The organism is Amycolatopsis alba DSM 44262, assembly GCF_000384215.1.
Lineage (GTDB): Bacteria > Actinomycetota > Actinomycetes > Mycobacteriales > Pseudonocardiaceae > Amycolatopsis > Amycolatopsis alba.
In genome coordinates this window covers 8,721,455-8,952,140 of the sequence record NZ_KB913032.1, presented here as the reverse complement: position 1 = coordinate 8,952,140, position 230,686 = coordinate 8,721,455, and the positions used below count along the sequence as shown (strand labels likewise).

148 protein-coding genes, 3 pseudogenes and 1 riboswitch (1 of these 152 only partly in view) are annotated in these 230,686 nt (G+C 70.2%); of the genes and pseudogenes, 84 read left to right on the top strand and 67 right to left on the bottom strand.

Going from position 1 to position 230,686, the window contains the following annotated elements; all coding sequences use genetic code 11:
- Positions 1-642: the 5' portion of a helix-turn-helix domain-containing protein gene (locus tag AMYAL_RS0141125; protein WP_020637148.1), read on the bottom strand. The gene continues 261 nt to the left of window position 1, outside the view; 642 of the gene's 903 nt are visible here — the first part of the coding sequence; it begins with the start codon at positions 640-642; the stop codon falls past the left edge of the window.
- 87 nt (positions 643-729) lie between these two features.
- Between AMYAL_RS0141125 and AMYAL_RS0141120 the strand changes: the two genes are divergently transcribed.
- Genes AMYAL_RS0141120 through AMYAL_RS0141110 form a run of 3 tightly spaced genes read left to right on the top strand, consistent with a single transcriptional unit; the run spans position 730 to position 3,849 of the window.
- On the top strand, positions 730-1,899 hold the full coding sequence (locus tag AMYAL_RS0141120; protein WP_026467867.1) for a hypothetical protein: 1,170 nt from the start codon (positions 730-732) through the stop codon (positions 1,897-1,899).
- A complete protein-coding gene (locus AMYAL_RS0141115; protein WP_020637146.1) occupies positions 1,896-2,678 on the top strand; it encodes an SDR family oxidoreductase in 783 nt (260 codons plus the stop codon). Before AMYAL_RS0141120 ends, AMYAL_RS0141115 begins: the two co-directional genes overlap by 4 nt.
- Before the next feature lie 10 nt (positions 2,679-2,688).
- Positions 2,689-3,849: a sulfotransferase family protein gene (locus AMYAL_RS0141110; protein WP_020637145.1), complete on the top strand. Its 1,161-nt coding sequence runs from the start codon at positions 2,689-2,691 to the stop codon at positions 3,847-3,849.
- A gap of 587 nt (positions 3,850-4,436) precedes the next feature.
- Here the strand turns inward: AMYAL_RS0141110 and AMYAL_RS0141105 are convergent.
- On the bottom strand, positions 4,437-6,122 hold the full coding sequence (locus AMYAL_RS0141105) for a GGDEF domain-containing protein (protein WP_020637144.1): 1,686 nt from the start codon (positions 6,120-6,122) through the stop codon (positions 4,437-4,439).
- 71 nt (positions 6,123-6,193) lie between these two features.
- Positions 6,194-7,321 (bottom strand): lycopene cyclase family protein, encoded by a 1,128-nt coding sequence (locus AMYAL_RS0141100; RefSeq protein WP_020637143.1) that lies wholly within the window; start codon positions 7,319-7,321, stop codon positions 6,194-6,196.
- Between the two features lie 43 nt (positions 7,322-7,364).
- Between AMYAL_RS0141100 and AMYAL_RS0141095 the strand changes: the two genes are divergently transcribed.
- The 5 genes from AMYAL_RS0141095 (at position 7,365) to AMYAL_RS0141075 (ending at position 14,972) form a co-directional block, all read left to right on the top strand.
- Entirely contained in the window at positions 7,365-8,927 is a 1,563-nt protein-coding gene (locus AMYAL_RS0141095) for a deoxyguanosinetriphosphate triphosphohydrolase family protein (protein WP_020637142.1), read from the top strand.
- A 237-nt stretch (positions 8,928-9,164) separates the two neighbouring features.
- Complete coding sequence (locus tag AMYAL_RS0141090; RefSeq protein ID WP_026467866.1) at positions 9,165-12,044, top strand: S8 family serine peptidase; 2,880 nt, start codon at positions 9,165-9,167, stop codon at positions 12,042-12,044.
- 100 nt (positions 12,045-12,144) lie between these two features.
- On the top strand, positions 12,145-12,813 hold the full coding sequence (locus AMYAL_RS0141085; protein WP_020637140.1) for an acVLRF1 family peptidyl-tRNA hydrolase: 669 nt from the start codon (positions 12,145-12,147) through the stop codon (positions 12,811-12,813).
- 142 nt (positions 12,814-12,955) lie between these two features.
- Entirely contained in the window at positions 12,956-14,584 is a 1,629-nt protein-coding gene (locus AMYAL_RS0141080; RefSeq protein WP_020637139.1) for an ABC-F family ATP-binding cassette domain-containing protein, read from the top strand.
- A 178-nt stretch (positions 14,585-14,762) separates the two neighbouring features.
- Positions 14,763-14,972 (top strand): helix-turn-helix domain-containing protein, encoded by a 210-nt coding sequence (locus tag AMYAL_RS0141075; RefSeq protein WP_003071237.1) that lies wholly within the window; start codon positions 14,763-14,765, stop codon positions 14,970-14,972.
- Here the strand turns inward: AMYAL_RS0141075 and AMYAL_RS0141070 are convergent, their stop codons facing one another.
- Positions 14,973-16,274 (bottom strand): glycosyltransferase family 87 protein, encoded by a 1,302-nt coding sequence (locus AMYAL_RS0141070; RefSeq protein WP_020637138.1) that lies wholly within the window; start codon positions 16,272-16,274, stop codon positions 14,973-14,975.
- A 146-nt stretch (positions 16,275-16,420) separates the two neighbouring features.
- On the opposite strand from AMYAL_RS0141070, the gene AMYAL_RS0141065 reads away from it, so the two are divergent.
- Positions 16,421-18,286, top strand: a complete 1,866-nt coding sequence (locus AMYAL_RS0141065; RefSeq protein ID WP_020637137.1) for an ABC transporter ATP-binding protein — start codon at positions 16,421-16,423, stop codon at positions 18,284-18,286.
- A 260-nt stretch (positions 18,287-18,546) separates the two neighbouring features.
- Here the strand turns inward: AMYAL_RS0141065 and AMYAL_RS0141060 are convergent, their stop codons facing one another.
- Complete coding sequence (locus tag AMYAL_RS0141060) at positions 18,547-19,275, bottom strand: sugar isomerase domain-containing protein (protein WP_020637136.1); 729 nt, start codon at positions 19,273-19,275, stop codon at positions 18,547-18,549.
- Between the two features lie 131 nt (positions 19,276-19,406).
- Here AMYAL_RS0141060 and AMYAL_RS0141055 point away from each other — a divergent pair, with 131 nt between their 5' ends.
- The 4 genes from AMYAL_RS0141055 to AMYAL_RS0141040 all read left to right on the top strand — a co-directional run bounded on the left by AMYAL_RS0141055 (position 19,407) and on the right by AMYAL_RS0141040 (position 23,417).
- Positions 19,407-20,102: an alpha/beta hydrolase gene (locus AMYAL_RS0141055; protein ID WP_026467865.1), complete on the top strand. Its 696-nt coding sequence runs from the start codon at positions 19,407-19,409 to the stop codon at positions 20,100-20,102.
- Between the two features lie 21 nt (positions 20,103-20,123).
- On the top strand, positions 20,124-21,386 hold the full coding sequence (locus AMYAL_RS0141050; protein WP_020637134.1) for an SAM-dependent methyltransferase: 1,263 nt from the start codon (positions 20,124-20,126) through the stop codon (positions 21,384-21,386).
- A gap of 93 nt (positions 21,387-21,479) precedes the next feature.
- Positions 21,480-22,676, top strand: a complete 1,197-nt coding sequence (locus AMYAL_RS0141045; protein WP_026467864.1) for an LCP family protein — start codon at positions 21,480-21,482, stop codon at positions 22,674-22,676.
- A gap of 210 nt (positions 22,677-22,886) precedes the next feature.
- On the top strand, positions 22,887-23,417 hold the full coding sequence (locus AMYAL_RS0141040; protein WP_020637132.1) for a GNAT family N-acetyltransferase: 531 nt from the start codon (positions 22,887-22,889) through the stop codon (positions 23,415-23,417).
- Here the strand turns inward: AMYAL_RS0141040 and AMYAL_RS0141035 are convergent.
- The 5 genes from AMYAL_RS0141035 to AMYAL_RS0141015 form a co-directional block, all read right to left on the bottom strand.
- Positions 23,404-23,868 carry a peroxiredoxin gene (locus AMYAL_RS0141035; RefSeq protein ID WP_020637131.1) on the bottom strand — a complete coding sequence of 155 codons (465 nt, stop codon included), beginning with the start codon at positions 23,866-23,868 and terminating at the stop codon, positions 23,404-23,406. The genes AMYAL_RS0141040 and AMYAL_RS0141035 overlap by 14 nt on opposite strands.
- Before the next feature lie 17 nt (positions 23,869-23,885).
- Positions 23,886-25,703: a diguanylate cyclase domain-containing protein gene (locus AMYAL_RS0141030; RefSeq protein ID WP_026467863.1), complete on the bottom strand. Its 1,818-nt coding sequence runs from the start codon at positions 25,701-25,703 to the stop codon at positions 23,886-23,888.
- Between the two features lie 236 nt (positions 25,704-25,939).
- A complete protein-coding gene (locus AMYAL_RS0141025; protein ID WP_209447283.1) occupies positions 25,940-27,385 on the bottom strand; it encodes a cytochrome P450 in 1,446 nt (481 codons plus the stop codon).
- A gap of 138 nt (positions 27,386-27,523) precedes the next feature.
- Complete coding sequence (gene metE, locus AMYAL_RS0141020; protein ID WP_020637128.1) at positions 27,524-29,797, bottom strand: 5-methyltetrahydropteroyltriglutamate--homocysteine S-methyltransferase; 2,274 nt, start codon at positions 29,795-29,797, stop codon at positions 27,524-27,526.
- Between the two features lie 102 nt (positions 29,798-29,899).
- Positions 29,900-30,121, bottom strand: a riboswitch (cobalamin riboswitch).
- Positions 30,122-30,160: 39 nt separating this feature from the next.
- Entirely contained in the window at positions 30,161-30,730 is a 570-nt protein-coding gene (locus AMYAL_RS0141015) for a TetR/AcrR family transcriptional regulator (RefSeq protein WP_020637127.1), read from the bottom strand.
- Positions 30,731-30,819: 89 nt separating this feature from the next.
- Between AMYAL_RS0141015 and AMYAL_RS0141010 the strand changes: the two genes are divergently transcribed.
- Positions 30,820-31,770, top strand: a complete 951-nt coding sequence (locus tag AMYAL_RS0141010; protein ID WP_020637126.1) for a ketopantoate reductase family protein — start codon at positions 30,820-30,822, stop codon at positions 31,768-31,770.
- 95 nt (positions 31,771-31,865) lie between these two features.
- Here AMYAL_RS0141010 and AMYAL_RS0141005 read toward each other — a convergent pair whose 3' ends face one another.
- The 6 genes from AMYAL_RS0141005 to AMYAL_RS0140980 all read right to left on the bottom strand — a co-directional run bounded on the left by AMYAL_RS0141005 (position 31,866) and on the right by AMYAL_RS0140980 (position 38,584).
- Positions 31,866-32,942, bottom strand: a complete 1,077-nt coding sequence (locus tag AMYAL_RS0141005) for a ribonucleotide-diphosphate reductase subunit beta (RefSeq protein ID WP_005152142.1) — start codon at positions 32,940-32,942, stop codon at positions 31,866-31,868.
- Between the two features lie 77 nt (positions 32,943-33,019).
- Complete coding sequence (locus AMYAL_RS0141000) at positions 33,020-36,001, bottom strand: ribonucleoside-diphosphate reductase subunit alpha (RefSeq protein WP_020637125.1); 2,982 nt, start codon at positions 35,999-36,001, stop codon at positions 33,020-33,022.
- Between the two features lie 236 nt (positions 36,002-36,237).
- Positions 36,238-36,846, bottom strand: a complete 609-nt coding sequence (locus tag AMYAL_RS0140995; RefSeq protein WP_026467862.1) for an acetoacetate decarboxylase family protein — start codon at positions 36,844-36,846, stop codon at positions 36,238-36,240.
- Positions 36,843-37,682, bottom strand: coding sequence for an enoyl-CoA hydratase-related protein (locus AMYAL_RS0140990; RefSeq protein WP_020637123.1), 840 nt, complete (start codon positions 37,680-37,682; stop codon positions 36,843-36,845). Before AMYAL_RS0140990 ends, AMYAL_RS0140995 begins: the two co-directional genes overlap by 4 nt.
- Positions 37,683-37,724: 42 nt before the next feature.
- A complete protein-coding gene (locus AMYAL_RS0140985; RefSeq protein WP_026467861.1) occupies positions 37,725-38,198 on the bottom strand; it encodes a tetratricopeptide repeat protein in 474 nt (157 codons plus the stop codon).
- Positions 38,195-38,584 (bottom strand): MerR family transcriptional regulator, encoded by a 390-nt coding sequence (locus tag AMYAL_RS0140980; RefSeq protein WP_020637121.1) that lies wholly within the window; start codon positions 38,582-38,584, stop codon positions 38,195-38,197. Before AMYAL_RS0140980 ends, AMYAL_RS0140985 begins: the two co-directional genes overlap by 4 nt.
- A 49-nt stretch (positions 38,585-38,633) precedes the next feature.
- On the opposite strand from AMYAL_RS0140980, the gene AMYAL_RS0140975 reads away from it, so the two are divergent.
- The 14 genes from AMYAL_RS0140975 to AMYAL_RS0140910 all read left to right on the top strand — a co-directional run bounded on the left by AMYAL_RS0140975 (position 38,634) and on the right by AMYAL_RS0140910 (position 55,813).
- Positions 38,634-39,494 carry an NAD(P)-dependent oxidoreductase gene (locus AMYAL_RS0140975; protein WP_020637120.1) on the top strand — a complete coding sequence of 287 codons (861 nt, stop codon included), beginning with the start codon at positions 38,634-38,636 and terminating at the stop codon, positions 39,492-39,494.
- A gap of 57 nt (positions 39,495-39,551) precedes the next feature.
- The gene (locus tag AMYAL_RS0140970; RefSeq protein WP_143267761.1) at positions 39,552-40,964 is read left to right on the top strand and encodes a hypothetical protein; all 1,413 of its coding nucleotides are present in this window, start codon (positions 39,552-39,554) and stop codon (positions 40,962-40,964) included.
- Between the two features lie 210 nt (positions 40,965-41,174).
- The gene (locus AMYAL_RS0140965; protein ID WP_020637118.1) at positions 41,175-41,969 is read left to right on the top strand and encodes a TIGR03084 family metal-binding protein; all 795 of its coding nucleotides are present in this window, start codon (positions 41,175-41,177) and stop codon (positions 41,967-41,969) included.
- Complete coding sequence (locus AMYAL_RS0140960) at positions 41,966-43,663, top strand: acyclic terpene utilization AtuA family protein (protein WP_020637117.1); 1,698 nt, start codon at positions 41,966-41,968, stop codon at positions 43,661-43,663. Before AMYAL_RS0140965 ends, AMYAL_RS0140960 begins: the two co-directional genes overlap by 4 nt.
- Positions 43,660-44,808 (top strand): acyl-CoA dehydrogenase family protein, encoded by a 1,149-nt coding sequence (locus tag AMYAL_RS0140955; RefSeq protein WP_020637116.1) that lies wholly within the window; start codon positions 43,660-43,662, stop codon positions 44,806-44,808. The genes AMYAL_RS0140960 and AMYAL_RS0140955 overlap by 4 nt, the downstream gene beginning before the upstream one ends.
- Positions 44,805-46,403 (top strand): acyl-CoA carboxylase subunit beta, encoded by a 1,599-nt coding sequence (locus tag AMYAL_RS0140950; RefSeq protein ID WP_020637115.1) that lies wholly within the window; start codon positions 44,805-44,807, stop codon positions 46,401-46,403. Before AMYAL_RS0140955 ends, AMYAL_RS0140950 begins: the two co-directional genes overlap by 4 nt.
- 5 nt (positions 46,404-46,408) lie before the next feature.
- Positions 46,409-48,361 carry an acetyl/propionyl/methylcrotonyl-CoA carboxylase subunit alpha gene (locus tag AMYAL_RS0140945; RefSeq protein ID WP_020637114.1) on the top strand — a complete coding sequence of 651 codons (1,953 nt, stop codon included), beginning with the start codon at positions 46,409-46,411 and terminating at the stop codon, positions 48,359-48,361.
- On the top strand, positions 48,358-49,524 hold the full coding sequence (locus AMYAL_RS0140940; RefSeq protein WP_020637113.1) for an acyl-CoA dehydrogenase family protein: 1,167 nt from the start codon (positions 48,358-48,360) through the stop codon (positions 49,522-49,524). Before AMYAL_RS0140945 ends, AMYAL_RS0140940 begins: the two co-directional genes overlap by 4 nt.
- Before the next feature lie 10 nt (positions 49,525-49,534).
- Positions 49,535-50,386, top strand: a complete 852-nt coding sequence (locus tag AMYAL_RS0140935; protein WP_020637112.1) for an SDR family oxidoreductase — start codon at positions 49,535-49,537, stop codon at positions 50,384-50,386.
- Positions 50,383-51,024, top strand: a complete 642-nt coding sequence (locus tag AMYAL_RS0140930; protein ID WP_020637111.1) for a TetR/AcrR family transcriptional regulator — start codon at positions 50,383-50,385, stop codon at positions 51,022-51,024. Before AMYAL_RS0140935 ends, AMYAL_RS0140930 begins: the two co-directional genes overlap by 4 nt.
- 87 nt (positions 51,025-51,111) lie before the next feature.
- A complete protein-coding gene (locus AMYAL_RS0140925) occupies positions 51,112-51,381 on the top strand; it encodes a hypothetical protein (protein ID WP_026467860.1) in 270 nt (89 codons plus the stop codon).
- A gap of 124 nt (positions 51,382-51,505) precedes the next feature.
- Positions 51,506-52,018, top strand: a complete 513-nt coding sequence (locus AMYAL_RS0140920) for a hypothetical protein (protein WP_026467859.1) — start codon at positions 51,506-51,508, stop codon at positions 52,016-52,018.
- A gap of 203 nt (positions 52,019-52,221) precedes the next feature.
- The gene (locus AMYAL_RS0140915) at positions 52,222-54,225 is read left to right on the top strand and encodes a hypothetical protein (protein WP_026467858.1); all 2,004 of its coding nucleotides are present in this window, start codon (positions 52,222-52,224) and stop codon (positions 54,223-54,225) included.
- A 49-nt stretch (positions 54,226-54,274) separates the two neighbouring features.
- Positions 54,275-55,813, top strand: a complete 1,539-nt coding sequence (locus tag AMYAL_RS0140910) for a type 1 periplasmic-binding domain-containing protein (RefSeq protein ID WP_020637108.1) — start codon at positions 54,275-54,277, stop codon at positions 55,811-55,813.
- 96 nt (positions 55,814-55,909) lie between these two features.
- Here AMYAL_RS0140910 and AMYAL_RS0140905 read toward each other — a convergent pair whose 3' ends face one another.
- Complete coding sequence (locus tag AMYAL_RS0140905; protein ID WP_020637107.1) at positions 55,910-56,860, bottom strand: chitinase; 951 nt, start codon at positions 56,858-56,860, stop codon at positions 55,910-55,912.
- A 230-nt stretch (positions 56,861-57,090) separates the two neighbouring features.
- Between AMYAL_RS0140905 and AMYAL_RS0140900 the strand changes: the two genes are divergently transcribed.
- Positions 57,091-58,356: a GGDEF domain-containing protein gene (locus AMYAL_RS0140900; RefSeq protein WP_026467857.1), complete on the top strand. Its 1,266-nt coding sequence runs from the start codon at positions 57,091-57,093 to the stop codon at positions 58,354-58,356.
- 9 nt (positions 58,357-58,365) lie between these two features.
- Here AMYAL_RS0140900 and AMYAL_RS0140895 read toward each other — a convergent pair whose 3' ends face one another.
- Entirely contained in the window at positions 58,366-58,803 is a 438-nt protein-coding gene (locus AMYAL_RS0140895) for a hypothetical protein (RefSeq protein WP_020637105.1), read from the bottom strand.
- A 62-nt stretch (positions 58,804-58,865) separates the two neighbouring features.
- The gene (locus AMYAL_RS0140890; RefSeq protein ID WP_020637104.1) at positions 58,866-59,315 is read right to left on the bottom strand and encodes a nucleoside deaminase; all 450 of its coding nucleotides are present in this window, start codon (positions 59,313-59,315) and stop codon (positions 58,866-58,868) included.
- 524 nt (positions 59,316-59,839) lie between these two features.
- On the opposite strand from AMYAL_RS0140890, the gene AMYAL_RS0140885 reads away from it, so the two are divergent.
- Complete coding sequence (locus AMYAL_RS0140885; protein WP_020637103.1) at positions 59,840-60,799, top strand: helix-turn-helix transcriptional regulator; 960 nt, start codon at positions 59,840-59,842, stop codon at positions 60,797-60,799.
- On the opposite strand, the gene AMYAL_RS0140880 is transcribed toward AMYAL_RS0140885, so the two are convergent.
- Positions 60,758-62,122 (bottom strand): MFS transporter, encoded by a 1,365-nt coding sequence (locus tag AMYAL_RS0140880; protein ID WP_020637102.1) that lies wholly within the window; start codon positions 62,120-62,122, stop codon positions 60,758-60,760. The two genes, AMYAL_RS0140885 and AMYAL_RS0140880, sit on opposite strands and share 42 nt — an antisense overlap.
- A gap of 158 nt (positions 62,123-62,280) precedes the next feature.
- A complete protein-coding gene (locus AMYAL_RS0140875; protein ID WP_020637101.1) occupies positions 62,281-62,895 on the bottom strand; it encodes a TetR/AcrR family transcriptional regulator in 615 nt (204 codons plus the stop codon).
- A 124-nt stretch (positions 62,896-63,019) separates the two neighbouring features.
- Between AMYAL_RS0140875 and AMYAL_RS0140870 the strand changes: the two genes are divergently transcribed.
- Both AMYAL_RS0140870 and AMYAL_RS0140865 read left to right on the top strand, forming a co-directional pair.
- Positions 63,020-63,772, top strand: coding sequence for an SDR family oxidoreductase (locus AMYAL_RS0140870; RefSeq protein ID WP_020637100.1), 753 nt, complete (start codon positions 63,020-63,022; stop codon positions 63,770-63,772).
- A complete protein-coding gene (locus AMYAL_RS0140865; protein ID WP_020637099.1) occupies positions 63,769-64,563 on the top strand; it encodes an SDR family oxidoreductase in 795 nt (264 codons plus the stop codon). Before AMYAL_RS0140870 ends, AMYAL_RS0140865 begins: the two co-directional genes overlap by 4 nt.
- Here AMYAL_RS0140865 and AMYAL_RS0140860 read toward each other — a convergent pair.
- Positions 64,550-65,044 carry a beta-class carbonic anhydrase gene (locus AMYAL_RS0140860; RefSeq protein ID WP_020637098.1) on the bottom strand — a complete coding sequence of 165 codons (495 nt, stop codon included), beginning with the start codon at positions 65,042-65,044 and terminating at the stop codon, positions 64,550-64,552. The two genes, AMYAL_RS0140865 and AMYAL_RS0140860, sit on opposite strands and share 14 nt — an antisense overlap.
- A 606-nt stretch (positions 65,045-65,650) precedes the next feature.
- On the opposite strand from AMYAL_RS0140860, the gene AMYAL_RS0140855 reads away from it, so the two are divergent.
- From AMYAL_RS0140855 to AMYAL_RS0140840, 4 genes are all read left to right on the top strand, one after another.
- A complete protein-coding gene (locus tag AMYAL_RS0140855; protein ID WP_020637097.1) occupies positions 65,651-66,316 on the top strand; it encodes a helix-turn-helix transcriptional regulator in 666 nt (221 codons plus the stop codon).
- A 482-nt stretch (positions 66,317-66,798) separates the two neighbouring features.
- Positions 66,799-69,489: an AAA family ATPase gene (locus AMYAL_RS0140850; RefSeq protein WP_020637096.1), complete on the top strand. Its 2,691-nt coding sequence runs from the start codon at positions 66,799-66,801 to the stop codon at positions 69,487-69,489.
- Positions 69,486-72,233 carry an AAA family ATPase gene (locus AMYAL_RS0140845; RefSeq protein WP_020637095.1) on the top strand — a complete coding sequence of 916 codons (2,748 nt, stop codon included), beginning with the start codon at positions 69,486-69,488 and terminating at the stop codon, positions 72,231-72,233. Before AMYAL_RS0140850 ends, AMYAL_RS0140845 begins: the two co-directional genes overlap by 4 nt.
- A 9-nt stretch (positions 72,234-72,242) precedes the next feature.
- Positions 72,243-74,966 (top strand): AAA family ATPase, encoded by a 2,724-nt coding sequence (locus tag AMYAL_RS0140840; RefSeq protein WP_020637094.1) that lies wholly within the window; start codon positions 72,243-72,245, stop codon positions 74,964-74,966.
- Positions 74,967-75,227: 261 nt separating this feature from the next.
- On the opposite strand, the gene AMYAL_RS0140835 is transcribed toward AMYAL_RS0140840, so the two are convergent.
- The 5 genes from AMYAL_RS0140835 to AMYAL_RS0140815 form a co-directional block, all read right to left on the bottom strand.
- Positions 75,228-77,996 carry a helix-turn-helix transcriptional regulator gene (locus tag AMYAL_RS0140835; protein ID WP_020637093.1) on the bottom strand — a complete coding sequence of 923 codons (2,769 nt, stop codon included), beginning with the start codon at positions 77,994-77,996 and terminating at the stop codon, positions 75,228-75,230.
- Between the two features lie 285 nt (positions 77,997-78,281).
- Entirely contained in the window at positions 78,282-79,838 is a 1,557-nt protein-coding gene (locus tag AMYAL_RS0140830) for an MFS transporter (RefSeq protein ID WP_020637092.1), read from the bottom strand.
- Positions 79,835-80,773, bottom strand: coding sequence for an ACP S-malonyltransferase (locus AMYAL_RS0140825; RefSeq protein ID WP_245193336.1), 939 nt, complete (start codon positions 80,771-80,773; stop codon positions 79,835-79,837). The genes AMYAL_RS0140830 and AMYAL_RS0140825 overlap by 4 nt, the downstream gene beginning before the upstream one ends.
- A gap of 27 nt (positions 80,774-80,800) precedes the next feature.
- Positions 80,801-82,213 (bottom strand): class I adenylate-forming enzyme family protein, encoded by a 1,413-nt coding sequence (locus tag AMYAL_RS0140820; protein ID WP_020637090.1) that lies wholly within the window; start codon positions 82,211-82,213, stop codon positions 80,801-80,803.
- A 19-nt stretch (positions 82,214-82,232) separates the two neighbouring features.
- Positions 82,233-83,924 (bottom strand): flavin monoamine oxidase family protein, encoded by a 1,692-nt coding sequence (locus tag AMYAL_RS0140815; protein WP_020637089.1) that lies wholly within the window; start codon positions 83,922-83,924, stop codon positions 82,233-82,235.
- 303 nt (positions 83,925-84,227) lie between these two features.
- Here AMYAL_RS0140815 and AMYAL_RS0140810 point away from each other — a divergent pair, with 303 nt between their 5' ends.
- The 5 genes from AMYAL_RS0140810 to AMYAL_RS0140790 all read left to right on the top strand — a co-directional run bounded on the left by AMYAL_RS0140810 (position 84,228) and on the right by AMYAL_RS0140790 (position 102,264).
- Positions 84,228-90,617, top strand: a complete 6,390-nt coding sequence (locus AMYAL_RS0140810) for a type I polyketide synthase (RefSeq protein ID WP_020637088.1) — start codon at positions 84,228-84,230, stop codon at positions 90,615-90,617.
- Positions 90,617-90,838, top strand: a complete 222-nt coding sequence (locus tag AMYAL_RS0140805) for a hypothetical protein (protein ID WP_026467854.1) — start codon at positions 90,617-90,619, stop codon at positions 90,836-90,838. Before AMYAL_RS0140810 ends, AMYAL_RS0140805 begins: the two co-directional genes overlap by 1 nt.
- Positions 90,839-90,849: 11 nt before the next feature.
- Entirely contained in the window at positions 90,850-100,662 is a 9,813-nt protein-coding gene (locus tag AMYAL_RS47450; RefSeq protein WP_026467853.1) for a type I polyketide synthase, read from the top strand.
- Between the two features lie 157 nt (positions 100,663-100,819).
- Positions 100,820-101,413 (top strand): TetR/AcrR family transcriptional regulator, encoded by a 594-nt coding sequence (locus AMYAL_RS0140795; protein WP_020637085.1) that lies wholly within the window; start codon positions 100,820-100,822, stop codon positions 101,411-101,413.
- A 2-nt stretch (positions 101,414-101,415) separates the two neighbouring features.
- Positions 101,416-102,264 carry an oxidoreductase gene (locus tag AMYAL_RS0140790; RefSeq protein ID WP_020637084.1) on the top strand — a complete coding sequence of 283 codons (849 nt, stop codon included), beginning with the start codon at positions 101,416-101,418 and terminating at the stop codon, positions 102,262-102,264.
- A 27-nt stretch (positions 102,265-102,291) separates the two neighbouring features.
- Here AMYAL_RS0140790 and AMYAL_RS47445 read toward each other — a convergent pair whose 3' ends face one another.
- Entirely contained in the window at positions 102,292-102,783 is a 492-nt protein-coding gene (locus AMYAL_RS47445) for an aldo/keto reductase (protein WP_020637083.1), read from the bottom strand.
- A 75-nt stretch (positions 102,784-102,858) separates the two neighbouring features.
- Positions 102,859-103,728 carry a dihydrofolate reductase family protein gene (locus tag AMYAL_RS50240; RefSeq protein WP_143267740.1) on the bottom strand — a complete coding sequence of 290 codons (870 nt, stop codon included), beginning with the start codon at positions 103,726-103,728 and terminating at the stop codon, positions 102,859-102,861.
- A gap of 167 nt (positions 103,729-103,895) precedes the next feature.
- On the opposite strand from AMYAL_RS50240, the gene AMYAL_RS0140775 reads away from it, so the two are divergent.
- Entirely contained in the window at positions 103,896-105,053 is a 1,158-nt protein-coding gene (locus tag AMYAL_RS0140775) for an alpha/beta hydrolase fold domain-containing protein (RefSeq protein WP_039794881.1), read from the top strand.
- Between the two features lie 81 nt (positions 105,054-105,134).
- Here the strand turns inward: AMYAL_RS0140775 and AMYAL_RS49700 are convergent, their stop codons facing one another.
- From AMYAL_RS49700 to AMYAL_RS0140740, 6 genes are all read right to left on the bottom strand, one after another.
- Complete coding sequence (locus tag AMYAL_RS49700; protein WP_209447282.1) at positions 105,135-105,452, bottom strand: GNAT family N-acetyltransferase; 318 nt, start codon at positions 105,450-105,452, stop codon at positions 105,135-105,137.
- Positions 105,453-105,626: 174 nt separating this feature from the next.
- Positions 105,627-106,514, bottom strand: coding sequence for a hypothetical protein (locus AMYAL_RS48145; protein WP_020637079.1), 888 nt, complete (start codon positions 106,512-106,514; stop codon positions 105,627-105,629).
- Positions 106,515-106,872: 358 nt separating this feature from the next.
- Positions 106,873-107,553, bottom strand: coding sequence for an alpha/beta hydrolase (locus AMYAL_RS0140760; protein WP_020637078.1), 681 nt, complete (start codon positions 107,551-107,553; stop codon positions 106,873-106,875).
- A gap of 597 nt (positions 107,554-108,150) precedes the next feature.
- Complete coding sequence (locus AMYAL_RS0140750; protein WP_020637076.1) at positions 108,151-108,717, bottom strand: hypothetical protein; 567 nt, start codon at positions 108,715-108,717, stop codon at positions 108,151-108,153.
- A gap of 236 nt (positions 108,718-108,953) precedes the next feature.
- Entirely contained in the window at positions 108,954-109,610 is a 657-nt protein-coding gene (locus AMYAL_RS0140745; RefSeq protein ID WP_020637075.1) for a response regulator, read from the bottom strand.
- Positions 109,607-110,749: a sensor histidine kinase gene (locus AMYAL_RS0140740; RefSeq protein WP_020637074.1), complete on the bottom strand. Its 1,143-nt coding sequence runs from the start codon at positions 110,747-110,749 to the stop codon at positions 109,607-109,609. Before AMYAL_RS0140740 ends, AMYAL_RS0140745 begins: the two co-directional genes overlap by 4 nt.
- A gap of 162 nt (positions 110,750-110,911) precedes the next feature.
- On the opposite strand from AMYAL_RS0140740, the gene AMYAL_RS0140730 reads away from it, so the two are divergent.
- Positions 110,912-111,385: a DUF6326 family protein gene (locus AMYAL_RS0140730; protein WP_020637072.1), complete on the top strand. Its 474-nt coding sequence runs from the start codon at positions 110,912-110,914 to the stop codon at positions 111,383-111,385.
- Positions 111,386-111,461: 76 nt separating this feature from the next.
- Here AMYAL_RS0140730 and AMYAL_RS0140725 read toward each other — a convergent pair whose 3' ends face one another.
- Positions 111,462-112,343, bottom strand: coding sequence for a barstar family protein (locus tag AMYAL_RS0140725; protein WP_020637071.1), 882 nt, complete (start codon positions 112,341-112,343; stop codon positions 111,462-111,464).
- A gap of 457 nt (positions 112,344-112,800) precedes the next feature.
- Here AMYAL_RS0140725 and AMYAL_RS0140720 point away from each other — a divergent pair, with 457 nt between their 5' ends.
- The 14 genes and pseudogenes from AMYAL_RS0140720 to gntA all read left to right on the top strand — a co-directional run bounded on the left by AMYAL_RS0140720 (position 112,801) and on the right by gntA (position 170,082).
- Positions 112,801-113,184, top strand: a complete 384-nt coding sequence (locus AMYAL_RS0140720) for a hypothetical protein (protein WP_143267738.1) — start codon at positions 112,801-112,803, stop codon at positions 113,182-113,184.
- A 143-nt stretch (positions 113,185-113,327) separates the two neighbouring features.
- Positions 113,328-114,574: pseudogene (locus tag AMYAL_RS47430) on the top strand (HNH endonuclease signature motif containing protein).
- 1,045 nt (positions 114,575-115,619) lie between these two features.
- The gene (locus AMYAL_RS0140705; protein WP_425332245.1) at positions 115,620-119,933 is read left to right on the top strand and encodes a type I polyketide synthase; all 4,314 of its coding nucleotides are present in this window, start codon (positions 115,620-115,622) and stop codon (positions 119,931-119,933) included.
- A gap of 24 nt (positions 119,934-119,957) precedes the next feature.
- Positions 119,958-141,668 carry a type I polyketide synthase gene (locus AMYAL_RS0140700; RefSeq protein ID WP_245193334.1) on the top strand — a complete coding sequence of 7,237 codons (21,711 nt, stop codon included), beginning with the start codon at positions 119,958-119,960 and terminating at the stop codon, positions 141,666-141,668.
- Positions 141,669-141,702: 34 nt separating this feature from the next.
- The gene (locus AMYAL_RS0140695; RefSeq protein WP_020637064.1) at positions 141,703-152,691 is read left to right on the top strand and encodes a type I polyketide synthase; all 10,989 of its coding nucleotides are present in this window, start codon (positions 141,703-141,705) and stop codon (positions 152,689-152,691) included.
- 28 nt (positions 152,692-152,719) lie between these two features.
- Complete coding sequence (locus AMYAL_RS0140690) at positions 152,720-161,455, top strand: type I polyketide synthase (protein ID WP_020637063.1); 8,736 nt, start codon at positions 152,720-152,722, stop codon at positions 161,453-161,455.
- Positions 161,456-161,463: 8 nt separating this feature from the next.
- The gene (locus AMYAL_RS0140685; protein ID WP_020637062.1) at positions 161,464-164,400 is read left to right on the top strand and encodes a type I polyketide synthase; all 2,937 of its coding nucleotides are present in this window, start codon (positions 161,464-161,466) and stop codon (positions 164,398-164,400) included.
- Complete coding sequence (locus AMYAL_RS0140680; protein WP_020637061.1) at positions 164,397-165,242, top strand: 3-hydroxyacyl-CoA dehydrogenase family protein; 846 nt, start codon at positions 164,397-164,399, stop codon at positions 165,240-165,242. The genes AMYAL_RS0140685 and AMYAL_RS0140680 overlap by 4 nt, the downstream gene beginning before the upstream one ends.
- A gap of 189 nt (positions 165,243-165,431) precedes the next feature.
- On the top strand, positions 165,432-165,683 hold the full coding sequence (locus tag AMYAL_RS0140675; protein WP_020637060.1) for an acyl carrier protein: 252 nt from the start codon (positions 165,432-165,434) through the stop codon (positions 165,681-165,683).
- Positions 165,684-165,697: 14 nt separating this feature from the next.
- Positions 165,698-166,837, top strand: coding sequence for an acyl-CoA dehydrogenase family protein (locus tag AMYAL_RS0140670; RefSeq protein WP_020637059.1), 1,140 nt, complete (start codon positions 165,698-165,700; stop codon positions 166,835-166,837).
- The gene (locus tag AMYAL_RS0140665) at positions 166,834-167,883 is read left to right on the top strand and encodes an HAD-IIIC family phosphatase (protein ID WP_020637058.1); all 1,050 of its coding nucleotides are present in this window, start codon (positions 166,834-166,836) and stop codon (positions 167,881-167,883) included. Before AMYAL_RS0140670 ends, AMYAL_RS0140665 begins: the two co-directional genes overlap by 4 nt.
- Entirely contained in the window at positions 167,880-168,626 is a 747-nt protein-coding gene (locus AMYAL_RS0140660) for a thioesterase II family protein (RefSeq protein WP_020637057.1), read from the top strand. Before AMYAL_RS0140665 ends, AMYAL_RS0140660 begins: the two co-directional genes overlap by 4 nt.
- A complete protein-coding gene (locus tag AMYAL_RS0140655; RefSeq protein WP_020637056.1) occupies positions 168,623-169,381 on the top strand; it encodes a 4'-phosphopantetheinyl transferase family protein in 759 nt (252 codons plus the stop codon). Before AMYAL_RS0140660 ends, AMYAL_RS0140655 begins: the two co-directional genes overlap by 4 nt.
- The gene (gntA, locus tag AMYAL_RS0140650; protein WP_020637055.1) at positions 169,378-170,082 is read left to right on the top strand and encodes a guanitoxin biosynthesis heme-dependent pre-guanitoxin N-hydroxylase GntA; all 705 of its coding nucleotides are present in this window, start codon (positions 169,378-169,380) and stop codon (positions 170,080-170,082) included. Before AMYAL_RS0140655 ends, gntA begins: the two co-directional genes overlap by 4 nt.
- Positions 170,083-170,299: 217 nt before the next feature.
- Here gntA and AMYAL_RS0140645 read toward each other — a convergent pair whose 3' ends face one another.
- The gene (locus AMYAL_RS0140645; RefSeq protein WP_020637054.1) at positions 170,300-172,681 is read right to left on the bottom strand and encodes an ATP-binding protein; all 2,382 of its coding nucleotides are present in this window, start codon (positions 172,679-172,681) and stop codon (positions 170,300-170,302) included.
- 207 nt (positions 172,682-172,888) lie between these two features.
- Positions 172,889-175,672, bottom strand: coding sequence for an AAA family ATPase (locus AMYAL_RS0140640; protein ID WP_020637053.1), 2,784 nt, complete (start codon positions 175,670-175,672; stop codon positions 172,889-172,891).
- 173 nt (positions 175,673-175,845) lie between these two features.
- Between AMYAL_RS0140640 and AMYAL_RS0140635 the strand changes: the two genes are divergently transcribed.
- Positions 175,846-176,463, top strand: a complete 618-nt coding sequence (locus AMYAL_RS0140635; RefSeq protein ID WP_020637052.1) for a TetR/AcrR family transcriptional regulator — start codon at positions 175,846-175,848, stop codon at positions 176,461-176,463.
- A 10-nt stretch (positions 176,464-176,473) separates the two neighbouring features.
- Here AMYAL_RS0140635 and AMYAL_RS0140630 read toward each other — a convergent pair whose 3' ends face one another.
- The 12 genes from AMYAL_RS0140630 to AMYAL_RS0140575 form a co-directional block, all read right to left on the bottom strand.
- Positions 176,474-176,866 carry a DUF7715 family protein gene (locus AMYAL_RS0140630; protein ID WP_020637051.1) on the bottom strand — a complete coding sequence of 131 codons (393 nt, stop codon included), beginning with the start codon at positions 176,864-176,866 and terminating at the stop codon, positions 176,474-176,476.
- 83 nt (positions 176,867-176,949) lie between these two features.
- The gene (locus AMYAL_RS0140625) at positions 176,950-178,065 is read right to left on the bottom strand and encodes an acyl-CoA dehydrogenase family protein (protein ID WP_020637050.1); all 1,116 of its coding nucleotides are present in this window, start codon (positions 178,063-178,065) and stop codon (positions 176,950-176,952) included.
- A complete protein-coding gene (locus AMYAL_RS0140620) occupies positions 178,062-179,243 on the bottom strand; it encodes an acyl-CoA dehydrogenase family protein (protein WP_020637049.1) in 1,182 nt (393 codons plus the stop codon). Before AMYAL_RS0140620 ends, AMYAL_RS0140625 begins: the two co-directional genes overlap by 4 nt.
- Positions 179,240-180,463: an acyl-CoA dehydrogenase family protein gene (locus AMYAL_RS0140615; RefSeq protein ID WP_020637048.1), complete on the bottom strand. Its 1,224-nt coding sequence runs from the start codon at positions 180,461-180,463 to the stop codon at positions 179,240-179,242. Before AMYAL_RS0140615 ends, AMYAL_RS0140620 begins: the two co-directional genes overlap by 4 nt.
- Before the next feature lie 4 nt (positions 180,464-180,467).
- Positions 180,468-181,493: a phosphotransferase family protein gene (locus tag AMYAL_RS0140610; RefSeq protein WP_020637047.1), complete on the bottom strand. Its 1,026-nt coding sequence runs from the start codon at positions 181,491-181,493 to the stop codon at positions 180,468-180,470.
- Between the two features lie 92 nt (positions 181,494-181,585).
- Positions 181,586-182,038, bottom strand: a complete 453-nt coding sequence (locus tag AMYAL_RS0140605; RefSeq protein ID WP_020637046.1) for a MaoC family dehydratase — start codon at positions 182,036-182,038, stop codon at positions 181,586-181,588.
- A gap of 3 nt (positions 182,039-182,041) precedes the next feature.
- Complete coding sequence (gene fabG, locus AMYAL_RS0140600) at positions 182,042-182,803, bottom strand: 3-oxoacyl-ACP reductase FabG (RefSeq protein ID WP_020637045.1); 762 nt, start codon at positions 182,801-182,803, stop codon at positions 182,042-182,044.
- A 130-nt stretch (positions 182,804-182,933) separates the two neighbouring features.
- A complete protein-coding gene (locus AMYAL_RS0140595; RefSeq protein ID WP_026467850.1) occupies positions 182,934-184,028 on the bottom strand; it encodes a thiamine-phosphate kinase in 1,095 nt (364 codons plus the stop codon).
- Between the two features lie 39 nt (positions 184,029-184,067).
- Positions 184,068-185,117 (bottom strand): phospholipase D-like domain-containing protein, encoded by a 1,050-nt coding sequence (locus tag AMYAL_RS0140590; protein WP_020637043.1) that lies wholly within the window; start codon positions 185,115-185,117, stop codon positions 184,068-184,070.
- 81 nt (positions 185,118-185,198) lie between these two features.
- Positions 185,199-185,840 (bottom strand): dCTP deaminase, encoded by a 642-nt coding sequence (gene dcd, locus AMYAL_RS0140585; RefSeq protein WP_020637042.1) that lies wholly within the window; start codon positions 185,838-185,840, stop codon positions 185,199-185,201.
- Positions 185,837-186,580 (bottom strand): hypothetical protein, encoded by a 744-nt coding sequence (locus AMYAL_RS0140580; protein ID WP_020637041.1) that lies wholly within the window; start codon positions 186,578-186,580, stop codon positions 185,837-185,839. The genes dcd and AMYAL_RS0140580 overlap by 4 nt, the downstream gene beginning before the upstream one ends.
- A complete protein-coding gene (locus AMYAL_RS0140575; RefSeq protein ID WP_020637040.1) occupies positions 186,577-187,863 on the bottom strand; it encodes a helix-turn-helix transcriptional regulator in 1,287 nt (428 codons plus the stop codon). The genes AMYAL_RS0140580 and AMYAL_RS0140575 overlap by 4 nt, the downstream gene beginning before the upstream one ends.
- A gap of 362 nt (positions 187,864-188,225) precedes the next feature.
- On the opposite strand from AMYAL_RS0140575, the gene AMYAL_RS0140570 reads away from it, so the two are divergent.
- Complete coding sequence (locus AMYAL_RS0140570; protein WP_020637039.1) at positions 188,226-188,558, top strand: hypothetical protein; 333 nt, start codon at positions 188,226-188,228, stop codon at positions 188,556-188,558.
- Positions 188,555-189,130, top strand: a complete 576-nt coding sequence (locus AMYAL_RS47425; RefSeq protein ID WP_020637038.1) for a hypothetical protein — start codon at positions 188,555-188,557, stop codon at positions 189,128-189,130. Before AMYAL_RS0140570 ends, AMYAL_RS47425 begins: the two co-directional genes overlap by 4 nt.
- A 51-nt stretch (positions 189,131-189,181) precedes the next feature.
- Here the strand turns inward: AMYAL_RS47425 and AMYAL_RS0140560 are convergent, their stop codons facing one another.
- Positions 189,182-189,865 (bottom strand): DUF998 domain-containing protein, encoded by a 684-nt coding sequence (locus AMYAL_RS0140560; protein ID WP_039796096.1) that lies wholly within the window; start codon positions 189,863-189,865, stop codon positions 189,182-189,184.
- Positions 189,866-190,101: 236 nt separating this feature from the next.
- Between AMYAL_RS0140560 and AMYAL_RS0140555 the strand changes: the two genes are divergently transcribed.
- Positions 190,102-192,600 (top strand): M14 family zinc carboxypeptidase, encoded by a 2,499-nt coding sequence (locus AMYAL_RS0140555; RefSeq protein ID WP_245193332.1) that lies wholly within the window; start codon positions 190,102-190,104, stop codon positions 192,598-192,600.
- A 105-nt stretch (positions 192,601-192,705) separates the two neighbouring features.
- On the opposite strand, the gene AMYAL_RS0140550 is transcribed toward AMYAL_RS0140555, so the two are convergent.
- Positions 192,706-193,788, bottom strand: a complete 1,083-nt coding sequence (locus AMYAL_RS0140550; protein WP_020637035.1) for a J domain-containing protein — start codon at positions 193,786-193,788, stop codon at positions 192,706-192,708.
- Between the two features lie 109 nt (positions 193,789-193,897).
- On the opposite strand from AMYAL_RS0140550, the gene AMYAL_RS0140545 reads away from it, so the two are divergent.
- The gene (locus AMYAL_RS0140545; protein WP_020637034.1) at positions 193,898-194,806 is read left to right on the top strand and encodes an alpha/beta hydrolase family protein; all 909 of its coding nucleotides are present in this window, start codon (positions 193,898-193,900) and stop codon (positions 194,804-194,806) included.
- Here the strand turns inward: AMYAL_RS0140545 and AMYAL_RS0140540 are convergent.
- On the bottom strand, positions 194,803-195,714 hold the full coding sequence (locus AMYAL_RS0140540; protein WP_020637033.1) for a hypothetical protein: 912 nt from the start codon (positions 195,712-195,714) through the stop codon (positions 194,803-194,805). The two genes, AMYAL_RS0140545 and AMYAL_RS0140540, sit on opposite strands and share 4 nt — an antisense overlap.
- Entirely contained in the window at positions 195,711-196,226 is a 516-nt protein-coding gene (locus AMYAL_RS0140535) for a hypothetical protein (RefSeq protein ID WP_020637032.1), read from the bottom strand. Before AMYAL_RS0140535 ends, AMYAL_RS0140540 begins: the two co-directional genes overlap by 4 nt.
- 216 nt (positions 196,227-196,442) lie before the next feature.
- Here AMYAL_RS0140535 and AMYAL_RS0140530 point away from each other — a divergent pair, with 216 nt between their 5' ends.
- The 5 genes from AMYAL_RS0140530 (at position 196,443) to AMYAL_RS0140510 (ending at position 201,430) form a co-directional block, all read left to right on the top strand.
- Positions 196,443-197,852: an APC family permease gene (locus AMYAL_RS0140530; RefSeq protein WP_020637031.1), complete on the top strand. Its 1,410-nt coding sequence runs from the start codon at positions 196,443-196,445 to the stop codon at positions 197,850-197,852.
- A complete protein-coding gene (locus AMYAL_RS0140525) occupies positions 197,849-198,748 on the top strand; it encodes an ROK family protein (RefSeq protein WP_020637030.1) in 900 nt (299 codons plus the stop codon). The genes AMYAL_RS0140530 and AMYAL_RS0140525 overlap by 4 nt, the downstream gene beginning before the upstream one ends.
- 101 nt (positions 198,749-198,849) lie before the next feature.
- Positions 198,850-199,404: an NADPH-dependent FMN reductase gene (locus tag AMYAL_RS0140520; RefSeq protein WP_020637029.1), complete on the top strand. Its 555-nt coding sequence runs from the start codon at positions 198,850-198,852 to the stop codon at positions 199,402-199,404.
- Positions 199,405-199,426: 22 nt separating this feature from the next.
- The gene (locus tag AMYAL_RS0140515) at positions 199,427-200,410 is read left to right on the top strand and encodes a daunorubicin resistance protein DrrA family ABC transporter ATP-binding protein (protein WP_020637028.1); all 984 of its coding nucleotides are present in this window, start codon (positions 199,427-199,429) and stop codon (positions 200,408-200,410) included.
- Positions 200,411-200,578: 168 nt separating this feature from the next.
- Positions 200,579-201,430: an ABC transporter permease gene (locus AMYAL_RS0140510; RefSeq protein ID WP_020637027.1), complete on the top strand. Its 852-nt coding sequence runs from the start codon at positions 200,579-200,581 to the stop codon at positions 201,428-201,430.
- A gap of 28 nt (positions 201,431-201,458) precedes the next feature.
- On the opposite strand, the gene AMYAL_RS0140505 is transcribed toward AMYAL_RS0140510, so the two are convergent.
- Positions 201,459-204,584 carry an ATP-binding protein gene (locus AMYAL_RS0140505; RefSeq protein WP_020637026.1) on the bottom strand — a complete coding sequence of 1,042 codons (3,126 nt, stop codon included), beginning with the start codon at positions 204,582-204,584 and terminating at the stop codon, positions 201,459-201,461.
- A gap of 256 nt (positions 204,585-204,840) precedes the next feature.
- On the opposite strand from AMYAL_RS0140505, the gene AMYAL_RS0140500 reads away from it, so the two are divergent.
- Complete coding sequence (locus AMYAL_RS0140500) at positions 204,841-206,115, top strand: cytochrome P450 (protein WP_026467846.1); 1,275 nt, start codon at positions 204,841-204,843, stop codon at positions 206,113-206,115.
- 3 nt (positions 206,116-206,118) lie between these two features.
- On the opposite strand, the gene AMYAL_RS0140495 is transcribed toward AMYAL_RS0140500, so the two are convergent.
- Positions 206,119-206,745, bottom strand: coding sequence for an alpha-ketoglutarate-dependent dioxygenase AlkB (locus AMYAL_RS0140495; protein ID WP_020637024.1), 627 nt, complete (start codon positions 206,743-206,745; stop codon positions 206,119-206,121).
- A gap of 105 nt (positions 206,746-206,850) precedes the next feature.
- On the opposite strand from AMYAL_RS0140495, the gene AMYAL_RS0140490 reads away from it, so the two are divergent.
- Entirely contained in the window at positions 206,851-208,116 is a 1,266-nt protein-coding gene (locus AMYAL_RS0140490; protein ID WP_020637023.1) for a DUF3100 domain-containing protein, read from the top strand.
- On the opposite strand, the gene AMYAL_RS0140485 is transcribed toward AMYAL_RS0140490, so the two are convergent.
- Entirely contained in the window at positions 208,073-208,663 is a 591-nt protein-coding gene (locus AMYAL_RS0140485) for an ASCH domain-containing protein (RefSeq protein WP_020637022.1), read from the bottom strand. The genes AMYAL_RS0140490 and AMYAL_RS0140485 overlap by 44 nt on opposite strands.
- 135 nt (positions 208,664-208,798) lie before the next feature.
- On the opposite strand from AMYAL_RS0140485, the gene AMYAL_RS0140480 reads away from it, so the two are divergent.
- Positions 208,799-209,404 (top strand): LamG domain-containing protein, encoded by a 606-nt coding sequence (locus tag AMYAL_RS0140480; RefSeq protein WP_039794868.1) that lies wholly within the window; start codon positions 208,799-208,801, stop codon positions 209,402-209,404.
- A gap of 7 nt (positions 209,405-209,411) precedes the next feature.
- On the opposite strand, the gene AMYAL_RS0140475 is transcribed toward AMYAL_RS0140480, so the two are convergent.
- Both AMYAL_RS0140475 and AMYAL_RS48945 read right to left on the bottom strand, forming a co-directional pair.
- Positions 209,412-210,347: an RluA family pseudouridine synthase gene (locus AMYAL_RS0140475; protein WP_020637019.1), complete on the bottom strand. Its 936-nt coding sequence runs from the start codon at positions 210,345-210,347 to the stop codon at positions 209,412-209,414.
- Positions 210,348-210,377: 30 nt separating this feature from the next.
- Positions 210,378-211,207: pseudogene (locus AMYAL_RS48945) on the bottom strand (IS5 family transposase).
- A gap of 193 nt (positions 211,208-211,400) precedes the next feature.
- Between AMYAL_RS48945 and AMYAL_RS47420 the strand changes: the two are divergent.
- On the top strand, positions 211,401-212,471 hold the full coding sequence (locus tag AMYAL_RS47420; protein ID WP_245193330.1) for a hypothetical protein: 1,071 nt from the start codon (positions 211,401-211,403) through the stop codon (positions 212,469-212,471).
- A gap of 103 nt (positions 212,472-212,574) precedes the next feature.
- Here AMYAL_RS47420 and AMYAL_RS0140455 read toward each other — a convergent pair whose 3' ends face one another.
- A complete protein-coding gene (locus AMYAL_RS0140455; RefSeq protein ID WP_020637017.1) occupies positions 212,575-212,973 on the bottom strand; it encodes a DUF5313 domain-containing protein in 399 nt (132 codons plus the stop codon).
- Positions 212,974-213,087: 114 nt separating this feature from the next.
- Between AMYAL_RS0140455 and AMYAL_RS0140450 the strand changes: the two genes are divergently transcribed.
- Together AMYAL_RS0140450 and AMYAL_RS0140445 are read left to right on the top strand one after the other, a co-directional pair.
- Positions 213,088-213,531: a MarR family winged helix-turn-helix transcriptional regulator gene (locus tag AMYAL_RS0140450; protein ID WP_020637016.1), complete on the top strand. Its 444-nt coding sequence runs from the start codon at positions 213,088-213,090 to the stop codon at positions 213,529-213,531.
- A 100-nt stretch (positions 213,532-213,631) separates the two neighbouring features.
- Positions 213,632-214,063 carry a DUF6292 family protein gene (locus AMYAL_RS0140445; protein ID WP_020637015.1) on the top strand — a complete coding sequence of 144 codons (432 nt, stop codon included), beginning with the start codon at positions 213,632-213,634 and terminating at the stop codon, positions 214,061-214,063.
- A 3-nt stretch (positions 214,064-214,066) separates the two neighbouring features.
- Here AMYAL_RS0140445 and AMYAL_RS0140440 read toward each other — a convergent pair whose 3' ends face one another.
- Positions 214,067-214,813 carry a thioesterase II family protein gene (locus AMYAL_RS0140440; protein ID WP_020637014.1) on the bottom strand — a complete coding sequence of 249 codons (747 nt, stop codon included), beginning with the start codon at positions 214,811-214,813 and terminating at the stop codon, positions 214,067-214,069.
- Between the two features lie 159 nt (positions 214,814-214,972).
- Between AMYAL_RS0140440 and AMYAL_RS0140435 the strand changes: the two genes are divergently transcribed.
- The gene (locus AMYAL_RS0140435; RefSeq protein ID WP_020637013.1) at positions 214,973-215,863 is read left to right on the top strand and encodes a TIGR03854 family LLM class F420-dependent oxidoreductase; all 891 of its coding nucleotides are present in this window, start codon (positions 214,973-214,975) and stop codon (positions 215,861-215,863) included.
- A 5-nt stretch (positions 215,864-215,868) separates the two neighbouring features.
- On the opposite strand, the gene AMYAL_RS0140430 is transcribed toward AMYAL_RS0140435, so the two are convergent.
- Complete coding sequence (locus AMYAL_RS0140430; RefSeq protein ID WP_020637012.1) at positions 215,869-217,389, bottom strand: MDR family MFS transporter; 1,521 nt, start codon at positions 217,387-217,389, stop codon at positions 215,869-215,871.
- Between the two features lie 111 nt (positions 217,390-217,500).
- On the opposite strand from AMYAL_RS0140430, the gene AMYAL_RS0140425 reads away from it, so the two are divergent.
- Genes AMYAL_RS0140425 through ligD form a run of 3 tightly spaced genes read left to right on the top strand, consistent with a single transcriptional unit; the run spans position 217,501 to position 220,769 of the window.
- Complete coding sequence (locus AMYAL_RS0140425; protein WP_020637011.1) at positions 217,501-218,652, top strand: DUF1015 family protein; 1,152 nt, start codon at positions 217,501-217,503, stop codon at positions 218,650-218,652.
- Between the two features lie 39 nt (positions 218,653-218,691).
- Positions 218,692-219,771: an ATP-dependent DNA ligase gene (locus AMYAL_RS0140420; RefSeq protein ID WP_020637010.1), complete on the top strand. Its 1,080-nt coding sequence runs from the start codon at positions 218,692-218,694 to the stop codon at positions 219,769-219,771.
- On the top strand, positions 219,768-220,769 hold the full coding sequence (gene ligD, locus AMYAL_RS0140415) for a non-homologous end-joining DNA ligase (RefSeq protein ID WP_020637009.1): 1,002 nt from the start codon (positions 219,768-219,770) through the stop codon (positions 220,767-220,769). Before AMYAL_RS0140420 ends, ligD begins: the two co-directional genes overlap by 4 nt.
- A 44-nt stretch (positions 220,770-220,813) precedes the next feature.
- On the opposite strand, the gene AMYAL_RS0140410 is transcribed toward ligD, so the two are convergent.
- Both AMYAL_RS0140410 and AMYAL_RS0140405 read right to left on the bottom strand, forming a co-directional pair.
- Entirely contained in the window at positions 220,814-221,080 is a 267-nt protein-coding gene (locus AMYAL_RS0140410) for a hypothetical protein (RefSeq protein WP_020637008.1), read from the bottom strand.
- Positions 221,081-221,184: 104 nt separating this feature from the next.
- Positions 221,185-222,201, bottom strand: coding sequence for a CobW family GTP-binding protein (locus AMYAL_RS0140405; protein WP_020637007.1), 1,017 nt, complete (start codon positions 222,199-222,201; stop codon positions 221,185-221,187).
- Positions 222,202-222,576: 375 nt separating this feature from the next.
- Between AMYAL_RS0140405 and AMYAL_RS0140400 the strand changes: the two genes are divergently transcribed.
- The 4 genes from AMYAL_RS0140400 to AMYAL_RS0140385 all read left to right on the top strand — a co-directional run bounded on the left by AMYAL_RS0140400 (position 222,577) and on the right by AMYAL_RS0140385 (position 225,157).
- Positions 222,577-223,785 carry a nitric oxide synthase oxygenase gene (locus AMYAL_RS0140400; protein ID WP_020637006.1) on the top strand — a complete coding sequence of 403 codons (1,209 nt, stop codon included), beginning with the start codon at positions 222,577-222,579 and terminating at the stop codon, positions 223,783-223,785.
- Between the two features lie 88 nt (positions 223,786-223,873).
- Positions 223,874-224,380: a flavodoxin domain-containing protein gene (locus AMYAL_RS0140395; RefSeq protein ID WP_020637005.1), complete on the top strand. Its 507-nt coding sequence runs from the start codon at positions 223,874-223,876 to the stop codon at positions 224,378-224,380.
- Between the two features lie 39 nt (positions 224,381-224,419).
- Positions 224,420-224,689: a DUF1905 domain-containing protein gene (locus AMYAL_RS0140390; protein WP_020637004.1), complete on the top strand. Its 270-nt coding sequence runs from the start codon at positions 224,420-224,422 to the stop codon at positions 224,687-224,689.
- Positions 224,690-225,157 (top strand): hypothetical protein, encoded by a 468-nt coding sequence (locus AMYAL_RS0140385; RefSeq protein WP_020637003.1) that lies wholly within the window; start codon positions 224,690-224,692, stop codon positions 225,155-225,157.
- 110 nt (positions 225,158-225,267) lie between these two features.
- Here AMYAL_RS0140385 and AMYAL_RS0140380 read toward each other — a convergent pair whose 3' ends face one another.
- On the bottom strand, positions 225,268-226,773 hold the full coding sequence (locus tag AMYAL_RS0140380) for a sialidase family protein (protein WP_020637002.1): 1,506 nt from the start codon (positions 226,771-226,773) through the stop codon (positions 225,268-225,270).
- Positions 226,774-226,951: 178 nt separating this feature from the next.
- Here AMYAL_RS0140380 and AMYAL_RS0140375 point away from each other — a divergent pair, with 178 nt between their 5' ends.
- Positions 226,952-227,560: a hypothetical protein gene (locus AMYAL_RS0140375; protein ID WP_020637001.1), complete on the top strand. Its 609-nt coding sequence runs from the start codon at positions 226,952-226,954 to the stop codon at positions 227,558-227,560.
- A 12-nt stretch (positions 227,561-227,572) separates the two neighbouring features.
- The gene (locus AMYAL_RS0140370; protein ID WP_020637000.1) at positions 227,573-228,133 is read left to right on the top strand and encodes a hypothetical protein; all 561 of its coding nucleotides are present in this window, start codon (positions 227,573-227,575) and stop codon (positions 228,131-228,133) included.
- On the opposite strand, the gene AMYAL_RS0140365 is transcribed toward AMYAL_RS0140370, so the two are convergent.
- Both AMYAL_RS0140365 and AMYAL_RS0140360 read right to left on the bottom strand, forming a co-directional pair.
- Positions 228,105-228,803 carry a Crp/Fnr family transcriptional regulator gene (locus tag AMYAL_RS0140365; RefSeq protein WP_020636999.1) on the bottom strand — a complete coding sequence of 233 codons (699 nt, stop codon included), beginning with the start codon at positions 228,801-228,803 and terminating at the stop codon, positions 228,105-228,107. The two genes, AMYAL_RS0140370 and AMYAL_RS0140365, sit on opposite strands and share 29 nt — an antisense overlap.
- A gap of 50 nt (positions 228,804-228,853) precedes the next feature.
- Positions 228,854-230,278 (bottom strand): aminotransferase-like domain-containing protein, encoded by a 1,425-nt coding sequence (locus AMYAL_RS0140360; RefSeq protein WP_026467841.1) that lies wholly within the window; start codon positions 230,276-230,278, stop codon positions 228,854-228,856.
- Here AMYAL_RS0140360 and AMYAL_RS50650 point away from each other — a divergent pair.
- Positions 230,277-230,624 (top strand): annotated as a pseudogene (locus tag AMYAL_RS50650) (EamA family transporter); the annotation flags it as partial. The gene AMYAL_RS0140360 and the pseudogene AMYAL_RS50650 overlap by 2 nt on opposite strands.
- Between the last annotated feature and the right edge of the window lie 62 nt (positions 230,625-230,686).

Here is a 230,686-nt window from a genome sequence, read left to right as displayed (position 1 = left end):
GAGTTCCCCGACCAGTCCTCGCACTTCCGGCGGCAGGTCCTCCGCGCCGACTCCGGCCATCAGGGCGTACAGCCGCCGCCCGGCGGAGGTCAGGCTCTCGACCAGGTAACCGTGCTCTCTGCATTCGGCGACGACGCGGCGCAGGTGCGTTTCGTCCAGGCGCACCGGCACCGCCGGGGGTTTGGCAAGCCACGCGTCGAACGCCGCGTCGGAATCCCACAGCACGTACATCAGCCCGACCGGCGGCGCGAACGGGTAGGTCTCGCCGAGTTTGACCCGGCCGGGCCCCGCGCTCTGCAGCATCAGGATCCGGTCGCCGACGACGGCCGACGCCGTGCACGTGGCGCCGTATCGGCTGCTCAGGTCCTCCAGATGCCGTCGTGCGACCTCGCTCGCGCCGAATCCCTCGCCCGCGACGCGGCCCGCGGCGACCATCGACGGCCCGAGCCGATAGGTGACTGGACTCGGGTCCCGGACCAGGTAGCCGCCCGCGGCCAGTTCGGTCACGATGCCGAGGCAGGTCGGTTTGGCCAGGTCCAGCTCGCGGGCGAGTTCGGAGAGCCCGAAGCGGCGGCCAGGGTGCGCGGCGAAGAAATCGAGCAGCCGTACGACTCGCTCGGTGGGCGGGGAGCGCCGAGTCATTGACCCATCCTTAGAACGCGTTCTAGTCTGATGTCGCGAAGAACGTACCAAGTCGGTACGTATTTGTACCAGAATGAGGAGTCGCCGGTGCTCACTCAACCGTTCGCGGACGCGATCATCGAAGCCGAGAAGGTCATCGCGGAGGCGCCCCACATCCGGACCGAACAGGATCTGGTCGAGGGGTACGACTACCTCGCCGGCAGCATCCGCGCGTCCCTGCAGATGGCGTGGGCCTACGAACGGGACTATCCGTTCTTCACCCAGTCCACCGGGCCGTACACGAAGATGGGCCTGGACAACCCGGACACGCTGTACTTCAACGCGAACATCCGCGAGGACCGCGAGTACGTCGTCACCGGGACGCGGGGGAGCACGGCCGACGTCAGTTTCCAGGTCCTCAACGGCGACTACTCACCCGTCGAGGTGCCGGACAGCCTCGCCGCCTTCGACGACCGCGAGATCGAGATCGCCGGGGACGGCACGTTCGAACTCCGCTTCGGACCGGCCAAACCGGACCCCGGCCCCAATTACTTCGTCCTCGGCCCTGGTTCGTCGATGCTCGTCGTACGCGAGGTCTACAGCGACTGGGCCACCGAACGCCGCGGCACGATCCAGATCCAGTGCGCCGACACCGCGGGCGGCGCACCCGCGCCGCTCACCCGCGACGGCCTGGCCAAACGCTACGGCGTCTCCGGCAAGATCCTGCTGAGCAGGCTGCGCACCTTCCTCGCCTTCCCGAAGTGGTTCTACCTGAACCTGCCGGTGAACACGATGACCGAACCGCGCCCGACACCGGGCGGCCTGACCACGCAGTACTCGTCTGCCGGGCATTACGAACTCGGCGACGAGGAGGTCATGATCGTCACGGTTCCCCGCTCGGACGCGCCCTATCAGGGGATCCAGCTCGGCAGCGTCTGGTACCTCTCGCTCGACTACATCAACCACCAGACGAGCCTCACCGCCGACCAGGCGCGGGTCGACCCGGACGGCAAGATCCGGTTCGTGCTCAGCGAACGCGACCCCGGTCTGGCCAATTGGCTCGAACGCACCGGGCACGACCGCGGCTACGTCCAGATCCGCTGGCAGCGGCTCTCCCGCGCGCTGGACGTCGCCGACGGTCCCGAGGTCGAGGTGGTGAAGTTCGGCGAACTCGCCGACAGGCTGCCCTTCCACGACGAGGCCCGCGTGACCCCGCAGGAGTGGGCGGCCCGGATCGCGGCCCGCCAGGAGGCTGTCGCGGGGAGGATGCTGGGATGACGGATCTGTTGCGGGACAAGGTGGTCGTGGTCTCCGGGGTCGGACCGGGACTCGGCCGGTCCCTCGCCGTGCGGTCCGCGGCGGCTGGTGCCGACGTCGTCCTCGCCGCGCGTACCGAATCCCGGCTCGCCGAGGTCGCCAAGGAGGTCGACGCGCTCGGCCGCCGCGCGGTCACCGTGCCCACCGACATCACCGAAGACGCTTCGGCCGCGAACCTCGCCGAAGCCGCGCTGAAGGCGTTCGGCCGGGTGGACGCCTTGGTGAACAACGCTTTCGCCATCCCGCCGATCATGGACCTCGCCGACGTCGACCTCGCCGACGTGCGGGCGGGCTTCGAGACCAACGTGCTCGCCGCGCTCCGGCTCACGCGGCTGTTCACCCCTTCGCTCGAAGAGAGCGGCGGTTCGGTGGTGATGATCAATTCGGCCGTGCTCCGGCATTCCCGGCGCACGTTCGGCGCGTACAAGATGGCGAAGGCGAGCCTGCTCGCGCTCGCCCAGAGCCTCGCCTCGGAACTCGGGCCGCGCGGGATCCGGGTCAATTCCGTGGCACCCGGCTACATCTGGGCGGATTCGCTGAAATGGTATTTCGCCTATCTGGCCAAGGAACGCGGTGTACCCCCGGAGCAGGTGTACGCCGAGACGGCGGAGAAGATCGACCTGCGCCGTCTTCCCGAACCGGACGAGATCGCCGACACCGTGGTGTTCCTGGCCTCGTCGCTCGCCCGGTGCGTCACCGGCCAGTGCCTCGACGTCAACGCCGGCGAATACCACCACTGAAGGGGAGAACATGCTGCCAGGGCGGGAAAACGTCGGCACCGTGGAGGATCTGCACGCGTCGGCGGCGAAACTCACCGGGCTGGACGACTTCGGTGGCGAAGACCACCTCGAAGGCCTGCGGGTCCTGCTGGATTCGTATGCCGGCGAGGCGGGCTTGACGCCCTACGGCAACAAGATCCATCGCGCGTTCCTGCGCGGCGCTCTCGTGGCGAGGTCGCTGAGCGAGGCGTCCTGGAAGCAGAACCCGGAGTACGCCGACGTTCCCGTCGAGCGGCCCGTCTTCGTCACCGGGCTGCCGCGCACCGGGACCACGGCGCTGCACCGGCTGCTCACCGAGGATCCGGCGCACCAGGGGCTGGAGGTCTGGCTGACCGAGGTGCCGCAACCGCGGCCGCCGCGCGAGACCTGGGCGGAAAACCCGGTCTTCCAAGGGATCCAGGCGGGCTACGAGAAGCATCATGTCGAACATCCCGAGTTCATGGGGCTGCACCACATGTCCGCGGGCCAGGTCGAGGAATGCTGGCAGCTCCTGCGGCAGTCCCTGAAATCGGTGTCCTACGAATGCCTCGCGCACGTGCCGTCGTACTCGCGATGGCTGGACGGGCAGGGCTGGACCGACGCCTATCGCAGGCACCGGCGGAACCTGCAGCTCATCGGCCTCCCCGACGCCGGGCGGCGGTGGGTGCTCAAGAACCCCAGCCATATCTTCGCGCTCGACGCCTTGCTGGAGGTGTACCCGGACGCGCTGATCGTCCAGACCCACCGCGCGCCCAGCACGATCATCGCGTCGGTGTGCAGTCTGAACGAACAGGCTTCGGAGGGCTGGTCCGACGTCTTCCGCGGTGACACGCTCGGCCGCGATCAGCTGGATCTGTGGGCACGCGGCGCGGAAAGGTCTTTGGAGGCGAGGAAACGGCACGATCCGGCGCAGTTCTGCGATGTCCGGTACGAGGATTTCGTCGCCGATCCGATCGGCACGGTCGAGGGTGTCTATCGGCATTTCGGGCTGCCGCTGAGCGGCGAAGCCCGCGACGCGATGACCGTCGTGCACGCCGAAAGCCGTTCCGGGGAAAGGAAACCTGTGCACCGGTACGACCTCGCGGACTTCGGGCTCACCGCCGGTGAGGTCGACGAACGCTTCTCCGCCTACCGCGCTGCCCACTCCCTCTGAACCCCCGCAACAGGAGTCGTGAGTGGTAAAGACGGTTATTGAGGGGAAAGGTGAAAGAGCAGTCACGGGCGGTGCCGCGTGAACGCCCCCTTCGCGTCACCCCCCCCGCACCGTGCTTCAGGATGTCCCAAAGGGGGCCTTCAGGACGGTGAACGTCCCACAGGGGGCCTTCAAGACATGACGTCGAGTCACCCGATCCCCGGTCGCCCCGAATGTGGCATCGGGGACACTCAACGTCCCCGATGCCACATTCGACGTACACCCCAACGACACGACACGTTTGCCTTTCCCCTCAATAGAACCGTCCTTACCGCTTACGACCACCCCGACCCAATGCGGTCTGAGGGGAGCTACGGGAGCTGATGTTGTGAAAGCCACTTTCGCAACGCTGAAGGTTGTGAAAGTGGCTTTCACAACGCTGTCCGGCGAGGCCACGCGCCCGGCGGGCGGCCTTTCTGCCCAAGAGAACCCACTTGCCACTCACGACCACGCTGTCCGGCACAAAGCTGACATCGAGCCCGCGGGAAATGTCCCTTGTGGACACGTGGGTCTTGCTTCACCGTGCCAGCACCACGAAACGCGAGGGGTCAGAAGCCGGCGGCCGCGCGTTGGGCGGGCAAGCCTCGCGTCGTGATGCCGCGCAGCACCTCGACCCGCTCCGACCCCGGCCGCCCGAGCACCCAGCTCGATCCGGGAACCTCCTTGGCGCGCTTCTTCAACGGCGCCAAGAGCCGGGAAGCGTCCTTGTAGGACCGGATCGCGCCGTTCCCGCACACCAGCGTCGCCAGGGAAACCGTCACCGGCAGACCGTCGGCCGACCACGGCGTGTCCAGCAGCGCGGCGGCGACCGTGCCGATCTCGTCGACGTCGCAGGCGATCAGGAAATCGTCCCCGCCGACATGACTGACCCGCATCCGGCGCAGCCGGGCCTCCAGATCGGTGAGCGTCCGGCCGAGGGTGCGGATCAGGTCGTCGCCCGCGGCGAACCCGGCGGTGTCGTTGACCGTCTTGAACGAGTCGACGTCCAGCCAGGCCGCGACAAACGGCTCCCGCGCGTTGATCCGGCGGTCGACGTCCCTGGCGACGGCGTCGCTGCCGGGCAGGCGGGTCAGCGGGCTCAGCGAGACGGCTTCCTCCACCTTCGCCTCCGCGACCCCGCGGACGACCTCGTTCACCAGCACCACGCCGACGCACCGGCCGCGGTCGTCGACCACCACGACGTCGTCGCCGGTCCGGCTCCAGTCCGCGTCGGTGACCAGTTCGAGGAATTCGAGCGCGCTCGCGTCGGCGTGGATCGTGTGCGGCCGGTCGGCGAGCCGCGACGCGGGCCGTTTGGCGTGCAGGGCGTGGCCGTACAGCCCGGTGACCGCGACCAGGAACCGCGTCCGGTCGATCGACCACTGCGGACGGTGCCGGTCGTCGATGCCGACGATCCCGCTCGGCCCGTCGGAGGCGGCGAGCACCTCGCGCACGTCGTCGCAGGTCGCGCTTTCGGGCAGCGTGGTCGCGGGCCGCAGGAAGTCCCCGACGCGGCGGGCACGGGCGGTGCCCGCGACGAACGGGCCGGGCGCGTCGGGCGCGGGCAGCGGCGCGTGGTCGCCGTCCGGCGGGGCGAGCAGGTTGCCCTGCGCGATCCGCACCCCGAGCCTCCTCGCGGACTCCAACTGCTCGGTCGTTTCGAGCCCGGTCGCGACCAGCCGGTTGTCGGTCCGCGACGCGAAGTGCAGCACCGCCTCGACCACCGCGACGGCCGCCGGGTCGTGCGGCAGGCCGCGCAGCACGGTGCGGTCCAGTTTCACCAGGTCGATCGGCGCGGAGGCGAGCAGCGTGAGCGGCAGGTCACCGCGGCCGAGGCCGTCGAGCGCGAGCCGGAACCCGAGGTCGGTGAGCCGTCGCATGCCGGTGAGCAGCAGGTCGGCGGGGATCTGCGTGAACGGCGGCCCGATCTCCAGCACGACGTCCCTGGTCCGGCGGCCGGTCAGGCCGAGCGCCTCGGTCAGCGGCTCGAACCGGGCCGGTGGTGCCGCCAGCGTCCGCGCGGACAGGTTCAGGTGCAGCGGGAGGGCCGCCTGCGCCTCATTCTGCTGCCGCACCGCTTCGGCGGCCAGGCCGATGTCGACCTCGGTCAGCTTTCCGCCGCGCCGGGCGTCGGCGAGGAGTTCGTGGGCGGTGCCGCGGCCTGGCCGTGCCAGGGCTTCGAACGCGACGACGCCACCGGTGTGCAGGCTGTACAACGGCTGATAAGCGAAGCGGACCGCGATCTGCAACGTCACAAGCGCATATTCGTCGGTGACGGCGCGAAACAAAACACGTGTCGACTGATGTTCACCGGGCAGGCACCTGGTTACCTAGAACGGCGTAACGCATGCCACCCGATCAGGTGTTTTCTCACCTGCCATGGCGCCATCCGGAAAAGCGCGGACATCGCTTCGGCGGTACCCGGAACATCTTCGCGACCGGAGGTGAAAGCGCGCTGGAAGCCGGTGGGCAAGGTGAAGAACAGATCGAAGAACACCGGGAGGAGTCCGGGCGGCATCCCGCACAGCGCCCGCAGCCCGTGCCGCCGCAACCCGTGCACGGTCCGGGCCGAGGACGGCCACAGCGCCCGGTGAGCCGCCGCCGCGGTCGCGCCGGGCCCGCGATCCCAGGACCGGGCGACGGCGTCGGCGACGGGGTCCGCGAGCCGCACCGACGTCGCGACGCTGTACCCGGTCGCCGGATGCACCAGACCGGCGGCGGCCCCGAACGGCACCGTCCGGCCGCGCCGGGGCGCCGGCACGTCGAGCACGATCCGCACGCGTTCCTCACGTCCTCGCGACGTCAGACCGGCGGCCTTCAGCCGGGCGCGCAGCCGCGCCGCCAGGAGCTCCAGCGGCAGGCCGGGCTTGCGGGCCAGCGAAGTCTCCTCGACCAGGACGGTGCCGTCGCCGAGCGGCAGCACGTACAGGAAGCCTTGATCGCTGTCGCGCCAGTCCATGAACACGGCGGTGTCCGGGCCGTCCACCAGCCGTAGCGCGTCTTCGGCGGGGAGGACGGCACCGAAGGCCGTCTGTTCGTACCGGTTTCCCCGCGGCCGGGCACCGGAGGCGTCGAAGTACAGGCCCGCCGCGAGGACCCGGCCGTCCTCGAGCCGCACCGACGAGCCCCGCCTGCCGTGGTCCACGCCGGACACCGTCCCGGCGACGACGTCGTAACCGCCGTCCAGCCACGCGCGCAGGCCGCCGTTGTCCACCACGAGGTACTGCCGATCGAGCACGTGGGACGCGGTTCCGAACGCGACCGTCGTCGACGGCGCGCAGGCGATGGCGCTCCCCGGCAGCAACGGCAGCTCGTCGGCCCACAGCCCGTAGGTCGCCCGCCAGCGCCTGCCCGGCGCCGGGTCGATCAGGACCGTCTCCAGGCCGCGCCGGGCGCAGGCACGTGCGAGCGCGCGCCCGGCCGGGCCACCGCCCGCGATCACCACGTCCGCCACCTGGGCAGTGTCTCAAAGGGTCCCGACGGATACGGTGTGACGCATGGAACAGACGGATCCAAGGGCGTGGCGGCGCGATCCGGAGAGCGAGAGTGCCGGGTTCACCGACCTCGCCACGAGCCCGTTCCGGATCGACCGGGACCGGATCGCCGCATCACCGTTCTTCGCCCGGCTGGGCGGGGTGACCCAGGTGGTCAGCGCCGGCGGTTCCGGGCTGCTGCACAACCGGCTCACCCACAGCCTCAAGGTCGCGCAGGTCGCGCGCGCCATCGCCGAACGGATCAACTCGACCAGCGATTCCGCCGAACTCGCCGCGAAACTGGGCGGCTGCGACCCGGACGTCGCCGAAGCGGCCTCGCTCGCGCACGACCTCGGGCATCCGCCGTTCGGGCACCTGGGGGAGCAGACCCTCGACCGGATCGCCCGCCACCGGTTCGGCCTCGCCGACGGATTCGAGGGCAACGCGCAGTCGTTCCGGATCATCACCACCACCGACGTGCGCGGGCCGTCCGCTTCCGGGCTCGATCTCACCACCGCGGTGCGCGCCGCGGTGCTGAAATACCCGTGGGCGCGCCTGCACGTTCCCGATCCGCATCCGACGTCGATGGACGTCCAGCCGCGCGGCGCGGCCGAACCGGCCGACGCCCCCGGCACCGGCGCGAGCAAGTTCTCCGCCTACAGCACCGAACTCGACGACTTCGCCCAGGCGCGGGCGCCGTTCGCCGGCCGGATCGAATCGTGGCAGCAGACCGTCGAAGCGTCCGTGATGGACACCGCCGACGACATCGCCTACGCCATTCACGATCTCCAGGATTTCCACCGGATCGGTGTCCTGCAGCACGCGCCGGTCGCCGCCGAGTTCACCGGCTGGGTCGAGGGCGCGGTGGAACTGGCCGGGCTGGACGACGCGACCTTGACCGCCGAACGGCGGCTGCCGGGCCGTTCGCTGGAACGGTTGCGCCGCCGGATGCACGCCAAGGACGGCTGGATAGTCGACGACGACGCCTTCACCAGCGCCGTCGCCCGTGTCCGCGCCGAACTCGTCGACGGCTTGCTCGCCACCGGGTTCGACGGTTCGATCGAGGCCGAACAGGCGACCGCCGCCTTCTCCGCGAAGTGGACGGCGCGGCTCGTCGACGGCGTGCAGATGGTGCCGTCGCCGTCGACCCGGACAGGGCATCTCACGCTGCGGCCCGCGCAGTGGCACGAGGTACAGGTGCTGAAGTTCGTGCACCGGCGGTTCGTGCTGCTGCGCCCGGAACTGGCGCTGCACCAACGAGGGCAGGCGAGCCTGGTGACCACGCTGGTTGACGCGCTCGACGCGTGGCTGCTCGACCGAGACGAGTTCTACCGGCTCCCGCGGCGGTTGCACGATCTGGTGGAACTCGCGCAGGCGGAATTCACCGGACTCGCGCGGACGTCGCCGGAACTGCTCGTCGGGGCGACCGGTGAACCGGTCACCGGTGCCGACGCCGTGCGCGGCCTGGCGCGAGGGCGGGCGGTGGTCGACTTCGTGGCGTCGCTGACGGACAAGCAGGCGGTGACCCTTTTGGACGGCCTGTCCGGCCGTGCCTCACAGCCCTGGTCGGACTCGTTCGTCCTATGAGGCCGGTCGGTCATCACATCGTGACCATACGATTACGCTGAACAGCCTACGGCGTGCGGCCGAAAACGGAAAATCCCCATCCGATGTCACTCGAACGGCGCCTCCCGCCGATGCACGCCCGGTACTTAGCTTGATCCAGCCGGTGATCGCCGGTATTGGTCAGCGTGAGTCGGGGCACGCGCCTAGGAATCGGAGGCGCACGTGCGTCCAACCCGTTCTAGCAAAAGAAGAAGATCGATCCTGACCGCGGGCACCGCGGCGCTCGTCACGGCGCTCGGCCTGGTCAGCCCGCCCGTCATGGCCGCGGAAACCGGCCAGTCCCCGGACGCGTTCTCGGAGAACACCGTCCGGCAGATCGAGGCCCTGCAGTCGATCAAGAAGAGTCAGAGCGCGACTGAGTCCAAAGTGGACGGCGGGCTGCTCGTCGAGCAGAAGTTACGCTCACAACGCATGTCGGCCTCCGCGGTTCCGGCACTGGGGTCTGGGGCGAAGGTCTCCGCGGCCGGCACCGTACTCGTGGACATCCGCGGCCAGGTTTCGGAAGCACTCCTGAACGGTCTGCGTGAATCCGGTGCCGGGATTCGCGCGGTCTCCGAACATTACGGCAGCGTCCGCGCCGAAGTGCCGCTGGACGCGGTCCCGGTGATCGCCGGACGCGAAGACGTCAAGAGGGTCGAGACCGCCAATGAGGCGTACACCGCCCGCCAGCTCGCCGAGCCCGCTTCGGCCGATCAGGCCAAGCCGGAAAGCAAGGAAGAAAAAGCCGTCCGGATCGCGGACGAGCTGAAGAAGGCCCTCGAGGCCAAGGACCAGGTCGGCGTCGCCAGCGGGCCGATCGCCAGCGAAGGCGACCGCGCGCACAACGCCGACACCGCGCGCCAGCAATTCGGTGTCACCGGTGTGGGCACGAAGATCTGCGCGCTGTCCGACGGCGTCGACTCGCTCGCGACCTCGCAGGCGCGCGGCGAACTCCCGGCGAGCGTCGACGTGCTCACCGCTCAGCAGGGGTCCGGCGACGAGGGCACCGCGATGCTCGAGATCATCCACGATCTCGCGCCGAACGCGGCGCTCGGCTTCGCCACCGCGTTCAACTCCGACGCCAGCTTCGCCGACAACATCCGCAAGCTGCGCTTCGAAGCGCACTGCGACATCATCGTCGACGACGTCCTGTACTTCAAGGAATCGCCTTTCCAGGACTGGATCATCGCCCAGGCCGTGAACGACGTGACCGCCAACGGCGCGCTGTACTTCTCCTCGGCCGGTAACGAGGGCAACGTCGCCGACGGCACCTCGGGCCACTGGGAAGGCGACTTCGTCGACTCCGGCAAGGGCGTCGGCAAGTACGCGGGCACCGCGCACAACTTCGCGGGAGCCGCGGGCAACCAGATCTTCGAGCCGATTTCGAACGCCTCCGGGGCCGTGCCGGTCACGTTGTTCTGGTCGGACCCGCTGGGCCGCTCGAACAACGACTACGACCTGTACCTGCTGAACGCGGCGGGCAACGTCGTCGCCTTCAGCCAGGAGGTCCAGACCGGGACCCAGGACCCTTACGAGCGGGTGAACACCACGGGCGCCGCCGGGCTGCGGCTGGCTATCGTCAAGTTCTCCGGTGAGGGCCGTTACCTGTCGCTGTCCGCGCTGCGCGGCCGCTTCACCGACTCGGCGGACGGCCTCAAGGCCTACACCAAACCCGGCGTGACCGTGGGCCACTCGGCCGCGCGGGACGCGTTCAGCGTCGCGGCGGCCCCGGCGGCCAAGGCGTTCCCGCGGGCCCTCGAACCGAACGACCCGGCCAACCCCGCCGGCCCGTTCCCCGCTGCCTTCGGCACGGCCACGAAGGTCGAACGGTTCACTTCGGACGGTCCGCGGCGCGTTTTCTACCAGGCCAACGGCACCCCGATCACCCCCGGCAACGTGTCCGGGACCGGTGGTGAGGTGCGGGCCAAGCCGGACATCACCGCGGCCGACGGCGTCTCCACCAGCGTCACCGGCTTCACCACGTTCTACGGCACGTCGGCCGCCGCGCCGCACGCCGCCGCGATCGCGGGCCTGGTGCTCTCGGGCAATCCGGGGCTGCCCCCGGCCGAGATGCGCGCGGCGCTGATCAACACCGCCGTCGACATCCTGACCCCCGGCCGCGACAACTCCAGCGGAGCGGGCGTCATCCTCGCCGACAAGGTGCTCGCCTACACCGGTGCCAGCCCGCAGCCGCTCGCGACCGCGGGCCAGCCGACGGTCGTCCCGGCCGACGGCGGTTCCGTGCTCGACCCCGGCGACATCGTCAAGGTGACCCTGCCGGTGACCAACCGCGGCGACGGCACCGCGTTCTCGACCAGCGTCGTGCTCTCCAGCCCGACCCCCGGTGTCACGGTGGCGCCGCGGTCGAAGTCGTACGGCGCGATCAGCCCCGGCCAGACCGGCGTGAACGACTTCACCGTCACCGTTCCCGTCACCCAGGAACCCGGTGTCCCGGTGGTGCTGAACGCCAAGGTGACCTTCGCGGGTTCGTTCTCGCCGACCACGTCGACGTTCTCGTTGCCGGTGGGCACGCCGTCGCAGGTGACGCAGAACTTCGCCTACGCCGGCGCCGCGGTGGCGATCCCGGACAGTGACCCGACCGGTGTGACCGTGCCGATCACGGTGAGCGGTGTCGGGCGCGCGTCGAAGCTGACGTTCTCGGTCGACGGGACCACGTGCGACACCGACCAGAACTCGACGACGGTGGGCATCAACCACTCGTACGTCGCCGACCTGGTCGGCACGCTGACCTCGCCGTCGGGTGCCAAGGCGAACGTGTTCCAGCGCAACGGCGGCGCGGGCAACAACCTGTGCCAGGTCGTCTTCGCCGACAACGCGGCCACCGCGTTCAGTTCGGTGACCGCGTCGAACGCCCCGTTCACCGGTACCTACCGGCCGGTGCAGCCGATCGGCGGCCTGGCCGCCGGTGCGCCTGCCGACGGTGTCTGGAAGTTCAGCGTGGTGGACGCCGCCGGTGGCGACACCGGGTCGGTCCGGGCGATCTCCTTGCACATCAACGGTTTCGTTCAGCCCGGAGCGGCTGAGCGGCCCGCGAGTGTCGGGAAGTCGGTCGGCACGGGTCCGGTGAAGCCGGTCTAGCCCTTTCGTGATGTCTGTGAAGGCCTCCTTGAGGGACTCAGAGTCCCTCAAGGAGGCCTTCACGGACTTGCGAACCTGACGGGCCACGTAGGTTGGAGCCATGGCGAGGGAGCGGCAGGTGGCGGGCGGGGGACGGGCGGTCGAGATCGCCCCGGACCGCCTCGAAGGCTGGTACGCCCGCTTCGCCGTCCGTAACGAAGGCATCCGCGAGACGCGATTCGCCCCGGACACCGTCACGGTCACCGCGGAAAACGGCGTCGTCGCCGTCGCGACCGTCCCTTTCGGACCGCTGGAGGCCGAAGGAACCGCGGCCGGGGCGGCCGTCGGCCCGCTCGTCGGCCACGCGCTGATCTCACGGAGGATCGCGCTCCTGTTGGTGCGCCGCGGCGGGCACAGCGTCGGGATCGCGCGCGGGGGAGTGGTCGTCCAGTCCAGGACGGACCGCCATCTCGTCCAAGGCCGGTCCGCGGCTGGCGGCTGGTCGCAACAGCGGTTCGCGCGGCGCAGGGAAGGACAGGCGCGCGTCGCCCTGCGTTCCGCCGCCGAAGACGCGTTCGAAGTCCTCTTGCCGCAACTATCCGAAGTGGACGCTGTCGTGCTCGGCGGCGACCGCCGGGCCCTGGATTCACTGCGGGAGGACAGGCGGCTGGCGCCGTTGTTCGAGCGGGCCGAAGCCAGGGTTCTCGACATCGCCGAACCGCGTCGCACGGTGCTCGAAGACGCGGCCGAACGCGCGATCGCGGTCCGGATCACCCTGTCCGGGCCGTGACCTCGGGCACGGTCGGATAAAATCGCTCGACAACGGCCCGTACACTGATCGCGTGGACATCCTCTTGGAGTAGCTCCTGGCCGGCGACGCGCCGGCCAGTCGAAGCTGTCCGCACATCCACCCCCTTTCACCGGGAGTTCCCGTGATCACGGCCTCTGGCCTGCAGCTGCGCGCTGGTTCGCGCATTCTGCTCGACGACACCAACGTCCGCATCCAGCAGGGCGACCGCATCGGCCTGGTCGGCCGCAACGGCGCCGGCAAGACCACCTCGCTCAAGGTGCTGGCGGGGGAGGGCGAGCCGTACGCCGGCGAGGTCCGCCGCAGCGGCGAGCTCGGCTACCTCCCGCAGGACCCGCGCGAGGGCGACCTGTCCGTCACCGCGAAGGATCGTGTGCTCTCCGCGCGTGGCCTCGACGCCTTGCTGCGCAATATGGAAAAAGCGCAGAACGCGATGTCGGAGCTGGTCGACGAGAAGGAACGCGACAAGGCGGTCAACCGCTACAGTCGCCTTGAGGAGCGCTTCGCCTCCCTCGGTGGTTACGCCGCCGAAAGCGAGGCCGCGCGGATCTGTTCCAACCTCGGCCTCGCCGACAGGGTGCTCGCGCAGACGCTGCAGACGCTCTCCGGTGGTCAGCGCCGCCGGGTGGAGCTGGCCCGGATCCTGTTCGCCGCCGCCGAAGCGGGCGCGGGCGGCAAGTCCGAGACGATCCTGCTCCTCGACGAGCCCACCAACCACCTCGACGCCGACTCCATCAACTGGCTCCGCGGCTTCCTGAAGCAGCACGACGGCGGTCTCGTGGTCATCAGCCACGACGTCGAACTGCTCGGTGACGTGGTCAACAAGGTGTGGTTCCTCGACGCGACCCGCGGCGAGCTCGACCTGTACAACATGGGCTGGCAGCGCTACCTCGACGCGCGCGCCACCGACGAGAAGCGCCGCCGCCGCGAGCGCGCGAACGCCGAGAAGAAGGCGTCCGCGCTGCAGCAGCAGGCCGCGAAACTCGGTGCCAAGGCGACGAAGGCGGTGGCCGCCAAGAACATGGCCCGCCGCGCCGAGCAGATGCTCTCCGCGCTCGATGACACCCGGCAGGCCGACAAGGTCGCCCGGATCAAGTTCCCCGAGCCCGCGCCGTGCGGCCGGACCCCGCTCACCGCGGAGGGGCTTTCGAAGTCCTACGGTTCGCTCGAGATCTTCACCGGAGTCGACCTCGCCATCGATCGTGGTTCGAAGGTTGTCGTACTCGGATTGAACGGTGCCGGAAAGACGACTCTGCTCCGGCTGCTCGGCGGAATGGAAACTCCGGATACCGGCGAGACCATTCCGGGTCACGGATTGCGTTTGGGCTATTACGCACAGGAACATGAAACGCTCGACCACGACGCGTCCGTGTGGGAAAATATCCGTCATCTCGCGCCGGACACCGGCGCGCAAGAGCTCCGGAACCTTCTCGGGTCGTTCCTCTTCACCGGCGAGCAGCTCGACCAGCCCGCCGGCACGCTTTCCGGCGGCGAGAAGACGCGCCTCGCGCTCGCGGGCCTGGTGTCCAGCGCTGCCAACGTTTTGCTGCTCGACGAGCCGACGAACAACCTGGACCCGGCCAGCCGCGCCCAGGTCCTGGACGCCTTGCGCAGCTTCGCCGGAGCCGTCGTCCTGGTGACGCACGACCCCGGCGCCGTCGAGGCCCTGGAGCCGGAGCGCGTCATCCTGTTGCCGGACGGAACCGAAGACCATTGGTCTGCGGATTATCTGGAACTTGTCCAGCTTGCGTGAGGCCTGCGTCCGTTCGGGTGCTTGATCGATGCCATCCGGCCACTGAAATGGCCCAATGTGATCGCGGTTTCAGCAGTTTTGCGCTCGTCGTCTGGCATTCCGGCGCTCAGTGTTCGATCATTGCGGCGACAGGGGCCGTTATGTGGCCCAGAACACTCTCGGCGGGAAGGCGATCGACGTGGCTGATCTCAAGAAAGGCGCGCGGATCACCGGCAACACGCGTGACAAGCTGGCCGCTGACCTGAAGAAGAAATACGAGAAGGGCTCGAGCATCCGCGCCCTAGCGGAGTCCACGGGTCGCTCGTACGGGTTCGTGCACCGGGTCCTCTCGGAATCCGGCGTCCAGCTGCGCGGCCGTGGTGGTGCCACCAGGGTCAAGAAGAAGTAGTCACGAAGAAGTAGCGGACTGCTGCGCGGGGGGCGCAGTTCCCTTTCCAGGGACCGCTGTTTCACGGGTTTCCGCCGCCAGGAAGGCCAGCCTGGCGCCGAGCAGGACCAGCGGATACACCAGGTAGCCGTACCTCGTCGCCGGAGTGAGCAGGATCAGCGCGACGAGCCCGACAGCCATCCGCGTCAGCGCGTCCGATCCGGTCGCGGGAGGGCGGCGCACCAGCCAGACGAGGATGACCACGGCCGCGATGCCGAGCAGGGCGAAGGAAGTCGCCGTGCCCACCGGGCCGAGCGAAGCGATGAGGCGACCCGGCAACGGGCTCGCCGCCGGTGACTTGATCATGCCGATTCCCATCGGGAACCGGAAGACGTGCTCGACGAACGCTTTCGGGTCCATCAGGTATACGGGTACGTGCAGGACGAGGGTCGTCACCACGAGTGCCGCGGCGAATCCGCCCAGTGCGCGAGGGCCACGCCGCGTGATCACCAGGACACCCAGCACCACCACCGCGGGCGCGACGATGAGTTTCGCGCTGATCACCAATGCCAGCACCAGCCCCGACAGGACCGCGCGACCGGTGGTGGCCAGCGCGAACGAAAGCACCAGCAGGCCGACGATGGCCAGATCCGGGCCGGCGACCGCCCAGGTCAGCGCGGTCAGCGGGCAGGCGAGGGCGAGTTGCGCGGCGCTGACCGGGATTTTCGGCCACTTCAGCAGCCGCAGCGTCAGCAGTACACAGGCGACGGCCGCCAGCGCGAACATCCAGCGCGCGTCGGTGAGGGCGTTCGCGACCGGACCGCCGCCGAAGAGGGCGCGCGGCAGGCCGAAGACGGTCATGACCGGACCGTATGGTGTGTAATCGTTTACTTCCGCCGCGCGACCGAGCGCGGTCACGTCGACGTACGGGGTTCCGTTCTCCAGCAGGAGTTTCGCCGACCTCTCGATCACCCAGACCTCGGGCTGGGCGGCCCACGAGACCGGCGTGATGAGCCAGTCCACTCCGGTCAGACGGCGAATGACGAGCATTCCCAACGGAAGGATCATTGCGAACAGGCCGATGGCGGCGATACCGATCCACCGCGAACCGAGCGCTCCGGACGGCCGCTTGCCGCGCCGGGCGGCGATCGTCAGCCAGCTGGTGTGGACCACGGCGAGGCCGTAACCTGCCACGGCGAAGTTCGCCCACACGCGATAGCCGTAGAACTCGGCGACGGCCGTGTTCACGACGGCGAAGACGAGGCAGCCCGTGTAGAAGACCAAGTCGATGGTCAGTCGTCGCCGGTCCGGGTCCTTGGTCACCGGCTCAGGCTACCGACGGGGCGGGCCGCGCCGGAAAGAGGACGCGGAAACCGGGAAGCATCCGGTCGGGTCGGGTGTTGGTCATGCTTATATCCGGGAAAACTCTCGACTAATATCGAGGTTCTGGGGGCAAGGAGAGGTTTCTCATGGACAACACGTGGTCGCTGATGAACTCGGCGATGAAGTCGGCAGACGTTCCCAAGGGACTGCACAAGGGCACGCTCCGCCGCGTCGCGCGGTTCGCCAGGCCGCACTGGCGGAGGTTGCTGATATTCCTGGTGCTCACCGTCGTGTCGGCGGTGCTGGCGGTGAGCACGCCGGTGCTGGCCGGGAAGGTGGTCGACGCGATCGTCGGCGGGCACGACGTCTCGCTGGTGGTGTGGCTGGCCGTGGTGATCGGGGCGCTGGCGCTGATCGACGCCGCGCTCGGGCTGGCCGAACGGGCCCAGTCTTCGAGGATCGGTGAGGGGATCATCCTCGACCTGCGGGTCGCGGTGTACCGGCACGTGCAGCGCATGCCGGTCGCGTTCTTCACCCGCACCCGCACCGGCGCGCTGGTGAGCAGGCTCAACAACGACGTCATCGGCGCGCAGCGCACGTTCACCGCGACACTGTCCGGTTTGGTCACCAACGTGATCCAGCTGGCGCTGTCGCTGGTGGTCATGGTGACGCTGTCCTGGCAGGTCACCCTGCTCGCGCTGGTGCTGCTGCCGGTGTTCATCCTGCCGACGCGGCGCCTCGGGAAGCGGATGGCCGGGCTGCAGCGGGAGGCGGGCCAGCTCAACGCGTCGATGACCACGCAGATGACCGAACGGTTCTCCGCGCCGGGCGCGACGCTGGTGAAGCTCTTCGGCGACCCCGGCCGGGAAGCGGGTGAATTCGGCGCGCGGGCCGGGCGGGTGCGCGACATCGGGGTGCGGACGGCGATGCTGACGCGCTGGTTCCTGACCAGCCTGACCACGGTTTCCGCGCTCGCGCAGGCGCTGGTCTACGGGCTGGGCGGGTATCTCGCGCTGACCGGGGCGCTCGCGCCGGGCACCGTCGTGGCGCTGGCGCTGCTGCTGACCAGGCTGTACTCGCCGCTGACCGCGCTCGCGAACGTCCGGGTGGACGTGATGACCGCGCTGGTGTCGTTCGAGCGGGTCTTCGAGGTGCTCGACCTCAAGCCGATGATCGAAGAGAAGCCGGACCCGCGCCGCGTTCCCGAAGGCCCGGTTTCGGTGGAATTCTCCGACGTCCGGTTCGGCTATCCCGCGGCGGACCGGTACTCGCTGGCGTCGCTGGAGGACGTGTCCACTTTGGACCATCGAGGCGGTGAGGAAGTGTTGCACGGCATCAGCTTCCGTGCCGAACCGGGGCAGATGGTGGCGCTGGTCGGCTCCTCCGGCGCGGGCAAGTCGACGATCGCCTCGCTGCTGCCGCGCCTCTACGACGTCGACGCCGGATCGGTCCGGTTGTCCGATGTGGACGTCCGCGAGGTGGGTTTCGCCTCGCTGCGGGAAACCGTCGGCGTGGTGACCCAGGACGGGCATCTCTTCCACGACACGATCCGGGCGAACCTCGAGTACGCGCGGCCCGGTGTCACCGACGCCGAGATCTGGTCGGCGCTGGACCGCGCCCGGCTGGCCGAGCTGATCCGGGACCTGCCGGACGGGCTGGAGACCGTGGTGGGGGAGCGGGGCTACCGGCTTTCCGGCGGGGAACGGCAGCGGCTGACCATCGCCAGGCTCCTGCTGGCGCAGCCGCGGGTCGTCATCCTCGACGAGGCGACCGCGCATCTGGACTCGCAGTCGGAGGCGGCTGTCGGCGAGGCGCTGACCGACGCGCTGGCCGGGCGGACCGCGCTGGTCATCGCGCACCGGCTGTCGACGGTCCGGGCGGCGGACCAGATCCTGGTGATCGAGCACGGGGAGATCGTCGAGCGAGGGACGCACGAAGAGCTTCTCGCGCTGGAAGGGCGCTACGCGGCGCTGTACCTGACGCAGTTCTCGGAGGAGCCTGCGGCGGCTTGACCGGACGCTTTGACGGGTTCGGGTGTCGCGAAAGCCACTTTCGGGGCGTCAGACGTCCCCAAAGTGGCTTTCGCGACACTCCTTGGAGCGCTCGGCCCACCGCTCACCGCCGCCCTGGCCCACCCGCAGCCCATGAAGGCCCCCTGCACGCGCAGCCGTTGTGACCACTGGTGCTTCTGGGGCGATCCGGGAGGTAGTGAAGGCCTCCTTCCCTACCCTCAGGGTAGGCAAGGAGGCCTTCACGGACCGGGGCCAGGCGGCTACCGGAGAGCGGGAACCCGCGCGCCGTACTTGGCCAGCAACGCGGCGTTGGCCTCGTCGCCACCATCCACGTTGGAACTGCGCCACAGCGGGATGTCGACCCCCTGCGCCGCACCGAGGTCCACGACCTCGGCGAGCACGAGGTTCCACAGGAACGCGTTGATCACTGTCGACAGCGGCGCTGTCCTCGGCGCTTCCGGCGGGTAGCTCGAGTCGCCGGGCCGGACGTGAGAGTCGAGAACGATGCTGGCTTCCTCGATCAGCGTCGTCGCCGCGCGTTTCGGCGCCGCGGCCACGGACGCGGCCGAACTCACCGCGATGACCGACGCCCCGCGTGCCCGCGCACCGGCGGCCAGTTCGACCGGATACGGGTTGACGCCCGAGGTCGAGAACACCACCAGCAGGTCGTCCGGTCCCGGCGCGCGTTCGGCCAGCACCTCTTCGGCGAGCCCGGAGCGGCGCTCGGTCTTGGTGCTGTGCTGCGCGCCGTGCAGCGGCAGCAGTTCGGGGTGATAGACCGGGTACACGCAGGCGAGCCCGCCCGCGCGGTAGAAGGTCTCGGCGACCGCCGCCAGCGAATGGCCGGCCCCGGCGGTGAACACCAGGGCGTCGGCCCGGATGACGCCCAGGATCAGTTCGGCCGACTTCCGGATCTGCTCCGCGTTACCCCGTTCGGCCTCCGCGAGCCGTTCGGCGACGTCTGCATAACGTTCGGTGGTGCTCACCACATCCGCCCTTCCGTCTGGAGATCAGCGACGAATGTATCGCGTGGACCAATGGCACAAGTGGAATACATCGGGTCATGATCGAGGTTGACCCGATCGCTGCGGCCGGGGATTCGGAGACTGGAGGGCCAAGGGTGAGCGAGGCTGATCCCGCGGTGCGGACTTGGCGAGTACGCGGCCAGGCGAAAGCCGTCGTGCTGGTGCTGCACGGCGGTGCGGAGCACAGTCATGCCCGCGTGGCGCCGTGGCGGCTGGCGTACCAGCGGATGGTGCCCCTGGCCAAGGACGTCCACCGGGCGGGCCGGGAGCACGGGGTCGAGGTGCGGCTCCTGCGCAACCGGATCTACGGCTGGAACGACGACGGCGCCGACGCTTTGGCCGACGCCCGCTGGGCCTTGGAACGCGTCCGCGAAGACCACCCCGGAGCACCGGTGATCCTCGTCGGCCATTCGATGGGAGGGCGGGTCGCCCTGCGCGTCGCCGACGACAGGGCTGTCGTCGGAGTCTGCGCACTGGCACCGTGGACGCCACCGGGTGAACCCATCGGTGCCGTCGGCGGTCGTGCCGTGCTCATCGCGCACGGGACCAAGGACCGGATGACCGATCCGGTGGCGTCACACGCTTTCGCGGAGCGCGCCGAAAAGGTGACATCGCGGTCCGCGCGATTTGAAATAGGCGGCGAAGGGCACGCGATGTTACGAAGGTCTCGCGTCTGGAACCGTCTCGTACGGGCGTTCACCCTCGAGCTGATCGAAGCCGGGGGAACTGACGGAACATTGAGCGCGGCCTGGGATCGGCCCAGCTCCGAGCGGCTGCGGATCCCGGTCTAGGCCGGGTGGGAGGGAGCACCTATGTCCACGTCGAGCGTCGATCGGACGGCAGGTCCGTCCGGCCTGCCCACTCCTGACGAAACCCGGTGGCCGGGATTGGCCACCCCGCCGCATTCCCCGTTCCGGGCACGGATCGCCGAACAGCTGTTCCGGCAGGCGGTGCGCCCGTTGAACGTCCGCGTGCGCATGCCCGACGGTGCGCACCTGGGCGCCGGCGGCCCGGACGCGCCCGAGATGCGGCTCAACCGTCCCGCCGCCTTCTTCCACCGCCTCGGCGTGGACGCGAAGATCGGTTTCGGCGAGGCCTACATGGTCGGCGACTGGACGAGCGACGCGCTCGCCGAGGTGCTGACCCCGTTCGCGGAGCGGATGGCGACGCTCATCCCGCCGCTGCTGCAACGGTTCCGCCGGTTCGTCGACCGCGGCCACCCCGCGGACGAGGAGAACACCATCGAGGGGTCGCGGGCGAACATCCATCGCCACTACGACCTGTCCAACGACCTGTTCGGTGCCTTCCTGGACCCGTCGATGATGTATTCGTCGGCGTTGTTCGGCCCGGACGACGACCTCACCACCGCCCAGCACCGCAAGATCGACAGCGTCCTCGACTACGCCGGGGTCCGCGAAGGCAGCACGGTGCTCGAAATCGGCACCGGCTGGGGCGAACTCTCGATCCGCGCCGCCGCGCGCGGGGCCACGGTCACGTCACTGACCATCTCCGAGGAACAGGCCGCGCTGGCGACCGAACGCATCGCGGCGGCGGGCTTCGCCGACCGCGTCGACGTCCGGCTCTGCGACTACCGCGACTCCACCGGCGAATACGACGCCGTGGTGAGCGTCGAGATGATCGAGGCGGTCGGCGAGTCCTACTGGCCCACGTTCTTCGAGACCATCGGGAAACGGCTGAAGCCGGGCGGGCGGCTCGGGCTGCAGGCCATCACCATGGACCACGAACGCATGCTCGCCGCGGCCCGGTCGTACACCTGGGTGCACAAGTACATCTTCCCCGGCGGGCTCATCCCGTCGACCACCTCGGTGGAGCAGGGCATGCTGGCGCACACCCGGCTGAGACTGCAGGGGGTGCGCGAGTTCGGCCAGGACTACGCCCGCACGCTGCAGTTGTGGCGGGAGAAGTTCACTCAGCGGTGGGACGAAATCACCGAACTGGGCTTCGACGACGTCTTCAAACGGATGTGGGAGTTCTACCTGGCGTACTCCGAAGCGGGGTTCCGTTCGGGGTATCTCAAGCTCCACCAGTTCGGATTCGCCGAAAACGGACAGTGAACGCCACCCAACCGATGCGGGGTGCCGCACGTCCTTCACCTAGGGTCTGCGGTTGACTGGGCCTACACGCGAAATCGGGACGGGTGATTCGGCATGACGTATGGAGGCGACGACCGAGGGCGACGGATGCCGCCACAACGGCCGCCGTCCGGCCGCCCCCGGCGGCATCAACCCGCGCAGATGATGCCGCTGCCGGGCCGGGGGAGCAGCCCGTACGACGAGCGGACGACGCCGATGGGGCACGGAGGCGCCGAGCGTCCCGCCGGGCCGCCACCGCGCCGCCCGGAGCCCCCGCCGAGCCGCCCGATGGACGGCGCGCGCCCGCCGCGGCGACGCAAGCGCTGGGGCTTCGGCAAGGTGCTGCTCACGCTGCTGACCGTGTTCGTGGTGTTCCTCGCCGGCGTGTGGGTGTACCTGGAGTTCTCCATCAACCGTGTCGACGCGCTGGCCGACTACTCCGGCCGTCCCGTCGCGGCCGAGGGCACCAACTGGCTGATCGTGGGCTCCGACAGCCGGGACGGGCTGACGCCCGAGGAGCAGGCGAAACTGGTCACCGGCGATGCCAACGAGGCAGGCGGCAAGCGGACCGACACCATCATGGTCGCGCACGTCCCGGACAACAGCACCAAGCCGACGCTGTTGAGCCTCCCGCGGGACTCGCAGGTGAACATCCCCGGACACGGCAAGAACAAGATCAACGCCGCGTTCGCGCTGGGCGGCCCGGCGCTGCTCGCGCAGACCGTCGAAGGCGCCACCGGCCTGCACATCGACCACTACGCCGAGATCGGTTTCGGCGGGTTCGCCAAGATCGTGGACGCGATCGGCGGGGTCAACATGTGCGTCGAGAAGCCGATGGAAGACACCATGACGGGGATCAAGATCGAACCGGGATGCCAGGACCTCCAAGGCCCGCAGGCGCTCGGGTTCGTCCGCATGCGGCACAGCGCGGCCACCCCGCGGTCGGACCTCGACCGCGTCGCCAACCAGCGGAAGTTCATCGGCGCGCTGGTCAGCGAGATCGGCAGCCCCGGCACGCTGCTGAACCCGTTCTCGCTGTTCCCGCTGCTGTCGACCGCGCCCGACGCGTTGACCATGGACACGGGCGACCACGTGCACAACCTGGTGAGGCTCGCGCTGGCGATGCGCGGGATCTCGTCTGGCGGCGTCGTCACCACGACGGTGCCGGTGACCAACGGCTCGGCGGAGAACTGGGACAAGACGAAGTCGAAGCTGCTTTTCGACGCACTGAAGAACGACACGGAGATCCCGGACAGCGCGATCCTGACCTGACCCGGTACTTTCGCGTGCCCGAGTGGACGGCACGTGTGATCAGACGGACGACACGCGTGTCGTCCGTCTGATCACGGGTGTCGTCCCGCCGGTCACGGGAAACCCCGCCCGTAGGTACCTGAGACACGGCTGGCTCTGGCCGTCCTCGCCGCTCACGAGCCGATCCGAAAACCGGAGGCGTTCCGCCCGGCCGTACGTCACCATGGGCCGATGGAAGCGCCCGCCGAAACCCTCGCAGACGACGTCGTCACGCTGCGCCGCTGGAAGCCGGAGCAGCTCGAAACCCTGGCCACCGTGGCGGGGGATTCCGCCGGGCATCTCGGCGCCTGGATGATCTGGGCCGTCAACGGCTACGGCCACCGGGAAGCCGCGGACTTCCTGGAGCACACCGCAAAGAACTGGGCCGAAGGCAAGACCTACGACTTCGCGATCTTCGCCGGAGGTGAGGTCGTGGGCGGCACGGGCATGATCACCCATCCGGACCGGATCGAGATCGGCTACTGGCTCAGCCGCCACCACACCGGCCGCGGCCTCGTCACCAGGGCCGCCAAGCTGCTGGCGGACGAGGCCTTCCGCCTCGGCGCGCCGGAGGTCGAGATCCGGCACGACGAGAACAACGTCGCGAGTGGCGCCGTGCCCGCGCGGCTGGGATTCACGGTGACCGGTGACGAGGTCGCCGAACCGCCGCTCGCTCCCGCCTGCGCGGGCGTCAACCGGATCTGGCGGCTCAAGCGTCCTTAGTCTTGCGGTCGCGCAGGGCAGCGAGCGCCTTGTCGGCGTGCACGGTGAACTTCAGTTCGCTTTTGATCACTTCGAGCACCTTGCGGTCGGTGTCGATGACGAACGTGTGTCGCTTGGCGTGCAGCGGGCTGAATTTGCGCCACACACCGAACTGTCGCGCCACCACACCGTCCACATCGGACAGCAGTGGGTAGTCGAAGCCGTGTTTGGCCGAGAACTCCTGCTGTTTGGCGACGGCGTCCGGGCTGATGCCGACGCGGTGCGCGCCGACTTCGGCGAATTCCGCCGCCAGGTCGCGGAAATGGCAGCTCTCCGCGGTGCACCCACTGGTCATCGCGGCGGGGTAGAAGAACAGCACGACCGGGCCGGACGAGAGGAAGTCCGACAGCGTGCGGTCCTCGCCCTTGTCGTCGGGCAGGGTGAAGTCCGGGGCGATGTCACCTTGGTCCATGGACGGATCCTGCCACGTCAGTGGGCGTGGCGTTCGATCAGCTCGTCGACCTCGTCCCCGGTCGCGGAATCGGCGACGAACGAGCCGCGCGCCGCGAGCACGCCGTGCCGCCGCAACCGCTCGGCCTGTTCGTGGCTGCGGACGCCTTCCGCGCCGATGCGCAGCTTCAGCTCCTTGGCCCTGGTGACCAGCTGGCACAGGTGCCGGACGTCGGCCTCGTTCTCGCCGTCGGCCAGCGCGTCGATCACCGCGCCGGACAGGATCACGTGGCGGACCGGCAGCGCGTGCCGGGGGATCAGTTCCAGATCGGCCGAACCGGAGATCGTCAGCACCAGCTGGGCGCCCAGATCGGCCAGTACGGCAAAGGAGTCCAGCACCTCGCCGCGCGGGTCGAACACGGACTCGCGGTCGGTGCACAGCCGCAGCGCCTGCGCGGGCAGGCTGTGCCGGTCGAGCTGCTCCTTGACCATCAGCACCAGATCCGGGTCGATGGCCAGCCGCTTCGGCAGCCGGACGCAGACGTCCGGGGCCGCGTCGCCGAACCGGTTCCGCCAGCGCGCGGTGGCCGCCAGCGACTCCGCCAGCAGCCACCGGCCGAGCGGGATGGTCATCCCGGTGATCTGTGCCAGCGGATAGAACTCCGCGGCGTCCAGTTCGCCTTTCTCCGGGTGGGTCCAGCGCAAGCCGGCGTTCACCGCGGCCAGCTGGTCCGGGGCCGCGAGCTTCACCGTTGGCTGGTAGATCAGCGAGAACTCGCCGTTCTCCAGCGCGCCCGCGATGACCGCGCCGAGCTGGTAGCGGCCGCGGTCGCGCGCGTCGAGCTCCGGGTCGAACAGCATCCACTGCGCCTTGCCCGCTTCCTTGGCGCGGTGCAGGGCGATCTCCGCGGCCCGCAGCAGGTCTTCCGGCCCGCCGTCGGCGACCGGGCGGACGACGATGCCGGCACTCGCGCTGACCCCGATCCCGTGCCCGCCGAGGTAGATCGGCTCGACCAGTTCGTCCAAGGCCTGCTCGACCAGCGCGATCACCTGGGGCGAGGTGAACTCGCCGCGCAGCAGGACGGCGAACCCGTCGCCGGACAGCCGGGCGACGGAACCGTTGTACCTGCCGGTGAACACGGATTTGAGCTTGTTCGCGACCCCGCGCAGCACCTGGTCGCCGACGCCGGCGCCGAGACCGTCGTTGATCACCTTGAAACCGTCGACGTCGAGGTAGACGAGCGCGACCTGGTCGCTGCCGGAACCGGCCAGCGCGGTTTCGAGAGCGTTGCCGAACGCGGCGGAGTTCGGCAGACCGGTCAGCGCGTCGTGCACGTTCTGGTGCAGCAGCCGTTCCTGAAGCAGGTGGATCTCGTTCGCGTCGGCGACCATCAGCACCGGGTAGGCCGAGCCGGGCCGGTCACCGGGAAGGTCGGTGAGGGTCACGTCGACCCAGAGCGTGCCTTCCTCGCTGTGGTCCAGCAACAGGCGTTCCTGCTGGGTCTGCTGGCCGAGCGTCATGAGCTGGGAGAGCCCGTTCCGCAGCCGGGCGACGTCGTGTTCGGCGGAACCGAGTCCGGGGATGTCCCGTCCGCGCAGCGCCGAGGGACGGCAGCCGAGGAGTTTGCCGAGCGCGGTGTTCGCCTCGACGATCTTGCCGTCGGAGTCGGCGAGCGCGATCCCGATGGGGGAGGCGGAATAGAGCTTCGAGAAGCGCAGCCGGGCGGGCTCGTGATCGGGATCGGTCCGGACGGCGTCCTGTGCGACGCCGAGCAAGAACTCTTCGAGTTGCTCCTGGGGAAGCGATACTCCTTTAGTGTCAGCGAGCGTCGCGGCCCATCTCCGAGCGACGTCCACCAACCCTGGTACGGAACCAGGCTCGGGCACACTTCACCTCTTCATGCGCGGTTTATGGCCAGCTCAGACCGGGTGTCCGAGCCCACGGGCCCACACTGGGTATGAGCCGACCGGGTGTAGTGCCACGGCATCATGCGCGATCCGGAGTGTCTACCGGCTGAAAGGGTGATCGCTACTACACGAGTGGTGACCGGAAGTTACCAAGAGTGCTCGATCGTGGTTACCCGTTGGCCTGTTCAGTGTGTCACCAGCCGGATCGGCAGGCCGTCCGCGGGAACGGGCAGTGAGACGTAGTCCCAGCGGGCGGTGTAGCCGTCCGGGACCGACCAGCGGTACGCCCGCAGCATCTCGTGGAGCAGCGCTTTCACTTCGAACGTCCCGAAATGCAGGCCGATGCACTTGTGCGCGCCGCCGCCGAACGGCATCCACGCGTAGCGGTGCGACTTGTCCTCGCGGCGTTCCTCGCCGAAGCGGTCCGGGTCGAAACGCATCGGGTCGGTCCAGTACTCCGGCGCGAAATGGTTGACGGTCGGCGAAACCCCGACCAGTGTCCCTTCGGGAATGAAATGCCCGAGCACTTCGGTGTCCTTCACCGTTTTCCTTGCCAGGGAAGGAACAGGGGCCACCAGGCGCAGGGATTCCTTGATCACCAGGTCCAGGGTCTTCAGGGTTTCCAGCGCTTCGATGTCCGGCACGTCGTCGCCGAGCGCGAGGGATTCCCGGCGTGCGCGTTCCTGCCATCCGGGGTTCTTGGCGAGGTGGTAGACGGCGGCGGCGCTGGTGATGGTCGACGTGTCGTGCGCCGCCATCATCAGGAAGATCATGTGGTTGACGACGTCGGAGTCGGTGAAGCGGTCGCCGTCCTCGGTGGTGGCATGACACAGGGCGGTGAAGAGGTCGTCGCCGTCGCTCGCCCGTTTCGCGGGCAGGTTCGCCGAGAAGTAGCGTTCGAGGACTTTGCGGCCGTGCAATCCCGCGGCCCAGCGGCCGCCGGGAACGGGGAACCGCACGATGGCCGTGCCCGCGCGCACGGAATTCACGAACGCGCGGTTGATCGCGGCCGCGTCGTCGCCCGAACGCATGCCCATGAACACGCGTGTCGCCACGTCGAGCGTGAGTTGCTTGAGAGACCAGTAGATCCGCGGATTCGGCCGGTCCGCCCACGCGGCGATGCCCTCGCGCAGCGCCGGTCCCATCTGGTCGACGTACCCGGTGAGCCGCTGCCGGGTGAACGCCGCCTGCATGATCCGGCGGTGCAGATGGTGCTCGCCGAAATCGAGCAGCATCAGGCCGCGGTCGAAGAACCGCTCGATGAAGAACTTCCAGCCCTCCTGGGAGAAGGCCTTGTCCTTGTTCACCAGCGCGATCTGCGTGGCCTCCGGACCGGAGAGGGCGACGATGCGGCGGCCGAACGCGCCCATCCACGACACCGGGCCGTAGGTTTCGTGGCGTTTGAGGCCGAAGTCGATGCCGAAGCGCATGAAGTCCAGCGCGTGCCCGATGACCGGCGGGCCTTCGTCGCCGAGGACGGGTTTGAGACCCGGCGGGGCGGGCGCGAGTTCGCGGACCGGCCAGGTCGCGCCGAGCCAGCGCTGGTCCACCGAACGCGGCAGGGGGATCGAGGTGAGCGGCGGAACCCGCTCGCGCAGCGCCCCGGTGACCTTTTCGACGGCGTTCGCCATGGTGACCATCTCCCCGTTGAGACCGGCTACCGCTCCACCATCGCACCCTTGTTGACGTCCTGACAATACCTCGGCGAAAGTCCGTGAAGGCCTCCTTCCCTACCCTGAGAGTAGGGAAGGAGGCCTTCACGGAACGGGTCAGCCCAGCTCGGCCCGCACCGCGTGGGCGGCCGCGACCAGGTTCCGCAGGGCCGGTTCGACCTCGGCGTAGCCGCGGGTCTTCAGGCCGCAGTCCGGGTTCACCCAGATCCGCTCGGCTGGCACGGCGCCGACGGCGGTCCGCAGCAGCCCGCTGACCTCGTCGACGTCGGGCACCCGCGGCGAGTGGATGTCGTACACGCCGGGCCCGACACCTCGGCCGAAGCCCGCCGCGCCCAGGTCGGTGACGACCTCCATCTTCGACCGCGCGGCTTCGATGCTGGTGACGTCGGCGTCGAGCGCGTCGATCGCCTTGACCACCTCACCGAACTCCGAATAGCACATATGCGTGTGGATCTGCGTCGCGTCGGAGATGCCGGACGTCGCCAGCCGGAACGACGAGACCGCCCACGCGAAGTACGCCTCGTGCGCGGCCGCGCGCAGCGGGAGCAGTTCCCGCAGCGCCGGCTCGTCGACCTGGATGACGCGGATGCCCACCTCCTGCAGGTCGTGGACCTCGTCGCGGATGGCCAGCGCCACCTGGCGGGCGGTCTCGCCCAGCGGCTGGTCGTCGCGGACGAACGACCACGCCAGGATCGTCACCGGACCGGTCAGCATTCCCTTGACGGGTTTGCCGGTCAGGCTCTGCGCGTAGCGCGCCCACTCGACGGTCATCGGCTCCGGGCGCGAGACGTCGCCGTACAGGATCGGCGGCCGGACACACCGCGAGCCATAGGACTGCACCCAGCCGAAGTCGGTGGCGGCGAACCCGGCCAGCCGCTCGGCGAAGTACTGCACCATGTCGTTGCGCTCGGGTTCGCCGTGCACCAGCACGTCCAGCCCGAGATCCTCCTGCAGCCGGATGACGTGCTCGATCTCCGCCTTCATCGCGGCCTCGTAGCCCGCGTCGTCCAGCGAACCCGCTTTGTGCGCGGCCCGCGCCTTGCGGACCTCGGTGGTCTGCGGGAACGAGCCGATCGTCGTGCTCGGCAACGGCGGCAGGTCCAGCGCGGCCTGCTGCGCCGCCGCGCGCCGGGCATAGGGGGAGCGGACGGTGTCTTCCGGCCGCAACGCCTCCAGCCTGGCGCGCACGCCGGCGTCGGCCAGGTCGGCCGCCGTGGCGCGATCCGAGACCGCGGCACGAGCGGCGGACAGGTCGACCCCGTCCTCCTTCAGCGCGCGCCCGAGCAGGACGACCTCGTCGACCTTCTGCTTGGCGAAAGCGAGCCAGCCCTTGAGACGCGGGTGAAGCCCGTCCTCCCGTTCGACGTCGTAGGGCACGTGCAGCAGTGAGCACGACGTCGACACGCTGACCGACTTCGCGGTGCCGAGCAGCGTCGCCGCCCGGCCGAGCGCGCGGGCCGGGTCGGTGCGCCAGACGTTGCGCCCGTCCACGACACCGGCCAGGACCTCCTTGTCCCGCAACGCGGGTTCGGCCACGACAGCGTCCACAAAGGACTCATCGGTGACCAGGTCGACGGCGATCGCGTCGATCGGGGAGCGGGCGAGCACTCCCAGAGCGCGACCGAGACCGCCGAAGTAGCCGGCGACCAGGATCTTCGGCCGCGCGGTGGCTTTCGCGAGCCGGTGGTAGGCGCGGATGAGCGCGTTGAGCTCCTGCTCGGTGCGATCCGCGGCGAAGGCGGGCTCGTCGAACTGCACCCACTCGACGCCTTCGTCGTGCAGCTGGCGCAGCAGTTCGACATAGCCGTCGAGGAGGTCGTCGAGCAGGTCCAGCGGGCGGAAGCCCTCTGGGGCGCTCTCGGACGCCTTCGCGAGGAGCAGGAACGTCACCGGGCCCACCAGTACCGGCCGCGTCTCGACGCCGATCGCGCGGGCTTCGCGATACTCGTCCAGCGGTTTGGTGCCGGTGAGCGAGAACGTCGTGTCCGGGCCGAGTTCGGGGACGAGGTAGTGGTAGTTCGTGTCGAACCACTTCGTCATCTCCATCGCCGGCGCGTCCTGCACCCCGCGCGCGGCGGCGAAGTAGGTGTCGAGCGGCGAAAGGCCGAGCGTCGTGAAGCGCTCCGGCAGCGCCCCGAACAGCTCGGCGGTGTCGAGCACCTGGTCGTAGTGGGAGAACGTGTTGGACGGGACGGAGTCCAGCCCGGCCTTTTCGAGCGCCTGCCAGGTCTGCGTCCGCAACGCGCGGCCGGTGCCCAGCAGTTCGGCCTCGTCGATCTTGCCCGCCCAGTAGCGTTCGAGCGCACGCTTGAGTTCCCGGTCCGGTCCGATCCGGGGGTAGCCCAGCACTGTCGTGCCGATTTCGGTCACAGCTCTCTCCTCGCGAGCTTGTCGTCAGAGTCCGGAGCGCGCGCAGGAGTGACCGCGATTTCGGTCGTGCCCATCCCGCGAGGCCCGGACTCACGCACGCCGTCGGCGCACGTACCACGGGCAGGTCTTCGGACTCGTGGGCGACTCGCTCGCTCCTACCGGCCGTCGCTTCCCAGGGCGCCATGCCCAGTGCTTTACCGTGTCTCGCACGGTGACGGCTTTCGTTCCCACATACCGCTGCGGGGCAGTCCCGGATTCACACCGGGTTCCCTGTTACCTCGACCGGCCTGGGAGGCCGGGCGAACCAGTAGCACCTCGAAGCGTACTCAGGAGCGCTACGGGACCGCTCGAATGTGAGAAAAGTCAGAGCGGACGGTGCAGCCCGTCCAGCAGGAGGGTGATGACACCGTCGGCCTCGGCCCGCCATCCGGGGCGGTCATGGGCCGCGCCGATGCCGTGCAACGCCATCATCACGGCGCCGGCGTCCACGTCGTCGCGAACGGTGCCGTCCCGGACGGCGTCGGCCACCAGGTCGGTGACAGCCTGTTCCAGCGCCTGGCTGCCCTCGGCGAGCGCGCCCGAACGATCGGCCATGAGGGTGGCCAGCGTCCGGGCCAGGCCTTGATGGGCATCGATGTGGTCGACCATGTCGCGGAGGAAGGTCGCCAACGCCTCCGCCGCGGGCAGGGTGGCCTGGAGCTGTCGGGCGCGGTCGCACAGCGCGGCGACTTCCCCGTGGTAGACCGCCTCGGCCAGTGCCTCCCTGGTGGGGAAGTGGCGGTAGAGCGTGCCGGTGCCCACGCCTGCCAGGCAGGCGAAGTCGTCGAAGCGCAGATCGAAGAAGCATCCGGCCTGGAAGAGCTCCCGTGCCTTGGCGAGCAGGGCCTCGCGCTTGCGCCGGGCATCGGCCCGCAGCGGCTTGTCGGCGGTCATGCGCTCCCTCGCGTTGACAAATGGAGATCATCTCCATATTTTCGAAGTGGAGATGATCTCCACATCAATCGTACCCCGTGAGGTGCACCTTGAAGATCCTGATGTTCGGCCGTGGCGTGATCGCCACCATCTACGGCTGGGCCCTGCACAAGGCGGGACATGACGTCGAGTTCTACGTCCGGCCGGGCCGCGCTGCGGAGTACGGGGACACGGTGGATCTCGACCTGCTCGACACGCGGCGCCGGGTATGGGGGCAGCGCGTCGTCGAAGAGTGGCCGGTGCGCCTCCGCGAAACACTGGAGCCGGACCACGATTTCGACCTGATCGTGCTCAGCGTGTCGCACCACCGCCTTCCGGAGGCGACGGCTTTCCTGGCCCCTCGTGTCGGCAAGGCCACGGTACTTGTCTTCGGCAACATCTGGACCGAGCCGACGGCGGCGATCGGCCCGCTCCCTCTCGACCGGATCGCCTGGGGCTTTCCGCAGGCCGGAGGCGGTTTCGACGCGGACGGCGTGCTCCACGGGATGCTGATGCCGTCGGTCATCTTCGGCACCCTCGGCAGGCCCCCGACCGATCGGGAGCGGGCCGTGCGCCAGGCGTTTCGCGAGGCCGGGCTCCGGATCAAGGAGCGGCCCGACTTCCGCGGCTGGCTGTGGGTCCATTTCGTGTCGGATGCGGGCTTGCTCTCGCAGGGCCTGCGGCTGGGTTCCCTGTCCGAGCTGGCCGGGTCGAGGACCGACTTACGCGAGGGGTTGCTGAACGGCCGTGAACTACTGCCGCTTCTCCAGGCGCGCGGCCTCGACCTGCGACGTCACCGGGTCGGTTTGCTGCCGTTCCGGGCGCCCACCTGGCTGACGGCCTCCGTGCTCGCCTGGCTGACCGCTCATGTCGCCGTGGCGCGCGTGAGTGTCACGGCGCACTCCGACCCCGGCGCCGAGGAGCCGCGCGAGGTCTGCCGGGACACCCTGGCCGAAGCGCGGCGGCTGGGCGTCCCGGTGCCGCGCCTGGAAGCGGCGGAACAGTACTTCGCCCAAGCCTGAACCTGAAGCGGCGAAAGTGTTGCCGAGTACATGAAGGCCCCCTTCCTGCACCTGGGCGCAAGGAAGGGGGCCTTCATGTACTTCGGAGGGACTTGTCAGTCCCAGTCGAGGGCGCCACCGGACTGGTACTCGATGACGCGGGTCTCGAAGAAGTTCTTCTCCTTCTTGAGGTCCATCGCCTCCGACATCCACGGGAACGGGTTCTCCGTCTCGCCGAAGATCGGCTGGAGGCCGATCTGCTGGGCGCGGCGGTCGGTGATGAAGTGCATGTACTGCTCGATCAGCTCGGCCGAGAGCCCGAGCATGCCGCGCGGCATGGTGTCGCGGGCGTAGGCGACCTCGAGCTCGCACGCCTCGGTCAGCATGCCGCGGATCTCCGCCTGGAACTCTTCGGTCCACAGGTGCGGGTTCTCGATCTTGATCTGGTTGATGCAGTCGATGCCGAAGTTCAGGTGGATCGACTCGTCGCGCAGGATGTACTGGTACTGCTCGGCGATGCCGATCATCTTGTTCCGGCGGCCGAGCGACAGGATCTGCGCGAAGCCGGTGTAGAACCACATGCCCTCGAAGATCACGTAGAACGCGACCAGGTCACGCAGGAAGTTCTGGTCGGCCTCGGGAGTGCCGGTCTCGAAGTCCGGGTTCTCCAGGTTCTGCGTGTACTTCAGCGCCCACGCGTCCTTCTCCGAGATGGAGGGGACCTCGCGGTACATGTTGAACAGCTCGCCCTCGACCAGGCCGAGGCTCTCGCAGATGTACTGGAAGGTGTGCGTGTGCACGGCCTCCTCGAACGCCTGGCGCAGCAGGTACTGGCGGCATTCGGGGTTGGTGATCTGCCGGTACACCGCGAGCACGATGTTGTTGGCCACCAGCGATTCCGCGGTGGCGAAGAAGCCGAGGTTGCGCTTGAGCATGGTGCGCTCGTCCTCGGTGAGGCCGTCGGGCGACTTCCACAGCGCGATGTCGGCCTGCATGGCGACCTCGGTCGGCATCCAGTGGTTGTTGCAGCCGGCGAGGTACTTCTCCCACGCCCAGGTGTACTTCATCGGCAGCAGCTGGTTGACGTCGGCGCGGGCGTTGATCATCCGCTTGTCGTCGACGTTGATGCGGGCGGCGCCGACTTCGATCTCACCGAGGCCGGTGGCGTCGGTGGAAGCGTCAAAGGTGGTCATACAGAGGCTCACTTCACGAGTGGGGGTCGTGAGTGGCGATTCGGGTCAGAACCCGAATCGCCACTCACGAGGATGTCTTACTGGCAGGCTTCGCAGTCCGGGTCGTCGATGCGGCAGGAGGCGCCGTCGGTGGCGACGAAGTCGACGTCCGAGACCTGCGGGATCTCCTTCGGCTCCGGCTTGGCGGCCGGTGCCGGGGCGGTCACCGGCACGGCCGGGACGGCGGCGGTTGCCGACGGGGCGGGCGAAGCGGCAGGAGCCGGGGCCTTCGGTGCGGCAGGTGTGGCTGGTGTGGCCGGGGCCGGGGTGGCCGAGACCGCGTTCAGCTTGCCGTCGGTGCCGCGCAGGGTGCTCTTCTCCACGTGCGTCGCGGACCGCGCCCGCAGGTAGTACGTGGTCTTGAGGCCCTTGTGCCAGGCGTAGCGGTACAGCTCGTCGAGCTTGCGGCCGCTGGGCGCCGCGATGTACAGGTTCAGCGACTGTGCCTGGTCGATCCACTTCTGACGACGCGAACCGGCGTCCACGAGCCACTTCGACTCGATCTCGAACGCGGTGGCGTACAGCGCCTTCAGGTCGTCCGGCACGCGGTCGATCTGGCCGAGGCTGCCGTCGAAGTACTTCAGGTCCGAGACCATGACCTCGTCCCACAGCCCGCGCGCCTTGAGCGAGCGGACCAGGTGCGGGTTCACCACGGTGAAGTCACCGGACATGTTCGACTTGACGAACAGGTTCTGGAACAGCGGCTCGATCGACTGCCCGACGCCCACGATGTTGGAGATCGTCGCGGTCGGCGCGATCGCCATCACGTTGGAGTTGCGCATACCGACGGTCTTGACCCGCTCGCGCAGCGGCGCCCAGTCCAAAGTGGACGAGGTGTCGACGTCGAGCGCGTCGCCCCGGCGCGCGTCGATCAGCAGCTGCATCGAGTCGATCGGCAGGATTCCCTTGCTCCACAAGGAACCCTCGAACGTCTGGTACTGGCCGCGCTCCTCCGCGAGGTCGGTCGACGCCGAGATCGCGTAGTAGCTGATGTGCTCCATGCTGAGGTCCGCGAACTGTACGGCCTCTTCCGAGGACAGCGGGACACCGATCTCGAACAGCGCGTCCTGGAAACCCATCAGGCCCAGCCCGATCGGGCGGTGCCGCAGGTTGGAGCGGCGTGCTTCCGGGATGGTGTAGAAGTTGATGTCGATCACGTTGTCGAGCATGCGGACAGCGGTGCGCACGGTCTTCTCGAGGCGCTTCGCGTCGATGCCCTCGGGGGTGACGTGCTTGAGCAGGTTCACCGAGCCGAGGTTGCAGACCGCGACCTCGTCGGTGGTGGTGTTCAGGGTGATCTCGGTGCACAGGTTGGACGAGTGCACGACACCCACGTGCTGCTGCGGCGAGCGCAGGTTGCACGGGTCCTTGAAGGTGATCCACGGGTGGCCGGTCTCGAACAGCATGGTCAGCATGCGGCGCCACAGGTCGATCGCGCGGACCTTGCGGAACACCTTCAGCTCACCGCGTTCGGCGGCGGCCTCGTACTCGCGGTAGCGCTCGGCGAACGCGGTGCCGTAGAGGTCGTGCAGGTCCGGGGTCTCGTTCGGCGAGAACAGCGTCCACTGCGCGTCGGCCTCGACCCGGCGGAGGAACTCGTCCGGCACCCAGTTCGCGGTGTTCATGTCGTGCGTACGGCGACGGTCGTCACCGGTGTTCTTGCGCAGGTCGAGGAATTCCTCGATGTCGACGTGCCAGGTCTCGAGGTACGCGCAGGCCGCGCCCTTGCGCTTGCCGCCCTGGTTCACCGCGACCGCGGTGTCGTTGGCGATCTTGAGGAACGGCACGACACCCTGCGACTGGCCGTTGGTGCCCTTGATGTGCGCGCCGAGCCCGCGGACCGGGGTCCAGTCGTTGCCGAGACCGCCCGAGTACTTCGCCAGCAGCGCGTTGTTCTTGTACGCCTGGAAGATCGAGTCCAGGTCGTCGTCGACGGTGGTCAGGAAGCAGGACGACAGCTGCGGGCGCGTGGTGCCCGAGTTGAACAGCGTCGGGGTGGAGGCCATGAAGTGGAACGACGAGAGCAGCTCGTAAAATTCGATGGCACGAGATTCCCTGTCGTCCTCGCGGATGGCGAGGCCCATCGCGACGCGCATGAAGAACGCCTGCGGCAGCTCGAAGCGGACGCCGTTGTGGTGCTGGAAGTACCGGTCGTACAGGGTCTGCAGGCCGAGGAAGCCGAAGTCGAGGTCACGCTCGGCGTGGATGGCCGCGGTGATCTTGTCCAGGTCGAAGGTCTGCAGCTCCGGGTTGACCAGCTCCAGCTCGATGGCGCGCTTGAGGTAGTCCCGGAAGTACTGCGGGTACCGGGTGGTCATCTCGTCCTGGCTGGCCTGCTGCGGGGCACCCGCGAGGTAGGTGAGCGCCTCGCCGCGGAGCTTGTCCGCCAGCAGCCGGGCGCTGACGTAGGAGTAGTTCGGCTCCTGCTCGACGAGCACGCGCGCGGCCATGATCTGGGCGAGGGCGAGTTCGTCGGCGCTGATGCCGTCGTACAGGTTGCGCTTGGCCTCGGCCAGCACCGGCTCGGCCGAGACGTCGTCGAGTCCGGCGACGGCCTCGCCGACCACGTGCGAGACGCGGGCCCAGTCGAGCGGGCGGAGCGAACCGTCGGCCGTCTTGACGCTGATCGCGACGTCGGACGACGCGGGCTTCTCGGACTCGCGGGCCTTCGCGCGCTCGTCGCGGTAGAGGACGTACGCGCGGGCGACCTTGTGGTGCTCGCCGCGCATCAGCGCGAGCTCGACGATGTCCTGGATCTGCTCGATGTGCAGCGCGGTCTCGGGACCGGCGTGGCGGAGCAGGGTGGTCTCGATCTGCTCGGTCAATTCCTTGACCAGGTGGTGGATCCGCGACGAGGCGGCCGCGTCACCGCCCTCGACGGCGAGGAAGGCCTTGGTCACGGCGACCGAGATCTTGTTCGCGTCGAAGGGGGACACGCTGCCGTCCCGCCGGATGACTCGCACGGTCGCGGGCGTGGTGTCCGAGGACGAAGGTGGCCGCTGACCGGTTTCCAGTGACATGCGTAGTCTCCACTGTGTCTCTTAAAAAGGGCGCGTTGAAGCACCACAAGGCCTCGCAAGGCCATGCGCTGCACGTTCACAAAGCTGTCCGACCACCGCTCCTGAGCGGTCTCCCCGTCGCTGGGCGGTGCCGGTTCCCAGAGACTACATGTAGGGGTCGGAGGCTGCACGTGCCCCAATGGGTGGCGTGTCGTGGTCTCACCCTGGCGGGTTAGGCGATCACGCAGGGCTGCTGGTCAGCCGCCGAAAACGATCGTGAAATCGCGCAGGCAGGCACTCAGGACCGGCCGCTGACCGGCCAGGAAGCCGAGCGGTCCGTGCTCGTTGAGCCGCCAGTCCGCGGCCGCCGGACGCGGGCGGGCCTTCGCCCGGACGGGGCTTCTTTTGAGACGGCCGTCCAGCATCTGGACGACGTCGAAGGCCGCGGGCATCCGCACCGGAAGGCTCGGGCGGGCGGTGAAGGCGGCCGTCGCGATCCAGTCCTCGTGGGTGGCCGCGGAGGCGGTGAACGTCCGCCCGTGGGTGAAGTCGAGCGCGGCGAGGTCCTTGGGGATGCCCCACAGCGCGCGGCCGCCGTCGAGCGAGACCTCGCTGTCGACCCAGATGTCGGTGATCGAGCTGGAGAGACGTTTGCCTCGGACCGCGACCGTCGCGAGCAGCTCGTGGTACTGAAGCTGTCCGGGCTCCTGGTAGTCGATCCAGGCGGTGAACACCTGTGCGCGGCCACCGACCGTGACCGGTTCGACGCCGTCGGGCAGTGCGGGCAGTTCGCTCACCGGGACCCGCCAGACCGACAGGTACGCCTGGCCCGCCAGGTTCCACGGCTCCGGGGGATAGGCGGTCACGCGTTCCGCCACGGCAGGTAGGCGGGCTGGTCGGTGTCGACGCGCATGGAGAACTCCGGTGGTCGTTTCTGCAGAAAGGACATGACCCCTTCGACGGCGTCCGGGCTGGTGCCCAAGCCGCCGATCAGCCGTGAGTCCAGTTCGTGCACGGGGAACGGCGACGCGGCGCTCGCCATCCGGTACAGCAGCTGGCGGGTCACCGCGACCGAAACCGGTGACGTGGTCGAGGCGATCTCCAGCGCCAGTTCGCGGGCCTTGCCGAGCACCTCGCCGGGCTCGTGGACACTGTGGACCAGTCCGGCGGTTTTCGCTTCCTCGGCGCCGAAGACGCGGCCGCTGATCATCCAGTCGAGTGCCGTGCCCATCCCGACGAGCCGGGGGAGGAACCACGCGGACGCGCCTTCGGGATAGATGCCGCGGCGGACGAACACGAAACCGAACCGGGAATCCGTGGAAGCCAGCCGGTAGTCGCATGACAGCGTGATCGTGACGCCGCCGCCGACGGCCGCGCCCCGCAAGGCCGCGATCACCGGCTTGTTCATCGTGAAGATCCGTTTCGAGCAGCGTCCCGCCGGCTCCTGCCACGCCGCGTCCGGTCCGGACTCCGGGTCGAAGTCGAAACCGCCCTGCGAGAGGTCGGCGCCCACCGAGAAGTCCTTGCCGTTGCCGGTCAGGATCACCACCCGGACGTCTTCGTCGCGGTCGGCCCGGTCCATCGCGTCGCCGAGTTCGTCGGCCATGCGGATGGTGTAGCCGTTGCGGGCCTCCGGCCGGTTGAGCGTGACCGTCGCGATGCGGTCGGCGACCTCGTAGGTGATTTCGGCGTACGCGCTCATCACGTGAAAGTAAGGCTATGTTGACAAGGTGTCAATAAGGCATCACTCGACGTCGTCCAGGTGCTCCGCGTAGTACTCGACCGCTCGCCGGTACCGCTGGACTCCGCCGTCTCCGCTCGTGGCCGCGAGTACCTTCAGCAGCGTCCCCGTCGCCTCGCGGGCCTCCCCGACGTTGTACAGCGCCATCGCGAGGAATGTCTTCAGCGCCGCGTCGTCCGGGAATTCGTCGAGGCCGCGACGCAAGGTCTTCAGCGATTCGGCGTACCTGCCCAGGACGCGATACGTGCTGCCGAGCCCGACGAACACGCCGTGCCTGTCCTCTGTGGACAGACCTTCGCCGATGAGCGCCTGTTCGTAGAACGGGGCGGCTTCGGCTTCCAGCCCGGCGGCGTCGTGCGCCCAGGCCGTCTGATAGGCGACGACGGCGTCCTTCGGGTGCTGTCCGGCCAGCGCGATCAGCTTCAGGCGGGCCTCGTCGGCGCCCTGCTCGCGCAATCGGACTGCTTCCGCGCTCACGCGGCACCTTCGAACGGGGGATAGGCCTTCGCGCCTGTCCGCTCCGCCGCGTCGATGTAACCGGCGAGCGCGTCGCGGGACCGCGCGATCTTGGCCAGCTGCTCGTCGAGCCGTCCGAGCCGTTCGCGCATCGCGGCCAGCAGTTCGGGGCAGCCGATCAGCTCCGGCTCCTCGCCGATCGCGCAGGGCAGCAAGTACGCGATGTCCTCGGACGACAGACCCGCGGCGAGCAGATGCCGGATCTGCTTCACCCGCAGCAAGGCCGTCTCGTCGTACTCGCGGTAGCCGTTCGAGCCGCGCTCGGCCTCCAGGAGACCTTGGGCCTCGTAGTAGCGCAGCTGATGGGCGTTGACGCCCGTCCGATGACTCAGTTCCCCGATTTTCATCGCTTCCCCACTTGACCTTCATACCGGTATCAACGTTGACGATGCTGCCATGGACAACGAAACCACCACACCTGTGACAGTTCTCGGCCTGGGCCTGATGGGCACCGCGCTCGCCCGCGCGTTCCTGAAGGCCGGGCATCCCACGACCGTATGGAACCGGACGGCCGCCAAGGCCGCCTCCTTGGTGGCCGAGGGGGCGCGGCTCGCGCCCACGATCGGCGACGCGCTCGCGGCGGGCGGCGTGACGATCGTGTGCCTCACCGACTACCCGGCCGTGTACGACCTGCTCGACGCCGACCTGGACGGCGCGACGCTGGTCAACCTGACCTCGGGTGACTCCGCACAGGCACGGGAAGCCGCCGAGTGGGCAGGGAAACGGGGCGCCCGCTACCTCGATGGCGCGATCATGGCCATCCCGTCGTCGATCGGGACCGACGAGGCGGTGATCCTGCTCAGCGGCCCGCGGCCGGACTTCGATCTCGGCGCGCTCGGCACCGTCAGCCATCTCGGCGAGGACCCCGGACTCGCGTCGCTGTACGACGTCGCCGGATTGGCGATGATGTGGAGCGTCCTGAACGCGTGGCTTCAGGGCACCGCGATGCTCAAGACGGCCGGTGTCGACGCCGCGACCTACGCGACGTTCGCGCAGCAGATCGCCGTCGGGGTGGCAGGCTGGCTGCCCGGCTACGCCGAGCAGGTCGACAAGGGTTCGTTCCCCGCGGAGGTGTCGGCACTGGAGACCGACGCGCGGGCGATGGCGCATCTGGTCGAGGAGAGCGAGGCGCTGGGGGTCGACGCCGGACTGCCGAAGCTCATCAAGGCGATGGCCGATCGCGCGATCGCCGCCGGGCACGGTGGGGAGCAGTACCCGGTGCTGATCCGGGAGTTCGAGCGGGGGCCACGCGGTTAGTCCGGTGAATGCGGGTTTGTACGGGTCGTATGCGCGAGCCGGGCAGGGTCGGGGACCATGACGACACCCTTGCCCTCACGGCAGGCCGTGAGATGGTCCGCGGTCGCGTTGCTGCTCGCGTTCGTGGGTTCGCTGCTCGCCGGGCCCGCCGAGGCGGCGCCCGCGCAGGGGATCCGGGCGAGCTACGCCAATCCCGTACGCAAGGCGGACGGGCACGTCGACGCACAGGCGACCGTGGACCGGCTCCGGGCGATGAACGCGGACACGTACGCGTTCCTGGTCAACAGGTCCACCGACTGGGGTGATCTGGAGCAGGAGTTCCTGCCAGCCGCGCAGGCGAGCGGGCTCTCGGTCTGGGTCTACCTGGTCCCGCCGACCGAATGCCCTGAGCAGGATTGCGCCAAGTACTTGCCCTACAAGGGGAACTACGTCGCCTGGGGCGAGGCGATCGCCCGGCTCTCGCTGCGGTTCCCGGTGCTGAAGGCCTGGGCGATGGACGATTTCAACGCCAACACGTCCACCTTCACCAAGGACTACACCGCCAGGATGCGCACCGCCGCCCGTGCGGTCCAGCCGGGGCTGGACTTCTATCCCGTGGTGTACGCCAACGCGGTCACTCAGTCCTTTGTGGATACCTATGCCGCGAGCATCGACAGTCTCATCCTGCCCTTCCGTGACGACCCGTACCGCAACACGCTCTGGACCGGGAGCCTCCGTCCGCAGCTGGACCAGATCGTCGCGCGGCTCGCGAGCAAGAGCCGCAAGGCCATCCTGATGGTGTACGCCTCGACGCTGTCGCGTACCACGATCACCCCGGACGTCGAGTACGTCCGCACGGCGACCGCGGTCGGCTTGGAGTACGCGAAGGCGGGGAAGCTCGACGGCGTCATCCAGTACGCGCTGCCGTTGACGGCGGGGCGACCGCAGTCCGGCGATGAACGCGTCGCGCACACCGGGAACAGCGCGCTGGTGTTCACCGTGCACCCGGACAACGCCACGACGGCGGGGGACTACGCGGCCGCGAGTACGACGATCCGCCTCGACGCCGGGTCGACGTCGTGCCGGATGGTCGTGTGGCACACCGACGACCGGCCTGCGACGAGCCCGCTCGGGTACCACGCGAAACAGGCGATCGTCGGCGGGACGCAGGTGTGGGAGCGCGACGTCGCCAGTGAGGGGAGTGACTGGTACACGTCCTCGCCGATCGACCTCACCCCGCGGCTGAGCGGCGGATCGGCGACGCTCACCCTGCGCCTGTACGAGAAGAAGGCCGTCACCAACTACTCGGTGACCGCGCGGATGGACGACATCGGCTTGACCGGTTGCCACGTCGCGAACCCCGGCTTCGAGGCCGACGGCGGCTGGACGTACAGCCGGAAGGGCGGTGACGTCCTGACCGGGCGCCACACCTACGACCCGGTGTACTCGACGTCGGTCCACGCCGCGGTCGGTGCGCTCTACGGTGGCTGAAGGGGACGCGGTGCGGTGGTCGTGAGTGGCGATTCGCCAAGTCCGTGAAGGCCTCCTTGAGGGACTCAGAGTCCCTCAAGGAGGCCTTCACGGACCGGGCCTGGGATCGACGCCGGCCACGTCGCGGAGCCGTCCCTCGGCAAAACAATCAGGCGTGCTTGATTTTTCTGGCGAGGGGTGCGAGCCTGGGGGAGACGCGAGGAGGCGGGCATGGCTGACCTTGGCGTGATCCTTGGGGATCTCGCGGCGGAATCGCAGGCCATCGACGACGTGGTGGCGGAGCTGCCCGCGTCGGACTGGGCGCGGCGGACCCCGGCCGAAGGCTGGACGATCGCCCATCAGATAGCCCATCTGGCCTGGACGGACCAGAAGGCGCTGATCGCGGCGCGCGGCTCCGAGGCCGACTGGCAGACCGAGATCGAAGGGCTCCTCGCGACCGGGGAGAGCTACGTCGACGACGGTGCGGCCGCGGGTGCGAAGACACCGCCCCGCCAGCTGCTGGCCGAATGGCGGACCGGTCGCGCGGAACTCGCCGACGCGCTCGTCGCGGTGCCCAGCGGCGAGAAGATCCCCTGGTACGGGCCGCCGATGAGCGCCGCGTCCATGGTGACCGCGCGCCTCATGGAGACCTGGGCCCACGGCCAGGACATCTTCGACGCGCTCGGCCTCGCGCGTGAGAACTCGCCCAGGATCTGGCACATCGCCCGGTTCGGGACCCGCACCCGCGACTTCGCCTACAAGCTCAACTCGCTCGCCCCGCCCGCCGAGGAGTTCCGTGTCGAGCTGGCCGCGCCGGACGGCACCACCTGGGCTTTCGGGCCCGAGGACGCCGGACAACGGCTCACCGGCAGTGCCGTCGACTTCTGTCTCGTCATCACCCAGCGCCGTCATCCTGAAGACACCGACCTGGTCGCCACCGGCGCCGACGTCGAGGAATGGCTCGGGATCGCGCAGGCCTTCGCCGGGCCTCCCGGCGCGGGACGGCAGCCGGGGCAGTTCGCATGACGGCGGGCCCGATCAGGATCGGCAACGCGTCCGGGTTCTACGGCGACCGGTTTTCCGCGGTCCGCGAGATGCTCACCGGCGGCCCGCTCGACGTGCTGACCGGCGACTACCTCGCCGAGCTGACCATGCTCATCCTCGGCCGCGACCGGATGAAGGACCCGAACCGCGGGTACGCCAAGACCTTCCTCCGCCAGATGGAGGCGAACCTCGCGCTGGCCAAGGAAAAAGGCGTCAAGATCGTCGCCAACGCCGGTGGGCTCAACCCCGCCGGACTCGCCGGCGCGCTCCGCGAACTGGCCGCGAAACTCGGCGTCGACGTCGCCATCGCGCACGTCGAGGGCGACGATCTCATCCAGCGCGCGGAAGAGCTCGGCTTCGGTAAGACGCTGACCGCCAACGCCTACCTCGGCGCGTGGGGGATCGCGGACTGTCTCGACGCGGGCGCCGACATCGTGGTGACCGGGCGGGTCACCGACGCTTCGGTGATCGTCGGACCCGCCGCCGCGCACTTCGGCTGGGCGCGCGACGACCACGACGCGCTGGCAGGCGCGGTCGCTGCCGGGCATGTGATCGAATGCGGCACGCAGGCCACCGGCGGCAACTACGCCTTCTTCACCGAACACGAGATCGGTGTCCCCGGTTTCCCGATCGCCGAGATCTCCGCCGACGGCTCCAGCGTGATCACCAAGCATCCCGGCTCCGGCGGCGTCGTGAACGCGGGAACCGTTACCGCGCAACTGCTCTACGAGATCACCGGCGCCCGGTACGCCGGGCCGGACGTCACGGCCCGGTTCGACACGCTGACCCTGACCGACGACGGCCCGGACCGGGTCCGGATCAGCGGCGTCACCGGTGAACCCCCGCCGCCGACGCTCAAGGTCTGCCTGAACGGCCTCGGCGGTTTCCGCAACGAGACGACGTTCGTCCTCACCGGACTCGACATCGAAGCGAAAGCCGCGCTGGTCAAGGAACAACTCGAAGGCGCGCTCAAGGCCCGGCCGCCCGCCGACGTCCAGTGGACGCTGGCCCGCACGGAGCACGCCGACGCCGAAACCGAGCAGCAGGCGAGCGCGTTGCTGCACGTCGCGGTGAAGGACGCCGATCCCGAGGTCGCCGGACGCGCGTTCAGCGGCGCGGCGATCGAGCTCGCACTGGCGAGCTACCCCGGATTCCACGTCACCGCACCGCCCGCGGCGGCCTCGCCGTACGGCGTCTATCGGCCCGCTTTCGTCGACGCGCACGAGGTTCCGCACGTCGCCGTCCTCCCGGACGGAACGCGCCGCGACATCGCGCCCGCCGCCGAAACGCTGCCTCTGTCCGAAGTGGACAACGAGCAGCTGCCCGCTCCGTTCACGCAGGCCGAGGTCCGGCGCGCGCCGCTGGGCAGGGTGATCGGCGCCCGCAGCGGGGACAAGGGCGGCAACGCGAACGTCGGCGTCTGGGCGCGTTCGGACGAGGCGTGGCGCTGGCTCGCGCACCGGCTCACCGTCACCGAGTTCAAACTGCTGCTCCCGGAGACCGCGGACCTCGAAGTCCGGCGGCATCTCCTGCCGAACCTGCGGGCGCTCAACTTCGTCGTCGAAGGCATCCTCGGCGAGGGCGTCGCGTCGCAGGCGCGGTTCGACCCGCAGGCGAAGGCACTCGGGGAATGGCTGCGCTCCCGCGAGATCGACATCCCGGAGGCTCTCCTGTGACCGACCCCTTCTCCACGCCGGAACGCGCCGAGCTGCGCAAGACCGTCCGGCGGTTCGCCGAAGCCGAGATCCTGCCGTACCTCGACGACTGGGAGCGCGAAGGCGAGCTGCCCCGCGAACTGCACCGCCAGGCCGGGGAACTCGGGCTGCTCGGCGTCGGTTTCCCCGAGGAGGTCGGCGGCGGGGGCGGCGACTACCTCGACGCCGTCGTCATCGCCGAGGAACTGCATTACGCGGGCGGTTCCGGCGGGCTCTTCGCCTCGCTGTTCACCTGCGGCATCGCCGTCCCGCATATCGCGGCGGCCGGGGATCCCGTGCAGATCGAACGCTGGGTCCGGCCTACGCTGGAAGGCGCCAAGATCGGCTCGCTCGCGGTCACCGAACCCGACGGCGGCTCCGACGTCGCCGGGATCCGCACCACGGCGGTCCGCGAAGGTGACGAGTACGTCATCAACGGTGCCAAGACCTTCATCACCTCGGGCTGCCGCGCCGACTTCGTGACCACCGTCGTCCGCACCGGGGAATCCGGCGCGCACGGGATCTCGCTGATCGTGGTCGAACGCGGCACGCCGGGCTTCACCGTCTCCCGCAAGCTGGAGAAGATGGGCTGGCTCTGCTCGGACACCGCCGAACTGTCCTATGTGGACGTCCGGGTGCCCGCGGAGAACCTGATCGGCGCCGAGAACAGCGGGTTCGCCCAAGTCGCCACGCAGTTTGTCACCGAGCGGGTCTCGCTGGCGGTGCAGGGTTACGCGCACGCGCAGCGGGCGCTCGACCTGACACTGGACTGGTGCCGCCTGCGGGAGACGTTCGGCCGTCCGCTGATCTCCCGGCAGCTGGTGCAGCACAAGCTCACCGAGATGGCCCGCAAGATCGACGTCGCCCGCGCGTACACCCGGCAGGTCGCCCAGCGGCACGTCGCGGGCGAAGAGGTCATCGCCGAAGCCTGTTTCGCGAAGAACACCGCCGTCGAGACCGCCGAATGGGTGGTCAACGAGGCCGTGCAGCTGCACGGCGGACTCGGCTACATGCGGGAGTCCGAAGTGGAGCGTCACTACCGTGACGTGCGCATCCTCGGCATCGGCGGCGGGACGAACGAGATCCTCACCGGCTTGGCCGCGAAGCGATTGGGATACACCGCATGAGCACGATCAGGTCCACTGTGGACTCACGGAGCGAGGAGTTCGCGGCCAATCGCGAATCCATGCTCGGCAAACTGGCCGAGATCGACGGCGAGCAGGCCAAGGCGATCGCGGGTGGCGGCGAGAAGTACGTCACCCGGCATCGCAAACGCGGCAAGCTGCTCGCCCGCGAGCGGATCGAGCTCCTCCTCGACGAGGACTCGCCGTTCCTGGAGCTTTCGCCACTGGCGGCCTGGGGTTCGGACTACCAGGTCGGCGCCAGCGTGATCACCGGCATCGGCGTGGTCGAAGGCGTCGAATGCATGATCTCGGCGAGCGACCCGACGGTCAAAGGCGGGGCGAGCAACCCGTGGACGGCCAAGAAGAGCTACCGCGCGGCCGACATCGCCGCACAGAACCGCTTGCCGGTGATCAACCTCGTCGAGTCCGGCGGCGCGGATCTGCCGACGCAGAAGGAGATCTTCATCCCCGGCGGCCGGATCTTCCGCGACATCACGCGGTCTTCGGCGGCGAAGGTGCCCACGATCGCGCTGGTGTTCGGCAACTCGACCGCGGGCGGCGCGTACCTGCCCGGCATGTCGGACTACGTCGTCATGGTCAAGGAACGCGCGAAGGTGTTCCTCGGCGGGCCGCCGCTGGTCAAGATGGCCACCGGTGAGGAATCCGACGACGAATCGCTCGGCGGCGCCGAAATGCACGCCCGCACGTCCGGTCTCGCCGACTATCTCGCGGCGGACGAAGAGGACGCGATCCGGCTCGGGCGCAGCATCGTCAAACGGCTCAACTGGTCCAAGCAGGGGCCGACGCCGAAACCGGACTACGCCGAGCCGCTGTACTCCGCCGAAGACCTGCTCGGCATCGTGCCCACCGATCTCAAGGTGCCGTTCGACCCGCGCGAGGTGATCGCCAGGGTCGCCGACGGTTCGGACTTCGACGAGTTCAAACCCTTGTACGGCAGCAGCCTCGCCACCGGCTGGGCGAGCATCCACGGCTACCCGGTCGGCATCCTCGCGAACGCGCAGGGTGTGCTCTTCGGCGAGGAATCGCAGAAGGCGGCGCAGTTCATCCAGCTGGCCAACCAGATCGACACGCCACTGGTCTTCCTGCACAACACGACCGGCTACATGGTCGGCAAGGAGTACGAGCAGAGCGGCATCATCAAGCACGGCGCGATGATGATCAACGCCGTGTCGAACTCGAAGGTCCCGCATCTGTCGGTGCTCATGGGTGCCTCCTACGGCGCCGGGCATTACGGCATGTGCGGCCGGGCCTACGATCCCCGGTTCCTGTTCGCCTGGCCCAGCGCGAAATCCGCGGTCATGGGCCCGCAACAGCTGGCGGGTGTGCTGTCCATTGTGGCCCGTGCCGCCGCCGCGTCGCGGGGCCAGGACTACAACGAGGAGCACGACGCCGCCATGCGCGCCATGGTCGAAGGGCAGATCGAGGCGGAGTCGATGCCGATGTTCCTCTCCGGGATGCTCTACGACGACGGGATCATCGATCCCCGCGACACCCGAACGGTGCTCGGGCTCAGCCTGTCCGTGATCCACAATGGACCAGTGAAGGGCGCCGAGGGCTTCGGCGTCTTCAGGATGTGAGCGGCATGATCGAGAAACTTCTGGTCGCCAACCGCGGCGAGATCGCCCGCCGCGTGTTCCGCACCTGCCGTGACGCCGGGATCGGCACGGTCGCGGTGTTCTCCGACGCGGACGCGGACGCGCCGCACACCGCCGAGGCGGACGTCGCCGTCCGGCTGCCGGGCAACGCGCCGTCCGACACGTATCTGCGCGCCGAACTGCTGATCAAGGCGGCCGTCGAGACCGGTGCCGACGCGATCCACCCCGGTTACGGCTTTCTGTCGGAGAACGCCGCGTTCGCCCGCGCCGTGATCGACGCGGGACTGACCTGGGTCGGCCCACCACCGGAAGCCATCGAGAGCATGGGCTCCAAGGTCGAGTCCAAGCGGATGATGGCCGAGGCCGGTGTTCCGATCCTGTCCGAATTGGACCCGGCCGAGGTCACCGAGGCCGACCTTCCGTTGCTGGTCAAGGCCTCCGCTGGTGGCGGCGGACGCGGGATGCGCGTCGTACGCTCGCTCGGCGAACTCGCCGAGGCCGTCGAAGGGGCGAGCGCGGAAGCGGCGTCGGCGTTCGGCGACCCGACCGTGTTCTGTGAGCGGTACCTGGAGACCGGGCGGCATATCGAGGTCCAGGTGCTCGCCGACACCCACGGCACGGTGTGGGCGGTGGGGGAGCGGGAATGCTCGATCCAGCGCCGTCACCAGAAGGTCGTCGAAGAAGCGCCGTCGCCGTTCGTCGACGAAACGATGCGGGAGGCGCTGTTCGACGCCGCGCGCAAGGCCGCGCAGGCGATCGACTACGTCGGCGCCGGGACGGTCGAGTTCCTCGCCGGTCCGGACGGGCGGTTCTATTTCCTGGAGATGAACACCCGGCTCCAGGTGGAACACCCCGTCACCGAGGCCACGGCCGGGCTCGACCTCGTGTCGCTGCAACTGCGGATCGCCGAGGGCGAGCATCTGCCGATCGACGAGCCGGAGACGCGAGGCCACGCGATCGAGGTCCGGCTCTACGCGGAAGACCCCGCCGCGGGCTGGCAGCCGCAGAGCGGCACTTTGCACCGGTTCGAGCTTCCCGCCGCACAGCGGGAATTCGAAGTCGGCCCAGGTGTCCGGCTCGACTCCGGTTTCGTCAGCGGCCAGACCGTCGGCGTGCACTACGACCCGATGCTCGCCAAGGTCATCGCGTTCGCCCCGGATCGGCGGAGCGCGGCGCGGGCCTTGGCCGGAGCACTGGCGGGCGCGGAGATCCACGGCGTGGTGACCAACCGCGACCTGCTGGTGAACGTCCTGCGCCACGAGGCCTTCCTCGCGGGCGAGACCGACACGGCGTTCTTCGACCGGCACGGGCTCGAAACCTTGGCCCGGCCACTGGCCACTGTGGACACTGTACGGATTTCCGCGCTGGCCGCCGCTTTGGCCGGTGCCGCCGTGAACCGGGCGGGCGCCCAGGTGCAGGGACGGCTGCCGAGCGGCTGGCGCAACGTTCGCTCGCAAGGGCAGCGCAAACGTTTTCGTCGAGGCGAAGACGAGATCGAGGTCGTCTACACGCTCACCCGTGACGGTCTGCGTGCCGACGGCTTCGACGGCGTCGAACTGGTTTCCGCCGGGAACGACGGCGTGGTCCTGGAAGTCTCCGGGGTGCGGCGGAAGTTCGCTGTCGCCCGGTACGGCGACACGGTGTACGTCGATTCGCCGGAAGGCACCGTCGAGCTGAGCGTGGTGCCGAGGTACCCGGATCCCGACGCGGCGCTCGCCGCCGGTTCCCTCGTGGCGCCGATGCCGGGCACGGTCGTCCGGCTCGCGGTCGAGGCCGGTGACACCGTCAAGACCGGTGATCCGCTGCTGTGGCTGGAAGCGATGAAGATGGAACACCGGATCGCGGCGCCAGCCGACGGCGTCGTGACCGAACTCCCGGTGGTGGTCGGACAACAGGTCGAAGTGGGCACGATCCTCGCGGTGGTAGGAGACGACGAATGAACGCGATGAACTTCACCGAGCCGGAGGAGCGCGCCGCGCTGCGGGCCGCGGTCGCCGAACTCGGCAAGAAGTACGGGCACGAGTACTACTCGAAGCAGGCCCGAGCCGGGCTCAAGACCGAGGAACTGTGGGCCGAGGCCGGACGGCTGGGCTACCTCGGCGTGAACCTGCCCGAGGAGTACGGCGGCGGGGGAGCGGGGATCGCGGATCTCGCCGCGGTGCTCGAAGAACTCGCCGCGGCGGGCTGCCCGCTGCTGCTCATGGTCGTCTCGCCGGCGATCTGCGGCACGGTCATCTCCCGGTTCGGCACCGACGAGCAGAAGAAGCGCTGGCTGCCCGGCATCGCCGACGGCAGCAGGCGGATGGTCTTCGCGATCACCGAGCCCGACGCCGGGTCGAACTCGCACAAGATCACCACCACCGCGAAACGCGACGGCGGCGATTGGGTCCTCAGTGGACGGAAGGTCTACATCTCCGGCGTCGACGAGGCGGACGCGGTCCTGGTCGTCGGCCGCACCGAGGACTCCAAGACCGGCAAGCTCAAGCCCGCGCTGTTCATCGTGCCGACCGACGCGCCCGGCTTCGAGTACAAACAGATCGAGATGGACATCGTCTCGCCGGAGAAGCAGTTCGGCCTGTTCCTCGACGACGTCCACCTGCCCGCCGACGCGCTGGTCGGCGAAGAGGACGCGGCGATCGCGCAGCTGTTCGCCGGGCTCAACCCCGAACGCATCATGGGCGCGTCGTTCTCGCTCGGCATCGCCCGGTACGCGCTGGCCAAGGGCGTCGCCTACGCCAACGAGCGCAAGGTGTGGGGCGCGCCGATCGGCACCCACCAGGGCCTCGCACATCCGCTGGCCGAGATCAAGATCGAGCTGGAACTGGCCAAGCTCATGACGCAGAAGGCGGCGTCGCTCTACGACTCCGGCGACGACTTCGGCGCGGGCGAGTCGGCGAACATGGCGAAGTACGCCGCCGCCGAGGTCGCCATCCGCGCCGTCGACCAGGCCGTGCAGACCCACGGCGGCAACGGTCTCGCCAGCGAGTACGGGCTGGGCACGCTGGTCGCGGCCGTCCGGCTGGGCCGGATCGCGCCGGTGAGCCGTGAGATGGTGCTCAACTTCGTCGGCCAGCACAGCCTCGGCCTGCCCAGGTCCTACTGAGGAGGCGAACATGAGCACGCTCCACGGCAAGACGATCATCATCTCCGGCGGCAGCCGGGGGATCGGCGAGGCCATCGCGGTCCGCGCCGCCCGCGACGGCGCGAACATCGCGCTGCTGGCCAAAACCGCCGAGCCGCACCCGAAACTGCCGGGAACGCTCTACACCGCGGCCAAGGCGATCGAGGACGCCGGCGGGCAGGCGCTGCCGATCGTCGGCGACGTCCGCGACGACACGTCGGTCGAAGCCGCGATCGCGCGGACCGCGGAACAGTTCGGCGGCATCGACATCGTGCTCAACAACGCCAGCGCGATCGACCTGACGCCGACCGAGTCGGTCAGCATGAAGCGCTACGACCTGATGCAGGACATCAACGCGCGCGGTTCGTTCCTGCTGTCGAAACTCGCGATCCCGTATCTGAAACTGGCCGAGAACGCGCACATCCTCACGCTTTCGCCGCCGATCAGCCTCGACGAGAAATGGTTCCAGGCCGGGCATCTCGCGTACAGCATCGCGAAGTACTCGATGAGCCTGGTGACCGTCGGGCTCGCCGCGGAACTGCGGCAGTACGGGATCGCGGCGAATTCGCTGTGGCCGCGGACCACGATCGACACCGCGGCGATCCGCAACGTCGTCGGCGCCGAACTGGCGGCGAAGTCGCGGACGCCGGAGATCATGGCGGACGCGGCGCACGCGATCCTCACCAAACCGAGCACCGGGGCGACGGGGAATTTCTACCTCGACGACGAGGTCTTGGCCGCCGAGGGCGTCACGGACTTCTCGAAGTACCGCGTCGGCGGGAACGAGGAAGACCTGCAGCTCGATTTCTGGGTCGACGGCCGTACCCCAGAATCAAGGCCATGATCCGCGAACCGCAGCAGGAACGCAGCCGGACGACCCGGCGGCGGCTGGTCGAGGCCGCCGTCGGGACGATCGGGGAGCTGGGCTGGAACGGGACGACGGTGGCGGTCATCGCCGAACGCGCCGGGGTCTCGCGCGGTGCCGCCCAGCACCACTTCCCGACCAGGGAGGACCTGGTCGCGGCCGCGGTCGAGCACGTCGGCGAGATCCAGATCGTGGAACTGCGCGCCCGCGCGGCGGAGCTGCCGTCGGGGCGGTCCCGGATCGAACGGGCCGTCGACATGGTCCTCAACCTCTACAGCGGGCCGATGTTCCGCGCCGCGCTCCACCTGTGGGTCGCCGCGTCGACCGACGAGTCGCTGCGCGCGACCCTGGTGCCGCTGGAGGCCCGTGTCGGGCGGGAAGCACACCGGGTGACCGTCGAACTCCTCGGCGTCGACGAATCCCACCAGGGCGTCCGCGAGCTGGTCCAGGCCACTCTCGATCTTGCCCGCGGCCTTGGCCTGGCGAATCTGCTGACCGACGACACGAAGCGCCGCAAGCAGATCGTGGCCCAGTGGGCCCGCGTCCTGGAGCCCACGCTGGCACTGGCAAAAAGCCAGAAGATCGAACGGAACCTGGATAATCCCGAGAACGTCTGAGATCTTGTTAACACTGATGGAGCAGCGACCGATAACACGGTGTAAGTGCTGCCGATTCAGGTAGCTGATCGAGAGAGGTCCAGTCCGGTGTCCGGTTCAGAGATCGAGTTGTCCCATCGAGCCATGGCGATGCTGCGAGCCGTCGCGGCCCGCCGAGCCCAGATGTCGTGCAGCTGCGAGCCGGACCTCTTCATCGACGGCTTCGCCTGCTGCGACCAGATGACCGCGCACGCCCTGGCCCACGGCGGCTACATCCGCCCCGCCGCGTCCACCGGGCTCTCCGCGGTGACCGGCCGGGTGCCCGCCGAACTGACCGAGGCCGGCGAAGCCGCCATCGCGGTCACCGCGGCTGCCTGACCTTTCACCGCACCGTTTGTCCGCTGTGGACGACGGCCGTTTACAAGCACCTCCCGCGTTCCTAATATCCACCACGGGTTGAGGCCGCCGCGTCGATCGGCGGACCGGGGTTTGGGAGGTGCCGATGGCACGCACGGCTCGCCGCGAGGCCGGTGGGGACGCCCTGAGCGAGCTGATGCGGGCGGCCGGTGCCGCGCCCCGTCGCCGGGGACCGCGCGGGCCGAAGCACCGGGCTCCGATCGCCGTCGCTCCCGGAAGCGGGAAGCTCCGGCGGATTTCGGCGCTTTCGGCAGGGGGCGTCGTCGTCGGCGGCCTGCTGGCCGTACTGCTCACCCCTGGAGACCCGGCCGAGGTCATCCCCGGCATGCCGCTCCCGCCGCCGTCGCTGGCCATCGCCCCGCAGGCGGTCGAGGTCCCGGACGCCGCGGCGTCTTCACCCGCCCCGCCGGGACCGCCGGGAGGCAGTGTCGCACCCCCGCCGCCGATGACAGCGTCGCTGAACGGCTCGGAGACGCCGTCACCCACGCCGACCCCGGTGCCCGAAGAACGGCCGGATCCGCGTGACGGCCACCGCGAGCACGATGGATACTACGACTGGTACCGCGGCGGTGGCCGCTGGCCGCAATGGGGCGGGTAGCGCCGATCGGGTGAGCGGCGGTATCGCTCCTCGTCGAAAAAGAATTACAATTCGCGCCGGATTACGTCCTTTCGTGTCTGGTGTCATTTTTCCTGTGTCCTGACTCCGGTCGCGTACCTACGATGGTCCGCACTCTCCATTCCCTCCCGGAGCACAGCTAGGGGCTGAACAGGAAAATGAGTGCGGACCGACATTCTCCCGCGGTGCAGCTAGCCCGGAGAATGCTGATCAATCGCGAGACGGGGAATCCGTCCCGCCAGCAGCCGGTGACGCTGCTGCTCGGACCGGTCGGTTCGGGGAAGACCACGGCGCTGGAAGCGATCCGCCGTGACCTGGGCTGGGGGGTCGTGCACGCCGGATTCGAGTTCGGGCAAGGCGGCCGGGCAGGCACGATCGACGTGCTCACGAAACTGGCCTACGAGTTGTCGCGGAAATGGCGGAATCGGCCGAAACCGCAGTTCGTCCGTTTCACGATTGCGCTGATCGTGGTTCAGGCCGAACTCACCGGGCGAAACCGTGCCGGAGACATCCTGCAACTGAAGACGCTGATCTCCAGCCTGCAGGGAATCATCTGGACACCAGGGCTGGAGAAAGCGCTCAACGCGCTGACCGAGACGGCGAAGGCGACCGGTCTCATCGAACCCGAATACGCGGATCTGTTCCGTCAGACGTTCCCGCATCTGGTCCGGAACATCCGGCCGACGCTGAGGAAGCCGCTGCGGGCGCTGGCCGACTTCCCCAACGCCGAAGGAAGACCCCCGTTCGACGCGCTGCTCGAACTCAACCGGCTCGCGCACGGCAGCGCCCGCGACGCCAAGGCCGTCACCGAATGGCTGATGGCGGCGTTCCTCGGCGACGTCCGGGAGAACCATCCGCGGCTGGCCCGGCCGGAGGAGAAGAGCCCGTGCTCCTGCGACCTCTCGCAGCAGCGCAGGCACTGGCACAACTGGGTGGTGGTCCTCGACGACGTCGACAACGCCGGCGGGGCCGAGTTCCTCGCCGACCTGGTCGCGGCGCGGGAACGGTACGCCGTCCAGCATCCGAACGACCGCGACGCCCACGACGCGCTGCTGGTCATCGCGACCAGCGGGCGATGGCACGACGACTGGGGTACCGCCTGGCTGGCGCCGTGGAAACCCGCGTCGGGCGCGCCGCGCGCCGTCCGGCCGATGGCGGACTGCGAGGAGGCCTCGTACGACGACTGGGCGAACCCGGCAGGCGGCGCGCTCGACTCGCCCTATTACCCCGTCCGGATCTCGCCCCAGCCGAGCGGGCGGATCGCGAGGATCCTCGATTCGGGGGTGCGGACCCCGAAGGTCACGCTCGCGCACCGGGCGACCGGCGGGCTGCCGTCGGCCGTCGAGCAGCTCGCGGACCGGTTGCGGGCGAGCAACGTGCGCGAAGGCGACCGTGGCCTGCTCACCACCGATCCCCGCGGTGAGCAGGATCCCTGTTACCGCAGGCTGAGCGAACTCGGGCTGACCGACCACCTCGACGACGTCCATCTCGACGACTTCGTGACCGCGGCCCCGTTCGCGACCGCGCCCTGGCTGATCCCGGACGCCGCGCAGAGCCGGATCGACCAGCCGCACGTCGGGCGGATCCTGACCGAGCTGCGTACCTCGTTGTGGGTGACGGCGAAGAACACGGCAGGCACGACCGAGGACCAGGCGGCCCTGCATCCGTGGATCGCCGCGAACCTGGTGTCCGCGCTGGCCCGGCGCGGTGACGGGGACGGGCCGACCTACACCGACCAGTTCAAGGCCCTGCGCGACGACCCGGACACCGCGCAGGATCCGGTGCGCCTCGCCTACTGCAACCTCGCGCTGGGCGACATCGGCGAGGTCGTCACGTTCTTCGAGCGCGAGTTCAACCGGATCCCGCACGCGGAGTGGATCGCGAAACTCGAGCTGGTCCTGAACGCGCCGGATGATCTGCCTCCCGAGCGGGATCACGCGGAGCTGTACGACGAACTGGTGAACCTGGACAACGCGCGGTGCCCTGCCGACCGTTCCGAGATCCGGAACAACGTCGCCCGGCTCATCGCGGCGGGCTGGCTGACCGCCAACCCGTTCGCCGTCCGCGGGCAGCATCAGCATCAGGTGATCGCGAACGCTTTCGCGGCACTGGCCACCACCTCGCACCAGCCCGACGTCGGCGCGCTCGTGTCGGCCAAGGAAGCCGCCCGCCGCGGCGAATTCCCCTGAACCTGAACGGAACCCCGTCATGTCCTGGCTCGATTCGTTGAGAACTCGCATGTCCGAAACCCGTGAACGCGCGGCGGCGGGCCCGCCGGTACGGCCACGAGGCCGGGCGCGCCGTCACCGGGCGTTGCTGATCGCGGTCGTGGTCCTGCTGGTGGCCGCCGCGCTGACCGCCGTCCGGCCGTGGGAGTCCTGCGGCGCCGGGCTGCACGCGGTGGACGCGGACAAGGATTCGGTCGGCTCGTCGTACGTCTGCGTCGGGTTGAACCTCGACTCCGGTCCGGTGCGGGACGACGATCCGCTCGCGCCGATGGAAGAGCTCGTCAAGAGCCGCAACGAGAAGGTCGGCGAGAACTTCAAGACCGTCGTGGTGCTGGAGAACCTGGCCCCCGATCCGAAGGTCGACAGCCAGCCGTTCTCCTTCGTGCGGCGTGAGGTCCAGGGCGCGATCGCCGCCGCCTGGCCGAAGAGCGGGCGGCCGGGGATCAAACTCCTGCTGGCCAACTACGGGAGCAACGCCGACCACTGGCGCGTCGCCGCCGACGAGATCATCGCCGCGGCCGCCGCCCAGCGCATCGTGGCGGTCACCGCTGTCGGCAACAGTTCGGAGAACAGCCGGGCACTGGTGGCCGAGCTGTCCCAGCACGGGATCGCCACGATCGGCGCGAGCCCCACCGCGGACAACATGAACACCGACCCGAAGGGCTCGCGGATCGACAACTTCTTCCGCGTTGGCCCGACCAACACCGACGAAGCCCGTGTGGCGGCCGGGTACATCGCCACGCACGGTTTCCAGCGCGTGATGATGATCCAGGGGGTCAGCAAGGAGGACACGTACGCGACCACCCTCGCCGAGGCCTTCCGGAACTCGTCGAAGGTTCCGGTCCTCTTCACGAAGACGTACGAGGTCAAGCCGCTCGCCGACACCTCGCGCGAGGCTTATCTGCGGGGTCTGTTCAGCAGCTGGCACAACGACATCTGCGGCGCGAAACCCGATCTGATCTACTTCGCGGGCCGAGGGCTCGATCTCGGTGCCCTCGTGGCGGCGCTGGCGGGCGACGGCGCCTGCGAAGGGCTCGATTCGGTGACCGTGATGACCGGGGACGACGCGAGCACCCTCGCCGGGAATTCCTTGGAGCTCGACAAGGACATCAGCGTCCGGCTCCGCTACACGGCACTCGCCTTTCCCGACCAGTGGGATATGTTCACCGCCGATCCGGCGTATCCGACGTACAAGAAGAACCACGACAACTTCATCGCCGAATTCACCGGCACCCATGGCTTTCCCAAGGGGGAGCTGTGGGACGGCGCCGCGATGATCGAACACGACGCCGTCGCCGCGGCTGTCGAGGCCGCGGCGCGGAACGTGTCGGCTGATCCGGTTTCGGTCGCGAACATGGTGCGCAGCATCGACTGCAACTCCGCGGTCCCCGGCGCCACCGGGTTCGTCGCGTTCGACCAGGACACCGGGAACCAGCTCGACAAGGCGTTGCCGATCCTGTCGATCGACCGGGACGGTTCGGTGCATCCGGTCGACCTCGTGTGGTCGCGGGGACGGCCGCTGAACACGGCGCCGGACTGCGGTCACTGAGGTTCTCGGGTCACAAGTCCGTGAAGGCCTCCTTGAGGGACTCAGAGTCCCTCAAGGAGGCCTTCACGGAACGCTGACACCGGTGGGGAACGGAAGTCAGCCGGTGTAACCCGCCACGATCTTGGTGTAGTCGTACTTGCCCTGCGAGATTCCCGCGCAGTTGTTGCAGTCGCGGTTCACCGCCCAGAACGACAGCCGGGCGAGATGTTTGCTCGCCGCGTAGTCGCGGATCGCGCGGAAGTCGGCGACGCTGACGGTCTCGCCCGCCACATCGGTCTTCCCGTTCATCGACGAGAGCCCACTGCGCCGGTAGGCCGCGTCGTCGCTCAGGCCGAAGGTGGACTTCACGGCGTTCTTCAGCCCGTCCACGGCACTGCGGGTCTTGCCCGCCATGTCACCGCCGCTGGAGAAGTCGAACGGCATGACCGACCACGCGTCGACGCCCGCGCCGAGCACCTTCGACTGGTTGATCAGCCGCTTTCCGGTCGCGTTGGGGCCGCCGACCTCGGTCGGGATGGTGATGACCACGCGCAGGCCGGGGTTCTTCTGCTTCGTGATCTTGACGGCGTTCAGGATCCGGTCCTGGACGGTGTTGTTCTCGAATTCGTCGGTGTTCTCGATGTCGAGGTCGATCGCCTTGAGTTTGTAGGCGTCGATCACCTTCTGGTACGCGCCGGCGAGTGCGGCGGGGGTGGTGCACTTCGTGCCGAGCTTCGTGCCGGACCAGCCGCCGAACGACGGGATGACGTCGCCGCCCTTGGCCCGGATGTTGTTGATCATCGTGGCGTCGGCGCCGGTGAGCGAACGGCTGCCGTCCCACTTCGGGTTGCAGCCGCCGTCGGAGAGGATGAACGCGAGGGTGAAGGCCTTGACCCCGGTGGCGTTCATCGCGGCGATCGGGTCCGTCTGTCCCGACCACTGGTACAGATAAGGCGAAGCGAGCACCGCGTCCGGGGCCGCCGAGGCGACGGGGGCGAGGCCGACCGCCGTGGCGAGAGCGGCGCCGACGGTGGTGGCCAGTGTTGCCCAGCGTCGTAGGGATTTCATAGGTCCTCCAACTGGATACGCGCGCGGTGAGGCGCGCAGGTGTGGAGCACCTCCGTCTTGACGCGGCGTATCAACCGGGAGGTCACTGTGTGCTCCCTCACAGTGGACTGGACCAATGAGGACTGTCAAGAATTCACCGGGATTCCGGGGCGGAACGACCGACCTTAGTAGGGGGGTCATGACCCGGAAAGAGGATCGACACCACCGCGATTACCGGCTAGTTTGCCGAAATGGTGGGGGACTCCCTGATGGCGACCGGAAGCCGCGGCCGGAGAGACCGGCTCGCCGCGCCTCGGCGGTTGTTGGGGTCCTGGAGCCTGTGGGAACTACCCAGGCGGGGCCTGATCGGGTACTTGCTCCTCGTCGACGTCGCCGCCTTCGCCGCCACCGCCTACCTCTTCGTGCTGCGGCCGCCCGCGACGTCGTCACTGCTCCCGTTTTTCGCTCTGCTGGGGGGAATGATCCTCAGCTCGGAGCTTTCGCGGTCCGTCGAGCGGTCCCGTGCCGACACCCGGCTCGGCGCGGGACTGGACGCTGCCTGGATCTTCGCGGGCGCGTTGCTGGTGCCGCCCGCGTTGGCCGCCTTGCTCGTCGTCGTCTCGGCGGGGTACCGCTGGTTCCGGATCCGGCGTGGAATCCCGCACCGCCAGGTGTTCGCGGCCTCCGCCACCATGTTGTCGGCGCTGGGCGCTTCGATCATCCCGGTGCTGCTGGGTGCGCCTCCGTTCGCTGACGCGGCAAGGGATTTCGAAAGTTTCGCCCTGGTTTTCGCAACGGGGCTGGTGTTCCTGTCCGTCGACGCGGCGTTGGCCGCACCGGCGGCCGAATTCGGGGCGGAGCCGTCGGGATTCGCTTTCGACGCGGCGATGGTCGCGTTCGGATTGCTGCTCGCGTGGTCGGCGGTGGACTGGCCGTTCGTCACCGTGGTACTCGCCGGGGCACTCGTGGTGCTGCACCGGGCGGGAACGATGCGCGCCCTGCGTGGCCACGCGAGTACGGATTCCGGCACCGGGCTGCTGACGGCGTCGTCCTGGTTGGACGGTGCGCGCACGCAATTCGATCTGCTTCGCGGCCGTGGCGCCGATCTTTCGCTGCTGATGCTCGACCTCGACCACTTCGCCCGGCTCAACGACCGGCACGGCAGGCACGTCGGGGACGACGTCCTTCGCGCTGTAGCGGACACTTTGCGCGCTGAGGTGCGGGCGGCGGATCTGGTCGGCCGGTTCGGCGGTGAGGAATTCGTCGTCCTGCTGCCCGGTACGAGCCGGTTCGACGCGCACGCGATCGCCGAACGGATCCGGCTGCGGATCTCCTCGACCTTCGTCTCATTGGGTGGGACGTTCGCCGGGGCCACCGTCTCGATCGGGGTCTCGTCGCATCCCGGCGCCGGCGAGACACTCGACCGGCTCGTCGGCGCGGCGGATCAGGCGCTGCGCGCGGCCAAGGGGGCAGGGCGCAACCGGACCGTCGTCTTCGAGACCGAGGAAAGCGTCTAGGGCTTCGGGTCAGGTCCGCTTGCGGCTCGCGATCTCGTCGGAGAGCCGCTGCACGTGGGCGGGGTCCGCGTCCCGTGCAAGGGCGACGTAATGGTCCATGACGGCAGGCCGGAAACGCACGGGCAACGTCTGTCCTGGGGTGAGCCGGGTGAGCTCGGTGATCGTGAGGTCTTCGTCTGCGATACCGCGGAACGAGATGCCGCCTGCGGTCTCCACGTCGAACATCAGGACCACGCGTGGATTGCTGTTGACTTCCCGCCAGTCGACGAGAACGCCGAGCGCAAGCGCCCCCGTACGCAGTTCCGCGGTGCGCTTGCGCGCATCACTGCTCAGGAGCGGGTTCGGGGCGATACCAGGGAAGCCGGGCCCGACGCCGAGCGATTCCCGACTCAGGTCGGGCCTGAGCTGCGCCATCAGGTCGTTGAACTTCTTCTTCGAACCGAACATCTGAACCCTCCCTCACGCGGGTGCCGGAATCTCGGCGCTCACTGCGATCGTACGTCGCGGCTCTAGGTCGGGATCCCGATGTCCTCGAACCACAGTTCCGGATGATCCCGGATGAACTCGGTCATCAACGCGGTGCACGCGGGGTCGTCGAGCAGGGTGATCTCGACGCCGTGCTCCTCGAGCCAGCCGTGCCCGCCTTCGAACGTGGCGGCCTCGCCGATGATCACCCGGCCGATACCGAACTGGCGCACCAGCCCGCTGCAGTACCAGCAGGGGGAGAGGGTGGTGACCATGATGGTGTCGCGGTAGTGCGGCCGCCTGCCCGCGTTCCGGAACGCGGAGGTCTCGGCGTGCATCGACGGGTCGCCGTCCTGGACCCGGCGGTTGTGGCCGCGGCCGAGCAGGACGCCGGCGCTGTCGAACAGTGCGGCGCCGATCGGGACCCCGCCCTCGGCCTTGCCGAGTTCGGCTTCTTCGCGGGCGACGGACAGCAGCTGCGCGGGATCGATCACCGGGTCACCCTACGGCCTCGTGAGTACTGACGACGGGTCTAACCAGCCTTGCCACTCACGAGCCTCAACGCGGGCCGGGCGGTGGCGCCGGACGTGTCCCGAAGGCCCCCTTTGAGACGTTCAACGTCCTGAAGGGGCCCTTTGAGACAAGGCCCGGCCGCGGCTGTGCAGGTGAGGGTTGCCGGAGACACGCTGAAGGGCCTCGTGAGTGGTGGGGACGGTTCTACCGGGCCGAGTGGTCTCGCGACGATGAAGGAATCGGGACGTTCAACGTCCCGATTCCTTCATCGTCGATCCTGATCCGCCGCGCAGGTCAGGCGCAGGTGAGTCCGGTCCGTGAAGGGCTCCTTGCCCTACTCTGAAGGTAGGGAAGGAGGCCTTCACGGACTACGAGATCGCCGGCTCAGCCGAGGGAGGATTTGGGACTATCAACGCTCTAACCAGCCTTACCGCTCACGAGGCACAACGCGGACCGGAACTGTCCTCGATCTCTGCCACACTCCTCCCATGAAGCGAGCGAACCGATGACCACGGGCACGTCGGCGCGGCTGCTGAGGCTGCTTTCCCTGCTCCAGGCGCGGCGCGACTGGCCGGGCGCCGACCTGGCCGACAGGCTGCGGGTGGACGTCCGCACGGTCCGGCGTGACGTCGAGCGGCTGCGGGAGCTGGGCTACCCGGTGCACGCCACGCCAGGGGTCGCTGGCGGTTACCGGCTCGGCGCGGGGGCCGCGTTGCCGCCGCTGCTGCTGGACGACGACGAGGCCGTCGCGGTCGCCGTCGGGCTCCGCACGGCCGCGAACGGGACGGTTTCGGGGATCGAGGAGACCTCGGTGCGCGCGCTCACGAAACTGGAGCAGGTGCTGCCCGCCCGGCTGCGGCACCGGGTGGCCGCGCTGAACACCGCGATGATCCCGCTCGGTGGCGGCGGCCCGGTCATCGACGCGGAGGCACTGACGGTCATCGCGTCCGCGTGCCGGGACCATCAGCGGCTCCGGTTCGGCTACCGCAGCCACAACGGCGAGGTCAGCGAGCGCCACATCGAGCCGTTGCGCCTGGTGCACACCGGGCGCCGGTGGTACCTGGTCGCTTTCGACCTCGACCGCGACGACTGGCGGACCTTCCGCGTCGACCGTATCGACGCTGTCCCGGACACCAGTTTCCGGTTCACGCCGAGGGAACCGCCTGCCGAGGACCTCGCGGCCTACGTTTCCCGCAGGATCACGTCGTCGCCGTATCCGCACCAGATGGTGCTGCGGGTGAACAGTTCGGCGGACGCGCTCGCCGAGTACGTGTCACCGACCGTCGGGACGATCGAAGCCATCGACGAGCACATCTGCCGGGTCAGGGTCGGCTCCAACGACCTTTCCGTGATGCCTTACTACCTCGCCCATTGGGACGTCGACTTCGTCGTGGAGGAGGCGCCGGACGAGGTCAAGGACCGGCTAAGGCTGGTCGCCGACCGCTTCGCGCGCGCGGTCGACTGAGTCCGAAGTGGACCGTGCGGCTCGTTTGGCCAGCAGGCCGATCGAACCGAGCGAGATCAGGGCCAGCACGATGATGTAGAGCGAAACCGACATCGAGGTCCCGGTGGATTCCAGCAGCAGCACCATGATGAACGGCGCGAGCCCGCCGCCGACGACCGCGCTGATCTGATAGCCGAGCGAGGCGCCGGTGTAGCGCATCTCGGCGGTGAACAATTCGGCGAACAGCGCCGCCTGCGGACCGTACATGATGCCGAGGAAAAGCGACCCGACGAACGAGGCGACCACGAACAGCGGCAGCGAAGCCGTGTCGATCAGCAGGAACATCGGGATCGCCCACAGCGCGACACCGGCGGCTCCGAAGGTGTAGATCTTGAGCCTGCCGATCCGGTCGGACAGCTTCGCCGACAAGGGGATGATCGCCAGCTGCAGCGTGCTGATCAGCAGGGTCGCGACGAGCACGGTGGTCCGTGACATCCCCAGATGGCGGGTGGCGTAGTCGAGGACGCCGTTGAGCAGGATGTAGAAGGTGGCGGTGTTGACCATGAACGAACCACCTGCCAGCAGCACCGTGCCCTTGTGATCGCGCAGGACGTCGCGCAGCGGCGACTTGGCGCGGACGCGTTCCTCGGCGGCGAGTTTCGCTTCCGCGCGGCGGTATTCCGGCGTCTCGTCGATTTTGACGTGCAGGTACCAGGCCAGCCCGAGCACGAGGACGCCTGCCAGGAACGGGATCCGCCAGGCCCAGGTGAGGAAGTCGGACGGCGGCGCGACCTGCGCGGCGATCAGGAACACCGTATTCGCCAGCACCACGCCGATCGGGACGCCGAGCTGGACGAGGCTGCCGTAGAGACCGCGTTTGCCGGGCGGCGCGTATTCGGTGGCGAGCAGCATCGCGCCACCCCATTGGGCGCCGACCGCGACCCCCTGCACGAGCCGCAGCAGCACCAGCAGGATCGGCGCGGCGATGCCGATCGTGTCGTAGGTGGGGAGCACGCCGATCAGCGTGGTCGCGACGCCCATCACCGCGATCGCCAGTACCAGCACGGGTTTCCGGCCGCGTTTGTCACCGAGGCTGCCCGCGATGATCCCGCCGAGCGGCCGGGCGAGGAAGCCGACCGCGAAGGTCGCGAACGAGGCGAGGACGCCCGTCGCCGCGTTGGTGGTGGGGAAGAAGGTCTTCCCGAAGACCAAGGCCGCCGCGATACCGAAGACGAAGTAATCGAACCATTCGGCGGTGGAAGCCAGGGCCGCGGCGGTTGCGGCCCTCCTGCGCTGGGACACGGTGATCGTGGGTTCCGGTGCGGGCTGTGCGCTGTCGGCCATCGTTGTGCCCTTCGCTCGGCGCTGCTGCGGCGGTGCGGTCCGGGCAAGTTAACAACCGCTTAGTATGTGGTCAACGTCTCAACGGGTAATTCTCGATACCGACCGGTTGGTATGTCACTCTGGTGGCGGTATCGCCGACGGAGGTCGATCAGTACTGGTCAGGAGAGTTTCGTGCCGAGCATGCGGAGCACCAGCTCGCTGTACTCCTGGCCCAGCTTCTTGGGTGTCTGGCGGGCGCGGTCGCTGTACCAGCGGGAGACGTCGACGCCGAGCGAGAGCACGGCGCGGGCCGCGGTGTGCGGGTCGCCGACGGTGAAGACGCCCGCCTGCGCGCCTTGGGCGATGACCTCGCGCACGATCTGCTCGATGCGGCGGCGCAGTTTCGCGACGATCTCGAACTCCTCGTCCGGCAGCGCGTGCAGTTCGTACTGCACCACGCGGGCCACGGTGTGCCGCCGCGCGTGCCAGGCCACGAAGTCCTCGACCAGCAGCCGGATCCGCTCGACCGGGTCGGTCTCGCGTGCCACGACGCTTTCGACCAGCGAGAGGGTCTGCTCGTGGCCGTACTTCGAGATCGCGAACAGCAGTGCGGCCTTGGACGGGAAGTGCACGTACAGCGCCGCGGGGCTCATCCCCGCCGCCGAGGCGATGTCACGGGTGGTGGTCGCGTGGTAGCCGCGCCGCGCGAAGGATTCGACCCCGGCCAGCATCAGTCGTCGTGCCGTCTCCGGCTGGACGTCGGGCCACAGTTCGGCCGACAGCGACATGGTCATCCGCAGATCCTCCCAGACGCTCGTACACCGATGGTGGGCTTGACACCACCTTCGGACCTTTCCATTGTAAGTGAGCGCTCGCTTAGTGGTTGCGTTCGCTGGTGAACACAGAGGAGATCGAAGAGTGAACTCGTTCAAGGATCGCGTCGCGATCGTCACCGGCGCCAGCCGGGGTATCGGCCTCGGGATCGCCAAGGACCTGGTCGAGCGCGGCGCGAAGGTGTGCATCACCGCGCGGAAGCCGGAGCCGCTGGCCGAGGCGGTCGCCGAACTGGGCGGTGAGGCGGTCGCGATCGCCGTCCCCGGCAAGGCCGACGACACCGCGCACCAGGACGAGGCCGTCGCCAAGACCATCGAGGCGTTCGGGCGGCTGGACATGCTGGTCAACAACACCGGTATCAACCCGGTGTTCGGGCCGACCCTGGACATCGATCCCGAGGCCGCCGCGAAGATCTTTGCCGTCAACGTGCTCGCGCCGCTTTCGTGGACCCGCCGGGCGCGGGACGCGTGGATGGGGGAGCACGGCGGCGCGGTGGTGAACGTCGCGTCCGTCGCCGGGCTCGGCGCGTCACCGGGGATCGGCATGTACGGCGTCAGCAAGGCCGCGCTGATCCGGCTCACCAAGGAACTCGGCTTCGAGCTGGGCCCGAAGATCCGGGTGAACGCCGTCGCGCCGGCCGTGGTCAAGACCAAGTTCGCGACCGCGCTGTACGAAGGCCGCGAAGAAGAGGTGTCGGAGTCGTACCCGATGAAGCGGCTCGGCGTCCCGGCCGACATCGCGGGCGCGGTGTCGTTCCTGCTTTCGGAGGAAGCCGGCTGGATCACCGGGCAGACGGTCGTCCTCGACGGCGGCGTGACACTGGCGGGTGGCCTGTGACCGCGTCGTCCGCCTCGTTTTCCGGAGCCGGTGTCGTCGTCACCGGCGGAGGCGGCGGCATCGGTGCCGTCCTCGCCCGCCGCTTCGCCGCGGAAGGAGCGCGTGTCGTCGTCGGTGACCTGAACGGGGACGCCGCGGCCGAAGTCGCGAAGGAGATCGGCGGAACCGCCGTCGCCGGTGACGCCGCGAGCGAAGCGGGTGTCGCGTCGCTGATCGAGACCGCGCGCGAAACCCTCGGCGAGATCGACGTGTTCTGCGCCAACGCCGGGATCGCCCCGATGGGCGGGGTGGACGCGCCCGAGGAGGACTGGGCGCGGATCTGGGACGTCAACGTGATGGCGCACGTGCGCGCGTCGCGGCTGCTGCTGCCGGCGTGGCTCGAACGCGGTCGCGGGCACTTCATCTCGACGGTGTCGGCGGCGGGCCTGCTGACCAGCCTCGGTTCGGCGTCGTACTCGGTGACCAAACACGGTGCGCTCGCCTTCGCGGAATGGCTGTCGGCGACGTACCGGCATCGCGGGCTCACCGTGCAGGCGATCTGCCCGCAGGGCGTGCGGACGGCGATGCTGGAGAACACCGGCCCTGCGGGCGAACTGCTGATGGGCGCGGCGGCCATCCAGCCGGAACAGGTCGCGGACGCGCTGTTCGAGGCCATCGCCGCCGAACGCTTCCTGGTGCTGCCGCATCCCGAGGTCGCGGACTACTACGCCGCGCGGGCCACGCAGACCGACCGCTGGCTCGGCGGGATGAACAGGCTGCAGCGCAAGGTGGAGCAGGTCATCGGCGAATGACCTCGTTCAGCTTCCCGGTGGCGACGTCGAAGACGAAGCCGCGGACGGAGTCCTTCTCCGGGATGAACGGGCTGTTCGTGATGCGCTCGATCGACTGACGGACGTCCTCGTCGAGGTCGCTGAAGGCTTCGGCGGCCCAGGGCGGCTTGACGCCGACGTCCTCCTGGATGGATTTCTTGAAGCCGTCGTCGGTGAAAGTCAGCATTCCGCAGTCGGTGTGGTGGATGAGGATGATTTCGCGCGTGCCGAGCAGTCGCTGGCTGATCGCGAGGGAACGGATTTCGTCCTCGGTGACGACGCCGCCCGCGTTGCGGATTACGTGCGCTTCGCCTTCCTGGAGACCGAGGACGCCGTAGACGTTGATCCGGGCGTCCATGCAGGCGAGTACGGCGACGTGTTTGGCGGGCGGCAAGGGGAGCGGCCCGGAAAAGCGCGCGGCGTAATCGGCGTTGTTGGCCAGGAGTTCGTCGGTGACCGACATGGTGATCCCTTCCGGTTGGCGTACCGACGAGTGGACCGTTGGGATGCACGCATGCGCAACCATGCCCATGACTTGGGACTCCGGCAGGCCGAGCACCCTTGTCCGTGAAGGCCTCCTTGAGGGACTCAGAGTCCCTCAAGGAGGCCTTCACGGACTTCTCTTTTGCTCGTCTACAATGGACGGTGTGATTCCGGTCAAGCGATCGTTTGACCGACAGGCGGAGACCGCCGTGTCCCGATCACCGGTCACGCGCTTCGGGCGGGTGCCGAGATCTACCTTAAATCAATGTTAAGCATCGGCGGATTCGGTGCTATCTTGACAGAGCTAAAACGCGAGAAGTTCTTCACGCGGAATTCGCCTTTCGGCCCCCGCGGTGTGGGCCCGCGGTGGAGGTTCGGTCACCGAACCGGCCGCTGAGCTGAGGATTCTCCTGACGCAACCCTGATACCGAACCTTCGGTACGGCCCGTCCGCACGGTGGGTTCGGTGGCCACGAACTGCTGCGGAATTCGTTGACCCCGTCGACAGCCGGTTCGTAGTGTTTGCCGAGTCTTGGGCAGGGACGGCTTTGGTGGACACATTTGGCTCAGGCAGAAGGGGGCTTTCCATGGCCGGCATCCGAACGATTTCCCCGATCGGCAAGCGGGCTTTCGACGAGGGTCGTAGCGCGCGGCCCGGAATCATCAGCGAATTCGTGGAAGTCGCTGACATGCCACTGGCGGCGCTCAGTGCCGGACTGCGGCTCGGCGGCGGTAACGCCGCTTTCTATCGGTTGCTCGGCCGCCGTCCCGCCGACGTGCTCGGCGAATCGTTCCCCGAACTCGTCACCACCGGTCCCGATCATCTGCGCGACCGGCTGAACCGGGTCGCCGAAGGCTGGGAACAGCGGTTCCGCGGCAGTGTCACCGGGCTCGGCTCCGGCGGCTCCGACCGGCTGACCATCGTGGCTGGCCGGATGAGCGCGCCGGGTGCGGCGATCCTGCTGACCATGCTCCCGGAGGCGGGCCCCGCCGTGGCCCGCGCCGAGCAGTTGAGCTCGGTCAACGACATCGAGGCGAAGATCCTCCAGGGCATCGCCAGTGGCCTCTCCAGCCTGGAAATGGCCGACAAGTACTACCTGAGCAGGCAGGGGATCGACTATCACGTCGCCCGCCTGCAGCGGAAGTTCAAGGCGCGCAACCGGGTCGAACTGGTTTCGCGGGCCTTCGCCACCGGCCTGCTGGACTCGACGGCCTGGCCGCCGCGGGTGCCGGAGTCCCGGCGCGCGAGCTGAGTGCGCGGACCTGACGTGCGGGTGGCCGCGGCGTGACGTGCTCGTGCGATTACGGTGCGGTCCCAGTGAACGGCCACCTCGGTTGCACGTATTTCGGCAGAATTCGTAATGACCTGTGAGCGCGTTTCGCTCGTTTGAGCGGGCAAGAGGGGTGCTGACGGCGCCTGGTAGTCACCGGGGAGCGACCTCCTGGTTGCTGCCGATTCACGCCCTGTTTCCTTCTGTGGCGACTTCTGTCATTCTTCGTCGTGCCCGGACCCGCGCGCGGAGGCGCGCTGACCCGCGTTGTCGCCTGCTCGAAAATCCTGCCGGTGATCACACTTGCTCATCTGAGCGCCTGGTATCCCTGTAGTGAGGGATAACCCTTATCGAGGTTGCACGCTCTATTCGGTAAGACGATCACACGATGAGATGGAAGCACGTAAGCGATTGTTCGCTCTGTGTGACGGCAACGACTCCGATGGGACGACAGGGAGGCGGAGATGGTGGATGCCAACAGACCCGGACGCGCGCTGGCCGGACGTGACGACGAGCTGCGCAGGCTCGCCGCTCGGCTGAGCCCCGGTGCGCCCGGTGAAGGCTCCGTCATCGTCGTGCGCGGGCAAGCCGGGATCGGCAAGTCCAGCCTGCTGGACGCCGCGCTGGCCGCTCTCACGGACACCGTCGTCTGCCGGGGTGAAGGTGCCTCGGCCTCCAGGCAGCTGCTCGCGGACCTGCGCCGGTCGGGTGCCCGTGTCCCGGACCCGGACGACTTCGCCACCTGGTACGAGCATTTCGCGGACTGGGCGGGCGGGCGGTCCTCGATCGTGCTCGCCGTCGACGACGTGCAATGGTGTGATGAACCGACGGTTCGCTGGCTGAGTCTCCTCGCCCGGCACTCGACCAGGCTGCCGGTGCGGATGATCCTGGTCCGGTCGGCCGCCGACGGCCCGGACGGCGCGGCGGAACGCCTGGCGGACCTCGAATCCTGGTACGGCACCGAGGTGCTCGACCTCGGCCCGCTGCCCGCGGAAGCGGTCGCGGCGCTCGCGCGCGAGACGGTCGGATCGGAGCCGGGGGAGGCGTTCGTCCGGCACTGCGTCGAGCAGTCCGGCGGGAATCCGCTGCTGCTGCGGGAGATGCTCGACGAACTGGGCAAGGTCGCCTCCGGGATCGCTCCGGTGGCCGGATCCGCGGCGGGAGCGACGCTCATCCATTCCCTGTTCGCCGGTGTCCCGGACTACGCGCGGGCGGTCGCCACCGCCATCGCGGTACTCGGCGGGCAGGACCTGTCACTGGTCGCCAGGCTGGCCAAGGTGCCTGCCCGCACCGCCGGTACCGCCGTCGAACTGCTGCGGAGCCAGCACATCCTCGCCGCGGAAGGGTTTTCCTTCCGGCACGATCCGGTGCGGGACGGCCTGCTCGACGCTCTCGAACCCGCCGAGCTGGGCCGGTGGCGCCGGACCGCGGCGATCCTGCTGAGCGACGCGGCCGGTTCGCCGGAGGAGGTGGCCGAGCACCTGCTCGAACTCGCCGAGCTGGACTCGTGGATGGTCGACCTGCTGCGGGACGCCGCGAGCGGCGCCTGTGACCGGGGCGCGCCCTGGGACGCGCTGCGCTATCTCCGTCCCGCCGCGGCCGCCAGGCCCTCCGACGCGGGCCTGGCGGTTCAACTCGCCGAGACGGTCGCGCTGCTGGAACCGGACAGCGGATTCGACCTCCTGCGCCGCGCGCTCGAACTGCAGCAGGATCCGGTCGACCGGGCGAGGGCCGCGGTGAAACTGGGCCGCGCGGCGCTCGTCGCCCGTCGCTGCGGGACCGCCGTCACCGTGCTGGACCGGGTGCTCACCGTCCTCGGCGGCGAGATGGACCAGCAACTCCGCGGCCACCTCGAAGGGCTGCTGTGCCTGGTGGGCATCGAAGACCGCGACAGCCTGGCGAAACTCGACACCCGGATCCAGCCGAGGAAAGAGGACGGCCCGGAGGCCGTCGTGGACGCCCGGCATCTGGCCGTCTGCGCCGTCGTCGCCGCGCTCGACGGGACCCGGCCGCGCGAGGCCGCCGAATGGGCGATGCGCGCGATCCGCGGCTACACCCCGACCACCGACGATTCGGCCGTCAGCTCCGCCGTGCTGGCCCTGCTGCTGGCCGACGAGGTCGACGTCGCCAGGGACGAACTGACCAGGGCCGTCGAACTCGTCCCGGCACAGCGCAGCGAGTACCTCGCCTTCCGCGGCCTGCTCGGGCATTGGTGCGGGGACCTCGCCACCGCGGCCGCCGACGCGGGACAGGCCTACGCGCTCAGCCGCCGCGCCGAGGGGCGCACCGGCGGTGTCGTGCCGCGGATCGCGCTCGCGACCGTCGCGGCCCAGCAGGGTGACACCTCGAAGGCGATGAAGTTGTTGCGGGAAGCGGATTCCCCGCAATTATGGGAGCACACGGTGATGCGGCCGTGGTTCGAGCTCGTCGACGCGCGGGTGCACTGGGCGGCGGGAGATCGCGAGGCGGCGCTGAAGCTTTTCCATCGCTGCGGGGAGAGCCTCGCCGACGTCGGCATCGCCAACCCGCTGCTGGCGCCGTGGTGGTTCGAGGCGGCCTGCCTGCTGGCCGACGAGGGGCGTTTCGAGGCAGCCGCTGAACTCGCGGCCGAGGGGACCGGACCGGCGTCGCGGTGGGGCACCCCGCGGGCACTCGGGATGGCCAAGCTCGCGACCGCGGTCGCCACACGGGGCGGCGAGCGGATCGCGCTGCTCGAAGAGGCGGCGGCCGTCCTGGCCGGATCGCCCGCCCGCCTGGAGGAGGCACTGGCGGAGTTCCAGCTCGGCCGCGCGCTCGTCGACGCGGGGGACACCGCCGCGGCACGTACTCGCCTGCGCCGCTGTGTCGAGCTGAGCCTGCGGACCGGCGACCGTTTCCTGCTCCGCCGCGCCCAGCGGATCGCGGCCGAGGCGGGCATCCCGAGCGAGGTGACCCCGCTGGCTTCCCTGAGCCCCGCCGAACGGCATATCGCCAGGCTCGCCGGGCGCGGGGTCAGCAACCGGGTCATCGCGGAACGCCTCTTCGTCACCGTCCGGACCATCGAGACGCATCTGACCAGTGTGTACCGGAAGCTGCGGATCACCGGGCGGGCCGAACTGGCGGTGGTGCTGGGCCATCCCGAAGGCCGGACGGCCGTCCTCGAAGGTGTCCGGTGAGCGCGGTCCGGCGGCTCGAAGCCGAAAGCGCGGACGAACTCGTCGAGCGCGAGACCGAACTGCGCCTGCTCACCCGCCTCATCGGGGATCTCGAACACGGCCACGGCGGTTCCGCGCTCGTGCTCGGCCCGGCGGGCAGCGGGCGGACGGCGCTGCTGGACCAGGTCGCGTCGCTGGCCGCGGAGCGGGGACTGCAGGTGTTCACCGCGCGGGGATCGGCCACCGAGGCACAGTTGCCGTACGGGCTCCTTTCCCAGCTGCTCGCCCCGATCCCGGAGCTCGCGGACGTGCCGTGGCTGCACGCCGCGCTTTCGGACGGCACCGACGTCCAGGTCCTCCACGAACTGCTCTGCCAGCGGCTGCTGGAGTCGGCCCGGCGCTGCCCGGTCCTGCTGGTCGTCGACGATCTGATCCTGGCCGACGAGCAGTCCGAGGCCTGGCTGGCCGCGCTGCAGCGCCGCCGGGGGAGCGACCCCGTGCTGCTCGTCGCCGCTCATTCCGGCCCGCAGGACTCGGACGGGGACGACACTCCGCTGTTCCTCGGCGGTCTTCCCTGGGAGAACCGGCATGTCGTACGGCTGCGCCCGCTGAGCGAGGCGGCGGTGCGGCGGCTGGTGCACGCGGTCCCGGCGCCGCGGCTGCCCGTGGAAGAGGTCTACGCGGCCACGCGGGGCAATCCCGCCCTGCTCGCGGAGGTGCTCGCCCGGTCGTCCGCCGGTCCCGGCGCGGAGATCACCGCGATCACCGCCGACGCGCGCCGGGACACGGTACTCGACCTGCTCTCCCGGCTGCCGTCCGATCTCGCCGCGCTGGTGCGGACGATCGCCGCGATCGGCACCCTCGACGAGGCCTACCTGCGGCCGCTCGCCGCCCCGCTCGGCATGCCGCTGAACCGGGCCCTGCGGGTGCTGACGGACTCCGGCCTGATCGGGACCGATCCCGCCGAGCCGATGAACCCCCAGGTGGCCACCTGGGTGCTGGCCGCGACCGGCGCGGACGAGCGGGCGGGGACCCGCCGCCGGGCCGCCGAGCTCGGGCATCGCCGGGCCGCCCCGGAGGAGGACGTCGCCGGGCTGCTGCTCGGGTCCCAGCCGGTCGGCGAGGCCTGGGCGCTGGAGACACTGCACGCGGCAGCGCTGCGCCGCCGCGAAGCCGGGGACCACGCCGAAGCGGCTAGGTACTACCGGCGGGCGCTCTCCGAACCGGCGCCGCCGGGGACCTCGGCGCGGCTGCGGCTGGAGCTGGAGACGGTCGAGGCGTCGTCGTGCCCGTTCACCGGTGGCCTGAGACTGGCAAGGGCGACCAGGGTTTCCGGCGACGACACTGTCCGAACGCGACTGTCCGCTGTGGACTTGATGATGCAGCGAGGGGCCAGGGACGACGCGTTGCGCGAACTGGCCGTCTTGAGCGAGGCCGCGGTCGACGAACGGGATCGCACGGATCTGGTGGCGTTGCACTGGCTGGCCGAGGGCACCGGCGCCGGTGCCGCCCTGCACGGCATCCCCGCCCTGGCGGACCTCGACCCGGCCGCGCTGACCCCCACGCAGGCGGCCGCCGCGTCCTGGCTGGCGACGACGTCCTGCCGCGACGGGCGGGTGGCCCGCCGTCTCGCCAGGCGCGCCGCCGATCCGTCGCACGAACCCATGACCCTGTATTCGCCGCGGCTGGCGATGGCCATCACCTTCACGCAGACCGACGACGTACTGGAAGCACTTTCGGTCTACGAAGAGGTGATCGCGGACGCGAGCGCCGCCGGGGCGGGCGTGCCGGTGGCGCTCGGCCTCACCGGTCAGGCCTGGATCCATCTGCAACGCGGTCGTGTGCAGGCCGCCGAGGAAGCGCTCGCCAAGGCCGCCGCCTCCGGTCCGCCGGATGGCTGGCCCTCGACGGTCAGCGCGTCGCTGAGCACGATCGCGATCGCGGCGGCGCTCACCCGCGGCGATCTCGAAGCCGCCCAGCGCGCCGTCGACGCGGCCGCCGACGGCGGGCCGGTGTACTCCACGCCGTATCTGCTCTTCATGCGCGGGCTGCTGGAACTGGACCTGAAACGGCATCGGCGGGCACTGGGCCTGTTCCAGGAATGCGGCAGGCGGATGAACGCGGCAGGCTGGCTGAATCCCGGCCTCGTGCCGTGGCGTTCGCACGTCGCCATCGCGGCGCAGGCGCTCGGCGACGAGCACACCGCCTCCGCGATGATCGGCGAGGAATGGCGGCTGGCGCAGAACTGGGGCACGCGTACCGCGATCGGGCGGACTCATCTGAGCGCGGGCGTCGCGGTGCGGTCCGAGGACGCGGTGTTCCGGCTGACGCAGGCGGTCAACGCGCTCCAGCAGTCGCCTGCCAGGGTGCTCCTTGTCGAGGCGCTCCTGCTGCTGGCAGGCGCGCAGCTCAACCGCGGCCAGACCAGCGGCGTGCCGCGTCTGCTGCGCGAAGCCGAACGGCTCGCCACCGCGTACCAGCTCGCCTGGGCGACGTCGCGGATCGCGGACCTCGGGAAACGGCTGTCCGACCGGCCGCGGCGCTCTTTTCGCACGGCGTCCCGGCGCTGGCGGGCGCTCTCGCCCGCCGCGACCGATCTCGTCCGCCGCGTGCTCTCGAACGCCTCCAACGCCGAACTGGCGGAGGAACTGGGCGTGAGCAAACGCGCCGTCGAACTCCGGCTCACCGCGATCTACCGGCAGCTCGAAGTCACCGGGCGGGCCGAACTGCGGGAGCTGTTCGACGCGCTGGACAAGGAGCTCTGAGCCGCCGTGATGATCGAGCGAGCGGATCAGCTGGCCGCGATCGCCGGGGCGGTCGCCGAAGCCCGTGCCGGGGCGGGGGAGTTCGTCGTCGTCCGAGGCGGGCTGGGCGCCGGCCGGTCCGCGCTGCTGCACGCGGCGGGGGAAGAGGCCGCCGCGCGGGGCGTGCGCGTGGTCCGGGCGGCGGCGACGCCGTTGGAGCGAGGCGTCGCCCACGGCGTGGTCTGGCTGCTGCTGGAACCCTTGCTGGAGGCCGGTCGGCGCGGGGAACTGCTCACCGCGGTCCGGGCCGACAGCGAATTCCTCGCCGGCCCGCCCGACGCTCGCCGCACTCACCTCGTACTGCACGAACTGCTGGAGTTGTTCACCGAAATGGTGCGTGACACCGGCCCGGTGGCGCTGCTCGTGGACGATCTGCAATGGGCCGACGCGGCCTCGGCGCGCTGGCTCGCGTATCTGGCCAAGCGGATGAGCAGGCTGCGGGTCCTCGTCGTCGCGACCCTGCTGGAAGGCGACGATTCCGCGGACGACGTCGTGATCAAGGACATCGCCCGCACCGCGGCGCGCACGGTGCACGCCGCCCCGCTCTCGGCCGCCGGTGTCCGGGCCTATCTGACCGCCCGCTGCGGGGCCGAACCCGCGGCCGAGTTCGCGGACGCTTGTTACGCGCGGACCGGTGGTTCGCCGATGCTGCTGGACGCGCTGGTCAACACGATGCTCGGGCACGGTCTGCGTCCGGTCGCCTCGGCGGCGGCCGAGCTTGCCGCGCTGCGGCCTTCGCCCGCCGCGGCCCGGCTGACCCGGTGCCTGCGTGCCCAGCCGGACGACGTCCGCGCGGTGGCCAAGGCGATGGCCGCGCTCGGCGAGGCGACCGAGACCGGCGTCCTCGCCGAGCTCGCCGATCTCGACTCGCCGGACTTCGACGCGGCACTGCGCGCGTTGCGCAGGCTCGGTCTCGTCGAGGCCCCCGCCGACGGACTGCTGCGGTTCGCCGGGGAGATGGCGGGCGACCTCGTCGCCGATCAGCTGAGCGCGGACGAACAGGACCGGCTGCATCTGCGTGCCGCGAATGTCCTCTACCGCAACGGAAGGCCGGTCGAGCAGATCGGACGGCAGCTGCTGGCCACGGTCGCCGAACCCGAACCGTGGGCCGCCGACGTGCTGCGGACCGCGGCGAGCGCCGCGCTGGCGAACGCGTCACCGCAGACGGCCGCCCAGTACCTGCAGCACGCGCTGGCGCATCCGGGGGCCGATCGCGCCGAGCTGCTCGTCGACCTCGCCGCCGTCGAACGCGGTTACGACCTGCCCGCCGCCCATCGGCATCTGCACCAGGCGCTCGGCCTGATGCGGGATCCGGTCGACCGCGCGTTCGCGCTCGGCCTGCTCCCGGTGGTGGCCGGGGTTCGCTTCGCCGCGGACGTCCGCCGTCTCCGGCAGGTGCTCACGGAACTGCGGGACGTCCCCGGTCCTGAAGCGGCCGAAGCAGCCCTGCGCATGGAGGCCAGGATTCGGTACCACGAAAGGGGTGTGCCAGGGGTAGGGGACGCGGCGGCGGACCGGCTCGCCGAGCTCGGCCCCGCACCCGCCAGGGATTCTTCGGCCCAGCGGGAACTGGTCGCGGTCCTGCTCTACCTGATGACCGTCGCGGGTTCCGCCCCGCGCGAGTCCATTGTGGACCTGGCGCGGCAGGTGCTGGAACGGGAACCCGGTGCCCCGGACCAGATGTACACCACGCTCCCGCTCACCGTGCTGGTGCTGGCCGCCGCGGATTCGCTCGACGGCGTGGACTCCTGGCTCGCCGCGGCGTGCGGCCCGGCGGCCGATCCGGACCTCCCGACGCTGGTCGCCTGGGCGGGGCAGTCACTGGTCGCCTCCGCCACAGGACTGCTCGGCGTGGCCAGGGACCGGGCGCAGGCGGTGCTGACGTCGGCGGGGCCCAGCCGGGTCGGGATCACCATGACCGCGATGCGGGTGCTGGCCGAAATCGCGATGGAGCAACGGGATCCGGCGCTCGCGCGGCTGATCGTCGACAACCTGGAGGTCGAGCACGACCCCTGGCTGCGGTCGCTCGCCCACGGCACCCTCGCCCTGACCGAGGCCAAGCACACCGCGGCCGCCGAGTACTTCCTCGACTGCGTGCACCAGCTGGAGCGGTTCGGGAACCGGGTCCTCCTGCCGTTGCGCGGCCAGATCGCCCTCCTGCTCGCGGCGACCGACGATCCGAAGCGGGCCGAGGCCGTCGCGCAGGGCGAGGTCGATCGGGCGTTGTCGTGGGGCGCGCCTGCTTCGGTGGGACGAGCCCTGCGCATCCGCGCGACGCTGTTCGACCGTGACGAGGACGCCGTCCCGGTGCTGCGCGAGGCCGCGGAAATCCTGGCCCGCTCGGGCGATCGTCTCGAACTCGCCCGCACACTGGTCCTGCTCGGGGAACGCGGCACCGGCCCCGACGCCCGTGAGCGGCTGCTGGAGGGCCGCAGCCTGGCCGCGGGCTGCGGGGCGAGCTGGCTGACCGGATCCGCGGAGCCGTCGGACCAGCCGGACGGCGGCCTGCTGACCGCGACCGAGCAGCGGGTGGTGGAGCTGGCTGTTTCCGGCCGCCGCAACCGTGACATCGCGGAACTGCTGGAGGTCACCGTGCGCGCGGTGGAGAAGCACCTCACCAGTTCCTACCGCAAGCTCGGCATCAGCGGCCGCGCCCAGCTGGCCGCGGCGATGCGCGGCCACCGGGCGGGCTGAGCCCGTCAGGACTCGACGAGGGGCGCCCAGTCAAAGGTGCCAGGTCATCACCTTCCGCGGGTGTGGCCTCCGGTGGGAGAGCGTTGCGAAAGCCACTTTCGCAACGCTGAACGTTGTGAAAGTGGCTTTCGCAACGCTCTCCCAGGCGAGGGGCGAGGAAGTCGTGCCGCCCGAGGGCCGACACCCGTCCCGAAAGTGGCTTTCGGGACATCCGGAGACCGGCGCTCAGACCTGCCTGATCACAAAGCCCATCGGAGAGTCTCACGAGACCCGGCCGAGGCGGCCCTGCAGCCAAGCCGCGGCGAGCTCCACCCGTGAATGGCTGCCGGTGCGCTCGAACAGTGATGTCAGCCGGGCTTCGATGCGTTTCTCGCTGACCTGCAGCGCCGCCGCGATCTGCCGGTTCGTGTGACCGCTCGCGATCAGGCCGACGATGTGGCGTTCCAAGGGATCCAGGGGCGCCCGGCCGGCGCGGTCCACACGGTCCGGCGAAAAGGGGATCCGGTGCCGATCGAGCAGATCCGAAACGTACGACAGGGCCGCGACGGCGTCCAGCCGCTGCAACGTCCGGTGCGCCTCCAGCAACGACGGCGCCGGGACCGGGCTCACTTCGCCGAACGCCGTGCACGCTTGGGCGATCCGGAACGCGTCACCGGACTGCCGGGCGAGTTTGACGCCCGCGCGGACCGACTCCAGATCCCCGCGCACGAGACCCCCGCACACCAGCGCCGCCTCCTGGACCGAAGCGGTCGGGGTGCGGGCGGCCAGGCTCTCCAGCTCGGCGAGCAGGCGGGTCATGGTCTCGGTGTCCTCGAGCTGTCTCGCGCCGTGCAGGAGCCGGGCGAGAAGGCGTTCCATCCCCGCCCGCACCCCGCGTTCACGGCAGTCCGTGTAGTCCCGCAGGCCCTGGGCGACCGCCTCCTCATGCCGCCCTTCGGACTGGCGCAGACGGCAGCGGACCCAGGCGACGTAGCCATCGGCGGGAGTGCGGAAAGGCAAGCGGCGCAACCAATCCGCCGCCCGGTCCGGCCGGTCGCGCTGGGCGCAGATCTCCGCGGCGAACACACTCGCGAACCGGTGGCGGCGGGGCGGGTCCCACCACAGGCGGTCGCCCTCGATCCGCCGTGCCAGCGACAGCGCCGTGTCCCACTCGCCCTCGCGGTAAGCCTGCCGGATGGCGTGCCAGCCGACCGAAAAGCCGGTCGTCGGCGGCTGGTAGCGGCCGCGCAGCAGGACGTTCAGCACGCTGACCGTGTCGAGGACTTCGGCCGCTTCGGCGACGTCCTCGTGCGGCGGTCTTTCCGGTGGTACCAGCCATTCCTCCGCGGGTCTGCCCCCGTCGCCGGGCAGCGCGCCCAGCAGGATCCCGGCGCCGAGGGCGAACAGGTGATCGTCCTCGGCGCCGCAAGCACGTGCGAGCACCCGGACCGCCTCGGCGGCCACCGGCCGGTCGGCCCGGTTGACCGCGTCGAGCAGGCGGCGGCAGTCGCGACCCGTGCCGAGGGCGCGGGCGACTTCGGCGGCCAGCGGTCGCACGACGTCGAGTTCGGCGAGCCGTTGTTCGTGGGCGAGTGCGCCGAGCCAGCACAGCAGCACGGTGGCGGACAGCCGGGGATGCGGCCAGGCACCGGCGAGGCGCGGTACGACGACGATGGCGAGGTCGTCGGCCAGCGTGCCGTAGCCACCGGCCGCGAGGCTGTCGGAGAGCAAAGCCCGGAGCACTTCGGGAAACCGGTCTTCGGACGGATCGAGCAGCCGGAGCGCGGCCAGCCGATAGCGGCGAGCCGTCGGCAGATCGGTGCCCGCGCCCGCGGCCGCGGCGAGCACCAGGCTCGCCGTCTCGGGATCCGGCGGCGACGGCGGAAGCCCGGCGAGATGCGGGGCGATTTCGGCGGGGTCGACCGGTTGCCTGCCGAGGAGGCTCCGGACGATCCTCCGGTGCAGCACGGTGCGCCAGCGCGTGCCGTGCTCCAGCCGGAGCCTGTCGGCCAGCGCCGGGACGGCGAATTCCACCGCACCGTCCGTACCGGTGCGAAGGATCCCGGCCCGGACCAGATCGTCGAGGGCCTGACCCGTGGCGGACGGCGTCAGCGCCGCCGCGGAGGCCAGCCACGGCAGCCTTTCGAGGGTGGGAGCGCTTTGCTCGCTCAGTACCGCCACGATCGCGGCCAGCCGCCGGGCGAGTGGCCCGAGCCGCCGCAGCCGGAGCGTCTCGGGGTGCCCGTCGGGCAGCAGGATCGGTATCCCCGCGCCGGTCAGGCAGACGTGCTCGTCGATGACCGACAGCCTGCCGGTGGCGCGCAGGCCCGCGATCGTCACGCCGACCGTGCCGGGATTGCCGAACAGCGGCCCGAGTGCGGTGCGCACCGCGGTGACGAGCGCCGGATCGCTCGCGATCCGCCCGGCGCGGGTGGTCCAGCCGGGCAGCAGCGCTGTCGTCTCCGTCGCGGTCAACGGCCGGAGACCGATCGTGCCGTCGGCGATCGCGAGCAGCTTGCCGACCGGGCCGCCCGCCGGCTCCCGGCCGGTCACGGTCGCGACGGTGACCGTCCCCGCGGCGCGGGCGCCCTCGGCGACCAGGGTGAGCACGGTGGCGAGCTCCGGTGGCAGCAGGTCGAAGTCGTCGAACTGCAGCACGATCCGGCCGCGCGGGGCGAGCGTGGCGAGGACGGTGATCAGGTCGTGGGCCGTCGTCTGCGGTCCGGCACCGGAACCTGACTCGAGCCGGGCCCGGAGCCACGCGACGGCGCTGAGCATGCTGACAAGTTCGGGCCGGTCGAGCGCGGTGATCAGCTCGACCAGCTGGGTCGTCAGCCGGAGCAGGACGGTTTCGGGCGCGGGGCAGGCGGGCACCTGAAGGACGGCGGCGCCGGAGCGGCGTCCGCGCTGGGCCTGTCCGGAGAGGACGGTGCTGCGGCCGCTGCCCGCGGGCCCGTGCACCACCCAGATCGCGCCGGGCCCGGCGAGGAGCCGGTCCGACGCGGCCTGCGCGTCCTCCGGTCCGGCACTCGTGACGGCCGTCGCTCCCATTTCCCTCCTCGGCCGGCGCGGGACCACGGCGCGGCCGGGCGACGGTCGCTCCGAGCATGGCGCAAGGAGGACCGTTCGGTCGGGAGGTCAGGCGGCCGGGGCACCTTCGGCCAGCATAGTTGCCCCGGCGGACCACGGTCGACCACTTCGCCCGTCCAGGCTGTCGAGGAGAAGCGGTCTTCCGGTGCGTTTCGTCCTCTGGACGCGGTCCTTGCGCGTGCAACCACCGCATGCAGAGGACTAACCGCGAGGTAAGGCAAAGCTCTTGCGAGATCGCACCTCGCGCTAACCGCGGGTGCTCGGGGCCTCGGCGACGGGGTCGGGGTGAGGGGGTACGTCCGTCTCGATCACCTTCGGGACACCGCGCAGGCTCCGCAGCGCCACCACCGCGAGGACGACCATCACCGCCGCGCTGCCGAGCATGCTGGTCCGGATGCCGCCGACGAACGACTCCTCGGCCGCCGTGCGGACCGCCGTCGCCACCGGTTCCGGCAGGCCGGTCGCGACCGCCGCGGTCGCGCTGAACGACTCCCGCACCTGGGCGGCCAGCTCGGGCGGGACACCGGCGGGCAGCGTCAGCTCGGCGTGGTAGACCGCCGACAGCACGCTGCCGACCACCGCGATACCGAGCGAGCCGCCGAGTTCGTAAGCGGTGGCGGAGATCGCCGACGCGGCTCCGGCGCGGTCACGGGGGACCGTGCCGAGGATGGTGTCACCGGTGACGGTCAGGGTGAGCCCCGCGCCCGCGCCGAACGCGACCTGCGCGGCCAGCACCAGCACGTACGGCGAGTCCGTGCTCACCGCGCCGAACAGCCCGAAGCCGATCGACGCCAGCGCCAGCCCGCCCGACACCGTCGGCGCCCGGCCGAACCGGCGCACCGCCTTGGCCGCCAGGACACCGCCCGCGACGAGCGCGGCGATCGCGCCCGGCACGAACGCCAGCCCGGAGCGCAGCGGGCTCCAGCCCAGCACGAGCTGGAAATACTGACTGGAGATGAGAGCGAACGCCGACATCGTGAACACCGACACCAGGTTCGAGCCGACCGAGGCGGAGAACCCGCGGCGCCGGAACAGATCCAGGTCGATCAGCGGCTGATCGAGGCGTCGCTGACGGCGGCCGAACCACCACAGGGACGCGCCGCCGACCGCGAAAGCGCCGAGCACCTCCGGGTACCACAGGCCCACGTAGAAGGCGCCCTTCAGCGCGTACACCACGGCGACCAGTCCGACGATGGACAGCAGCACGCTGGGCAGATCGAGCCGCAACCGGCCGCTGGAGCGCGATTCGGGGACCACGCGGGCGGCGCCGAGGATCAGCAGCGCCACCGGGATGTTGACCAGGAACACCGAACCCCACCAGAAATGCTCCAGCAGGACCCCGCCGACGATCGGGCCGATCGCGAACCCCGCGGCCGACACCCCGGCGGTGACGCCCACCGCGGCCGTTCGTGCTCGCTGGGTGGTGAAGACCGCACGCAGCAACGACGTCGTCGACGGCAGCACAGCGGCGCCCGCGACCCCCAGCAGCGCGCGGGCCGCGATGAGCGTTTCGGAGCTCGGGGCGTAGGCGGCGACCAGCGAGCCCAGCGCGAACGCGGCCACCCCGATCAGGAGCACCCGCCGCCTGCCGAACCGGTCGCCGAGATTGCCCATGGTGACCAGCAGGCCGCCCATGGCGAAGCCGTAGACGTCCGCGATCCACAGCAGTTCCTCGGCCGACGCGCCGAGCTGGGTGGTCAGCGCCGGAACCGCCAGGTGCAGCACGGTCATGTCGATCGCGACCATCAGCTGCGCCAGGCAGGACACCATGATCGTCGCGATGTCGCGGGCCTTGGCGCTCATGCGGCCACCGCCTCGGGCAGCCGGGGCCGGGGTTTCGGTTTCAGGGTGTCCCGGAGACCCGCGCGCAGCAGGGTGAACGCCGACGTCAGCCCCGGCAGCCGGTGCAGCAGGTGGTCCGGACCGGCGACGAGGACCCGGCCGACGCCGAGCCTGGCGAACCGGTGGACCAGCCCTGGCAGCCGGACCGCGTTGACCGTCGACTCCAGCAGGAGCGACGCCGCCTCGTCACCGGTCCGGACCGGCTCTCCGTCCTGATCGGACACGATCGGCAGGACCGGATCCGCGAATCCGAACCCGCCGAAGACCTCTTCCGCCAGCCTGTCGCGCAGCCCGCCGAGCACCTTCGCGTGGGCCGCGGGACGCATGGTCGTGAGCGCGTACCCGCCCGCCACCCGCACCCGCCGGACGAATTCGTCCAAATCGGACTCCCGCAGGGTCACCAGGTGGACCTCGTCGTCGAACCGGCCCGACAGCTCGTGGCCGATCCCGTCGAGGATCCCGCCGAGCGCCGGTTCCGGCGTCCGCACGATGAACTGGCTGACGAGATCCTGGTGCGCCGTCTCGAAATACTCCCGTTCCCGGCTCGCGACCGCGTCGACGAGCCGGACGAGATCCGCCAGCGGGAGGGCACCGGCGCGGACCACGGCGGCGCGTTCACCGAAACTGGCGCCGCCGACCGCGACCGGCACCAGCCCGTGCTCCCGCTCCGCGCGTTCGGCGAGCGCCAGCGACGCGAGCACGAACGCGATCTGGGTGTGCTCGTCGTACTCCTCACCCGTTCTGGCGAGCGGATCCAGCAGGGAGCGCCCGAGCGCGTGCTCGGCCACGCCGAGCAGGCGCCGGGCCAGGGGATCGATGACGAGGAACCGGCCCAGTTCCGAGGCACGGGCCGGGCCCATGCCGGGGAAGAGGACGGCATCGGTGGAATTGTCCACAGTGCACACCCAGTTTCATGGTGGGGATCAGAGTTGTTCGGCGGCGGCGAACTGCTCCAGCCGCTTCCGGTCCGGCTTCCCGTTGCGGTTCAACGGGAACTGATCGGTGACGAGGACGCGGTTCGGCTGTTCCGCGGGCGGCAGGACGCCGCAGATCCGGTCACGCCAGTACCGCGAGTCCCGCTGAGCGTCGTCCTCGACGACGAACACCAGGCTCGACCCGCGACGCTGGTCGGGCAGCGCGACGATCTTCGCGGAGCAGCCCTCACCGGCCAAGCGGTGCTCGATCACCTCGGGGTGCAGCGTGTGCCCGTTGCGGTGCACCGCCCGCTTGCGCCCGACGACGAACAGGTTCCCGTCCGCATCGAGCCTGCCGAGGTCGCCGGTGGCGTACCAGCCGCGGTCGACCGGGAGCACCTGACCGGTGCCGTCGAGGTAGCCCTCCATGAGGTCCGGGTCGAGCACGAACAGCTCGCCGACCTCGTCGTGGGGCAGCACGGTGCCGTCATCGGCCCGCACCTCCAAGGTCAGTCCTTCGACGATCTGACCGCAGCCGCGCGGATTCCCGATGTTGGCGAAGGCGACATTGCCCATTTCGGTGCTGCCGTAGCTGTCGAGCAGCGGCATCCCGAACAGCTCCTCCGACTGGCCGACGACGCCGGGTTCCAGCGGGGCGGCGCCGCTGCACAGCATGCGCACGCGGGCGAATTCCTCTTTGAGCGCGGGACGTTTGCCGATGATGTTGAACAGGCTGCGGTAGGTGGACGGCGTCGCGTCGACGACCGTCGCCCCGGCACGTCCGGCCAGCCGCAGCGCCCGGTCGGGACGGCGGTAGGGCGCGATCACCAGCGAGCAGTCCCGCAGCCAGGCGATCATCACCATGGACAGGCCGTACTGGTGGTTGAACGGCAGCAGCGGCAGGAGGACGTCTTCGGCGACATGGCCGACGAGGTCGGCGTTGCGCTCCAGGTTCTTCAGGAACCGCGCGCCGTTCTTCGCGACACCCTTGGGGACGCCGGTCGAGCCGGACGACCACATCACGAGACTGTCGGGCAGCTTTTCCCAGACGTCGAAACGCAACTGGACGTCGGTCGGGTTCCGGTCGGCGGCGGCGACCATGATCTCGTACGTGTAGGCCGATGGCGCGTCCGCCGGCATCGGCGCGTCGTCGTCGATCACGGCCAGCACGACCCCGGAACCGGCGATCGTCTCGGCGGTGCGGTCGGCGTGCTCCATGTGGTCGACGAGCACCACGGACGCGCCGACATGCATCAGCGCGACGAGGATCGTCAGATAGGCCAGCGTGTTGTCGGCCTTGAGCAGGACACGGTCTCCGGAACCGACACCGCGGTCCCGGAGCACTTCGGCGACGCGGAGGGCCTGCTGTTCGAAGGCAGCGCCGCCGGTGACCGCGTCGGGGGAATAGATCTTCGCGAACATGGGGAAGTCCTTTCCGCTGTCAATCCAGGCTCACCGGGGCGATCTCGTCGAACACGTCGCCGGGACCGGGGTTGTCCGGATGGGTGCCGCCGCCCAGGTGCTCGACGACGCCCCACACGGCGTTCAGCGCGGTCGTGACCGCGCTCTCGGAGAAACCGGCGATCCATGCGACGTCGTCGCCGGCGAGGAAGAAGCCGCGGTGGTCGTCGTCGGCGTCACGCTGCATGAACTGGGTGAACAGCCGTCGCTGGTAGCGGTAGCTGCCGGGCAGGCAGGATTTGAAGGCGCCCTTGAAATGCGGCTGGGTCTCCCAGGTGATCGCGATCGGCGGGCCGATCATGTGCGACCGGATGTCGACGCCGGGGTAGATCTTGGCCAGCGCGTCCAGCATCACGTCGAGCCGCTCGTCCGGGGTCAGCGACGCGACCTTCAGCGAGTCGTCGTTCCACGTGTAGGACAGCAGCATCGTGCCGGGTTCGTCGGGCCCGTTGTCGATCAGGTAGACCCCGCGCGGGATGCGGTCGGTGAGCGTCGTGCTCATCACGTCCCGCCCGGTCGCCGGGTCCTGGTCGAGCCAGAACGGGCGGTCGGTGATGACGAACAGCTTGGACGCGCCCATGTAATGGGTGCGCTCCAGCGCGGTCCAGACCGGCTGCGGCAGCAGGGAATCGTCGCTCTTCATGCCCGAGAGCAGGTTCCAGTTCTGCGCGGCGAAGATCGCGGCCGGATAGGTGCGCACGTCGCGGTTCGCGTCCTCGATGGTGAACCCGCGGCCGTTCCGGTCGATCCGCACGACCGCCGGTCGCGGCTCGCCGCCGTGCAGGCTCTTCAGCGACGTGCCCGACGGCCAGTATTCGAGATCGGCGGGCTCGTCGGCCCACAGGCCGAGCGGGAGCTGCTGGCAGCCGCCGATGATCCGGTGGTGCTCGTCGCTGGTGTCGGTGCAGATCACCCGCAGGATCTCGAGCGCGGAGTTGGGGAAGTCGGTGTCCCAGCCGCCGCAGCCGAAGCCGACCTGGCCGAAGATCTCGCGGTGCTCGAAGGAGGAGAACAGCGGGGACGAGGTCAGGAAGCCGTAGAACGACACGTTGTCGAACTTGGTGACCAGGTGGTTCCACAGCGCCTTGATGGTCGTGATGTCGCGGCGCCGGATGGCGTCCTCCATCAGCGACATGTCGGCCTGCTCCTGCAGCGTCTTCGTCCAGGCGTCGTTGACCTCGCGGTACACCGGCGGCAGGTCGGCGGACGTGCGCGCCCAGTGGTTCTCGCCGTGCAGGTTGATCACCGTGCTCGGCGACGCGGGGGAGAGCGGGTTGGGGAACGGCGTCGTCTCCAGCCCCACCTTGTCGATGTAGTGGAAGAGCGCCCCGGCCGACGGCGGGAAGCGCATGGCGCCCAGTTCGGCGACGGCGTCCGGGTAGCCGGGCAGGCTCACCGAGCGCATCCGGCCGCCCAGCTGCTCGGCCTCGTAGATCACCGGCTTGAGCCCGAGCTTCATCAGCTCGTAGGCGGCCACCATCCCGGACAGGCCGCCGCCGATCACCGCGACCTCGGTGCCGTGCGCCTGGCGCGGCACCCGGCCGATACCGGCGGGATGGCGGATCCAGTCGTCGTAGGCGAACGGGAAATCGGGGCACAGCATGCTCGTCGGCGGCGCCGCCTCGGCGCGCTGGCGGGGCAGGACGCGTTCTTCGACGGGAGACATGGTCATCGGCGTTACCTCCGGCACTAGTTCTGGCGGCCCGGCCGGCACGGCGGACGCCGGCGTTCTCGTGCGGCTACGGGTCGTGCGCTGAAATCGGGGCGCTGAAATCCGGTTCGCCGAAAGCCACGTTAACGATTCCGATCAGGGGCGCTGGATACCTTTTCCACCGCTTGTCCACGACCCGGAAACCCGGCAGGGAGCGGGCGGTTACCCGGCGGTGGAACAGTTCCGTCCCGCCCGTGACGGCCGCTGTGGCTAGCTGGACCGCGACTTCCCTGTGCCAGGCGACCCGAGGTGGCGAGTGCGCGCATGACCGAGCTGGATTCCCTGCGACGGCTGGAAAGCAGGCCGCGCGCCGAGCGGCGCCGGACACTGCTGGGCCTGGTGCGACGGGCGACGTCGGCGGTGCTGGACGGGCCGCTCCCGGCCGGTCGCACCTTCGCCGACCTCGGGTTCGATTCCCTGCTGGCGGTGAAGCTGCACGCGTGGCTGACCGCCGAAACGGGACTCGACCTGCCGGTGCCCCTCGTCTACGACCATCCGGGACCGGAAGCGCTGGCGGACTTCCTCGACGAGTGCCTCTTCGGAGCGGAGGCCACCGGCGCCGCGGAGGGTGAAGCAGCCTCCGGCGAGCCGATCGTGATCGTCGGCATCGGCTGCCGCTTCCCCGGCGGCGCGGACTCGCCCGCCGCCCTGTGGTCCGTTGTGGACGAAGGCCAGGACGTCGTCACGGAGTTCCCCCGTGACCGCGGCTGGGACGTCGACGGCCTGTACGACCCCCGTCCGGGCACGCCGGGCCGGACCTACGTGCGCCACGGCGGGTTCCTGCCCGGCGCGGCCGAATTCGACGCGGGTTTCTTCGGGATCTCGCCGCGCGAGGCGCTGGCGATGGACCCGCAGCAGCGGCTGGTCCTGGAGACGGCGTGGGAGGCACTGGAACGCGCCGGGATCGACGCCGGGACGCTGACCGGCAGCCGGACCGGGGTGTTCGTCGGCGCCGAGCCGCAGGAATACGGCACCCGCCTGGCCGACGCGCCCGAAGGTCTCGACGGTCTCCTGCTCACCGGCAGCGCGCCGAGCGTCGTCTCCGGCCGGATCGCGTACACCCTCGGCCTGCAGGGACCCGCGCTGACCGTCGACACCGCCTGTTCCGGTTCGCTGGTCGCCCTCCATCTCGCGGTCCGCGCGCTGCGGAACGGCGAATGCGGACTCGCTCTCGCCGGCGGGGTGGCCGTGCTCGGCACGCCCGGTCCGTTCGTGGCCTTCTCGCATCAGCGCGGCCTGGCGCCGGACGGGCGCTGCAAGCCGTTCTCGGCCGCGGCGGACGGCACCGCGTGGGCCGAGGGCGCCGGGATGTTCGTCCTGGAAAGGCTTTCCGACGCCGAACGCAACGGCCATCCGGTGCTCGCGGTGATCCGCGGCAGCGCGGTCAACTCCGACGGCGCCTCGAACGGGCTCACCGCGCCGAACGGCCCGTCCCAGCAGCGGGTGATCCGCGCCGCGCTGGCCGACGCCGGGATCGCGGCGTCCACTGTGGACGTCGTCGAGGCGCACGGGACCGGGACCACCCTCGGCGACCCGATCGAGGCGCAAGCACTGCTCTCGACCTATGGCCGGGACCGGGAAACGCCGCTGTGGCTGGGCTCGGTGAAGGCCAACATCGGGCACGCGCAGGCGGCCGCGGGGGCGGCCGGGGTGATCAAGATGATCATGGCGCTGCACCATGACCGGCTGCCGCGCACGCTGCACGGCGACGATCCGACCTCGGCGGTCGACTGGTCCTCCGGCGCGGTCTCGCTGCTGGCCGAGCCGGTCGAGTGGCCGCGTGGTGAGGAACCGCGCCGGGCCGCCGTCTCGTCGTTCGGTATCTCCGGCACCAATGCCCATCTGATCCTCGAAGAACCGGCCCCCGCCGTCCCCGGAAAGCCCGCGCCTGAGGTGCCGGAGCCGATCGCGGTCGCGTTCTCGGCCGCCGACCCGGACGCGCTGCGGGCTCACGCGGCTCAGCTCGCGGAGGTCGACGCGAACCCGGCGGACCTGGCGTTCTCGCTCGCCAAGACCCGTGCGACGCTGGCCGAACGCGCCTTCGTCCTGGCCCCGGACGCCGCAAGCCTGACCGAGGCCCTGATCGCCTTCGACGACCAGGTGCTGCGCGGCGGCCCGCTTCCCGAATCAGCCGAACTCGCGTACCTGTTCACCGGTCAGGGCGCCCAGCGGATCGCCATGGGCCGTGAGCTCTACGACGCCTACGACGTTTACGCCGAGGCCTTCGACGAGGTCTGCGCGCACGCGGACCTGCAGCTCGATCCGCCGTTGCGGGACGTGGTGTTCGGCCTCGCGGACCCGGCGCTGCTGGACCGCACCGACTACGCGCAGCCCGCGCTGTTCGCCGTCGAGGTCGCCCTGTTCCGGCTGCTGGAGTCCTGGGGCGTCGTCCCCGCCTGCCTGTGCGGGCATTCGGTCGGCGAGTTCGCGGCCGCGCACGTCGCGGGAGTGCTGTCGCTGTCCGACGCCGCGATGCTGGTGACCGCGCGCGGCAGGCTCATGCGCGAGCTGCCCGAAGGCGGCGCGATGGTTTCCCTGCGCGCCAGCGAAGAAACGGCCCGCGCGCTGCTGGCCGGGCACGAGAAGCGCGCCGGGATCGCGGCGGTCAACGGCGAGGAAGCCGTCGTGCTGTCCGGCGCCCGTGACACCCTTGAGGCCGCGATCGGCGGATTCGACGGCAAAATCAAATGGCTCAACGTCAGCCATGCCTTCCACTCGCCGCTGATGCGGGACATGCTCGACGACTTCGCCCGGATCGCGCGGCTCGCCGACTATCACCCCGCGAATCTCCCGATCGTCTCGACGGTCACCGGCGAGATCGGCGGGCACGACTCCGCCGGGTACTGGATCCGCCACGTCGAGGCCACCGTCCGCTTCGCCGACGCACTGCGTGGCCTGCACGACGCCGGCTGCGGTACTTACCTCGAACTGGGCCCGGACGGTGTCCTGTCCGCGCTGGTCGACGACGGTGTCGCGCGTCCGCTGCTCCGCCGGGACCGGCCTGAAGTCCCCGAACTCCTGACCGCGCTGGGCACGGCCCATGTGCGCGGCGTGGACGTCGACTTCGCCGCGCTCGCCACGGGCGGGCGCCGGATCGACCTGCCGACCTACCCGTTCCAGCGGTCGCGGTACTGGCTCACCCCCGGCCCCGGCGGGGACGCGCGCGGGCTCGGCCTGCGCCGAGCCGGGCATCCGCTTCTGGGGGCGGTGGTCGCGGTTCCCGGTGGCGACACCGTTTTCACCGCGCGCCTCTCGGTGACCGACCAGCCCTGGCTGAACGGCCACCGGGTCGGCGACGACATCCTGTTCCCCGGCACCGGCTTCCTCGAACTGGCCCTGCACGCGGGCGCCGAGACCGGCTGCGGCCGCGTCGAAGAGCTGACCTTGGGCGCGCCGCTCGTGCTCGCGGCCCCGGCCGAGGTCCAGGTCGTGGTGACCGGCGCGGACGACGACGGCCGTCGCGCGGTCACCATCCACTCGCGACCGGAGCACGGTGAGGAGTGGACACGGCACGCGAACGGCACCCTTGTCGCCGATGCCGAGGTCACCACCCCGGCCGTCACGTGGCCGCCGCCGGGAGAACTCCAGTCCCTGGAAGGGTTTTACGACGAGCTGCCCGGATTCGGCTACGAAGGCGTGTTCCGCGGCCTGCGTTCGGTGTGGGTGGACGGCGACGACGTCCACGCCGAAGTCGCGCTCCCCGCCGACGAGGACGGCGGCTTCGGCATCCATCCGGCCCTGCTGGACGCCGGGCTGCACGCGATGTTCTTCCGTGAGTCGGCCGAATCCGCCGGAGGGCTGCCGTTCTCCTGGTCGGATGTCCGGCTGCACGCGAGTGGCGCGACGGCGCTGCGCTTGCGGATCACGTTCCACGCGGCGGACACCGTTTCGCTGGTCGCCGTCGACCCGTCGGGCGCCGAAGTGCTGAGTGTCGGTTCGCTGGTCGTCCGCCGTCCCGCCGCTCGGGGCCGGGAACTCCCCACCGGACTGTTCACTGTGGACTGGACCCCGGTCGCGGCTCCGGAACCGGTGGCGTGCACGGCCTATCCGGAGGTCATCCCCGGCAGGCCTGCCGTGCTGTCGGTGCTGCCCGAAGACGATCCGATCTCCTCGGCGCACGAACTCGGATCCCGTGTCCTGGAAGTGCTCCAGGACTGGGTGACGCGGGAAGAGTCCACTTTGGTCGTCCATACGCGACACGCGGCGGGACCGGAAGCCACGGATCCGGCGGCCGCCTCGGTCTGGGGCCTGGTGCGCAGCGCGCAGGCCGAGCATCAGGGCCGGTTCGTACTCGTCGACGGCGAGGCCGAAGACGTGCCGATGGCAGCCGCCACCGGGGAACCGCAGGTCGCGGTGCGCGACGGCGTCCCGCTCGTGCCGCGGGTCGCCGAGGCGGGTGCGGGGGTCCTGCTGCCGCCGGAAGGGCCATGGCGGCTGGGCAAATCCGGCGAGGGCACGGTCGAGAACCTCGCGCTGGAGCCGATCGACGAGCCTGATCTCGGACCGGACGACGTGCGCATCGCCGTCCGCGCGGCCGGGCTGAACTTCCGTGACGTGCTGAACGTCCTGGGCATGTACCCCGGCGAGGCCGGTCCGCTGGGCTGCGAGGTCGCCGGGACCGTACTGGCCACCGGCGCCGCGGTGACCGACCTGACGCCGGGTGACCGCGTGATGGGCATGGTGCACGGCGGCATCGGCCCGGTCGCCGTCGGCGAACGCCCGTTTCTGACCAGGGTCCCGGACGGCTGGACCGACGAGCAGGCCGCGACCGTGCCGCTGGTCTTCCTGACCGCCTACTACGCGCTGGTCGACCTGGCCGGGCTCAAGGTGGGCGAGTCGATCCTGATCCATTCGGCGGCGGGCGGGGTCGGCATGGCCGCGACGCAGCTCGCGCGCCATCTGGGGGCGGAGGTGTTCGGCACCGCGAGCGAAGGCAAGCAGCACGTCCTGCGCGCGGCCGGACTGCCCGCGGACCACATCGCCTCTTCGCGGACCCTCGACTTCGCCGAGGACTTCCGGATCGCCACCGGCGGACGCGGGATCGACGTCGTGCTCAATGCGCTCGCGGGCGAGTTCGTCGACGCCTCCCTCGACGTGACCGCGCCCGGCGGCCGGTTCCTCGAAATGGGCAAGACCGACGTCCGCGCTCCCGAGAACGTCACCTACCGGGCCTTCGACCTGATCGAAGCAGGCCGGACGCGGACCGCCGAGATCTGGGCCGAGCTGATCGCCCTGGTCGACAAGGGCGCGCTCACGCCACTGCCGGTGCGGACCTGGGACGTCCGGCACGCGCCGGACGCGTTCCGGTTCGTCAGCCAGGCCAGGCACATCGGCAAGGTCGCGCTGACCCTGCCGCGAGCACTCGACCCGGAGCGGCCGGTGCTCGTCACCGGCGGCACCGGCGGACTCGGGGCGCTCGTCGCGAAGCATCTCGTGACCACGCACGGGGTCCGCAAGCTGCTGCTCACCAGCCGCCGCGGCCCGGACGCGCCGGGCGCGGGCGAACTCGCCGCCGAGCTCACCGGCCTGGGCGCCGAAGTCCGGATCGCGGCCTGCGACGTCGCCGATCGCGACGCGCTCGCCGCCCTGCTGGACGGCGTCGAGCTGACCGGCGTCGTGCACACCGCGGGCGTCCTCGACGACGGCGTGCTGACCGGCCTGACCCCCGAAAGGCTCGCGAAAGTGTTGCGCCCCAAAGCGGACGCGGCCTGGCATCTGCACGAGCTGACACTCGGCCACGACCTCGCGCTGTTCGCGCTCTACTCCTCGGTGTCCGGGATCGTCGGCTCCGCGGGGCAAGCGTCTTACGCGGCCGCGAACACGTTCCTGGACGCGCTGGCCGCCCGGCGCCGGGCGCACGGCCTGCCCGCCGTCTCGCTCGCGTGGGGGCTCTGGCGGGAGGGAATGGGCAGCGGGCTGGCCGAGAACGACGTCGACCGCATGGCCCGCGAAGGTCTGCCGCCGCTGACAGCGGAGACCGGGCTCGGCCTGTTCGACGCCGCCCTCGACGGCGGGTTCACCGCCGTCCTGCCGATCGAAGTCGACCGGGCCGCGTTGCGCGCGCACGCCCGGACCACCGAAGTGGCGCCGGTGCTGCGCGGTCTCGCGAAGGTCGCCACCCGGCGTGTGGCGGGACCTGCGGCGACGGGCGGCGCCGGCCTCGCCGAGCGGCTCACCGCGTTGCCGGACGAAGAACGCACGGCCCTGCTGATCGATCTGGTGCGGCACAACGCCGCCGCCGTCCTCGGCCACGAGGCGGGCGGCATGATCGACCCGGCGCGCGCGTTCAAGGACCTCGGGTTCGACTCGCTGACGTCGGTCGAACTGCGCAACCGGGTCAACACGGTCACCGGGCTGCGGTTGTCGGCCACCGCTGTGTTCGACCATCCGACCGTCGCGTCGCTGGCCGGGCATCTGCTGGCCGAACTCGCCCCGCCGTCGCTCAGCGCGGCCGACGCGGTGCTCGCCGAACTCGACGCGCTCGAGGCGCGCCTGACCGGGGTCGACGACGACGGCCGCACGGCGGTCGCCGGACGGCTGCGGATCCTGCTCGACGGCCTCACCGCCTCGGGGAGCGACGTCGGCGGGCGGCTGGAGGACGCGACCGCGGACGAAGTCGTCGACTTCCTGGCCACCGAACTGGGGATTTCGTGATGGCGGACAAGAAAGCCGTCGCCAAGGTGCTCGCCGACATCGAGCGGCTGAGCGAGCGCCTCGGCGACCTGGAACCCGAAGACCGCAAGAAAGTCGCCAAGCCGCTGAAGAAGCTGCTGCTGGCCTACGCGGCCGGAGACAAGGACGACGAGTTCGACGACCTGCTCTTCGACGCCGCTGTCGACAAGGTCTTCGACTTCCTCACCGACGAGATCTTCTGACCAGCGAGGGTGTGATGGCGGACCAAGAGAAGCTTCTCGACCTGCTGAAGCGGGTGACCGGGGACCTGCACCGGACCAGGGAACGGCTGCGCGACGCCGAGGACGGACGGCACGAGCCGGTCGCGATCGTCGGCATGGCCTGCCGGTTCCCCGGCGGGGCCGACACGCCCGCCGCGCTGTGGGACCTGGTCGAATCCGGCCGCGACGGGATCGGCGAATTCCCGGCCGACCGCGGCTGGGACACCTCCGGCCTGTTCGACGACGACCCCGACCGGCGCGGCACCACCTACGTGCGCACCGGCGGTTTCCTCCCCGGCGCCGCCGGGTTCGACGCCGAGTTCTTCGGGATCTCGCCACGCGAGGCGCTGGCGATGGAACCGCAGCAGCGGCTGCTGCTGGAGGTCGGCTGGGAGGCCGTCGAACGTGCCGGTCTCGACCCGGCCGCGCTGCGCGGCAGCCAGACCGGGGTCTACGTCGGCGTTTCCGCGCAGGAATACGGGCCGCGCCTGCACAACCCCGGTGACACGGTGGACGGCTACCTGCTCACCGGTACCACCTGCAGTGTCCACTCCGGACGGATCGCCTACCAGCTCGGCCTGGAGGGCCCGGCGGTGTCGATCGACACGGCGTGCTCGTCGTCCCTGGTCGCCGTGCACGCCGCGGTGCGTGGCCTGCGCGCGGGGGAGTGCACCCTGGCGCTGGCAGGCGGCGTGAACCTGATGGCGTCGCCGGGGATCTTTGTCGACTTCGCCCGGCAGCGCGGCCTGGCCCCGGACGGGCGCTGCAAGTCGTTCTCCGACGACGCCGACGGCACCGCCTGGGCCGAGGGCGTCGGGATGCTCGTGCTGGAGAAGCTGTCCGACGCCCAGCGCAACGGTCACCGGATCCTCGCCGTGGTGCGGGGAACCGCGGTGAACTCCGACGGCGCGTCGAACGGCCTCACCGCGCCGAACGGTCCTTCGCAGCAGCGCGTGATCCGTGCCGCGCTCGCCGACGCGCGACTGTCCACTTCGGACGTCGACGCCATCGAGGCGCACGGCACGGGGACCAGGCTGGGTGACCCGATCGAGGCCGAAGCGCTGATGGCCACCTACGGCCGCGGCCGCGACCGCCCGCTGTTCCTCGGCTCGGTCAAATCGAACTTCGGGCACGCGCAGGCCGCGGCCGGGGTCGCCGGGATCATCAAGATGGTCGAGGCGATGCGCCACGGTGTCCTGCCGCCGACGCTGAACGTCGGCACGCCCAGCCGCGAGGTCGACTGGGCGGCCGGACCGGTCTCGCTGCTGACCGAACGCACTCCGTGGCCCGAGACCGGCCGTCCGCGCTCGGCGGCGGTGTCGTCGTTCGGGATCAGCGGGACCAACGCGCACGTCGTGCTGGAACAGGCCCCTCCGGCGGAACCGGCCGTCGTCCAGGACGCGCCCGCCATCGTGCCGCTACTGCTGTCAGCGGCCACCGGACCGGCGCTGGCCGCTCAGGCGTCCCGTCTGCTGTCGGTCGCGGGAACCGCGGAGCCGATCGACGTCGCGCACACGCTGACCACCCGTGCGGCGCTGCCGTACCGGGCCGTGGTCACCGGCACGGACTGGGAAACCCTCTCGGCGGGTCTGTCCGAAGTCGCCGCGAACCGTGTCACCGAGGGCGGGCTGGCCTTCCTGTTCACCGGGCAGGGTTCGCAGCGTCCCGGCATGGGAACCGAGCTGTATCGGGCTTTTCCGGTGTTCGCGGCGGCGTATGACGAGGTTTCCGCGTTGCTGCCGGAGATCGGGGACCTCGGCCGGACGGAGTTCGCGCAGCCCGCGATCTTCGCTTTGCAAGTGGCGTTGTCCCGGTTGGTGGAGTCGTGGGGAGTGCGGCCTGATTTCCTGGCGGGGCACTCGATCGGTGAGATCGCGGCGGCTCATGTCGCCGGTGTGTTTTCGTTGGAGGACGCGGCGAAGCTGGTCACGGCGCGGGGCCGGTTGATGCAGGCGCTGCCCGAGGGCGGCGTGATGGTGGCCGTGCAGGCGTCCGAGGAGGAGATCGGGGAGCTGCCGTCCGGTGTTTCGCTGGCCGCGGTGAACGGGCCTTCTTCGGTGGTGTTGTCGGGCGCCGAGGAGCCGACGCTGGCTTTCGTGGAACGGTTCAAGGACCGGAAGACCAAACGCCTCGACGTTTCGCACGCGTTCCATTCGGTGCTGATGGAACCGATGCTGGACGACTTCGCCGCGGTGGTGCGTGAGCTGACGTTCTCGGAGCCGCGCATCCCGATGCTGTCGCCCGTGACCGACCCGGCGTACTGGGTCGCCCACGTCCGCGAGACCGTGCGGTTCTCCGACGCGGTTCAGCGCTTGACGGCCGCCGGGGTCACGAAGTTCTTCGAGCTCGGGCCGGACGCCGTGCTCAGCGCGCTCGTCGACGGCGGGGTGCCCGCGCTGCGCCGCGGTCACGACGAACCCCGGCAACTGGTCACCGCGCTCGGCGCGTTGCACGCGCGCGGTGTCGCCGTCGACTGGGCCGCGTACCTCGGCGGCAGCGGCCGGTTCACCGAACTGCCGACCTATGCCTTCCAGCACGAGCACTTCTGGCTCGGTCAGGAAAGCGACGCCGACGTCACGGCGGCCGGGCTCGCCGCCGCGGACCATCCGCTGCTCGGCGCCGCGGTGTCCATCGCCGCCGACGACGGGGTCCTGCTCACCGGACGGCTTTCGCTCGACCGGCACCCCTGGCTGGCCGACCACGTCGTCGCGGGCCGCGTACTCGTCCCCGGCACGGCGTTCGCCGAACTCGCCGTCCGCGCGGGTGACGAAGCGGGCTGCGCGGGCGTGGAAGAGCTGATCCTGCAGGAGCCGCTGGTCCTCGAACCCGGCGCCGCACCCGAGGTCCAGGTCGTCGCGGGAGCTCCCGACGAGCACGGCCGCCGCCCGGTGTCGATCCATTCCCGGCTGCCGGAGCAACCGTGGACCACCCACGCCACCGGCTTCCTCGGCAATCCCACTGTGTCCACTATGTCCACTATGGACATTCCGTGGCCGCCCGAGAATGCCGAAGTCCTGGGCCTCGAAGACGCCTACGACCGGCTCGCCGCCGCCGGGTTGGCCTACGGGCCGATGTTCCGCGGTCTGCGCAAGGTCTGGCGCCGCGGCACCGAGATCTTCGCCGAGGTCGCCCTGCCGGACGCCGACCAGGCGGCGAAGTTCGGCCTGCACCCGGCCTTGCTGGACGCCGCGCTCCAGGCCACCGCCGTTCCCGGCGAGGACCAGGGATCGGTGCCGTTCGCTTGGCGCGACGTCGTGCTGCACGCACGGGGCGCGACCGAGTTGCGGGTCCATGCCCGGCCGGTCGCCGACGGCTTCGCGCTCGACCTCGCCGACGGGACGGGCGCGCCGGTCGCCTCCGTGGGCGGGCTCAGCGTCCGCGCCGTCACGGCGACGGCCACCGTGCGGGACGGTCTTTATCGCGTCGAAGACGTTCCGCTTCCCGTCGGTTCCTCGGACATCGCACCCGCGGCGGTGTTGGAAGCCGGCTCGCTCGACGTCACTCTTTCTGCGCTGCAAGACTTCCTGGCCACGGACGAGCCTGCCCCGCTCGCGGTGCTGACCGGTCGCGAAAGTGCGGTCGAAGGGCTGGTCCGGGCCGCGCAGGCCGAGCATCCGGGGCGGATCGTCCTGGTGCGCGGCACCCACGCCGACGTCGAGGCCGCGCTCGCCACCGGTGAACCCGAGGTGCACGTGCTCGACGGCGTGCCCCACGCGCCACGCCTCGCCAGGGCCGGAGCCGGTGAGTCCACACTGGACACTTCCGGCACGGTCCTGATCACCGGCGGTACCGGCGGGCTCGGCGCCCGTCTCGCGCGGCATCTGGTCACCGGGCACGGTGTCCGGAACCTGCTGCTGGTGAGCCGCCGCGGCGAGGCCGCGCCCGGCGCCAAGGAACTCGCCGAGGAACTCGGGGCCCGGATCGAGGCCTGCGACGTCGCCGACCGCGACCAGGTGCGTGCCCTGCTGGACCGGGCCGAACCGCCGGTCACCGGCGTCGTCCACGCGGCGGGCGTTCTCGACGACGGTGTCGTCACGTCGCTCACTCCCGAGCGGCTCGACGGGGTCTTCCGGGCGAAGGCGACCGCCGCGCACGTGCTCGACGAACTCACCGGCGACCTCGACTTCTTCGTGCTGTTCTCCTCGATCGCCGGGGTGTTCGGCTCACCGGGACAGGGGGCGTACTCGGCCGCGAACGCCGCGCTGGACGCCCTCGCGCGGCAGCGTCGTGCCGACGGGAAGCCGGCCCAGTCACTGGCCTGGGGCCTGTGGCGGGACGGCATGGGTGCCGCGCTGAGCGACACCGACCGGGACCGGATCGGCAAGGACGGCTTCGGCGCCCTCGAACCGGAAGAAGGACTCGCGCTGTTCGATGCCGCCGTGGCCGAGGGCGGCGCCGTCCTCGTGCCGGTGCGGCTCGACCTCGCGGCCGTGCGGAACGCCGGGGTCCCGCCCCTGCTGCGCGGACTGGTCCGCGTCCGGACCCGCCGCGAAGCCGCCCGCCGCACCGACACCGGCCTGGCGGGACGGCTCACGGGGTTGTCCGAGGCCGACCGCGAAGCCTTCCTGATCGAGCTGGTCCGGGCCCGCGTGGCGGCCGTCCTGGGCCGGGCGGGCGCGGAGACCGTGGAGCCGTCGAGGCCGTTCACCGAACTGGGCTTCGACTCGCTGACGTCGGTCGAACTGCGCAACGAACTCACCGCCGAGACCGGTCTGCGGTTGCCCGCGACGCTCGTTTTCGACCATCCGAGCCCGGCGGCGGTGGCCGCGTTCCTCGGCACCGAATTGCTCGGTGCCCCGGAGCGGGCCCGGCCGGTGGTGACCCGCCGCGGCGCCGCCGACGAGCCGATCGCGATCGTCGCGATGAGCTGCCGTTATCCCGGCGGCGTCCGGTCACCCGAGGACCTGTGGGACCTCGTGGACGCGGGCACCGACGCGATCTCGCCGTTCCCCGGCGGGCGCGGCTGGGACGTCGACGGCATCTACGACCCCGAGCCCGGCCTGCCCGGCAAGACCTACACGCGGCACGGCGGATTCCTGCACGACGCGGGCGAATTCGACCCGGAGTTCTTCGGGATCTCGCCTCGTGAAGCGCTCGCGATGGACCCGCAGCAGCGGCTCCTGCTCGAAATCAGCTGGGAGGCCCTCGAACGTGCCCGGCTCGACCCGGCGTCGCTGAAGGGCAGTGCCACCGGTGTGTTCGCCGGGATCATGTACTACGACTACGCCGCGAAACTGGCCAGCGTCCCCGACAGCGTCGCCGGATTCCTGGGGACCGGCACTTCGGCCAGCGTGCTGTCCGGGCGGATCGCGTACACCCTCGGGCTGGAAGGCCCGGCGGTGTCGGTCGACACGGCGTGTTCGTCTTCGCTGGTCGCCCTGCATCTGGCCGCCCGGTCGCTGCGGGCGGGGGAGTGCGACATGGCGCTCGCCGGCGGGGTCACCGTGATGGCGACGCCGGAGACGTTCCTCGACTTCTCCCGCCAGCGCGGGCTTTCCCCGGACGGGCGCTGCAAGTCGTTCTCCGACGGCGCCGACGGCACCGGCTGGTCGGAAGGCGCCGGGATCCTCGTGCTGGAGCGGCTTTCCGATGCCCGCCGCAACGGGCATCCGGTGCTGGCCGTGGTCCGCGGTTCCGCGGTCAACCAGGACGGCGCGTCCAACGGTCTCACCGCGCCGAACGGTCCCTCGCAGCAGCGGGTGATCCGCGCGGCGCTCGCCGACGCCGGACTGTCCACTTCGGACATCGACGCGGTCGAGGCGCACGGCACGGGCACGAGACTGGGCGACCCGATCGAGGCACAGGCGCTCATCGCGACCTACGGCGTGGAACGGGACGAACCGCTGTGGTTCGGCTCGGTCAAGTCGAACCTCGGCCATACGCAGGCCGCGGCGGGGGTCGCCGGGATCATCAAGATGGTCGAGGCGATGCGGCGGGGCACGCTGCCCAGGACCCTGCACGCGGCGGAACCGTCGGCCGAGGTCGAATGGGACGCCGGCGCGATCGAACTGCTCACCGAACCGCGCGAGTGGCCCGGTTCCGGCAGGCCGCGGCGCGCGGCGGTGTCGTCGTTCGGGATCAGCGGGACCAACGCGCACGTCGTCCTGGAACAGGTCCCGGCCGAAGCGCCCGCCGAGCCCGGCACGCACGGCGTCGTACCGTGGGTGCTGTCGGCGAAGACCGATCAGGCACTGGCCGAGCGGGCTCGTGCTCTTCTGTCCCTTGTGGACACTGAGGATCCGCGCGCTGTCGCGTACTCCTTGGCCACGACACGGACCGCGCACGAGCGACGGGCCGCCGTCGTCGGCTCTGACGCGGCCGGACTACGCGCCGGGCTCGAAGCCGTCGCCGAAGGTGGCGGGATCACCGGCAAGGCGCAGCCGGGCAAACTGGCCTTCCTGTTCACCGGTCAGGGCTCGCAGCGTCCCGGCATGGGCGCTGAGCTGTATCAGGCGTTCCCGGTGTTCGCGGCGGCGTATGACGAGGTGTGCGCGCTGCTGCCGGAGTTCGGTGACCTGGGCAGGACGGAGTTCGCGCAGCCCGCGATCTTCGCGCTCGAGGTGGCGCTGTTCCGCTTGGTGGAGTCTTGGGGAGTGCGGCCTGATTTCCTGGCGGGGCACTCGATCGGTGAGATCGCGGCGGCTCATGTCGCCGGTGTGTTTTCGTTGGAGGACGCGGCGAAGCTGGTCACGGCGCGGGGCCGGTTGATGCAGGCCCTGCCCGAGGGCGGCGTGATGGTCGCGCTGCAGGCGTCCGAGGAGGAGATCGGGGAGCTGCCGTCCGGTGTTTCGCTGGCCGCGGTGAACGGGCCTTCTTCGGTGGTGTTGTCGGGCGCCGAGGAGCCGACGCTGGCTTTCGTGGAACGGTTCAAGGACCGGAAGACCAAACGCCTCGACGTTTCGCACGCGTTCCATTCGGTGCTGATGGAACCGATGCTGGACGAGTTCGCCGCGGTGGTGCGGGAGCTGACGTTCTCGGAGCCGCGCATCCCGATGCTGCCGGCCGTGACCGACCCGGCGTACTGGGTCGCCCATGTGCGGGACACCGTCCGGTTCGCCGCGGCCGTCGAAACCCTCCGCGCCGAGGGCGTCACGAAGTTCCTCGAACTCGGCCCCGACGCGGTGCTCTCGCCGCTCACCGACGGCATTCCCCTGCTGCGCAAGGGACAAGACGAAGCCGTGACGGCGATGACCGCGCTCGCCACCCTGTACGTCCAGGGCGCCCGCGTCGGCTGGGACGCGGTCCTGCCCGGTGTGCGCGCACTCGACCTGCCGACCTATCCCTTCCAGTACAAGAACTTCTGGCTCGAACCGGCTCCGGTCGGAGACCTCACGTCGGCCGGGCTGGACTCGCCGGGGCATCCGCTGCTCGCCGCCGGGCTCTCGCTCGCCGAGGGTGACGGGACCGTTCTCACCGGACGGCTTTCGCTCGCGACCCACCCGTGGCTCGCCGGGCACACCGTGCACGACACCGTCCTGCTGCCGGGCGCGGCGCTCGCCGAACTCGCCGTCCGGGCGGGTGACGAGGCCGGGCGGCTGCGGCTGGTCGAACTGACCCTGCACGCGCCGGTGGTGCTCCCCGAGAGCGGCCCGATCGAACTGCAGGTCGCGGTCAGCGGCGCGGCCGCGGTGACCATCCACTCGCGGATCCCCGGCGAGGACTGGGAACTCAACGCGCTCGGGCTGCTGGCCGAGGCGAACCCGGCCGTCAAGGGATTCGCGTGGCCGGACGGCCTGGAGCCGATCGACCTCGGCTCGTTCTACGACGACCTCGCCGACCGCGGGTTCACCTACGGCCCGCTCTTCCAGGGCCTGCGGGCGGCCTGGCGGCACGGCGAGGACCGTTACGCCGAGATCTCGCTGCCGGAGGAGGCCCGCGACGACGCGGCCCGCTTCGGCATCCACCCCGCGCTGTTCGACGCCGCCCTGCACGGCATGTTCCTCGGCGAGGGCGAGGAATCGGGGGCGCTGCCGTTCAGCTGGAGCGACGTCAGCCTGCACGCGACCGGCGCCACGACGGTCCGGGCGCGGCTGCGGTTCATCGCGCCCGGTGAGGTCGCGCTCGACCTGACCGATCTCGCCGGAGCGCCGGTGCTGTCGGTCGGTTCGCTGGTCGTCCGCGCGGTCACCGGTGAGCAGTTGCGGTCCGGTGAGGACCGGTCGCTGTTCCGCGTCGAGCACATCGCGGCCGAGCCCGTGTCCGCGACGCCGGTGCCGTGGGCGCGGTGGGACGAGGTGACCGAGCCGGTGCCACCGGTGGTCGTCCTGCCGGTTCCGCCGGAAGGGATCCATGCCGTCCTTGCCGTCCTGCAACGCTTCCTGACCGAATCCCGGTTCTCCGGGTCGCGGCTGGTGGTGGTCACCGGGGACGGTCTCGGCGACGCGGCCGCCGCCGGGCTGGTGCGGTCCGCTCAGGCGGAGAACCCCGGCCGGTTCGTCATCCTCGACGGCGAAGTGTCCGATGTGGACATCGCGCTGGCCACCGGGGAACCCCGCGTCCGGGTCCGGGACGGCCGGGCCGAGGTGCCACGGCTGGTCCGGGCCGAGCCCGGCCCGAAGCCGGACTGGGAGTCCACGGGGACGGTGCTGATCACCGGCGGGACCGGTGGTGTCGGGGCTCAACTGGCCGAACGGCTCGTCACCGGACACGGCGTCGAAAGCCTGGTCCTCACCAGCCGTCGCGGCCTCGCGGCCCCCGGCGCGGAGGAACTGGCCGCCCGGCTGGGCGAACTGGGCGCCGACGTGCGCGTCGAAGCGTGCGACGTCGCCGATCGCGACGCCGTGGCCGCCCTGCTCGACGGCATCCCCGAGCTGTCGGGTGTCGTGCACGCGGCAGGTGTCCTCGACGACGGTGTCGTCACCGCGCTGACGCCGGAACGCCTGGACCGGGTCCTCGGTCCGAAGGCCTACGGGGCACGTCACCTGCACGAACTGACCCTCGACCGGCCGCTGACCGAGTTCGTGCTGATCTCGTCGGTGTCCGGTGTGCTCGGCGGTCCGGGACAGGGCAACTACGCCGCGGCCAACGCCTACCTGGACGCGCTGGCCGAACGTCGGCACGCCGACGGCCTGCCCGCGCGGTCGCTCGCCTACGGGATGTGGGCCGCCGAGGGGATGGGCGGCGTCCTCGATCAGGCGCTGATCGACAGGATGCGGCGCGACGGCTTCGGCGCACTGAGCCCGGAGGAAGGCGCGGCACTGTTCGACCTGGCGCCGGGTCCGGTGGCCGTACCCGTCAAACTCGACCTGGCCGGGCTGCGGGACCAGGCACGGGCGGGCGTGCTGCCCGCGCTGCTCACCGGACTCGTCCGGCTTCCCGTGCGGCGGACGGCTTCTCCGGTTACGGAGCCTGTCGTGGTGACACCGGACGCGCTGGAAGACCTGGTCCGGACCCACACCGCGCAGGTACTCGGGTTCGCGACGGCGGGCGAAGTGGACCCGGAACACGCGTTCACCGACCTCGGATTCGACTCGCTGACCTCGGTCGATCTGCGCAACCGGCTCGCGGCCGCCGCCGGCCGGTCATTGGGGGCGACGGTGGTTTTCGACCACCCGACCCCGTCGGCGCTCGCCGCGCACCTGGGCACGCTGCTGTTCCCCGAAGTGGCGGTGCCGGACGAAGCGCGCCTGCGGCGGGCACTGGCCGGCGCGTCGCTCGACCGGTTCCGGGAGCTGGGGGTGCTGGAGGCACTGGTGAAGCTGGCGGAGGAGCTGCCCTCGTCCGAGCCTGCGGTGTCCGTCGAGGCGATCGACGATCTGGACGTGGGTGACCTGATCAGCCGGGCGATGTCGACCTCGGAGGGCTGAAAGGGACTTTCTCCGCACCGGATGCCGTGAAGGGCGCTTTCTCCGCTTGCCATGCGGGGAAAGCGCCCTTCGGCCTTTCGGAATGATGTCTTCTACGTCACGCAGAATATTTTCGACACTGTGTCGATTTTCCTCTGCGCTGTGTCATAGTGATGTCGTGGCAGCGAAACGGCGGGACACCCCGAGCAAGGGCGACCTACGGGAACAGGCGATCCTGGACGCCGCCGAGATGCTGCTCGAACGGGAACACACCGAGCCGATGACCGTCGAGTCGATCGCCAAGGGAGCGGGCATCTCCCGCGGCTCGCTGTACTTCTACTTCGGGTCGAAACAGGAGGTTCTCGCCGCACTGGTCGCCCGCACCGTCGCCCGGTTGCACATGGACGATCGGTCCGCTGACCCCGGCCTGCCCGCGCACGACATCGTGCGACGGGCTGTGGAGAACACGGCCCGCGCCTGGCGTGAGCACGGACCCGTGATGCGGGCGGCGGTCGAGTTCGGCCCCGAAGTGCCCGAGATCGCCCAGCTGTGGCGCGACACCATCGCCAACAACACCGAGGCCATGACTCGTGTCCTCGTCGCGGCCGGCCTGCCCGACGAGGACGGCCCGACCGGCGCGGCGGCGCTCGCCCAGGCCCTGTGCTGGATGACCGAACGCAACTTCTACCACGCGTCGACACAACCCGGCGGCCTTGATCGCGTGACCGAGACGATGGTCGAGATCTGGTGCCGCGTCCTACCTGGAGGGTAGCCATGCTTTTCCTGATCACCGGTGTCAGCAGCGGTCTCGGCCGGGCATTCGCCCAAGGGGCGCTCGACGCCGGGCACACCGTCGTCGGCACGGCCCGCCGGGCGGAGGACGTCGCGGCGTTCGAAGCGCTCGCGCCGGGACGTGCGCACGCGCGTCGGCTGGATGTCACCGACGACGACGCGGTGTTCTCCGTCGTGGGGGAGATCGAGGCTCAGGTCGGGCCGATCGACGTGCTCATCGCGAACGCCGGATACGGACACGAGGGAGTGTTCGAGGAATCACCGCTGTCCGAGCTGCGGGCGCAGTTCGCCGTCAACGTGTTCGGTGTGGCCGCGACGGTGCAGGCGGTACTGCCGTTCATGCGCAAACGTCGTGCGGGACACGTGTTCGCGGTCAGCTCCATGGGCGGGTTGATGACCGTGCCCGGACTGGCCTACTACTGCGGCAGCAAGTATGCCGTGGAGGGCATGCTGGAGACCGTTGCCAAGGAGGTCGCGGACTTCGGCGTGCACGTGACGATCATTGAACCGGGCTCGTTCCGCACCGACTGGGCCGGCCGATCCATGGTCCGCACACAACGATCCATCCAGGACTACGACACGCTGTTCGAACCCATTCGCGCGGCCCGGCAAGCGGCCAGCGGCAACCAGCTGGGCAACCCGGCCAAAGCGGCCGAGGCCGTCCTGAAGGTCCTGGAAGCCGAGAAACCGCCCGTGCATCTGGTCCTGGGATCGGACGCGCTGCGACTGGCCACGGCAGGCCGCGCGGCGGTCGACAAGGATCTGCACGAGTGGGAGAAGCTGTCCCGCTCCACCGACTTCCCCGACGGCCACCAGATCGCGTCGAACTGACCACGACGTGCCCGGCGAGCACAGAGCTCAGCCCCGCGCGACCTCGGCGGTGTGCGCGGGGGTGTAGCGCTCGCCCGTCACCAGGCGGCTCAACGGGTCAAGCGCGGCCAGCGCTTCGGCGTCCAGGACCAGCTCCAGTGCGACCGCGTTCTGCTCCAGCCTGGCGGGGCTGCGGGTGCCCGGAATGCTTGCCACCGCCACCCCGAGCCGCTCGGTCCGGGCGTACACCCAGGCCAGCGCCACCTGGGCCGGGGCGGCACCGAGCCGGTCGGCCACTTCGCGCACGGTCTGCGCGATCTTCTCGTTGGCTTCGCCTGCCTCCCCGGCGAAACGGGGGTTGGTACGCCGGAAATCCTTCTCCCCCAACGTGGAGCGGTCGAGGGTGCCGGTCAGGAACCCCCGCCCCAGCGGCGAGTACGGCACCAGCCCGACCCCCAGTTCGGCCATCACCGGGGTGACCGCTTCGACGTCGCGGGTCCACAGCGAATATTCGCTCTGTACCGCGGTGATCGGGTGCACCGCGTGCGCCCGGCATGAGCCGTGCCTGGTCCTCCTGACGAGCGACCAACGGCATGAGCCGGACGTTCAACCTGTTCAGATCTGGCCGTAGGTCAGCTGGACGACGCCATTGCCGAAGGCCGTCGTGGTCTTCAAGGCGAGCGGGAAGTTCGGGCCCTCTGCGGGGAACAAGCGCTTGCCGGTGCCGACCACGACCGGGTACAGCAATAGCTTCAGCTCGTCGACGAGGCCTTCGGACAGCAACCACCGGACGGTCGTCCCGCTGCCGCTGGTCATGATGTCGCCGCCGGATTCCGCCTTCAGCTCGCGGATGGCCGCTGCGGGGTCGTCGGGCAGCAGCGTCGAGTTGCTCCACGTGACCTCGGACAGCGTCGTCGAGAGGACGTACTTGCGGACGCTGTTCATGAAGTCGGCGCCTTCGTCGTCTGCGACGGTGCGCTCGGGCCAGGCGGCCGCGAAGCCCTCGTAGGTGACGCGGCCGAGGAGCATGGTGTCGGCGGCGGCCATGCCGGCGTCGACGGACGCGGCGATCTCGTCACTCCAGTAGGGGAGGGACCACTTGTCGGGCGCTTCGACGACGCCGTCGAGCGCAACGAACAAGTTCGACACCAGTTTGCGCATGTGATTGTCCTTTGTTTCCAAGGTTTCGAGTGCAGGTGGGGGCCGCCCGACCTCGAGCACGGGCGGCCACCCGTGCTTTCGGGCATAGCGGGCGGCCTTCGCGGCGAGGACGGCTCCGATGCCGTCCCCTCCGACGAGCAGCCGGGCCGGATCCGCGCCCAGCTCGGCGGCGTGGGCCGCCGACCACTCCAGGACCTCCCGCGCGTCCGGGAAGTCCCGCGGCCCGGCCGAGACCACGATGACCCGTGTCGCGGCCGGCGAACTGCCGTCGGTGAACCACACCAGCAGCGGCGGTGGGGGGATGAGCCGAGCGGGCCAGTACACCTGGGCCACACCACCACGCAGGTGCAGCTCCGCGCGTCCTTGACCAGTTCCTCCAGCCACGACCAAGCTTGCCACGTCGGCCGCGGGTCCGGGAAAGGCCGATCTTGCATCACCGACGTGCGTGGCCGGTATGACACGGACACCGCCGAAGGCAGATACTCGGCGGCATGCCTGGTTTGAGGCCGCTACCCGCCACTGACGCGATCGAGCTCAAACACCTGCGTGCGTTCGTCGCCGTCGCCACGGAGCTCAACTTCGGCCGGGCGGCGGCCCGCCTGTACGTCTCGCAACCGGCGCTCAGCCGTCAGATCCAGGCGCTGGAACGGCTGATCGGCTGTCCGCTTCTGCTGCGCTCGACACACCGCGTCGAGCTGACGCTCGCCGGCGAGGCGCTGCTGGGTACCGCTGTGCCGCTCCTGGCCGATCTCGACGATGCGGTCGCCCTGACTCGCTCGGCCGGCGGCGAGGTGGCAGCCCGTGTCGCGCAGCTGTGGGACGGGGTCGCCGAGGACGGCAAACCCGGCTTACCGCAGATGCGGGAGGCCTACGAGGCCCTCAACGCCCAGTTCCCGGTGCCGGACGGTACGCGGGTCCGGCCGGTGCAGGCCGGCGGTGTGTCCGCACTGGTCGTGTCGGCGGGCGCGGCCGGCCCGCCACGTCTGCTGCACCTGCACGGCGGTGGATTCATCTCCGGCTCCGCGTTCGGATACCGGCCGCTCGCCGGCGCGCTGGCCGCGGCGACCGGCGCCACCGTGGTGCTGCCGGACTACCGGCTCGCGCCCGAGCACCCGTTCCCGGCCGCGCTGGACGACGCTTTCCTTGCCTACCGGTGGCTGCTCGATCAGGGCACCGACCCGAGCGAACTGGTCATCAGCGGTGACTCAGCCGGCGGCGGGCTGGCCGCGTCGCTCATGGTGAAGCTCGCCCGCGAAGGCTTGCCGCAGCCGGGGCGGGCGGTGCTGCTGTGCCCGTCGGTCAACGTCGTGGACCCGCCGGACGGGACACCGGTGGCGCGGTGGCTTTCGCTGTACGTCGGCGAACACCCGCATACCGATCCGTTGCTGAACGTCTTCGAGGCCGACCTGTCCGGTCTGCCGCCGCTGCTGGTGCAGTCCGGAACCAGTGACACGGTGCTGCACGAGACCCGCCGTTTCGTCGACTACGCCGCCGCGCACGGCGTCGACGTCCAGTTCGACCTCTACCCGGTGGGCACGCACGTGTTCCACCTGTTCTGGTCGTTTCTGCCGGAGGCCGCCGCCGCGCTCGAGCAGGTTGCCGAGTTCGTGCGTTCACCGGCCACCGGTATCGCGGCTGAAGCGGGCTGAGAGCCGGCTCGCTGGGACCTCAACCATCACGGAGCAGCGACAACGTCCGCTCATCGGCATGAGCGGAGATTCGAGGCCTCGCTACAGGGCCGCCCGCGCGTAGCCGCGTCGCCGGTGTGCCGGGTCGACGGCGTAGTCGATCTCCACCATCCCCGCCATGTCGGGAGGCCCGTGGTAGCCGGCTGTTCCGACGGCCACCAGGTGCTGCTGATCCCAGATGATGCCGGTGACCCAGGCCGCAGAGTCAGGATCCGCCGCGAGCTGCCTGCTGCGCCTCTGCCACAGCCCACGCCGGCCCGATCCGGCCAGGTAGGTCGACAGCGGTACCGGGCTGGTCGCCGTCGCTCCGGCCAGATCGCCGCGGGCGAGGGAGTCGAACGTGGGGCCAGTCAGCTGCACGATCCGAACATCCGGCTTCGGCTTGTTCGATGTCGCTGCGTGATGATCGTCCGGCACGGAGACAAACCTGTCACGGATCCGAGCACGACGCATCCGGCATAGCACGTCCGCACGTCGGCATGAGAGGACGGTCGGCCGGATGCCGGGTCGGCGGCGGGCTTGTTCGCAAGCTGGTCAGCGCGACCTTTCGAGAGGGATGTCTTCGAGGCCGAGCCTCAACCACTCGTCACCGACGAGAATGTGCAGGTCCGGCCCTCTGCCGACAACCTGGACTCCCGCGGGCAAGGGTTCTCCACCGGGCTGAACAAGCCGGTACTCGCCGGTGACGTGGAGGCGATCGCCGCTCAGGACACCTGCGACAAGCCGGTTACGATCGGACCCGTAACCGCCGTACAACGCAATGCGGGAGCCGTCCGCCGCGATGGCCTTGGCGCCGCGAACGTCGTTGTGCCAGGCAGTCACCGTGTCGTTGTGGATTCGGACTATGGGGAAGTCGGAGTAATAGCAGGCCCACACCGTGTCCCCGTCGACATTGAGGGCATAGCAGTCGTCGATCGGGCTCCAGTCGTTCTCGCCGTGTGCCGGAAAGTGCCACTCCGAGGTCATCGCGGCGGAGAAGCGTGTCAGCCCGCTCGCGCCCAAGGGCGGGGGGCTTTCTGTTTCGCCCCAGCCGAAGTTGCCGTAGACGCCTTCGTCGAAGTAGCCCACCCAGATCTCGCCTCGTCCGGTGGTCCGCACGTGTCCGATGCCGTCGCCGAGAGTCCCTTCGAGCAGGACCGCCCCGGTGAAGTCGTACACGGTCGCGTTGCGTTCCGGCCCCTCCGGCCGCCACCGGCACCTGGGACTGACGACAAGCACCTGCCCGTCCGGCAGAGGCTGCACGGAGGCGTACGTGGCCGACAGCGCCGGGATCCGTGCAGTGACTGCGATATCCGGCGCGTGCACGGTCACGCGTGCCGCGACGGGCCGCGACGTCCGGGTGCCGGGAAACGTGGCGCCGCCTGGTTTCGTCGTCCGCGAGGTGAGATCCGGCAGGTCATCCGCTGCTGCCCACAGGCCCACGACCTCGCCTGCCGGGCCGACTGATGCGGAGACCAGCAGATCCCCTGTCTCAGGCGCCGTGAGGTGCGCGTGGTGACGAGCGCGGATCGCTCCTGATGCCGCCTTCGCCCACCGACCTCGGCCGGCCCAACCCTTGATCACGCACACATTCGAGCACGCGATCACGCACCCGGTCCACCACATTCAGCCGCGGCCATGCTCGCTCAGCGACAGAAGGGGACGTTCGGTGGCACTTGGTCGGCGGGACACCCGACCGTGAGCTGACCGGCCGGTTATCCGACCTCACCAAGCCCTCGGGGACCGCATCCCGCATGTGGTGTGCACCGAGGGCCGCGGTACCTGCGCGGAGGGTCCCCGGTTAGAGGTCGATGATGAGCTTCAGGACCAGCTCTGAAGCGTTGTGCATGAAGTTGTGTGTGGTGTCCCATGCATGCACAGTGACCTGTTCGTCGGCGCGTGCTTTCGCCGTCACCGCCGCGAGCGGTGATTCGCCAGGCCACGCTGTTGCTTCGACATAGTGCTTGATGGGTACGCGGCGCCATGCCCCCGTGAGTTTTGAGGCTTGCATCAGTGTGGCCAGCGGGTGCGGGCGTGCACGCCTATCGAAAAACGGCAAGGGGTCAACGAAAGCTCCGGTACGGGCCGACCCGTCGACGTACCAGGCATGTTCCTCGTCGTTGGTCATCGACCAGCTGGAATCCCCATTTTCGGGCATCAGAGCGTCCAGATAGACCAGTGCTCGGATTCGGTCGCATTCGGCGTCCGCGACACCGCTGATGATGCTTCCACCGTAGCTATGACCGACGAGGACTGCATCGCGCTTGCCGTCCACCTCCGCCGGAACTGCCCGCAGTGCCTGGATGGCCTGGTGCACATGGTCGTCCAGGGTGATCACCTGTTGTGGCGGGTTCGCGTCCGGATCCAGGCCCAAGGGAGTGAGCGCGATGACGGTGTGCCCGGCCTCCTCGAGAGCGGGGACTACGGGGTCGTACCACCAGCCGCCGTGCCAGGCGCCGGGTACAAGCAGATAAGTGGTCACGGGTGGATTTCCTTCCGGTGCGGGCCAATAGTCAAGATCGGCATCCTCGCAGACGACACCGACAAGATTCGCGGAGTCGGCCGGTTGCCGTGCTCCGATCGACCACGGTTTGCCGCTTGCACATCGGCAAGAGCGGACGTTGGGACTGGTCCGCAACGTCGGCGACCCGCGTTACCGGTACTCGGCCGACGGCCTTCCCTACGGTTACTCTCTCGATCGGCCTGATCACGAGACCGACCCATGGGAGATCGAAATCGTCGAGCAGGCAGCCGAATTCGAGACTTGTCCTCCGCGAGCCTGCTTGAGCACTTAACGGCTGTCGGCCGCTGCGTCCGCGTCATGGGCTACGTCTACCTCGACGCATCGGCGATGGCGGCGTGAAGACGCCGATCCGGCCACATGAAGCACGCGGATCCATCCGCACCGCGATGCCGACGCCACAGGCGGGCCGCGACGTAGGTGCGCCGGATTCGGCAAAGCACACCCAATCCTCCGTACTCGGGAACGGTGGCATGGTCCGCTATCGCGGTGGCGTCGCCTACCAGGCCTCGGTGGTGCGGCAGTGCGCCGTTGGTGCACGAACCAGGGCGTCGAGCGCTAGCGCAGGTACGCGAGGAGACCCACTTCTGGTTCCAGTGCGCCGGGCTGGGCGAGGGCATGAAAGTCGGCCTCGACGGCGGCGCGATCCAGTGCTTGTGCCCGAACGGCTTGGTAGCGCACGATCGAGTAGAGGAAGACATCGAGGTTGTCGAACTGGGTGTTCGCCTCGATCACCTCCTCCTCGTGGAACCAGACGGCGACGCGGCCGTTGGTCAGCACGACGTAGAGGTTTCCGCCGCCGTCGGAGGCGATGGACCACACGTCGTCGTCGGAGAGGGCTGTCTCGTAGTCGGAGTCGAGGATCTGGCAGTCGTTGCCGGCGAAGTCGAACCCGTAGGAGTCGTCGGTCACGTCGACGACCCACGGCAGCGTCCCTGACCTGACTCTGCGGTCGAACGCCGCGAGCGCCGCGGCGGCGTCCTGCGGTAGCCGGGCGAGGAACGGCTCGATCGGCCGGATCGGCTCAGTGATCCGGATCGTCGGCCGGTCCGGGAACCAGCGGGCCAGGTCGGCGTCAAGGTCTCGGTCGCCGTAGCCGACAAGCTGGTCGACGGTGAATTCCATCCGATGAGCATAGTGATGTGTCATGGACGTCGACCCGGTAATCGATCTCGCGGCGCGATCGGCCAACTGGGTTCACATGTCATGCGCTGGAGGCGCTCTGAAGTTGTCCCCCGAAGACCGGACACCGGATTTCATGCCAGGAGGGCAAGCCCGTTCGTAGTTGACCCGCAGGCCGCTATGACGCAGCGCCCTGACGAACAGGTGGACTGCCGCGGTCTGTGCGAGGCAGGTTCGGTTCAGTCTCCCACCCGGCCGGTGTCGTACGCCCACATCGCGATCTCGACCCTGTTCCGGGCGCCGATTTTGGTCAGCAGGCTGGCGACGTGAGTCTTGGCGGTCGTCAAGCCGATGTACAGCTCGGCGGCGATCTCTGCGTTCGTGCGGCCGCGGGCGACCAGCGTCAGCACCTCCTCTTCGCGTTCGGTGAGCGGCTCGATCGGTTGGGTCCGCCGGCTCGACGGTTCCCGGCCGGCGAGCGTGGCCAGCAGCCGCCGGGTGATGTTCGGCGCGATCAGGGCATCGCCGACGGCGGCGGCATGGACGGCCTGGACGAGCAGCTCCGTCCCGGCGTCCTTGAGCAGAAAGCCTCGGGCGCCGGCCCGGAGCGCACCATGAACGTACTCATCGAGGTCGAATGTCGTGATCACGACCACTGCGATCGGATCCGGGACACCCCGTCCGGCGAGGAGCTTGGTCACCTCGATGCCGTCGAGCCCCGGCATCTGGATGTCGACCAGGCACACGTCGGGGCGGAGCCGATGCGCCAGCTCGACGGCGGCGTGGCCGTCGGCGGCCTGGCCGACGACCTCGATGCCGGGCTGCGCGTCAAGGATCATCGACAGGCCGGTGCGCACCAGATCCTGGTCGTCGGCCACCAGCACGCGCACCGTCATCGGCGCACCTTGATCGGCAGTTCGGCGTCGACCGTCCACCCGCCCTCGGGCGCCGGCCCGGCACGCAGCGTGCCGCCGAGCAGCTGCGCACGCTCGGTCATCCCCAGCAGCCCGAAGCCGTGGTTCGCCGACCGTGCCGGGTCGACCTGTCCGTCGTCGGTCACGCGTAGTCGCAGCGTTCCCGCGCCGTCCACGACCCGGATCTCCACACGCGAGGCGTTGCGGGCGTGTCGCAGGGCGTTGGTCAGCGCCTCCTGCGCCAGCCGGTAGACCGCCGCGTCGATCTGGGGCGGAAGTTCGTCCAGGTCATCAGGCAACTCCACGTCGACGACCGGGACCGGGGCGCGTCTGGCGAGGGACACCAGGTCGGCAACGCCGGGCTGGGGGGCGTACCCCGCCGGCGCTCCGTCGCGCAGCACACCGACCATCGCCCGCATCTCCGCGAGCGTCCGCGACGCTTCCCCTTCGATCGCCACCAGCACCTCGAGTGCCGCCTCAGGTCGCCGGCCTGCCATCGCCCGGCCCGCCTGAGCCTGCACCGCGATCGCCGAGACGTGGTGGGCGACGATGTCGTGCAACTCGCGCGCGAGACCGACCCGCTCCTGGCCGCGGATCTGGTCCCACTCCCGGCGCCGGCTCTCGGCGCGGTAGCGGACCGCCGCTCCGCCCGCCGCCGCCGCGGCCAGGATGGCGAACCCGCCGGTGACCTCGGTCGGCCCGATGTAGTCGGGGACCATGCCGATTCCCGCGGCGACCGCCACCACCGCCAGCCCGGTCACGATCTCGCGCCCTGAGCCCCAGCGGACCAGCGCGTAGACGAGCACCAGGACGTAGATCATCGTGTCGAGGCCCACGCTCGGGGCGCCGCCCAGCAGGCTCGCCAGTCCCAACGCCAGCGCGGTGCCGAAGGCCACCACGACACAGGCCAACGGGTGGGTACGCCGCCACAGCAGCACCGGCGCGAGTCCGACCGCCACGATCGTCGCGAACGGCCGCCAGGCGACGTCGTCCCGGAGGACTCCCTCGAACAGCGCCGTCACCATCAACGCCCCGACCAGAACCCAGTCGCGCGACATCCGTTCGGGAGCGTCCGTGGCGCGCGGCTCGGCCCACAGCGAGCGCAGGGCGTTGGTGGTCACGCACCCAGCCTAGGGACCGCCGAGGCGTCGGGGACCGACCGAAAGAACGAGACGCCGCTCCTCCCCACGGCCGGGGCGGGTCCGGCCTCGACGACGATGTGCCCGCCGCCGGGCTCGGCGATCGTTGGCCCACCGGTCCTCACCACGACAAGGGAGCCCACGATGAGAACACGTCAACCCACCACGACCGCACTGGACGAGCAGCGGATCCCGATGAGAGCCAAGCTCGCCGCGGCGTGGACGACCCTTGTGCTCCTCTACGCCTATGTAGACATTCTCGCCTTCTTCAAACCCGGCGTCATCAAAGACATCGAGGCGGGCATCGTCTTCGAGTTCGACATCAGCCAGACGTTGTTCACCGTCTTCCTCACGCTCATGGCGATCCCGATCCTCATGGTCGTGCTGTCGATGACCCTGCCCGCCCGTGCGAACCGCACCACGAACCTCATCGTGGCCTCGGTCCAGGTCCCCTTCGCGGCGTTCAACGTGGTGGGCGGGTCCTGGACGTACTTCTACGGCCTCGGCGTCGCGCTGGAATTCGTCGTTCTCGCCCTCATCCTGCGGTACGCCTGGATCTGGCCCCGCACCGCACCGTCGGCGACCAGCCCGGACCGTGAAACCGTTCGCGCCCAGTAGCGATGGCCGCCACCCGACAACATCAAGACTTCCCGCGTCAGCGGGTCATCGAGATGCGGCTGTGACAGGCGCACGGTCAGCGCAGGTCGATCTCTATCCGGTGCGTCGTGAGCATGTCCACAAGGTATTCGAGGGTCGGTCGGCGCCGGTCGTCGTCGGCGACGAGGTGGACGCGGGCGACGGCCGAGTCGTGCCACACCAGACGAAACGGGGTCTGTGCGCCGAAATCTCCACGGAGGCAGTCCTCCAGCGCGTCGAGGTTCCAGCCGAAGTACCCGCCTGGGCCGTTGATCGCCTCGCCGATCGCGCAGTAGAACCCCTCGATATCGGTCACGAACCGGCCGTCGAGATCGTAGGCGGTGCCGGGTGGCCCGTCAGGTGCGCTCGATTTGTGTCCGAGCGCCACCCCGGCCCACCGGTGCCGCAGATCTCTGCCGTAGCCGGCCCACAGGTTCCGCTGGGACGGCCGTCCGGTGCGCCAATGCTCCAGGATGTCGAGGATTCCCGTCGGCAACGGCTCCCTCGCGTCCAGATCGACGGTCACGTCCAGGAGCCCGGTGCCGAGCCGCGACGGAATGGCTGCGCTGACTGTTCCGGACACCACGGCCCCGATCACCAGGCCGGCGGAACCATCGGTGGCGACGGCGTGGACCTCGCCGCGGATCCGGCGGCGGCGCAGGCCGGCCTTGGAGGACTGTCCCAGCGCGCCGAGTGCGGCCCGCAACGCCGGTTCCGGCCGGCAACCGAGGAGCCTGATTTCCGGCACCAGTGCTGCCATCCCGTCCGCGGGAGCGTCGACGAACAGTCCCTCGATGTCCGCGCACAGCGCCAGCGGGACGTCGTCGTGGGAATCACCGAGGCCGATGTCACCACAGAGCAGCCAGCGTGGGCCGACCGGATGTGTCCATGTCCACCGCTGCTGCTCCCGCCGAAGACCGGCATCGGGATTGACCGCCACTCCTACAACACTATCCGCAGAGAACCGCGACGGGCCGGATCGCTGTGATAAGCCTTGGTCTGCGCTGCCGTCGCTCCAAGCTACTGAGAACGTGTTCTTGCAACGACACCGCGCCGCAACGACATTGGCAACTGCCGGATGGCTGTGCCATCGCGCTGGGAGATGCCAATTGGCGCCTGTCGGCACAGTGAAATGTCTTCAATTTCACCCAGTCCACCACGCCATCTGTGCCTATTCATTGAATGCGATGTGACGACAGGCGATAGTTGGCACGAAGCTCCGACGCGCCGCGCTCCGTTGAACGCTGACCTGTGACCGTGAGCGCCAGGTGGCCGGTGAGCGTCGTGTACAACCGCTGGGCCACATCTCGCGATGCATGTTGCTGTCTGTCGGCGGGCTGCGGCCCCGTCGCAGGCCCTCGACGGTCGGCTCTTGATAGCACGGCCATGATTCGTCGGTGGATAGTGAAGAGTTGGTGTCAGTCGAGTTGGCCGACGACGAGCGCGAGGTGCTGCGTCGTGGGTTGGCTGAGTGGGGTGGGCCCGCGAGCTGCACTGAAGCGCTCGCGGTGGCGATGGGTTTCAGGAGCGTGGCGGGTCTTTTGGAAGACGGGGGTCGGCTTCGGGCAGCACTGGCTGCCGGCGAGCCGTTGAGTCCTCAGGACTGGCGACGAGTGGTGACGGCTACAGAAATCGTGTTCGCCAGTGACGTGTTCGGATCTGGCCTTGATTGGTCGATCACGACAGGCTTCTCGGACGAGCAGACGATCAAGATCCTGCGGCGGTTGCAACGAACGATCAGCCGCACGCTCCACGGCGCACGCCATCGTCTCGATGGTTGAGCGTCCTAGTGATCGTGACTGCGCCAACTGCCTCCGGTAGATGCCAACTACCCCCTGTCGGCACAATGCGAAATATCTTCAATCCCCTTTCGGGAAACCGTTTCACATTCGCACACTTGTTCGATTGTTGGTATTCTTGTGGGGTGTCCAGTCAGCGAATCCTCGAACCGCCACACGAGCTGTGGCGTGCCGGTGCGCGCGAACTCGCGCACGGCGTAGTCGAGCGCATGTCGTTGGCACGCCAAGCGCTGGCGGAGGTCGGGCAGTTTCTGGTGGAGATCGAGTCCCGTGGTCCGATGGAGTTGTTCGGGCATGGTTCGACGGCGGGCTGGTTCGCCGAAACCGCCCGCATCAGCCCCAAAGAAGCAGGTGCCACTGTGGCACGAGCGATCGCCTTGAACGAGGGCCGGAATCTGGACGGCACCCCCGCCCCGGCTTTCGCTCCGCTCGCGGGTGCGGCTGCGGCCGAGGGCGACCTTGGCCACCAGCAACTCGACCCTCTCCTGGCGGTACTCAAGAAGATCCCGGCCGAGGTGTCAGCCGAAGACCGGTCAGGGGCGGAACAGATCCTGGTCAACCTCGCCCGCAACGCCGGTCCGCAGCAGATCATCAACGGCGGGGCTGAACTGCTGGCCCACCTCGACCCGGATGGCAACGAACCCAAGGACGAAGACCTGACACCGCCCTCCCGCGAGGTGCATCTGCGGAAACGTGACGATGGCTGGTGGCGGCTCAACGGCCTTCTCGACCCCGAATTCGGGGCTCGCGCGAACGCCTTGTTCGAGACCTGGGGACAGCGAAGACCCGTCGACGAGGACGGCAACCGCGACCCCCGCACCCCGGCGAACGCCACGGCGACGCACTCTTCGACGCCATCCACTACGCGATGACCAATGAGAAGGCGCCGACGTTGTCCGGAGACCGGACCACGATCGTAGTCACCATCCCCCTGGACACTCTGACGTCAGGCTTGGGGTGGGCGTGCGTGGACGAGGTCACCCAAATCACCGCACGCCACGCCCGCCTACTCGCCTGCGACGCCAAAATCATCCCCGCCATCCTCGGATCAGAGAGCGAACCACTCGACATCGGCCGCGCCGCCCGCACCGTCACCCCAGCACAACGCCGGGCCCTGAACCTCCGCGACCACGGCTGCGCTTTCCCCGGCTGTCATCGCAAACCCAAACACTGCGAGGCCCACCACATTCTTCCGTGGGGTCATCTCGGCGATACCGACCTTGGCAATCTGTGCCTGCTGTGCCGCTATCACCACATGGTCATCCACGGGCAATCCGGCTGGACAGTCCGCATGGCCACCGACGGCAGGCCCGAATTCATCCCGCCACAGTATTTGGACCCGCTACAGACACCTCGCCGTAACCACCGCTGAAACCCCAGGGAGCCCGCCACCATCACCGGCGACGGGCCCCTCGGCATGCCCAGGGCACGGAGACATCAGCAGCCACAGCGAAGCCGCGCGAAGGCCCCCTCATCGACGCAAGTGCCCACCCCACCGCAAAGCCGGACTCAAAACCCCAAGCCCCACCCTCACGGAGACCAGACCACCAAACGTGGTCACCATTCCTCTGCACACCTGACGTCGGGACTGGGATCCGCGTGTGTGGATGAGGTCTCGCAGATCACCGCCCGTCATGCCCGGATGCTGGCCTGCGACGCCAAGATCATTCCTGGGTGCTCGGGTCGGAGAGCGAACCGCTCGACATCGCCCGCACCGGCACCCTCGCGCAACGCCGGGCTTTGAACCTTCGGGATCACGGCTGCGCCTTCCCCGGAAGCCACCGCAAACCCAAACACCGCGAACCCCATCACATACTCCCGCGGGGACACCGACCTGGCCAACCTCTACCGCTACCACATGGTCATCCACGGCCAATCCGGCTGGAAAGTCCACATCGCCACCGACGGGCGGCCTGGACCCGCTACAAAAGCCTCGCCGTAACCACCGCTGAACCCCCGAGGGAGCCCGCCACCACCGGCGACGGGCCCCTCGGCATGCCCACACCCAGGTGAACCTCGAGCACATGAACAAACCGATCGCAGAGCCAGGTCACTCGCTCATCGGCCTCGGATACTGCGAAAGGGCCTCGTGAGCGGGTAGAGGCAGTTCTCTGTGTCTGACCCAAGGTGAGTGAGGGCGTAACTCGCGTGATCGCCCAGCTCAACCGAACGGGGACGTCTCTCCGTAACCCGAATCGCCACTCATGACCATCTCGACAGGGGGCGCGTGCCTGGTCGGACGACACATGCGTCGATCGCCGTCGCGGACGCAGGTGGGCCTCCGGTTACCGGCGAATGGGGCCAGGGTGGCGAACAGCGCCGAGGGGGAGCGGCGCCCGCGCCCAGGATGAGGCCATGCCCGAGCTGCGTCCGTCTCGTCCGGTCCGGAGAATCTGATGGCGACACCCGAAGAACTGGTGACCGCGCTGCGGGAGTCGGTCAAGGAGAACAGCAGGCTGGCCGCGCGCAACCGCGAACTCGCCGAAGCCGCGCGAGAGCCGGTCGCGATCATCGGCATGGGATGCCGCTACCCCGGCGGGGCCGACTCGCCCGAGGCGCTGTGGGATCTGGTGGCCGCCGGCCGCGACGCGGTCTCGGGGTTCCCCGAGGACCGCGGCTGGAACCTCGCCGAGCTGTTCCATCCCGACCCCGATCATCCTGGCACGTCGTACGCGCGTGAAGGCGGATTCCTCCACGAGGCCGCCGAATTCGACCCCGAGTTCTTCGGTATCTCCCCGCGTGAGGCGCTCGCGATGGACCCGCAGCAGCGGCTCCTGCTGCAGATCAGCTGGGAAGCGATCGAGCGCGCCGGGCTCGACGCTTCGGCGTTGAAGGGCAGCGCGACCGGCGTGTTCGCCGGGATCATGTACCACGACTACGGAACCGGTGTCACCGAGCTGCCCGAGGGCGTCGAGGGTTTCCTCGGCACCGGCACGGCGGGCAGTGTGCTGTCCGGCCGTGTCGCGTACACCTTCGGTTTCGAGGGGCCGGCCGTGTCGGTCGACACCGCTTGTTCGTCGTCGCTGGTGGCCGTCCACCTGGCCGCGCAGGCGCTGCGCGCGGGGGAGTGCTCGCTCGCCCTCGCCGGTGGCGCGACCGTGATGGCCGTCCCGGACACCTTCGTCGAGTTCTCGCGTCAGCGCGGGCTCGCCGCGGACGGGCGCTGCAAGTCGTTCGGCGCGGGCGCCGACGGCACCGGCTGGGGCGAGGGCGCCGGTGTCCTGGTGCTGGAGAAGCTGTCCGACGCCGTCCGGAACGGACACCGGGTGCTCGCCGTCGTCCAGGGTTCCGCGGTCAACTCCGACGGCGCCTCCAATGGGCTCACCGCGCCGAACGGGCCGTCGCAGCAACGCGTGATCCGTGCCGCGCTGGCGAGTGCTGGACTGTCCACTTCGGACATCGACGTCGTCGAGGCGCACGGCACGGGCACGAAACTCGGCGACCCGATCGAGGCCGACACCTTGCTCGCCACGTACGGCCGCGACCGGGAAACCCCGCTGTGGCTCGGCTCGGTCAAGTCGAACATCGGGCACACCCAGGCCGCGGCCGGGGTCGCCGGGATCATCAAGATGGTCGAGGCGATGCGCCGCGGCGAACTGCCGCGCACGCTGCACGCCGAAGAGCCGTCCCCGCACGTAGCCTGGGATTCCGGCGCCGTCGAACTCCTCACCGAACACCGGCCCTGGCCCGTGACCGGCCGCCCGCGCGCGGCGGCGGTGTCGTCGTTCGGGATCAGCGGCACCAACTCGCACGTCGTCCTCCGGCAAGCCCCGGAAGCGGCCCCCGCCGGGCATCACGCGCGAGGCCGAGTCCCCTGGGTGCTCTCGGCTCGCAGCGAGGCCGCCCTTCCCGAGCTGGCGGACCGGCTGCTCCAGACCGGCGGCGACCCCGCCGACATCGCCTGGTCGCTGGCCACCGGCCGGGCGCCGCTGCCGTATCGCGCGGTCGTCACCGGCGCCGACGAAGAAGAACTCCTCGCCGGACTCGGCGCACTGGCCCGCGGCGAGTCCGCGCCCGGCGTCGTCACTGGCCGCGCGGGCAGCGGCAAACTGGCGTTCCTGTGCACCGGTCAAGGGGCGCAGCGGCTCGCGATGGGCACCGCGCTCGCCACGGCGTTCCCCGTCTTCGGCGAGGCTTTCGAACGTGTCGCGGAACGGCTCGACGCGCACACCGGATTCAAGCTCGCCGAGATCCTCGCCTGCGAAGACCAGAACCGCATCGATCGGACCGACGTCGCGCAGCCCGCGTTGTTCGCCTTCGAGGTCGCGATGGCGGAGCTGGTGCGGTCCTGGGGTGCCGAACCGGATTTCCTGCTCGGGCATTCGATCGGCGAGCTCGCCGCGGCGCACGTGGCAGGCGTATGGTCGCTCGACGACGCCGCCCGCCTGGTCGCCGCCCGCGGCCGGTTGATGCAGGCGCAGCCCTCGGGCGGCGTGATGGTCGCGGTGCAGGCCACCGAAGCGGAACTGGACCTGCCCGACGGCGTCAGCATCGCCGCGATCAACGGTCCTTCGTCCGTCGTGCTCTCCGGTGAGGAAGCCGCCGTCGCCGCTGTCCTGGAGACATTCACGGGACGCCGCACCAAACGGCTCTCGGTCAGTCACGCCTTCCATTCCGCGATGATGGACGGGATGCTCGACGACTTCCGTGAGGTCGCCGAGAGCGTGACGTACGCCGAGCCCCGGATCCCGGTCATCGCCGGTGACGGTGGTGATGTCGGTGACCCGAAGTACTGGGTGCGGCAGGTGCGCGAGCCCGTCCGGTTCGCAGACGGCGTCGCTGCCCTGCACGCGCGCGGTGTCCGGCGCTTCGTCGAGATCGGGCCGGACGCCTCCCTGACCGCGCTCGGCGCGGATTGTGTCGCCGACGGGACCTTCATCGCCACGCAACGGAAGGATCGCGACGAGGCGGCCGCCGCCGACCTGGCCCGTGCGAGGCTGTTCACCGCCGGGGTCCGGCTCGACTGGGCCGGGATCCTCGGCGGGGGTGCTCGTGTCGACTTGCCGACGTATCCCTTCCGGCGGGACCGTTTCTGGCTCGGCGCCGCCGACCGGAGCACGCCCCCGGCCCGCCGTTACGAAGTCGTGTGGCGCCCGATCGAACCCATGGCATCACAGGAAACCTGGACCGTTTACGCCCCGGAAACCAACGCCTGGGCCGAAGCCACCGCGAAGGCACTCGACGCACCCCTGGTGACTGAGATCCCGGAGAACGGGCCCGTCCTGGCCTTCCCGGCGGACGGGGCCGCGCTCGCCGCCCTCCTGCGGGACACCCCGGCGAAGATCTGGTGCGCCACCGGCGATCCCGGCGTCGCCGCGGTCGCGCGGGTCGCCGCGATCGAGCAGCCCCGCCGCTGGGGCGGCTGCGTGATCCTGTCCGAAGAGACAGCCGCCGCCCGCCTCAAGGACGTGCTCGGCGGTCCGGAGGACGAGGTCGCGATCCGCGAGGACGGGATCTTCGCCCGCCGGTTCGTTCCCGCCGCCCCTGCGCCTGCCACTCCGTGGACCACGTCCGGCACCGCGCTGATCACCGGCGGCACCGGCGCGCTCGGCGCGCTCGTGGCCGAACGGCTCATCCACGCCGGGACGGAACACGTGGCGCTCCTTTCGCGGCGCGGCGAGGACGCGCCTGGCGCGGCGGAACTGCGCGAACGGCTGGAGGGCCTCGGCGCCCGCGTCAGTATCCACGCCTGCGACGCCGCGGACCGGGAAGCACTGTCCACAGTGGTCACCGGCCTGGAAGACCTGCGCGTGGTCGTGCACACCGCCGGCGTCCTCGACGACGCCCTGCTCGACGACACCACGCCGGAGCGATTCGAAGCCGTCGCCCGGCCGAAGGTGACCGCCGCGCGGCACCTGCGTGAACTCACGAAAGACCTCGACGCGCTGGTCCTGTTCTCCTCCATCGCCGGGGTGCTCGGCAACGGGGGCCAGGCCGCCTACGCCGCCGCGAACGCGGAACTCGACGCGCTCGCGACCCAGTGGCGGACCGAAGGGGTCAAGGCGGTGTCGATCGCCTGGGGCCCGTGGGCCGAGGGCGGCATGGCCGAGGCCGTCGACGACGCCGTCCGCCGCAAGGGTTTGCGCCCGATGACGCCGGAAGCGGCGGCGGAGGAGTTCGTGCGGGCGATCGCCGCGGACGACACCTGCGTCACCGTCGCCGACTTCGACTGGCCGTCGTTCTTCGAGGACTTCCGTGCCGCGCCGATGCTCGCCGAACTGCCGCGACCGGAAACCGCGACGGCCGAAGCACCGGTGGCGGATCTGCGGTCGCGGCTGACCGGGCTGATCGAGCCCGAGCAGCGACGGCTGCTGCTGAAAGTCGCCCGCGAGACCGTGGCCCGCGTGCTCGGCCACCCGGACACGTCGGCGATCGGACCGGACCGCGCGTTCACCGAACTCGGGTTCGACTCGCTCACCGCGGTCGAGTTGCGCAACCGCCTCGACGCGGCGACCGGCCTCGCCGTGCCCGCGACGCTCGTCTTCGACCATCCGACCCCGCAGGCCCTCGCCGCCTACCTCTGGCAGGAACTGGCAGGCACCGAAGACGACCTGGACGGCCTGCTCGACGGGCTGGAAGCCGCGCTCGGCCGTCTCGACCCCGGCGGTGACGAGCACGCCAAGGCGGGCGCACGCCTGCGAAAACTCGCCGAGAGCCTCGACGGGCCCGGCTTCACGCCGTCTTCGGACGACGAACTCTTCGCCTTCATTGACCAGCAACTCGGCGCTTGAGCCGGGTGCACGCGACCTCGACCGATGAGTGGGGACACCGTGGGTGAGAACGACAAGCTTCGCGACTATCTGACGCGAGTCACCGGCGAACTTCAGCGCACGCGCGGCAGGCTCGCCGCGCTGGAGGACCGTGCCGCCGAGCCGATCGCGATCGTCGGCATGGGCTGCCGGTTCCCCGGCGGCGTCCGCACGCCGGAGCGGTTCTGGGAACTGCTGACCGCCGGGGACCACGGGATCACCGGGTTCCCCGAAGACCGCGGCTGGGACGTCGGCGCGCTCGTCGACCCGGATCCGGACCACCTGGGCACCAGCTACGTCGACCGAGGCGGTTTCGTCGACGGCGCCGGGGAATTCGACCCCGAGTTCTTCGGCATCTCGCCGCGCGAGGCCGTCTCGATGGACCCGCAGCAGCGGCTGCTGCTGGAAACGTCGTGGGAGGCGCTGGAGCGCGGCGGGATCGACCCGGCGTCGCTGTCCGGCAGCCGCGCTGGGGTCTTCGTCGGCACCAACGGCCAGGACTACGGCCGTGACCTGCCCAAGGGCGTCGAAGGTGTCGAGGGCTACCTCGGCACCGGGATCTCCGGCAGTGTCCTTTCCGGGCGGATCTCCTACGTCCTCGGGCTGGAAGGCCCGTCGGTCACCGTCGACACGGCGTGTTCGGCGTCGCTGGTCACGCTGCACCTCGCCGTCCGCGCCCTGCGCGCGGGGGAGTGTGATCTCGCACTTTCCGGTGGTGCCACCGTGATGGCGAGCCCGGACGCGTTCATCGAGTTCTCGCGTCAGCGCGGTCTCGCCCGCGACGGCCTGGTCAAGGCGTTCGCCGCCGGGGCCGACGGTACCGCGTGGGGCGAGGGCGCCGGCATGATCGTGCTGGAGCGGCTTTCCGACGCCCAGCGCAACGGGCATCCGGTCCTGGCCGTCGTCCGCGGTTCCGCGGTCAACCAGGACGGCGCGTCCAACGGGCTCACCGCGCCCAACGGTCCCTCGCAGCAGCGCGTCATCCGTCAGGCGCTGGCGGACGCTCGTCTGTCCACAAAGGATGTCGACGTCGTCGAGGCGCACGGCACCGGCACGACCCTGGGCGATCCGATCGAGGTCCAGGCCCTGCAGGCCACCTACGGCCGCGATCGTGGTGAGCGCGGGCCCCTGCTGCTCGGCTCGGTGAAGACGAACATCGGCCACACCCAGGCCGCCGCCGGGGTCGCCGGGATCATCAAGATGGTCCTGGCCCTGCGCAACGGGATCCTGCCCGAGAGCCTGCACATCGACGCGCCGAGCCCGCAGGTCGACTGGTCGGCCGGAACGATCGAGCTGCTGGCGTCCGCGCGCCCCTGGCCGGAAGGGGAGACGCGCCGGGCGGGTGTCTCGTCGTTCGGCATCAGCGGCACCAACTCCCATGTGCTGCTGGAGCAGGCGCCCGCGATCGAAGAGTCCACAGTGGACACGGCCGTCCCGCCGGTGGTGCCGTGGGTGCTGTCCGGCCGCACTCCGGCGGCGTTGCGCGCTCAGGCCCGTGCGCTGCTGGACGTCGAGGGTGATCCCGCCGACATCGGCTGGTCGCTGGCCGCGACCCGGTCCGCGTTCGAGCACCGCGCCGTCGTCACCGGCCGCGACGAGGCGACCCTGCGCGAAGGACTGACGGCGGTCGCCGAAGGAAATTACGACATCGTCGAAGCGACCGACGGCAGCCTCGCGGTCTGCTTCACCGGCCAGGGATCGCAGCGTCTCGGCATGGGCCGTGAGCTGTACGAGGCGTACCCGGCCTTCGCCGCCGCGTTCGACCAGGTCTGCGAGCTGCTGCCGGGTGTCCGCGAGATCGTCTTCGGTGACGACGCCGACGCCTTGAACGACACCGCGAACGCGCAGCCCGCGCTGTTCGCGCTGGAGGTTTCCCTCTACCGGCTCGTCGAATCCTGGGGTGTCGTCCCGGACTTCCTGATCGGGCATTCCGTCGGTGACTTCGCCGCCGCGCACGTCGCGGGCGTCTGGTCGCTGGAAGACGCGGCCGAGCTGATCGCCGCGCGCGGCCGCCTGATGAGCGCGTTGCCACGCGGTGGCGCGATGTGCGCGATCGAGGCGACCGAGGACGAGGTCCGCGCCGCGCTGGTCGCGGGCGCGGACATCGCCACCGTCAACGGGCCGCGCGCCCTCGTCGTCTCCGGCACCGAGGACGCCGTGCGAGCCGTCGCCGCGGTGTTCACCGAGCAGGGCCGCCGGACCAAGAACCTCGCCGTCTCCCACGCGTTCCACTCGGCGCTGATGGACGGCATGCTCGACGACTTCGCCGCCGTCGCCCGCCGCGTCACCTACAAGACGCCGAAGATCGCGCTGATCGCGGGCGTCACCGGCCGGATCGCCGAGACCGCCGAGATCCTCGACCCGGCCTACTGGGTCCGCCACGTGCGCGAAGCCGTGCGGTTCGCGGACGGGATCGGGGCGCTGGCCGAAGCGGGCGTCACCCGTTTCCTCGAACTGGGTCCGGACGGCATCCTCTCGGCCGCGGGTCAGGACAGCGCGGAAGGCCTGTTCGTCCCCGCGCTGCGCCGCGACCGGCCCGAGCCCGAGACGTTCGTCGCCGCGCTCGCCGCCGTGCACGTCCACGGCGGGAAGGTCGGCTGGGCCGCCGCGTTCGACGGCGCGCGCCCGGTCGAGCTGCCCACGTACCCGTTCCAGCGCGAGTTCTACTGGCTCCCCGCGACCCACGCCGCCGGTGACGCGGCGGGTCTCGGCCTCGGCTCACTCGACCATCCGCTGCTCGGCGCCGCCGTCTCGGTCGCCGACGCGGGCGGATTCCTGTTCACCGGCAGCCTTTCGCTGCGCACGCATCCGTGGCTGGCCGACCACATGGTGCACGGCCAGGTCGTCGTGCCCGGCACCGCGCTGGTCGAACTCGCCGTGCGCGCGGCCGACGAAACCGGCCTGGCGGCGCTGGAAGAACTGACCCTGCAGACCCCGCTGGTGCTCCCGGAGAGCGGCGCGGTCCAGGTCCAGCTGTGGGCCGGGACACCGGAGGAGTCCGGCCACCGCCCGCTCACCGTGCACTCGCGTCCGCACGGCACGGGGGAGTGGACGCTGCACGCGACCGGCGCGCTCGCTCCGAGTGCCGCCACGCCGGACTGGGAGCTGACCGCGTGGCCGCCGCCCGGCGCCGAAGCCGTGTCCCTCGAAGCCCGCTACCCCGAACTGGCCTCGGCCGGTCTGGAGTACGGCGAGATTTTCCAGGGCTTGCGCGCTTTGTGGCGCGACGGCGAGCACACCTACGCCGAGGTCTCGCTGCCCGAGGCCGTCCGTGACCAGGCGGGCCGGTTCGGTCTGCACCCCGCGCTGCTGGACGCGGCGCTGCACGCGCTGGCGGAGGGCGACGGCCCCGCACGCCTGCCGTTCGCGTGGAGTGACGTCGTCCTGCACGCCTCCGGCGCGGCCGAACTGCGCGTCCGGCTCACTCCCGCCGGCACCGACGCGGTGACCCTGCGCGTGGCCGACGGGACCGGTGCGCCGGTCGCCACCGTCGGCTCCCTGGTCGTCCGCCCCGTTTCGGCGGGACAACTGCGTCCCGCGGCCTCCCGCGACGGGCTGTACGAACTGGAGTGGCGGCCGATCGCCACGCCGGAGGGTGAAGCCCCGAGCTGGGCGCACTTCGCCGACGTCACCGGCGAGGCCCCCGAGGTCGTCGCCTTCCGCGCGGAAGGCGACGACGTCCACGCCGTCACCGGCGCCACGCTCGATGTACTCAGGACTTTCCTCGCCGAAGAGCGCTTCGCGGCGTCGAAACTGCTCGTCCACACTGGACAGTCCGATATGGACCCGGTGGCCGCAGCGGTGTGGGGGCTCGTGCGCAGCGCGCAGTCCGAGCATCCGGACCGGTTCCTGCTCGCCGACGAACTCACCGACGCCGTGCTGGCCGCCGGTGAACCGCAGATCGCCGTCCGCGACGGCGAACTGCGCGTGCCGCGGCTGGTCACGCCCGAATCCACCGGCAGGCTGCTGCCGCCGTCCGGGAACTGGCGGCTCGGCCTGTCCGGCAAGGGCACCTTCGACCACCTGACCCTGGAGCCGCTGCCCGACGAGCCGCTCGGCCCGCAGGGCGTCCGGGTCTCCGTCCGCGCCGCCGGGCTCAACTTCCGCGACGTGCTCAACGCGCTCGGCATGTACCCCGGCGAGGCCGGGCTGCTCGGCAGCGAGTTCGCCGGGACCGTCCTCGAGGTCGGCGACGGCGTCACCGACCTGAAGCCCGGCGACCAGGTGATGGGCCTCGTCTCCGGCGGTGCCGGTCCGGTCGCGGTCGCCGAACGGCCGATGATCACCCGCAAACCCGCGGACTGGACCTACGAACAGGCCGCGTCGACACCACTGGTGTTCCTCACCGCCTACTACTCGCTGGTCGATCTGGCCGGGCTCAAGGCGGGCGAGACGATCCTGATCCACGCCGCCGCCGGTGGTGTCGGCATGGCCGCCACGCAGCTCGCACGCCACCTCGGCGCCGAGGTCTACGGCACCGCCAGCGAAAGCAAGCAGTACGTGCTGCGCGACGCCGGTCTCGACGACGCGCACATCGCTTCCAGCCGCACGCTGGAGTTCGAGGAGCGGTTCAGCGGCATCGACGTCGTCCTGAACGCGCTCGCCGGGGACTTCGTCGACGCCTCGATCCGCACGATGGCGCCCGGCGGCCGCTTCCTGGAAATGGGCAAGACCGACATCCGCGAGCCCGAAGGCGTCCACTACCAGGCCTTCGACCTGATCGACGCGGGCCCGCAGCGGACCGCGCAGATGTGGGACGCGCTGACCGCGCTGTTCGCCTCCGGCGCGCTCGCCCCGCTGCCGACCCGCACCTGGGACGTCCGCGAAGCCAGGGAAGCGTTCCGGTTCCTCAGCCAGGCCAAGCACATCGGCAAGGTCGCGCTCACCATGCCGCGGGCACTCGACCCGGACCGGACGGTGCTGATCACCGGCGGCACGGGCGGCCTCGGCGCCCTGATCGCCCGCCATCTGGTGACCGCGCACGGCGTCCGGAAGCTCCTGCTCACCAGCCGCCGGGGCCTCGACGCACCCGGAGCGGCCGAGCTGGCGGAAGAACTCGACGCCGACGTCCGGGTCGAAGCGTGCGACGTCGCCGATCGTGACGCCGTCGCCGCCCTGCTGGACGGCGTCGAGCTGACCGGTGTCGTGCACGCCGCCGGTGTGCTGGACGACGGCACCATCGACGCGCTCACCCAGGAACGGCTCGACTTCGTGCTCGGCCCGAAGGCCGACGCCGCCCGGCATCTGCACGAACTGTCCGGTGACCCGGAACTGTTCGTCACCTTCTCCTCGGCCGCCGGTGTGCTCGGCGCGCCGGGCCAGGGCAACTACGCGGCGGCCAACGGCTACCTCGACGGTCTCGCCGCCCACCGCCGTTCGCTCGGCCTCGCCGGGCAGTCGCTGGCCTGGGGCCCCTGGGCGGCGGGCATGGCGGAGACGCTCGGCGAGGCCCATCTGGCGCGGCTGCGCGCAGGGGGTACGCCCGCGCTCGCCGTCGAGGACGGTCTCGCGCTGTTCGACGCGGCCATCGCCGCCGGGGCCCCGCTCGCGATCCCGGTCCAGCTCGACCTGCCGGTGCTGGCCGCGTCCGGACCGCTCCCGCCGCTGCTCGGTTCGTTGGTGGGTGCCCAGGTCAAACCCGGCCGCCGGACCGCGAAATCGGGCAGTGACTCCTCGCTCGCCAGGCGGCTCGCCGGGCTGACCGAGGCCGACCAGGACCGCGAACTGCTCGACCTCGTCCGTACCCAGGTCGCCCTGGTGCTCGGGCACGTCAACGCCGCCACCGTCGAACCCGGCCGCGGCTTCATGGACCTCGGTTTCGACTCGCTGACCGCGGTCGAACTGCGCAACCGCCTCGGTTCCGTGACCGGGCTGCGGCTGCCGTCGACGGTGATCTTCGACCACCCGACCCCGGTCGCCCTCGCCGGATACGTGCGCTCCGAATTGCTCGGCGACCTCACCGCCGGACCGCGCACCCGCGCTCGTGTCGTCAACGACAGCGAGCCGATCGCGATCGTCGCGACCAGCTGCCGCTTCCCCGGCGAGGTCAACACGCCGGAAGACCTGTGGCGTCTGGTTTCCGAAGGCCGCGAAGGCCTCACGGAATTCCCCACCGACCGCGGCTGGGATCTGGCCGCACTGTTCGATACGACGCCCGGCAAGCAGGGCGTGTCGAACACCCGCACCGGCGGTTTCCTGCCCGACGCGGGCGACTTCGACCCGGAGTTCTTCGGCATCTCGCCGCGTGAAGCGCTCGCGATGGACCCGCAGCAGCGGTTGCTGCTGGAGATCGCGTGGGAGGCCTTCGAACGCGCGGGCATCCCGCCGGGCACCCTGCGCGGCAGCGACACCGGCGTCTTCACCGGCGCGATCTACCACGAATACGCCTCCCGGCTGACGAAGATCCCGGAGGAGGTCGAAGGCTTCCTCGGCACCGGCACGTCCGGTGCGATGATGTCCGGCCGCGTCTCCTACACCTTCGGGTTTGAGGGACCGGCCGTGTCGGTGGACACGGCGTGCTCGTCTTCGCTGGTCGCGATGCATCTGGCGAGTCAGGCGCTGCGGTCGGGAGAGTGCTCGCTCGCACTGGCCGGTGGTGTCACCGTGATGGCCAACCCGGATCCGTTCGTCGACTTCAGCAAGCAGAACGCGATGGCGGTCGACGGCCGCTGCAAGGCCTTCGCCAACGGCGCCGACGGCGTCGCCTGGGGTGAGGGCGCCGGGTTCGTGCTGCTGGAGAAGCTGTCCGACGCGCGCCGCAACGGGCACCCGGTTCTCGCTCTGCTCAAGGGATCCGCGGTCAACCAGGACGGGGCGTCCAGCGGTCTCACCGCGCCGAACGGGCCGTCGCAGCAGCGCGTGATCCTCCAGGCGCTCGCCAACGCCGGACTGTCCACTTCGGACGTCGAGGTCGTCGAGGCGCACGGCACCGGCACCAGGCTGGGTGACCCGATCGAGGCGCAGGCCCTGCTCGCCACCTACGGCCAGGACCGCGAAGAGCCGCTCCTGCTCGGCTCGGTGAAGTCGAACTTCGGGCACACGCAGGCCGCGGCCGGTGTCGCCGGGGTGATCAAGATGGTCGAGGCGATGCGGCACGGCGTCGTCCCCGCGACGCTGCACGTCGACGCGCCCTCGGCGCAGGTCGACTGGGAAGCCGGCGCGATCCGCGTCGCGACCGAGTCCGCGAACTGGCCGGAGACCGGCCGTCCGCGCCGGGCCGGGGTGTCTTCGTTCGGGTTCAGCGGGACCAACGCGCACGTCGTCCTCGAACACGTCCCCGCCGAAGACACCGAAGAGCCGGCTGTCCGGCCCGCGATGCTGCCGTGGGTGCTGTCCGGCCGTTCCGAGGAGGCCCTGCGGGCACAGGCCGCGCGGCTCGCCGACTTGACGGCGGACCCGCTCGACGTCGCCTGGTCGCTGGCGACCGCCCGCACCGCGCACGAACGGCGCGCGGTCGTCGTCGGGACCGATCCGTCGGTGCTGCGGGCCGGGCTGGCCGCGTTCGCCGACACCGGGCGGGCGGTCAACGTCGTGTCCGGCCGCGCGGTCACCGGCAGGCTCGCGTTCCTGTTCACCGGCCAGGGCGCCCAGCGCCTCGGCATGGGCCAGGGCCTTTACGAGACCTTCCCCGCCTTCGCCAGGGCATACGACGAGGTCGCCGCGCTGCTTCCCCTCGATGGCGATCTGAATCGCACCGGTACCGCCCAGCCCGCGATCTTCGCGCTGGAAGTGGCGCTGTTCCGGCTCTTCGAATCCTGGGGTGTGACCCCCGATCTCCTGGCCGGGCACTCGATCGGCGAGATCGCGGCCGCCCATGTGGCGGGTGTGTTCTCGCTGGAGGACGCGGCGAAACTGGTCGAGGCTCGTGGCCGGTTGATGGAGGCGCTGCCCGAGGGTGGCGCGATGGTCGCGGTTCAGGCGTCCGAGGACGAGGTCCGCGAGTACCTGACTGACGAGGTCTGCCTGGCGGCGGTGAACGGTCCGCAGGCGATCGTGTTGTCCGGTGTGGACGGTCCGGTCCGCGAGGTCGCCGCCCGGTTCGCGCACGACGGCCGCCGCACCAAGCATCTCGTGGTGTCCCACGCCTTCCACTCGGCGCTGATGGAGCCGATGCTGGACGAGTTCGCCGAGGTCGTACGGAGCTTGGAGTTCTCGGCGCCGCGGATCCCGATCTTGTCCACGGTGCGCGAATCGGCCGATCTGGCCGATCCTGGTTACTGGGTTCGCCATGTCCGCGAAACCGTGCGGTTCGCCGACGGACTCGCGGCCCTGACCGCCGAGGGCGTCACGACCTTCCTCGAACTCGGCCCGGACGCGGTGCTGTCCGCGATGGGCACCGACGGCGTCTTCGTTTCCGCGCTGCGCAAGGAGCAGGACGAGGCCCGCAGTGCGATGACCGCGCTGGGCGCGGTGCACGCGGCCGGCGCGCCCGTCGACTGGGACCGCTTCTTCGACGGCAGTGGCGCGCGTCCCGCGAACCTGCCCACCTATCCGTTCCAGCGCCGCCGTTTCTGGCTGCTGGCCCCGCCGGGGTCCGGCGACGCCACCGCACTGGGCCTCGGCGCGCTCGACCACCCGCTGCTGGGCGCCGCCGTCGCGCTGCCCGAACGCGGCGGGCTGGTGCTCACCGGACGGCTTTCCCTCGACGAGCAGCCGTGGCTGGCCGGGCACCGCGTCCGCGACGCCGTCCTGCTGCCCGGTACCGCGTTCGCCGAACTGGCCGTGCGGGCGGGCGACGAGGTCGGCTGCGGCACCGTCGAGGAACTGACGCTGCAGGCGCCGCTGGTGCTCACCTCGGCCCCGGTCCAGCTGCGAGTGTCCCTTTCGGACGGTGGCAGCCTGGCGGTGCACTCCCGTCCCCAGGACGGCGACTGGACGTTGCACGCCACCGGCTCGCTGACCACGACCGCCGAAGAACCCGCCGCGATCACGGAGTGGCCGCCAACCGGTGCCGAATCCGTTGACCTGGAAGGCTTCTACGCCACCCTCGCCGAGGCCGGTCTCACCTACGGGGACCCGTTCCGCGGCCTGCGCGCGGCCTGGCGCCGCGGTGACGACGTCTTCGCCGAAGTCTCGCTGCCCGAGGGCACCGATGTCCGCGGGTTCGGGCTGCACCCGGCCCTGCTCGACGCCGTCCTGCACGCCGTCGGCCTGACCGGTGGCCCGGCGCGGCTGCCGTTCTCGTGGGCGGGTTTGTCCCTGCACGCCACCGGCGCGAGCACCCTGCGGGCCACGCTCAGCCCGGCTGGTCAGGACGCCGTCTCCCTGCGGGTCACCGACGGCACCGGCGCACCGGTGCTTTCGGTCGCGTCGCTGAGCCTGCGCCCGGTGGGTGACGGACCGCTGCCCAGCGCGGCCACCGACGCGCTGTTCAGCATCGACTGGATTCCCGTCGCCGTTCCGCAGCAGGCCGAAGACATCGCTGTGCACGAAGCCGCGTCGGTCGAAGCCGCGCTCGAAGCGTTGCAGGCGGCCGAAGACCGGCTCGTCGTCCACCTCACCGGTGACAGCCCGGAGCATGCCGCCGCCGCCGCACTGGTGCGCAGCGCGCAGGCCGAGTACCCGGACAAGTTCGTCCTGGTCCACGGCACCGGAGACGCCCGGATCGCGGCCGCCACCGGCGAACCCGAGGTCAAGTTCACCGAGGACGGCCCGCGCGTGCCCCGCCTGACGCGGTCCCGCGCCACCGCCGACCCGGACTGGACCCTCGACGGCACCGTGCTGGTCACCGGCGGTACCGGAGGACTCGGTGCGCACGTCGCCCGGCGGCTCGTCGAGCGGCATGGCGTCCGGCATCTGCTGCTCGTCGGACGTCGGGGCGCCGACGCTCCCGGTGCCGAAGCGCTGCGGGAGGACCTGACCGCGCTCGGCGCGGAGGTGACGATCGCCGCGTGCGACGTCGCCGACCGCTCCCAGCTGGAGTCCCTGCTCGCTGGACAGCCGCTCAGCGGTGTGGTGCACGCGGCCGGTGTCCTCGACGACGGCGTTCTCACCTCGATGACCCCCGAGCGGCTAGCCGCCGTGGCGGGTCCGAAGGCGGAGGCCGCGCGGCATTTGCACGAACTGACCTCCGAGCTGAAGCTGTTCGTCACGTTCTCTTCGATCGCCGGAGCGCTGGGCGCGCCCGGTCAGGCGAACTACGCGGCGGCCAACGGCTACCTCGACGGGCTCGCCTCGCTCCGGCGTGCCCAGGGGCTGCCGGGGACGTCGATCGCTTACGGCCTCTGGGAAACCGGCATGGGCGAAGGCCGTGGTGGCACGGCGTTGCCCGTCGAAGCCGGGCTGGAACTGTTCGACCTGCTGGCCTTCGGTGACGACCCGCGTCCCGTCGCGGCCAAGCTCGACTTCGCCGCCTTGCGAGCCGAAGCCGAGGTGCCGCATGTGCTGCGGAGCCTCGTGCGGCCCCGGCGCCGCCGCGCGGCGGAGGAAGCGGAGGCCGCGGGCCTGCGGCAGCGTCTGGCGGGGGTTCCCGCCGGTGAGCGCACGCGGCTGCTGACCGAACTGGTCCGCACCGAGGCCGCGCACGTCCTCAGCCACACCAGCCCGGACGCCGTCGAGGCCGACCGCGCGTTCGGTGACCTCGGCTTCGACTCGCTCACCGCGGTCGAATTCCGCAACCGCCTGAGCACGGTCACCGGGCTGCGGCTCCCGGCGACGCTGACCTTCGATCACCCGACCCCGGTGGCACTGGCCGAATTCCTGCTGGCCGAACTGCTCGACGAACCCGCCGACGCGACCCCGGTCTTCACCGCCGCCCGCGCCGACGGCGACCCGATCGTCATCGTCGGCATGGCCTGCCGCTATCCGGGCGGCGTGACGTCGCCGGAAGAGCTGTGGGACCTCGTCGCCGGTGGCCGCGACGGCGTGACCCGGTTCCCCGAGGACCGTGGCTGGGACGTCGACGGCATCTACGACCCCGACCCCGACCGGCCGGGCAAGACCTACACCCGCGAAGGCGGATTCCTGCACGACGCGGGCGACTTCGACCCCGAGTTCTTCGGGATCTCGCCCCGTGAAGCCCTCGCCATGGACCCGCAGCAGCGCCTGCTGCTCGAAGTCGCGTGGGAGGCGCTGGAGCGTTCCGGCACCGACCCGACGGCGCTCAAGGGCAGCCCGACCGGCGTGTTCGCCGGCGTCATGTACCACGACTACGGCACCCGGCTCGGCAACGACGTCCCCGACGACGTCGAGGGCTTCCTCGGCACCGGCACCTCGGGTTCCGTGCTGTCCGGCCGCGTCGCCTACACCCTCGGCCTGGAGGGGCCGGCGGTTTCGGTCGACACCGCGTGCTCCTCGTCGCTGGTCGCCCTGCACTGGGCGACGCAGGCACTGAAGTCGGGGGAGTGCTCGCTGGCGCTGGCCGGCGGTGTCACGGTGATGGCGACGCCGGAGACGTTCATCGGGTTCTCCCGTCAGCGCGGCCTCGCCGCCGACGGCCGCTGCAAGTCCTTCTCGGCCGACGCCGACGGCACAGGCTGGGCCGAAGGTGCCGGAATGCTGGTGCTGGAAAGGCTTTCCGACGCGCGCCGCAACGGGCACCGCGTGCTCGCGGTCGTCAAGGGATCCGCGGTCAACTCCGACGGTGCGTCCAACGGACTCACCGCCCCCAACGGTCCTTCGCAGCAACGTGTGATCCGCCAGGCGCTGGCCGCCGCCGGTGTCCCGTCGTCCACTGTGGACGCCGTCGAGGCGCACGGCACCGGCACGACGCTCGGTGACCCGATCGAGGCGCAGGCGCTCCTGGCCACCTACGGCCGCGAGCGGGACGGCGAACCGCTGTACCTCGGCTCGGTGAAGTCCAACTTCGGGCACACCCAGGCCGCGGCGGGTGTCGCCGGGATCATCAAGATGGTCCAGGCGATGCACCACGGCGTCCTGCCGCCGACGCTGCACCTGGGCGAGGCGACGCCGCACGTCGACTGGGAAGCCGGTGACGTCGAACTGCTCGCCGAAGGCCGGGCCTGGCCCGAAGCCGGACGTCCGCGGCGGTCCGCCGTGTCGTCCTTCGGGATCAGCGGCACCAACGCGCACGTCATCCTCGAACAGCCACCGGTCGAGACCCCTGCCCCGCGTGAGGTCGCGTCCCCGGCGCTCGTGCCGTGGGTGTTCTCCGGCCGCGCCGAAGACACCCTGCGGGAGCAGGCCGGACGCCTGCTCGGCCGCGATGGCGAGCCGGTGGACGTCGGTTTCGCGCTCGCCACCACCCGCACCGCGCACGAACGGCGTGCCGTCGTGCTCGGCGCCACGGACGCGGATCTCCGCGCTGGACTCGGCTCGCTGGCCGAGGGCGCCGCCACGCCGTCGGTCGTCACCGGGCGCGTGCTGCCCGGCCGGACCGCGTTCCTGTTCACCGGTCAGGGATCCCAGCGTCCCGGCATGGGCGAAGGGCTCTACGCCGCCTTCCCGGCGTTCGCCGCCGCCTACGACGAGGTCGCCGCGCTGCTCCCGGCCGTCGGTGACCTGAACCGCACCGGCGCCGCGCAGCCCGCGATCTTCGCGCTGGAGGTCGCGCTGTACCGGCTCGCCGAGTCCTGGGGTGTCGTACCCGACTTCGTGGCCGGGCATTCGATCGGCGAGATCGCGGCCGCGCATGTCGCCGGGGTGCTTTCGCTGGAGGACGCGGCGAAGCTGGTCGAGGCTCGTGGCCGGTTGATGGAGGCGCTGCCCGAGGGTGGCGCGATGGTCGCGGTCCAGGCGAGTGAGGACGAGGTGCGCGAGCACCTGACGCCGAAGGTCTCGCTGGCCGCCGTCAACGGCCCGGACGCGGTTGTCCTTTCGGGTGCCGCGTCGCCGACGCTCAAGCTGGCCAAGAAGTTCGAGAAGCTAGGCCGCCGCACCAAGCGGCTGGAGGTCTCGCACGCGTTCCACTCGGCCCTGATGGAGCCGATGCTCGACGAGTTCGCCGCCGTGGTGGCCGAGCTCGGCTTCTCGGCGCCGACGATCCCGTTCGTGTCCACTGTGGACGGCGAGCGGACCGCGCGGATCACCGAACCGGAGTACTGGGTCGAGCACGTCCGCGCCACCGTCCGGTTCGCCGCCGGGCTGGCGTGGCTGCGCGAAGCCGGGGTGACCAGGTTCGTCGAACTGGGCCCGGCCGCCGTGCTGACCGCGCTCGCCGACGACGGCCCGGACACCTTCGCGGCGTCGTTCCTGCGCGCCGACCGCGATGAGGCACAGACCGCGCTCACCACGCTGGCCGCCGCGTACACCCGCGGTGTCACCGTCGACTGGGCCGCGGTGTTCCGCCCGACCGGTGCCCGTGTCGTCGACCTGCCGACGTCGGTGTTCGACCGCCGCCGCTTCTGGCTCGCCGCCGGAAGCGGCGCGGGCGACGTCACCTCGGCCGGGCTCCAGGCCGCCGGGCATCCGCTGCTGGGTGCCGCCGTGCCGTTCGCCGACGGCGACGGCTGGGTCCTCACCGGACGGCTTTCGGTCGCCACGCATCCGTGGCTGGCCGGGCATGCCGCGTTCGGCGAAGTGCTCGTCCCCGGTACCGGGCTGCTCGAACTCGCCGTCCGCGCCGGTGACGAAGCGGGCTGCGGAGGGGTGGAGGAGCTGACCCTCGCCGCGCCGCTGGTGCTGCCGCCGCACGGCGCGCTGGACGTCCAGGTGCTCGTCGGCGCGGCGGGCACGGGCGGACGACGTCCGGTTTCGGTGCATTCGCGTGCCCCGCAAGGGGAGTGGACCGAGCACGCCACCGGCACGCTCACCCCCGAGACCGCCGCCGCGCCGTCCGGGCTGACCGAATGGCCGCCCGCCGCCGAACCGCTTTCTCTCGACGGGCTCTACACGGACATGGCGGCCGCCGGACTCGACTACGGCCCGCCGTTCCGCGGGCTCACCGCCGCCTGGCGCGACGGGGACACCGTGTTCGCCGAGGTGGAGCTGCCCGAGGGCACCGAAGTCGACGGCTTCGGCCTGCACCCGGCGCTGCTCGACGCGGCACTCCACACCCTCGGTCTCCTGCCGGGCGAGGGCACCCGCCTGCCGTTCCTGTTCGGCGACGTCACCCTGTACGCCACCGGTGCCACCGCGCTGCGCGTCCGGGTCACACCCGCCGGATCCGGATTCTCCTTGCTGGTCACCGACACCACGGGCGCGCCGGTCGCCACGATCGGCACGGTCGCGGTCCGGGCGGCGGAGGCGCCGGGGCAGCGCGGCACGGACTCGCTGTACGAACTGACGTGGGTCGAGGTGCCCGCCGACGGTGAAGCCGGTGAAGACTTCACGGTCTTCACCGCGCCGGACGGCGAGCCGCGCGACGCGCTGGCCGCGACTCTCACCGCGATCCAGGAGTTCCTGGCCGACGGCGGGACGCGTCTGGTGGTCCGCACCGGTGACACCCCGGCCGGGGCCGCCGTCCGCGGTCTCGCCCGCACCGCCGCCTCGGAGCACCCGGACCGGTTCGTCGTCCTCGATGGGGAGGACGTCGCGACCGCGCTGGCCACCGGTGAACCGCAGGTCCGGATTCGCGACGGCGTCGCGGAAGGCCCGCGACTGGCTCGCACGACTCCTGGCGAGGCCGCGATCTGGGGCGAGGGCACGGTTCTCGTCACCGGCGGCACCGGCGGGGTCGGGGCCGCGATCGCCCGGCACCTCGCGCCCGAGGTCACCAAGCTGGTCCTCACCAGCCGCCGCGGCCTCGACGCGCCCGGCGCGGCGGAGCTGGCGGAAGAGCTCGGCGCCGACGTCGTCGCCTGCGACGTCACCGACCGCGACGCGCTCGCCGCGCTGCTCGACGGGATCGACGACCTCACCGGGATCGTGCACGCCGCCGGTGTGCTCGACGACGGTGTCGTCACCGAACTGACCCCGGAGCGCTTCGACACCGTGCTGCGGCCCAAGGCCGAGGCGGCGCTCGCGCTCCACGAACTCACCCTCGGCAAGCCCTTGACCCAGTTCGTGCTGGTGTCCTCGGTTTCCGGGATCCTCGGCGGTCCGGGGCAGGCCAGCTACGCCGCGGCCAACGCCCTGCTCGACGACCTCGCGCGCCGCCGTCACGCCGAAGGGCTGCCCGCCCGTTCGCTCGCGTACGGCCTGTGGGCCAACGGCATGGGCGGACAGTCCGATGTGGACCGATTGGCCCGCGCCGGATTCGGGGCGCTGACCGACGAAGAAGGCCTGGCGTTGTTCGACGCCGCACTGGCCGCTTCGACGCCTGTCCCGGTTCCGGTCAAGCTCGACCTGGCGACGCTGCGCACGCTGGCCCGCACGAGCGAGCCCGCACCCGCGCTGCGCGGCCTGGTCCGCGTGCCCAAGCGGCGGGGTGCGGCCAACGCCGCGGCCGCCGCCGGGCTGACCGCGACGCTCACCCGGCTCTCGCCCGCCGATCAGCTCTCGCATCTGGTCGACCTGGTCCGCGGGCACGTCGCCGACGTGCTCGGACACGGCACCGCGACGTCGGTCGAGGCCGGCCGCGCGTTCACCGAACTCGGCTTCGACTCGCTCACCGCCGTCGAACTGCGCAACCGGCTCGGCGAGGCGACCGGCCTGCGGCTGCCCGCCACGCTGATCTTCGACCACCCGAACCCGGCGGCGCTGGCGACCCACATCCGCGCCGAGATCGCCGGTGACGAGGCAGGTGTAGACATCGAGCCGGTGCGGGTCGCCGAGCCGGACGAGCCCATCGCGATCGTCGCGATGAGCTGCCGGTTCCCCGGCGGCGTCAGCTCGCCGGAGGACCTGTGGCGCCTGGTCGCCGAAGGGACCGACGCGATCACGCCGTTCCCGTCCGACCGAGGCTGGGATCTCGACGGGCTGTACCACCCGGACCCCGACCACCCCGGCACCAGCTATGCCCGTGAAGGCGGCTTCCTGCACGACGCCGCCGACTTCGACGCCGAGTTCTTCGGCATCTCGCCGCGCGAGGCGGTCACCGTCGACCCGCAGCAGCGGCTGCTGCTGGAGACCGCGCAGGAGGCGTTCGAGCGCGCCGGGATCGACCCGGTCTCGCTGCGCGGCAGCGCCACCGGTGTGTTCGCCGGCGTCATGTACGACGACTACGCCTCCCGCCTGGCCGCCACCCCGGACGGGATGGAGGGCCTGCTCGGCACCGGCAGCGCGAGCAGTGTGCTGACCGGCCGCGTCGCCTACACCTTCGGGCTCGAAGGCCCGGCGGTCTCGGTCGACACGGCGTGCTCCTCGTCGCTGGTCGCCCTGCACTGGGCGGCGCAGGCACTTCGCTCGGGTGAATGCGGACTGGCGCTGGTCGGCGGCGCGACCGTGATGGCCAGCCCCAACCCGTTCATCGAGTTCTCCCGCCAGCGCGGCCTGGCCGCCGACGGCCGCTGCAAGCCGTTCGCGGCCGCGGCCGACGGCACCGCCTGGGCCGAGGGCGCCGGATTCCTTCTCCTGGAACGGCTTTCCGACGCCCGTCGCAACGGACGTCACGTGCTGGCTGTCGTCCGCGGAAGCGCGGTGAACCAGGACGGCGCGTCCAACGGCATGACCGCGCCCAACGGACCTTCGCAGCAGCGGGTCATCCGCCGCGCACTGGCGGCGGCGGGCGTCGAATCGTCCACTGTGGACATCGTCGAGGCGCACGGCACCGGGACCGCGCTGGGCGACCCGATCGAGGCGCAAGCGCTGCTGGCCACCTACGGCCAGGACCGCGAGGAACCGCTGTGGCTGGGTTCGGTGAAGTCCAACATCGGCCACACCCAGGCCGCGGCCGGGCTCGCCGGGATCATCAAGATGGTCGAGGCGATGCGCCACGGCGTGCTGCCCGCGACCCTGCACGTCGACGAGCCGTCACCGCACGTCGACTGGAGCGAGGGCGAGGTCCGGCTGCTCACCGAGGCGCGTCCTTGGCCCGAAGCGGACCGTCCCCGGCGCGCGGCGGTGTCGGCGTTCGGCATCAGCGGTACCAACGCGCACGTCATCCTGGAGCAGGTCCCGGAACCGGTGAAGCACGCGGCCCCGGCGGCGCCGTCGCTGCTGCCGTGGGTGCTGAGCGCCCGCACCGAAGACGCGCTGCGGGCCCAGGCCGGACGACTGCTCGGCACCGTCGGGTTCGCCGACCCGGTCGACATCGGCTACGCGCTGGCGACCACCCGGACCGCGTTCGAGCGACGGGCGGTGCTCACCGGCGACGCCGACGCGCTGCGCGCCGGACTGGCCGCCCTCGCCGGGGGCCGGAACACCCCGGACGTCGTCACCGGCCGTGCGGCCGAAGGCAAACTGGCGATGCTGTTCACCGGTCAGGGTTCCCAGCGGCTCAGTATGGGCCAGGGGCTCCACGACGCGTTCCCCGTGTTCGCGGCGGCTTACGACGAGGTCGCCGCGCTGCTGCCGCTCGACGGCGACATCGACCGCACCGGTACCGCGCAGCCCGCGATCTTCGCCCTCGAAGTGGCGCTGTTCCGGCTGGTGGAGTCGTGGGGGATCCGGCCCGACTTCCTGGCCGGGCACTCGATCGGCGAGATCGCGGCCGCCCATGTGGCGGGTGTTTTCTCCCTGGAGGACGCGGCGAAACTGGTCGAGGCGCGCGGACGGTTGATGGAGGCACTGCCGGAAGGCGGCGCGATGGTCGCCGTGCAGGCGACCGAGGACGAGGTGCGCGAGTTCCTGTCCGACGAGGTCTGCCTGGCGGCGGTCAACGGTCCGCAGGCGATCGTGCTGTCCGGTGTGGACGGTCCGGTCCGCGCGGTCGCCGACAGGTTCGCTGCTGAAGGGCGCCGTACGAAGGCCCTGGTCGTCTCACACGCGTTCCACTCGGCGCTGATGGAGCCGATGCTGGCGGAGTTCGCCGAAGTGGCCGAGTCCCTGGAATACCACGAGCCGCGGATCCCGATCGTGTCCACGGTGCGCGCATCGGCCGATCTGACCGACCCTGGTTACTGGGTGCGGCACGTCCGCGAGCCCGTGCGGTTCGCCGACGGTGTCGCCGCACTCTCGGCGGCCGGCGTCACCCGGTTCGCCGAACTGGGCCCGGACGGTGTGCTCTCCGCGATGGGCGCGGACAGCGCTCCCGGCGCGGTGTTCGTCCCGGTCCTGCGGAAAGACCGCGACGAACGGCAGACCGCCGCCCTCGCCTTCAGCCGACTGATCGCGACGGGCACCGAGGTCGACTGGGCGGAGTTCTTCGACGGCACCGACGCCCACGCCGTCCCGCTGCCCACCTACGCGTTCCAGCGGGAACGGTTCTGGCTCGACCCGCCCGCCGTCGCCGGTGACGCCGCCGGACTGGGCCTCGCCGCGGCCGGGCATCCGCTGCTCGGCGCGACCGTGCCGACGGCCGGCGAGGACGGCCTGGTCGGCTACGGCCGGTTGTCGCGGGCCGCTCAGCCGTGGCTGGCCGACCACGCGGTGCTCGGCACCGTGCTGGTCCCCGGCGCGGCGCTGGTCGAACTCGCCGTCCGGGCGGGCGACGAACTCGGCTGCGCCCGCGTATCCGAACTGACCATCGCCGCGCCGATGGTGCTGCCCGAGACCGGCGGACTCGCCGTGCAGGTCGTGGTCGGGACCGCGGACGACGACGGACGCCGCCCGGTGTCGATCCACTCCCGGCTCGGCGAGGCCCCGTGGACCGAGCACGCGACCGGTCTGCTCGCCCCCGGCGACGCCCACCCGGCGGCGAAGGACACCGCGTGGCCGCCCGCCGGGGCGCAAAGCCTCGACGTCACCGAGCTGTACCAGGGCCTCGCCGACGCGGGCCTGCAGTACGGGCCGGTGTTCCAGGGGCTCACCGCCGCGTGGCTCATGGACGGCGAGGTCTGCGCCGACCTCGAACTGCCCGCCGCCGCGCACGCCGACGCCGGGAAGTTCGGCCTGCACCCGGCCCTGCTCGACGCCGCGCTGCACGCCATCGGCCTGCTGCCGGGCAACGCCGAGACCACCCGGCTGCCGTTCCTCTGGCGTGACGTCGTCCTGCACGCGGCAGGCGCCACCGCCGCCCGCGTCCGGGTCGCCGCCTCCGGCACCGACTCGGTGCGGCTGGAACTCACCGACGGCGCCGGGGCACCGGTGCTGACCGTGGGATCGTTGCTGCTGCGCGAGGTCACGGACCTCGGAACGGCAGATTCGTCCACTTCGGACTCGCTGTTCCGGCTCGGCTGGGCCCAGGTCACGAACGAGTCCCCGGTTCCGTCGGCAGAGCTGCTCCCGGCGGTTCCGGGAGCCGAAGACACTCCGACGGCCGCGCACGCGCTGCTGCGGAACACGCTGGCGAAGCTTCAGGAATGGCTGGCCGAGGAGAAGGACACCATCCTCGTCGTGCGCACCGAAAACGCGGTCGCTGTGTCTGCTTCGGACAGTGTCGACCCGGCTGCGGCCGCGGTCTGGGGGCTGGTCCGCAGCGCCCAGTCCGAGAACCCCGGCCGTCTGGTGCTGCTCGACGCGGCCGAGTCCGACGTCGACACCGCGCTGGCGGTGCTGGGCGACGAAACCCAGCTGGCCGTCCGTGACGGTGTCGTCCACGCCGCCAGGCTGCTGACCGCGGCGTCGTCGACGGATCTCGTGCCGCCGTGGCACGAACCGGCCTGGCGCCTCGACAGCGTGGTCAAGGGAACCCTCGACAGGCTCTCCTTCGAGCCGTACCCCGATGTGCTCGAACCGTTGCTGCCGCGTGAGGTCCGGATCGCCACCCGCGCGGCCGGGACGAACTTCCGTGACGTGCTCAACGTGCTCGGCATGTATCCGGGCGACGCCGGCCGGATCGGCTACGAGGCCGCCGGTGTGGTCACCGATGTCGGGTCCGAAGTGGACGATCTCGTCCCTGGTGACCGGGTGATGGGCCTGGTGCACGGCGGGTTCGGCCCGCTCACCTTCGCCGACCGGGACCTGCTGGCGAAGATGCCTGAGGGCTGGACGTACGAAGAAGCCGCGTCGGTCCCGCTGGTGTACCTCACCGCCTACTACGCGCTGACCGACCTCGGCGCGCTGAAGCAGGGCGAGTCGGTGCTCATCCACGCCGCGGCGGGCGGTGTCGGCATGGCCGCCACGCAGCTCGCCCGGCATCTCGGGGCCGAGGTGTTCGGCACCGCGAGCGAGGGCAAATGGGACGTCCTGCGCGCGGCCGGGCTGGACGACGACCACATCGCCTCGTCACGGACGCTCGAGTTCGAGGAGCGGTTCCGCGAGACGACCGGCGGGAACGGCGTCGACGTGGTCCTCAACGCGCTGACGGGCGATTTCATCGACGCGTCGATGCGCCTGTTACCGCGCGGTGGACGGTTCGTGGAAATGGGGAAGACCGACGTCCGTCCGGACGGCGGCGCCGCGGGGCACCATCCCGATGTGACTTACCAGGCGTTCGACGTGATCGACGCGGGCAACCGCCGGATCGCGCAGATATGGGAGGAGCTGATCGCCTTGTTCGACCAGGGCGCGCTCACCCCGCTGCCGATCCGGACCTGGGATCTGCGCCGGGCACCGGAGGCACTGCGCTTCCTGTCCCAGGCCAAGCACGTCGGCAAGGTCGTGCTGACCGTGCCGCGCCGCCCGATCGGCGGCACGGTGCTCGTCACCGGCGGTACCGGCGGCCTCGGCGCTGTCCTGGCCAAGCACCTGGTCACCCGGCACGGCATCACCGATCTGGTGCTCACCAGCCGTCGCGGTCCGGACGCGCCCGGCGCGGCCGAACTGACGGCGGACCTGACCGGACTGGGCGCGACCGTGCGGATCGAGGCGTGCGACGCCGCCGACCGTGCCGCGCTCGCCGCGGTCCTGGACCGCACGCCGGATCTGACCGGCGTGGTGCACGCGGCCGGTGTCCTCGACGACGGCCTGCTCACCGCGCTCACCCCCGAGCGGCTCGAAAAGGTGCTGCGGCCCAAGGTGGACGCGGCGTGGAACCTGCACGAGCTCACCCGCGGCCACGACCTGACCATGTTCGTCCTGTTCTCCTCGGCCGCCGGAGTGCTCGGCGCGCCGGGTCAGGCGAACTACGCCGCCGCGAACACCTTCCTCGACGGGCTGGCGCATCACCGCCGCGGCCTTGGCCTGCCCGCGACGTCGCTCGCTTTCGGTCTTTGGGCCGACGGGATGGGCGACTCGGCGGACGCGGACCGGATGGGCCGCGACGGGGTCGGGAGTTTCGACCCGGTGGAGGGACTGGAGCTGTTCGACCTGGCCACCGGTCTGGCCGAGCCGGTCTCGGTGCCGGTGAAGCTGGACGTCGCCGGGCTCCGCACGATGACCGGACCGGTACCGCCGCTGCTGCGCGGTCTGGTCCGCGGTTCGGTGCGGCGTGCCGCTCCGGTGGACGCGGCGGCGCAGGCCGACGGGCTCAAGCGACGGCTCGCCGGGCTTTCGCAGGCGGACGCCGAACTGGTGCTGCTCGGGGTGGTGCGCGGCCAGGCCGCGGCCGCGCTCGGGCACGACGGCGCCGACTCGATCGAGCCGGGCCGGGCGTTCACCGAACTGGGCTTCGACTCGCTGACCGCGGTCGAGCTGCGCAACGGGCTCGACGCGGCCACCGGGCTGCGCCTGCCCGCGACGCTGATCTTCGACTACCCGACCCCGGACGACCTCGCCAAGTTCCTGCAGTCCGAGGTAGTGCCCGAAGCCGCGGAAACCGGCCTGGCGTCCGGAATCGACAAGCTCGCCGCCGAATTGTCCACAGTGGACTTGGCGAGCGCGGACGGGGCCGAGGTCGAGGCGAAGCTGCGGAGCCTGGTCGCCCTGTGGCAGGACCGCGTCCGCCCGGACGGCGGCGACGCCGACCTGGAAGTGGACACCATCGACGACATGTTCGCCCTGCTGGACAACGAACTCTGACCCCCGGCCCGCCGCCGCGAGGAGGACCACCGTCATGACCACCGACGAGCGGACGCTCGACTACCTCAAGCGACTGACCGCCGAACTGCGTGAGACGCGGCGCCGTCTGCGAGAAGCCGAGGAAAGCGGCTCCGAGCCGCTCGCGGTGATCGGCATGGCCTGCCGGTTCCCCGGCGGGGTCACCTCGCCGGAAGGACTGTGGGACCTCGTCGACGGCGGCGGGGACGGGATGACGGGGTTCCCGGCGAACCGGAGCTGGGACACCGACGGGCTGTACCACCCGGACCCGGAACACCGGGGTACCACCTACAGTGACCAGGGCGGATTCCTGCACGACGCCGGGGAGTTCGACGCGGGCTTCTTCGGCATCTCGCCGCGGGAAGCCCTCGCGATGGACCCCCAGCAGCGGCTGCTGCTGGAGGTCACCTGGGAGACGTTCGAACGGGCGGGGCTGGACACGGCCGCGCTGAAGGGCAGCGCCACCGGGGTGTTCGCCGGTGCCATGCGCAGTGAGTACGTCTCCGGGTTCGACGGCGGATCCGAAGAGGTGGAAGGGTTCCTCGGCACCGGCTCGGCCAACAGCGTGCTGTCGGGACGGCTCGCCTACACCCTCGGCCTGGAGGGGCCGGCGGTCACGATCGACACGGCGTGCTCGTCTTCGCTGGTCGCCGTCCACCTCGCGGCGCACGCGCTGCGGTCGGGGGAGTGCTCGCTGGCGCTGGCAGGCGGGGTCACGGTGATGGCCACCCCGGAGACGTTCGTCGAGTTCTCGCGGCAGCGCGGCATGGCGCCGAACGGGCGTTGCAAGGCGTTCGCCGCGGGCGCAGACGGCACCGGCTGGTCCGAGGGCGCGGGCATGCTCCTGCTGGAGCGGCTGTCCGACGCGCGCCGCAACGGGCACCGGATCCTCGCCGTGCTCAAGGGATCCGCGGTCAACCAGGACGGCGCGTCCAACGGCCTGACCGCGCCCAACGGCCCCGCCCAGCAGCGCGTCATCCGTGCCGCGCTGAAGAACGCGAAACTGACCGCCGCCGACGTCGACGCCGTCGAGGCGCACGGCACCGGCACCACCCTCGGTGACCCGATCGAGGCGCAGGCGCTGCTGGCCACCTACGGCCGTGAGCGGGAAAACCCGCTGTGGCTCGGCTCGATCAAGTCGAACATCGGGCACACGCAGGCCGCCGCCGGTGCCGCCGGGATCATCAAGATGGTCGAGGCCATGCGCCGCGGCGTGCTGCCCCGCACCCTGCACGTGGACGAGCCCTCGCCGCACGTCGACTGGACGGCCGGGGCCGTCGAACTGCTCACCGAACCGAAGCCGTGGGACACCGGTGACCGTCCGCGCAGGGCCGGGGTGTCGTCCTTCGGCATGAGCGGCACCAACGCGCACGTCATCCTGGAGCAGGCCCCCTCGGACGAGGACGCGGAGCCGGAGCGGACGCCGCCCGCCGTTCAGACGTGGCCGCTGTCGGCTCGCGGTCCCGCCGCGCTGAAAGCCGCCGCGGCCGACCTTCTGTCCACTGTGGACCATGTTGACCCGCTCGACCTCGGCTGGTCCTTGGCGACCACCCGGACCGCGCTGGAGTCGCGTGCCGCGATCGTCGGTACCCCGGAAGACCTCAAGGCCGGGTTGACCGCGCTGGCCGATGGCGAACCCGCTCCCGGCGTCGTCACCGGTGAACCGCTGCTCGGACGCACCGCGTTCCTGTTCTCCGGCATGGGTGCCCAGCGTTGCGGCATGGGCCGCGAGCTGTACGACACCTTCCCCGCCTACCGCGCCGCTTTCGACGAGGCCTGCGCCGCTCTCGATCCGCACCTCGACCGGCCGCTGGCCGACGTCGTCTTCGGCGACGACCAGCAGCTGCTCGACCGGATGACCTTCGCCCAGCCCGCGATGTTCGCGCTGCAAGTGGCGCTGTTCCGGCTGCTGGAGTCGTGGGGAGTGCAGCCGGACTACGTCGTCGGGCATTCCGCCGGTGAACTGGCCGCGGCCCACGTCGCCGGGGTCTGGGACCTGGCGGGCGCCGCGCGGATGATCACCGCGCGCGGCCGTCTGATGGAGGCGCAGCCGCCGGGCGGCGCGATGATCGGCATCCAGGCCACCGAAGAGGAGGTCGCGGCCGAACTGACCGACGGCCTCGCCATCGGCGCGCTCAACGCCCCCGACTCGGTCGTCGTCTCCGGGGAGGAAGCCGCCGCCGAGGCTCTCGCCGCGAAATTCGCCGAACGCGGCCGGAAGATCAAGCGGCTCAACATCTCCCACGCGTCGCATTCCGCGCGGATGGACGGCATGCTCGCCGAATTCGGCGCCATCGCCGAGGAGATCCCGCACGGGACGCCGACGATTCCCGTGGTGTCCAACGTGACCGGCCGTCTCGCCGGACCCGACGAGGTCACCGTGCCCGGCTACTGGCCGCGCCACGTCCGGCAGCCGGTCCGGTTCGCCGACGGCGTCGGTTTCCTGCGTGGCGAAGGGGTTTCCCGGTTCGTCGAGCTCGGCCCGGACTCGGTGCTGGCGGGAATGGTCGCGCGGACGCTGCCGCCCGAAGGCATCCTCACCGTGCCGGTGCTGCGCAAGGACCGTCCCGAAGCCCGGACGGCGATAACCGTGCTTGCCGAACTGCACGTCCGCGGCGCCCGCGTCGACTGGAGCACGTTCTACGAGGGCACCGGCGCCCGCACGATCGATCTGCCCACGTACCCGTTCCAGCGCGAGAACTACTGGCTGCGCGGCGGCCATAGCGCGGGCGACCCAGGCGGACTCGGCCTCGCCGACGCCGCCCACCCGCTGCTGGGCGCGGCCGTCCCGCTCGCCGACGGCGCCGGAGTCGTCCTGACCGGCCGGATCTCGCCGTCCACCCACCCCTGGCTTACCGACCACGCCGTCGCGGGCACCGTCATCGTGCCCGGCACCGCGCTGGTCGAACTCGCGCTGCGAGCCGGTGACGAAGCCGGCTGCGCGCATCTGGAAGAACTCACCCTGCGCGAGCCGATGGTCCTGGCCGGTCCGCTCGACGTCCAGGTCGTCCTGGCAGGCCCGGACGAGAGCGGCCGCCGCGCCGTCGCCGTGTACTCCCGCGCCGGTGAAGGCGCCTGGACGTTGCACGGTTCGGGAACTCTGGCACCGCAGGCCCCGGCCGCGAACTTCGAACTGGCCGAGTGGCCGCCGCGCGACGCCGTCTCCGTGGATGTCGCCGACGTCTACCCGGTGTTCGCCGCCGCCGGACTGGAGTACGGCCCGGTCTTCCAGGGCCTCAAGGCCGCCTGGCGCCTCGGCGAGGAGATCCTCGCCGAGACCGCGCTGCCGGAAGACACTGCCAAGGCCGACGTCGAGCGCTTCGGTCTGCACCCCGCGCTGCTGGACGCCGGTCTGCACGCGATCGGCCTCCTGAGCGAGGAGCCGGGTGGCGCCAAACTGCCGTTCCTCTGGCAGGACGTCACCCTGCACGCCACCGGCGCTTCCGCGCTGCGGCTGAAGCTCACGCCCGCCGCGTCCGGCGCGGTCACCCTGCGCGCCGCCGACGGCACCGGCGCGCCGGTCGTCACCATCGGTTCCCTGACCCTGCGTGAACTCGCTCCCGTCACCACGGCGACCCCTGGTCTCGACTCGCTGTTCCGCCTCGACTGGACCCCGGTGCCCACCCCGGCCGAGCCCGCCCAGGTCGAGTGGGCCTATCACGGGCGGGTCGGCAGCGGCGCCGTTCCGCCGGTGGTCGTGCTCCCGGTGTTCACCGATCCGGCGGGCGCACGGATCGCCACCCACGAGGTTCTCGCCGTCCTGCAGCAGTTCTCCGCCGAAGACCGGTTCGCCGACGCGAAGCTGGTCCTCGTCACGTGTGCCGCGATCGGCCCCGGTCGCGTCGACCCGGCGGCCGCCGCGGTCTGGGGCCTCGGCCGCTCCGCGCAAAGCGAACTGCCCGGCCGGGTCGTCCTCGTCGACACCGAGACCGGCGACTTGACCGACCCCGAACTCGCCGCCGCGCTGGCGACCGGTGAACCCCAGCTGACCTTGCGCGACGGCGGTTTCGCCGCCCTGCGCCTCGGTCCGGTCCCCGGATCCGACGAACTCAGCCCGCCCGCCGAACCCGCGTGGCGCCTCGGCATGGCCGCGCGCGGCACCCTGGAGGAACTTCGGCTCGAACCCTGCCCGCAGGCCCTGGAGCCGCTCAAGCCCGGACACATCCGGGTCGCTGTCGGCGCCGCGGGCCTCAACTTCCGTGACGCGCTCAACGTCCTCGGCATGTTCGAAGGCGAGCCGGGTCCGCTCGGCAACGAGATCGCCGGTGTGGTGCTCGAGGTGGGGTCCGCAGTGGACGATCTGGCGCCTGGCGACCGGATCATGGGTGTCGCGATCGGCGGCATCGGCTCCATCACCACCGCGCAGCGCTCGATGTGCGCGCGGATTCCCGACGGCTGGACCGACGAGGAAGCCGCGTCCGTGCCGCTGGTGTTCCTCACCGCCTACTTCGGCCTCAAGGAACTCGCCGGGCTGAAGGCGGGGGAGTCGGTCCTCGTCCACGCGGGCGCCGGTGGTGTCGGCATGGCGGCGATCCAGATCGCCCGCCACCTCGGCGCCGAGGTCTACAGCACCGCCAGCCCCGCGAAGCAGCACGTGCTGACCGAAGCCGGGCTGGACGACGGCCACATCGCCAACTCCCGCACCCTCGACTTCGAACAGCATTTCCTCGCCACCAGCGTAGGACGCGGTGTCGACGTCGTCCTCGACGCGCTCACCGGCGACTTCGTGGACGCCTCCTTGCGGCTGTTGCCGCGCGGCGGCCGGTTCCTGGAGATGGGCAAGGCCGGACTGCGTGATCCCGAAGAGGTCGCCGCGCAGCACCCCGGCGTGCACTACCGGCCCTACGACCTCATCGAGGCGGGTCCCGAACAGTTCTCCCGCATGTGGGCCGAAGTGCTGGAGTTGTTCGCGAGCGGTGTCCTGAAGCCGTTGCCGCGTCACGTCTGGGATGTGCGCCGCGCCCCGGAGGCGTTCCGGTTGCTCAGCCAGGCCAAGCACATCGGCAAGGTCGTGCTCACCATCCCGCGCGGACCGGAGCCCGGCGGTACCGTCCTGATCACCGGCGGCACCGGCGGTCTCGGCGCGATGCTGGCCAAGCACCTGATCGCCGGGTACGGCGTCCGTCATCTGCTCCTGACCAGCCGTCGCGGCCCCGACGCCCCCGGTGCTTCCGAGCTGTCCGAAGAGCTGACCGCGCTTGGGGCGACCGTCACCATCGCCGCGTGTGACAGCGCGGACCGCGACGCCGTCGCCGCGCTGCTGGCCACCATCCCCGGCGAGCATCCGCTCACCGCCGTCGTCCACGCGGCCGGTGTCCTCGACGACGCCCCGATCGACGCGCTGAACCCCGAACGCCTCGACCGTGTCCTCGCCCCGAAAGCCGACGCCGCCTGGCATCTGCACGAACTGACCGCGGAGCTGCCGCTGCGCTGGTTCGTCCAGTTCTCCTCGGCCGCCGGCGTGCTCGGCAACCCCGGTCAAGGCAACTACGCCGCCGCCAACGCCTTCCTCGACGGTCTCGCCACCCGTCGTCGCGCCGAAGGTCTCGCCGCGCAGTCCGTCGCGTGGGGCCTGTGGTCCGGCGGCATGAAGGGCGAACTCGGCGACGCGGGTGAAGAACGCATGCGCCGCAGCGGTTTCCCGCCGATCGACGCGGGAGAGGGCCTGGCGATGTTCGACCGCGCGGTCGGCCTCGACCACGCCGTCCTGCTCGGCCTCAAATTCGACCGCGCGACCGTCCGCGGCAGCGACGCCCCGATCTCGCCGCTGATCCGCGGGCTGGTCGGCGGATCCGGTCGCGCGAAGGCCAAGACGGCCACCGCCGAGCAGGCGGGCGAACTGCGGCGCAAACTCGCCGGGCTGCCCGCACCCGATCGGGACGAACTGCTGCTGGACCTGGTGCGCCGCGAGGTCGCGCTGGTCCTCGGCCACGCCGACGCGGCAGGCATCGCCGCGACCCGCGCGTTCAACGAAATCGGCTTCGACTCGCTCACCGCGGTCGAACTGCGCAACCGTCTCGGCGCCGCGACCGGACTGCGGCTGCCCGCGACGCTCGTCTTCGACCACCCGACGCCCGACGCGCTGAAGGTCTTCCTGCGCGGCGAACTCGTCGGGGATGAGACGCCGGGCCCGGTCGCGGTCACGGCGGCGGGTCGAGTCACAGTGGCCGGGTCCGGTATCCACGACGATCCGATCGTCATCGTCGGCATGGGCTGCCGGTATCCGGGCGAGGTCACCTCACCCGCCGAGCTCTGGCAGCTGGTCGCCGAGGGCCGTGACGGCGTCGGGGATTTCCCGGCCGACCGCGACTGGCCCCTGGACTCGCTGTTCCACCCGGACCCCGACCACCGAGGCACCACCTACGCCTCCGAAGGCGCTTTCCTCTACAACGCGGGCGATTTCGACGCCGAGTTCTTCGGGATCTCGCCGCGTGAGGCACTGGCCATCGATCCGCAGCAGCGCCAGGTCCTGGAGACGTCGTGGGAGGCGCTGGAGCGGGCGGGCATCGACCCGACGTCCTTGCGCGGCACCAGTACCGGTGTCTTCGCCGGTGCCCTGTCCAACGACTACATCTCGCGGCTGAGCGCGATTCCCGAGCAGGTCGAAGGTTTCCTCGGCACCGCGTCCTTCAGCAGTGTCGTCTCCGGCCGCGTCGCGTACGCGCTGGGTCTCGAAGGCCCGGCCGTCTCCGTCGACACCGCCTGCTCGTCTTCGCTGGTCGCGGTGCACCTGGCCGCGCAGTCGCTGCGGTCGGGGGAGTGCACGCTGGCCCTGGCGGGTGGCGTCAACGTGATGGCCTCGCCGGACATGTTCGTCGAGTTCTCGCGGCAGCGCGGACTGGCGCCGGACGGCCGCTGCAAGCCGTTCGCCGGGGCCGCCGACGGCACGAACTGGGCCGAAGGTGTCGGGATCCTGGTGCTGGAGCGGCTTTCCGACGCCCGCCGCAACGGGCACCGTGTCCTCGCGGTCGTCAAGGGCTCCGCGGTCAACCAGGACGGCGCGTCCAATGGCCTCACCGCTCCCAACGGACCTTCGCAGCAGCGCGTGATCCGGTCGGCGCTGGCGAACGCCGGGGTCGAGTCGTCCACTGTGGACGTCGTCGAAGCGCACGGCACGGGCACTCCGCTGGGTGACCCGATCGAGGCACAGGCGTTGCTGGCCACCTACGGCCGTGATCGCGAGCGGCCGCTGCTGCTCGGCTCGGTCAAGTCCAATATCGGCCACACGCAGGCCGCCGCCGGGGTCGCCGGGATCATCAAGATGGTCGAGGCGATGAACCACGGTCTCGTCCCGGCGAGCCTGCACGTGGACGAGCCGACCCCGCACGTCGACTGGACCGCGGGCGACATCGCGCTGCTCACCGAGCAGACGCCGTGGCCGGAGACCGGCGGACCGCGCCGCGCCGGTGTCTCGTCCTTCGGGATCAGCGGCACCAACGCCCACGTCGTCCTCGAACAGGCCCCGGCCGAAGCCGAGCCAGAGCCCTCGCAGCCGTTGCCCGTGGTGCCGCTGCTGGTTTCCGGGCGCACGCCGGAGGCGCTGGCAGCGCAGACTTCCCGCCTGTCCACTGTGGAGCACTCGGTCGACACCGGCTTCTCGCTGGCGACCACCCGTACCCACCACGCGCACCGCGCGGTCGTCGTCGGGGAGCCCGGCGCCGGACTGCGGACGCTGGCCTCCGGCGAACCCGCGTCCGGCCGCCTCGCGTTCCTGTTCACCGGTCAGGGTTCGCAGCGTCTCGGCATGGGACAGGGGCTCTACAACGCTTTCCCCGCGTTCGCCGAGGCCTACGACGAGATCGCCGCCTTGCTCCCGCTCGACGGCGACCTGAGCCGGACCGGCACCGCCCAGCCCGCGATCTTCGCCCTCGAAGTCGCGCTCTACCGGCTCTTCGAGTCCTGGGGCGTCCGCCCGGCCTACGTCGCCGGGCACTCGATCGGCGAGATCGCCGCCGCGCATATCGCGGGCGTGTTCTCCCTGGAGGACGCGGCGAAGCTGATCGAAGCGCGCGGCAGGCTGATGGAGGCGCTGCCCGAAGGCGGCACGATGGTCGCCGTGCAGGCGACCGAAGCCGAGGTCGCCGAGTTCGGCGGTGTCGCGATCGCGGCGGTCAACGGCCCGGACGCCGTCGTGCTCTCGGGCGCGGAGGAACCGGTGCTCGCCGCCGCGTCGGCGCTGGAAGCCCGTGGCCGCAAGGTGAAGCGGCTCGACGTCTCCCACGCGTTCCACTCGCCGCTGATGGACCCGATGCTCGACGACTTCGCCGCCGTGGTGCGGGAACTGTCGTTCTCGGAACCGCGGATCCCGATCGTGTCGACCGTCGCCGAGCAGGCTGACCTGACCGACCCGGCGTACTGGGTGCGGCACGTGCGGGAACCGGTCCGGTTCGCCGACGCGCTGACCGCCCTCGCGGCCGAGAACGTGACCACCTTCCTCGAAATCGGCCCGGCCGCGGTGCTTTCGGCGCTGGCCGCGGGAACCGGCGAGGCGATCGCCGCCCTGCGCGACGAGAAGGACCAGCCGGAGACCGTCGTCACCGCGCTGGCCCGCCTGCACGTCCGCGGGATCGACGTCGACTGGCCCGCGTTCTTCGCCCCCGCGAAACCGCGCGTCGTCGACCTGCCGACGTACGCCTTCCAGCACGAGCGGTACTGGCTGCGCGAACCCGCCGTGGCTCGCGTCGCCGGTGGCCTGCGTCACCCGGTCCTGGCTTCGGCCGTGACCTCGGCTGACGACGGTTCGGTCCTGTGCACCGGCGTGCTGCCCGCCGATCCCTCCGACACGCTGCTCGTCGAACTCGCGATCCGCGCCGGTGACGAGATCGGCGCGGGCACCCTCGCCGAGTTCACCGTCGAGGCACCGCTGACCGGGGATCGTGAGGTCCAGGTTGCCGTCGGCGCCGAGAACGACGGCCGTCGCGCGGTGTCGATCCACACCCGCACCGGGAAGGACTGGCAGCGGCACGGCACCGGATTCCTGGTCGCCGCACCCGCCCCGGCGCCGGCGGTCCCCGACGCCCTGACCGAGCTGACCCTGCCGGACGACAGCGCGCAGCTGTACGGCCTGCACCCGAGCCTGCTCGACCCGGTCCTGGCCGAACGCGGCTGGCCGGTCGCCTGGCGGAACGTGACCCTGCACGCCACCGGCGTCACCACTGTCCGGGCGCACCTGAGCCCGGCGGGGGAGCTGGCGGTGTTCGACCTCGCGGGAGCCCCGGTGCTGTCCGCCGAGGTGACCTTCGGTGAGCGCCCGGCGGCTGTCACCACCCCGAGCGAGTCGCTCCACCGGATCGTCTGGTCGCCGGTTCCGGTGGGCGACGGCGAAACGTCGTGGACCCGGCTTGAGGACATCGGCGCCGAGCTGCCCGAAGCCGTCGTCCTGGAACTCACCGAACCCGCGGGTGACGTGGCCGACGCGGCGCGTGCGGCGACCGCGACCGTGCTCGCCGCCTTGCAGGAATCCAAAGCCGCCCGTCTGGTCGTGCTGACCGCCGGCGCCGTCGCACTGTCCGAAGAGGACGGTGCGGATCCGGCGGCCGCCGCGGTCTGGGGTCTGGTGCGCGCGGCGCAGTCGGAGAACCCCGGCCGGTTCGTCCTCATCGACGGTGACGGCGACACCGCGATCCTCGGCAAGGCGTTGGCCACCGGCGAAGACCAGCTGCTGCTGCGCGAGGGCAAGCTGTACGCGCCGAAGCTCGCGCTGGTCCGCGAACCGGCGGGCAAGGCACCGGAACTGGCCGGGGGAGCGGTGCTCGTCACCGGCGGCACCGGCGGGCTCGGCGCCCACCTCGCCCGGCACCTGGTCAAAGCGCACGGCGTCACGGAACTCGTGCTCACGAGCCGTCGCGGACCGGACGCTCCCGGCGCGACCGAGCTGTCCGACGAGCTGATGGCTCTCGGCGCGAACGTCCGCGTCGAAGCCTGTGACATGGCCGACCGCGCCGCCGTCGAACGCCTCTTGGCCGGGATCCCCGTGCTGACCGGGGTCGTGCACGCGGCGGGTGTTCTCGACGACGGCCTCGTCGGCGCGCTCACCCCGGAGCGGCTCGCGACCGTGTTCGGCCCCAAGGCCGCCGCCGCTTGGCATCTGCACGAACTGACGAAGGGCCACGAGCTCGCCGCGTTCATCCTGTTCTCCTCGGCCGCCGGCGTCCTCGGCAACGCCGGTCAGGGCAACTACGCCGCCGCCAACGCCTTCCTCGACGGTCTCGCCGTGCACCGCAAGGGACTCGGCCTGCCCGCCCGCTCGCTGGCCTGGGGCCGCTGGGCGGACGGCATGGGCGGGGCGCTGGGCACTCAGGCCGGGCAACGCCTGAGCCGCAACGGTTTCCCGGCACTGAGCAGGGACGAAGGCCTGGCGTTGTTCGACACGGCGCTGGCCACCGAGGTGGCCGCGTCGGTCCCGGTCAAGCTCGACCGGGACGGGCTCGCCGCGGCCGGGCAGCTCCCGCCGATACTGCGTGACCTGATCCCCGCGGTCCGGCGCACCGCCGCGGCCGCCGACGCCGGCGCACTGCGGCTCAAACTCGCCGGACTGGCCGAATCGGAACAGGAACGCGCGCTGCTGGACCTGGTGCGCGGGCAGGCGGCGGCCGTCCTCGGGCACGCCGGGGCGGCCGCGATCGCCCCCGGCCGCGGCTTCCTCGACCTCGGGTTCGACTCGCTCACCGCGGTCGAGTTCCGGACCGCGCTGGCCGCCGCGACCGGCCTCACCCTGCCCACGACGGTCGTCTTCGACTACCCGGCGCCCGACGCGCTGGCCAAGTACCTCCAGACCGAACTCGCCCCCGAAACCGGCGCGGGCGCCGCGGTGACCGAACAGATCACCCGGCTCGAAGCGCTTCTCGACGGGGCCGACCCCGGCGACGCGGAGATCGACGGACGGCTGAAGCGGCTGGTGGCGGCCTGGGCGGCGAAGAAGCCCGCGCACGCCACCGCCGACCTCGACGCTGCGTCCCCGGACGACCTCCTCGCGCTGATCGACGACGAGTTCGGCCCGCGCTGAGACCTTCCATCCATTCAGGAGCCGTGACATGCCTTCGGAAGAGCAGTACGTCGACTACCTCAAGCGGATGGCGGCCGACCTGCGGGAGAGCCGCCGCGAGCTGGCGGACGCGCGGGAGAAGGAGACCGAGCCCATCGCGATCGTCGCGATGAGCTGCCGGTTCCCCGGCGGCGTCCGCACCCCGGAACAGCTGTGGGAACTCATCGACGGCGGCGGCGACGCGATCTCGCCGTTCCCCGCCGACCGCGGCTGGGACACCGACGCGATCCACGACCTCGACCCGTCCGTCCCCGGCACCAGCTACGTCCGCGAGGGCGGCTTCCTGCACGACGCCGCGGAGTTCGACAACGAGCTGTTCGGCATCTCGCCGCGTGAGGCCGAGGCGACCGACCCGCAGCAGCGGCTGCTGCTCGAGACGGCGTGGGAGGCCGTCGAGCGGGCCGGGATCGACCCGCTTTCGCTCAAGGGCAGCGCCACCGGGGTGTTCGCGGGCGTCGGGTTCACCGACTACGCGTCACGGCTGACCGCGCTGCCCGAGGAACACGAGGGCTATCTCGGCATCGGCACCTCCGGCAGTGTGGTGTCCGGCCGCGTCTCCTACGCGCTCGGCCTCGAAGGGCCGTCGGTGTCGATCGACACGGCCTGTTCGTCGTCGCTGGTCGCGGTCCACCTCGCCGCCCGCGCGCTGCGGTCGGGGGAGTGCACGCTGGCGCTGGCCGGCGGGGTCACGGTGATGGCGACGCCGGGCGCGTTCGTCGAGTTCTCGCGGCAGCGGGGGCTCGCGCCGGACGGTCGCTGCAAGCCGTTCGCGGCCGCCGCCGACGGCACGAACTGGGCCGAGGGCGCCGGGATGCTCGTGCTGGAACGCCTCTCCGACGCGCGCCGCAACGGCCACCCGGTCCTCGCGCTCGTGCGTGGCAGCGCGGTCAACTCCGACGGCGCGTCCAGTGGCCTGACCGCCCCGAACGGCCCGTCCCAGCAGCGCGTGATCCGTGCGGCGCTCGCGAACGCCGGGGTGGAAGCGTCCACTGTGGACGTCGTCGAGGCGCACGGCACCGGGACCGCGCTGGGTGACCCGATCGAGGCGCAAGCCCTGCTGGCCACCTACGGCCGGGACCGCGAAACGCCGCTGTGGCTGGGCTCGGTGAAGTCCAACATCGGCCACACCCAGGCCGCGGCCGGGCTCGCCGGGATCGTCAAGCTGGTCGAGGCGATGCGGCACGCCACGCTGCCCGCGTCCCTGCACGTCGACGCGCCGTCCCCGCATGTCGACTGGTCCGCGGGTTCGGTCGAGCTGCTCGCCGAGGCCCGCCCGTGGACAGCGACCGACCGGCCGCGTCGGGCGGGCGTGTCTTCGTTCGGGATCAGCGGCACCAACGCGCACGTCATCCTGGAGCAGCCTGCCGAAGAAGCTGATCCCGCCAGGGAAATCGCGGCGCCGCAGGTGGTCCCGTACGTGCTGTCCGGTGCCTCGCCCGCCGCCGTCCGCGCGCAGGCCGCCGCGCTGCTGTCCACCGTGGACGAATCCGGCGCCGAGCCCGTCGATGTCGCGCTGTCCCTCGCCACCACGCGCGCCGGGATGGAGCACCGCGCGGTCGTCACCGGCGCGGACCGCGCCGAGCTGGCCGCCGGTCTCCGCGCTCTCGCGGGCGGCGAAGCGGGCACGGTCACCGGCAGCGACACCGCCGGACGGCTGGCCATGCTGTTCACCGGCCAGGGGTCGCAGCGGCTCGGCATGGGCCGCCGTCTCCACGAGTGCTTCCCGGTGTTCGCCGCCGCTTTCGACGAGGCCTGCGCGCATCTCCCCGGCGTCCGGGACGTCGTGTTCGGCGCCGACGCCGCGCGGCTCGACCGCACCGAGTTCGCCCAGCCCGCCCTGTTCGCCTTCGAGGTCGCGCTGTTCCGGCTCGTCACGTCGTGGGGTGTCAGCCCGGACTTCCTCGCCGGGCATTCGGTCGGCGAGCTGGCGGCTGCGCACGTCGCCGGGGTGCTTTCCCTGGAGGACGCCGCTCGCCTGGTCGCCGCTCGCGGCAAGCTGATGCAGGCGCTGCCCGAGGGCGGCGCGATGATCGCGCTGGAGGCGACCGAGGACGAGGTCCGCCCTTACCTGTCGGCCGAGGTCGCGCTCGCGGCGGTCAACGGTCCGCGCGCGGTCGTCCTGTCCGGCGCCGACGCGGCGACCATCGCGGTCGCCGAACGCTTTCCCGGCCGCCGCACGACCCGGCTCTCCGTGTCCCACGCCTTCCACTCGGCCCTGATGGAGCCGATGCTCGCCGAGTTCGCCGCCGTCGCGCGGACCCTGACCTACCGTGAGCCCGCGATCCCGGTCGTCTCGACGCTGACCGGCGAGATCGCCGACCGGCTCACCGATCCGGAGTACTGGGCCGAGCACGTCCGCGGCACCGTCCGGTTCGCCGACGCGGTGGAAACCCTGCACGGCCAAGGCGTCACGGCCTTCCTCGAACTCGGCCCGGATGCGGCACTCACCCCGATGGGCCGCTCGGTCCGTCCTGAGGGCGCGGTCTTCGCCGCTGCCCAGCGCAAGGACCGCGACCAGGCCGCCACGCTCGTCACCGCGCTGGGTCTCGTTCATGCGCACGGCGCGCGCGTCGATTGGTCCGCCTACCTGAGTGGCAGCGGCGCCCGTGTGGTCACGCTGCCGACGTATCCCTTCCAGCGCAAGCGTTTCTGGCTGGAAGACCCTGGCGCGGGAGTGGTCGCCGCCGAGGACGGCCGGTTCTGGTCGGTCGTCGAATCCGGTGACGTCGGCGAGTTCGCCGCCGAGCTGAAGCTGTCCGACGTCGAAGCCCCGCTCGGCACGGTCCTGCCCGCGTTGTCGCGCTACCGTCGCGCCCGGTCGCTGGCCGCCGAAGCGACTTCGCTGGCCTACCACGTCCGCTGGCAGCCCTTCACGCCCGCGACGACGACGGCCACCGGACGCTGGCTGCTCGTCACGTCCGCGCAGGAGCACCCGTGGATCGAGACCGCGGCCGAGGCCCTGGCCGGTGCCGAGGTGCGGCGGCTCGTCGTCGAGCACCCTGACCGCGTAGAACTTCCTGACGAGTCCTTCGACGGCATCCTGTCCCTGCTGGCCCTCGACGAGACCGAAACCGACGGACTGTCCTTCGGCGCCGAAGCCACGATGGCGCTGGTCCGGGAGCTGGCCGCGCGTGACCCGCAAGGTCCACTGTGGACGCTCACTCGCGGCGCGGTCTCGACCGGCGCTCACGACGCACCGGACTCGCCCGCGCAGGCTCAGCTGTGGGGCTTCGGCCGCGCTGCCGCGCTGGAGAACCCGCAGGCGTGGGGCGGGCTCGTCGACGTCCCGGCCGAGCCGGGCGAGCGGACCGTCGCCCTCCTGCGTGGCGTCCTCACCGGCCCTCGCGGCGAAGACCAGGTCGCCGTCCGGGCCACCGGCGCCTTCGGCAGGCGGCTCGTCCACGCCGAACCCGCCGAGGCCAAGCGGTCCTGGCAGCCGCGCGGCACCGTGCTCGTCACCGGCGGGACCGGCGGACTCGGCGGGATCGTCGCCCGCTGGCTCGTCGAGCACGGCGCCGAACACGTCGTTCTCGTGTCGCGCCAAGGACAAGACGCTCCCGGCGCGGCCGAACTGGCAGGCGATCGCGTCACCATCGCCTCCTGCGACGTCGCCGACAAGGACGCGCTGGTCGCCGTCATCGACCCGATCCGCGACGACCTCCGCGCCGTCTTCCACCTTGCTGGCGTCCTCGAACTAGGCCTCATCGAGTCGATGGACCGCACGCGCTACGCCGACGTCCTCCGCCCGAAGGTCGCCGGGACGCGCAACCTCGAAGAGCTGACCGAAGGCCTCGACCTCGACGCTTTCGTTTTGTTCTCCTCGATCGCCGCCTCCATCGGCAACGCGGTCCAGAGTGCTTACGGCGCTTCGAACGCGTACCTCGAAGCCGTCGCGCAGCGGCGCCGGGCCAACGGCCTGCCCGCGACGTCGATCGCGTGGGGCCGCTGGGGCAAGGTCGGCATGGGCGTCGGCGCGGACCTCGACGAGATGCTCAGCGGACTCGGCGTCCCGGCCATGGCGCCGGAAACCGGTCTCGTCGCGCTCGGCCAGGCGCTGGACCGTGACGAGACCGCGCTGACCGTCGCCGAACTGACCTGGGAGAAGTTCGCCCCGCCGTTCGCCGCGCTGCGGCCGAGCCCGTTGCTGGCCGACCTCCCCGAGGTCGTCGCCATCGCCGAGGCCGAAGCCGCCCAGGCCGAAGAAGGTGCCGAGGCAGCCGACGCGTGGCGGACCCGCCTCGCCGGGCTTCCCGAGGCCGAACGCGAACGCGTCATCACCGAACTGGTCCTGACCCACACCGCCGCCGTGCTCGGGCACACCGACGGCGTCCCGGCCGGGCAGCAGTTCACCAAACTGGGCATCGATTCGCTCACCGCCATCGAACTGCGCGGCCGGATCAACACCGAGACCGGACTCGCGCTCCCGCCGACGATGGTGTTCGACCACGCGACCCCGGCCGCGCTCGCCGCGCATCTGCTGGCCGCGCTCACCCCGGCCGAACGCGAGACGCGGACCGTCGTCGCCGGACCGGCCGCCGCGGGTCAGGACGTCGCCGTCGTCGGTCTCTCCTGCCGCTTCGCCGGCGGCAGCGACACTCCCGAAAAGTTCTGGCAGAACCTCGTCCAGGGCAAGGATCTCGTGCGCGAGGTCCCGCCGGACCGCTGGAGGGCCGCCGACTACTACGACCCCGACCGCACCGCGCCGGGCAAGGCGTACACGCAGCAGGGCGCGTTCGTCGATGACATCGCGGGCTGGGACGCGGCGTTCTTCGGCCTGTCGCCCCAGGAAGCGCGGCGGCTCGACCCGACCTTCCGCCTGCTCATGGAGCTGGTGTGGGAGGGCATCGAGGACGCCGGGCTCACCGCCGACGAACTGCGCGGCAGCCGCACCGGCGTGTTCGCCGGGCTGATCGACACCATGCAGTACAGCATGCGGCAGCTCGAAGCCGACGGCATGGACGCGGCCGACGACCCCTACTTCGGCCTCGGCAGCTCGCTTTCCGCCGCCGCCGGGCGCATCGCGCATCTGCTCGACCTGCGCGGCCCCTGCCTGACCGTCGACACCGCCTGCTCGTCGGCGCTGAGCGCGGCGCATCTGGCTGTGCAGAGCCTCCGCCGCGGCGAATGCGACATCGCGATCGTCGGCGCCGCGTCGGCGATGATCAACCCGGACGTCTTCATCCAATCCTGCAAGATGAGCATGCTCGCCGCAGACGGCCGCACCAAGACCTTCGACGAGAGCGCCGACGGCTACGTCATCGGCGAAGGCGGCGGCGTCGTGGTGCTCCGCCGGGCGGGCGAAGTCGGCCAGGGCAGGCGCACCCGCGCGGTCATCCGCGGCACCGCGACCAACCAGGACGGCCGCAGCAACGGGCTCACCGCGCCCAACCGCGCGGCGCAGAACGCGGTCATCCGCGCGGCGCTCGCCGACGCCGGGGTCAGCCCCGACGAGATCGGCTACGTCGAGGCACACGGCTCCGGCACGCAGCTCGGCGACGCGATCGAGTTCACCGCGCTCGGCGAGATCTTCGGCGAGCGGAACGCGCCCGAGCCGCTCTACGTCGGCGCGGTCAAGACGAACGTCGGCCACACGCTCGCGGCGGCGGGGATGGCCGGGCTGATCAAAACCGTGCTGTCGCTGGAAAACAGCACCCTGCCGGGCAATCTGCACATGAGCACGCCGAACTCGGTGGTCACCGTGGACGGCACGGTCCGCCCGGTCCCCGAGGCGCGGCCCTTCCCGGCCAACGCCGCCGGGGTGCTGCGCGCGGGCGTCAGCTCCTTCGGCTGGTCCGGGTCCAACGTGCACTTCGTCCTCGACCAGGCCGCGCCCGCCCCGGCGGCCATCCCCGGCGGGGAATGGCAGCTGCTCACGGTGTCCGGCCAGAGCGAAGCCGGTCTTCGTGCCAATGCCGAGGCGCTGGCCGACAACCTGACCGGGGAACTGGCCGACGTCGCCTTCACCACCCAGGCCGGGCGCAGCGCGCTTCCGCTCCGCAAGGCGGTGCTGGTGCGCGATCACGCCGACGCCGTCACGGCCTTGCGCGCGGTCACCGGCGGCTCGGCCGTCACGGACAAGCGGCGCTTCGGTCTCCTGCTGCCGGGCACCCGCGGCGCGTGGCAGGGCACCACCGACGAGCTGTACCGCACCGAACTCGCCTTCCGCGCCGCGATCGACGAGTGCGCGGCCCTGCTGGACGGTCGCATCGACCTGCTCGGCGCGCTCTACGGCACGGCCGAGGCCGACGAACGGGCCGTGGTCTTCGCCGTCGAGTACGCCTTCACCCGGCTGCTGACCGCGTGGGGTCTCGAACCGGCCGTGGTACTCGGCCGGGGGACCGGCGAATGCGCCGCCGCCGTCGCGGGCGGGCTGTTCGGTCTCGCCGAGGGGCTCGAACTCGCGCTCGGCGGGCCGGTTCCGCGGGCGGGAACGCCGACGGTGCCGGTGATCTCGCCCCGCACCGGTACTGTGCTCACCGCCGCCGAGGCCGCCGATCCGGCGCACTGGCGGATCGCGGACGACCGCTTCGAAGACGGCCTGCTGGCGCTGGCGAAGTACGCCGGAGTCCTGGTCGAAGCCGGCCTCGGTGACGAGGGCGCCGAGGCGGCGGGCCGCTACCTGCCGCAGACTCCGGTGGTCTCCCTGCTTCCGGAGCCGGTGGCCGGTGCCGGACGGCGCGCCTGGCTGACCGCGCTCGGCGCGCTCTGGGAGCACGGCGTCCAGATCGGCTGGGCGGACGGCGCCGGACCGGACCGCCGGTTCGTCTCCCTGCCCGGCTACCGCTTCCAGCGCACCCGCTACTGGCCCGAGGTCGCTTCCCGCGGTGGCGGCTGGTCGCTGTCGCAGATGTCCGCCGGTGAACCGCAGCCGGAGACGCCGGTCCGCGACGGTCTGGCCGCGCACACGCCGACCTGGCGCCGCGACAGTACCCGCCGCACGCCGGTGACACCGGGTGACCTGGTCCTGTTCGCCGAGCCGGGCAAGTTCGCCGACGGCTTCGCGGCCGCCGCGGAAGCCGCCGGACACCGCGTCACGGTCGCCTCCGAGATCACGCGCCAGGTACTTGCCGGGGACGGACCGCTCCGGATCGTGCACGCCCTCGGGCTCACCGCGAGCGGCCTCGAATCCGGCTTCTACAGTCTCCTGGAACTCGGCAAGGCCATCGGCGCCGAATGCGCCGGCCGCCGGGTCGACCTGCTCTCCCTGGGACACAACGGCTTCGACGTCCTCGGCGGGGACGCCACCGACGCCTTCGCCCCGACCATCGCCGCCACGACCGACGCGATCGCCGCCGAGTACCCGCTGGTCCACGCGCAGTACGCGGACTTCGACCGCACCGGTGACAAGACAGCCCAAGTCCTGCACGAACTCGACCTGCTGACTGCGTCCACAGTGGACACTGTCGACGGGGTCGCGGTCGCCGCCTGGCGCGGCGGACGGCGCTGGCTGCGCGGTTTCGACGTCGTCGAGCTGCCCGAGACCGACGACGCGCTGGCGTGGAAGCCCGGCGGTACTTACCTGATCACCGGTGGTCTCGGCGTCCTCGGTCTCGCGCTGGCACGGCGGCTCGCACCGCTGGGCGTGAACCTCGCGCTGGCAGGCCGTTCCGAGCTCCCGCCGGAGGAGACCTGGGACGACTGGATCCGGGACCACGGAGTCGACGACCGCAAGAGCGAAGTACTGCTGGCTGTCCGGGATCTGCGTGCCCTCGGCGCCGACGTCCTGACGCTGCGCGCCGACGTCAGTGCTCCCGGCGAGGCCGCTGCGCTGCTGGCGGAGGTCCGCGGCTACTTCGGGTACCTCGACGGTGTCGTGCACGCTGCCGGGATCGCCGGTGGCGGTCTGCTGCAGAACAAGACCCGCGAGCAGGCGGCCGCGGTGCTGGCGCCGAAGATCGACGGCACCCTCGCCCTCACCGAGGCGCTGCGTGTCGAACCGGTCGACCTGCTGGTCCTGTACTCCTCGACGGTGACGCTCACCGTCGGCGTCGGCGAGATCGACTACTCCGCGGCCAACGCCTTCCTGGACGGGGTCGCCTCGGCCTCGGCGGGCGGCCGCGGCCCGGCCAAGCAGGTCGTGTCGGTCGCGTGGGGTCCCTGGCAGCTGGACGCCTGGACGGCGTCCGGGCTCTCGGGGTCCGCCGAGGCGCAGGAAGGTTCCCGCAAGTTCCGCGAGGAATTCGGCATCGGCGCCGAAGAAGGCACCGAACTGCTCTCGCGGATCGTCGCCTCCGGCGAGCCGCTGGTGACCGTGCTGCCGCTCCCGCTGACCGACGTGCTGGCCGCGCTGGCCCGGATGGGTTCGGTCGACGCACTGGTCGGCGCCGACGCCGCGATCCCGACCGGGGAGCGGTACCCGCGGCCCGAGCTGCGCACCGCGTACGTCGCCCCGCGCACCCCGGCCGAGGTGCGCGTCGCCGCCGCCTGGTGCGACTGCCTCGGCCTGGAAGAGGTCGGCGTGCACGACCCGTTCTTCGACCTCGGCGGCACTTCACTGATCGGGCTGGTGCTGATCGGCCGCGTCGCCAAGGAGTTCGGCGTCGAACTGGCCCCGGCGAGCCTGTTCGAGAAACCGACCATCGCCGAATTCGTCACGCTCCTCGGCGAGCAGTCCCCGGCGGCCGCCGAGCCTGCCGGGGTCGCCGAAGACGTCTCCGCCCGCGGCGAACGCCGCCGCGCCCGCACCGCGAAGCTGCGCAAGCGCCCGAGCCGGACCGGAAGGTGAACCACCCCATGACCACGCGAGAACGGGACACCGGCGACGACATCGCGATCGTCGGCATGGCCGGGAACTTCCCCGGCGCGCCCGACATCGGCAAGTTCTGGGCCGATCTGTGCGCCGGCCGCGACGGCATCACCCGGATGACCCGCGACGAACTGCTCGCCGCGGGCGTCCCCGCCGAAGTGGCCGACGACCCCGCGTTCGTCCCCGCGGCGGGCCTGCTGCCGGGGATCGACCGCTTCGACGCCGACTTCTTCGGCTACGACCGGGCCGACGCCGAACTGCTCGACCCGCAGCACCGGCTGTTCCTCGAATGCGCGTGGCACGCGCTGGAGGACGCGGGCGTCGACCCGGACCGGATCGAAGGCCTCGCCGGGGTGTTCGCCGGCGGCGCCCCGAGCACCTACCTGCTGTCGAACCTGCTCTCCAACGACGTCACCGCGCTGACCGTCGGCCCGGACCAGCTGATCCTGCAGAACGAAAAGGACCTGATCGCGTCCCGGCTGTCGTACGCGCTCGACCTGACCGGTCCGTCCGTCAGCGTCCAGAGCTGCAGCTCGACCGCGCTCGCCGCCGTCGCGCAGGGCTGCTCCAGCCTGCTCACCGGCGAGTCCGACCTGGTGGTCTCCGGTTCGGTTTCCGTTGTCGTGCCGCAGGAACCGGGCTACCTCTACCGCGAGGGCAGCCGGTTCGCGCCCGACGGGATCAACCGGATCCTCGACGCGGGCGCCAACGGCAAGGTCCCCGGCAACGGTCTCGGCGTCGTCGTGCTGCGGCGGCTGGAGGACGCGCTGGCCGACGGCGACCGCGTCTACGCGGTGATCCGCGGCTGGGCCATCCACCACGAGGGCAACCGCGCGCGGCAGGGGTTCAACCTGCCGGGCGTACCCGGTCAGGCCGCCGTCGTCGCCGAGGCGATGGCCGCCGCCGACGTCGAACCCGCCGAGATCGACCACATCGAAGTGTCCACATTGGGCACTCCGTTCGGCGACGTCGCCGAGATCTCCGCGCTGCAGAAGATCTTCGACGTCGACGACGTCGAGCGGGTCACGCTCGGCTCGATCGACGCGAACCTCGGGCACATCAACCAGGCGGGCGGTATCGCCCGCCTGATCAAGGCCGCGCTGGCGCTGCACCACGAGAAGCTGCCGCCGGCGGTCAACTTCGAGAAGCCCAATCCGCAGCTGGCGCACAGCGGCGACAAGCTCGTTGTCCAGGCGGAACTGGGCGACTGGCCGCGCGGGGAACGGCCGAGGCTGGCCGGGGTCAGCGCGTACGGCTTCGGCGGCACCGACGCTCACGTCGTCATCGAGGAGGCACCGGAGGACTGCCCGGAGCGCCCGGACGCCCGGCCGCATCAGCTGCTCGCGTGGTCCGCGCGGACCCCCGAGGCGGCCGACGCGATGACCGGCAGGCTCGCCGCGGACCGTCCTGAGTGGACGGATCTCGCCGACGTCGCCTACACGCTGCACAACGGCCGGAAGGCTTTCGACCACCGCCGGATGACGGTCGTGTCCTCTGTGGATGACGCCGCCGACGCGTTCGGGTCCGAGACCAGTGTGGTCGCCGAAGCGGGCTCGAAGCCGCGGAAGGCGGCTTTCCTGCTGGCCGGGGTCGGCGAGCAGTACCGCGGCATGGCGGGCGGGCTGTACGCAAGCGAGCCGGAGTTCAAGGCCGCCGTCGACGAATGCGCCGCGCTGTTCAAGGCCCAGCTCGGCACCGATCCGACGGAAAGCCTGCACGGCGAACGCGGTTCCGACGGCGGAGACCTCGCCCGGCTGCTGGGCCGCGCGACCGACGCCGAGGACGCGTCGCCGTCCGTTACCCAGCCCGCCGTGTTCACCCTCGGCTACGCGCTCGGGCGCCTGCTGCGCGCCTGGGGTGTCCAGCCGTCCGTGCTCGCCGGGTACAGCGTCGGCGAGTTCGCCGCCGCCACCCTCGCGGGCGCCCTCACCCTGGCGGAGGCCACCGCGCTGGTCGCCACCCGCGCGAAGCTGATCGAGGAGTTGCCCGAAGGCTCGATGGCCGCGATCCCGCTGGGCGCCGCCGAACTCACCGCGCTGGTGGGCGACGTGACCGCGTTCGGCGTCGACGTCGCCGCGGTGAACGGGCCGCGGATGATCGTGGTGTCCGGCGCGGGCGACGGCGTCGAGAAGCTGGCCGCCGCGCTCGCCGAACACGGCGTCCCGGCCCGGCCGCTGCGCACCACGCACGCCTTCCACTCGCGGGCCCTGCGGCCCGCCGCCGCCGAACTGACCGCGTGGGCGCGGAAGAACCTCACACCGCGCGAGCCGGAAGTGCCGTACCTGTCGAACGTCACCGGCGCGCCGATCACCGTCAAACAGCTGAACGATCCCGGCTACTGGGCCGAGCACATGTGCCGTCCCGTGCGCTTCGCCGCGATGATCGAGCATCTTGCCAGTCATTCCCCGGATACCGTGTTGCTGGAACTGGGAGCCGGGCAGTCGCTCGGCTCGATGTTCCGCGGCCACCCCGATTTCCCCCAGACTTCGTGGTCGCTGCTGGTACCCACCCTGCCCGGCGAGGCCGACCCCCGCCAGGACACGGCCGTGCTCACCGAAGCGCTCGGCCGGGCCTGGCTGTCCGGGGCGGACATCGACTGGCGGGCCTATCACGACGGCCGTGACCCGCGGAAGACCACGCTGCCCGGTTATCCGTTCCAGCGCGACCGCTACTGGATCGAGCCGACCCAGGCCGCCGCCGACGTCGCGCTCGGCGCCCGGTCCACGCGGCCGGTCTACCTGATCGAAGGCGAACTCGACGTCACCGCCCGTGATCTGGCCGCCCGGCTGGGCGCCGAACTGGGCGCGACCGTCGTGTTCGCCGAAGAGCACCCCGGCGGCGCCGACGCGGTGCGGGCCGCCCACGGCAGGCTCGACGGCGTGCTGGACCTGACCACGAGCAACGCAGCCAAGGAGGAACGATGACCCTCGTCGGAGTCGTCGGCGCCGGTGTGATGGGCACCGGGGTCGCGCAGAATCTCGCCACCAGCGGGCACGAGGCCGTGCTCATCGACGTCGACCCCGGCAAGCTGGCCGACGCCCGCGACCGGATCGAACTCGAATGCCGGATGAGCCGCATGCTCGGCGGCCCGGAGATCGACGCGGCCGAGGTGCTGGGCCGGATCACCTTCGGCACCGAACTCGAACTCCTCGCCGAGGCCGAGGTGGTGATCGAGAACATCACCGAGAACTGGGACCTGAAGTCCCGCCTGTACCCGAAACTCGACGAGGCCTGCAAAGCCGACACCGTGTTCGTCGTCAACACCTCCGCCATCCCGATCACCAAGGTCGCCGCGCTCACCCAGCGCCAGGACAAGGTGATGGGCGTCCACTTCATGAACCCCGTGCCGATGAAACCGTCGTGCGAGTTCATCCCCGGCTACCACACCAGCGAGTCCACAAAGGACATCGTGCGCGAGCTGCTGCTGTCGATGGGGAAGAAGCCGATCCCGGTCAACGACGCTTCCGGATTCGTCTCCAACCGCGTGCTCATGCTCACCGTCAACGAGGCCGCTTTCCTGGTCCACGAAGGGGTCGCGGACGCGGAGACGGTCGACGAGGTGTTCCGCGGCTGCTTCGGGCATCCGATGGGCCCGCTGGAGACCGCCGACCTGATCGGCGTCGACACGATCCTCTACAGCGTCGAGGTGCTCTACGACGAGTTCAACGACAGCAAGTACCGCCCCTGCCCGCTGCTCAAGCAGATGACGGCGGCCGGCCTGCACGGCCGCAAGAGCGGCAAGGGTTTCTACAACTACAGCGGCTGACGCGGGGCTGCGGGTATGTCGCGAAAGCCACTTTCGCGACGTCTGATGTCCCGAAAGTGGCTTTCGCGACACGGTCGCCTGGTCTACCGGGGCCTGCCGCACCTCTTCTCGCGACAACCACTATCCGGTACGCCGCGGGCCCTCGGCCCTCAAGCAGACCTTCTTCCTTTTACGAGAGAGGCATCCACCATGTCGCAGGACGTCAACGGCGAGATCCGCGCCTTCATCGGGGCGAAGTTCCCCAGCCTGTCGTTCACCGACGAACAGGACATCTTCGCGCTGGGTTTCGTGAACTCCCTGTTCGCGATGGAGCTGGTCATGTTCATCGAGAAGGCGTTCGCCACGCGGATCCCCAACGAGGAGCTGAAGCTGGACAACTTCCGCAGCGTCACGCGGATGACCGAGCTGGTCGAGCGGCGCACCGCCGCGGCCGCGCACTGAACGGAGAGAACGACGTGAGGGCGAGGACACGGCCCGAAACCCCTGAGGTAGAGGCGGTCGGGCGTTTCGTCGACGAGGAGGTCTGCCCGCACGCGGACGGGTGGGACCGGGCCGAGAACATCCCCGGTGACGTGCTGCGGCGGGTGGGGGAGCTGGGACTGTGGGCCCCGTTCCTCCCCGTCGAGGCCGGCGGCGCCGGGCTGGACATGGTCACCCTCGGGCGGCTGCACGAGGAGGTCGGCCGCGGCTGTTCATCGCTGCGGAGCCTGCTCACCGTGCACACGATGGCGACCGCGACGGTGCAGCGCTGGGGTGACGACGAGCAGCGCGAACGCTGGCTGCCCGAGCTGTCGGAAGGCACGACACTGGGCGCGTTCTGCCTGACCGAACCGGACCACAGCGGCAGCGATTCGACCGCCGCCGGAACAGTGGCGGTCGCCGAGAACGGCGTCTGGACCCTGCGGGGCCGCAAGACCTGGATCACCGGCGGCCAGGTCGCCGGGCTGTTCCTCGTGTTCGCGGGCACGGCCACCGGGATGAGCGCGTTCCTGGTGCCCGCGGACCACCCCGGAGTCCGGGTGACCCCGGTCCGGCACATGCTCGGCACCACGGCGAGCATGCTGGCGACCATCGAGTTCGACGACGTCCGGCTCGACCCGTCCGCGCTGGTGGGGCCGCCGGGCTGGGCGGCGGGCACGGTGATGACCGGCGCGCTCGACCTCGGTCGCTACAGCGTGGCGTGCGGCTCGGTCGGCATCGTGCGGGCGGCGCTGGCCGCTTCGGCCGCCTACACGTCGGCGCGTTCGGCGGGCGGCGGGCTGCTGCGGGACCTGCCGCAGATCCGCGCCAAGATCAGCGAAATGGTCACCGCTCGCGACGCCGCGCGGCTGCTGTGCGAGAAGGCGGGACGGCTCAAGGACGCGGGCGATCCGGCGACCATCATGGCGACCTGGGTCGCCAAGTACTTCGCGTCCACGGCCGCGGCGAAGGCGGCTTCGGACGCGGTGCAGATCCACGGCGCGAACGGCTGCGGCCCGGACTATCCGGTGGCCCGGCTGTACCGCGACGCGAAAGTCATGGAGATCATCGAGGGCAGCACCCAGATCCAGGAGCTGACCATCGCGGACGAGGCGTACCGGGAGGTGTCGGGATGACCGGGATTCTGGAGAAACCCAAGCGGGGCCGCATCAAATGCGTGGTGTGGGACCTCGACAACACACTGTGGGACGGCACCCTGCTGGAGGACGGCGAGGTCACCGTGCGCCCCGAAGTGGTCGCGGAGATCAAGCGGCTCGACGAGCTGGGCGTCCTGCATTCGGTGGCCAGCCGCAACGACCACGAAGCGGCGATGGCGCGGCTGAAGGCGGCCGGGCTCGACGAGTACTTCCTGTACCCGCAGATCAGCTGGAACCCCAAATCCGGCTCCGTGGAACGGATCGCGAAGGCGCTCAACATCGGCCTCGACGCGATCGCGTTCGTCGACGACCAGCCCTTCGAACTGGAGGAGGTCGCGCACGCGCTGCCGTCGGTCAAGACGGTCGACGTTGCCAAGCTGGGGGAGACCCTGGCGTCGGAGGAGTTCCGGCCCAAGTTCGTCACCGACGAGTCGCGGGTGCGCCGCGAGCTCTACCGCGCGGCCGCCGTGCGGGAGCAGGTCGAACAGGACCACGAAGGCACCAGCGAGGAATTCCTGTCCACTTTGGACATGAAGTTCACGATCGCCCGCGCGCAGCGGGAGGATCTGCAGCGGGCCGAGGAACTGACCGTCCGCACCAATCAGCTCAACTCGACCGGCCGCACCTACTCCTACGACGAACTGGACGAGCTGCGGACCTCGCCCGACCACGTGCTGCTCGTCGCGTCCCTTTCGGACAAGTACGGCGGCTACGGCAAGATCGGGCTCGCGCTGGCCGAACGCGGCGAGGAGGCCTGGCATCTGCGGATGATGCTGATGTCGTGCCGGGTGATGTCGCGCGGGGTCGGCACGGTCCTGCTCAACCACATCATGGGGCTGGCGAAGGAGGACGGCGCGAAGCTGCGCGCGGACTTCGTCGAGACCGGGCGCAACCGGGTCATGTACGTGACCTACGCCTTCGCGGGATTCTCCGAGATCTCCCGTGACGGTGACAGGCTCGTCCTGGAGTCCGACCTCAGCACGATCCAGCCCCCGCCGTCCTATCTGACGATGGAGCTGCGATGACCGTACCGATCACGACCCGGCCCTGGCTGCCCGGCGGGATCCCGCCGGGCGGCGCGACCAGGCTGTTCTGCTTCCCGCACGCGGGAGCGAGCGCGGCGGTCTACCGCGAATGGGTCCTCGCGGCGGACGACGAGCTGGCCGTCCTGCCGGTTCAGCTGCCCGGCCGGGCCGAACGCGGCCGCGAGACGCCGCACACCGACGTCGAAAGCCTGGTCGACGCGGCCATCGACGGTCTCGGCGACGCGCTGACCGGGGACTTCGCGTTCTTCGGGCACAGCGTCGGCGCACTGACCGCGTACCTGCTCACCCGCAGGCTCGCCGAGCGCGGGGCCACGCTGCCGAAACACCTGTTCGTGTCGGGAAGGGCGGCGCCGCAGCTGCCCGACACCCGGCTCCAGCTGCGGGACCTGCCAGACGAGCGGCTCGCCGCCGAACTCCACGCTCTCGGCGGGCTGCCGGACGTCCTGCGGCGCGAACGGGAACTGCTGGCGCTGTTCCTGCCGCTGATGCGGGCCGACCTGGCGGTCAACGAGACGTACCGGCATGTGCCGGGGGAGCCGTTGCCGGTGCCGCTGACCGTGTTCGGCGGCGACCGCGACCCGCGGGCCGATCTGGACGAACTGTCGGCGTGGCTCGAACTCGCCGCCGACTCGGCGATGGTCACCTACCCCGGCGGGCACTTCTACCTCGAACAGCGCGTACCGGAGCTGCTCGGGGTGATCCACCGAAAACTGGGCCGATGACGACGCAATGGTTCTCGGCCTGGAAACAGCCTTCGGGCGCGCTGGGCGAGCGGCTGCGCCCCGGCCGGGACGCGCACGTGTGGCGGATCCCCCTCGCGCGGGTGCTCGCCCCTGGCTCGGCCGAGGTCTACGGCCTGCTCGGCGCGCTCTCCGAAGACGAGCTGCGCCGCGCGGCCGCCATCGCGGTGGACGAAGAACGGGCCCGGTTCCTGGCCTCGCATGTCGCGCTGCGCGACATCCTCGCCTCGTACACGGGCGCCGCGCCGTCCGCGCTGCGCTTCACGCGGGACGGCGACCGCCCGGCACTGGCAGGTGAGACGGGGATCGAGTTCAGCCTGTCCCGCTCCGGCGCGCTGGCGCTGGTCGCGGTCACCGCCGGGGTCCGGGTCGGCGTCGACATCGAAGAGGTCCGGGAGGTCGACCACGACGGCCTGGCCGCCCGGACGCTGCGTCCGGAAGAGGCCGCCACCGTGCGCGAGCCGCTGGCCTTCTTCCGGTACTGGACCTGCAAGGAGGCCTATCTCAAGGTCGACGGCACCGGCCTGGCCGGACTGCCGGGCCCCTCCTTCACCCTCACCGGCGGTGACGTCGTCTTCGACGACCGTCCTGAGTGGACGATCACGGAACTGGACGCCGGCGCCGGCAACGCGGCCGCGCTGGCCGTCCCGGCGCGCCCGGTCACCGTGCGCGCCTTCGACTGGCTTCCCGGCAGGCAGCGAGCAGCCGGGGAGCACCGGAAAGGCGGAGTGAAATGAGCGACCCGAAAGCGGAGCTCGAAGCGTTCATCCAGACCACGGAGTTCAGCTGTCTCGGCGCTCGCGCGGCGCTGAAAAAGGGCTCGATCGTCCACGGCCACTACCCGGCGCTGGGGGATCCGGAATCGGCGCGCGCCCACTACCGCGACATGCTCGGCTACGCCCGCGGTATCCGGCCCACGTTGTCGGACAAGAGTTTCCGCACCTTCGTGTCCACCTTCGAGGAACCCGGCGGTGTTCTCGACGAGGAGGAGTACGAACGCCTGCTGTGGCGCCATCTCCAGCTCATCCACGACATCGACAGCCGCACCTACGGTCTCGACGAAGGCGCGACTTCCGACCCTGACGAGCCGAACTTCGGGTTCCACGTCGCCGGGCACTCGTTCTTCGTCGTCGGCATGCACCCCGGCTCTTCCCGCGCGAGCCGCCGGTTCTCGCGGCCGGCGATCGCGTTCAACTCGCTGATGCAGTTCATGTTGCTGGGGGACAAGTTCTTCTCGATGCAGGACGCGATCCGCAAACGCGAGACGACCAACAACGGCTCGGTGAACCCGAGCTTCACCACCTACGAGTACCAGATGCCGTCCCGCCACTTCTCCGGCCGGATGACCGAAGAGGACTGGAAGTGCCCGTTCACCTCGCGGCACGAGCCTTCGTCGGTCAAGTACACCTCGGACGTGATGCAGCGCCCCACCGGCTGACCCTGGTCACGACGTCAGCCCCCGGCCGCTTCGGCGACCGGGGGCTTTCCCGTGACCAGACCCGTAACTCGCGTGCTTGAAGCCGCAACTCGCGTGATCAGACCCGTGACTCGCGTGATCAGAGACGGAACTCGTCCAATCACGCGAGTTCCGTCTCCAATCACGCGAGTCCCGTGTTCAATCACGCGAGTCACGCGTGTGGGCCCGGCCGAAGCCGTCAGGCGAGGGCTTCGACGCGGCGCACGGCGGGGCGGCGGAGCAGCGCGGTGCGGGTCGCGCGCGGGATCCGCTGGTAGACCAGCTCCCGCAGCGTCGCGCGGCGGAACGTGTAGCCGGCGTCGTCGTCTTCGCGGCGCAGCACCGAGAGGCTCGCGAGCCGGGACAGGGTCCCCTCGATCTCGACGGTGTCCCGGCCGCAGACCGCGGCGACGTCCTCGGCGGTGAACGCGTCACCGGTGAGACTGGCCGCCTTCAGCAGGGATTTCTCGGCGGCGGGCAGGTTGTCGAGCTGCGCGGCGAGCGTCCGGCGGACCAGCGGGGGCGTCATCGCCTGGCCCAGTCCCGGAAACGGGGCGGTCCGGCCATGCACCCCCTGGGCGTACGCGTGCGCGAACCGGGGGTTCCCGCCGATCCTGGCGATCAGGTCCTGCCTGCCGCGGATGAGCCGGGCGGTGCCGGGCAGCAGCTTGTCGAGCAGTTTGCCGACGGCGTCGTCGGAAAGCGGGGCGAGGGTCACCGTCGTGCCGCAGCGCTCGCCGTGTTCGGCTTCGAGCAGGCCGGGCCGGGCGGACGCGACGATCAGGACCGGCAGTCCCGCGCAGGACTCCCCGAGCCGGTCGACCGCGTCCTGGGTCTCGGGTCCGGCGCGATGCAGGTCGTCGGCCAGCACCACCAGCGGCCCGTAGGCGGTCAGTTCGCCGGCGGCGGCCCGGAGTGCCGAGTCGCCGCCCTCGGTACGCAGTCGCGAGGCGGTCTGGGGGAGCAGCCCCGGCACGACGGCGAACGCTTCGGTGACGTCGGCGCCGGCGTCCAGCACCCTGATCCGGGGTTGCCCGGAAAGGGTTTCGGCGAACTCTGCGAGGAGCCGCGACTTGCCGATGCCGGGCTCGCCGAGCATCGTCACCCGATGCGGGCGGCCGCCGCGTTCGACGAAGCCGAGCAGGTGGCTCAGCAGATCGAGGTCGTGGTCCCGGCCGACGAAGCCGCCGGGATCGGCGGGCTCCGCCACCGGGTGCTGGCGTGCGGAAACGGCGTGCCACCAGCCAGGCGAGTCTTCCGACGCCTCGTGCACCACGGCGGGCTCGGAAGCCTCGCGGACCGCGTCCGACACCCGGATCCGGCCTTCGGGCGCGCGCAGCGCCGAACGGACACAGCGGTCCAGCACGGGGCCCGCCACCTGACCGGGACCGGCGGCGGTGAACTCGACGAGGACGTCGCCGCTGTCGACGCCGATCTGGGTGGCGATCCCGGCGGTGGTCAGCCGGTCGTGGATCCGCAGCGCGGTCCTGGTCGCGTGGACGGCGTCGTCGTCATCGGTGCGGGGGAGACCGAACAGGGCCAGCACGACCGGACCCGATTCCCCCGGCAGGTACGCGCCCGCGGCGAGGGCCTCCTCCTCGACGACGGTCCGCAGCCTCGCCTGTACCTCGACGGCCTCTTCCGGGTCGTCGTCCGGGGTGGCCAGGGCGACCCCGATCGCGACGACCGGCTTCCGCTCGCTCTCGACGGGCTCCGTGCGGGGCAGTGCGATCACCGGGGCGGGAGTGAACGGCAGCGGTTCGACCACCGGTGCGGGCACCGGCTCGGACGCGGGACGCGGTGCCGGATCCGGGCGCCGGGTGAGCAGGGTTTCGTCGTGCTGGAGGATCGCGCGTTCCAGCTCGCGCAGCTCCTTGCCCGGCTCCAGGCCGAGGCCCTCGGCGAGGCTGGCCCGCGTCGCGCGGTAGACCTCGAGGGCGTCGACGTGACGGCCGCAGCGGTAGAGCGCGGTCATCAGCTGGGCGTTGAGCCGCTCGCGGTTCGGGTTGGCCTCCGCCATCCCGCGCAGGTCGGTGAGCACCTCGTGATGGTGTCCCCGGTCCAGCTCCAGGCCGAAGAGATCCTCGTGGAGGGCGATCCGCTGGTCCTCCAGCGCGACCAGTTCGGGCCACACCACGCCGGTCTCGGTGAGGTCGGCGAGCACCGGGCCACGCCACAGCGCGAGCGCGTCGCGGTAGGCCGAGACGGCCCGCTCGACGTCGCCGCCCGCCTGCGCCGTGCGGCCCTCGGTGGCGAGCCGCCGGAACCGGGAGACGTCGACCTGGTCGCTGTCGACCCGCAGCAGGTAGCCGGGCGCGTGGGTGAGCAGCATGGCCTGCTCGGTGGCGCCGGTCCGCTGGGCCAGCGTGGCGCGCAGCCCCGAAACCGCGTTCTGCACCATCTTGCGCGCGGTGGCGGGGATCTCGTCCGCCCAGATCGCCTGCAGCAGGGTGCTGGTGGCGATGACCTCGTTGTGGCGCAACAGGAGATAGGCGAGCACGGCTCGCTGGGTCGCCCCGCGCAGCACGACCGGACGTCCGTCGTGCACGACGTTGAAGGGGCCGAGTAGATCGAAACGCACGGGGTCACCACCTTGTTCAGGACTTGCGAAGACGATCTCCACCGTGGCCCCGCACCCCGCCTCCCGACAACGTTGTGGCGCGGATACTGGCTCAGTGCCAGTGGCACCCGAGAACGATGCCAGTTACCGCCCGATGTGTTGACTGTGGACGTCTCCACTGCTAAACGCGCGCGCCCCTCCACGCGTTCAGTCCGCTGAATGCGGGATTCAGGTGCGGTATTCGCCGGTCAGGATCGCGGCCGCGAGCTCCACCCGTGATGTGTACCCGGTCCGGGAGAACAGCCTGCTGAGCCTGCCCTCCACGCTCTTCTCGCTGGTTTCGAGGACGACCGCCAGCTGCCGGTTGGTGAGGCCCTCGGCGACGAGGATCGCCAGCAGCCGTTCGTTCTCGGCGGTCGTCTCCGTGCGGCCTGGACCGGCGAAGCCGTTGTCGCGCAACATTTTCCGCACACGGCCTCGCCAGAACCAGGCGCCGACCTCGCCGAACAGTTCGTACGCCTCGGTCCACGACTGCTCGGGCCGGTGCCCGGCGAGGCCTGCCTGCAGGAGTGTCATCGCCGACTCGTACGGGACGTCGCGGCGTTCGCGGGCGATGGCCGCGGCGCGCCGGGCCGCGGCGGGTTCGCGGTGGACCGCCGCACGTGCCAGGTGGTGATTCTGGTGCGCGCGGGCGGTGTCGAGCTGGGTCGCCGTGCGCGCCGCGCGTCGCACCCAGTGTTCCCCTTCGCGCTGCTTGTTCCTTGCCAGCGCGGAGCGCGCCAGGTCGGCCCAGAGGTCTTCGGTGCCCAGGACGTAGCCGCCCGCGTCGGCGCTGCGCGCGGCCGAGTACAGCAAGGCGTCGGCGCCTTCGGTGTCCCCGAGTTTGCTGAGCACGGTGAACTCGGCATGGTCGAGCGTGTGCCGCATCCCGGAGGGACGGCTGTCGGCGGCGAGTGTCCTGGCCCGTGAGAGCCAGCCCTGCGCGCCGAGGATCCGGATCGCGCATTGCGTCAGCAGGTAGTGCAGCGGTCGCGCCGGATCGGTGCCGCCCAGCATGGTCCGGCGGGCCAGTTCCATCGCTTCGGGCCAGTCCCCGCCCAGGTAGTTCACCGCGAACCGGTTGGCGATGGGCAGCTGTTCGGCGTTCAGCCCGGATTCGGTGATCCGCCGTCGCGCCTGCCGGAGATCCCCCAGCTGCAACAGCATTTCCACTTCGAACCGGTGCTGTTCGACCTCGTACTGCGGCAAATGCGTGGACCGCCACAGTTCCGGATGCGCCATGAGGGTGTGCATCTGGGAGGTGTCACCGAGCACGACGCCGCAGGCCGCGAGGAACATCGTGCCGAAGTCGGCGGTGATGTGGTTACTGCCGGTCCATACCGCGCGTTCCCGTTCGAGCAGGTCCCGCGTCTCGATCCAGCGGTGGCTCAGCAGCAGCGCGTACGCCCGGTTGATCACCATCAGGGCGGGGTCGTCCGGCAGCACCGGTGACGCGCCCGCGGCGATCTCGGCGAGCTCACCGACATCGCCGCGGGCGGCGAGCCCGGAGATGAACACCGTCGACAGTTCCTGCGCCTGCGCCGGTTCGAGATGGCCGAGATGCTTGCAGAGCACCTGCCGCGCGCAGTCCCCGGCTTCGGCCGCCCGGTAGTGCAGCGCCTTGGCCGAGCTCAGCATCATCAGCACGGCCGTCCGCGCGGGCGGTTCGGTCACCCAGGACAACGTCGCGTGGAGCCAGCGTTCCGCCTTGGCGCCGTCGGTGAACAGGACCCGCTCGCCGTTCTCGAGCAGCTCGGCCGACGCACGGCGCGTGTCGACGAGTGACCCGGCCTGGGTGATCCAGTCGAGCACCAGATCCGGGTCGGAGGCGGTCGCGGATCCCGACCACACGGCGTGGATCGCTTGAGCGGCCAGGCTGCGCGAAGCATACGGCCCGATCCCGGTCAGCAGGGCGTCCCGGACGGCGGGGACCCGGAACCGGTGGCCGCCGCCGGGGTCCCGGATCAGGACGCGTTCGGCGACGAGCCTGTCCAGCACCGCGCGGAGGTCCTCCTCCCGGCGGCCGAGCGCGGTCGCGGCCAGCCCGGCGGCGGACGGGCCGAGCGGGCCGAGCACCGCCATCGTCTCGGCCACCTCCCGCACACCACCGCCCGCCTCGGTGACCGCCCGCAGAAGCGGATGGTCCTCGGTGGCCACCGGCCGGTCGACCCTGTCGACCCGGTAGGCGGTGCGGTCGACGATCCGCAGGGCCCCGGCCGCCCGGTAGCCCTGCACGAGCGCGGTCAGCGCGGCAGGGTTGCCCCGTGCCGCGGTGTGCAGTTCGGTCACCAGGCCGTCGTTCGGCATGGCCGAGACCAGCCCGGTCAGCAGGGACCGCGATTGGGCTCGCGAAAGCGGCCGGAGGAACCGCAACTTCGCCCGGCCGCCCGCCCGCAGCCGGGCGAACGCGCCTTGCAGCGCGGGACTCCCGGACAGGTCGTCCCCCGCGCCGATCCGCAGCGTCGCGACCACGCTGATCGGCGTCTCCGCCGAACACCGGTGCAGCAGCGGGCTCACCAGCCGGGCGGTGTGCTCGTCGAGCCACTGCGCGTCGTCGACCAGGACCACCAGCGGGGTCTGCGTGCGCAGGAGGGCGAACACGGCCGTCGCGATCTTCGCGACGGTCTCCGGGGTCGGCGTGGTCTCGCCCGCCCTGGCCAGCATGGCCAGCACGGATCGCCGCGCGGGCTCCTCTTCGGCCCGGTCCGCGCCGAGGAGGACGAGAAGCCGGAAGATCGCGCCGTACGGGAGCGCCCGGTCGAGTTCGGCCAGCCGCAGCACCAGCACCTTGGCCGACGGGGTGAGTTCCTCGGCGAGCCTGTCGAGCACCGTGCCGCGCCCGCAGCCGGGTTCGCCGGCGAGCACGGTCAGCGGGGTCGCGCCGGGGTCGGCGTCGTCCCGCAGGATCTTGACCTCCTCGGTGCGGACGTCGGCCCGCAGTCCCGTCCCGGCGCTCGGGTGCCTGGTGCTCATGCGCCCAGTTCACCAGGATGGAGCCCGGCTGACCGTCACCCAACCGTATGAACCATGCCGCCGGAGCCGTCTCGAGCGGCCAGTGACCGGTAATTGCTTCCGGGCACCGGCGGTTCTCCGGCCATCGACAAACCGGCCGGTATGCTGAGAGTCCGCACGAGAAGGAGCCGGCCATGACACGAGCGACCACCCGGAAGGCCGAGGCGAGCGGCGAGGATCAGGCCGCCGTCCCGCGCCGTCTGTTGTCGCACGCCACGAAGCTCTTCGCCAAGAAGGGCTTCGACCGCACCTCCGTGCAGGAGATCGTCGAGGCGGCCGGGGTCACCAAGGGCGCGATGTACCACTACTTCGGCTCCAAGGACGACCTCCTTTACGAGATCTACGCCCGTGTGCTGCGCGCACAGACCGAGCAACTGGAAAAGGTGGCCTCGAGTGAGGCACCACTGCGGGAGCGGCTGCGGTCCGCCGGCTCCGACGTCGTCGTCAGCACGATCGACAACCTCGACGACAACACGATCTTCATGCAGTCCATGCACCAGCTCGGCGTGGAGAAGCAGAAGGCCGTCCGTGCGGAACGCCGCAAGTACCACGAGCGGTTCCGCACGCTGATCGAAGAAGGCCAGGAGTCCGGCGAATTCCGCGCGGACAAACCGGCCGACGTGATCGTCGACTTCTTCTTCGGCTCGGTGCACCACCTCGGTTCCTGGTACCGGCGTGGTGGCGCGCTCTCGGCCCGCCAGATCGGCGACCACTTCGCCGATCTCCTGCTGGCCTCGCTGCGACCCGAGTAACCGGGGACGTTCAGCCCGGTGACGCGGGGACGAGACGCTCGATGAACAGGTCGTATCGGCGTTCGAGCACCGTTCCCACCTCCCAGCCGAAGGCGAAGGAGAGCAGCCCCGCCGCCACTTCGTCGGCGGCGTCGGGCGGCCAGCCCTGCGCGGCCATGCTCGACCGCAACGCCTCGGTGTAGTCGGAGCAGGTGAAGCCGGGCAGTTCCACGACGAGCGCCGTCGTCGTCCCGTGGTGCGAGTTCAGCCCGGCGAACGACCGGCCGCAACCGCATTCGGAATCGGGTGATTCTTCGCCGTCTTCGCAGCACGGGGCGATCCAGATCAGTTCGCCTTCGATGCAGTGGTTGAAGTCGTTCTCCCGCGCACCCTGCGTTTTCGAGGTGGCCACGAGCAGTTTCATGATGACTCCCTGTTCGATCAGATGTTCGAACAGGTATACCGGCGGGGTCCGACACTTTCCGGGGCGGACCCCGCCGGGGGAGATCAGGCGGGCAGGTCGATCAGCGAGGCGAGGGCCGCGCGATGCCGCCCAGGGGTGCCCAGGGCGATCTCGTCGCTCTTCGCGCGCTTCAGGTACAGGTGCGCGGGGTGCTCCCAGGTCATGCCGATCCCGCCGTGCAGCTGGATCGCCTCTTCGGCGGCGTGGACGGCGATGGGGGAGTTCCTGGCCTGTGCCACCGCGACGGCGATCGCGACGTCGTCACCGGAAGCCAGGCAGTCGGCGGCGTAGCGCGCCGTCGCCCTGGCGTTGACCAGATCCGTGTACAGGTTCGCCAGCCGGTGCTTCAGCGACTGGAAGGAACCGACCTGACGGCCGAACTGGTAGCGCTCCTTGAGATAGCGCACCGTTTCGGTCAGCGCCCATTCGGCGATCCCGAGCTGTTCCGACGCGAGCAGCCCCGCCGCCGTCACGAGTGCCGTGTCCAGCGCGGACGTCGCCGCCGAGGAGGCGGCGACGCGTTTCGCGGCCACGTTCTCCAAGGTGACGTCGGCGATGCGCCGGGTCAGGTCCAGGGAAATCGCCTCGGTGACCGTCACGCCCGCCGAAGCCGCGTCGACCGTGTAGAGGCCGGGACCGTCGGGGCCCACCGCCGGGACGACGAGCAGCTCGGCCACCGAAGCGTCGGCGACGCTGCGGACCTGGCCGTCGAGCGTCCCGTCGGCGGTCGCGGTGACCGTCGAGGGGAACCCGGCGCCGGGCGTGGCCGACAGCGGTACCGCCAGCGCGCCGATGAGCGCGCCCGCGGCCAGTTTCCCGAGCCTTTCCGTCACTTCCGCTTGCGCAGTGTCGGTCGCCAGCAGGGCCGACGTCGCCAGGACGGCGCTGCCGAGATAGGGGACGGGGGCGACGCTGCGCCCGAGTTCCTCCATCACCACGGCGACCTCACGGGCCGAAGCACCGTGCCCGCCCAGCGCCTCCGGGACGGCCAGACCGGCCGCGCCGAGGTCGGCGGCGAGCGTGCGCCACAGTGCCAGGTCGTACGGTTCGGCCGTCTCGGTCCTGGTGATCAGGGACGCCGGTTCCACGCGGTCGGAGAACAGGTCGCGGACACTGGCCCGGAGGTCCTCTTCGACCTCGGAGTACAACAGGTCGCTCATCGGGGCAGGTCCTTCCAGGCGACGTCCTTGTCGATCCGCGGCTCGGACGGCAGCCCCAGCACGCGCTCGGCGATGATGTTGCGCAGGACCTCCGAGGTGCCGCCCTCGATGGAGTTCCCCTTCGCGCGCAGATAGCGGTATCCGGCCTCGCGGCCGAGGAAGTTCACGCCGTCCGGACGTCGCATCGTCCAGTCGTCGTAGCGCAGGCCTTCGTCGCCGAGCAGTTCGATCTCCAGCCCGGACGCGGCCTGGTTCAGCTCGGAGAAGGCGACCTTGACCGCGGAACCCTCCGGTCCGGGCGCGCCGGCGGCGAGTTGCTGCCGCAGCCGCGAACTCACCAGGCGCAGGCTTTCGCCCTCCACCCACAGTTTCAGCAGCCTGTCGTGCAGTTCCGAGGTCCGCAGTTCCGGACGTTCTCGCCAGGTCTCGGTGAGGACGCCGACCATCCCGCCGTCGCGCGGGAACTCGGTCCCGCCGATCGCGACCCGTTCGTTCATCAGCGTGGTCTGCGCGACCTTCCAGCCCTCGCCGACCGCGCCGAGGCGGTGCGCGTCGGGAATGCGGACCTCGCTGAGGAAGACCTCGTTGAACTCGGCCTCACCGGTGATCTGGCGCAACGGCCGGACCTCCACACCCGGCGCGGTCATGTCGCACAGGAAGTACGTCATGCCGCGATGCTTCGGCACGTCGGGATCGGTGCGGGTGACCAGGATCGCCCACTGCGACTTGTGCGCGCCCGAAGTCCAGACCTTCTGGCCGGTGACCACCCAGTCGTCGCCGTCGCGGACCGCGCGGGTGCCCAGCGCGGCGAGGTCGGAACCCGCGCCCGGCTCGCTGAACAGCTGGCACCACACCTCCCGCTCAGTCCACAGTGGACGCAGGAAGCGCTGGTGCTGCTCAGGGGTGCCGAAGGCGAGAATGGTCGGCGCGGCCATGCCGAGGCCGATCCCGATCCGCCGTTTGTCGTTGTCCGGCGCGCCCGCCGCCGCGAGCTCTTTGTCCACGACGGACTGGAGCGAACGCGGCGCGCTCAGGCCGCCCAGGCCCTCGGGGAAGTGGATCCACGCCAGCCCGGCGTCGAACCGCGCGTGGAGAAAGTCCTGGCGTGGCGTGCTTTCCGGCGGATACGCGGCCAGCAGCTCGGCCACGCGCCCCTTGAGTTCCTGAGGTGTCGTCACTTTGAAGCCTCCCCGCGGTACTTCTTCAGTTCACGGTGCGCCAGCGAGCGCTTGTGCACCTCGTCCGGACCGTCGGCGAGCCGCAGTGTCCGCACCTGCGCCCACATCTCGGCGACCGGGAAGTCCTGGCTGACCCCGCCCGCGCCGAACAGCTGCACGGCCTTGTCGAGGATCCACTCGACGGTGATCGGCGTGGAGATCTTGATCGCCTGGATCTCGGTGTGCGCGCCCTGGTTGCCGACGGTGTCCATCAGCCACGCGGTCTTGAGCACCAGCAGCCGCTGCTGCTCGATCTTGACCCGCGCCTCGGCGATCCAGTCCTGCACGACGCCCTGTTCGGCGATCGGCTTGCCGAAGGTCTCGCGCGAAAGCGCCCGGCGGCACATCAGTTCCAGCGCGCGTTCGGCCATGCCGATGGCGCGCATGCAGTGATGGATCCGCCCCGGTCCGAGGCGGGCCTGCGCGATGGCGAACCCGTCGCCTTCACCGGCGATGAGGTTCTCCGCGGGCACGCGGGCGTCCTCGAAGACCACTTCGGCGTGCCCGCCGTGGTCGCCGTCGGTGTAGCCGAACACGTGCATACCGCGTTTCACGGTCATGCCGGGGGTGTCGCGGGGGACCAGGATCATGCTCTGCTGCTTGTGCGGAGGGCCGTCCGGATCGGTCTTGCCCATCACGATGAAGATCTTGCAGTTCGGGTTCATCGCGCCGGAGATGTACCACTTGCGGCCGTTGATCACGTACTCGTCGCCGTCGCGGCGGATGCTGGTGGCGATGTTGCGCGCGTCGGAGGAGGCGACGTCGGGCTCGGTCATCGCGAACGCGGACCGGATCTCGCCGTCCAGCAGCGGCTGGAGCCACTGCTTCTTCTGCTGTTCCGTGCCGAACATGGTGAGGACTTCCATGTTCCCGGTGTCCGGCGCCGCGCAGTTCAGCGCGGTCGGCGCGAGCCGGAGGCTGCGGCCGGTGATCTCGGCCAGCGGCGCGTACTGAAGGTTCGTCAGGCCCGCGCCGTGGTCACCGGGGAGGAAGAAGTTCCACAGTCCGCGTTTGCGCGCCTCGGCCTTCAGCTCCTCGACGACCGGCGGCTGCGACCATTCGCTGTCGCGCTCGGCCAGCTGAGCTTCGAAGACGGCCTCGGCCGGATAGATGTGCGAATCCATGAACTCGAGGAGTTTCCCCCGCAGTTCCTCGGTTTTCGCGTCGAAGGCGAAGTCCATCCTGCTATCCCTCTTCCTTGAGAGTCTCATTGCCGTGCGCGATCAACGGGACGACGCCCGCTCCGATGCCGTCGAATCCGGCACCGACGGTCTGCCCCTTGCTGTAGCGGAGGTGGATGCCTTCCAGGATCACCGCGAGTTTGAAGAAGGCGAAGCCCACGTACCAGTTGAGCCGTGAGACGTCGCGGCCCGAACGCTCGGCGTACCGGGCGATGACCTCGTCGTTGCGCGGGTACCCCGGCGCGGAACTGGCGTTGGACACGAACTGCAGCGACACCTTGTCGCGTTCGGCGTAGGCCACCAGCAGCGCGAGGTCGGTCAGCGGATCGCCGAGGGTGGACATCTCCCAGTCCAGCACCGCGGTGATCCGGTCGTCGGCGTTCACCAGCACGTTGTCGAGCCGGTAGTCACCGTGGACGATCGACGGCCGCCCCGATTCGGGGACCGACGAGGCGAGCCTGTCGTGCAGCTCGTCGACGCCGGGGAGGTCGCGGCTGCGGTTGCCGTCGAGCTGCTTCTTCCAGCGCCGCAGCTGGCGTTCGAGGAAGCCCTCCGGACGGCCGAAATCGCCCAGTCCCACCGATTCCGGATCGACGGCGTGCAGCGCGACCAGGGTGTCGACCAGTTCGCCCGCGATCGCCTTCGTCCGGGCGGGGCCCAGCGCGGCCAGTTCGGTGTCCGAGCGGAAAGGGGTGCCCTCCACGAACTCCATCACGTAGAACCGCGAGCCGATGACGTCGGTGTCCTCGCACAGCAGCACGGTTTCCGGCACCGGGACGGCCGTGCCGTGCAGGCCGGAGATCACCCGGAACTCGCGGCCCATGTCGTGCGCGGTCGGCAGGACATGGCCCAGCGGTGGGCGCCGGACCACCCAGCGGGACCGGCCGTCGCCCACGATGTAGGTGAGGTTCGACCTGCCCCCTTCCACGACCTGGCCGCTCAGGTCGCCTTGGACGAGACCCGGCCGATGCTCGTCCAGATGGGCCTTGAGCCTGGTCAGGTCGAGGCCCGGCAGGTCGGTCTGGTTCATGGTGCCTCCAGCGTCGCGCTTTCCGGTTACAGTACCGACCAGTCGGTATGTCGGGTAGTGGCGGTCCGGCGAGGTGCCGGAGGTCACCTTTCTCAGGCGATCAGCCGGACGACCATCTCCGCCACACACGCCGGTTTCGGCTCGCCGTCGATCTCGATCGTCCACCGGACGATGGTCTGCTTGCCACCGGTGACGTCGGTGACCTCGATCAGTTCGGCGCCCGCCCGGATCTTCGAACCCACCTTGACCGGCTGGGGGAACCGGACCTTGTTCAGGCCGTAGTTGATGCCCATCTTGAGCCCGTGGACCCGGTAGAGCTTGCCGACGAAGCCCGAAATGAGCGAAAGAGTCAGGAAACCGTGCGCGATCGGCGCACCGAACGGGCCATCGGCGGCCTTCTCGACGTCGACGTGGATCCACTGGTGGTCGTCGGTGGCGTCGGCGAACAGGTTCACCCGTTCCTGGGTGAGCGTCAGCCATTCGCTGTAGCCGAAATGCTCGCCGACGGCGTTCTCGAACTCCTGCAGGGAGGCGAATTCGCGCATGACTCAGTCCTTCGGTCCGCCGGCGACGTAGATGACCTGGCCGGAGATGAACCCGGCGCCGTCGCTCACCAGGAACGACGCGAGATTGGCGATGTCGTCGGGGGTGCCGACGCGCTGCACCGGGATCTGCGACGCGGCCGCCGCCTTGAAGTCCTCGAACGACATGCCGATCCGCTCGGCGGTCGCCGCGGTCATGTCGGTGGCGATGAAGCCGGGGGCGATGGCGTTCGCGGTGACGTTGAACTTGCCCAGTTCGATCGCGAGGGTCTTGGTGAAGCCCTGCATGCCCGCCTTGGCCGCGGAGTAGTTGACCTGGCCGCGGTTGCCCAGCGCCGAGGTGCTGGACAGGTTGACGATGCGGCCCCACTTCTCCTGCGTCTGGTACTTCTGCACCTCGCGGGTCATCAGGAACGACCCCTTCAGGTGAACGCCCAGCACCGAGTCCCAGTCCTGTTCGGTCATCTTGAACAGCAGGTTGTCGCGGGTGATGCCGGCGTTGTTGATCAGTACGGTCGGCGCGCCGAGCTCCTCGGCCACCCTGGTCACCGCGGCCTCGACCTGCGCGGCGTCGTTGACGTCCAGCGCGACACCGACGGCCTTGCCGCCCTCGGCGACGATCGCCTCGGCTCCCTGCTTGACGCCCGCCTCGTCGAGGTCCAGCAGGCCGACGGCGAACCCGTCGGAAGCGAGCCGCTTGGCCACGGCCGCGCCGATGCCACGGCCGGCGCCGGTGACGATCGCTACGCGGGAGGGGTGTTCGGTCACGGGTCTACTCCTCGTCGTCGAGTGGAAGTGACGTCGAGTCTGCCGTACTAAGCGGTTGGTTTATAGAGACGCCGGGCGATGACACCGCATGTGACCCGAATCACGACGCGTCCGGGCGACCTGCCGCCACTCACGAGCCGGAGGGGGCCTGCCTGCCCAGTACGTCGGCGATCAGCCGGGACAGGTCGCCGCCGTGCCAAGAACTCGGCGAGAACCGCTCCTGCGCGATTCCTTCCCAAGGCGTGCCGTCGTCCAGCGCGATGCCTGCCTCACGGGGAACGAAGGTGCCGATCTCCTGTGCCGCGACGCCCTCCGCGGCGAGGGTCTTCCTGGCGAGTTCGACATCGTCCGATCGCACGGCGACCACGAGCGTCCAGTCGCCCCAGGCCTGTGCGAGGTCGAACCGGCCGAGTCCCGCCTGCGCGCAGACGTCGGCGGGCCCGTCGTCCAGCTGGATGTCCGTGGTGATCACCGCGCCGAGACCGTTGGCGCGGCAGAGTGTCCGCACGGTCGGGAAGAGCCCGTCGGAGACGTCCATCGCGGCTCGGGCCAGCCCCGCCGTGGCGAGCAGCCGCCCGGCGGTCAGCTGCGCCATCGGGCGGCAGGCGCGCTCGCGGATTTCGTCGACGAGCGGCTCGGGAAGCCGCGCCTGCTCTTCGGCGAGCAACGCGTACGCCCAGAGATAACCGGGCGAACCGACCAGCAACAGGCGATCTCCGACTTCGGAGCCCGTGCGCCCGAGTCTTCCTCCGGGGACACACCGGCCGATCGCGGTCGCGGTGAGCTGCCGGACCGGACCGTCCCGGAGATCGCCGCCGACGATCCTGGTCCCGTGGGTCTCCGCGCAGTCGTCCACGCCGTCGAGGAGCCGCCGGAACTCGCCTGCCGTGGTCGTCTTCGGGAGGGTGTAGTTGACGACCAGTCCGAGTGGAGTGGCGCCTGCCGCCGCGAGGTCGGAAACGTTGATCGTCACCAGCAGCCAGCCGGTGTGGTACGGATCCGTTTCCCCCAGAATGGTGACCAGCGGGGTGGGGCAGCTGTCGGTGGTGGCGACCAGATCGCTGCCGCGTAACCCGTCCGAGCCGTCCAGGAGAGCACAGTCGTCACCGAACGCCGGGACACCGCCGTAGCGTGGCCGCAGAATGTGCTCCACGATCGCGTGCTCGCCGAGGTCGCCGAGGAGCACGTCGTCACTGACCGGGGGAAAATCGCTTACGCCAGGCATGATCCGCCAATCGGGACGGGGTCACCTTGCGGCCGATGATCATCGGTTTCGCCATTTGCGAACGATCTTGTTCATTCGTGGTATCTCCTCGATGAGCAGCGGGGCCGCGATTCCGCAGCTGATGCCGATGAGAATTTCGGGCCAGTGTGGCACCGGCACCGGAATGAACGCGAGCAGAAGGAACAGGATGGCAAGCCAGGACTTCCAGTGTTTGCGGAAGAACCAGAGGAATCTTGCCGACGGGGCAACGCGAACAGAGTTCGACCATGCTTCCTCGAAGAGCCTGAGGAACATTCTGACGAAATTCGGCAGCATACCCTGCGGGGAGGCGACCTCGATCATGACGCCTTCAAGGCTTCGTTGCCGGTAGGGGTCGTAGATATCGAATCTCACGATTTCGCCGTCCACGGAGAAGCAGGTGGCGAGTTCCATGTCCTCGGGTGTCCTGCTCAGCCGGATTTCGACGGTCGGGGAGTGGTGGAACTCGTGCACCCAGGCGGTGATCCGCTCGGCGGAAATGGAACGCATGGTTTCGTTTCGCCATTTCACGGCCAGCGTCGGCGCGGCGAGCAGTATGCGCACCCGCACGCCTGCTTCGGCGCGCTCGTGAAGTATGCGCACGGTCTCGTCGTAGGGCGGGGTCACCAGCATCGGCAGGCAGATCTCGCGCTGTGCCGATCGGAGAAGGTCGAGATACGAATGGAATACCGAAGAGTTCTCCATCGGGCCGAGAACCTTGATATAGGGTTCGAGCGTGACACGAATCGCCAACAGTCTGTCGGCGACACTCTGATCGCTCAGGTGGTTCGCGATCAGCTGCGCCAACCGGGAAACACGCCCGGTCACCGTCACTCCGTGAATGACGGCCTGAGTGAGCCATTCTCGATGGAGCAGGTCCTGAATCGCCAGCCGGGCTTCGGCGACGGATTCGAGTCCGGGATAGTGGCGGACGATTTCGGCAAGATCCCGCTCCGGCCGGTCGTACCCGCGTGTCGCCATCACGACGGCCAGCATCGCCGAAGAGCGGGTCATCCCGGTCTGCTGAAGATCCTGGGCTATGCGCAGTTCCGACCTGTCGAGAGTTCCCACAAGGCCTCCTCCCGGTGGGCGGACTCGCTACAGCATAGGTGCGGCTATTTCACCTGTCTGCCCGCCAGGAGGATGAACGGACTAGTTGTTGGAATTGTGCGCGTGTTCGATTCGTTCGGCAAGGCGGGAGGGCATGACGAAATGATCGTTCGAATAGTTGTGCGGAATACGGTCATACGACTCCTCACTTCCGGTCGAAGCGAAAAGCATCACATTGCATATTCTGGTGCCGGGACGCAACAGAACCGCGTGGCGTAGATGATTGACGATTTCCAGGGTCAGGACGGCGCCGTTGTTGCTGCCGAAGCCGGGACTGACCTGGCCGCAGAGCACCACGCTGACGCCGAGGCGGGCGTAGTCGCTGGTGCCGTCGACGAGTCCGGCCAGCCTGCTCGAAAGTCCGATGCGTTCCATGGTCGGTGCGAGGACGACCTCACCGGGTTCCACCCGCAGCCTGCCTTGGTCATCCAGGTCCTTCGGCACCAGGTCCGGGTACGTGGTCTTGTCGGCGATGTCGACGGGGCCGGTGGATTCCAGGCTGAAGGCTTCTTTGCCCAGCCGCAGGCTGATCGCCGCGGGCCGGATCAGGGAGTCGTCGAAAGGCAGGACGGAAAGATCGCCTTCGAGCAGGGCACTCCGGATCTCCCGGTCGGTGAGGATGCCGCTTTCGATTTGCCTGCTTCCGGAATGGAGACTGAGGGGGGCGGACTGGACTGTGGTCATGACGAGACTCGCTTGTCGAATGCGGCGACGACGGATCCGACGAGAACGCGGAAGTCCTCTTCGGTCAGTTCACCGTTGGGCTGGTCGTCGGTTTGGTCGGGTAAGCAGTAGACAACGGTCTTGGCCGACCGGTGGGGTCCTTGCAGGACGAGGGTCGCGGTGAGACTCGCGTCGATCGGCCGGACGGTGTGCACGACCTCGGTGTCGCAAGAATAGACCTGCCCGTACCGCACGTGCGGTGCCCGCAGTTTCTTGAGGCGAGCCTGTCCGTCGCGCCGCAACGCCGCGGGGTCGGCGGGATCGACCCCGTACCAGTACCTGGTGTGAAGGTCTCCGCCTGCAGCGGTTTCGCCGTACTCGACCATGTGCATGCCTTCGCCCGCGATGACGGTCGAAGCGAATTCCCAGCGGTGGCTGTGCGGATTGGATTCGCCACGGGACGGCTCGGCGGCTTCCGGCCAGACGTGCAGCCGGATCCGGAAATCGGCCGAAGCGTGCAGCACCATCTTGGCGAACCCGTTGGGGTGCCAATAAGAGCGCTTCGCGGCGTCGCGGACGGATTCCTCGTTCCGGAGGATCTCCTCCAGCCAGGACAGGAAGGTGCCGGGGTCGTCCTGGACCCGCTGTGCCGCGCCGCGGAGCCATGGCAGATCCACGACGCCGTCGGCGGGCCGCGAATCCGTGATGCCACGAAGAAACGCGTGCCCGGCGGGAGCGGATGAAGCAAGGGTGTCGGTCATGGGGTCGTTCCTGGAGGGCTGAGCGGGGGCGCGGCGACGGCGAGCGCGGCCGCGCGTAGGGCTGTGACGGCGTCCAGCGTCTGCCAGATGGGTAGGTCCCCGCTTCCCCAGGCCCACAGCCCTTCGTCGGCGTCGTAGCGCTCCCAGAGGGTCCCGAGCGCGCGGTTGAGCCGGGGCAGTGGCAGGAAAGGGGCGGTGGCCAGTGCTTGGACGACCCAGGCGGAGGTGAAGTGCCGGATGATGATCCGGGTCGCTCCGTCACCGTCCGGGCGAGGTTTTTCGAGGTCCTCGGCCACGCCGTCATCCGAGTGGGTGTGGTCGATGAGCCATTGTGTGGCTTCGTCGGCCGCCTCCCGGACGTCATTGCGATCATCGCGGTTCCGCAGCACATCGCGCAGCACCACCACGGCGCGGGCGGTGTGGGCCACGGAGGGCTCCGGCGCGACGAGTCCGGCTTCTTTCTTCTCCGGCCACAGCCGAAGGCCGCCGAAATCGAGCCTCGCGGCCAGTAGATCGTCGATCAGCCTGCTGGTCAGCCGGGCGTCGGGCCGCATCCGGACCGCTGTCTGCAGAGTCGTGGCCAGCAGGTAAGGGCGAGTGTTGCTGAACGGGTCCAGCGAATGCTCCAGGAGCTCCAAGCCGTCGTCGACCGACAGCGTGGTGTCCGCGCGGAACAACGCGTCCAGGACGGCCGCGGTGGTCTCCGGCCATTTGCCTTCCGGCCTGCCTCGCCAGCCGTGTTCGGAGCGCCGTCGATGGAGGTTTTCGATCAGCGGATGTAGGTCGATGTAGGGCTCGCCTACCAACTGCATCGTGCTGATCCCGTACGCGGTGCTCAGCACGGTCGGCGGGGTTTTCCGCTGCAGGTTCTGCCGCCAGCCGAGCGGTTTCCCGTGCTCGTCGCGGATCAGCCGCTCGGCGAGTTTGGCGCCGACGGTGTGGAAGACCTGCAACAGCGACCGGGAGGTGTCGACGACGCTCGCGTCGCCGGCGATCGTCGGGGTGTGTTCCTGCGGCGAGCGGGCCGTTTCCACCAGGGTGAAGAGCGCGTTGGTGGCGCGGAAGTGGTCGTCGAGCTGACGGGCGTTGTGCGCCGACGGCAGGTACTTGCCGGTCTCCCACTGGGTCAGGTTCGCCCTGGTGACGCCGATGATCTTGGCGGTCTCCGCCTGCGTTTCCCCGGTGGCTTTGCGAAGTCGCCGCAGCTCACGTCCGACATCCGACGCGGTAACGGTTTCCGCATCAGGGCTTACCGGCTGGTCCCCGGCCGATGTAGGCTTCATGTAGGCACTAGACACGGGCTTACCTACCTCGGGTAGGCAATGTAGGGCGGTGACTGAACGTGCACACAACGGCGAGAGTACAGCAAGCGAATCGGACCGCGCTGGCGCGTGGGTCAACGTCATGTCACAACGTGGGAAAGGTGCCGAAGGCTTCTGTTCCACCAGGTCCTGGGGTACGTGACCCGCCTGGCGACCAGGGACGGCGCGAACAGGGCACGGCCGGAAAGTGGATGCTGTCAGCCATCTGAATGTCACGCTGCGCATCCATTTCGGTTCGAGCCGTCTGCGGGCCACACGAATGCCGGAGTAGGCGTCGTGTGTGCCGACCCGAGTCCGCGTTTGCAGTATCGGGGGTGAACCTCATGTCCCACCACGAGAACCACACGGCAGCGCCCCGATCTTGGTTCGATCGACTTCTCGAACGTTTCCACGAATGGCTTTACGCGACCGACGAAGACGCGCGAGCCATCGCGCGCGGACGGCAGGTCACCCGTGTGCCGGGGACCAGGCGCCGCGTCTACCGCGATCCCCGCTGGGACACCGTGCACGCGTGCGAACCGTGCGGAGGCACGGGCTGGTGGCCCTACGAGGACGCCGTTTGCCCGGACTGCGCCGGTGCCGGTGTCGTCCGCTCCATTCCCGCGGCGGCGGTGGCCGCCGAACGCACCGCCGGACGGACAGGAGGAAGGTCATGAGCCGTTGGCAGGAACCCCAGGCGATCGCCGAGCTGGCCAGGGAGGTCACGGTGGTCAGGCGACCGAACCCGTTCACCGCCCTCTATCACTGGCGCTACGAGATCGGTGCGCTGCTCGTCCTTCCGTACGCGCTGTTCGTCCTGTTCGAGGCGGCGGGCCCGCTCTGGGCGGCCGTCGTGCTGTTCTGTGTCGCGAATTGGCTGTTCTACTGGAAATCGGCGCGGAGATTCCTTCGCGACCGGCTCCGCTCGGTCGTCGTGCAGCACCGGCTGCGGACAGGATTCGCCAGGGCGCGGGTGTGCACGCTCGACGGCAAGCTGCCGGTGATCCTGTGGACCAAACCTCGGGGTGACGAAGTCGAGGTCACCGTGTTCTGCCCCGCCGGGGTCGGCTACGAGCGCATCGAGCAGCGGAGGGGCCTGCTGGCCGCGGCGTGCTTCGCCACCGACGTCCACGTGTACCGCCATCACAAGCGTGCCAACGTGGTGCACCTTTCGGTCTGCACCGCGCGCTTGCGCAGGGACGCGGACGAGGACGAGTTCGCGCCCGGTCTGGCGCCCGTGCGGCGATGACCCTGCACCGCGCATGCCCGGCTCCGGCCGGGTGTGCGCGGTGCCCGCCGGTCAGGACGCGACCCGCGGCGCCTCGGATTCCGTGACCGGAACCGGCACCCGTGCCGGGATGAGCAGCGACGCCAGTGCGATCAGCCCGGTCAGCGCCATCGCGCGTTCGACCAGTCCCAGCGGGATCGCCTGCCACCAGGGCCTACCGCCGTTCATCGAGACCACGATCGCCCCGAGGATCACGCCGAACCACGCGAGCGCGGCCACCGCGAGCACCCGCGTCACCGCGCGGCGCGCGGGGGAGGAGGGAAAGACGGCCTTCGCGGCGAACCACACGGCCAGCGGCAGGCAGGCGAAGGCCACGACGCTCGCGATCCGGTGCACCGTGCCGCCGGTGCTCGGCCCGATCGCCCAGTTGTTCTTGGGGAACGCCACGATCACCACCAGGCTCGCCGTCCAGAGCGCGCAGAAGACCGACGCCGCGGACAACGCGGGAAGGTGCTTGCGGCGGATCAGCGCGCCGAAGCCGATCGCCGAACCGAACGCGACCAGGAGGACCGCGACGTCGAAGATCCACTTGTTCTCGCTCAGCGCGTATTCGCTGATGGTCCGGCGGACCGGGCTGATGTCGCTGGTGGCGGGGAGGACCTGCAGCAGCAGGATCAGCAGCGCTCCGCCGGCGACCGAGACCACGGCGGCCAGCAACGCCAGCGGGGACCTGCCGGTGACCTGGGACGTCGTCATGGTGGAACGGTAACCGCCCAACCTGAAGGTTTTCTTAGCCTTTCCTGTCGGAATCGACAGGAAAATCCCATTCCGCCGTACCCGTCCGCGGTGATCGTTCCGGCACTTTCGGTGAGATCGTTGGGCCGAAAGGGGTGCAGGCGACTTGTGGCGGGTCCCTTCGGTGGGGTCTCGGGTCTAGGGTCTCGCTACCGGTGACCTCACCCGGTCACCGGACTGTCCAAGGAGGTCAGTCTGTGGGGTATTCACCAAACCGGCGAAGAGCGGGATGGACGGCGGCGACCCTGGTGCTCGCCGGCACTTTCGTGGCCCTTCCTTCGGCCACGACGGCGGGTGCCGCGGACAACGTGGTGCGCGCCGATCAGGCCGTGCCGCGGTCCTGTTTCGCGGCGTTGCAGAAGCCGGGTACGTCCGGCACCGATCGCCGCGAGTTCACGTCCACAGTAGACGGCCTGCTGCAGGCGAGGCTCGCGCCTCGTGGCGGCGGCGAGGGCGACTGGGACCTGGCGGTCTTCGATCAGGCGACCGGTTCCGTGGTCGCCGCGTCCGCCGCGTTGCGCAGTCACGAACTCGCCGAAGGCTTTGTCAAGAAGGGCCAGAAACTTCTCGTGCAGGCCTGCCGGTACGACGGGCGGGCACGCGACGCGTTACTGGGGGTCGACTTCCTCGCGCTCACGCCGCAGGGGACACCGACCGGCGCCGCGCCCGCGCCGCAGCGCGCCGAACTGGTCCGGGTCGATACCCCGGCCAAGAAGGACAAGGACAAACTCCTCCGGCTCGGGCTGGACGTCACCGAGAAGGCCGACGCGACCGGCGTCGAGGTCGTCCTGGCCAACGACACCGACCGCAAGACGCTGGCGGACAACGGCTTCAAGTCGAAGGTCGTCGACGCCGACCTTTCGGCGAAGTCGATCCAGAACGCCAAGACCGACCGCGAGTACGCCGCGAAGACGCCGGGCTCGACCCTGCCGTCCGGGCGCACGAGCTACCGGCACCTCTACGACTACCAGTTCGAAGTCAAGGAACTGGCCCGCAAGAACCCCAAGCTCGTCACGGCGTTCACGCTGCCGCAGCCGACCTGGGAAGGCCGTGACGTCGTCGGTCTCGAGATCGCGACCGACGTCAAGAACATCACGGACGGCAAACCCGTCAACTTCACCATGGGCGTGCACCACGCCCGTGAGTGGCCGGCGGGCGAGCACGCCATGGAATGGGCCCACGAACTGGTCAAGGGCTACACCGGCAACAACCCCGAAATCCGCGGTCTGGTCGGCCGCACACGCAACATCATCGTGCCGATCGTCAACGCCGACGGCTTCGAAATCTCCCGTGAGGCCGAGCCCAAGGGCGACTTCTCGCGCTTCGACTACGAGATGAAGCGCAAGAACTGCAACGTCAACGACTCGCCCAAGGAGTTCGCGACCGGCGTCTGCAAGGCCAACCCCGGCGGCCGTGAACGCGGCACCGACCCGAACCGCAACTACGCGGGCTTCTGGGGCGGCGCCGGCGCGTCGACCCTGTGGCGCAACGACACCTTCCGCGGTTCCGGCCCGTTCTCCGAGCCCGAGACGCAGAACATCCGCTCGATCGTGTCCAACCGCCAGGTGACCAACCTGATCACGCTGCACACCTTCTCGAACCTGGTGCTGCGTGTCCCCGGTGTCGCCGCCGTCCGCCCGCCACTCGACGAGCCGGCGTACAAGGCTCTCGGCGACAAGATGGCCTCGCGCAACGGATACACCAGCCAGCCGTCGTGGGCGCTCTACGACACGACCGGCTCGACCGAGGACTGGTCGTACTGGGCCACCGGTGGCTGGGGCTTCACCTTCGAGATCGGCAGCACCGAGTTCCACCCGCCGTTCCAGAACGGTGTCGTCGCCGAGTACACCGGCGTCGCCCCGGCGGCGGGCGCGGGCAAGGGCGGCAACCGTGCGGCCTTCATCGACATGCTGGCCAACGCCGCCGACCCGGCGGCGCATTCGACGCTGATCGGTACGGCGCCGAAGGGCTACGAGCTGAAGCTGCACAAGACCTTCCAGACGCCGACCGCCCCGGTGGTGCAGCCGGACGGCTCGACGAAGCCGCCGATCTACGTGACCGACAACCTGAACTCGTCGCTGTCCTCCACCGGCGGCCGGTTCGCGTGGTCGATCAACCCGTCGACCCGTCCCTACGTCGCGGGCCGCTACGGCCGTGAGCCGCAGGGCCCGGCGCAGGCGAGCATCGCGGTGACCAACCCGCCGGGCGTGCCCGCGACGAACGCGAACTACCCGACCGACCCGACGTCGGAGAGCTTCACGTTCCACGTCGACGGGCTGCCGAAGGTGGACAACGGGAAGTTCAGCGTCGACGTCAAGTGGGCCAGCCCGGACACCGACTGGGACCTGTACGTCTTCGACGCCGCGGGCAACATGGTGTCGTCGTCGGCGAACGGCGGGACCACGGAAGAACACGCGATCCTGTACGACCCGCCCGCCGGGGACTACAAGGCCGTGCTGGTCAACTTCGCGCAGGCGAACCCGTCCACTGTGGACGACTGGACCGGCGGTGTGTCGTTCCAGTCGCCGATCCCGCCGACCTACGGCCCCAAGGAGGCGTACCAGCTGACCTGTACGTCGCCGAAGGGCAAGCTCGTCGGGCTGGCGGACGTCTACATCGACCGCGGCCAGACGGTCGACGTCGGTGAGGTCTGCACCCGTTCCGCGCGTGCCAACAAGGAGCGCTCGGTCCGGTAGTTCACGCGGGCCGGGTGACACGCAACGTGTCGCGAAAGCCACTTTCGAGACGCCAGACGTCCCGAAAGTGGCTTTCGCGACACCGTCCAGCGCGACGGCCTGACATCAGGCAGCGCTGCCGACGACCCGGCTCCGCACCACCCGCATCGTCGCCGAGTCCACAGTGGACGGCTCCGCCGCCAGCCAGCCGCCGATCTCGTGCAGGAACTGCTCCGGCGTCATCGGCGGCGCGGGGGAGGGATCATCGAGGTCCGTGGTGATCTCGCCGGTCCGGCTCGGGTACACGATCATCGCCCCGCGCATCGTGACCCCCGGCAGAAGCCGCCGGTACTCGGCGAGGCTCTCGGTGAGCCTGCTCCCGCCGCCGCGGAAGGCGCGGCCGTTGCGCAGCAGGCGGTCGTCGTCGTCGGTTTCGTAATGTCCCGGCAGCCACAGCTTCGATTCGATGAGCACGAGCCGTTTCCCGCACAGCACCGCGTGGTCGACGTCGGCGAACACCGAGTCCGGCCACGAGAGGCCGTGGAAGATCCGCGCGCCGGGCAGCCGGGTCAGATACCGCTCAAGCAGGTCGGCGGTGAGCCGCTCGGCGAGTTCGTCGCTCTCGGTGCCGGGCGTGCCGAACACGCGTTTCCCGCCGAATTCGGCGGCGAACCGGGTCTTGGCGCGGGAAGCGGCGAGGTAACCGCGCGCGAGCCGTTGCACCAGCAGGGCCGTTCCGGCGGTCAGGATCAGCCAGATGATCAGCGTGGGTGCCGAGAAGCCGACGCCGGTCAGCACCGGCAGCAGGACCAGCACCATCCCGCCGACCGCGGCCACGACCGGGGTGTGCCCTGGACCGCGCCGCCGCCCGTGCCGCACGCGCCCGTCCTGCGCGGCGAACTCCCACCATTCGAGGTCGTCCGGATCGATCACGACCGGCTCGGGCTCGTAGCCCGGTTCCTCGCCGAAGCGACGTCTCGGCCGCGGCCGGATCGGCGCGCGCACGGAGCGTCCGCCCGCGTCGTAGCCCGCGCGCCGCATCGGATCGCTGAGTGTGTCGTAGGCCTCGCGGACCAGCTGGAACGTGAGCGCGGAGCCCCCGGCGTCCGGGTGATGCGACTTCGCCAGCCGCCGGTACGCGGTCTTGATCTCGTTGACCGAGGCGGCCTTGCCCACGCCGAGCACTTCGTAGTAGTCGACAGCTGGCACGGGCGGTTCACCTCCAAAGGGCCGGGCCGCAACACTATTCGGCCGCCGCCGGTCGCCCGCAACCACCTCCGCGGCGCGTCGGGGTGATGTCGCGGGCGTACTGTTTCGCTTGTGGCGGAACGAGGTCCGCCTCCGCTGCGTCCTGGATATCGTGGAGATCGACAACGCACGGGGAAGGAACGCGGTGGGAGCACCGATCACGGGTACGGCCGCGGGGGTACCGTTCACCGTCTTGCCGCCATCGGCCGAGGTCAGCGGCCCCGCACCGGTGGTCGTCGCGTGGCACATGATCGACGCGCCCCGCACTGACGCCGCCTTCGCGGCCGCGTTGCCGCTGGCGGGGGTGCCGGCGTGGCGCGTGTACCTCGGAATGCCGTTGTGCGGCGCGAGAATGGTCGACGGCAGCATGGACGCCATCGTCGAGCGGGCCCGCCGTGACGCGGTGCTCGCGTACGCCGACCCGTTCGTCCGGCAGGCGGCGCTGGAATTCCCTGCCGCACTGGCTGAACTGCGGGAACGCTTCGGTTTCGACACCGCCCGCATGGCCGTCGCCGGGGGTTCCCTCGGCGGTGCCGTCGCGTTGACGATCCTGGCCACCAGGGAGATCCCGGTGCTGGCCGCGGCGCTGATCAACCCGGCCGTGCGAGCGCGTTCGCTGGTCAGTGCGGTGGAAAGCATGCTGGAGCAGTCCTATCCGTGGACCGATGAAGCGAATCAGGCGGCGGATCACCTCGACTTCGTCGCACGATCGGGTGAAATCGCGGACAGGGAAAAGCAGGTCCCGTTGCTGGTGGTCAGCGGCGAAGACGATTTGCCCGCGTTCCACGCCGATGCCGGTGACCTCGTCGACGCGTTGCGCGGCCAGTACTCCGTGCCCGGCGACCTCCTGCTGACCAGGGTGCCCGGTCTCGCGCATCCTCTGGCCGAAGAGCCGGGCATCGACCCGGCGCCGCAGCTGCCGATCGCGAAGCAGGTCGACGACGTGGTCACGGAATGGCTGGTGCGGCACCTGGGCTAGCAACCCGGTGGTGGCACCGATCGGGACGGGCCGAATTCGAGGCGCTGCTTCTCGGTTTTCGGGATCACGAACGCGACACCGGTCGAGGTCCGCCAGTTCGCCGGGAGGAAGACGTACTGACCACCGGACTGGAGCAGGAGTTTCAGCCCGGTGTACCGGTACTTGTAGGCGGCTTCGGGATCGGCGCATTTCACCTGCAGGACACCGTTCGCGGTGAGGTTGAGGCTTTCCGCGCTGTACAGCGTCGCGGCCGGTCTCGTCGGGATCACCCCGGCGGCTTCGTAGGCGCGGCTCGTGCCGACGGCTCCCGAATAGTCGCCGACGGCCCAGAAGAGTCCGATGCTCACCAGGACGTAGCCGGTCACCAGTTCCGCCAGGCTCGACCGGGCGTTCCCTGTCCGGTGTGAGGTCCAGTGACGCCAGGAGAAGAGCGTCAGCAGGACACCGAGCGCGAAGCCGAGCCCTGGAGCGCCGGGATAGTCGCGAAAGGGTTCCGGGTCGAGCGCGATCGCGGTCGTCGAGATCAGCAGCAGGAGGCCGAGGACACCGGCGACGGGGGAGCAGATCCGCAGCAGCCTGGTCCAGGGTCCCTCGCCGAGGCGGATCTTCAGGAACCGGGTCGAGACCAGGAAGAGCAGTACCGCGCCCGCCGCGCCGGTCAGGGGCAGGAGCACCCCGTCGACACCCCGCCCGAAGATCTCGTCCGGTGTCTGGCCGAGCAGCGTGTAGTGCACGCGGAAGTAGCCGAAGTACGTCTGCGTCTCGACCAGCCCGAAGTAGTAGAGCAGCGCGGTGAGCAAGGTCGTGTTGGCCAGCGCGGCGCCGACCACCCGGAGCGCGTGCGACGGGACCGCTGCGGGTTCGGCGGCCGGGGGCGCGGGCGCGCGAAGGCCCCGCCGCGTCCTCATCCGCTCGTGGTTTCGCTCGGCTTCTCGCTTTCCGACTTCGGCTGCGAGGAGCTTTCCTCCGGGATCTCGGTCTCGCACAGCCTCGCCTGGATCGTGATCGTCCCGCCGGGCCGGACCGGATTCGGGCCGATGCTGCGGATGCAGTGGCCCTTGCCCGTGGTCACGATCGAGACGCCGCACCGCCGGGCGCTCTTGCAGAGGTCCTCGAGGTTCTGCCCGATCGCGCGCTCGGCGGTGTCCGGGTCGGTGCCGAGAAGATCGCTGTTGTACTTGATGGGGCTTCCGGGCACGATCGGCGGACGGGGCTCTTCGGTGTGGCCGCCCGTCGGTCCCGGCGCCGGCCCGTCGGTCGTGGCCGCCCCGGAAGACGCCGTCGGAGCCGTTTCCGTGGTCACCGTGCTGTCCGTGGTCAGATCGGCCGGGGCCGTGTCGCGGGGAGGGGACGCTCCGCCGCAGCCCGCCGCGAAACCGAGTGCGGCGATCGCCGCCACCGCGCTGAACAGCCGTTTCATGGACCTCACCGTCCCTGGGAAGACGCTCTTCTGGCTAAGGACGCGGAACGGTGCCTCCCTGATACGTCCCGGCTTGCTCTGTTCGGGGGTATTCCGGCTGATTCCGCCCTTTCGGGCAATTCCGGGTGGACCGGCGCGCGACAACTTTGCGGACCGGCCTTCCGACACGCCGCAAATTATGTTAAGAAACTTTACTAACTAATAGGGAGGCGCGTTTTGAGTTCATCCCCGCGGCCGGGGCTCGAGCGGAAGATCGGGCCGCTCCAGGCGACCGCCATCAACATGACCCAGATGTGCGGGATCGGCCCGTTCGTCACCATCCCCGCGATGGTGGCGACCCTCGGCGGCCCGCAGGCCATGTTCGGCTGGCTCATCGGCGCGGTCATCGCGCTGGCCGACGGCCTGATCTGGGCCGAGCTCGGTGCCGCCCTCCCCGGCGCCGGCGGCACCTACGTCTACCTGCGCGAAGCGTTCGGCGTCCGGACCGGCAGGCTCATGCCGTTCCTGTTCGCCTGGAGCGCGGTGCTGTTCATCCCGCTGATCATGTCCACCGGCATCATCGGCCTCGTCCAGTACCTCGGGTACCTGATCCCCGGTGTCGCCGACGACGGCGGGACGACCGGGCTCGGCAAGATCATCGGGCTCGGTGTCATCGCACTGATCGTGCTGGCGCTGTTCCGCAAGATCGGCGAGATCGGGAAGCTGACCACCGTCCTGTTCGCGATCATGCTGTTCGCGGTGCTTTCGGTGATCGTCGCGGCCTTCACGCACTTCGACGGCGCGCAGGCGTTCGCCTTCACTCCGGGCGCGTTCTCCTTCGGCGGCGGCGCGTTCTGGGCCGGGCTCGGCGCGGGCCTGATCATCGCGATCTACGACTACCTCGGCTACAACACCAGCGCCTACCTCGGCGGCGAGGTGCGTGACCCCGGCCGGACGCTGCCGCGGTCGATCATCTTCTCGATCCTCGGCATCATGAGCCTGTACTTCCTGCTGCAGCTCGGTGTGCTCGGCTCGATCCCGCTGGAGGAGCTGAAGACCGCCACGTCGGTCGCCTCCACCGTGCTGGAACAGGCGTGGGGCACGGGGACGGCCAAGGTCATCACCGTGTTCATCGTGATCGCCGCGGTCGGCTCGGTGTTCGCCGGACTGCTCGGGGGTTCGCGGGTCCCGTTCGAGGCCGCGCGCGACAAGGTGTTCCTGCCGGTGTTCGCCAAACTGCACCCGAAACTGAACCTGCCGACCGCCGGGGTGCTGACGATGGGCGCCATCGCCGCGATCGGCTCGCTGTTCACCCTCACCGCGGTGATCAACGCGGCGGTGACGGTGCTGGTGCTCGTCCAGTCACTCGCCCAGGTCGCGGCGATCGTGGTGCTGCGGCGACGGCGCCCGGAACTGCGGCGGCCGTACCGGCAGTGGCTCTACCCGATCCCGACGATCATCGCGCTGCTCGGCTGGGTCTACATCTACTTCTCCGCCACCTTGCTCTCGATCGGGCTTTCGGTGGGATGGATCGTGCTCGGCGTGGCGGCGTTCCTCGCCTACGCGAAGGCGGAGCACGTCTGGCCGTTCGGGCCGAAGGGAATTCAGGAATCGTTCGCGGGGGCGGAAGAGGGGAACGGGAAGTGACGGGGGAAGAACTGATCCTGGGGATCGACTTCGGCGGGACGAAGGTCGCGATCGGGCTGGCGGACAGAGCCGGGAGCCTGCTGGTCACCCGGCGGCTCGACACCGACGCGCAAGCGGGCGCCGAACAGGTGGTGAGCCGCGCGCTCGCCGCGGCACGGAAACTGCTCGCCGACGAAGGCGCCGCCGACGACCTTGCCGCGATCGGCGTCGTCAGCCCCGGCATCGTGCTGGAAGACCGCATCCTGCTGGCCCCCAACGTGCCGGGCTGGGAGGAACTGCGGCTGCGCGAACTCGTCGCCGACGAGTTCGGCGGCGTCGGAATCGAGGTGGGCACCGACGCCAAGGCGGCGGCGCTCGCGGAATGGCGATGGGGGGCGCTGGCGGACACCGATCCGGCGGTGTTCCTCTCGCTGGGGACCGGGATCGCCGCGGCGGTCCTGGTCGGCGGCCGGCTGCTGGCCGGCGCGAATGGCGCTGCGGGAGAGATCGGGTACAACCTCCTCTCACCGCAGGACACCGACGGGTTCGCCAGCGGAGCGGCGCCGCTGGAAGAGGCCGTCGGTGGGCGTGGGCTGGGCGGCCGGGCGAGTGTGCTGCTCGGCCGCCCGGTAACCGCGGGCGAGCTGTTCGGCCTCGCCAGGGAGAACGCGCAGGCCAAGGACCTGGTGGGCGCGGCACTCGACGAACTGTCGATGCACGTCGCGAACCTCGCCATCGCGCTCGACCCGCAGCGCATCGCCGTCGGCGGGGGACTGGTGCGCTCGGCCGACATCCTGCTGCCCGCGCTGCGTGAGCGGCTGGCCGGAGCCGTGCCGTTCCCGCCGGAGCTGGTGTCGGCGAAGTTCGACCAGGACGCGTCCCTGCTGGGCGCGATCGCGATCGCGCTGGACGCGTAGCGAGATCACCGACCGAAGCCGCCGGGCGTCCGCTAGATCCGATCTAGCGAACATCCGGCGGCTTTCTCGCGCCCAGAGGATGAGGCGAGAGGAGGCCGGTCATGAACAGCTGTCCGCTACGGGTCGCGGTGATCATCGGCAGCACCCGCGAAGGGCGGGTGGGGGACGCCGTCGGCAAGTGGTTCACCGACCGCGCGGACGACCGGGACGACCTCGTCACCGAAGTGCTCGACCTGATCGACTTCACCATGCCCGCCGAGCTGCCGGAGCAGCCGACGCCCGAGATGAAGCGGTTCGCGAGGCTGGTCGACGAGGCGGAGGCGTTCGTCGTCGTCACCCCCGAGTACAACCGCAGTTTCCCGGCGTCGCTCAAGCAGGCGATCGACACCGCCTACGACGAGTGGCGTGCGAAGCCGGTCGGCTTCGTCTCCTACGGCTACCGGTCGCAGGGTCTCTACGCCGTCGAACAGCTGCGCTCGATCTTCACCGAGCTGCACACGGTGACCATGCGGGACACCGTCGCCTTCAACCTCCTCGACGGCACCCCCGCCGATGTCGACGGGCAGGGACAGGCCGTGACCACCCTGCTCGACGAGCTCGTCTGGTGGGGCCTCGCCCTGCGCGAAGCGCGTGCCGCGCGTCCCTACGTCTGCTGAAAGTTCTGAAAGGAAAAGGAAAATGAGTGAACTGGCCATCGAAGCCTCGGGGCTGGTCAAGGTGTTCGGGGAGAACCGGGCGGTCGACGGGATCGACCTGAAGGTCCCCGCCGGCACCGTGTACGGCGTCCTCGGACCGAACGGCGCCGGCAAGACCACCGCGGTGAAGATGCTCGCGACCCTGCTCCGCCCCAACGAAGGCGAAGCGCGCATCTTCGGTAAAGACGTCGTCCGCGAGGCCGACGCCGTCCGGTCCATGGTGAGCCTGACCGGGCAGTACGCCTCGGTCGACGAGGATCTGACCGGGACCGAGAACCTGGTGCTGATCGGCAGGCTGACCGGGCATCGCAAACCGGCCGCTCGCGCACGGGCGGAGGAGCTGCTGGGGGCGTTCGGCCTGACCGAGGCCGCGGGGCGGCAGGTGAAGAACTACTCCGGCGGGATGCGGCGGCGGATCGACATCGCCGCGAGCATCCTCAACACCCCGGACGTGCTCTTCCTCGACGAACCGACGACCGGGCTCGATCCCCGCAGCCGCAACCAGGTCTGGGACATCGTGCGCGCGATCGTTCAGCACGGCACCACCGTCCTGCTGACCACGCAGTACCTCGACGAGGCCGACCAGCTGGCGTCGCGGATCGCCGTCATCGACCACGGCAAGGTGATCGCCGAAGGCACCAAGGGCCAGCTGAAGGCGTCGGTCGGCGCGGGCGCCGTCCACGTCCGGCTGCGCGAGGCCGACCAGCGGACCGCGGCCGAAGCGCTGCTCGTCCGCAACCTGGAGGCGCAGGTGGTGCTCGAACCGGACCCCCTCGCGCTGACCGCCCGGCTTTCGGGCGAGAGCACCGAACAGGGCGCCGCCGAGCACGCCGCGCGCGCACTGACCGAACTCGCCCGCGCGGGCATCGTCGTCGACACGTTCTCCCTCGGCCAGCCGAGCCTCGACGAGGTCTTCCTGGCCCTCACCGACCGCACCGCGGCTTCTTCTCAGGAGAGTGCAGCTTGAGCACGGAGTCAGCCGGGCACCCGAGCTTCCGGTGACCACAAGGCGCGCGCCGGCTATGCCCCGCTATCGGGGCGGCAGGGCGCCTGACCCCTTGAACAGAAGAGTCATCTCGAACGTGCGCCCTGGCGATCCGATCGCGGCCGCGCGCGGCAAAGAGGAGGAAACAGCTTGAGCACCACGGCAGTCAAAGAAAACGAAGCGGTTCTCGCGGCACCGAAGGCGGAGGACCTAGCCGCCGTCCTGATCGCGAAGAACCGCCCTCAGCGTCCCAGCGCGCTGTCGGCGTCGGTCACCTTCGGGTGGCGCGCGATGCTGAAGATCAAGCACGTGCCCGAGCAGCTGTTCGACGTCACGGCGTTCCCGATCATGATGACGCTGATGTTCACCTACCTGTTCGGCGGCGCGCTGTCCGGCTCGCCGACGCAGTACCTGCAGTTCGTGCTGCCGGGCATCATGGCGAGCAGCATCCTGATGATCACCATGTACACCGGGGTGGCGGTCAACACCGACATCGAGAAGGGCGTCTTCGACCGATTCCGCACGCTGCCGATCTGGCGGCCGTCGGCGATGGTCGGATACCTGCTCGGCGACATGCTGCGCTACCTCATCGCGGCGCTGGTGATCCTCGGCGTCGGGCTGATCATGGGCTTCCGGCCCGGCGGCGGAGTCGGTGGCGTGGCCGCCGCGATCCTCCTGCTGCTGGCGTTCTCGTTCGCGTTCTCGTGGATCTGGACGATGTTCGGCCTGCTGCTGCGCAGCGAGAAGTCGGTGATGGGCGTCAGCATGATGGTGCTGTTCCCGCTGACCTTCCTCAGCAACATCTACGTCAACCCGGAGACGATGCCGGGCTGGCTGCAGGCCTTCGTCGACGTCAACCCGGTGACCCATGTGGTCGGGGCGGTCCGCTCGATGATGGACGGAAACTGGGACGGCGGCGAGATCACCTGGGTGCTGATCGCGGGCGCGATCATCCTCGCGATCTTCGGCACGCTGACGATGCGGCTCTACAACCGGAAATGACCTGGGGGTGACAAGGTCCCCTGGCGGCTCACAGCCGCCAGGGGACCTTGTCTTCCGGCGCGTAGCGGCACGAAGACCCGGTGGTGACCGACGCGCGCAGGTGCGTGGCCAGCGCCGGATGCTGTTCGTCGAGTTTGCGCAGGGTGTCCCGGATCCGGGCGGTCACCGTCTTGCGGGCGCGTTCGGCCTCGTCGCCGAGCCGCCGGGTGCGGCCGCCGAGCCCGGCGGCGGACCGCAGCTCCGCCAGCAGCGCGTCCCGCTCGCGGTCCAGCGCCGCGGCACGGGCGTCCTGGCCCAGCTCCGTCGCGGTGTCGATCAGCTCGTCGAGCTGGTCCAGCCTCGTGCGATACCGGGCTTTCGCCTCGTCGTCGAGGACGGCGTCCCCGCCGAGGCTCTTCGCGGCGACGACCACCTCGCCGCCCGCGGGGTCGAGCAACCGCACTGCCGTCACTTCCGAACCCGGCCTGCCGAGCAGGAAATGCAGATCCCGCAAGCCTTTCGAATCCGGAAGGTGCGTTGTGACGCCGTCGAAGCGCAGAGTCCACACGGCATCGTCGCGACGGAACTCGGCCGTGGGCGCGGCAGGCGCACGGGTGTCCTTCCGGGTCCGGGCCACCCTGTTCACGACCTGCCGCATGCCGAGCGCACCGGCCTCTCTGTCCACTTCGGACAGTAAAACCGCCGCGGCCGACGCGTCGCCTTCGAGGTTCCGGCCGAGCAAAGCCTTGGCCAGCCAGGATTTGGCTTCCGCTGCCCAAGCCGCGGCCCGCAGCCGCTCGGCCGACCGCACGGCGTCACGCAGTCTTTCCGCGGCGTCGTTCCAGCGTTCCTGCGCGAGATCGAGCCTGCCGAGCCAGAGATCGACCGGGCCGCCGGTTTCGCAGCCGTACAGCGAGACCAGCCACTCCCCGCTGTAGGAAACCAGGAGCGAGCGGGCGGCATCGCAGCGTTCCGGGTCGGCGGAGACCGCCGCGGTCTGCGCCTGGCAGCGCAGCCACATCGCCTCGAGGTCGCGTGGATACGGCTTCCCGCCTGCGGCGAGATCGGTGAGCCGTACGGCTTCCCCCGCGTCCTCGGCCTGCGCGGCGGTGATCGCCTCCAGTATCCGGTGATAGGAGTAGCCGACGTGAGTCATCTCCCGGTGCAGCCCCGCGAGGTCGTCGAACCGGCCCTCCAGGCACCAGCGGGACCAGAGCTGCAGCTGCCTGACATCGCAGAAGAACGGGTGCCCCTCGTCGGCCCGGCTGTCGAACGCCCGCTGGAGGTGGCCCTCGGCTTCGTCGAATCGCCCCTGGATGGTCGCGATGATGCACTGGTCGATCATGGACGCCAGATGGGAACTCGGCACCCGGCCGTTCTCCGTCATGGCGATGAAGTCCTGGTATTGCTCGAGATAGCGCGGATCGCCTTGTTCCAGCTGCGCCACCCACTTGAACGACGACGCGAAATGCTCCAGTTCCGCGTTCGCCGTGCGGCGCCCGACCGCGATCAGCTCGTCGGTGAGCCGTTCCCGTTCGGCGGCGGTGCCGGGGCCCCAGATCGCGTCGTGCCGGGCCCACAGCCCGAACAGCAGCGCGGAGTCGTCCTGATCGTCGCGGGCGGTCATCATGATGCGCGCCGTCAGGTCCTGCGTCATCTCCTCGACGGAGAGGGCCGCGCCGGGTTCCCGGTGGCAGAGCCGCCGGTGCGCCTCGGTGAGCAGCGCGGTGGTCTCCTCGACCCGCAGTGCCTTGTGGTCGGCCCGGATCAGGGTCAGCGCGAGCCGGGCGAGCAGATCGTCGTCGTCGAGTTCACGGATGAGCGCCGACGCCGTGTCGAGGGCCTCGCGGCCCTCCTCGGTGTCGTGGTGACGGGTGAGGTGCGCGCCCAGTTCGAGTGCGATGACCGCCCGGCGGCGGGGATCCTCGACGATCTCCATCGCCCGCCGGTAGTGCCCGGCGGTCTCCTCGACGGCCATCCGGCCGGTGGCGTCCATCGCCGCGGCCAGCAGCAGGTCGGCGGCCTCGTCCGGATCGAGCTCCGGGCCGGCGAGCAGCGCGTGGCGGGCCTTGTCGGCGGGGAAGAGCCGGTCCGCCGACTTCCGTGTCTCCCGGACCGCCGCGACCACCGTGGCGTGCTGTTTCCGTCTGTCCGCTTCGGACAGGCTCGCGTACAGGGTTTCGCGGACGAGGTCGTGGGCGAAGGTGAACCGGCCTTGTCCGTGCACCACGGCCAGCCGGGCCGCGACGGCCTGGTCGAGCAGCCTGTCCACCTGGGGCACGGGTGCCGACGCCACGCCCGCGAGCAGTCTGCGGTGAAACTCCCTGCCGAGTACGGACGCGATGGTCAGCAGATCGAGAACCGGTTGGGGGAGCAGGGAAAGCCGACGTTGCAACGCGTCGGCCACCCCCGGCGCGATGGTCTCGGCGGAGCCTCCGCTGCGCCAGAGCCTCGCTGTCTGCTCGACGAAGAACGGGTTGCCGCCGGTGCGGCGATGGACCTCGGCGACCAGCTCGTCGTCGGGCTCCGCGCCCGCCGTCCTGGCCATGAGCGTGCCGACCTCGTCCGGCTCGAGCCCGGTGAGAGTGACCGAAGTGGCCTTCGCGAGCAACGGCAGCATGAGCGACCGAAGCGGGTGATCGGTCGTCTCGACCTCGACGTCGCGGTACGTGCCGATCAGCAGCAGCCGTTCGAACCAGGTGTGCTGCGCGGCGAACTCGAGCAGCCGCAGCGAAGCGGCGTCGGCCCAGTGCAGATCGTCGAGCACCACCACGATCGGCTGTTCCTGCGAGGCGGCCACCAGCGCACTCGTCACCGCGTCGTACAGCCGGAACCCGTCCGCCGCGCCGTCGCCGCGGGTCTCGCCGAGCAGGACATCCAGTTCGTTGTCGGCCATCGCGGCCCAGCGCCCCTGCCCGACGGCGCGCCGCAGCCCGCGCACCACCTGCGTCCACGGCCAGTAGCCCGGCGCGCTCGACGAGTCCCAGCAGGACCCGTTGAGCACCAGGGCGCCGAGGCGTTTCGCGGCCTCGGCGGCGCCGGTGACGAGCGTGGTCTTGCCGATCCCGGCCTCGCCGGTGACCAGCACCAGCCCGCCGTGGCTTTCGGCGGCACGGGCGATCTCCGCGCGGAGCACGCCCGCGGGATGGTCACGTCCGATGAGTGAGGGTGACATGTCCGAATCCTCCCAGCAGGGTCCGACAATCTCACGACGTCCGCCGGATGTCAGGCGTTACCTCTCGTCCGTCGTGACCTACCGTGATCGACGTCTCGTGGTCAGGGGGAACCTGCGGCGGCCCGAATCCGACTTTCTGGACGTGACGAATCGAGTGGGACGGCGGGTGAACAGCCGTCGAAATTCGGCCCCGGCCGGGCGAACACGGCCTGTTGTGCCAGGTCAGGTGGTCGGCGGCTGGAGTAGGGTGCGGAGTATGGGGAGCATTCGCTCGCGCGTGCTGGCGTGGATCGGCCGCCGCTACCTCGCGCGTCAGCAGAAAAACGGTTTCGACCTGTCCAAGATGTCGATCATCCCGGACAACCTCCTGACGCCGCTGAAGCGGGACGGTCTCGACCCGGTCGCCGAGCTGGGCCGGGTCCGCGCGGAGGAGCCGATCAGCAAGCTGGACCTGCCGTTCGGCATGAGCGGCTGGCTGGTCACCGGCTACGACGAGGCCAAGGCCGTGCTCGGCAAGGTGACCGAGTTCAGCAGTGACTTCACGAACCTGGTCGGGAACGCGGGCGTGACCGAGGACCAGAACCCCGGCGGCCTCGGGTTCGCCGACCCTCCGGTGCACACCAGGCTGCGGCGGCTGCTCACGCCGGAGTTCACCATGCGGCGGCTGTCACGGCTGGCGCCGCGGATCGACGAGATCGTCGCCGACCAGCTCGACGCGATGGCGAAGACGGACGGCCCCGTCGACCTGTGGGAGGCCTTCGCCCTGCCGATCCCGTCGCTGACCATCTGCGAATTGCTGGGCGTCCCGTACGAGGACCGCGACGACTTCCAGCGGCTGAGCACCGCGCGCTTCGATCTCTTCGGCGGCGCCGGCGCGTCACTCGGCGCGATGACGGAGTCACTGTCCTACCTGGACGACATCGTCAAGAAGCAGCGCGAGAACCCCGGCGACGGCCTGCTCGGCATGCTCATCAAGGAGCACGGCGACGAGATCGACGACCGCGAACTGGCCGGACTCGCCGACGGTGTGCTCACCGGCGGGCTGGAGACCACGGCGAGCATGCTCGCGCTCGGCGCCCTCGTGCTGCTGAAGGACCGTTCGCTGTTCGAGACCGTCCGCGGTGACGACGACGCCGTCCACAAGTTCGTCGAGGAACTGCTGCGGTACCTGACGGTCGTGCAGATGGCCTTCCCGCGCTTCGCCAAGGAGGACATGGAGGTCGCCGGCGTCCGGATCGCGAAGGGCGACATCGTGCTGTGCTCGCTCAGCGTCGCGAACCGCGACGGTGTCCTCGGCGAAGACATGGAGAAGTTCGACGCGACCCGCGAGCCGACGTCGCACCTCGCCTTCGGCTGGGGCATCCACCGGTGCATCGGTGCCGAACTGGCCAGGATGGAGCTGCGCACCGCGTATCCCGCGCTGGTGCGCCGGTTCCCGGAGATGCGGCTGGCGATCGAACCGGACGAGGTCGGCTTCCGGAAGGTCTCGATCGTCTACGGCGTCGACGCGCTGCCCGTGCTGCTGGATTAGTTCTCAGGCGACTCCTCTCGGCCGGAACTGGATGCTGATCCTCGGCCCGACGGGTTTGGCTGTCTTGGGAATGGCGTGTTCCCAGGTGCGCTGGCAGCTGCCGCCCATGACGATCAGGTCGCCGTGGCCGAGGGCGTGCCGGATCGTCTCGCCACCGCCACGCGGGCGCAGCGCCAGGTGCCGGGCGGCGCCGACCGAGACGATCGCGACCATGGTGTCCTCGGTGCGGGAACGGCCGGTGTCGTCTCCGTGCCAGGCGACGCTGTCGCGCCCGTCCCGGTAGAAGCACAGACCTGAGGTCACGAACGGCTCGCCGAGCTCGTCCGCGTAATGCGCCGAGAGCCTCTCCCGTGCCTCGGTGAGGAGCGGGTGGGGCAGCGGGCTGTTCTCGCGGTAGTAGCTCAGCAGCCGGGGAACGGCGACGACACGGTCGTACATCTGCCGTCGTTCGGCTTGCCAGGGCACGTCTTCGGCGAGCCGGGTGAACAGTTCGTCCGCTCCGGCGAGCCAGCCCGGCAGCACGTCGATCCAGGCGCCACGGGTCAGCTCGGTGCGCCGCAGCCCGCCGAGCGAGCCGAGCCCGAGGGCGGCGCACTCGTCGAACAGTGAGGCTTGCAGGGCGGGGGTCATGGCAACCGAACTTACCCCGTATTCGATCATTTGTCGAACGCGTGTTCGAGTAGTCTTCGCGGATGGATCTTCGCTACGGTGGGTTCCAGGGGGCTGACAACGGCTATGGCCAGACCATCGAACGCCAAGATCGGGACAAGGGTCGCCATCGCGGTGACCACGCTGTGTGTGCTGGTCACCGTGGGAACGGTGTACGCGGGCGCGCTGGAGCTACGGATCGGTTCGTTCACACTCGTCCTGCTGCCGCTTTTCTTCGCTTTCGTGATCACGGTCGCCGTCAATCTGGCGCTGTCCTGGCGGCGGCCCGACACGGCCGCGCTGGTCTGGTCCTTCGCCGGGAAGATCCTCCAACTGCTGACGGTGGTCTTCGTGGTGCGAGCCGGGGTCGTGCTGGGCGCGGCGCTTCCGACGATCGTCGAGGCCGGACCAGCGATCCTCGTGCAGAGCCTCGGAAAGGCCGGGACGGTGCTGCTGGCCTTCCCGGCGGCGCTGCTGCTCGGCTTCGGCCGCGCGAGCATCGGCGCCACCTTCTCCATCGGCCGCGAACCCAGCATCGCGCTGGTGACCGAACGGTACGGCGTCTCCGGGCCGGAAGGCTCCGGCGTTCTCGCGACCTACATCTGCGGCACGCTGTTCGGGTCCTTGTTCTTCTCGGCACTCGCGGGCGTCGGCTCGGCGATTCCGTTGTTCAGTTCGACGGCACTGGCGATGGCCTGCGGGGTCGGCAGCGGAGGCATGACGATCTCGTGCGCGGGTTCACTGGCGCACGGTTCCCGTGACCTGCCCCAGGACGAGATTCTCGCGCTCGCGACGGCCAGCGATGTACTGACCTACGTCACCACCGTGCTGCTGGGCGCCTTCGTCGTTCTTCCGGTGCTGGAGCGGCTGTACCGTTCGCCTTCCGCCGTGCGGAATCGGCTGGGATCCGGGGACCCGGCCGAGGCGAAGGCGCCCGTCGTGGCCTCCCGGCTGGTGGCAGGCTCGGCCGTGACCGTGCTGGTCCTCGTCACCTCGGGATGGCAGGCGGTGCCGGGGGCGTCGGTGCTGCTCGTCCTTGCCTTCGGGGTGCGGATCCTCGGCAGCCGGACCGGCCGGTTCGTGCCGACGGTGCTCTGGGCGGCGCTCGTCGGTGCCGCATTGGCCGTTCCAGGGCTGCCGTGGTCGGCGGTCATGCTGCGGACCATGTCCGCCGTCGACCTGCTGACAGTGGCCACCGCGGTGCTCGGCTGCGTGGGTCTGTGCGTGACCATCCGGCAGCTGAAGATCCTGCGGACCCTGAGCTGGCGCGCGGTCGTCGTCACCCTTCTCGTTTTCGCCGGTTCCTTCTTCAGCTCGGCCCTGCTGGCCCAGGCCGTCCTGTCCCTCGGCTGAGCCGGAGATAGGCCGCGCCGCGCGGGGAGATCCGGTAGCCGACTTCGAGGCTGTGGGTCAGGCCGAGGTTCTTGAGTTTGCGGATGTCGACCTTCAGCGGTTCCTTCTCGCGGCCGAGGAGATCGGCGAGTTCCTGTGCCCGGCGGCCGGGGTTGCCCGCGATTTGCCGCAAGGTCTCGTGGGTCCACGGGCGGCGTCTGTCCAGCTTGGACAATCGGTCGCGGATGGCCTCGAAGTCCTTTTCGGACAGTTCGGTTTCCGCGCTGAGCGCCCGCCGGGGATCGGGACCGAGGTAGAGCAGGCGGATGCGGTACACCGGGGCGTCCGCGGGGCCGCGCAGGGTCCCGCGGACCGCGTTCGCCGAGTCCGCCCCGGAACGGAGGGCGTCGGCGTCGGTGATGGTGGCGGGGTCGACGATCTCGACCGAGTCGACCTCGATCACCCCGGCTTCCAGGCGCAGGACGTCGCCCGGCCGGACGTTCTGTTTCGACCAGCGCCGGAAGACCAGGTCGATCGTCCCGGCCGCCAGTCCTTCGAGGACCGTCATGGAGAGGATCATCGTCGTTACCCAATCAGCGGGACGCCGGAGCGTCAACGTCTTGTCCGATGACGGTTCGTGCTCGTACAGTCGCAGCCTGGTCCTGGTCTGGACCACCGCCGCCCTGAGTGTGCAGGAGGCAGGATGCGGAGACGACTTCGGACCGCCGGGGTGGTCGCGGCGGCCGTCCTCGGCCTGATGGCGTCGGCGATGCCGGCGAACGCCCAGGTCGGAACCGGGCCGTGGACGGCGGAGAGCCCCTCGTTCAGCGTCCAGGAACGCGGGTGCGGCAAGGTCGGCGGGCTCGACTTCGAGTTGACCTGCTCCACCGGGAGCGGCGACCAGCGGGCGGAACGGCGCTACGTGACCTACACCGGCGGGACCCGGCAGTTCGAGGGCTCGTTCCGGATCACCAGCATGGCGGGCACGCGGATCAGCCTGAAACAGACCTTCCGCGACGCGCCGACCGCCGGACCGTACTTCATGCTCGCGGTCGAACGCGGCGGGCGGCTTTACGCGGTCCACGGCGGGGAGACCCTGGGAAGCGGGGCGACGGTCGGGACGTCGGTGCGGGTCAACACCGTGCACCAGGTCGGGAGCACGCACAAGGTGTACATCAACGGTTCGCTGAAGCAGACCGTGAGCAGCAGCAGCGGCAGCTACTACGACAAGTTCGGGGCCTACCGGACGGCCAGCGGCGCCGGACCGGTCAAGGTGACGTGGAGCGGGATCAAGTTCTGGCGGAAGTGAACCGGTGTCACGGACCTCGGCGCCACGCGTCGAGGTCCGTCCACGCATCGAGAGTCCGCCTGCTTTCGAACCGGCGGCGTTCCCCGGTCACCGGATCGGTGAACTCGAGGACCTTCGCCAGCAGCTGCAAGGGTTCGGTGAAGTCGTCGAGCGGGGTCTCGGTCAGCTCCGGGTAGAAGTCGTCGCCGAGAATCGGCAACCCGAGGCCGCTCATGTGCAGCCTGAGCTGATGGGTGCGGCCGGTCGCGGGGAGCAGGCGGTAGCGGCCGAGGCCGTCGCGGTGCTCGATCAGTTCGACGCGGGTTTCGGCGTTGGGCGGCCCGTCGACCTCCTGCGCGGCGATGACCCCGCGTTCCTTGACGATGCGGCTGCTGATCTCACGCGGCATCGCGAGCTCGGGATCGTAGCGCGCGATCGCCTCGTATTCCTTGTGTACCAAGCGGTCCCGGAACATCGTCTGGTACCTGCCGCGGACTTCGGGGGTGATCACGAACAGGATGAGTCCCGCGGTGACCCGGTCGAGCCGGTGCGCCGGGGTGAGCCGCGGGAGATCGAGTTCGCGGCGGAGGCGGACCAGCGCCGTCTGCAGAATGTGCCGTCCGCGCGGGATGGTCGCGAGGAAATGCGGTTTGTCGGCGATCAGGAAATGCTCGTCGCGGTGCAGGACGGAAATCTCGAACGGGACCTCGACCTCGTCGGGCAGGTCGCGATGGAACCAGATGAACGAGTCCGGCACGAACGGCGAGTCGACGCCCAGCGGCCCGTCCAGTCCGACGATGCGGTCCTCGCGGAGCATCTCCGCGATCCGCTCGGGCGCGACACGGGGGAGCCGCTCGACGAGGTGTTCCCGCAACGTCGTCCACGGTCCCTCGGCGGGCATCTTGAGCCTCGCGGGGTCGAGCCCGTGCCGGGGCGGGAGCGGCGGGCGGAGCTTGCGTCTCATCACCGCGCACTCTAGGGCGTGTCCTGTAAGTCATTGGAGCCAGAGCATGATCGCGGCGATGGTGAGTTCGGCCTGGTAGTAGGCGGCGCGTTTGGCGTAGCGGGTGGCCAGGTCGCGGAACTGTTTGAGCCGGTTGAAGCACCGTTCGACCACGTTGCGCTGCTTATAGACCTCGGCGTCGAACGCTGGTGGTCGCCCGCCGCTGCGGCCTTTGGCTGCGCGGCGGGCGACCTGGTCGTCCCGTTCCGGACTGACGAACCTGATCCGCCGGTCTCGCATCGCCCGGCGGGTTGACGGATGCGAATACGCCTTGTCCGCGATCACCGTCTCCGGTCGGCAGCGTGGCCGGCCGGGACCGATCCGGGCGACGGTGATGCCGTCCAGCAGCGGAACCAGCTCCGGGTTGTCTCCGGCTTGGCCGGGGGTGAGCAGGAACCGCATCGGCAGGCCTCGTCCGTCGACGGCGAGATGGATCTTGGTGCTCAGCCCGCCACGGGACCGCCCGAGTCCTTCCCCATCGAGGGCGAGGGCTTCGATTCCGTCGCTGCGTCCCCCTTTTTCCGGGCGCCGGCGGAATGCTGATGCGCCCGAACCACGCTCGAGTCGACGGAAACGATCCACTCGAGGTCGCCGACGGCGTCGTCCTTGACGATCACCCGGTCGAGAATCCGGTCCCAGGTGCCGTCCTTGGTCCACAACCGCAGCCGTTCATGCGCCGTCTTCCAAGGCCCGTAACGATCAGGCAGGTCACGCCAGGGCGCTCCAGTGCGCAACTTCCACAGGATCGCGTTGATGACCTGGCGATGATCCCGCCACCGCCGCCCACCACCTTGCTGAGGCGGCAGCAACGGCTCGATCACCGCCCATGCCTTATCCGTCAACTCACCACGACCAACCACGACCGCAATCCAACCGAACCCCAGCTAGATCACTTACAGGACACGCCCTAGCCGCGACGGCTCATCCGGCCCGGTCGCGGGCGGCCGTCAGGCGGGGCGGGTGCGCGGCGGCGGTGTTGCGAAAGCCACTTTCGCAACCTTCAACGTTGCGAAAGTGGCTTTCGCAACGTGCGGAGAGTTATCCAACGCGCAGAGAGTTATCCACAGTGGGGCTGGTGTGGCGAGTTGTCCACAGTTCGGCGGAAGGCGCTGGCGCGCGACTGTTCGAAACGGTGACGATCATGACGTGAAATCCGGAGAGTGGGCCCGTGATCCCGAGTGGCTCTATCGGCACAGCCGTGGTGGTGTGATCACTGTCGCCCGGCTCGGGGAACTCGGTGTTCCGTCCATGACCTGTTATCGACGATGTCGTCCGGGAAAGCCGTGGCAAAGGCTGCTGCCGGGAGTCTTGCTGCTGCACTCCGGGACGCCGACGCGACGGCAGCTGGTCGATGCCGCACTCTTGTACGCGGGGCCGGACGCGGTGGTGACAGGAGCTGCTTCCTGCCGACGGCAGGGGCTGCGAGCGTTGCCGGACCATCCTTTCCGAGTCCACCTGCTTGTTCCGCTCGAACACAAGATAGGCGGTTCCGGGCATGTGATCGTCGAACGGACGATCCGGATGCCGCAGCCGATCGTCGAGGCGGGAGTGCCGATGGCCCCCTTGGTTCGATCGGTTCTCGACGAAAGCCGTCGACTTGGCTCCCGGCGGGACGTTTCGTCTCTGCTTTCCGACGCGGTCCAGTGCGGTGTGAGTCTCTCGGAGTTGTTCGCCGAACTCGATGCCGGAAGCAGCCGTGGCACCGCGATCCCGCGCGAAGCACTGCATCGGATCGCCGACGGAGCCAGGTCGGCCGCGGAGGTCGACGCGATGACGGTGTGGAGGACGAGCGGTCTGCCGGAACCTCTGTGGAATCACGAACTGCGGGACGAAAACGGTGAGTACATCGCGACTCCCGATGGCTACTTCGTTGCCGCGCGACTGGCCTGGGAGATCGATTCGTACGACTTCCATTTCGGCAAGCAGCAGTACGCCGCGACAGTGGCGAGAAACGCCAGGTATGCGGCCGCTGGCATCGCGGTTCTCCAGACTTTGCCCAGCCGCTTGCGAACGGAACCGAAACGTGTTGCCGACGAACTCGTCGCGGTCCACCAGGCCGCCCTTGCCCGAAGCGGGGCAGCCTGACCGGCCGCTGCGGGCGTTGCGAAAGCCACTTTCGCAACCTTCAACGTTGCGAAAGTGGCTTTCGCAACATCGGATCAGCGGCGGCACCGCGAAGGGGCGGGCGTCAGGCGCCCGCCTGGTCGCGATAGCGCGCGAGATACCGCTCGGTGACGTCCGCTTCCGCGAGCGCGGTGGCCTCCGCGCGGGTCCGGCGGCCGATGCCCGGCGGGAAGCCGTTCTTGGTGAGCCGGTGCTCGATGCTCTCCTCCATGTAGGCCATCGAATAGAAGTACGCCACGAGCGCGGCCATCAGCACGATCGCCAGCCGCAGGGGGAGCGGGCCGGGCAGGAGCAGCCACACCGCGCACAGCGGGGCGATCATGACGGTGCTGCGGGCGACGTGCCGCCGTCGCCAGCTTCCGGTGGTCGCGTCGTGGAGGATCCAGTCGTGATACCGCTCGGGCAGCCTGCCGCCGAGTGAGTACCACAGCCAGCGGAACACGTCCGGGCGCTTGCGGGGCATCGGGCGACTCCTTCCGTCGATGACCGTCACAGTACACTAATGATTAGCACGCTAATCATTAGTGTCGCGCACGCCACGGCTAGGATTCGCGGCATGGACACGGAGGGGCCGGAGATGAAGTCGATCGATCTGGGCGAGGATCCGCTCGCGTTGGAGCGTCAGGTGTGTTTCGCGCTGTCGGTCGCTTCGCGCAGCGTCATCGCCATCTATCGCCCGCTGCTGGAGCCCCACGGGCTCACCCATCCGCAGTACCTGGTCATGCTGGCGCTGTGGGAGCGGGGCCCGCAGGCGGTGAAGGACCTGAGCATCGCTCTGCGCGCCGAACCCGCGACGCTGTCACCGCTGCTCAAGCGGCTGGAGACGATCGGCTACGTCACCCGGCGGCGCAGCGCCGAAGACGAGCGGCTGCTGACGGTCGAGCTGACGGAATCCGGTCGCGCGTTGCGCGCGGAGGCGGAAAAGATCCCGTACCGCGTCGTGGAGAAGCTCGGAATGGAGGTCTCCGAGCTGGAGGCGCTGCACAAGGCCCTGACCCGAGTCATCGAAGCCACGGCTTGAGCGAACCGAAACCGGGGCGTGACGAAATGGGGGTGTGAAGCCGCGCAGGGGTGGGTAATTCCCGTCACGCCAACTCAAAATGACAGGAAGCTGAGGGACCGTGACCACCTCGACGCCCGTGCCCACGGAAGCAGGTCTGGATCTCATGACCAGGCTGAACGCCTATCTGGAGGACGTGGCCACGGCACTGGGGATACGGATGGATTCGTGCACGGCGGACCTCACCGGCCCGGTCACCGCCCGGATGAGGCTGAACTGGCGCCTTCCCGGCTTCCCCGAACGCGACGTCGACCTGATGTGGCACGAAGAGCACGGCTGGTCCGCCGCCGTGGCGACGCACGCGGACGACGACCACCATGTCGTCGTCGCGTACCTCGGCGGCCGGACGGTGGCTTCGCAGCCGCGGCTGGTGGCCCGGTTCGCCGAAACCCTGCGCACCGGTGAGCACCAGGACTGCTGGCCCGGTGCGCCGACACTGCGCACCGCCGGCGGATCGTCCGCGCTGGCCAAGGAACTTTCCGCCTGGGCCTGACGCTCAGGGGCTGACGGTGAGCCTGCCGAGGATGCGCGCGGAGACGGCGTCCAGATTGTCGTCGAGGAAGAAGTGCCCGCCCTCGAACACCTCCGTCTCGAACGGGCCGGAGGTGTGCTCGCGCCAGTTTTCGATGTCCGGCAGGTCCAGGACCGGGTCCGCGTTCCCGGCGAGCGCCACGACCGGGCAGGTCACGTCGGGACCGGGCCGGTAGCGGTAGCTCTCGACGGCCTTGTAGTCGCCGCGCAACGCGGGCAACGCGAGGGCCCGGATGTCCGGGTCGTCGAAGATCGACGGGTCCGTGCCGCCGAGCCTGCTGACCTCGGCGAGGAAGGTGTCGTCGTCGGCCAGATGGTGCGCTTTCTCCTTGAGCACGTCCGGGCCGCGGCGGGCCGAGACGAACAGCGCCGCCGGAACGAGGCCACGCGCTTCGAGCAGCCGGGCGACCTCGAACGCGACGATGGCGCCCATGCTGTGGCCGAAGAGGGCGAAAGGCTTGGGAAGCGCGGAAACGATGTCCGCCAGCCGCTCGGAGAGGGTGTGCAGATCGTCGATGATCGGCTCGCCCATGCGGTCCTGCCGCCCTGGGTACTGGGTGGTGTGCACCTCGACGGTGGGCGAGAGAGCCGCCGAAAACGCCCGGTACGCGCTCGCCGAGCCGCCGGCGTGCGGGAAGGCGACGAGCCGCATCTCGGCCGCGGGTGCCGGATGGAAGCACCGTGTCCAGCTGAGGAGATCCTGCCCTGCCATCGAAAAATCCCCCATTCCGTGCGGGAACGGCCCGCACGACACCCGAATGTACGGGGAATTCGCGGGAAGAGTCCATGGGTGTGCGGGGTTGTTCACGCCGGGGCCGGATGTGAACACTGGACACCGGCCCGTGTCCAGGCCCGATGGAAGGGAACGAGTGTGGCGGAGGAACTGAAGATCAGGGTCGGCGCGGGGCTGGGGACCGGGACCGCGCCCGAGGCGTTCGGCGCCGCTGTCGACCTGCTGGAGCAGGCGGGCGTCGATTCGCTCTGGCTGCCCGAGGCGGTGTACTCGCCCAGGATCGACCCGGTCGTCGGGCTGACGCACGCGCTCGCCCGCACCTCGAAGCTGAAGGTCGGCACCGGCGTGCTGGTGCTGCCCGGCCGTGACCCGGTGCTCGTCGCCAAACAGCTCGCCTCACTCGCCGCGCTCGCGCCGAAAAGGGTCCTCCCGGTCTTCGGCCTGAAGCCCGCCCGAGACGCGGAACTGCCGCTTTTCCCGGTGCCGCAAGGCCGCCGCGCCGCGGTGTTCGACGAGTCGTTGCTCCTGATCAAGGCGCTGCTGGAACAGGAAGAGGTGACCTTCGACGGTGAGTTCTTCCGCGTCGAGGGCGTGAGCCTCGGCATGCGCCCGGTCAACCGGCTCGACGTCTGGCTCGGTGGGAAGGCACCCGGCGCGTTGCGGCGGATCGGCAGGCTCGCGGACGGCTGGCTGGCCAGTTTCCTCACCCCGGAGGAGGCGCGTGCCGGCCCTGAGGCGATCCAGAAGGCCGCCGCCGAGGCGGACCGGGAGATCGAGGCCGACCACTTCGGGATCAGCCTCGTCGTCGCCGAGGACGGGATCCCGGACGCGCTCGCGGCCTCGATCGCGGCACGGTCCGACGCGGACCCGTCCCGCCTGATCGCGGGCAGCTGGAAGGCCGCCCGCGACCTGATCGCCGAGCACATCGACGCCGGGCTGAGCAAGTTCGTGCTGTACCCGGCGGGTCCGGAACCGATCGAGCGGTTCGTCGAGAACTTCGTCGAACACGCCGTCCCGCTGCAGAACTAGCGGAACTAGTCGAACTTCAGCTCTTCGGTCCGCCGCGGCATCAGCAGCAGCGCGCCGACGCTGAGCACGGCGACCACCAGCATCGCCAGGAAGACGTGGTGCGTGGCGCCCGCGAGGGCGTCCCGCACGAACGTCGTCGTCGGGGTGTCCGGGCCGTTGCCTCCCAGGACGACGCTGGTCGCGTCGACACCGGACGGCAGGCCGGAGACCCCGGCGGGCGGGTTGGCGAACCGGCTCGCCAGCGTGGCGTTCGCGATCGCGCCGAACATCGCCACACCGACCGCGCTGCCCAGTGAACGGCTGAACATGTTGGTCGCGGTGACGACGCCGCGGCGTTCCCAGCCGATGGTGGACTGCACGGCGATCAGCGTCGGGCTCGACGTCAGGCCCAGCCCCAGTCCGAGAACGAACGCGGCTGAGGCCGCCAGCCAGATCGACGACCCCGCCGCGAGGAACACCGTGAGCCCCGCACCCGCGATGACGGCCCCGCTGCCGATCAGCGCGGTGTCCCGGAACCCGATCCGCATGTAGATCCGGCCTGCCAGCGACGCCGAGATCGGCCAGCCCACGGTCAGCGCCGCCAGTGCGAATCCTGCGACGAGCGCGCCGGTTCCGAGCACGCCCTGGGAGAAGGTCGGCAGGTACGAGGTGAGGCCCATCAGCAGCATGCCGACGACGACGGCGACCAGGTTCCCGCCGATCAAGGTCCGTTTGGTGAAGATCCACAGCGGCAGCACCGGTTCCTCGGCCCGGCGTTCCACGAACACGAACGCGGTCAGCAGGAGCACCGCGCCGGCGAAGATCGCCAGGCTCGGCGCGGACGCCCAGCCCCAGGCGACCCCGCCTTCCAGCAGGCCGAGGATCAGCAGTGAGCAGCCGAGGGTGAGCAGCGTGGCGCCGAGGTAGTCGATGCGGTGCGAGCGGCGTTCGACGCGTTCCCGGAAGTTCCGGAACAGCATCCACGCGGCCAGCGCGCCGAGCGGCAGGTTGATGAAGAAGATCCAGCGCCAGTCGAGGTACTCGGCGAAGACGCCGCCCAGCGTCGGCCCGACCACCGACGAGATGGCCCAGACACTGGCGAGGTAGCCCTGCACCCTGGCGCGTTCCTCGACGGTGTACATGTCGCCGACCATGGTCAGCGCGATCGGCTGGATGGCACCCGCGCCGATGCCCTGCACCGCGCGGGCGGCGATCAGCACCGGCATGCTCCAGGCCGCGCCGCAGAGCACCGAGCCCAGCAGGAACGCCGCGATCCCGAAGAACATCACCGGCCGCCTGCCGAGCACGTCGGCGAACTTGCCGTACAGCGGGACGGTGACCGCCTGGGTCAGCAGGTAGATCGAGAACAGCCAGGGGAACTGGGAGAACCCGCCCAGGTCGGCGACCACCGAGGGCACCGCCGTCGCGATGATGGTCGAGTCCAGTGCGATCAGGCCGGAACACAGCATCACGGCGATCAGGACGGGACCGCGTTCCGAACGGAAACCGACCCCTTCCTTCGCGGCGACCGGGGCCGGGGTGGTCATCTGCGGTGCTCTCCTCGGGCTCATGAAGGGCGTCAACTACTTCGCATGGGTAAGCATTCCATGGAGACACCCGGTCATGGGACCGATTTTTTCCGTGAGGTTTCCCGCAAAATGGATCGGATGAGCACCTGGATCCGCCCGATCGACCGTGGCTGGGTAGTCCGCGACACCGTCCCCGGACCCGACGTCGACGAGTTCGCCGACCCGGACCGGGTCGCCGCCGCGCTCGCCGGGGCGCGCGGGGACAGCCTGCTGGCGGTCCAGCATCCGGCGAGGACCCCGGCCGCGCTGGCAGGCCGCCTCTCGATGGAGGAGGCGTTGCCGCAGGCCAGAGCGACTTTCGAACGGATCCGGGAGCAGCACTATCGCCCGGTCGCCGCTGTCGTCGCGCCGTATCGCATCGACGGGCCGGACGGCGTCGCACTGGGCGTGCTGTGCCTCGTCGACCCCGCGGCGGTCCGGGCCGACGGCGTGACCAGGGTCCGGCACACCGAGGACGTCTATCCGGACGTCGTCGCGGAGCGGGCCGCGATGCTCGCCGGACTCGGCGTCGCCACGAGCGCCGCCATGCTGGTCCCCGCGACCGGCGGCCGCGCGCTGACCACGCTGATCGAGCGGATCTGCCGGGGGCAGGTGCCCGCCTTGTCCACAGTGGACGGAATGGGCCGCAAGCACGAGCTGTGGCTCACCGGTCCCGGCGACGGCCAGCACGAACTGCTGGCGACCCTTGACGAGCTGGATCTCCTGGTCGCGGACGGAAATCATCGGGTCGCGGCCGCCGCCGCGTCGGGGCGGGGCGCGTTGCTGGCGCTGGTCACCGGGGGACCGGGGCTGCGGATCGGGCCCATCCACCGGGTGCTCGCCGGTACCGGTCTCGACGCGGCGACGCTGGTCCGGCGCTGGACGGAGGCGGGGTTCGAGGTCCATCCCGGCCCCCTGGGGCCGCCTGCCGAACCGGGAGAGGTGACCGTGCTGGCGGGCGCGTCGGCCTACCGGGTCGTGCTCGGCAAAGCGGGCGGTGACCACGCCGTGGTGGAGCAGGAGCTGATCCGCGAGGCGCTCGGCGTCGACCCGGAGGGGCCGTGCGTCCGCCCGCTGCTTCCGGGCGTCCCGGTGCCCGAGGACGCGGACGCGGTGGTGCTGCTGGCCCCGGTCCCGTACGCGGAGGTGCTCGCCGTGCACGCGGCCGGGTCACGGATGCCGAGGAAGGCCACTTATTTCACGCCGAAACCGCGCAGCGGGCTCCTGCTGGCCGAGCTCTGACGTCGCGCTTTTGTCGGTGGTCCGGCTTAGGATCACCTCGTGGAACTGCCCGTGATGCCACCCGTCAAGCCGATGCTGGCCAAGGCCGTGCACGAACTGCCGCGCACGCCGGGGCTGCTCTACGAGCCGAAGTGGGACGGCTTTCGGTGCGTGGTCTTCCGCGACGGTGACGAGGTCGTGCTGGGCTCGCGTAACGACCGGCCGCTGACGAGGTACTTCCCCGAACTGGTCGAGCTGCTCAAGGAGGCGTTGCCCGAGCGCTGTGTCGTCGACGGCGAGATCGTGCTGGTCACCGAGGGAGGGCTCGACTTCGAGGCGCTTCAGCTGCGCTTGCACCCGGCGGCGTCACGGGTGAACAAACTGGCCGCGGAGACGCCGGCGAGTTTCGTGGTGTTCGACCTGCTCGCCATCGAAGACCGGGATCTGACGCCGGAACCGTTCGGGGAGCGGCGGAAGCTGCTCGAAAGCGTCATCAACACGAAGTTCGCCCGTGTGCACCTCACCCCGCTCTCCGAGGATCCCGAGGTCGCGCAGGACTGGTTCACCAGGTTCGAGGGCGCCGGTTTCGACGGCGTGATGGCCAAACCGGCGGACGCGCCGTACGAACAGGACAAGCGGGTGATGTGGAAGGTCAAGCACCAGCGGACCGCGGACTGCGTCGTCGCCGGATTCCGGTGGCACAAGGACGGCGTCGGCGTCGGGTCGCTGCTGCTCGGGCTCCACAACGACGAAGGCGTCCTGCATCATGTGGGCGTGGCCAGCAGTTTCACCGCCGCGAGACGTCGTGAGCTGGTGGACGAGCTCGCGCCGCTGCGGGAGAACGCGCTGGAGAACCATCCCTGGCGCGAGTGGGCCGAGGCCCATGAGGAGGCGGGCGGCCGCATGCCGGGAGCGGGGAGCCGATGGGCGCCGCAGAAGGATCTGAGCTGGGAGCCGGTCCGCGTCGAATGGGTCGCCGAAGTCCGCTACGAGCACGTCGAAGGCACGCGGTTCCGCCACGGCGGCAGGCTGGTGCGGTTCCGGCCGGACCGTGAACCGGCCTCGTGCACGTACGCGCAACTCGAAGAGGTCCCGCCCGCCGAGCTGGCCACCCTGTTCACCGAGCTGGGGGAAGCATGAAGTCGGAACCGGTCACGCTGGACCTCGACGGCGTCGAGTTCACGGTGTCCAATCCGGGCAAGGTCTACTTCCCGGAGAACGGCGAGACCAAACTGGACCTGGTCGAGTACTACCGCTCGGTTTCGGGGCCGCTGCTGGCGCAACTCGGCGGCAGGCCCCTGTTGCTGGAGCGCTATCCCGACGGCGCCGGCGGGAAGTCGTGGTTCCAGAAGAGGGTCCCGAAGAACGCGCCCGGCTGGCTGACCACGACGGTGGTGTCCACTCCGAACGGGACCACCTCGGACGCGCTCGTGGCGAAGGACCTCGCGCACGTCATCTGGGCGGTGAACCAGGGCTGTCTCGGTTTCCACGTATGGCCGAACAGGGCCGCCGCGCCGGACATCAGCGATCAGCTCCGCGTCGACCTCGATCCGTCGCCGGGGATCGGGTTCCCTGAATTGCGGCGCGGCGCGGTCCTGACGAAGGCACTGCTCGATGAACTGGGCATCACCTCGCAGATCAAGACTTCGGGCTCACGCGGCCTGCACCTCTACGTGCCGCTGGAACCGAAATGGGACGGCTACGAGGTCCGCGCGGCCGCTGTCGCGCTCGCCCGCGAACTCGAGCGCCGCCACCCGGAGGAGATGACGGCGCAGTGGTGGAAGGAAGAACGCGGGTCACGGGTGTTCGTCGACTTCAACCAGAACGCGCCGCACAAGACGGTGTTCGGCGCGTGGTGTGTGCGGCCGCGCGTCGGCGGGCAGGTGTCGACGCCGATCGGCTGGGACGAACTGGAGACCGTCGAGCCGGACAAGCTGACGTTGTCCACCGTGCCCGCCCGCCTCGCCGAACGCGGAGACCCTTGGGCGGGCACGAAACCACAGTCGATCGAGCCGCTACTGGAGATGTCCCGGAAGGACATGGCGAACGGGCTCATGGACGCGCCTTGGCCGCCCGTCTACCCGAAGATGCCGAACGAGCCGCCTCGGGTGGCGCCTAGTAGAGCGAAGAAGGATTAAGGAGGCGCTTTCGGGAGGCTCGCTTTTAGTCCTCTGGATGCGGGTCAGAGCGGCAGGTCGAACGCGAGTTGCGTGTTCACGGCGGGCTCGGCCTTGCGGGTGGAGCGGTGGCCCGGCAGGGTCGCGGCGCAGCGCGGGCACGGGGCGACGTCGGTGCCGGTGAGGTCCACCGGCGTCCACATCCGGGATTCCTTGTCCCCGCAGGCGGAACGCCGGTAACGGAGGTCTTCGGAGCGGGTCATCAGATGCGCGGCGGGAGAGTCCTCCGGCAGCGCGCCGACCAGGTACCAGCGTCCGGCGGTGTTCGTCATGGAACTGTCCTCCCGATACAGGTGGTCCAGCTCGAGATTCCTTCCGCGAAACAGTGTCAAGGAGACACGCGGCGATACCCGGTATTTCGGGACTGTTCGGCGTGTCAGTCCTGAATGAAGCGCAGGACGCGCAGCATTCCCCGCTCGTCGGCGACCTCGGGATCGTCCGCGACGCAGTCCTCGAGGCGCGCGGTGACGGCCTCGGCGTCGATTCCCGAACCGATCAGCACGAGTTCGCTCCGGCGCGGCAGTCCGGACGGCCACGCCGACCGTTCCAGCTGGATGAACGAGCCCACCGTGTGCAGGCCGAACCGGGACCGCGGGCCGTTCGGGCCGAAGTCGAGGAAGCCCTTGATCCGGTAGAGCCCGCCGGGGCGTTGTTCGAGGAAGTCCATCAGCCGCCGCGGATCCAGCGGCCGCTCCGCGGTGAAGGCGACGCTGTCGTACGCGGTGTGGAAGTGGTGCTCGTGGTCGTGCTCCTCCTCGCGGAGGTCGTCGAACGACATTTGACCCGCCCGTTCACGCGGGCGGGCGTCGAAGAACAGGGTGGGATCGATCCGGCCGTGGGAGGTCGCGATCACCGGGGTGCCGGGCGCGAGCTCGTCGATCGTGCCGCGCAGCTTGGCCAGCGTGTCCTCGTCGGCCCGGTCGGTCTTGTTGAGCACGACCAGGTCGGCGAACCCGAGGTGCTCGTCCAGTTCCGGATGCCGCTTCCTGGTCGCCTCGAACTCGGCCGCGTCGACGAGTTCGACGAGGCCGCCGTAGGCGATGGCGGGGTTCTCGCTGGCGATCATCAGGCGCATGAGGTCCCGCGGTTCGGCGAGCCCGCTGGCTTCGATCACGATGACGTCGATGCCGGCCTCGGCCTCGGAAAGCTTGGCGAGCATGGCGTCGAGGCCGCTCGCGTCGACGGCGCAGCACAGGCAGCCGTTGCCGAACGACATCATGGTGTCGACCTGGCCGGAGACGGCCATCGCGTCGACCGCGATGCTCCCGAAGTCGTTGACCACGACACCGATCCGCGCGCCCTGGCGGTTGGCGAGGAGATGGTTGAGCAGCGTGGTCTTGCCGGAGCCGAGGAAGCCCGCGACCAGGATGACCGGAATCCGCCTGTCGACCACGATTTTCCTTTCCGCCGGAGCTCCCCGCACTCTAGCGATGGCGGGCGCGGGTCAATACACCGGTGTGGGGAAAGAGCATAAGGGCGGACGGTCGAATACACTCGAAAGAGTGATGAATGACGATCATAAAAGTGATCTTGGGTAAGTGTGATCATTTTGCCGAATGCAATTCCGTGAATCTCATGCGAAGTGGTATTCAATTTCAAATATTGTCGCCGTCGGGCTTTCTGCCTGCGGAAATGTCAGCCAGGGCGGGTCTTCTGCCGTTTGGTGGATCGTGCTCGTCTTTCTGTGGGGTATCCTCTTTTGTCTGGTCCGGACCCGGCCTTCTGCCGATCAGGCATGATCCTCCGGGCATTCCCGAGCGCAGGAGGAATGGTGATCGTTCCCGCCGCAGGTGCCGGCGTCGAATTCGGAGAGTGGGAGGCCGAGGTATCGACGGCCTCCATGCAGGTGACGGATATCCCTCGCCTGCCTCCGGAGGCGGGGCCGCGGGGACGGAGCGTGGACGTGGCCGAGGCGGAGGACTTCCTCCGGCTCTTTCACGCCGAGGCGGAAGGCGGGACCGAGGGACTGCACGAGCGGCTCGACCGGGTCCGCGCCGAGATCCACGAGACCGGCACGTACCGGCACACCCCGGCCGAGGTCGAGTTCGGCGCCAGAGTGGCCTGGCGGAACTCCGCCCGGTGCATCGGCAGGCTGTATTGGCAGGGATTGAAAGTGCGGGATCGCCGTGACGTCGAAGGCGCCGAAGCCATCGCCGACGAGTGCGTCACCCATTTGCGTGAGGCGACCCGTGACGGCCGGATCCGGTCGACCATCACCGTGTTCGCGCCGGACGGCCCGGCGGTGCCCGGTCCGAGGATCCACAACGACCAGCTCATCCGGTACGCGGGCTATCGGCTCAGCGACGGCTCGGTGCTGGGCGATCCGCGCCACGCCGACTTCACCGAGACCGTCCGGCAGCACGGCTGGCGCCCACCCGAACGCAAAGGCTCCTTCGACGTCCTCCCGCTGCTCATCGAGGCCGTACCGGGGGACCGGCGGCTGTTCGGGCTGCCGTCGGACGCCGTGCTGGAGGTCCCGCTGTCGCATCCCGACCACCGGTGGTTCGCCGGGCTCGGGCTGCGCTGGCACGCGGTGCCGGCGATCAGCAACATGCGGCTGGTCATCGGCGGCGTCACCTACCCCGCGGCGCCGTTCAACGGCTGGTACCTCGCCACCGAGGTCGGCGCGCGCAACCTGGCCGACGCCGACCGGTACGACCTGTTGCCGGTGATCGCGGATCTGATGGGGCTGTCGACGAAATCGGAGCGCACCCTGTGGCGTGACCGCACGCTGGTCGAGCTGACGCTGGCTGTCCAGCACTCCTTCGACGCGGCGGGCGTGACCGTCGCCGATCACCACACCGAATCGCGGCGGTTCCTCACGCACATCGCCAAGGAAGAACGCGCGGGCCGTCGTTGCCAGGCGGAGTGGAGCTGGATCGTCCCGCCGTTGTCCGGTGGGCAGACGGCGGTGTTCCACCGTTATTACGACGAACCCGATCCGGCCGCGAGACCGGCGTTCCTGCCTCCGGGGTAGGCCACAGACGGGTGAAGAGGTGAGCCGAATGCGGCGTGTCGGTAGACCGGACGGTGGCATGGGTTGCGGCCGCGCGGACAATGGAGGCATGACCGCAGTGCTCGTCGCCCACGCCGGCCGGTCCGGCGGGACAAAGGAGATCGCCGAGGTGATCGTCGCCGAGCTGCGGGAAAGCGGTCTGACGGCCGATCTGCTCGACGCCGCCGAGGTCGAGGACGTCGAATCGTACGGCGCGGTGATCGTGGGGAGCGCGCTGCACCACCGTCGATGGCGCCCGGAGGCGGTGCGCCTGCTCGCCGAGCACGAGGAGGCGCTCCGGAACCGCCCGGTCTGGCTGTTCCACAGCGGGCCCTGCGGGCCGTTCTCCGCGAGCAAACGGGTCAGCCTGCCCGCGGGGGTGGCCCTGCTGGCCGCGAGGATCGACGCCGAGCGCACGGCCACCTTCGGCGGCAGGCTCACCCCGGCCACCGCTCGCGGTCTGCTCTGGAAGATCATGGCCATGGGCCCCTGGGCGGGCGACTTCCGTGACTGGCCGTCGATCCGGGCCTGGGCGCGCGACGTCGGCCGCCGCGTCCGCATCCGTGTCGCACTTTGACGTACCGGTTTCGTCGGTGCCCTGTCGTAAGGTGCTGTCATGAACAAGAAGTTCACATCGACGCTGCTCAAGAGCCCGGAGAAGGGCGGCTGGACGTACGTGGTCATGCCCGGCTCCGCCGAGTTCTTCGGCACCAAGGGGCTGGTGAAGGTGCGCGGGACCATCGACGGACATCCGTTCCGGAGTTCGTTCATGGCGCTGGGCGACGGCACCCACAAGCTCCCGGTGAAGGCCGAGGTGCGCAAGGCGATCGGCAAGGGGGAGGGCGACACCGTGGACGTCGTCCTGCTCGAACGGCTGGAGGGCTGAGTGGCCCGAGAATGGAAACCGTCGCCGGTCATCAAGATCTACGAGGCGCTCGGCGCGGTGGCCGACGGGCGGGTCGAGATCGACGGTGACACGGCGCGCGTCGCGTCGTCGGACAAGGCCAAGACCTACGACGTCCGCCACGATCCGGCCGCGGGGTCGATCACGGCCAACGACAACGGGTCCTACTGGCAGGGCTACCTCGGCTACCCCGGCATCGCGTATTTGCTGGAGCGCGGGGTGATCGCCTACGACAGCGGCCTCGCCGGGGAGCTGGCGGGCGTGCCGTGGAAGGAACTCGCCACGAAGTACCGCAACGACTGGGCGAAGGTCGAGAAGCACGTCCGAGACGATCTTGCGGGCCGGGGTGCGGATCTGGACCGCCTCGATGCCGGGCTCGCGGAGATTTCGGGTCAGCTCGAAAAACTGGAGCTCACGAAACTTTCGCCGAGGCTGCGCCCGCCGAAGTGACTCGCGGCCCTGGGGCACCCCTGGTCGGAAGTCCGTGAAGGACTCTTTGAGGGACTCAGAGTCCCTCAAAGAGCCCTTCACGGACTACTGGGCCATCACGACCCCAGGACTCAGCCGCAGTGTTCCGAGGGGCTGTCGTACTTCGTCCCGTCCGCGGAACCTCCCCACTTCACGCATTTGTCCGCCGCGGCCGCCCGCACCGGTCCGGCGAACCACGAGAACGACCCGGAATCGGTCTTCCGGGAAGACCCGGCGACCTCCAGATAGGCCGAGGTCGCGGTCGCGGTGCCCGCGGACGCGTTCTTCATCGTGCTGACACAGTTCTGCCCGTTGGAAGCGTTGTAGGACAGGTAAACCGTGCCCGCGGTCCCGAGCGGGGCCGAGTCGATCACGCCGTAGCCGCCGCCGCACACCGGGGCGCCGAGGGTCGTTTCGGTGACGGTCGAAAAGCGGATGGTCTCGTTCGCGTTCCCCGCCGGGCCCGCTTCGTACAGCACACCGACCGAACCCGAGGACAGCTGGACCATGTCGGAGTACGCGGCGTCGCCGCTCCACACCAGCGTTCCGGCGGAGTTGCCCTGCCAGTTCGCGCCCTCGTCGAACGAGGACCGGACGACGAGTTCCTTGCGGCGGTCGCAGACCGACGGCGCGGCGAACAGGATCCGGTTGTACTTGCCCGCCTTGTCGGTCGCGGTCATCCGCGCGGTGGACGCCTGCACCACCGGGGTGATCAAGTCCTCCTCGAAGGTGAACTTGGTGGAGAAGCTCGCCCCGCCGTCGGAACTGATGGCGTAGGCGCGGTTCTTCGCACCGCCGCTGAGGCATTTGTTGCCGTTGTTGGCCTGGTTGCGTGCCGCCGTGTAGATCCGGCCGTCGAGCAGTTCGGTGACGCTGATCTCCTGCGGGTTCAGCGTGGCCGACTTCGCCAGGGTTTCGGTGGCGCCGCGCTTCCAGGTGACACCCTGGTCGTCGCTGTAGATGAGCGCGCCGCTGTTCTTGTCGTCGTCGGTGTAGCTCATGCCGGCGACGATGCGGCCGGCGTGCGCGCCGCGCGTCAGCACGATGCCGTGTGATGGACCGGTCGCGAGCCAGCCCGGCGCGGCGTCGAACCCGAGTTGAGTGGTGAGCACCTTCGGCGCGGTCCAGGTCTTGCCGTGGTCGTCGCTGATCGAGACGCGCGGAATCCGGTTGCAGTCGGGGTTCTTGACGCATTCCATCACCGACAGCAGCACGATCCGCCCAGTTGAGGGGATCACGATCGGCGTCGGATTTCCTTTGGTGTCACCGAAACCTTCGATGACGATCTTCGGGGCACTCCAGGTCTTGCCGTTGTCCGCCGACCGCTTGACGACGAGATCGATATCGCCGCTGTCGTTGCAGAAGCTGGCGCCGCCGTTGCGGCCTTCGGCGAACGCGAGCAGTTCGCCGTTGTTCGCCTTGACGACGGCGGGGATTCTGAAGCAGTCGTAACCTTCTGTTTTCTCTCTGTACACCACCGTGTTCCCAACGGCGGCGGTCGCGGCGGGCGCGGCGAGCGAGGTGACCGGGGAGGCGCCGACCGCCGCGAGGGCGACGAGGGCCGCGAACAGGCCCTGTGCGACGCGAGAGATCTTCACGGGAATTGCTCCGTCCTGGCTGGGTTCCGGGTGACGGGAAACCAGAGTCCATTCAGGTCGTACAAGGCGCGTACAACCCGGCTTCGCGTTCTGTGTCAGGTGACGCAGAACGAGAGGCCGTTCCCTGTCAAAGTTTCTTCAGCCGGCCACGGCGCGGCGGGGAGAAGGGGGAGATCCGATGAAGGTGATCGATTCCGACGGGCGTAAGTGGGAGATCATTCGCCGGTTCGCGCCGTGGCGTCGGTGGGTTCAGCCGTTCGCGCTGCTCAGAGGCGGCTACCGGCACTACAAGATCACCGCGGACTGGACGCTGTATCTCAAGGACTTGCCCAACGAGCCCAAGGACACCCCACTGGGCGGCCCCGTGGAGAAGGTGGCTCTCGGGCTGTTGGGCGTGCTGCTCTTCCTGGAGGCGGCCGTAGAGTTCCTGTGCTACCTGCTCCTCGGGCTGGTGCTGGTGCCGTTTCGGCTGCTGGAGCTGCTGTGCCAGGGCATCGCGGGGTCCGTCGCGCAGGCCGTCCGGTGGTTCCGGAACGCGCCGGAGCGGGTCGACGTCGCCGGCTGGAACAAGGACGGGACCGGTCTTGTCTCGCTGGCGATCCTCAAGGTCCACCGGGAACTCGCTGACCCGCTGGCCGCCGAATTGCGCGGCCTGTTCCGCGACCGGGTGATGTTCGATCCCGGTGATCCGGTCGTGCGCGAGGCACTCACCCGGTTCGGCGCGCGGGTGGAACGGCACCGGACCCTGCTTCGTCGGAGGTCTGTGTCAGGATCCGCTCAGCGGTGAAGGGGAAATGCGATGCGGGTGACCGATGCCGATGGCGGCGAGTGGCTGATCGTGCGCCGGTTCGCGCCGTGGCTGCGCCGGGTCCGCCCGATCGCCATCGTCACCGAAAGCGAACGCTACCGGGAAGTGTCGTTCACCCGGCACCGCGGCCGGTCCGCCGCCGGGAAACGCCTGGGCTTCGAAGACCTGCTGATGCTGGTGTTCGCCGTCACGCAGACGGCCGGGCTGGCGTTGCTCCTGTCGCCGTTCCTCCTGGCGGAACTCCTGGTCTGGACGGCGGCGGGTGCCGTCCTCTGGCTGGCCAGGCTGACCGGCCTGGTCCGTGCCCGGATCGACCTCGTCGCGCCGCCTCCGGCCGTGCGCAGTCTCGCGCCGGTGCGTGTCCTGCTGGTCCCGAGGGCGGCCGCGGCCAGGCTCACCCGCGAACTCGCGACGCTGATCGAGACCACGCCGGACTTCGACCCGGAGAACGAGCCGCGCGTGCGGAAACTGTTCTCCGCCACCGGAGCCCGCGTGGAGCGGCACTTCGGGCTGCCGTGGCGGCTCAGTGCTCGTCGGGCGCGAGCTGTTTGAGATCGCGCAGGCTCCGCACGACCAGCCGTTGTCGACCGGTGCTGAGCAGCCCGTCGGAGCGCAGGGTCCGCAGGGTCCGCGCGACGGCTTCCCGTGACGCGGACGCGAGTCCGGCCAGGTCGCGCTGGCTGATCCGCAGCGCGATCAGGGTGCCGTCGGGGACCGGCACGCCATAGCGTTCGGCGAGGTCGACCAGGATCGCGGCGATGCGTTCGGCGGCGGTACTGTCCCCGAACTCGGTGCGGCGCGAGTTGGCGTAACGCAGCCGCGAGGTGATGATCCGGAGCAGGACCACGGAGATTCCGGGCTGTTCGCGCAGCACGGAGTTGAACGCCCGCGCGGACAGCCACAGCCCGGTGACCGGCTCGACGGCGATCGCGGTCGCCGAGCGCAGGCTGCCGTCCATCGATGCCATCTCGCCGATGATGTCGCCAGGATCGCGGACGGCCAGCACGGCGTCGTAGCCGCCGGTGGACACCGACGTGATCTTGACCCGCCCGGTCATGAGGACCAGCACCCAGTCCGACCGGTCGCCCTCGCGGATGATCACCGTGCCCGCCGGGTACCGGCGCAGCTCGGCCGCGGCGCGCAGCGCCTTGCGCTGGCCGTCGTCGAGCAGCTCCCAGAGCCTGCCGGGTGAATCTTGCGGCTCCGCCGCGGGCCGAGTCATTCCTTTTCGTCGCCTCCGTGCGCGATGGTACGAGCAAAGCGCGCCGGGGGTTAACTGGGGATCTCTTGGTACGCCTGGGAAAGGCGCCGGATGCCGTCCCGAAGCTGCGCGCCCGTCGCGGCGCTGACGTAGCTCAGCCGCAGATAGGGGCCCGGCGCCTCGGCCGCGAAGTAGAGCCTGCCGGGCGTGACCGCTACTCCGGCCCGGAAAGCGGCGCTGGTCAACGCCGTTTCGTCGGCGAATCCGGGGAGCGGTTGCCACAGGTGGTAGCCACCGGTCGGGACGGGGACGGCGGCCCAGGAGGACAGGAACTCCCGCAGTGCCGAGACGGCGACGTCGCGGCGTTCCCGCAGCGAGGCGGCGAGAGTCCGCAGGTGTCGTGCCCAGGCCGGGGAGGACACCAGCTCCAGCGCGGTTTCCTGCAGAGGCCGCGGGACGAAGAAGCTCTCGACGGCGTGGAGCCCGCGCAATCGTTCCAGCGCCGGGCCGCGGGCGGCCAGCGCGCTGATCCGCAGGCTCGGTGACGCCGGTTTCGTGAGCGACCGGATGTGCACCACGACACCGTCGGGGTCGTCGGCGACAAGCGGCGGCGGGGGCGCGGGGCTGCCGGGATGCGCCATCAGCCGCGCGAAATCGTCCTCGATGACGAAAGCGCCCGCGTCACGGGCGATGCGCAGGACCTCGGCCCGGCGCTCGGCGCACAGCACCGCGCCGGTCGGGTTCTGGAACGCGGGCTGGCAGACGAACAACCGGGCCCCGGTTTCGCGGAAGGCGTCCGCGAGCAGGCCGGTCCGGACGCCGTCGCGGTCGATCGGCACCGGGACCGGCCGCAGCCCCGAGGCGCGGGCGATGGCCAGCATCCCCGGATACGTCGGGGATTCCACCAGCACCGGCGCGCCGGGGGCGCCGAGCGCGCGCAACGCCGTGGTCAGCGCGCTCTGCCCGCCCGAGGTGACCAGCACGTTCTCGACGTTCACCGGGCTGCCGATGTCGCGGGCGAACCAGGCCCGCAGTTCGGGCAGGCCGCAGATCGGCGGCCGCGTCCACGCGCCGGGACGGCGTCCGGCGCGGGCCGACGCCGCCGCGAGTTCGCGTTCCGGCTGGAGGCTCGGATGCGTGTAGCCGCCGTTGAGGTCGATGACGCCCGACGGCGGATCGCTCAGCGCGGTGAGCACGCCGGTCGCGTCGATCGCGCGGGGGCCGGACTGCGAACTCAGCGCCACCTCCTGCCACGAAACGTCGCCGGTCACCACGACCTCGCGGGGCGGCGGGGCACGGAAGACGCCGGCTCCGGGGCGGGTGATCACCAGGCCTTCGGCGGCGAGGGCGGCGATGGCGCGCGACACCGTCACCGGGCTCACCTTCAGCTGCCGGACGAGTTCCCGGCTGGACGGGAGCTTTCCATCGATTGGATAGCGCTCAAGCGCGGACCTCAGTTGGGTGACCAGGCTGCTGACGCTGCTACCATCGGACATGAGACTGGATGATAGCGCTATCGCGGATCGGGCAGTAGCGGTCCGCTCCGGGACCATGCTGGCGGCGCTGGGCGTCCTCGCCTTCTCGTTCACGTTCCCCGCCACCGTGTGGTCGCTCAAGGGCTTCGATCCTTGGACCGCCACCGGGCTGCGAAGCGTCCTGGCCGCGCTGGTCGCCGGTGCCTGTCTTCGCGCCTTCCGTGTCCCGCTGCCGAGGCGCGACCAGTGGCGCGGCCTGGCCGTGGTCGCCCTCGGCTGCGTCCTCGCGTTCCCGATCCTGACCACGCTCGCGCTGAAGACGTCGTCGACGGCGCATTCCGCGGTGGTGATCGGGCTGCTGCCGATGGCCACCGCCGTCGTCTCGTCGAGGCTCACCGGGCATCGCCCGTCCCGCCGGTTCTGGCTCCC

Coding starts and splice junctions, on each gene's coding strand:
- AMYAL_RS0140570 (WP_020637039.1), top strand. CDS start 188,226: ATGTCCCACCACGAGAACCACACGGCAGCGCCCCGATCTTGGTTCGAT.
- AMYAL_RS0140900 (WP_026467857.1), top strand. CDS start 57,091: ATGGTGGGGGACTCCCTGATGGCGACCGGAAGCCGCGGCCGGAGAGAC.
- AMYAL_RS0140835 (WP_020637093.1), bottom strand. CDS start 77,996: ATGGGAGCGACGGCCGTCACGAGTGCCGGACCGGAGGACGCGCAGGCC.
- AMYAL_RS0140540 (WP_020637033.1), bottom strand. CDS start 195,714: ATGAGGACGCGGCGGGGCCTTCGCGCGCCCGCGCCCCCGGCCGCCGAA.
- AMYAL_RS0140700 (WP_245193334.1), top strand. CDS start 119,958: ATGAGTGGGGACACCGTGGGTGAGAACGACAAGCTTCGCGACTATCTG.
- ligD (WP_020637009.1), top strand. CDS start 219,768: ATGAAGTCGGAACCGGTCACGCTGGACCTCGACGGCGTCGAGTTCACG.
- AMYAL_RS0140475 (WP_020637019.1), bottom strand. CDS start 210,347: ATGAGACGCAAGCTCCGCCCGCCGCTCCCGCCCCGGCACGGGCTCGAC.
- AMYAL_RS47425 (WP_020637038.1), top strand. CDS start 188,555: ATGAGCCGTTGGCAGGAACCCCAGGCGATCGCCGAGCTGGCCAGGGAG.
- AMYAL_RS0140830 (WP_020637092.1), bottom strand. CDS start 79,838: ATGAGCGCCAAGGCCCGCGACATCGCGACGATCATGGTGTCCTGCCTG.
- AMYAL_RS0140615 (WP_020637048.1), bottom strand. CDS start 180,463: ATGGACTTCGCCTTCGACGCGAAAACCGAGGAACTGCGGGGGAAACTC.
- AMYAL_RS0140945 (WP_020637114.1), top strand. CDS start 46,409: ATGATCGAGAAACTTCTGGTCGCCAACCGCGGCGAGATCGCCCGCCGC.
- AMYAL_RS0140390 (WP_020637004.1), top strand. CDS start 224,420: ATGAACAAGAAGTTCACATCGACGCTGCTCAAGAGCCCGGAGAAGGGC.
- AMYAL_RS0140960 (WP_020637117.1), top strand. CDS start 41,966: ATGACGGCGGGCCCGATCAGGATCGGCAACGCGTCCGGGTTCTACGGC.
- AMYAL_RS0140750 (WP_020637076.1), bottom strand. CDS start 108,717: ATGGAATTCACCGTCGACCAGCTTGTCGGCTACGGCGACCGAGACCTT.
- AMYAL_RS0140580 (WP_020637041.1), bottom strand. CDS start 186,580: ATGACCGACACCCTTGCTTCATCCGCTCCCGCCGGGCACGCGTTTCTT.
- AMYAL_RS0140775 (WP_039794881.1), top strand. CDS start 103,896: ATGCCTGGTTTGAGGCCGCTACCCGCCACTGACGCGATCGAGCTCAAA.
- AMYAL_RS0141045 (WP_026467864.1), top strand. CDS start 21,480: ATGACGTATGGAGGCGACGACCGAGGGCGACGGATGCCGCCACAACGG.
- AMYAL_RS0140885 (WP_020637103.1), top strand. CDS start 59,840: ATGACCACGGGCACGTCGGCGCGGCTGCTGAGGCTGCTTTCCCTGCTC.
- AMYAL_RS0140500 (WP_026467846.1), top strand. CDS start 204,841: ATGGGGAGCATTCGCTCGCGCGTGCTGGCGTGGATCGGCCGCCGCTAC.
- AMYAL_RS0140685 (WP_020637062.1), top strand. CDS start 161,464: ATGACCACGCGAGAACGGGACACCGGCGACGACATCGCGATCGTCGGC.
- AMYAL_RS0141065 (WP_020637137.1), top strand. CDS start 16,421: ATGGACAACACGTGGTCGCTGATGAACTCGGCGATGAAGTCGGCAGAC.
- AMYAL_RS0140440 (WP_020637014.1), bottom strand. CDS start 214,813: ATGGCAGGGCAGGATCTCCTCAGCTGGACACGGTGCTTCCATCCGGCA.
- AMYAL_RS0140805 (WP_026467854.1), top strand. CDS start 90,617: ATGGCGGACAAGAAAGCCGTCGCCAAGGTGCTCGCCGACATCGAGCGG.
- AMYAL_RS0140990 (WP_020637123.1), bottom strand. CDS start 37,682: ATGAGCGCGTACGCCGAAATCACCTACGAGGTCGCCGACCGCATCGCG.
- AMYAL_RS0140840 (WP_020637094.1), top strand. CDS start 72,243: ATGATCGAGCGAGCGGATCAGCTGGCCGCGATCGCCGGGGCGGTCGCC.
- AMYAL_RS0140810 (WP_020637088.1), top strand. CDS start 84,228: ATGACCGAGCTGGATTCCCTGCGACGGCTGGAAAGCAGGCCGCGCGCC.
- AMYAL_RS0140495 (WP_020637024.1), bottom strand. CDS start 206,745: ATGACCCCCGCCCTGCAAGCCTCACTGTTCGACGAGTGCGCCGCCCTC.
- AMYAL_RS0140790 (WP_020637084.1), top strand. CDS start 101,416: ATGCTTTTCCTGATCACCGGTGTCAGCAGCGGTCTCGGCCGGGCATTC.
- AMYAL_RS0140520 (WP_020637029.1), top strand. CDS start 198,850: ATGAACAGCTGTCCGCTACGGGTCGCGGTGATCATCGGCAGCACCCGC.
- AMYAL_RS0140400 (WP_020637006.1), top strand. CDS start 222,577: ATGGTGATCGTTCCCGCCGCAGGTGCCGGCGTCGAATTCGGAGAGTGG.
- AMYAL_RS0140535 (WP_020637032.1), bottom strand. CDS start 196,226: ATGAAACGGCTGTTCAGCGCGGTGGCGGCGATCGCCGCACTCGGTTTC.
- AMYAL_RS0140635 (WP_020637052.1), top strand. CDS start 175,846: ATGACACGAGCGACCACCCGGAAGGCCGAGGCGAGCGGCGAGGATCAG.
- AMYAL_RS0140855 (WP_020637097.1), top strand. CDS start 65,651: ATGGCCGGCATCCGAACGATTTCCCCGATCGGCAAGCGGGCTTTCGAC.
- AMYAL_RS0140625 (WP_020637050.1), bottom strand. CDS start 178,065: ATGAGCGACCTGTTGTACTCCGAGGTCGAAGAGGACCTCCGGGCCAGT.
- AMYAL_RS0140640 (WP_020637053.1), bottom strand. CDS start 175,672: ATGAGCACCAGGCACCCGAGCGCCGGGACGGGACTGCGGGCCGACGTC.
- AMYAL_RS0140850 (WP_020637096.1), top strand. CDS start 66,799: ATGGTGGATGCCAACAGACCCGGACGCGCGCTGGCCGGACGTGACGAC.
- AMYAL_RS0141035 (WP_020637131.1), bottom strand. CDS start 23,868: ATGGACCAAGGTGACATCGCCCCGGACTTCACCCTGCCCGACGACAAG.
- AMYAL_RS0140455 (WP_020637017.1), bottom strand. CDS start 212,973: ATGCCCCGCAAGCGCCCGGACGTGTTCCGCTGGCTGTGGTACTCACTC.
- AMYAL_RS0140965 (WP_020637118.1), top strand. CDS start 41,175: ATGGCTGACCTTGGCGTGATCCTTGGGGATCTCGCGGCGGAATCGCAG.
- AMYAL_RS0141115 (WP_020637146.1), top strand. CDS start 1,896: ATGACGGATCTGTTGCGGGACAAGGTGGTCGTGGTCTCCGGGGTCGGA.
- AMYAL_RS0140430 (WP_020637012.1), bottom strand. CDS start 217,389: ATGACCACCCCGGCCCCGGTCGCCGCGAAGGAAGGGGTCGGTTTCCGT.
- AMYAL_RS0140365 (WP_020636999.1), bottom strand. CDS start 228,803: ATGACTCGGCCCGCGGCGGAGCCGCAAGATTCACCCGGCAGGCTCTGG.
- AMYAL_RS0140660 (WP_020637057.1), top strand. CDS start 167,880: ATGACCGTACCGATCACGACCCGGCCCTGGCTGCCCGGCGGGATCCCG.
- AMYAL_RS0140605 (WP_020637046.1), bottom strand. CDS start 182,038: ATGCGCGAATTCGCCTCCCTGCAGGAGTTCGAGAACGCCGTCGGCGAG.
- AMYAL_RS0140480 (WP_039794868.1), top strand. CDS start 208,799: ATGCGGAGACGACTTCGGACCGCCGGGGTGGTCGCGGCGGCCGTCCTC.
- gntA (WP_020637055.1), top strand. CDS start 169,378: ATGAGCGACCCGAAAGCGGAGCTCGAAGCGTTCATCCAGACCACGGAG.
- AMYAL_RS0140950 (WP_020637115.1), top strand. CDS start 44,805: ATGAGCACGATCAGGTCCACTGTGGACTCACGGAGCGAGGAGTTCGCG.
- AMYAL_RS0140820 (WP_020637090.1), bottom strand. CDS start 82,213: ATGTTCGCGAAGATCTATTCCCCCGACGCGGTCACCGGCGGCGCTGCC.
- AMYAL_RS0140490 (WP_020637023.1), top strand. CDS start 206,851: ATGGCCAGACCATCGAACGCCAAGATCGGGACAAGGGTCGCCATCGCG.
- AMYAL_RS0140665 (WP_020637058.1), top strand. CDS start 166,834: ATGACCGGGATTCTGGAGAAACCCAAGCGGGGCCGCATCAAATGCGTG.
- AMYAL_RS0140905 (WP_020637107.1), bottom strand. CDS start 56,860: ATGAAATCCCTACGACGCTGGGCAACACTGGCCACCACCGTCGGCGCC.
- AMYAL_RS0141085 (WP_020637140.1), top strand. CDS start 12,145: ATGGCGAGGGAGCGGCAGGTGGCGGGCGGGGGACGGGCGGTCGAGATC.
- AMYAL_RS0141015 (WP_020637127.1), bottom strand. CDS start 30,730: ATGACCGCCGACAAGCCGCTGCGGGCCGATGCCCGGCGCAAGCGCGAG.
- AMYAL_RS0140980 (WP_020637121.1), bottom strand. CDS start 38,584: ATGAAAATCGGGGAACTGAGTCATCGGACGGGCGTCAACGCCCATCAG.
- AMYAL_RS0140485 (WP_020637022.1), bottom strand. CDS start 208,663: ATGACGGTCCTCGAAGGACTGGCGGCCGGGACGATCGACCTGGTCTTC.
- AMYAL_RS0140595 (WP_026467850.1), bottom strand. CDS start 184,028: ATGCCTGGCGTAAGCGATTTTCCCCCGGTCAGTGACGACGTGCTCCTC.
- AMYAL_RS0140575 (WP_020637040.1), bottom strand. CDS start 187,863: ATGAAGCCTACATCGGCCGGGGACCAGCCGGTAAGCCCTGATGCGGAA.
- AMYAL_RS0140610 (WP_020637047.1), bottom strand. CDS start 181,493: ATGAACCAGACCGACCTGCCGGGCCTCGACCTGACCAGGCTCAAGGCC.
- AMYAL_RS0141005 (WP_005152142.1), bottom strand. CDS start 32,942: ATGACCACCTTTGACGCTTCCACCGACGCCACCGGCCTCGGTGAGATC.
- AMYAL_RS0140940 (WP_020637113.1), top strand. CDS start 48,358: ATGAACGCGATGAACTTCACCGAGCCGGAGGAGCGCGCCGCGCTGCGG.
- dcd (WP_020637042.1), bottom strand. CDS start 185,840: ATGACCACAGTCCAGTCCGCCCCCCTCAGTCTCCATTCCGGAAGCAGG.
- AMYAL_RS0141110 (WP_020637145.1), top strand. CDS start 2,689: ATGCTGCCAGGGCGGGAAAACGTCGGCACCGTGGAGGATCTGCACGCG.
- AMYAL_RS0140910 (WP_020637108.1), top strand. CDS start 54,275: ATGTCCGAAACCCGTGAACGCGCGGCGGCGGGCCCGCCGGTACGGCCA.
- AMYAL_RS0140675 (WP_020637060.1), top strand. CDS start 165,432: ATGTCGCAGGACGTCAACGGCGAGATCCGCGCCTTCATCGGGGCGAAG.
- AMYAL_RS0140560 (WP_039796096.1), bottom strand. CDS start 189,865: ATGACGACGTCCCAGGTCACCGGCAGGTCCCCGCTGGCGTTGCTGGCC.
- AMYAL_RS0140370 (WP_020637000.1), top strand. CDS start 227,573: ATGCGGGTGACCGATGCCGATGGCGGCGAGTGGCTGATCGTGCGCCGG.
- AMYAL_RS0140975 (WP_020637120.1), top strand. CDS start 38,634: ATGGACAACGAAACCACCACACCTGTGACAGTTCTCGGCCTGGGCCTG.
- AMYAL_RS0140935 (WP_020637112.1), top strand. CDS start 49,535: ATGAGCACGCTCCACGGCAAGACGATCATCATCTCCGGCGGCAGCCGG.
- AMYAL_RS0140880 (WP_020637102.1), bottom strand. CDS start 62,122: ATGGCCGACAGCGCACAGCCCGCACCGGAACCCACGATCACCGTGTCC.
- AMYAL_RS0140425 (WP_020637011.1), top strand. CDS start 217,501: ATGGATCGGATGAGCACCTGGATCCGCCCGATCGACCGTGGCTGGGTA.
- AMYAL_RS0140410 (WP_020637008.1), bottom strand. CDS start 221,080: ATGACGAACACCGCCGGACGCTGGTACCTGGTCGGCGCGCTGCCGGAG.
- AMYAL_RS0140395 (WP_020637005.1), top strand. CDS start 223,874: ATGACCGCAGTGCTCGTCGCCCACGCCGGCCGGTCCGGCGGGACAAAG.
- AMYAL_RS0140895 (WP_020637105.1), bottom strand. CDS start 58,803: ATGTTCGGTTCGAAGAAGAAGTTCAACGACCTGATGGCGCAGCTCAGG.
- AMYAL_RS0140815 (WP_020637089.1), bottom strand. CDS start 83,924: ATGACCATGTCTCCCGTCGAAGAACGCGTCCTGCCCCGCCAGCGCGCC.
- AMYAL_RS0140655 (WP_020637056.1), top strand. CDS start 168,623: ATGACGACGCAATGGTTCTCGGCCTGGAAACAGCCTTCGGGCGCGCTG.
- AMYAL_RS0140875 (WP_020637101.1), bottom strand. CDS start 62,895: ATGACCATGTCGCTGTCGGCCGAACTGTGGCCCGACGTCCAGCCGGAG.
- AMYAL_RS0140745 (WP_020637075.1), bottom strand. CDS start 109,610: ATGACGGTGCGCGTGCTGGTGGCCGACGACCAGGATCTGGTGCGCACC.
- AMYAL_RS0140630 (WP_020637051.1), bottom strand. CDS start 176,866: ATGAAACTGCTCGTGGCCACCTCGAAAACGCAGGGTGCGCGGGAGAAC.
- AMYAL_RS0140690 (WP_020637063.1), top strand. CDS start 152,720: ATGCCTTCGGAAGAGCAGTACGTCGACTACCTCAAGCGGATGGCGGCC.
- AMYAL_RS0140680 (WP_020637061.1), top strand. CDS start 164,397: ATGACCCTCGTCGGAGTCGTCGGCGCCGGTGTGATGGGCACCGGGGTC.
- AMYAL_RS0140505 (WP_020637026.1), bottom strand. CDS start 204,584: ATGTCACCCTCACTCATCGGACGTGACCATCCCGCGGGCGTGCTCCGC.
- AMYAL_RS0140695 (WP_020637064.1), top strand. CDS start 141,703: ATGACCACCGACGAGCGGACGCTCGACTACCTCAAGCGACTGACCGCC.
- AMYAL_RS0140920 (WP_026467859.1), top strand. CDS start 51,506: ATGGCACGCACGGCTCGCCGCGAGGCCGGTGGGGACGCCCTGAGCGAG.
- AMYAL_RS0140450 (WP_020637016.1), top strand. CDS start 213,088: ATGAAGTCGATCGATCTGGGCGAGGATCCGCTCGCGTTGGAGCGTCAG.
- AMYAL_RS0140515 (WP_020637028.1), top strand. CDS start 199,427: ATGAGTGAACTGGCCATCGAAGCCTCGGGGCTGGTCAAGGTGTTCGGG.
- AMYAL_RS0141050 (WP_020637134.1), top strand. CDS start 20,124: ATGTCCACGTCGAGCGTCGATCGGACGGCAGGTCCGTCCGGCCTGCCC.
- AMYAL_RS0141025 (WP_209447283.1), bottom strand. CDS start 27,385: ATGGCGAACGCCGTCGAAAAGGTCACCGGGGCGCTGCGCGAGCGGGTT.
- AMYAL_RS0141040 (WP_020637132.1), top strand. CDS start 22,887: ATGGAAGCGCCCGCCGAAACCCTCGCAGACGACGTCGTCACGCTGCGC.
- AMYAL_RS0140375 (WP_020637001.1), top strand. CDS start 226,952: ATGAAGGTGATCGATTCCGACGGGCGTAAGTGGGAGATCATTCGCCGG.
- AMYAL_RS0140970 (WP_143267761.1), top strand. CDS start 39,552: ATGACGACACCCTTGCCCTCACGGCAGGCCGTGAGATGGTCCGCGGTC.
- AMYAL_RS0140730 (WP_020637072.1), top strand. CDS start 110,912: ATGAGAACACGTCAACCCACCACGACCGCACTGGACGAGCAGCGGATC.
- AMYAL_RS0141000 (WP_020637125.1), bottom strand. CDS start 36,001: ATGTCACTGGAAACCGGTCAGCGGCCACCTTCGTCCTCGGACACCACG.
- AMYAL_RS0140360 (WP_026467841.1), bottom strand. CDS start 230,278: ATGTCCGATGGTAGCAGCGTCAGCAGCCTGGTCACCCAACTGAGGTCC.
- AMYAL_RS0140930 (WP_020637111.1), top strand. CDS start 50,383: ATGATCCGCGAACCGCAGCAGGAACGCAGCCGGACGACCCGGCGGCGG.
- AMYAL_RS0141095 (WP_020637142.1), top strand. CDS start 7,365: ATGGAACAGACGGATCCAAGGGCGTGGCGGCGCGATCCGGAGAGCGAG.
- AMYAL_RS0140860 (WP_020637098.1), bottom strand. CDS start 65,044: ATGTCGGTCACCGACGAACTCCTGGCCAACAACGCCGATTACGCCGCG.